Origin of the sequence: Chloracidobacterium sp. (assembly GCA_015075585.1) — a bacterium.
Lineage (GTDB): Bacteria > Acidobacteriota > Blastocatellia > Pyrinomonadales > Pyrinomonadaceae > OLB17.
This window is the reverse complement of record JABTUB010000001.1, coordinates 1102501-1333186: the sequence shown is the minus strand read 5'-3', so window position 1 is coordinate 1333186 and position 230686 is coordinate 1102501. Positions and strand designations below refer to the sequence as shown.

The 230686-nt window shown below is 48.8% G+C and carries 200 protein-coding genes, 5 tRNA genes and 5 pseudogenes (2 of these 210 running past the window's edge); 75 read left to right on the top strand and 135 right to left on the bottom strand.

Features of this window, described 5'->3' with window-relative positions; all coding sequences use genetic code 11:
• The 3 genes from HS105_06080 to HS105_06070 form a co-directional block, all read right to left on the bottom strand.
• On the bottom strand, positions 1-114 hold the 5' portion of the coding sequence (locus tag HS105_06080) for a hypothetical protein (GenBank protein MBE7516157.1). The gene continues 33 nt to the left of window position 1, outside the view; only the first 114 of its 147 coding nucleotides appear in the window; its start codon is at positions 112-114; its stop codon lies off the left edge, out of view.
• Between the two features lie 118 nt (positions 115-232).
• Entirely contained in the window at positions 233-643 is a 411-nt protein-coding gene (locus HS105_06075) for an acyl-CoA thioesterase (protein MBE7516156.1), read from the bottom strand.
• A gap of 8 nt (positions 644-651) precedes the next feature.
• Positions 652-725: transfer RNA gene (locus HS105_06070), tRNA-Gln, on the bottom strand.
• A gap of 162 nt (positions 726-887) precedes the next feature.
• Here HS105_06070 and smpB point away from each other — a divergent pair.
• The 5 genes from smpB to pgsA all read left to right on the top strand — a co-directional run bounded on the left by smpB (position 888) and on the right by pgsA (position 7830).
• Positions 888-1355, top strand: a complete 468-nt coding sequence (gene smpB / locus HS105_06065) for an SsrA-binding protein SmpB (protein ID MBE7516155.1) — start codon at positions 888-890, stop codon at positions 1353-1355.
• A gap of 54 nt (positions 1356-1409) precedes the next feature.
• Entirely contained in the window at positions 1410-2909 is a 1500-nt protein-coding gene (locus tag HS105_06060; protein MBE7516154.1) for a leucyl aminopeptidase, read from the top strand.
• Positions 2910-3211: 302 nt separating this feature from the next.
• Positions 3212-5485 (top strand): DUF1800 family protein, encoded by a 2274-nt coding sequence (locus HS105_06055; GenBank protein ID MBE7516153.1) that lies wholly within the window; start codon positions 3212-3214, stop codon positions 5483-5485.
• A gap of 5 nt (positions 5486-5490) precedes the next feature.
• The gene (locus HS105_06050; protein MBE7516152.1) at positions 5491-7011 is read left to right on the top strand and encodes a DUF1501 domain-containing protein; all 1521 of its coding nucleotides are present in this window, start codon (positions 5491-5493) and stop codon (positions 7009-7011) included.
• Between the two features lie 114 nt (positions 7012-7125).
• Positions 7126-7830: a CDP-diacylglycerol--glycerol-3-phosphate 3-phosphatidyltransferase gene (gene pgsA / locus HS105_06045; GenBank protein ID MBE7516151.1), complete on the top strand. Its 705-nt coding sequence runs from the start codon at positions 7126-7128 to the stop codon at positions 7828-7830.
• Between the two features lie 9 nt (positions 7831-7839).
• On the opposite strand, the gene HS105_06040 is transcribed toward pgsA, so the two are convergent.
• The gene (locus HS105_06040; protein ID MBE7516150.1) at positions 7840-8814 is read right to left on the bottom strand and encodes a hypothetical protein; all 975 of its coding nucleotides are present in this window, start codon (positions 8812-8814) and stop codon (positions 7840-7842) included.
• Between the two features lie 530 nt (positions 8815-9344).
• Between HS105_06040 and HS105_06035 the strand changes: the two genes are divergently transcribed.
• Positions 9345-9420: transfer RNA gene (locus HS105_06035), tRNA-Thr, on the top strand.
• A gap of 535 nt (positions 9421-9955) precedes the next feature.
• On the opposite strand, the gene HS105_06030 is transcribed toward HS105_06035, so the two are convergent.
• The 10 genes from HS105_06030 to HS105_05985 all read right to left on the bottom strand — a co-directional run bounded on the left by HS105_06030 (position 9956) and on the right by HS105_05985 (position 19668).
• A complete protein-coding gene (locus HS105_06030) occupies positions 9956-13663 on the bottom strand; it encodes an HsdR family type I site-specific deoxyribonuclease (protein ID MBE7516149.1) in 3708 nt (1235 codons plus the stop codon).
• Positions 13660-14109 carry a type II toxin-antitoxin system VapC family toxin gene (locus HS105_06025; GenBank protein MBE7516148.1) on the bottom strand — a complete coding sequence of 150 codons (450 nt, stop codon included), beginning with the start codon at positions 14107-14109 and terminating at the stop codon, positions 13660-13662. The genes HS105_06030 and HS105_06025 overlap by 4 nt, the downstream gene beginning before the upstream one ends.
• Entirely contained in the window at positions 14110-14385 is a 276-nt protein-coding gene (locus tag HS105_06020) for an antitoxin family protein (protein ID MBE7516147.1), read from the bottom strand. It abuts the gene before it with no gap.
• Positions 14386-14410: 25 nt separating this feature from the next.
• Positions 14411-14548, bottom strand: coding sequence for a hypothetical protein (locus HS105_06015; protein ID MBE7516146.1), 138 nt, complete (start codon positions 14546-14548; stop codon positions 14411-14413).
• Positions 14548-15519 (bottom strand): DUF3644 domain-containing protein, encoded by a 972-nt coding sequence (locus HS105_06010; GenBank protein ID MBE7516145.1) that lies wholly within the window; start codon positions 15517-15519, stop codon positions 14548-14550. Before HS105_06010 ends, HS105_06015 begins: the two co-directional genes overlap by 1 nt.
• Before the next feature lies 1 nt (position 15520).
• Positions 15521-16654, bottom strand: a complete 1134-nt coding sequence (locus tag HS105_06005; GenBank protein MBE7516144.1) for a restriction endonuclease subunit S — start codon at positions 16652-16654, stop codon at positions 15521-15523.
• Positions 16655-16858: 204 nt separating this feature from the next.
• Positions 16859-17218 (bottom strand): hypothetical protein, encoded by a 360-nt coding sequence (locus tag HS105_06000; GenBank protein ID MBE7516143.1) that lies wholly within the window; start codon positions 17216-17218, stop codon positions 16859-16861.
• Complete coding sequence (locus HS105_05995) at positions 17205-18806, bottom strand: SAM-dependent DNA methyltransferase (GenBank protein ID MBE7516142.1); 1602 nt, start codon at positions 18804-18806, stop codon at positions 17205-17207. Before HS105_05995 ends, HS105_06000 begins: the two co-directional genes overlap by 14 nt.
• 313 nt (positions 18807-19119) lie before the next feature.
• On the bottom strand, positions 19120-19293 hold the full coding sequence (locus HS105_05990) for a hypothetical protein (protein ID MBE7516141.1): 174 nt from the start codon (positions 19291-19293) through the stop codon (positions 19120-19122).
• A gap of 3 nt (positions 19294-19296) precedes the next feature.
• The gene (locus HS105_05985; protein MBE7516140.1) at positions 19297-19668 is read right to left on the bottom strand and encodes a replication-relaxation family protein; all 372 of its coding nucleotides are present in this window, start codon (positions 19666-19668) and stop codon (positions 19297-19299) included.
• Here HS105_05985 and HS105_05980 point away from each other — a divergent pair.
• Positions 19649-19798, top strand: a pseudogene (locus HS105_05980) (transposase). The gene HS105_05985 and the pseudogene HS105_05980 overlap by 20 nt on opposite strands.
• Positions 19798-19944, top strand: a pseudogene (locus HS105_05975) (transposase). Before HS105_05980 ends, HS105_05975 begins: the two co-directional pseudogenes overlap by 1 nt.
• Before the next feature lie 921 nt (positions 19945-20865).
• Here HS105_05975 and HS105_05970 read toward each other — a convergent pair.
• Together HS105_05970 and HS105_05965 are read right to left on the bottom strand one after the other, a co-directional pair.
• On the bottom strand, positions 20866-22212 hold the full coding sequence (locus tag HS105_05970) for a hypothetical protein (GenBank protein MBE7516139.1): 1347 nt from the start codon (positions 22210-22212) through the stop codon (positions 20866-20868).
• An 875-nt stretch (positions 22213-23087) separates the two neighbouring features.
• Entirely contained in the window at positions 23088-23498 is a 411-nt protein-coding gene (locus tag HS105_05965) for a transposase (GenBank protein MBE7516138.1), read from the bottom strand.
• 189 nt (positions 23499-23687) lie between these two features.
• Here HS105_05965 and HS105_05960 point away from each other — a divergent pair, with 189 nt between their 5' ends.
• Positions 23688-23900, top strand: a complete 213-nt coding sequence (locus tag HS105_05960) for a hypothetical protein (protein ID MBE7516137.1) — start codon at positions 23688-23690, stop codon at positions 23898-23900.
• A 94-nt stretch (positions 23901-23994) separates the two neighbouring features.
• On the opposite strand, the gene HS105_05955 is transcribed toward HS105_05960, so the two are convergent.
• From HS105_05955 to HS105_05930, 6 genes are all read right to left on the bottom strand, one after another.
• Entirely contained in the window at positions 23995-25518 is a 1524-nt protein-coding gene (locus tag HS105_05955; protein ID MBE7516136.1) for an efflux RND transporter periplasmic adaptor subunit, read from the bottom strand.
• A complete protein-coding gene (locus HS105_05950) occupies positions 25515-26843 on the bottom strand; it encodes a TolC family protein (protein MBE7516135.1) in 1329 nt (442 codons plus the stop codon). The genes HS105_05955 and HS105_05950 overlap by 4 nt, the downstream gene beginning before the upstream one ends.
• Before the next feature lie 58 nt (positions 26844-26901).
• Positions 26902-30021, bottom strand: a complete 3120-nt coding sequence (locus HS105_05945; protein MBE7516134.1) for an efflux RND transporter permease subunit — start codon at positions 30019-30021, stop codon at positions 26902-26904.
• Positions 30022-30029: 8 nt separating this feature from the next.
• Positions 30030-30464, bottom strand: a complete 435-nt coding sequence (locus tag HS105_05940) for a FixH family protein (GenBank protein ID MBE7516133.1) — start codon at positions 30462-30464, stop codon at positions 30030-30032.
• Between the two features lie 134 nt (positions 30465-30598).
• Positions 30599-30976 carry a hypothetical protein gene (locus tag HS105_05935; GenBank protein MBE7516132.1) on the bottom strand — a complete coding sequence of 126 codons (378 nt, stop codon included), beginning with the start codon at positions 30974-30976 and terminating at the stop codon, positions 30599-30601.
• A gap of 186 nt (positions 30977-31162) precedes the next feature.
• A tRNA-Lys gene (locus HS105_05930) sits at positions 31163-31242 on the bottom strand.
• 112 nt (positions 31243-31354) lie between these two features.
• Here HS105_05930 and HS105_05925 point away from each other — a divergent pair.
• Complete coding sequence (locus HS105_05925; protein MBE7516131.1) at positions 31355-31603, top strand: hypothetical protein; 249 nt, start codon at positions 31355-31357, stop codon at positions 31601-31603.
• A gap of 9 nt (positions 31604-31612) precedes the next feature.
• On the opposite strand, the gene HS105_05920 is transcribed toward HS105_05925, so the two are convergent.
• From HS105_05920 to HS105_05910, 3 genes and pseudogenes are all read right to left on the bottom strand, one after another.
• Positions 31613-32017, bottom strand: coding sequence for an IS1595 family transposase (locus HS105_05920; GenBank protein MBE7516130.1), 405 nt, complete (start codon positions 32015-32017; stop codon positions 31613-31615).
• Positions 32018-32097: 80 nt separating this feature from the next.
• Positions 32098-33304, bottom strand: a pseudogene (locus HS105_05915) (IS256 family transposase).
• 73 nt (positions 33305-33377) lie between these two features.
• Positions 33378-33689, bottom strand: a pseudogene (locus tag HS105_05910) (IS1595 family transposase).
• A 39-nt stretch (positions 33690-33728) separates the two neighbouring features.
• Between HS105_05910 and HS105_05905 the strand changes: the two are divergent.
• Positions 33729-34664, top strand: a complete 936-nt coding sequence (locus HS105_05905) for a hypothetical protein (protein ID MBE7516129.1) — start codon at positions 33729-33731, stop codon at positions 34662-34664.
• 28 nt (positions 34665-34692) lie between these two features.
• On the opposite strand, the gene HS105_05900 is transcribed toward HS105_05905, so the two are convergent.
• Both HS105_05900 and HS105_05895 read right to left on the bottom strand, forming a co-directional pair.
• Entirely contained in the window at positions 34693-35481 is a 789-nt protein-coding gene (locus HS105_05900; GenBank protein ID MBE7516128.1) for a nucleotidyl transferase AbiEii/AbiGii toxin family protein, read from the bottom strand.
• Positions 35478-36299 (bottom strand): hypothetical protein, encoded by an 822-nt coding sequence (locus HS105_05895; protein MBE7516127.1) that lies wholly within the window; start codon positions 36297-36299, stop codon positions 35478-35480. Before HS105_05895 ends, HS105_05900 begins: the two co-directional genes overlap by 4 nt.
• Before the next feature lie 193 nt (positions 36300-36492).
• Between HS105_05895 and HS105_05890 the strand changes: the two genes are divergently transcribed.
• The 3 genes from HS105_05890 (at position 36493) to HS105_05880 (ending at position 38862) form a co-directional block, all read left to right on the top strand.
• On the top strand, positions 36493-37092 hold the full coding sequence (locus HS105_05890; protein MBE7516126.1) for a type IV toxin-antitoxin system AbiEi family antitoxin domain-containing protein: 600 nt from the start codon (positions 36493-36495) through the stop codon (positions 37090-37092).
• A 7-nt stretch (positions 37093-37099) separates the two neighbouring features.
• Positions 37100-37555 (top strand): nucleotidyl transferase AbiEii/AbiGii toxin family protein, encoded by a 456-nt coding sequence (locus tag HS105_05885; GenBank protein ID MBE7516125.1) that lies wholly within the window; start codon positions 37100-37102, stop codon positions 37553-37555.
• A 92-nt stretch (positions 37556-37647) separates the two neighbouring features.
• Positions 37648-38862: an IS256 family transposase gene (locus HS105_05880; GenBank protein MBE7516124.1), complete on the top strand. Its 1215-nt coding sequence runs from the start codon at positions 37648-37650 to the stop codon at positions 38860-38862.
• Between the two features lie 366 nt (positions 38863-39228).
• On the opposite strand, the gene HS105_05875 is transcribed toward HS105_05880, so the two are convergent.
• The 14 genes from HS105_05875 to HS105_05810 form a co-directional block, all read right to left on the bottom strand.
• Positions 39229-40707 carry a DUF1810 family protein gene (locus tag HS105_05875; protein ID MBE7516123.1) on the bottom strand — a complete coding sequence of 493 codons (1479 nt, stop codon included), beginning with the start codon at positions 40705-40707 and terminating at the stop codon, positions 39229-39231.
• Positions 40708-40735: 28 nt separating this feature from the next.
• Positions 40736-41065: a hypothetical protein gene (locus HS105_05870; GenBank protein MBE7516122.1), complete on the bottom strand. Its 330-nt coding sequence runs from the start codon at positions 41063-41065 to the stop codon at positions 40736-40738.
• A 199-nt stretch (positions 41066-41264) separates the two neighbouring features.
• Positions 41265-41504 (bottom strand): hypothetical protein, encoded by a 240-nt coding sequence (locus HS105_05865; GenBank protein ID MBE7516121.1) that lies wholly within the window; start codon positions 41502-41504, stop codon positions 41265-41267.
• The gene (locus HS105_05860; GenBank protein ID MBE7516120.1) at positions 41504-41881 is read right to left on the bottom strand and encodes an ATP-dependent Clp protease ATP-binding subunit; all 378 of its coding nucleotides are present in this window, start codon (positions 41879-41881) and stop codon (positions 41504-41506) included. The genes HS105_05865 and HS105_05860 overlap by 1 nt, the downstream gene beginning before the upstream one ends.
• Positions 41882-42439: 558 nt before the next feature.
• Positions 42440-42826, bottom strand: coding sequence for a hypothetical protein (locus HS105_05855; protein ID MBE7516119.1), 387 nt, complete (start codon positions 42824-42826; stop codon positions 42440-42442).
• Positions 42827-43159: 333 nt separating this feature from the next.
• Positions 43160-43639: a hypothetical protein gene (locus HS105_05850; protein MBE7516118.1), complete on the bottom strand. Its 480-nt coding sequence runs from the start codon at positions 43637-43639 to the stop codon at positions 43160-43162.
• A 15-nt stretch (positions 43640-43654) separates the two neighbouring features.
• Positions 43655-47143 carry a hypothetical protein gene (locus HS105_05845; GenBank protein MBE7516117.1) on the bottom strand — a complete coding sequence of 1163 codons (3489 nt, stop codon included), beginning with the start codon at positions 47141-47143 and terminating at the stop codon, positions 43655-43657.
• 8 nt (positions 47144-47151) lie between these two features.
• On the bottom strand, positions 47152-48303 hold the full coding sequence (locus HS105_05840) for a hypothetical protein (GenBank protein MBE7516116.1): 1152 nt from the start codon (positions 48301-48303) through the stop codon (positions 47152-47154).
• A gap of 20 nt (positions 48304-48323) precedes the next feature.
• On the bottom strand, positions 48324-48608 hold the full coding sequence (locus tag HS105_05835) for a hypothetical protein (GenBank protein MBE7516115.1): 285 nt from the start codon (positions 48606-48608) through the stop codon (positions 48324-48326).
• A gap of 401 nt (positions 48609-49009) precedes the next feature.
• Positions 49010-50596 (bottom strand): response regulator, encoded by a 1587-nt coding sequence (locus HS105_05830; protein MBE7516114.1) that lies wholly within the window; start codon positions 50594-50596, stop codon positions 49010-49012.
• The gene (locus tag HS105_05825) at positions 50596-52359 is read right to left on the bottom strand and encodes a hypothetical protein (protein MBE7516113.1); all 1764 of its coding nucleotides are present in this window, start codon (positions 52357-52359) and stop codon (positions 50596-50598) included. The genes HS105_05830 and HS105_05825 overlap by 1 nt, the downstream gene beginning before the upstream one ends.
• Positions 52360-52383: 24 nt before the next feature.
• Positions 52384-54231 carry a hypothetical protein gene (locus HS105_05820; GenBank protein ID MBE7516112.1) on the bottom strand — a complete coding sequence of 616 codons (1848 nt, stop codon included), beginning with the start codon at positions 54229-54231 and terminating at the stop codon, positions 52384-52386.
• Positions 54228-54701 carry a hypothetical protein gene (locus HS105_05815; GenBank protein ID MBE7516111.1) on the bottom strand — a complete coding sequence of 158 codons (474 nt, stop codon included), beginning with the start codon at positions 54699-54701 and terminating at the stop codon, positions 54228-54230. The genes HS105_05820 and HS105_05815 overlap by 4 nt, the downstream gene beginning before the upstream one ends.
• On the bottom strand, positions 54698-55270 hold the full coding sequence (locus HS105_05810) for a hypothetical protein (GenBank protein ID MBE7516110.1): 573 nt from the start codon (positions 55268-55270) through the stop codon (positions 54698-54700). The genes HS105_05815 and HS105_05810 overlap by 4 nt, the downstream gene beginning before the upstream one ends.
• Positions 55271-55374: 104 nt before the next feature.
• On the opposite strand from HS105_05810, the gene HS105_05805 reads away from it, so the two are divergent.
• Complete coding sequence (locus tag HS105_05805; GenBank protein ID MBE7516109.1) at positions 55375-56589, top strand: IS256 family transposase; 1215 nt, start codon at positions 55375-55377, stop codon at positions 56587-56589.
• A gap of 91 nt (positions 56590-56680) precedes the next feature.
• Here the strand turns inward: HS105_05805 and HS105_05800 are convergent, their stop codons facing one another.
• From HS105_05800 to HS105_05765, 8 genes are read right to left on the bottom strand one after another with little or no spacing between them, the layout of a single operon-like run.
• Positions 56681-58048 carry a hypothetical protein gene (locus HS105_05800; GenBank protein ID MBE7516108.1) on the bottom strand — a complete coding sequence of 456 codons (1368 nt, stop codon included), beginning with the start codon at positions 58046-58048 and terminating at the stop codon, positions 56681-56683.
• A complete protein-coding gene (locus HS105_05795) occupies positions 58045-59067 on the bottom strand; it encodes a hypothetical protein (protein MBE7516107.1) in 1023 nt (340 codons plus the stop codon). The genes HS105_05800 and HS105_05795 overlap by 4 nt, the downstream gene beginning before the upstream one ends.
• Positions 59067-60098, bottom strand: coding sequence for a pyridoxal-phosphate dependent enzyme (locus tag HS105_05790; GenBank protein ID MBE7516106.1), 1032 nt, complete (start codon positions 60096-60098; stop codon positions 59067-59069). Before HS105_05790 ends, HS105_05795 begins: the two co-directional genes overlap by 1 nt.
• Before the next feature lie 9 nt (positions 60099-60107).
• The gene (locus tag HS105_05785) at positions 60108-61238 is read right to left on the bottom strand and encodes an ABC transporter substrate-binding protein (protein ID MBE7516105.1); all 1131 of its coding nucleotides are present in this window, start codon (positions 61236-61238) and stop codon (positions 60108-60110) included.
• A 13-nt stretch (positions 61239-61251) separates the two neighbouring features.
• Positions 61252-61962, bottom strand: a complete 711-nt coding sequence (locus tag HS105_05780; protein ID MBE7516104.1) for an ATP-binding cassette domain-containing protein — start codon at positions 61960-61962, stop codon at positions 61252-61254.
• The gene (locus tag HS105_05775; GenBank protein ID MBE7516103.1) at positions 61959-62675 is read right to left on the bottom strand and encodes an ATP-binding cassette domain-containing protein; all 717 of its coding nucleotides are present in this window, start codon (positions 62673-62675) and stop codon (positions 61959-61961) included. The genes HS105_05780 and HS105_05775 overlap by 4 nt, the downstream gene beginning before the upstream one ends.
• Positions 62672-63544 (bottom strand): branched-chain amino acid ABC transporter permease, encoded by an 873-nt coding sequence (locus HS105_05770; GenBank protein MBE7516102.1) that lies wholly within the window; start codon positions 63542-63544, stop codon positions 62672-62674. The genes HS105_05775 and HS105_05770 overlap by 4 nt, the downstream gene beginning before the upstream one ends.
• Positions 63541-64359 (bottom strand): branched-chain amino acid ABC transporter permease, encoded by an 819-nt coding sequence (locus tag HS105_05765; protein ID MBE7516101.1) that lies wholly within the window; start codon positions 64357-64359, stop codon positions 63541-63543. The genes HS105_05770 and HS105_05765 overlap by 4 nt, the downstream gene beginning before the upstream one ends.
• A gap of 193 nt (positions 64360-64552) precedes the next feature.
• Here HS105_05765 and HS105_05760 point away from each other — a divergent pair, with 193 nt between their 5' ends.
• The 5 genes from HS105_05760 (at position 64553) to HS105_05740 (ending at position 69373) form a co-directional block, all read left to right on the top strand.
• Entirely contained in the window at positions 64553-65224 is a 672-nt protein-coding gene (locus tag HS105_05760; protein MBE7516100.1) for an IS1595 family transposase, read from the top strand.
• Positions 65205-65639, top strand: coding sequence for a hypothetical protein (locus HS105_05755; protein ID MBE7516099.1), 435 nt, complete (start codon positions 65205-65207; stop codon positions 65637-65639). Before HS105_05760 ends, HS105_05755 begins: the two co-directional genes overlap by 20 nt.
• A gap of 105 nt (positions 65640-65744) precedes the next feature.
• On the top strand, positions 65745-67355 hold the full coding sequence (locus tag HS105_05750; protein ID MBE7516098.1) for a CHAT domain-containing protein: 1611 nt from the start codon (positions 65745-65747) through the stop codon (positions 67353-67355).
• A gap of 229 nt (positions 67356-67584) precedes the next feature.
• Positions 67585-67872 (top strand): hypothetical protein, encoded by a 288-nt coding sequence (locus tag HS105_05745; GenBank protein MBE7516097.1) that lies wholly within the window; start codon positions 67585-67587, stop codon positions 67870-67872.
• 259 nt (positions 67873-68131) lie between these two features.
• On the top strand, positions 68132-69373 hold the full coding sequence (locus tag HS105_05740) for a hypothetical protein (GenBank protein MBE7516096.1): 1242 nt from the start codon (positions 68132-68134) through the stop codon (positions 69371-69373).
• Between the two features lie 206 nt (positions 69374-69579).
• Here the strand turns inward: HS105_05740 and rmuC are convergent, their stop codons facing one another.
• On the bottom strand, positions 69580-71145 hold the full coding sequence (rmuC, locus tag HS105_05735) for a DNA recombination protein RmuC (protein MBE7516095.1): 1566 nt from the start codon (positions 71143-71145) through the stop codon (positions 69580-69582).
• Positions 71146-71449: 304 nt separating this feature from the next.
• On the opposite strand from rmuC, the gene HS105_05730 reads away from it, so the two are divergent.
• From HS105_05730 to HS105_05720, 3 genes are read left to right on the top strand one after another with little or no spacing between them, the layout of a single operon-like run.
• Positions 71450-73444, top strand: a complete 1995-nt coding sequence (locus HS105_05730) for a zinc ribbon domain-containing protein (protein ID MBE7516094.1) — start codon at positions 71450-71452, stop codon at positions 73442-73444.
• Positions 73441-74754, top strand: coding sequence for an ATP-binding protein (locus tag HS105_05725; GenBank protein ID MBE7516093.1), 1314 nt, complete (start codon positions 73441-73443; stop codon positions 74752-74754). The genes HS105_05730 and HS105_05725 overlap by 4 nt, the downstream gene beginning before the upstream one ends.
• The gene (locus HS105_05720; protein ID MBE7516092.1) at positions 74754-76880 is read left to right on the top strand and encodes a DEAD/DEAH box helicase; all 2127 of its coding nucleotides are present in this window, start codon (positions 74754-74756) and stop codon (positions 76878-76880) included. The genes HS105_05725 and HS105_05720 overlap by 1 nt, the downstream gene beginning before the upstream one ends.
• A 14-nt stretch (positions 76881-76894) precedes the next feature.
• On the opposite strand, the gene HS105_05715 is transcribed toward HS105_05720, so the two are convergent.
• The 6 genes from HS105_05715 to HS105_05690 form a co-directional block, all read right to left on the bottom strand.
• The gene (locus tag HS105_05715) at positions 76895-78868 is read right to left on the bottom strand and encodes a DUF2779 domain-containing protein (GenBank protein MBE7516091.1); all 1974 of its coding nucleotides are present in this window, start codon (positions 78866-78868) and stop codon (positions 76895-76897) included.
• 370 nt (positions 78869-79238) lie between these two features.
• A complete protein-coding gene (locus HS105_05710; protein MBE7516090.1) occupies positions 79239-80708 on the bottom strand; it encodes a DUF4297 domain-containing protein in 1470 nt (489 codons plus the stop codon).
• 31 nt (positions 80709-80739) lie between these two features.
• On the bottom strand, positions 80740-81633 hold the full coding sequence (locus tag HS105_05705) for a nucleotidyltransferase (GenBank protein MBE7516089.1): 894 nt from the start codon (positions 81631-81633) through the stop codon (positions 80740-80742).
• 3 nt (positions 81634-81636) lie between these two features.
• Positions 81637-82140, bottom strand: coding sequence for an HORMA domain containing protein (locus tag HS105_05700; GenBank protein ID MBE7516088.1), 504 nt, complete (start codon positions 82138-82140; stop codon positions 81637-81639).
• Positions 82137-82601 carry a hypothetical protein gene (locus tag HS105_05695; GenBank protein MBE7516087.1) on the bottom strand — a complete coding sequence of 155 codons (465 nt, stop codon included), beginning with the start codon at positions 82599-82601 and terminating at the stop codon, positions 82137-82139. Before HS105_05695 ends, HS105_05700 begins: the two co-directional genes overlap by 4 nt.
• 14 nt (positions 82602-82615) lie before the next feature.
• Positions 82616-83527 carry an AAA family ATPase gene (locus tag HS105_05690; GenBank protein ID MBE7516086.1) on the bottom strand — a complete coding sequence of 304 codons (912 nt, stop codon included), beginning with the start codon at positions 83525-83527 and terminating at the stop codon, positions 82616-82618.
• 122 nt (positions 83528-83649) lie between these two features.
• Between HS105_05690 and HS105_05685 the strand changes: the two genes are divergently transcribed.
• Positions 83650-84021 carry a helix-turn-helix transcriptional regulator gene (locus tag HS105_05685; GenBank protein ID MBE7516085.1) on the top strand — a complete coding sequence of 124 codons (372 nt, stop codon included), beginning with the start codon at positions 83650-83652 and terminating at the stop codon, positions 84019-84021.
• Positions 84022-84128: 107 nt separating this feature from the next.
• The gene (locus HS105_05680; protein MBE7516084.1) at positions 84129-84770 is read left to right on the top strand and encodes an ImmA/IrrE family metallo-endopeptidase; all 642 of its coding nucleotides are present in this window, start codon (positions 84129-84131) and stop codon (positions 84768-84770) included.
• A gap of 361 nt (positions 84771-85131) precedes the next feature.
• Here HS105_05680 and HS105_05675 read toward each other — a convergent pair whose 3' ends face one another.
• From HS105_05675 to HS105_05655, 5 genes are all read right to left on the bottom strand, one after another.
• Entirely contained in the window at positions 85132-87825 is a 2694-nt protein-coding gene (locus HS105_05675; GenBank protein MBE7516083.1) for a DEAD/DEAH box helicase family protein, read from the bottom strand.
• 193 nt (positions 87826-88018) lie between these two features.
• Positions 88019-89653 carry a site-specific DNA-methyltransferase gene (locus HS105_05670; GenBank protein MBE7516082.1) on the bottom strand — a complete coding sequence of 545 codons (1635 nt, stop codon included), beginning with the start codon at positions 89651-89653 and terminating at the stop codon, positions 88019-88021.
• A gap of 3 nt (positions 89654-89656) precedes the next feature.
• The gene (locus HS105_05665) at positions 89657-91972 is read right to left on the bottom strand and encodes an AAA family ATPase (GenBank protein MBE7516081.1); all 2316 of its coding nucleotides are present in this window, start codon (positions 91970-91972) and stop codon (positions 89657-89659) included.
• The gene (locus tag HS105_05660) at positions 91973-92170 is read right to left on the bottom strand and encodes a hypothetical protein (protein MBE7516080.1); all 198 of its coding nucleotides are present in this window, start codon (positions 92168-92170) and stop codon (positions 91973-91975) included.
• Between the two features lie 18 nt (positions 92171-92188).
• Entirely contained in the window at positions 92189-95062 is a 2874-nt protein-coding gene (locus HS105_05655) for a DEAD/DEAH box helicase family protein (protein ID MBE7516079.1), read from the bottom strand.
• 197 nt (positions 95063-95259) lie between these two features.
• Here HS105_05655 and HS105_05650 point away from each other — a divergent pair, with 197 nt between their 5' ends.
• Positions 95260-96042 (top strand): type IV toxin-antitoxin system AbiEi family antitoxin, encoded by a 783-nt coding sequence (locus tag HS105_05650; protein ID MBE7516078.1) that lies wholly within the window; start codon positions 95260-95262, stop codon positions 96040-96042.
• Entirely contained in the window at positions 96023-96934 is a 912-nt protein-coding gene (locus HS105_05645) for a nucleotidyl transferase AbiEii/AbiGii toxin family protein (protein MBE7516077.1), read from the top strand. Before HS105_05650 ends, HS105_05645 begins: the two co-directional genes overlap by 20 nt.
• Here the strand turns inward: HS105_05645 and HS105_05640 are convergent.
• From HS105_05640 to HS105_05610, 7 genes are read right to left on the bottom strand one after another with little or no spacing between them, the layout of a single operon-like run.
• Positions 96914-97573: a radical SAM protein gene (locus HS105_05640; protein MBE7516076.1), complete on the bottom strand. Its 660-nt coding sequence runs from the start codon at positions 97571-97573 to the stop codon at positions 96914-96916. The two genes, HS105_05645 and HS105_05640, sit on opposite strands and share 21 nt — an antisense overlap.
• Complete coding sequence (locus HS105_05635) at positions 97570-97761, bottom strand: DUF2997 domain-containing protein (GenBank protein MBE7516075.1); 192 nt, start codon at positions 97759-97761, stop codon at positions 97570-97572. The genes HS105_05640 and HS105_05635 overlap by 4 nt, the downstream gene beginning before the upstream one ends.
• A gap of 15 nt (positions 97762-97776) precedes the next feature.
• Positions 97777-98175, bottom strand: a complete 399-nt coding sequence (locus HS105_05630; protein ID MBE7516074.1) for a DUF1257 domain-containing protein — start codon at positions 98173-98175, stop codon at positions 97777-97779.
• Positions 98176-98187: 12 nt separating this feature from the next.
• Complete coding sequence (locus HS105_05625; protein MBE7516073.1) at positions 98188-99807, bottom strand: AAA family ATPase; 1620 nt, start codon at positions 99805-99807, stop codon at positions 98188-98190.
• A gap of 13 nt (positions 99808-99820) precedes the next feature.
• The gene (locus HS105_05620) at positions 99821-100246 is read right to left on the bottom strand and encodes a hypothetical protein (protein MBE7516072.1); all 426 of its coding nucleotides are present in this window, start codon (positions 100244-100246) and stop codon (positions 99821-99823) included.
• Between the two features lie 12 nt (positions 100247-100258).
• Positions 100259-101608 carry a hypothetical protein gene (locus HS105_05615; protein MBE7516071.1) on the bottom strand — a complete coding sequence of 450 codons (1350 nt, stop codon included), beginning with the start codon at positions 101606-101608 and terminating at the stop codon, positions 100259-100261.
• A gap of 48 nt (positions 101609-101656) precedes the next feature.
• Positions 101657-101971, bottom strand: a complete 315-nt coding sequence (locus HS105_05610) for a DUF2958 domain-containing protein (GenBank protein ID MBE7516070.1) — start codon at positions 101969-101971, stop codon at positions 101657-101659.
• A 47-nt stretch (positions 101972-102018) separates the two neighbouring features.
• Between HS105_05610 and HS105_05605 the strand changes: the two genes are divergently transcribed.
• The gene (locus HS105_05605) at positions 102019-102636 is read left to right on the top strand and encodes a hypothetical protein (protein MBE7516069.1); all 618 of its coding nucleotides are present in this window, start codon (positions 102019-102021) and stop codon (positions 102634-102636) included.
• Here HS105_05605 and HS105_05600 read toward each other — a convergent pair.
• The 12 genes from HS105_05600 to HS105_05545 all read right to left on the bottom strand — a co-directional run bounded on the left by HS105_05600 (position 102631) and on the right by HS105_05545 (position 110910).
• Complete coding sequence (locus HS105_05600; GenBank protein ID MBE7516068.1) at positions 102631-103530, bottom strand: ThiF family adenylyltransferase; 900 nt, start codon at positions 103528-103530, stop codon at positions 102631-102633. The two genes, HS105_05605 and HS105_05600, sit on opposite strands and share 6 nt — an antisense overlap.
• Positions 103530-104222 carry a hypothetical protein gene (locus HS105_05595; GenBank protein MBE7516067.1) on the bottom strand — a complete coding sequence of 231 codons (693 nt, stop codon included), beginning with the start codon at positions 104220-104222 and terminating at the stop codon, positions 103530-103532. The genes HS105_05600 and HS105_05595 overlap by 1 nt, the downstream gene beginning before the upstream one ends.
• Positions 104206-104889, bottom strand: coding sequence for a hypothetical protein (locus HS105_05590; GenBank protein ID MBE7516066.1), 684 nt, complete (start codon positions 104887-104889; stop codon positions 104206-104208). The genes HS105_05595 and HS105_05590 overlap by 17 nt, the downstream gene beginning before the upstream one ends.
• A 3-nt stretch (positions 104890-104892) precedes the next feature.
• Positions 104893-105726: a hypothetical protein gene (locus HS105_05585; GenBank protein MBE7516065.1), complete on the bottom strand. Its 834-nt coding sequence runs from the start codon at positions 105724-105726 to the stop codon at positions 104893-104895.
• Positions 105727-105746: 20 nt separating this feature from the next.
• Complete coding sequence (locus HS105_05580; protein MBE7516064.1) at positions 105747-105989, bottom strand: hypothetical protein; 243 nt, start codon at positions 105987-105989, stop codon at positions 105747-105749.
• Positions 105986-106264 carry a hypothetical protein gene (locus tag HS105_05575; protein MBE7516063.1) on the bottom strand — a complete coding sequence of 93 codons (279 nt, stop codon included), beginning with the start codon at positions 106262-106264 and terminating at the stop codon, positions 105986-105988. The genes HS105_05580 and HS105_05575 overlap by 4 nt, the downstream gene beginning before the upstream one ends.
• Before the next feature lie 8 nt (positions 106265-106272).
• The gene (locus tag HS105_05570) at positions 106273-107352 is read right to left on the bottom strand and encodes a hypothetical protein (protein ID MBE7516062.1); all 1080 of its coding nucleotides are present in this window, start codon (positions 107350-107352) and stop codon (positions 106273-106275) included.
• A 103-nt stretch (positions 107353-107455) separates the two neighbouring features.
• Positions 107456-108517 carry a sigma-54-dependent Fis family transcriptional regulator gene (locus HS105_05565; GenBank protein ID MBE7516061.1) on the bottom strand — a complete coding sequence of 354 codons (1062 nt, stop codon included), beginning with the start codon at positions 108515-108517 and terminating at the stop codon, positions 107456-107458.
• 435 nt (positions 108518-108952) lie between these two features.
• Positions 108953-109459 carry a hypothetical protein gene (locus HS105_05560; protein ID MBE7516060.1) on the bottom strand — a complete coding sequence of 169 codons (507 nt, stop codon included), beginning with the start codon at positions 109457-109459 and terminating at the stop codon, positions 108953-108955.
• Between the two features lie 11 nt (positions 109460-109470).
• Entirely contained in the window at positions 109471-109998 is a 528-nt protein-coding gene (locus HS105_05555) for a hypothetical protein (GenBank protein MBE7516059.1), read from the bottom strand.
• Between the two features lie 58 nt (positions 109999-110056).
• On the bottom strand, positions 110057-110371 hold the full coding sequence (locus HS105_05550) for a hypothetical protein (GenBank protein MBE7516058.1): 315 nt from the start codon (positions 110369-110371) through the stop codon (positions 110057-110059).
• A gap of 83 nt (positions 110372-110454) precedes the next feature.
• Positions 110455-110910: a hypothetical protein gene (locus tag HS105_05545; GenBank protein MBE7516057.1), complete on the bottom strand. Its 456-nt coding sequence runs from the start codon at positions 110908-110910 to the stop codon at positions 110455-110457.
• A gap of 130 nt (positions 110911-111040) precedes the next feature.
• Here HS105_05545 and HS105_05540 point away from each other — a divergent pair, with 130 nt between their 5' ends.
• On the top strand, positions 111041-112609 hold the full coding sequence (locus HS105_05540; protein MBE7516056.1) for a winged helix-turn-helix domain-containing protein: 1569 nt from the start codon (positions 111041-111043) through the stop codon (positions 112607-112609).
• A 20-nt stretch (positions 112610-112629) separates the two neighbouring features.
• Here the strand turns inward: HS105_05540 and HS105_05535 are convergent, their stop codons facing one another.
• The 4 genes from HS105_05535 to HS105_05520 are packed head-to-tail and all read right to left on the bottom strand — an operon-like array spanning position 112630 to position 118792.
• Positions 112630-116013 carry a strawberry notch family protein gene (locus HS105_05535; protein ID MBE7516055.1) on the bottom strand — a complete coding sequence of 1128 codons (3384 nt, stop codon included), beginning with the start codon at positions 116011-116013 and terminating at the stop codon, positions 112630-112632.
• Positions 116010-116708, bottom strand: a complete 699-nt coding sequence (locus HS105_05530) for a hypothetical protein (GenBank protein ID MBE7516054.1) — start codon at positions 116706-116708, stop codon at positions 116010-116012. The genes HS105_05535 and HS105_05530 overlap by 4 nt, the downstream gene beginning before the upstream one ends.
• The gene (locus HS105_05525) at positions 116705-117646 is read right to left on the bottom strand and encodes a methyltransferase (GenBank protein ID MBE7516053.1); all 942 of its coding nucleotides are present in this window, start codon (positions 117644-117646) and stop codon (positions 116705-116707) included. The genes HS105_05530 and HS105_05525 overlap by 4 nt, the downstream gene beginning before the upstream one ends.
• 9 nt (positions 117647-117655) lie before the next feature.
• A complete protein-coding gene (locus HS105_05520; GenBank protein ID MBE7516052.1) occupies positions 117656-118792 on the bottom strand; it encodes a hypothetical protein in 1137 nt (378 codons plus the stop codon).
• Between the two features lie 66 nt (positions 118793-118858).
• Between HS105_05520 and nth the strand changes: the two genes are divergently transcribed.
• Positions 118859-119497: an endonuclease III gene (gene nth / locus HS105_05515; protein MBE7516051.1), complete on the top strand. Its 639-nt coding sequence runs from the start codon at positions 118859-118861 to the stop codon at positions 119495-119497.
• On the opposite strand, the gene HS105_05510 is transcribed toward nth, so the two are convergent.
• Positions 119484-119699 (bottom strand): hypothetical protein, encoded by a 216-nt coding sequence (locus tag HS105_05510; GenBank protein MBE7516050.1) that lies wholly within the window; start codon positions 119697-119699, stop codon positions 119484-119486. The genes nth and HS105_05510 overlap by 14 nt on opposite strands.
• A gap of 30 nt (positions 119700-119729) precedes the next feature.
• Between HS105_05510 and HS105_05505 the strand changes: the two genes are divergently transcribed.
• The 11 genes from HS105_05505 (at position 119730) to HS105_05455 (ending at position 132846) form a co-directional block, all read left to right on the top strand.
• Positions 119730-120362: an SOS response-associated peptidase gene (locus HS105_05505; GenBank protein MBE7516049.1), complete on the top strand. Its 633-nt coding sequence runs from the start codon at positions 119730-119732 to the stop codon at positions 120360-120362.
• Between the two features lie 72 nt (positions 120363-120434).
• Positions 120435-120866 carry a translesion error-prone DNA polymerase V autoproteolytic subunit gene (gene umuD, locus HS105_05500; GenBank protein ID MBE7516048.1) on the top strand — a complete coding sequence of 144 codons (432 nt, stop codon included), beginning with the start codon at positions 120435-120437 and terminating at the stop codon, positions 120864-120866.
• Positions 120863-122128, top strand: coding sequence for a Y-family DNA polymerase (locus HS105_05495; protein MBE7516047.1), 1266 nt, complete (start codon positions 120863-120865; stop codon positions 122126-122128). Before umuD ends, HS105_05495 begins: the two co-directional genes overlap by 4 nt.
• Positions 122129-122335: 207 nt before the next feature.
• Positions 122336-123796: a hypothetical protein gene (locus tag HS105_05490; GenBank protein ID MBE7516046.1), complete on the top strand. Its 1461-nt coding sequence runs from the start codon at positions 122336-122338 to the stop codon at positions 123794-123796.
• Between the two features lie 18 nt (positions 123797-123814).
• Entirely contained in the window at positions 123815-124282 is a 468-nt protein-coding gene (locus HS105_05485; protein MBE7516045.1) for a hypothetical protein, read from the top strand.
• A gap of 2 nt (positions 124283-124284) precedes the next feature.
• Positions 124285-125787, top strand: a complete 1503-nt coding sequence (locus tag HS105_05480; protein MBE7516044.1) for a hypothetical protein — start codon at positions 124285-124287, stop codon at positions 125785-125787.
• Positions 125788-125803: 16 nt separating this feature from the next.
• Positions 125804-129223, top strand: coding sequence for a hypothetical protein (locus HS105_05475; protein ID MBE7516043.1), 3420 nt, complete (start codon positions 125804-125806; stop codon positions 129221-129223).
• Positions 129224-129331: 108 nt separating this feature from the next.
• A complete protein-coding gene (locus tag HS105_05470) occupies positions 129332-130000 on the top strand; it encodes a hypothetical protein (GenBank protein ID MBE7516042.1) in 669 nt (222 codons plus the stop codon).
• Positions 129993-131576 (top strand): hypothetical protein, encoded by a 1584-nt coding sequence (locus tag HS105_05465; GenBank protein MBE7516041.1) that lies wholly within the window; start codon positions 129993-129995, stop codon positions 131574-131576. The genes HS105_05470 and HS105_05465 overlap by 8 nt, the downstream gene beginning before the upstream one ends.
• The gene (locus HS105_05460) at positions 131576-132202 is read left to right on the top strand and encodes a hypothetical protein (protein MBE7516040.1); all 627 of its coding nucleotides are present in this window, start codon (positions 131576-131578) and stop codon (positions 132200-132202) included. The genes HS105_05465 and HS105_05460 overlap by 1 nt, the downstream gene beginning before the upstream one ends.
• On the top strand, positions 132199-132846 hold the full coding sequence (locus HS105_05455) for a thermonuclease family protein (protein ID MBE7516039.1): 648 nt from the start codon (positions 132199-132201) through the stop codon (positions 132844-132846). Before HS105_05460 ends, HS105_05455 begins: the two co-directional genes overlap by 4 nt.
• Before the next feature lie 26 nt (positions 132847-132872).
• Here HS105_05455 and HS105_05450 read toward each other — a convergent pair whose 3' ends face one another.
• The 4 genes from HS105_05450 to HS105_05435 form a co-directional block, all read right to left on the bottom strand.
• Entirely contained in the window at positions 132873-134957 is a 2085-nt protein-coding gene (locus HS105_05450) for a hypothetical protein (GenBank protein MBE7516038.1), read from the bottom strand.
• 174 nt (positions 134958-135131) lie between these two features.
• Complete coding sequence (locus HS105_05445; protein MBE7516037.1) at positions 135132-136067, bottom strand: hypothetical protein; 936 nt, start codon at positions 136065-136067, stop codon at positions 135132-135134.
• Between the two features lies 1 nt (position 136068).
• Entirely contained in the window at positions 136069-138930 is a 2862-nt protein-coding gene (locus HS105_05440; protein MBE7516036.1) for a hypothetical protein, read from the bottom strand.
• A gap of 351 nt (positions 138931-139281) precedes the next feature.
• Positions 139282-139623, bottom strand: coding sequence for a hypothetical protein (locus HS105_05435; GenBank protein ID MBE7516035.1), 342 nt, complete (start codon positions 139621-139623; stop codon positions 139282-139284).
• Positions 139624-139768: 145 nt separating this feature from the next.
• Here HS105_05435 and HS105_05430 point away from each other — a divergent pair, with 145 nt between their 5' ends.
• The 12 genes and pseudogenes from HS105_05430 (at position 139769) to HS105_05375 (ending at position 156855) form a co-directional block, all read left to right on the top strand.
• Positions 139769-140638 carry a lytic transglycosylase domain-containing protein gene (locus tag HS105_05430; GenBank protein MBE7516034.1) on the top strand — a complete coding sequence of 290 codons (870 nt, stop codon included), beginning with the start codon at positions 139769-139771 and terminating at the stop codon, positions 140636-140638.
• 171 nt (positions 140639-140809) lie between these two features.
• Positions 140810-141613, top strand: coding sequence for a hypothetical protein (locus tag HS105_05425; protein MBE7516033.1), 804 nt, complete (start codon positions 140810-140812; stop codon positions 141611-141613).
• A gap of 28 nt (positions 141614-141641) precedes the next feature.
• Positions 141642-142919: a hypothetical protein gene (locus tag HS105_05420; GenBank protein ID MBE7516032.1), complete on the top strand. Its 1278-nt coding sequence runs from the start codon at positions 141642-141644 to the stop codon at positions 142917-142919.
• Between the two features lie 4 nt (positions 142920-142923).
• On the top strand, positions 142924-144252 hold the full coding sequence (locus tag HS105_05415; GenBank protein MBE7516031.1) for a hypothetical protein: 1329 nt from the start codon (positions 142924-142926) through the stop codon (positions 144250-144252).
• Positions 144249-145322: an AAA family ATPase gene (locus tag HS105_05410; protein MBE7516030.1), complete on the top strand. Its 1074-nt coding sequence runs from the start codon at positions 144249-144251 to the stop codon at positions 145320-145322. The genes HS105_05415 and HS105_05410 overlap by 4 nt, the downstream gene beginning before the upstream one ends.
• A 6-nt stretch (positions 145323-145328) precedes the next feature.
• A complete protein-coding gene (locus HS105_05405; GenBank protein ID MBE7516029.1) occupies positions 145329-146066 on the top strand; it encodes a hypothetical protein in 738 nt (245 codons plus the stop codon).
• A gap of 3 nt (positions 146067-146069) precedes the next feature.
• The gene (locus HS105_05400; protein MBE7516028.1) at positions 146070-148055 is read left to right on the top strand and encodes a type IV secretory system conjugative DNA transfer family protein; all 1986 of its coding nucleotides are present in this window, start codon (positions 146070-146072) and stop codon (positions 148053-148055) included.
• An 8-nt stretch (positions 148056-148063) separates the two neighbouring features.
• Positions 148064-148585, top strand: a complete 522-nt coding sequence (locus tag HS105_05395; GenBank protein MBE7516027.1) for a hypothetical protein — start codon at positions 148064-148066, stop codon at positions 148583-148585.
• Positions 148586-148747: 162 nt separating this feature from the next.
• Positions 148748-149857 (top strand): annotated as a pseudogene (locus HS105_05390) (IS4 family transposase).
• 424 nt (positions 149858-150281) lie between these two features.
• On the top strand, positions 150282-153941 hold the full coding sequence (locus tag HS105_05385; protein MBE7516026.1) for a hypothetical protein: 3660 nt from the start codon (positions 150282-150284) through the stop codon (positions 153939-153941).
• Between the two features lie 2 nt (positions 153942-153943).
• Positions 153944-156514, top strand: coding sequence for a hypothetical protein (locus HS105_05380; GenBank protein ID MBE7516025.1), 2571 nt, complete (start codon positions 153944-153946; stop codon positions 156512-156514).
• A gap of 38 nt (positions 156515-156552) precedes the next feature.
• Positions 156553-156855, top strand: coding sequence for a hypothetical protein (locus HS105_05375; GenBank protein ID MBE7516024.1), 303 nt, complete (start codon positions 156553-156555; stop codon positions 156853-156855).
• Positions 156856-156920: 65 nt separating this feature from the next.
• Here the strand turns inward: HS105_05375 and HS105_05370 are convergent, their stop codons facing one another.
• From HS105_05370 to HS105_05360, 3 genes are all read right to left on the bottom strand, one after another.
• Positions 156921-159170, bottom strand: coding sequence for a hypothetical protein (locus HS105_05370; protein MBE7516023.1), 2250 nt, complete (start codon positions 159168-159170; stop codon positions 156921-156923).
• An 85-nt stretch (positions 159171-159255) separates the two neighbouring features.
• A complete protein-coding gene (locus HS105_05365) occupies positions 159256-161628 on the bottom strand; it encodes a hypothetical protein (GenBank protein ID MBE7516022.1) in 2373 nt (790 codons plus the stop codon).
• An 8-nt stretch (positions 161629-161636) separates the two neighbouring features.
• A complete protein-coding gene (locus HS105_05360) occupies positions 161637-162320 on the bottom strand; it encodes a hypothetical protein (protein MBE7516021.1) in 684 nt (227 codons plus the stop codon).
• Positions 162321-162605: 285 nt separating this feature from the next.
• Here HS105_05360 and HS105_05355 point away from each other — a divergent pair, with 285 nt between their 5' ends.
• Positions 162606-162863, top strand: a complete 258-nt coding sequence (locus HS105_05355) for a hypothetical protein (GenBank protein ID MBE7516020.1) — start codon at positions 162606-162608, stop codon at positions 162861-162863.
• An 11-nt stretch (positions 162864-162874) separates the two neighbouring features.
• Here HS105_05355 and HS105_05350 read toward each other — a convergent pair whose 3' ends face one another.
• From HS105_05350 to HS105_05325, 6 genes are all read right to left on the bottom strand, one after another.
• A complete protein-coding gene (locus HS105_05350) occupies positions 162875-163498 on the bottom strand; it encodes a hypothetical protein (protein ID MBE7516019.1) in 624 nt (207 codons plus the stop codon).
• An 85-nt stretch (positions 163499-163583) separates the two neighbouring features.
• On the bottom strand, positions 163584-164015 hold the full coding sequence (locus HS105_05345; protein MBE7516018.1) for a single-stranded DNA-binding protein: 432 nt from the start codon (positions 164013-164015) through the stop codon (positions 163584-163586).
• A gap of 167 nt (positions 164016-164182) precedes the next feature.
• A complete protein-coding gene (locus tag HS105_05340; GenBank protein MBE7516017.1) occupies positions 164183-165808 on the bottom strand; it encodes a hypothetical protein in 1626 nt (541 codons plus the stop codon).
• Positions 165809-165957: 149 nt separating this feature from the next.
• Entirely contained in the window at positions 165958-166335 is a 378-nt protein-coding gene (locus HS105_05335) for a hypothetical protein (GenBank protein MBE7516016.1), read from the bottom strand.
• A 77-nt stretch (positions 166336-166412) separates the two neighbouring features.
• On the bottom strand, positions 166413-166823 hold the full coding sequence (locus HS105_05330; GenBank protein MBE7516015.1) for a single-stranded DNA-binding protein: 411 nt from the start codon (positions 166821-166823) through the stop codon (positions 166413-166415).
• Positions 166824-167023: 200 nt separating this feature from the next.
• Complete coding sequence (locus tag HS105_05325; GenBank protein MBE7516014.1) at positions 167024-167995, bottom strand: sigma-54-dependent Fis family transcriptional regulator; 972 nt, start codon at positions 167993-167995, stop codon at positions 167024-167026.
• Between the two features lie 203 nt (positions 167996-168198).
• On the opposite strand from HS105_05325, the gene HS105_05320 reads away from it, so the two are divergent.
• The 6 genes from HS105_05320 (at position 168199) to HS105_05295 (ending at position 175078) form a co-directional block, all read left to right on the top strand.
• Positions 168199-168909, top strand: coding sequence for a hypothetical protein (locus HS105_05320; protein ID MBE7516013.1), 711 nt, complete (start codon positions 168199-168201; stop codon positions 168907-168909).
• Positions 168910-169025: 116 nt separating this feature from the next.
• Positions 169026-169844 (top strand): hypothetical protein, encoded by an 819-nt coding sequence (locus tag HS105_05315; GenBank protein ID MBE7516012.1) that lies wholly within the window; start codon positions 169026-169028, stop codon positions 169842-169844.
• Positions 169826-171775, top strand: a complete 1950-nt coding sequence (locus HS105_05310) for a S9 family peptidase (GenBank protein ID MBE7516011.1) — start codon at positions 169826-169828, stop codon at positions 171773-171775. Before HS105_05315 ends, HS105_05310 begins: the two co-directional genes overlap by 19 nt.
• Complete coding sequence (locus HS105_05305) at positions 171775-172014, top strand: hypothetical protein (GenBank protein ID MBE7516010.1); 240 nt, start codon at positions 171775-171777, stop codon at positions 172012-172014. Before HS105_05310 ends, HS105_05305 begins: the two co-directional genes overlap by 1 nt.
• A gap of 6 nt (positions 172015-172020) precedes the next feature.
• A complete protein-coding gene (locus HS105_05300) occupies positions 172021-174579 on the top strand; it encodes a CHAT domain-containing protein (protein ID MBE7516009.1) in 2559 nt (852 codons plus the stop codon).
• Between the two features lie 211 nt (positions 174580-174790).
• Positions 174791-175078 carry a hypothetical protein gene (locus tag HS105_05295; protein MBE7516008.1) on the top strand — a complete coding sequence of 96 codons (288 nt, stop codon included), beginning with the start codon at positions 174791-174793 and terminating at the stop codon, positions 175076-175078.
• Between the two features lie 79 nt (positions 175079-175157).
• Here the strand turns inward: HS105_05295 and HS105_05290 are convergent.
• The 7 genes from HS105_05290 to HS105_05260 form a co-directional block, all read right to left on the bottom strand.
• A tRNA-Lys gene (locus HS105_05290) sits at positions 175158-175233 on the bottom strand.
• Positions 175234-175295: 62 nt separating this feature from the next.
• Positions 175296-175766: a GNAT family N-acetyltransferase gene (locus tag HS105_05285; protein ID MBE7516007.1), complete on the bottom strand. Its 471-nt coding sequence runs from the start codon at positions 175764-175766 to the stop codon at positions 175296-175298.
• Positions 175766-177079: an adenylosuccinate synthase gene (locus HS105_05280; protein ID MBE7516006.1), complete on the bottom strand. Its 1314-nt coding sequence runs from the start codon at positions 177077-177079 to the stop codon at positions 175766-175768. Before HS105_05280 ends, HS105_05285 begins: the two co-directional genes overlap by 1 nt.
• Positions 177080-177109: 30 nt before the next feature.
• Complete coding sequence (locus HS105_05275; protein ID MBE7516005.1) at positions 177110-177475, bottom strand: four helix bundle protein; 366 nt, start codon at positions 177473-177475, stop codon at positions 177110-177112.
• A 9-nt stretch (positions 177476-177484) separates the two neighbouring features.
• Positions 177485-178879 (bottom strand): glycogen synthase, encoded by a 1395-nt coding sequence (locus HS105_05270; GenBank protein ID MBE7516004.1) that lies wholly within the window; start codon positions 178877-178879, stop codon positions 177485-177487.
• Between the two features lie 123 nt (positions 178880-179002).
• Positions 179003-180394 carry a transcription termination factor Rho gene (rho, locus tag HS105_05265; GenBank protein MBE7516003.1) on the bottom strand — a complete coding sequence of 464 codons (1392 nt, stop codon included), beginning with the start codon at positions 180392-180394 and terminating at the stop codon, positions 179003-179005.
• A gap of 249 nt (positions 180395-180643) precedes the next feature.
• Positions 180644-181222 carry a YihA family ribosome biogenesis GTP-binding protein gene (locus HS105_05260; protein MBE7516002.1) on the bottom strand — a complete coding sequence of 193 codons (579 nt, stop codon included), beginning with the start codon at positions 181220-181222 and terminating at the stop codon, positions 180644-180646.
• 151 nt (positions 181223-181373) lie between these two features.
• Between HS105_05260 and HS105_05255 the strand changes: the two genes are divergently transcribed.
• Complete coding sequence (locus tag HS105_05255; protein ID MBE7516001.1) at positions 181374-184970, top strand: carboxypeptidase regulatory-like domain-containing protein; 3597 nt, start codon at positions 181374-181376, stop codon at positions 184968-184970.
• A gap of 59 nt (positions 184971-185029) precedes the next feature.
• Here HS105_05255 and lon read toward each other — a convergent pair whose 3' ends face one another.
• The 7 genes from lon to HS105_05220 all read right to left on the bottom strand — a co-directional run bounded on the left by lon (position 185030) and on the right by HS105_05220 (position 191849).
• Positions 185030-187453 (bottom strand): endopeptidase La, encoded by a 2424-nt coding sequence (lon, locus tag HS105_05250; GenBank protein MBE7516000.1) that lies wholly within the window; start codon positions 187451-187453, stop codon positions 185030-185032.
• A gap of 237 nt (positions 187454-187690) precedes the next feature.
• On the bottom strand, positions 187691-188935 hold the full coding sequence (gene clpX, locus HS105_05245; GenBank protein ID MBE7515999.1) for an ATP-dependent Clp protease ATP-binding subunit ClpX: 1245 nt from the start codon (positions 188933-188935) through the stop codon (positions 187691-187693).
• Positions 188932-189522, bottom strand: a complete 591-nt coding sequence (gene clpP, locus HS105_05240) for an ATP-dependent Clp endopeptidase proteolytic subunit ClpP (protein MBE7515998.1) — start codon at positions 189520-189522, stop codon at positions 188932-188934. The genes clpX and clpP overlap by 4 nt, the downstream gene beginning before the upstream one ends.
• Before the next feature lie 119 nt (positions 189523-189641).
• A complete protein-coding gene (tig, locus tag HS105_05235; protein ID MBE7515997.1) occupies positions 189642-191057 on the bottom strand; it encodes a trigger factor in 1416 nt (471 codons plus the stop codon).
• 53 nt (positions 191058-191110) lie between these two features.
• Positions 191111-191395 carry a hypothetical protein gene (locus HS105_05230; protein ID MBE7515996.1) on the bottom strand — a complete coding sequence of 95 codons (285 nt, stop codon included), beginning with the start codon at positions 191393-191395 and terminating at the stop codon, positions 191111-191113.
• A 22-nt stretch (positions 191396-191417) separates the two neighbouring features.
• Positions 191418-191502 (bottom strand) — tRNA-Leu (locus HS105_05225).
• 86 nt (positions 191503-191588) lie between these two features.
• Positions 191589-191849: a hypothetical protein gene (locus HS105_05220; protein MBE7515995.1), complete on the bottom strand. Its 261-nt coding sequence runs from the start codon at positions 191847-191849 to the stop codon at positions 191589-191591.
• Between the two features lie 103 nt (positions 191850-191952).
• On the opposite strand from HS105_05220, the gene HS105_05215 reads away from it, so the two are divergent.
• A complete protein-coding gene (locus HS105_05215) occupies positions 191953-193446 on the top strand; it encodes a UDP-N-acetylmuramoyl-L-alanyl-D-glutamate--2,6-diaminopimelate ligase (GenBank protein MBE7515994.1) in 1494 nt (497 codons plus the stop codon).
• Here HS105_05215 and HS105_05210 read toward each other — a convergent pair.
• Positions 193443-193781, bottom strand: coding sequence for a PilZ domain-containing protein (locus tag HS105_05210; GenBank protein MBE7515993.1), 339 nt, complete (start codon positions 193779-193781; stop codon positions 193443-193445). The two genes, HS105_05215 and HS105_05210, sit on opposite strands and share 4 nt — an antisense overlap.
• A complete protein-coding gene (locus tag HS105_05205; GenBank protein MBE7515992.1) occupies positions 193782-195323 on the bottom strand; it encodes an amino acid permease in 1542 nt (513 codons plus the stop codon).
• Positions 195324-195410: 87 nt separating this feature from the next.
• Between HS105_05205 and pabB the strand changes: the two genes are divergently transcribed.
• The 8 genes from pabB to HS105_05165 all read left to right on the top strand — a co-directional run bounded on the left by pabB (position 195411) and on the right by HS105_05165 (position 204238).
• The gene (pabB, locus tag HS105_05200; protein MBE7515991.1) at positions 195411-196703 is read left to right on the top strand and encodes an aminodeoxychorismate synthase component I; all 1293 of its coding nucleotides are present in this window, start codon (positions 195411-195413) and stop codon (positions 196701-196703) included.
• Between the two features lie 107 nt (positions 196704-196810).
• Complete coding sequence (locus HS105_05195) at positions 196811-197629, top strand: DnaJ domain-containing protein (protein MBE7515990.1); 819 nt, start codon at positions 196811-196813, stop codon at positions 197627-197629.
• A gap of 66 nt (positions 197630-197695) precedes the next feature.
• Positions 197696-197959, top strand: coding sequence for a 30S ribosomal protein S20 (gene rpsT, locus HS105_05190; protein ID MBE7515989.1), 264 nt, complete (start codon positions 197696-197698; stop codon positions 197957-197959).
• 110 nt (positions 197960-198069) lie between these two features.
• A complete protein-coding gene (recG, locus tag HS105_05185; GenBank protein ID MBE7515988.1) occupies positions 198070-200364 on the top strand; it encodes an ATP-dependent DNA helicase RecG in 2295 nt (764 codons plus the stop codon).
• An 86-nt stretch (positions 200365-200450) separates the two neighbouring features.
• Positions 200451-201002, top strand: coding sequence for a 16S rRNA (guanine(966)-N(2))-methyltransferase RsmD (rsmD, locus tag HS105_05180; protein ID MBE7515987.1), 552 nt, complete (start codon positions 200451-200453; stop codon positions 201000-201002).
• Positions 200995-201900 (top strand): EamA family transporter, encoded by a 906-nt coding sequence (locus tag HS105_05175; protein ID MBE7515986.1) that lies wholly within the window; start codon positions 200995-200997, stop codon positions 201898-201900. Before rsmD ends, HS105_05175 begins: the two co-directional genes overlap by 8 nt.
• A gap of 40 nt (positions 201901-201940) precedes the next feature.
• A complete protein-coding gene (aroC, locus tag HS105_05170; GenBank protein ID MBE7515985.1) occupies positions 201941-203110 on the top strand; it encodes a chorismate synthase in 1170 nt (389 codons plus the stop codon).
• 372 nt (positions 203111-203482) lie between these two features.
• Positions 203483-204238 carry a hypothetical protein gene (locus HS105_05165; protein ID MBE7515984.1) on the top strand — a complete coding sequence of 252 codons (756 nt, stop codon included), beginning with the start codon at positions 203483-203485 and terminating at the stop codon, positions 204236-204238.
• Positions 204239-204263: 25 nt separating this feature from the next.
• On the opposite strand, the gene purD is transcribed toward HS105_05165, so the two are convergent.
• On the bottom strand, positions 204264-205532 hold the full coding sequence (gene purD / locus HS105_05160) for a phosphoribosylamine--glycine ligase (protein MBE7515983.1): 1269 nt from the start codon (positions 205530-205532) through the stop codon (positions 204264-204266).
• A gap of 125 nt (positions 205533-205657) precedes the next feature.
• Here purD and HS105_05155 point away from each other — a divergent pair, with 125 nt between their 5' ends.
• Positions 205658-206041, top strand: a complete 384-nt coding sequence (locus tag HS105_05155; GenBank protein MBE7515982.1) for a zinc-ribbon domain containing protein — start codon at positions 205658-205660, stop codon at positions 206039-206041.
• Here the strand turns inward: HS105_05155 and HS105_05150 are convergent.
• The 5 genes from HS105_05150 to HS105_05130 all read right to left on the bottom strand — a co-directional run bounded on the left by HS105_05150 (position 206026) and on the right by HS105_05130 (position 211989).
• Positions 206026-208047 (bottom strand): amino acid transporter, encoded by a 2022-nt coding sequence (locus HS105_05150; protein MBE7515981.1) that lies wholly within the window; start codon positions 208045-208047, stop codon positions 206026-206028. The two genes, HS105_05155 and HS105_05150, sit on opposite strands and share 16 nt — an antisense overlap.
• A 296-nt stretch (positions 208048-208343) precedes the next feature.
• On the bottom strand, positions 208344-209591 hold the full coding sequence (locus HS105_05145) for a matrixin family metalloprotease (GenBank protein MBE7515980.1): 1248 nt from the start codon (positions 209589-209591) through the stop codon (positions 208344-208346).
• Between the two features lie 13 nt (positions 209592-209604).
• Positions 209605-209823 carry a hypothetical protein gene (locus HS105_05140; protein ID MBE7515979.1) on the bottom strand — a complete coding sequence of 73 codons (219 nt, stop codon included), beginning with the start codon at positions 209821-209823 and terminating at the stop codon, positions 209605-209607.
• 57 nt (positions 209824-209880) lie between these two features.
• A complete protein-coding gene (locus tag HS105_05135) occupies positions 209881-210831 on the bottom strand; it encodes an SLBB domain-containing protein (protein ID MBE7515978.1) in 951 nt (316 codons plus the stop codon).
• A 231-nt stretch (positions 210832-211062) separates the two neighbouring features.
• The gene (locus tag HS105_05130; protein ID MBE7515977.1) at positions 211063-211989 is read right to left on the bottom strand and encodes a hypothetical protein; all 927 of its coding nucleotides are present in this window, start codon (positions 211987-211989) and stop codon (positions 211063-211065) included.
• Between the two features lie 292 nt (positions 211990-212281).
• On the opposite strand from HS105_05130, the gene HS105_05125 reads away from it, so the two are divergent.
• Complete coding sequence (locus HS105_05125; GenBank protein MBE7515976.1) at positions 212282-212509, top strand: hypothetical protein; 228 nt, start codon at positions 212282-212284, stop codon at positions 212507-212509.
• On the opposite strand, the gene HS105_05120 is transcribed toward HS105_05125, so the two are convergent.
• The 3 genes from HS105_05120 to HS105_05110 form a co-directional block, all read right to left on the bottom strand.
• Positions 212510-213286 (bottom strand): 3',5'-cyclic-nucleotide phosphodiesterase, encoded by a 777-nt coding sequence (locus tag HS105_05120; protein MBE7515975.1) that lies wholly within the window; start codon positions 213284-213286, stop codon positions 212510-212512.
• A 6-nt stretch (positions 213287-213292) separates the two neighbouring features.
• Complete coding sequence (locus HS105_05115; GenBank protein ID MBE7515974.1) at positions 213293-214054, bottom strand: SDR family oxidoreductase; 762 nt, start codon at positions 214052-214054, stop codon at positions 213293-213295.
• A 98-nt stretch (positions 214055-214152) separates the two neighbouring features.
• On the bottom strand, positions 214153-214356 hold the full coding sequence (locus HS105_05110) for a hypothetical protein (protein ID MBE7515973.1): 204 nt from the start codon (positions 214354-214356) through the stop codon (positions 214153-214155).
• 192 nt (positions 214357-214548) lie between these two features.
• Here HS105_05110 and HS105_05105 point away from each other — a divergent pair, with 192 nt between their 5' ends.
• The 3 genes from HS105_05105 to HS105_05095 all read left to right on the top strand — a co-directional run bounded on the left by HS105_05105 (position 214549) and on the right by HS105_05095 (position 218784).
• Entirely contained in the window at positions 214549-215862 is a 1314-nt protein-coding gene (locus HS105_05105; protein MBE7515972.1) for an amidohydrolase family protein, read from the top strand.
• 65 nt (positions 215863-215927) lie between these two features.
• Complete coding sequence (locus tag HS105_05100; protein MBE7515971.1) at positions 215928-217100, top strand: amidohydrolase family protein; 1173 nt, start codon at positions 215928-215930, stop codon at positions 217098-217100.
• Positions 217101-217269: 169 nt separating this feature from the next.
• Entirely contained in the window at positions 217270-218784 is a 1515-nt protein-coding gene (locus HS105_05095) for a peptidase S10 (protein ID MBE7515970.1), read from the top strand.
• Positions 218785-218806: 22 nt separating this feature from the next.
• Here the strand turns inward: HS105_05095 and HS105_05090 are convergent, their stop codons facing one another.
• The 12 genes from HS105_05090 to HS105_05035 form a co-directional block, all read right to left on the bottom strand.
• On the bottom strand, positions 218807-219283 hold the full coding sequence (locus HS105_05090; protein ID MBE7515969.1) for a MogA/MoaB family molybdenum cofactor biosynthesis protein: 477 nt from the start codon (positions 219281-219283) through the stop codon (positions 218807-218809).
• A gap of 64 nt (positions 219284-219347) precedes the next feature.
• Positions 219348-220235 carry a DMT family transporter gene (locus HS105_05085; GenBank protein MBE7515968.1) on the bottom strand — a complete coding sequence of 296 codons (888 nt, stop codon included), beginning with the start codon at positions 220233-220235 and terminating at the stop codon, positions 219348-219350.
• Between the two features lie 179 nt (positions 220236-220414).
• Positions 220415-222397, bottom strand: a complete 1983-nt coding sequence (feoB, locus tag HS105_05080) for a ferrous iron transport protein B (protein ID MBE7515967.1) — start codon at positions 222395-222397, stop codon at positions 220415-220417.
• Positions 222398-222401: 4 nt separating this feature from the next.
• Positions 222402-222647, bottom strand: a complete 246-nt coding sequence (locus tag HS105_05075) for a ferrous iron transport protein A (GenBank protein ID MBE7515966.1) — start codon at positions 222645-222647, stop codon at positions 222402-222404.
• A 104-nt stretch (positions 222648-222751) separates the two neighbouring features.
• The gene (locus tag HS105_05070) at positions 222752-224245 is read right to left on the bottom strand and encodes a DUF3108 domain-containing protein (GenBank protein MBE7515965.1); all 1494 of its coding nucleotides are present in this window, start codon (positions 224243-224245) and stop codon (positions 222752-222754) included.
• Positions 224246-224258: 13 nt separating this feature from the next.
• A complete protein-coding gene (pyrF, locus tag HS105_05065) occupies positions 224259-225008 on the bottom strand; it encodes an orotidine-5'-phosphate decarboxylase (GenBank protein ID MBE7515964.1) in 750 nt (249 codons plus the stop codon).
• Positions 225009-225015: 7 nt separating this feature from the next.
• The gene (locus tag HS105_05060) at positions 225016-225303 is read right to left on the bottom strand and encodes a 2-nitropropane dioxygenase (GenBank protein ID MBE7515963.1); all 288 of its coding nucleotides are present in this window, start codon (positions 225301-225303) and stop codon (positions 225016-225018) included.
• 31 nt (positions 225304-225334) lie between these two features.
• Positions 225335-225961 (bottom strand): hypothetical protein, encoded by a 627-nt coding sequence (locus HS105_05055; GenBank protein ID MBE7515962.1) that lies wholly within the window; start codon positions 225959-225961, stop codon positions 225335-225337.
• 40 nt (positions 225962-226001) lie between these two features.
• Positions 226002-227423, bottom strand: coding sequence for a type I glutamate--ammonia ligase (glnA, locus tag HS105_05050; GenBank protein MBE7515961.1), 1422 nt, complete (start codon positions 227421-227423; stop codon positions 226002-226004).
• Positions 227424-227589: 166 nt separating this feature from the next.
• Positions 227590-228954 carry a 30S ribosomal protein S12 methylthiotransferase RimO gene (gene rimO, locus HS105_05045; GenBank protein MBE7515960.1) on the bottom strand — a complete coding sequence of 455 codons (1365 nt, stop codon included), beginning with the start codon at positions 228952-228954 and terminating at the stop codon, positions 227590-227592.
• A 7-nt stretch (positions 228955-228961) separates the two neighbouring features.
• Positions 228962-229774: a hypothetical protein gene (locus HS105_05040; protein MBE7515959.1), complete on the bottom strand. Its 813-nt coding sequence runs from the start codon at positions 229772-229774 to the stop codon at positions 228962-228964.
• 19 nt (positions 229775-229793) lie between these two features.
• Positions 229794-230686, bottom strand: partial view of a DUF3488 domain-containing protein gene (locus HS105_05035; protein ID MBE7515958.1) — the final stretch only. 1267 nt of this gene lie beyond the right edge of the window; only the last 893 of its 2160 coding nucleotides appear in the window; its start codon lies off the right edge, out of view — the gene reads right to left on this strand; its stop codon occupies positions 229794-229796.

Genomic DNA, 230686 nt, shown 5'->3' with positions numbered 1-230686 from the left:
GTTTTCGGCCCTTTTCTTTGCAAGACGTTCTTCTTTTTCCCGCATTTCCCTCTTGTACGTCTTAACGAAATAATAAACGGCAACGACGCACATTATAAGAATGAGCACCATCATTGCCGCAATAAAAATAGCTTCTGAACGGCCGATCCCGGGCATGCTTTGAGTTTATAGACAATGCGGCTCGCATTCAAGCCGAATGGCAAAAGCGTGTGATCCGGCTATTAACGGCGGGCTACTGCTCACACGACAGCAACTCGCGATAGTGGTCGGGAAGGCGTTTAATGACCTTATTCCTGTCCGTAACCAGATGATTCGTCTCGCCTTCCGCGAGGATCGCACCGTCGCCGGCACGATATACCTGATAAAGGAATCGCACGCTACGGCTGCGCACCTCGCTTACACGAACGCGAATCGTCAACAGATCTTCGTAAAACGCGGGCGACTTATATCGAACGTATGCTTCGGCTACCACGAGGAGCGCGTCGTCAGACTCCTCCATCTCTTTATAGGAAAATCCGCGAGCGCGGCAGAGGTCGCTTCGGCCGGCCTCGAACCATATAAGATAATTCGAGTGATGAGCGATGCCCATCTGATCCGTTTCGGCATAACGAACCCGGATTTCGGTCTCATGCCAGCCGTTCATAAGAAAAATGGCTGGGAGACAGGGATTCGAACCCCGATAGGCAGATCCAGAGACTGCAGTCCTACCATTAGACGATCTCCCAGCGTCCTTAATAATTTACGAAGCCCGTGTAAAAGTGTCAAACGCATATACGTCAAAGGCTGCGCGTAGGCTTCCGATATGCGATCCGTACGATGCTATGGCTCTCATTCGTCGTAATGAACCGCCGTATATGCCGCAATTCGATCACTTTTGCTAGAATTGAATGCTTGCTATGACCCAAGAGAAAGACATTGTGAATAACCGGCTCGCCTATCACGAGTATCATATCCTCGATAAATTCGAGGCCGGAGCCGTCCTTTTGGGTACCGAAGTGAAAAGCATCATGGCCGGCCGCATCCAGCTGAAGGAGTCGTTCGTACAGATAAAGAACGGTGAGGTATGGCTTATCGGTGCCCATATTTCGCATTATTCACACGGGAACATCAATAATCACGACCCTTTGCGCGAACGAAAATTGCTGCTGCATCGCCGTGAGATCGCAAAGCTGCAGAAAGAGACCACCATCAAAGGTATGACTCTTGTCATAACGAGGATCTACTGGAAGAGCGGCCGTATCAAATTCGAGATCGGCGTCGCTAAAGGTAAGAAACTATACGACAAACGTGAGACAGAAATGCGGCGCACCATCGAAAAAGAGACCCGAAGTGAGTTGAAACGAGTCGCAAGATAAGTTATAGGTAGATAAGCTTTTTTTGATTCAGTTAGTACGATTTAGGGGAATTTAATGAAACTTCAAGCAATAACTTCCAAATTTACCGAGGCAAATGTCGAAGCACTTGCCGTACCTGTTTTCAAGGCTGAAAAAGCCTCTTCCGCAACTCTAAAGGAGTTCGACAAACTCACCGGCGGCCTCGTGGCCGATATATTTAAGAACGAGGAATTCAAAGGTGATGCCGGCTCAACAGCCCTTATACGCTTTACTCCTAAGGGAGCGGTCAAGGCGTCGCGGCTCCTGCTGGTAGGCGTCGGCAACGAGAGCGACTTCGAAGCATCATCCGTATTCACAACCGCCGGGACCGCAACACGCTTCCTTCGCACCCGCAATGTAAAGAGCTTTGCACTGCTGTCGCGATCCAAAGGCACAGCATCCTCGATAGCTCAAAACGCCGTCTCGGGCTTTATCACAAGTCAGTTCGAGCTTGATAAATACAAGACAAAAGATAAGAACAAGAAGTCAGTTGATTCGTTTACGATATGTGTTGACGGTGCAAAACTTGCCGATGTTAAAGCAGGCATCACGCGCGGCGAAGCTATCGGCAGTTCGATGAACTTCACACGTGAACTCGCGAATGAACCGCCGAACATACTTTTTCCGATCGAAATGGCAAAGCGGGCGCAGGCAATGGCAAAAGAGGTCGGCCTCAAATGCGAGATCCTGGACGAAGCACGAATGACGAAAATGGGTATGGGCTCACTGATGAGCGTCTCAAAAGGCTCGTCGCAACCTGCACAGATGATCGTGCTCCGTTACACTCCGGCAAAGAATACCGCCAAGAACGGCGAACTTCTCGCATTGGTCGGTAAGGGCATCACATTCGACACCGGCGGCATTTCTCTCAAGCCGGGCGACGGAATGGACGCGATGAAATACGACATGTCGGGCGGTGCGACCGTTCTCGGCACCATGCGCGCGATCGCTTTGCTGAAGCCCGGCAGGCCCGTGATCGGAGTCGTCGCCGCTGTCGAGAATATGCCTGACGGCGGTGCGTCAAGGCCAAGCGACGTCGTTACGGCGATGAACGGCAAGACAATCGAGATCCTCAATACCGACGCCGAAGGCCGCCTCGTCCTGGCCGATGCCGTCGCTTATGCTGAGAAGCAGGGAGCCACGCATATCGTTGATATGGCGACACTTACCGGAGCGGTGATCATCGCTCTCGGCGATCTGAATACGGGTATCATGGGCAACGATCAAGGCCTTATGGATCGGATCATCGAAATGGGCAAGGCTAATGGCGAGGGCTTCTGGCAGCTACCCGTCAGCAGCGAATACAGTAAAATGATCCGCTCGGACATCGCCGATGTGAAGAACATCGGCCCGCGCGGCAAAGCTGGCACGATAATGGGCGCGGTATTCATTCAGGAATTTATTGACAAGGCAAAGTGGGCACATCTCGATATCGCCGGGACCGCTTGGAATGACAACGGCAAGTCACATATGTCGAAGGGGCCTACGGGCGTTGCAGTCCGAACACTCCTTGACCTTGTCGAGAACTCGCTCTGAAACGCGGTGTATTTTTTCGACGAGAGGCTGTCTGAAAGGGCAGCCTTTTCCTGTTGCACGTCCCAAAAACGGAGTTTCGAAATCGGATTTGATTTTAGGTAAAAGTTCCGTCGGCCTTCTCGCAAAAATCCTCGTCTAAAGCACGTAACAAAACGATCGCTCAAGAGCGTAAATTATTCTTGCACTTTTCCGAATAATTAGATATGTTCTAAATTGTAAAACATTCTTAAACGACCGTTCTTGACAACTTTTCGATCGACAGATGGCGCTGAATATCTGTCATTAACTTTCGGAGGAAAATAATGCTTTGCAGATCCGCACGATATTTGTATTTGTTGGCTGTCGTGTCCTTCTTACTTGCTCCGTCAACATTTCTCAATGGTCAGGATGACCCGAACCCTAATTCCCCGACGCCCGTTCTGCTGGGCGAAAAAGATCCACTTCGGGCAAGAGCTCTCCCGGACGACGGATCCGGCCGCGTATCAGCGAGGATCACGGAGGCCCGGGCGTTTGCTCCGGGTTCGCGTGTCATCCTATTTGTTAAGGACCTTGCGATGATGAGGGGCGAAGGAGCGAATGCACTGCGTCTGTACGCGACAGACGCACAAAGCCGTCTATACCGGTTCCCGGTCGTTGACCTTCAACGCGTCGGCGATTCAAAAGGTGTTTGGGCGGTCACGGTCGAACTTCAAGATGAACTTGGCTTTTGGGCAGGCCCGGATCCGACCGGAGATATTGCGGTTTATTTGACATGGCGCGGCCTCGCAAGTAACTCTCTGAAGCTTGGCTTTGGGAAGGTAGGCGGCGGCATAAGCGATGTCCCTGAGATCGCTGAAACGCTTTCAGCGACGCCGCCTACTGCCGCCGGAAATGCCGGCGATCCCCAGAATTATGTGGGCTATCGCTGGTCGAGCGACCGTAGAAGGTTTCTCGAACAGGCGACCTTTGGCCCGACCGAAGCTTTAGACAGCCGTGTGCGTCGGATCGGTCTTAGGATATGGCTCGCCGAACAATTCGCTGCGCAAACATCAACGATGCCCTTAGACCCGCTAAAACCGTCCAACGCTCCGGCAGATTGTGATGGCCAGAACGGTGATGATTCGCCGGCAACATGTTACCGCGACACGTACTCGATGTATCGGCCGCAAACTTGGTTCATGCATGAGGCATATTACGGCGACGCGCAGCTTCGGCTTCGAGTTGCGTGGGCCCTTTCACAAATCTGGGTAGCATCCGGAAATAAGATCCGGCAGGGCCGCCACATGGTCGAATTGTTCAAGATACTGAACAACGGTGCATTTGGTAATTACAGGGATCTGATGAAGCGGATCACACTGAACCCGGCGATGGGCAACTATCTGGACATGGCAACCAGCACTCGAACCAATCCGAACGAGAACTACGCGCGGGAGTTGATGCAGTTATTTACGGTCGGGCTGTTCGTGCTAAAGCCCGACGGGACACTCCAACTCGACGACCAAGGCAACCCTATCCCGACCTACGATCAGACAGGCGTTACCAATATGGCTAAGGTCTTCACCGGCTGGTCATATTGCAATGTTGCGGCAAATTGCCCGAACTTCACCACAGGGACAACCAACTATATTGACCCGCTCCTGCTGAATTCCGGAGTGATGACCGTCGGCGGCAACCGACATGACCTTACAGCCAAAACACTGACTCTCAACACTTGGCCGGCAACCGCTCCGTTAACCATTGCCGCATGCTCGAACTGCACGAGCCTCGCAAATATTGCGACGTACGCCAATACCTCGTTGGATCAAGCGCTGGATTACATCTATAGCCATCAGAATGTCGGGCCTTTTGTCAGCAAGACACTCATCCAGCACTTGGTAACAAGCGACCCGACACCAAGCTATGTCGGCCGGATCACGGCCGTTTTTGACGCTAACCGCTCGAATCCGGATCAGCTGCGTGAAGTGGTCAAGGCGATCCTTCTTGATCCCGAAGCACGCGGTGATATCAAGACCGATCCAATGTTCGGCAAACTTCGCGAGCCGGTGCAATTTGCAACGAATGTTCTGCGAACACTCAATGTCCAGGGCGCCGTGGCGGGTACGCAAAGCGATGGTTCATTTGGTGTGGTCGGCGCCGGACGAACGAACGGGCAGGTCTCGGAATTTCTCGGGATGAGCCAAATGCCCTTCCTTTCGCCCTCAGTGTTCAATTTCTACCCGCCGGGCTATGTCCTGCCCGGCACGTCATATCTCGGGCCTGAATTTGCATTGATGAACACGGGAACCTCGATCCAGCGTGCCAACTTCATCAATCGAATGGTTATGAACACAACACCCGTGGCCGTAGCATCGCCCGATTTTCCGACAGGTACCGGTATCGACATCAGCGACCTTGTTACATTAGCGTCGGTTGATACGAGCGGAAATGCTCTGCTGGACGAGCTCAACCGGCGTATGATGCACGACTCAATGTCTGCGGGTATGAAAGCGGCTATCCTTCCGGCAGTTACCGCTGTAACGGCGTCGAATCCGGCGCTTCGTGCGCGTACTGCAGTATATTTAGTTGCGACCTCGTCGCAGTATCAAGTACAGAGGTAAAGATCATGAAAGTATCAAGACGCGACTTCCTAAAAAGCAGCGCGGGCTGCGCCCTCGGCATGGCTTCTTTGGCCACGCAAATGCATCATTTCGGCACGATCAGCGCATTCGCTCAGGCGGCGATCGATAAGGGCGAAGCAGCGACGAGTTATAAGGCTCTCGTTCTTCTGTATTTTGCAGGCGGCAACGATGCAAATAATATGATCGTACCGCTTCACAACGACTCGACCGTAAGCAATTACGCTGCTTATACTGCCGCGAGGTCAACGCAAGGATTAGCTCTTCCGGCAACCGGTACCGGTGCTTTGCTTCCGATAACGGTGCCGAGAATGAACGGGCTGACATACGGCCTGCATCCGAACTTCGGCCCGGTAACGAACGGCATCAATAACGGGATCTATGAGCTTTGGGGCCAAGGAAAATTGGCATTCGTCGCTAACGTCGGAAACCTTATGAGGCCGCTTACAAAGGCACAATATCAATCCAGCCCGACGCTGCGGCCGTACCAGCTCTTTTCGCACTCGGACCAGATAGCTCAATCGCAAGCCGGCATTTCCGGCTCGCAGATCCATACCGGCTGGGGCGGACGGATCTCCGATAAAATGACGACAGCCGGCCCGATAGTGCCGATGATAACCTCGATATCCGGTGCTCAACTGTTTACGTCAGGACAAGTCACGGCTTCGCTCGCGATTGCCGACTCCGGAACATCACTTGCGAATGTGCTTCATCCGTCTGGCTTCGGAACCACACCGACGGGAACAAACCTCGCTCGGTTCAATGCATTCAATTCCCTGCGTCAGCAGGATCTCCTTACGTCGCACCACCTTGCGGCAGCAAGTCATATCACGGATATGGCCATCGCAGCCGATACCGTCTTCCAGTCATCTGTCGACACCACCGTAACATTTCCGAACACAAGCATCGGACGACAGCTTCGTCAGGTTGCAAGGCTCATAAAGAATAGATCAAGCCTTGGGGTCGCGCGGCAGATATTTTATGTACAGATCGGCAACTTTGATACTCACACGAATCAGCTCTCGACGCAGGGAACGAATTTTTCACAGCTAAGCCAAGCTCTGAGAGCGTTTTGGGATGAATTGGCCGCCCAAACGACGACCGGCGGCGATGATATGCAGCAGGCCGTTACGACCTTCACACTTTCGGATTTCAGCCGCACATTCAACCCGGCAGGTTCCGGAAGCTCCGTCGGCTCAGACCACGGCTGGGGCAGCCACGCACTGGTACTCGGCGGCTCGGTCAACGGCGGCAACTTCTACGGAAGCCTTCGCCCCGACGGAACCGGTGATTATTTTCCGACGTTGACACTCGGCGGGCCTGATGATGTCGATTCGGGAACGTCGCCGCGAGGTCGCTGGCTTCCGACGACCTCGGTCGAGCAGTACGCTGCGGCGCTTGCCCGTTGGTTCGGTTTGCCGCAGGATGCTGAAACTCTTAGCGCGGTGTTCCCGAACCTTCAGTTCTTTCCCGGAACGTACAGCCAACTGGACTTTATGCAGCCATAGGCCCAGATCCGAACGGTTATCAATGTGAAAGGCGGGCTTGCATTTGCCCGCCGTTCTTTTATTTCAGCCTGCACTTGGGAACAATGCAGATACACATTAGAATGGTGATTCATCGTGAATTTGCCGAATTACATAACGCTTGGCCGCATCGTGATCGTTCCGCTTCTCGTGGTCGTACTATTGACGCCCGAGATGTCTCATTGGTTCGGTATCAGCAGCTATGCATTGGCGATCGTGCTCTTCTTGATCGCAGCCCTCACGGATATGGTGGACGGTCAGCTCGCACGCCGCCGCAATCAGGTCTCGACACTCGGTAAGTTCCTCGACCCGATCGCCGACAAACTCCTTATCGCATCGGCGCTTATAGTCCTCGTCGAAAAGCATCTTGCACCGTCGTGGGCTGTCGTGGTTATTCTAGGCCGTGAATTCATCATTACCGGATTGCGGAGCATCGCCGCAAGCGAAGGCGTTGTCATACAAGCCCAAAGTCTGGGAAAGATCAAGATGTGGGCACAGTGCGTTGCTGTCGTTGCACTTCTCGTTGCGGCCGCGAACGGCGACCCGCCGGTTTCGAATTTTGGCCTCGATTATCCTGCATTCTTCTGGCGTGTCGCTGAGGTCCGCACCGCTTTTGCCGATCTGATGAGTCTGAATATCACCACTAACGATTGGAAGGTATTCGGCTATCTCGTGGGGCGCGGCGCGCTTTGGGTTTCGGTGATCACCGCACTCTGGTCGATGTACGGCTACTTTGCATACTTCCTGCGCGAAAAGAAAAAGCACCGAAGCGAAAACTCCGGTGCCGAACTTGAGATCTGACCTCGCCTGTTACTGTATCTCGACGCTGTCGCCGGTATGCACCTCGCCTGTCGTTCGTGTAATAACGATCGTGGCTGTATGTTCTTTTACGTTCAGCACGACAGCCTCGCCAACAACCTTTCGAAGAGCGGGGCGGCCCTGCTTTGCCTTACTCGTGGTAACGGTTTTGCCGTCAGCCTTTGAACCGTCCTTGCGTGCGGCCTGATTTGAGAACTTGCCGCCGCTGTATGTATCGCTTTGATAATCATCGTCGCGCGACCTGACAGATTCCTTCGCGGGATACGTCATCAGATTGCCCTTGCCGAGCTTTCGATAAATCGTCAGATAGTCACCCGTCTGAACATTATTATCAGCACCGAGGTCAACATACGCAATGAACTCCGGCGCAAGCATTTCGACATTGTCGCGTGCCAAAATGATGCGTCCCGAAGCCTTTCCTGACGCCGTTGCAAACAAATTAAGCGGCGGCCGCTGCGCAGCCTGCGGACTCGTCCGCTTTGCCGACAACTGAATAAGGTCGCCCAGATAGAATGCATCGCACGAGAAGGTTACCCGAACGGCAGAATATTCAGGCTGGACATTCACAACCTCGACCGCTCCGACCTCCTGTACAAGAAAACCGATGCGTGATTTGTCCGTCCAACGGCTCTCGACCGCTCCCTTCGGACGAACGACCGAAAAGACATCGCCGATATTCGCCCCTTTGTTGCTGCCGACATTTATGAAAAGAATGTCGTGCTCCTTAAAATTGTATCGATCGGCCTCGTCGTTCGCACCGATGATCGTATTCGCCTCGCTGATCGCACTCGACTGAATGTAGCCGGCACAGTATAAATTGCTGCCCTTTACAAGCGTAGTCGGCGCCTGAGCAGCTCCGTAAATGATCATAGGCCGCGCCTTCGCTTGCCCGATCACGGCTATTGAGAAAGCAAGGATCGCAATAGCGGCAACCGATGCGAAGATACCTTTTCTGAATATGGTCACGATTTTCTCCTTTTCTGTCAGGGTCATTCAGCCACGAAATGGGCGTTGAAGTCAGAATTAACAGCAGCGTCCGAATCTGATCGAACTTACCTTGATTATAAAACGACAAACAATAGGCGTCAACAAGTTTTTGCATATACGGCTTGTCTGAGAAGATCGCTCACATTGTGTCGGAAACCCACATCACAACATGTCTTGAACCAAGGACTTCGGACGCGTAGCCTAATTCGATCTCACAGTACTGTCGTCCGCCAATTTTTTTTATCACCTGCTCGATGCGTACGATCGGGCCGAATTATTGGATCTTTTACGCACCGTCACCGGACCGCTCTGCGCGACCGCATTCTGAGTCATTCCCTGGCACTAACCCTCGACGCCAACCGACACGAACATCCGGAACCGCTACACAACTCGAACCACGTTGATCATCAATTTCAAATAATTTTCCGCCGCAGCAGCCGCTTGCTTGGACACTATTTGCGACATTTGGTACTATTTTCGTTCGCGGTTCCTCACCCGCATCACCACAAGCCGGTGTAGCTCAGCTGGTAGAGCAGTTGATTTGTAATCATCAGGTCGGGGGTTCAAGTCCCTTCACCGGCTCCAGATAACTTCAATAGATACAGTCATATACACGAACCACGGAAGGGCGGTATATGTCGCCTTTTGCAGTTAGAACTAAAATTAGAACTAAACCAAGTAGGTTTTGAGAATATTTACGGACGGATTCGCGATTTTATAAGGTTGTCTGTTTCGTTGTCGATCTCGGACAGAACTAACGGTTTGGGAATGATCTCGCTGAGATCCCTTCTGCATCTTCTCTCTTCCGCATCATTCGCAAATATCACGTAGAGAACTTGCTGTTGTACATAATCGGTAAGCTGTGGTTGTTCGAAAGGACGCTCGCCGGATCTTGGCCCTGCATCACTTTTCGCAGATCGCGATAAAATTTGCGTTCGATCTCTTTGCCGTACATCGCATTCGGATATGCAATAGTGTTTCGGGAGGATTTCGGCCCCAATGCGGTAGCTGATCCGTCTGCGACAGTGAGAAAGCTATGGCACCGCAATTTAGTATTCGCTACAAAACCGGCATTTAACGGCCTTAAAATGCATTACATAGCTGACGATACAAATCCGGATCAATAGCAATTCTCAACGATGTCGTCAGCGATCAACTCCGCCTGTCGTAAAACAGTATTGATCGCTGATTCTTGTTTGTCGGGCGGGTAGCCGTATCTTGAAAGCGTCCGGCGGACGAGCACCATAAGCTTTGCCCTCGATGCGGCGCGGATCGGCCAGTCTAGAGTCGTATTATTCTTCACCTTCTCGGCTATCTCGCGAGCGATATCACGCAAAATATCGTCACCGAGCACCTTAACGGCCGAGTCATTCACTTCCAGCGCATTGTAGAAGGCTACTTCGTCCTCGGTCAGTCCTAGCTTCTCACCTTGCCGGTCCGACTCTCGGACTTCCTTGGCGATATTGATAAGTGCCTCGATAATTTCAGCCGTTGAAAGAAGATTGTTCTGGTACTTTTTCACCGCATCTTCGAGCATCTTCAGAAGCTCCTTGCTTTTCACAAGGTTCTTTTTCATGCGGCTGCTGATCTCGTTGTTGAGAATCTTCTTAAGGAGTTCAAGGGCGAGGTTCTTGTGCTTCATTCCCTTCACTTCCAAAAGAAATTCGTCTGAGAGGATGGAAATCTCCGGCTTTTGCAAGCCTGCCGCGTCGAAAATATCAACGACCTTATCCGAAGCAAGCGATCTATCGACAAGTCTCCGGATCGTTGTTTCGATCTCTTCGTCGGTCCGGCCGCTGCCTGACCCTCCAAGCTTCACCATGCGTGCCTTGACCGCTTGGAAGAAGGCAACCTCTTCCGCGATCGCAACTGATGCCGGATGCGGTGTCGTAAGGGCAAAGGCTTGGGCAAGCAGCGTGACCTCCCGAACAAAACGCTCGCGCCCGTCATCGATTCCTAAAATGTGCTCTTCTGCCTGCAAAATGATCTCAAGCTTCGCTGCGGGTTCCGCGTCGAAAAAGCGTCGGTAGTCGAATCCATTGCCTCCATAAGCAGCGGCGTCCTCTTGTTTGATGTCGACTTGCGATCGGCTCTTCTCGGCGAACATCTGCTTAACGACCTCGTGCTTTTCGTGCATTGCGACAACGGCCTGCTCGATGTCTATGGTCGGTTCGCCCTTACCGCCCGCGTCGCCATAGAACGAAAGCGCTTTCTTGAGGTCGGTTGCAAGGCCAAGATAATCAACGACGAGGCCGCCCTTCTTATCCTTGAAGACACGGTTCACGCGGGCGATCGCCTGCATGAGCGTATGGCCACGCATCGGTTTATCAACGTAGAGGGTATGCAGGCACGGCGCATCGAAACCTGTGAGCCACATATCGCGGACGATAACGAGCTTGAGTGGGTCGTTCTCATCCTTGAAGCGATTCGCAAGATCGCGGCGTTCCTGCTTCGAGGTGTGATGAGCGGCCATCTCCGGGCCGTCAGAACTCGAAGCGGTCATGACGACCTTGATCGTTCCCTTAGTCTTGTCCGGATCGTGCCAGTCGGGTCGAAGGGCAGTGATCTCCTTGTATAGTTCAACGGCGATCCGGCGGCTCATCGCAACGATCATCGCCTTTCCTTCAAAAACCTCGAGCCGCTTCTCGAAATGCGTAACGATATCGTTTGCGAGATTTCTGATACGTTCAGGATTGCCGACAATCGCCTCGACCTTTGTCCACTTGGCCTTCGCCTTTTGCTTTTCGGTCAATTCGTCGGTCTCTTCGAGTTCCTTGTCGAATTCCTTTAACAGGGTGCGGCCTTCGTCCGTGAGGGCGACTTTGGCAAGGCGGCTTTCGTAATAGATCGGGACCGTGGCGTTATCCCTGACCGCATCCATGATGTCGTAGCGGTCGATGTAGTCGCCGAAGACTTGAGGCGTATTAACGTCGTCGCCTTCGATAGGCGTGCCCGTGAATCCGATATAGGTAGCGTTGGGCAAGGCATCACGCAAATACTTGGCAAAACCGTAGGCGATGCGTTGGCCGATAACTTCCTTTGATTCCTTATCGACGACATTCCGCACCTCGGCCTCAAAGCCGTATTGCGTGCGGTGGGCCTCATCCGCGATAACGACAATATTCTTTCGGTCGGAGAGTAGGTCGTACTGCGAGCCGCCGTCAGCCGGAAGGAATTTCTGGATCGTCGTAAATACGATCCCGCCGCTCGCAACTTTCAGCAGTTCTTTTAGGTGTTCGCGGCTCTCGGCCTGCACCGGCTCCTGACGCAAGAGCTGTTTCGCACTGGCGAACGTACCGAAAAGCTGCTCGTCGAGGTCGTTGCGGTCGGTGATGACGACGATGGTCGGATTGTTGAGGCTGACGACGAGCTTTCCGGTGTAGAACACCATTGAAAGGGATTTGCCGCTGCCCTGCGTGTGCCATATTACGCCGGCCTTTCGGCTACCGCAACCCTCACCCGGCCTCTCCCAACGGGAGAGGAGAGAAGAAAGTTTTTCGAAAACAGTTTCCGGGTCGTTCAGTAACTCAGCGTTCTGAAATCTTACCACCTGATTTCCCAGTGCAGTCAAATATTTGTCACGAATTTCATCGTGCCTTTGCTGTTCCGGCAAATCGTGCACTTCGCCATCGAGTTCAACGATCAGACGTTTCTCATGACAATAAAAATCAACGACATATTCTCCGATCTGGTGCTGTCGCCGAAATTTCAAGTCAAGAAATTTCCTGTTTCTAATCAATTCCCAAAAAATGCTTTCGGCGGAAGTCTGTTTGCTTCGCAACTCTTTTGCAAGTTCAACAAGTCCCGAAAAACGAAACCCTCCACGATAATTCGGAAAGTCGTTCCTTAGATTTAAAAGTCCCTCCCTCTGGGAGGGATTTGGGGTGGGTTTGAATCCCGCAGCCAGCAGCGTTGATTCAATTGCCTTGTTCACGGCGTAATACTGGTGATATGCGGCAAGCTTCTTTACTGAGACGACCTGAACCTGTCCCGATCTTTTATCATGGACGCTGGAACGTTCGAAGACGATGAAGTTCCTTACAAGATCGAGCAGGGTTTTGGGCGGGAGCATCCCGCGGATCAGGGTTTCGAGCTGCGGCGTGAATTTCGATGCATCTTTTTCACCATCAGATGAACGCCACGGCACAAAGCGGGCAAAGCCGGATGAGATGGTGCCGGCTCTTGCGTCGATGCCGTCCGAGATAACCGAGAACGCGTTATAGACAAAAAGCGAAGGGATCGTCGCCTTGTAGGTCTCGATCTGGTTGAAGGCTCCGTGCAGCGTTGCGTTCTCGTCCGCCGCGTTCTTCAGCTCGAAAACGACGAGCGGCAGGCCGTTGACGAACAGCACGACATCGGGGCGTTTTGTCTGGTTGTTCTGGTGAACGGTGTATTGGTTGACCGCGAGAAACTCGTTTTTGCCGACGTTCTCAAAGTCGATCAGGGCGACCTCGTGGCTTCGCTCGAAACCGTCCTCGGTGTACGGAATGCGTACCTTTTCGATCAGGAACGAATGGAATTCCTCATTGCTCGCGCGCATATCCGGCGAGAAGATATGCATCGCCTTTTGCACGGCCTGTTCGCGGGCATCGGCGGGGATATCCGGGTTGATCCTCGCAACCGCATTTCGCAGCCGGTCCGCCAAAACGACTTCCTCAAACGATGTCCTTTCCTGAAACTCTCCTCCTGTCTGAGGAGGAGTGTCCGAAGGACGGGGTGGCGGGAGGCCGCCGGGGCCTATCATCGCACCTTGAACATACGAATAGCCCAAAGCCTGAAGCTCTGTAAGGGCGTATTCTTCGATCTGGTTTTCGGTGATCGGTTTCAAAAGCGTGTAAGATCCTGCGGGGCCGAGACGTTAATGGAGCCGACGTATCGCTTAAAATCGGCAACATTGAACGTCAAAAGATTTTCTATTCCGTGGGTCTGCATCGCGGCGACAAGCCGCGCGTCGTGCGTGGTTTTTCCGATCACGTTATATTTGCTGACCAACGCTTCCCAGTTCTCAAATATGGTTTCGTCTTCGCTCTTAAAGACAAACAACTGCCTCAGACGGTCGATCTCAATTTTTGTGTCCTCGGTCGAATATCCAAGCCCGTTTTCGTCAACAGGACGTGTTGAGACGGCCCAAAACTCAACGAGGCTCTGCGGTACAATGCAAACAACCTCCTGCCCGGCATCTAGGGCATCAAGAGCATCAAGAGCGATTTGCTGCTGCTGACTGTTGCTATCTACGGTACGCAACAGAACGCATGTATCAAGCAGCCAACTCATCTAGTACCTGTCCTCGTAGATACTCGCTCGCCTCAACGCCTCGTCCGGCAGCGAAGGCGCGATCTTCCGGGGCCTTTTTGCCCATTCTCTAACCTGCTTTATCCATTCTCCGGGCGGCAGAGTAAATTGAAGATGCGATTTATCATCGGTTGGTCCCGCTTTTCTGCCCGCATTCAAATGCAGGTCGATCTCGACCTTGCTTTTGTCCGGCAGATCAACGGCATCAAGCGGGCGAAAGACGCCGTTTTCATATATGGCTTCGATTGTCTTTGTCATCGGCTTCAAAAACTCCTCGAATTGATTATACATCATAAAAGCCCTCCCTCTGGGAGGGCTTTATGGAGGGCGAAAATACCGCACCGTGAAGATACGAATAGCCCAAAGCCTGTAACTCCGTAAGGGCGTATTCCTCGATCTGGTCTTCGGTGATTGGTTTCATTATTTGAATCTATTGCCTTGCGCTATACAATATTTCTTAACCTCGTCAAGCCATTGGTCGTACCAGTACCACGTCCCTGCGACATCGACACCAAATCCTTTTACTGGATTCTTTGCGTCTTTTTCGCGCCAAAACTCAGTGTGCCAGTGCATCGAGAAATTTGGGAATCCATCGGCCTTCATGATATCAACGATTTCTTTCGGGCGATGCTTCGGACGCTCACGGTCTTTGATGACAACGTATTCTTTGTTAAGTGATTTCGCCTCTTCTGAGTCGGCGGATAGAAATTCTATGACCTTGTCGGCCTGTCCCTTCCGATTGACAGTCTTAGGGACATAGAGAACACGGTAGGAATACGCGGGGCTATCAAACTCGTCCTGCGATAGTTCCTCATCAAACCCCTTGATATAAGCCGCGATGTTCTTGGGCAACTCATCGAAGGCCCTTACCTGATGAGCCTGATCTTCGGATATCGAAGAAAACTGAAGGGAAAATGACAAGTGTTTGTCGATGCCGAATGCTTCTCCAAACAGTTCTCGGACATATCGATTGTAGTTCAAGCAACAAGCCTGAAATCGTGCTGACAAATACTCATCGATCCTTGTGGTCATCTGATGCTCGATCTCGTGACGCAGCCCGATCAGGAATTTGAGGTTTGCTTTGGTGATTGCATCAATTGGGCTTTCCTTATCATTTAGGCAACGCTCAAGCTCCCAATATTTGAATGATCCTCGTTTCGTTGTATCGAATTTCTTCCGCTTCGCTCCTTGCGTGAAATATCGATAGTCAACCTTCTTTGATCGATAGTACGCATGAAGAAGGTATGTCCATGCGATTGTTGAAAGTACGATAAAACTTTCGGACTTAAAAACAATAGCAGGATTGTTGAATATCTGTACCGCGCACAGCATCGCCTCACGCGACTTCGTAAGCAGCTCGCTCTTGATCGAACCTACCTTGCGATTTCTCATTTTAGGCGTAGGTTGTCACCTCACCATTCATCAGTTTCGGCAATAGAGTGTCGCGGGTTCTAGCAATCGACGCAATCTGGTTAATATTCGTCTCGATCTTTTCGATCATCGGCAAGACCGATTCGTTAAATCGCGAAATGCTTTCGTAATCGGGAATACCAACCGGATAATTGCTCAAGATTTCCCAATTTGTCCGAGGCATTCGGGTTCCTTCGGATGCCATGTCCGAGTGATCGACAACTTCCTTTTGGAAAAAAGCCATTAAACAGAACGGAAATAATTCAGGTGACTTAGGACGAATAATGAGAATGTCCGTTGAGCAAACGCCGTCGAATGGGGCAAAGCACACCTTGTGAAAATATGGACGAAGTTTTCCAAACAAGATGTCGTGTTTTCGGAAAACGGATTTATTGCTCTCTACGTCCGAGCCAGAACCGAAGGAATGCAAAGCAAAGTCTTTGCGTTCGATGTGTTCTAGGCCGACATATTTTGTATCTGTCTCGATCTCCTTAGGCTGAATGTTCTCCCGAATGTTATATGCAAAATCTGCGAGCGTTCCTTCTTCCCACTCATCTCTCGCTTGTTCGATGAACCATTGGCGGAAGAGGGTTTGGGCGAGGGATTCGAGGGTTTTGTTTTGGCGATGGAGCAGGTCGATCTTGTCATCCAAGCTGCTCAAAACCTCCGCAATCGCCCGCTGCTCCTCAACCGGCGGGAATAGCCAGTCTGACTGCTTAACAAAATTCCAATCAGCCCTCGGCATTCGCGTCCCGCTATCTCCACTGTTCGCAAAATTCACAAAGTCCCAGGTTGCGAAGAAATAATAAAGAAAGTTCTGATCGAAACCATCCTTTGCTCTAATTACCCAAATATCAGTCGAACATATACCGTCGAACTCGGGTTTAACAACCTTCCGAAAATAAGGACGAAGTTTGCCAAACAAAATGTCGTTGCTCTTGAAGCGGAATTTCTGACTTGTTACGTCAGTAGATTGACCAATTCCAGACAAACGCAAACTGGCCTCTTCAATATGTTCGAGACCAATATATGCCAGCTCTTCTAATCCGTTAGGGGTCATTTGGTCTTTGACCAATGACGCGACTTCCTCTAATAGATGGTTTTTCCACTCACTCATAACGCATCAAATTTCATTTGCCTGTGCGTGGCCGTCCGCAGACAGGTTACAATCGGTAACAATGCGAACATCATTTCAGATAGTTTCCATGTACTTCAAGGCTTTACACATATAGCTAATATGTGTAAGCTAGTAACTGGAAATGACCCCGACTCGAACCGGCTCCGTATGGTGCGCTTTCCCGAAAGGGATAGAGTCGGAATGTCACTCGAAAAGAATTATTCCCGGCAGCCTCTGAAGCAACTCAAGCTGTCGGGTTCTGATTTTTATAGCCCCATTTTCGTGGCTTTTTTGAGAGAGCTTTACGCCATCGTCAAATCCTCGCTTGCCTCCTTTGCCGATGTCGATCATCTCGTGGAATACCACGAAATGGTTTTCTACCGGCTGTCCGCTGTTAAGACAAGCCTCCTTTGCCTTTTCGATAACAGGTTTGAAGTTCCGATACTCGCCGTATTCGAGCACTTTTGCCAGATCGCGCGCACTCCAAAATTCGTTACCGCTTTCGTCCGTCCGCTTGATCTGCTCAAAGACCGTCGGCGCCGTTGTTTTCCTAAGATCCGCCATCTTGCTGCACCTCAAATTTGATACTTGCCAGATTCTTCATTATCCGGTCGTTCAGTTCCGCTTCCTCGGCCATTTGAGCTTCGAGTTCGGCCTTTAACTCAACGAAGCGTGTAGGAAAATCGAAATCGTCCTCCTCATCCGGAAGGCCGACGTAACGCCCGGGCGTCAGTACGAAGCCGAGCCGCTCGACCTCGGCAACCGGAACGCTCTTGCAAAACCCCGCAACGTCTTCGTACTCGCGCTCGCCCGTCCGCCAGTTGTGATACTTCGTCGCGATCTCTTCGATGTCCTCGGCGGATAGGTCGCGATTGCGTCGGTTGACCAGAAAGCCGTGATTGCGCGCGTCGATAAAAAGTATCTCGCCTTTCCGCTTCTGCTTGTCTCGGCGGACGAACCATAGACACGCCGGAATTTGCGTGTTGAGAAACAGCTTCGCCGGTAAGTTAACGACGCAATCCACGAGATCGGCCTCGATCAGTGCCTTGCGGATCTCCCCTTCGTTGTTGGTCTTTGATGTGAGCGAACCTTTCGCGAGGACGAATCCCGCAACACCCGGCGGTGCCAGGTGAAAGAGGAAATGCTGTATCCACGCATAGTTGGCGTTGCCCGGCGGCGGCGGCAAATTCTTTCCCGTCACACGCCATCGGGCATCGTCCTGCAACAGCTCACCGGACCAGTCGCTGTCGTTGAACGGCGGGTTCGCGATCACAAAATCCGCTTTGAGATCCTTGTGCGCGTCGTTGAGAAATGAACCCTCGCTGTTCCAACGGACATTCGAGCTGTCTATGCCGCGAATGGCAAGGTTCATCTTGGCAAGCCGCCACGTTGTCTGATTGCTCTCTTGCCCGTAGATCGAGATGCGGTCTTTCGGGTCGATGGCAAGCTTCTTGCCGTTCCCGTTCTTGTAGTGGTCGCTGTGCACTTCGATGAACTTCTCAGATTGGACGAACATTCCGCCCGATCCGCAGCACGGGTCGAACACACGGCCTTCGTAAGGCTCCAGCATCGCGACGAGAAGTCGAACGACGCTGGCCGGTGTGTAGAATTGCCCGCCTTTTTTGCCTTCGGCCAAAGCGAATTCGCCAAGAAAGTATTCATAAACACGGCCAAGTACGTCTTTGCTTCTCGCTTCCTGCAGGCCAAGTACAGAGCTGCCGATCAAGTTTATGAGGCCACCCAGACTCGCCTTATCGAGCCGCTCCTGAGCGTAAGCCTTCGGCAGAACGCCATGAAGCGATGGATTATCCTTCTCGATGGCTTGCATTGCCTCGTCAACGTCTTTGCCGATCGTGGGCAAGGTCGCCCGCGATTGGATGTAGCTCCAACGCGACTTCTCCGGAACGTAAAAAACCTTCTCTGCAAGATACTCATTCCTCTCCTCAGGGTCGGCACCGGCGAATTCACCTTCACCCTTCTCAAGCTTTTCGCGAAGCTCGTCAAAGGCATCTGAGATGTACTTGAGGAAAATAAGGCCGAGCACCACGTGCTTATATTCCGCCGCGTCGATGTTCTTTCGAAGTTTGTCGGCGGCTTTCCATAATTTGCGCTCCAAGGGTTCGGTGGGAATTTCTTTCTTCTGTCGTGCCATAGGTTTACTAGAAAAGAGTATAGAGCATCAGTCAAACGAACCAAGCATTAACAGCCCCTATCGAATCAGATGTCACTCTGAGGTGGCCGCCCAACCCGCTTGGAAAGTAGAGATTTTCCGTGCGGGTTCTGTGCGTTGCCGTCTCTACCGGCGCGGTAAACACCGATCCAGCTAGACGGGATGTTGGGTCTTGCCTGTCCCTGATCCCGAACCGTGGGTTACACGGAGCGGCGGCGGGGCGGAAATTGGCAGTAAGGCGGAGATTGATAAGCCACCTACTGCGTGCGCAGTAAACAGCCAAAATCAAGGCGAATCAAACCTTGAGAGCTTGAAACAGGCGGGCAGGATCATCGCCGGAAATAACTTCCACCAGCTCGAATCGGAAATACTTTTTGAACTTCGGCGGCAATGTTTGCTCGGCGATCTCGGTTAATCCTTCCGCACGTGATCGAGTCAGCGTAACGGTCACGACGCGAAAGCACTTCACGCCCTATGCCGCCATCTGCCGGTTCTGCTCAAGGAAACGCCAATAGGCATTCAACTTGTCGTTGAACGTGCGTCGGGTCGTTGTGCCTCGGTCGGCTTCCAGTGCAAACGACAATCGGGTTTTCGGATCACCGTTCCGGTCGATGCCAAAGAACGCATCGGGACAAACCGGAAGCCGTACCTTTCGTCCGGCGTCGTAGTAGGTCACGGAATCGTAAAGCTCTCTCCCCTCTCGCCAGTCGGCTAGCCGCTTTTCGCTACCTCGGCTGGCGAGGATCAGGGCGGCGTGGATGTCGGTCACAAGCAACGTGTGGCTCAGGAAAAGTGGCTTTAGCTCGTTGGTGCGGAGCCGTGCAGGAACATTCGAGCCGCAGATCGTCGGAAAGCATCAAACGCGATTCAGCGGGTTTGACGAGAAGATCATATCGCTTTACGCACGTGGGATGTTGACCCGCGAGATACGGCAGCACATCGAAGAGATCTACCAGGTGGAAATCTCGCCGAATCATTTCCAAATGACGAGGCCGTGCAAAAACTGCTCTATCTCGCTCTGCGAAATATCACAAAAAAATGGACACTGCCGATCCGCGATTGGAAGGCCGCACTCAGCCGGTTCGCTATCGTCTACGAGGACCGGCTGCCACAGAGTTGACAAGATCGGGCTATGGAAACCGTGGAAAAATAAAAGGCATTTTTCCACCGTTCCCACAGCCCCTGCTACTACTACTGAAAATGAGCGGAGATCATTTACACAAAGAACTTGACACTACCAGTTAGCACGATCTCGGTAAAAACGTAGCCTTTCTTTTGAAAATGCCGAAAACGACGCCCACGCCTCTGACTCCGCGTCCTCGCTTTCTGCGAACTCGCCTTGCACCAAAGTATGATTGGTCCAGTTCAACCTCTCCGGCAAACGGAGATTCGCTCTCCCAATACAGAGCCATTCCGCGCCGGATCACAAGTCAAATATCGATTGATGGTGTTACGGGTCAGATGCGTTATCTGAGCTATCTTAACCGCCGTCAGATCAAGTGCGAATAGCCGCAATATATGCCTTATTTTCTTCTTAGAAATTCGGGCACGGGTTTTTTGCTTGTAACTTACTGTTATTACTAAATTTATCATACATAAAAGTATGTTTATCTAGTCATGCCCCTTTTATTCTTGATCCTCACCTGGAGAGGTCGCCTTTTCACTGTTGGCCGGTCTCACAACGGGAGCCGGCGGGGGTTGAGTGATCGGCTCGCCACGGGATATGACCTCAACTTCGTTACTATCCGATCTTGACGTTCTAAGGAGAGGAGGTGGTTGCAGCGTTGTCCGCGGGATATTCGGTGTCCGACGGCGATACTTAACCTCAAACACAGGGCTCAGGGTTCCGTTCGCTCGTCTAACGATCGCCTTGATCGTTCCTTCAAAACCTGTTGGCACGGAAATAAATCCGCCAGTGTGGCCCAATGTATTGGTATCTGGGGTGGTCGCCGCCGCGGGTTAAACTGCCCTCGGACTCCAGACCCGCTCGAAAAGCGGCGAGTTGATCCCGCCGCTTATATCATCTGAACAAGGTCGACGGTTATCGGAACTCAACTTGAACACCTTTCTTCTCCGAGCGCGTCCAACTGTCGCGCGCTCTAACCCAATCGGAAAACCACCATTCGACAGCCGTTTGGTCCCTAGAGGTCGTTGAGGGCACGCGGACGAATTTTCCCCACAGCTTCTGGCCGTTCTGTTCAGCCTGCACGCCGTTTGGAAGTACGATCTTGAAATAGAAAGTGTCGATCGGAACGCCGTTATGCGATTCCGGCTCGTAGATCACCGAGTAAATCCGTCCGTTGTAAAGTATTAGATACTGAACTCCCCGGACGAACCTTCGCTCATAGTCGCGATCTACGTCTTTTACCGCACGGAAGGTGTAAACCCTGCCCATGCCAACTTCAAAGGCATCCCCGTCGCCTGCCAGACAAAGGTCGCTTAACGTCAGTTTATGGCGACCGGTCACATTCGGCCCCGTCCATCGAATGATAACCTCCTTCCCGAAAACCTCGGCGGTACCAAGAAGCCAGTCACCCGAATTTCTAGCCGTGTATTTCCCCGGTTCGGATGGCTGAAAATCCCAGAGCATTTCTGCGCCGTTTCCCTGACGAAATTTCCAAGAGCCAGTAATGTCGCACGCGGCCTCGTCAAATCGACCGCCGCATGAGTTTCGCGTCATCTCGCTTCGAGCCTTTGCTATCTCCAATTCGGTAAAAACGCGCTCATCTTGCAAGGCTGTGATACGCTGCGGCGCGTTCTTAAAGTACTCAACGCGGGCTGCGACAACGTCCCGAATTGACCGCAAGGCAGTGAGCGGTTCCATATCGTGCTTAAATCCGTAATAAACCAAGAACTTTTCTCGATATTCTATGTCGTTTTTGAGTTTCTGGACAGTTTCCCGCAATTCGCCGTTATAATTCGGCGTATTGAGAGCAGCGATCAGCTTGGTGAAGTAGCTCAGATTGTCCCGGTATGATTCTTCACCCCGCTTGTAATCTCGTGCATCTTCGATCTCGATCTCGATCTCTCTTATTCTGGCCTGGAGCTTCGCGAGAGCCTTCGATGCTCGGACACATTTCTGGACATTGCTTTCTGACGGCGGCAGAGCAGGCCCTTTACCGGCGCAGGCGATGGCCCGGCCCTCCACCGCTTCGAGCAGCTTGTCCGCGGCCTTTTTTGCGAAGATAAATGATTCACTCCCTTCCGGCCCGACATCCATTATCTCAGCATACATAACCTTTAGGGGACTATTCGAAACAAACTTGTATTCGGGACGCGAAACGCAATAGTGCGTCCCGTAACTGCCCGGCACCTGGTTCGGCAGCCCCGAGTACGGCTTGGTCGCCCAGGTGGCAGTTACGCGGAAATGCCGGACCCCATAAGTCACCGGCTTCGGCAATACATATGAGCAAAGAATATAGCAATACTCGGACCCAAAGCCGCCTTCCTTGCATTCGATCTGATTTATTTTTTTGGGGCTTCCTGGCTCCGGCTCTAATGGATAGCCATCAATGCTCGCCGGGCATATCTGGCCCAGAGTTGAAAGGGAGAATATGATAATTAAGATAGGGGTAGCTGCACAAATATTCATCTGTAACCCTCCCGCGGAAGTCCGATTCATGTCTAGGGAGTTCCGGCGAATGGTCTAACTAAACATCCCCTTGAAACATTTGTCAAGAAAGAGTTTTCGAGCTTCGAAAGCAGATTTCGCAAAAGCAGCCAAATTCTAGAGTTCGTACCTACGCTAAACAAGTTTGGCACCCATATCAACCTTTGGGAGAATAAGACAATCAACTGCGCGAAGACTGGCTCGTGGACGAAACACCGCCAGGCACGGGAACGGTGACCGCCAGCCTCTCTTGATTCGGGTTGTGCTGCAACATGACGGAAAGGCCAACCTGTCCAGGTTCGAAGCTATCGGGGCTGATGCCTTCGTTCCACCTCGCAGCGGTCGCGAACGAACGGCTTGACCTGTTTACAATACGCCACTACGTCGACGACGCGATGCTCGTTTGGTTGGAGAAGGTGATCGACGGCAGATCTGTGTCCCATGGAATGATCAAAAGCGCCGGAGCAAGTATGAAGAATCTATGGCAAAGACGCCTGAAGCAGATCAACTCATTGCTCGATACATCGCAAGGGCTGACAAACGGGAGGCGCGGTTTGAGCAGATCGGGAAAGGAACCCAAGGCTCTAACGGGCGAAAAGGCAAACGCCGGAACGCTCACTCGCAATCGAGATAAAGTGTCCAGCCCCCGTTTTTTACCCCAGATGGAAAGCTAGTGATTTAACGCTTCCGGGTTTAGGGAAAGTCGAGCAGGAGGCGAGGCTTTCCCTAAACTGTCGCTGATCTTTCTTTCCCTGATCTTGCTTTCGCCACTCTGTTCGGTCATATTCGCGGTGGAACTCTTCCGGCGTTCGATAGCCGAGAGACGAATGCGGGCGTTCGCTGTTGTAGAACCTTCGCCAGCCTTCGACCACGATCCGGGCTTCCCACATTGACGAGAACCATCTGCGGCTCAGGAGTTCATCGCGCAGCTTGCCGTTAAAGCTCTCGCACTTGCCGTTCTGCCATGGCTTGCCCGGAGCGATGTAAATCGGTGCGGTCGAGAGAAATCTTATATCGGAGCGAACCAAGGAAGCTCTTGCACGCAAAAAGGCCGAAGGGGTCATCCTCGGACGCCCAATAGGCAGCAAATCAGCAAAGACGAAACTTACCGGACAAGAGAAAAGGATTGCCGAATTGCTCGATAAACGAGTTTCTTACAGCACCATCGCCCGCATCCTAGGGGTCCATCGCCTAACCGTTTCGAGTTTTGTGCACAGCCGCCTTTTGGGCGATACTCGTCAATACGGTTATCGTTGAAACTGTTGTGCGATTTCCGCCGTGAGCTCGACAATATTATCTTCGATGCACTGGGGTTGACGAACGGCGAGCGTGACGCGGTTTACGAGGCCGTCATCGACCTCGTCTCGCGGGCGCCTCCAACGCGCCCAAACGATCACGAATTGAATAACACGGAAGCTCTTCCTAACTCTACAGGAGACCTTTTCTCGCTCGGTCTGCGGACGTGATCTGCGGCAGCTTAAACCAAAGCATTATCTCGCCCGAGTTCTTTGCGTACCGAATGGCCGAGACGATACGGCAGTTCCATAATAGCCGGCGGGCTTAACCGTTCGGGTGGAGTTTTTGCCATTCGGCGCGGAGGAGGAAGCTGCCGTCGGTAACGATGCGGTCGCCGACCTTCAGGCCTTCAACGACGGGAAAGCGACCATTCTCCTCGGGCAGAAGCCGAACCCGCCGCATCAGAAAAACATTGGGCCTCTCGGTCGCGACAAAGACCACTTGGGCATCATTCAAGTTCTGGACCGCACCGGAAGCGACTACCGGCATCGTGCGTTCCGCCACACCGGTCGAGCCGAAGGCCGCGTTCACATACATCCCGATCCTCAACTGCCGGCCGGGATTATCAAGTTCGATGCGTACCTGAGCGGTGCGCGTCTCGGGTTTGATGTTCGGGTCGATGTACGTAACGCGGCCGCGAAACAGCCTGTCGGGAAACGCCTCCGAGGTTATGCTCGCCCCGCTTCCCTCACGCACCCCCGGCAGGTCCTTCTCATAAACCTGTGCGATCACCCAGACATTTGCGAGGTCAGTGATCCGCACGATCTCTTTGTTCGCCTCGACGGCTTCACCGGCATTCACGGCCCGGCTTGTAACGGTGCCGGAAACTGGTGCTGCGACCGTCAATTCGGACGTGATCTGCGAAGGCGAACGAAGCGCGTCGATCTTGGCACTCGAGAGGCCGTAGAGCAGCAAACGCTGGCGTGCCGCCGCAAGGTCGGATTCGGCAGCTTGGCGCCTTACCGCAGCCTGTTCGAATTCGCTGCGGCTGACGGGGTTGATCTCGGCAACCTTGACGGCTCGGCCGTAACGCTCCTTAGATTCGACCTGCGCAGCCTCTGCGGTACGGAGTTTCGTTGTTGCCTGCTCCATCTCTTCGCGGCTGACCGCACCGATCGCGACGAGTTTTTGGGTTCGCTCGTAAAGGGCACGGGCCTCGACGAGTGTGGCTTCGGCGCCTTTCAATGCCGCAAGCGACTGCGATAATTCGTTATTGCTGACTGGACTGATATTGACAAGCCGGCTTGCCCGATCATAATTTTGTCGTGCTGCCTGTGCATCAGTTCGGAGCGTAATATAACGCGATTGTGCAGATGCGAACTCATCGCTAAAAACTACGGCAAGTGCGCTGCCTTTTTGAACATTTTCGCCAAGCTCCGCCCGTACGCTGCGGACGACACCGCCGAGAAGTGCTATCGCAGGCGTCTCTCGATAGGCATTAGGCTGCACGACGCCGGTCGCCGCGACCGACATTGCTTCCTTTGAGAGCATTTCGCCCACCGTTTCGATCTTTAGGCCGATGCGGTCTATCTGGTCGGGCCGGATCGTGATCGTTTCGTCGCCGGACAAAGGAGAAGCACCGCCGGTCGTGTCGCCGAAGGTTACGTTCTTCGGCGCCTCGACCGCTCGGCCCCCGTTGCCGCTCCGCATATACCAAATACCCAGAAAAGCGGCAAATAAGACAGCAACCAATACGGAGGCAACGATGACAATGAGCTTCTTCGAGCCGTTCGCATCCCGAGGCGATGATCCTTCTGCTCTCATTTCGTCCGTTTCTTCTTCCTTCATTTCCCTCTCAGCTCCGATGAGTTAGTTGCCTTGAGCAGTTCCACGGTCGCGGTGAACGTTTCGAGTTCCGCGTCGATAAGCTCATTCTCGATCTCAAGAAAACGCCGCTGCTCGGCGATATATTCGAGCAGGCTACGCCGGCCCATCTCGTACGTCTGCCAAATAACCGCAAGGTTTGAACTGCCTTGGTCACGCACGCCATTCTGCATTATTGACAACGACCGCGCAGCGCTGTTGTAACGTGCCGCGGCGGAGGCAACCTCGCGGCGAATAGTGAGTTCACCAAATGCAACGCGGCGTTCCGCAGCTATACGGTCAAATTCAGACGCAGCAACGGCGCCTTGGTTGCGGTCGCGCACCGGCAGGTCGATCTCGACGCCGAACGTGAAAAAATGCATCACATCCGCGATCGGCCGCAGCATCCCATGATCGTCATAGCCGCTGAGCATATAACCCGAACGCATTCTCTGATAGCCGCCCTTTACGCTCATATCGGCTCGGCCGTCCGCCTTCGCCATCTCGATCTTTGCCGAAGCGAGGCGTTCGAGTGCCCGAGCGCCGCTAAGGTCAGGCCTGCTGCTCAGTGCTCGATCCGTAAGTATGTCGAGCGGCGGCAAAGGCTGTATCAGATATCCAAGACTGCCGCGAAGGCGCAGCGGCTCTTCCGGCCGCATGCCCATCAATGAGCGCAGCTCGAACATCGCAACATCTGCTTTACCCTCGGCCGTTTCGACTAACGAGCGAAGGCGATTTACCTCGACCAGCATTACGTTCTGTTCAAGCGGAGCACTCTTTCCGTCCGCAACACGCTCGACGATAAGGTCGTATGCCTGTTTCGCGGCCGCAAGGTCCCGCTCGGCGAGATCTAACCGCTTAACCGCCGCCAAAGCCTCGCCGTACTTCAGCCGCACATCCGCTGCGAGAAGGCGTTCGCGATCGTCGAGCTCAAACCGGCGAGCCTCGAATTCCCTTTCGGCGACCGCGATCCGCGCGGCGCGGCGGCCGCCCAGTTCGAGCGGCAGCATGACCTCCGCCATTTGGTTATTGTCCATTCCGCTGATCTGTTTGGCACCGCTCAACGCGACTTTCGGATTCGGCCTAAGCCCTGCTTGCCGGACGAGCGCAGCAAATGCGTCAACCTCCTTTCGCGCGGCCTGCAGCTCGTCATTCTTATCGAGAGCGGCACCTACTGCTTGATCTGCCGTTGACCCGGAAACCGGATCGAGATACCGCGACGCACGCGTCGGAGCCTGTCCATACGCAGCAATACAGAAGCTCGTCGCAACCAAGCCGGCAAAGATCAGTTTGTAAAATCCGAAATTCATCGTAAAAACACGTTCCAACGGATCAGCCCGGAGGCCGCACATTTCGCGGCGCCGATGCTCACAGGTCTTTCGCCTTCGTAAGCTCACGCTCTCTGATCCAGAAAAAGATGACGGGCGTGATAACAAGCACATGGAGCAAGCTCGACACCATGCCGCCGAGCACCGGTGCGGCGAGCGGCTTCATCACCTCGGAGCCGGCACTTGTGCTCCACATTATCGGCAGGAGCCCCGCTACGACCGTTGTAACGGTCATCACCTTTGGCCGGAGCCGCAATAATGCGCCATCGATAACCGCCTGCATAAGCTCGGCCTTTGTCAATTTACGGCCCGTTTCATCCTGCATCTTATGGACGGCTTCGTTCAGGTAGATGACCATCACCACCGCGGTCTGCACTGCGGTACCGAAGAGAGCGATAAAACCGACCCACACCGCAACCGAAAAGTTGTACCCCAGCAGCCACACCAGATAAACGCCGCCGGTCAACGCGAACGGCACCGCCATCAATACGTGCACCGCTTCGATCACTGAGTGATACGTGAAATACAGCAACGCGAATATGATGATGAGGACGATCGGAAGCACGATTATCAAGCGGCCTTTGGCACGCTGCTGATTCTCGTACTGACCGCTCCATTCGATGTAATAGCCGGTCGGAAGCCGGAGTCCGGACACTGCATCCTTCGCATCGCTGATAAAGCTGCCGACATCGCGCCCGCGTACGTTAAGCAGCACCGTGCCGCGCAGCAATCCATCCTCGCTTTGGATCATGGTCGCACCGGTAACTTTTCGTATCTGAGCTACCTGAGCAAGCGGAACGGTCGCGCCGCCCGGCACTTCGACAGGTATCTGCCCGAGTGCTTCGACAGTGTCGCGATACTGTTCGGCATAGCGAACACGTACGGGGAAACGACGGCGGCCCTCGATCGTGATCGAAAGGTTAGTTTCGCCGATCCCTTTCTCGATCGTGTCCTGGATGATACCGATGTCGATACCGTATCGGGCAGCAGCCGCCCGATCGATCTTTATGTCAACGTATGGCGAACCGCCGATCTGCTCAGGATATACGTCAACCGCTCCCGGCACGCGTTTAACGATGTCCGCGACCTGCCGCGACAAGCTCTCAAGTTCCTTCAGATCGTTGCCGAATATTTTGATGCCGATCTGTGTTCGAATACCCGTTGCGAGCATTTCGATGCGGTTGATGATCGGCTGCGTCCAGATATTGGTTACGCCCGGCATTCGCAGCTTTTCATCCATCTCGTTTATCAGGCTCTCTCGCGTATAGCCCGCCCGCCATTCACTTTCCGGCTTTAGGTGAATGATCGTCTCATTCATATTTGTCGGCGAAGGATCGGTCGAGGTGTCTGCGCGGCCGGCTTTTCCGACGGCCCATGCGACCTCGGGGATCGAAGCGAGGATCTCGTCCTGTTTGCTCAAAATGCGAGCGGCTTCGTCGATCGAGATCGCAGGATCGGTAACGGGCATGAACAATACGTCGCCCTCATTGAGCGGCGGCATAAATTCGCTGCCGATACGCGTCGTCATCAAAAGTGCCGCAGCGAACATCACGACGGCTATGCCGACCGATACGAGGCGATGCCTTAGGGCGAACCTCAGCACAGGTTCGTAGAGCCGCCGCAGGAACCGCATCACGATATTCGAATTCTCCGAGTGAACCTTTCCGCGGATCAAGAACGTGCAGAGCACCGGCACCAGCGTGACGGCGAGGATGGTCGCTCCGGCCATCGCAAAGGTCTTTGTAAATGCAAGCGGATGAAAGAGTTTGCCTTCCTGGCCGATCAGCGCGAACACCGGAATGAACGCCAGGATGATGATGGCCATCGAAAAGAAGACCGGACGCCCGACGAGCTTTGTCGATTCGAGAACGACATCCCAAACAGCCTTTTTGTCTTTCGTATCGATCTTTCGAAGCTCTATGTACCGCATGGCGTTCTCAGTAACAACGATGCCCGCATCCACAAGCACCCCGATAGCGATCGCAATGCCTGACAGCGACATCAGGTTGGAACTGATGCCCATGAAATACATAAAAAGAAAAGACATAAGTACCGCCAGCGGCAGCGGTATCGTTACGATCAGGATCGACCGAAAATGTGCAAGGAAGATGATATGCGCGAGGGTTACCAGGATCAGTTCTTCGATAAGCGAGCGTTTCAGCGTATCGGTGGCACGCTGTATCAACTGCGTGCGGTCATAGAACGATACGATCTTAACGCCCGGAGGCAATCCGGCCTGCAGCGAATCGATCTTTTTCTTCACGGCGTCGATCACCGTCAGTGCATTCACGCCGCTTCGGGCAATGACAACGCCGCCGACCGCTTCGTGGCCATTCTTATCGAGTGCTCCGGTGCGGAATGCATTGCCGATCTTGACGTCCGCAACATTCTTTATAAAGATCGGCGTACCGCCTGACGAGCCGATGACGATATTCTCGACATCCTCGACCGTGTCGATCAATCCGATGCCCCTGATCACTGCCCACTGGCCGCTTTGTTCCAGGACATTGCCGCCGACATTGTTATTCGACCGCTCAACTGACTCAAAGATCGCGGACATCGGTATGTTGACGCCGCGCAGTTTGTTCGGGTCAACATCGATCTGGTACTGCTGAACATATCCGCCGACCGAGGCAACCTCGGCAACGCCTTCCACGGAATTTAACTGATAACGGACGAACCAATCCTGCACCGTCCGCAGATCACGGGCGTTCATCGTGTCCGATTCGAGAGTGTACCAGAACACCTCGCCGACGCCCGTCGCGTCAGGGCCGAGCGTCGGGACGACACCGGACGGAAGCTGCTTCGAGACAAGATTGAGCCGCTCGAGGACACGAGTTCGAGCCCAATACAGATCGACGCCGTCCTCGAAAATAACGTTGATCATCGAGAAACCGAATGCGGAATTCGCGCGGACAGTCCGCACGCCCGGAAGCCCTTGAAGATTGGTAACCAGCGGATACGTTACCTGATCTTCGACCTCCTGCGGCGAGCGGCCCGTCCAATCCGTGAAAACGATCACCTGATTATCTGAGAGATCAGGGATCGCATCGATCGGTGTGTGAACAAGAGCCCAATATCCCGCAACGGCGACGCCAATGTATAACGCAATGACGATGCCGCGGTTCTTGAGCGACCACTCGATGATCTTATGGATCATACAGCCTGTTACTTAGCGATGATCGGCAGCGAGAACGAGCCCTTGCCCGCGGCTCCTTCGTACGTGATCTGAGCCTGCCATTCGCCGGCCATTTCAACTTCGATCTTGCCCTTGTAAACGCCCGGCGTGCCGGTAGTCGTCAGTGTCGCTGCGTTATTCATCGCCGCCATGCTGCCCATTGGAGCCATGTAGTTGTTAAAGCCTACCGAGCCGACATCGACAGGTTTTCCGCCCGCATCGCTGAACGTCAAGGTGAACTCCTGCGGTCCTTTCCGTAGGACACCATCGGTGTTAGCAATAGTTGCGGTAAGGTTGTTGCCCGCGGAGCCGGACACTATCGTCTTACCCGCCGGGGCGTTGGACGAAGTAGAACCGCATCCCGCGGTAACAACCAAAGCAGCAAAAAGGATAGCCGAAATACTGAGCAAAAATGTGCTTCTCATAGAATTAACTCCTCACAGGAAAAATTGGATCTTTTGAATACTATCGAATGCCCGCGAAAACGCGCACCCGGACAATGCGAAATAGCCAAAAAGGCGCTGATGCACCCTTAAAAAGGCGCACTACGCCCCCGAAGCTAGATCAAAAACGAACTGTGTTGAAGGAACTTTGGCGGGAAGTCGGGAATATCTCGTGCCGTTCGATAGAATACTGACGTCTCGAAAGCATAATTAGCCCGCAGATCGAGCTCAGAATAATACGCTCGCGTAAGATCGATCACCGCGACCGTGGCCGGCGAGAAATTAAATTGAAGGCCCGTTTGCGCGGGCGCCGGCGATGAGCAGTCAAGCAAACAGCACAAACGAGTAGCCTCAGCTTCATTTGAATGTTCGCCGCTTTTAGCCTTGTCGCAACACTTCGGCATCAAGTGGTCATCAGTATGCAGCGGCATACCCGCCGACACACCACTCGCCACCGCCGCGACGATCATCAATGCTAAAAGCCAACGCCTCATCTATCAGTAGAGCATATTCTATTGAGAAAATTTGTCAAGACCGCGTTAACATGCGGTTTACCAGCTGTGCTATTCGCAATGGTATCTCGAATCACCGGGAGCAAATCTTCAGGGACAATAGACAGCAATATGCCATCGAAACGGAAAACGACCCTTTACGGGCCGTTCCGGAACGAACAAAATTGATGGTGATCCGACCAGGACTCGAACCTGGGACCCAATGGTTAAAAGCCACTTCCAAATCAAAATCATTTCGGGTTAGAATCATCCTCTAACCCAATAAATCCTTTGTTTTCATGCTGTTTTCGGTGTATACTAATTACCTAAACTGACTTGGAATAGTTAGAAAATAGGTAGATATAGTTAGAAAATAGTTAGATGGGACGAAGGAAAGCAGGCTACGTTTGGACAGATAAGAAGACAGGACACATCTATGCCCGAGTGCAGCTTCGTGATTCAAACGGCAAAGTAAAACAAATCTACAAAAGAGCGCTCAACCCAACCCATGCTGAACAACTTGCCATTGAAATTTTAGAAGAAAGCGACGCTCGTGGTCAAGGTTACATTGAAGGACGCGAAATGACGTTCAAAAAACTGGCTGAATGGTATAAAAATGAAGGGTCATGACTAGTTAAGTCATAGTTCTTTGACAACATTTAAGAGAATTGAGTAAAGATTTTGTTGTCTGTAATTGAATCTAAACTCACATTCTTTTAGGTGCAAGTAGAAGGTAGATTTTCGCATACCGCGGAACTTCACGAGACGGACTTTCGCATAGCCCCAGAAGCTTTCGATGCCGTTGATGTGATTGGTGCCGAGGGCGAAAACATCCTTGCTGTGGTCGATGCGGTAATGCTTTTTGTAACCAAGATCGACCAGCGAATGATAGGCACGAAAGCCGTCTGTATGGACGGTCGAAGTCTTATTCACCTTGCCTTCTAAAATAGCGTAAAGCGTTTTACGAGAGCAGTTAGGAACAATCTCGGTATAGACTTTGCCGTTGGTAGTGTCAAGTTCTTTGTGTAAATGATCTCCCTTCATTTTCAGTAGTAGTAGCAGGGGCTGTGGGAACGGTGGAAAAATGTCTTTTATTTTTCCACGGTTTCCATAGCCCGATCTTGTCAACTCTGTGGCAGCCGGTCTTCGTAGACGATAGCGAACCGGCTGAGGGCGGCCTTCCAATCGCGGATCGGCATGGTCCATTTTTTTGTGATATTTCGCAGAGCGAGATAGAGCAGTTTTTGCACGGCCTCGTCATTTGGAAATGATCCGCGGGCCTTTGTCACTTTGCGAAGCGTCATATTGAGCGACTCGATGGCGTTGGTCGTATAGATCACGCGTCTGATCTCCGGCGGATAGGCAAAATGGGATTATGCGGGTCCAGTTCGAGCGCCAGCTTCGAGAGATCGTCGGAAAGCGGGCATCCCACTTGTCGCAAATTCGTCGAGCCGCTGTTCGGCCTCTGCGTCAGTCGCCGAGCTATAGATCGTTTTAAGGTCCCGGGCCACTTCTTTACGCTCCTTCCAGCCGACGTAATTGAGCGAATGGCGTACCATGTGGACGATGCACAACTGTACCTCAGCTTTTGGAAACACGGTCTCGATCGCTTCGGGAAAGCCTTTGAGCCCGTCAACACAGGCGATAATGATGTCATTAACGCGGTTCTTGAGTTCGGTGACGACCGAAAGCCAGAACTTTGCCCCTCACTCTGAGCTATCCACATGCCCAGCACTTCCTTCAATCCGTCCATGTTGACACCGATCGCCAGATAAACGGCCTTGTTTCGAACGTGGCCCTGGTCTCGAACCTTGAACTGAAGAGCGTCCAGGTAAAGGATCGGGTAGACCTCGTCAAGTCGCCGGTTCTGCCACGCTTTTACTTCATCAATGACCGCATCGGTGACTGTCGAAACAAGCGTCGGCGAGACTTCCACCTGGTAGATCTCTTCGATGTGTCGCTGTATCTCGCGGGTCGACATCCCACGTGCGTAAAGCGATATGATCTTCTCGTCAAACCCGTGAATCGCGTCTGATGCTTGCCGACGATCTGCGGCTCGAACGTCCCCGCCCGGTCACGCGGCACCTCGATCGGTACTGTGCCAAAGTTGCCTTTCAGCGTCTTTCTCGATGTCCCGTTGCGCGAATTGCCGCTGCCTCTGCCCGACGCCTCATGCTTTTCGTATCCCACGTGCTCGGTCAGCTCTGCCGCCATCGCTCGCTCCAGCAGCCGCTTCGTCAACTGCTTCAGCAATCCGTCCTCCCCGATCAGATCCTCCGGCTTCTTATAGTCCTTCAATAAATTGTCAATCAGCTCGTTGTCTATGGTCATCTTTCCTCCCTCGCCGAACCTTATCCCATTCGACCGTTAATGACCATTTACACAAAATTATTTACACCCTCTTGCCGTTTCGTTTGTAGATACCGAAAACGATCGTTTTCCCGTATGCTCCGCGTCCTCGCTTTCCGCGAACTCTTCTTGCACCAAAGTATGATTCGTCCAGCTCGACCACTCCTGAAAACGGAGATTCGCTTTCACAGAAAGCTGCCACCGACTCACGAATCTTTTTCAAATATCTGTTCACCGTGTTCCGGTTCAAACCCGTCAATTCGGTGATCTGTGATGCCGTCAGATCAAGTGAAAAATACTTCAATATCTGACGAAATTTTGCTCTCGAAATTCGAGAACGCTTTAGTATCTTGTAACTACCTGTCATTACTAGCGTTATCCTACTATAAAGGATGTTTAACTAGTCATGACCCAAAATGAATATGTCATTCCTCCAGTATACATTGACGGAAAAAAGGTGGAAGGAATGCGAACATGGGAATCCGAACGCCTCAAAATTGATCGTATCTCTAATGAACTTGGACGAGAGCTAGTCAACGAAATTGATGAAACGCATTTCCGCAAATACAAACGAAAGCGTCTCAAAACTGTTTCGATCACAGCTGTCAATCGAGATTTTGAATCCATTCGCGCGATGTTCCGTAAAGCGAAGAAAAAGAAATGGATAAAGGAAGTACCTGATTTTGACGATTTTATTGACAAATCTTTTGAAAACCGGCGGACGGTTACGGTCACCAGCCCACAGGAGAAAAAGCTGCTTATTGAGGCCAGAAAGCTGATCACAACTACTGCTCCTCGTTTGTTTACTCTAATCATAACACTCCGGGACTCCGGTGCTCGGCCAAGTGAGCTTTATCCTGTAAATGATCACAGCAAGGATAAGGCAAAATACGAACCTATTCGCTGGCGGGATCTTTTCGACGAAAAAGGCGGCTGCCGTAACATTACAAAGTTAGTTTCTTACAAAGGCAAACTCCGTGAGGAACGTCTTGCCGTGATAACCGAGCGCATGAAGGAAGCACTTCTGGAACTCTGGAAGTTTCTGGAGAAGTCTAAGAATGTAACACCAGATCATTCAGCTAATCTCGATAACATGGTATTTCCGCATACAACTTTCAAGAAATCCTGGAACATAGTGCGTACCGCCGCTGGCTGTCCCGGACTCCGTCTCCGTGATCTTCGACGAGATTGGGTAACAAGATTAGGACGCCTCGGTTACTCCGACAAACTCGCACAACGAGGCGCCGGACATAAGAAGATGCAGACAAGTTTTGAGTACACAGAATTTGATGAGGCTGCGGCGTTGCAGGCCAAATCGCTACTCGATAGTGATAATCGCTAAAAGTTGGAATTAATTTCAGGCCATAAAGTCAGATTCTTTCTACAAGTTCCGCGATTATAAAATCATAAGCTTCTTTTGGAGCGTACCGTTCTGATGGTCGGAGCAGAGCAACGGTATCGCCGAGAAATTCGCTGTCTTGCATTTTGGCTTCGAGATTTTGAATGAATTGCTTTCTTGATGGCGGATGATCTACAGAAAAAGCGATGTATTTCTTATAAATTTCCACGATCTTTTCGGAATCAAGTTTATCTTTCTGATATGCTTTGTAAAGATCGTATAGGTCGCGTCCTTTTCTGCGTTGATACAAAGCCCGGAGTTTAGTTCCCAGAAGTTCTTCGATCTCGTAGGTAAAAATGTTAGTGCTTCCATTAAACCAGTCCGACTCCACAGCAAACGGATGTTCTTTTAGTCCGAGTACGTTAAAATGTTCGCGACAGTTTATCTCAACCTTTAATCGTAACGGCTGAACTGGAGGAACTTCTGATTCAAAACGAAATTTCAACGTATTGTTATCCCTCTTTTGAGCGATTGATCCTTGTCCTAGAAATTCCAATTTCTTTTGAAGGTGCGTGAGTGTTTCTTTGATCGGTTCAGGCTTGATCTGAACGAGGTCAATATCTTCCGAGTATCGAGCCTGTGGATTTAGGTAGAGTTTATGTAAGGCCGTGCCACCACGAAACGCTAAATGTTCGCGTAAAAAGTCATCAGAAAATATCTCGATCAACGCACGTGATATCACCAAGTCCTGCTCGACCTGTTCATCTGTTTGCCAAGGGACAAAATTTGCCCATTGTGTGATATACGCACGCGGAATCAATCTTCAATATCTATCCTTTCATTTACAATAATGTTCCATCTGGTTTCCTTTGGAAATCCCCTTTTCATTGCAGCCGTGCTTAGAGGGACAGGAAAAATAGCTTCACCATTCATTTTAACAGCCTCGTAGAGTTTGTCGGAAAGAGCCTCCGCTCCTACTGACGTTTCGAGCAGGTATCCGAGCCGCTGAACCACCGCAGTAGGAACTGATCTGATAAAGTCCGTATCTATTTTTTCGATCCTCATGGATTCGGTCAGTTCAGAGAGGACTTCCACAGCACGGTTTATTCCTCCAATGCGTTTCTGAAACTGCACTATATCTGCGGCAGTAAGTTCAGGCGATGAGATTTTGACCATTCCCGTTTCAGTCTTTTGGGCTTCGAGCAGGTTCTCATTGATCTCATTTCTTTTTATATAATTGATCCGTACGCCTTTCTTTGTCGTCGCCCTCATTGCCGGCAAAGTTGTAAAGACGAAGAACTCTTGAGGAACTTGATGGGCTGCTCCGTAAAATGCCGCAGCATTCAGCAGTCCGACATAATATTGGCGTTCCAAAAATTTCATCAACCCATCAATAAAAAGCACGGGAGGCAGAATTCCTCGCGACGAATATTGAGGCGGAACAATAAGGTAATATCCTTTATGTACTGAGACGACCTTCTCTTTGCGTGACAGTCGATTCAGCGACCGCATAATCGCAGTTTCAGAATGCTGTGAAAGCTCTTGCCTGATCCTCTCCAATGAGAAAGCCATCCTGCCATGAGCAAGTTGTGATTCTATCCACTCTTCGATTCTGGGTTGTGATCTATCGACTATCATAAAGCAATCGTATGCACAAAATACCATATTTAGGTATGGTATGCAACTTTTTGCTTAAGCTGTCTTAGGTCTAATCCCCATTATGATTCACAAGGTGCCGAAAAAGAGGTGTTGAACCACTCTCCTAAATTATGATACATTATGTTATGGATTCTCTGCATGTATCGTAGCCATGCCAAGCATTCATAACAATATGAGCGGTCGCGAAAAACTTCTGGAATATGCAAAAGTGCGAAAGATCTTTCGCGGGGCAGATGTCGAACACCAGCTCGGGCTTCCGCGAACTTATATTTCGCGCCTCGTCAAAGAAGGACTACTTGAACGCGTTGGATACGGACTCTATGCGCTGGAAGGTTATGACTTTAGCGAGCATCAGAGTATCGTTGAAGTCGTTTCTAAAATACCATCTGCCGTTGTGTGTCTGCTTTCAGCACTACGATTCCATGATCTGACGACACAGAACCCTTTCGAAGTATGGATTGCAGTGGAGAGAGGAACTTGGATTCCCAAAAGCAATAGTGTCCCTATTCGTGCTTTCAGTTTTTCTCCAAAAGTATATGCGGCAGGGGTTGAAACTCATAATATTGACGGCATTGGGGTGAAAGTTTATTCCGTGGCCAAAACGATCGCTGACTGTTTTTACTATCAGAAAACAGTTGGTCTTGATGTTTGCATAGAAGCTCTGCGAGATGCATGGCGATCGAGAAAAGTAACGATGGACGATCTTTTCCATTTTGCAGAAGTCAGAAATGTTAAGGGTACGATGATGCCCTATCTGAATACACTTTCGTGATGGTGCAATGGCAAAAAAAGAAATAAAGGATATTTCTTCGTCCGTAAGGGCGAGATTAAAGACAAAAGCACAGGAGGAAGGAGTCGAACTTCAGTCCATTCTTATGAGGTATGGCGTCGAACGATTTCTTTATCGATTGAGCGTTTCACTCCATAAAGATAATTTTTTGCTTAAAGGAGCGGCTCTTTTTTCTATTTGGTTCAATGAGCCGCACAGGCCGACAAAGGACCTTGATCTTCTGGGATATGGAGCAAATGATATTCCAATATTAGAGACGACATTTAAAACCATATGTCAGATCAACGTCGAAGACGGATTGGAGTTTCAGACGGAAACGATTCAAGGAGAGTTAATTCGCGAGGAAGAAGTTTATCAAGGCGTTCGGCTCAAGTTTATAGCAAGGTTAGGACAGGCGCGGATACCGCTTCAAGTGGATATCGGTTTGAGCCTGTCAAGTTTTTAGGACAAAAAAGTCTCTTATTTCGAGGGTGTAAATAATTTTGTGTAAATGGTCATTAACGGTCGAATGGGATAAGGTTCGGCGAGGGAGGAAAGATGACCATAGACAACGAGCTGATTGACAATTTATTGAAGGACTATAAGAAGCCGGAGGATCTGATCGGGGAGGACGGATTGCTGAAGCAGTTGACGAAGCGGCTGCTGGAGCGAGCGATGGCGGCAGAGCTGACCGAGCACGTGGGATACGAAAAGCATGAGGCGTCGGGCAGAGGCAGCGGCAATTCGCGCAACGGGACATCGAGAAAGACGCTGAAAGGCAACTTTGGCACAGTACCGATCGAGGTGCCGCGTGACCGGGCGGGGACGTTCGAGCCGCAGATCGTCGGCAAGCATCAGACGCGATTCACGGGTTTTGACGAGAAGATCATATCGCTTTACGCACGTGGGATGTCGACCCGCGAGATACAGCAGCACATCGAAGAGATCTACCAGGTGGAAGTCTCGCCGACGCTTGTTTCGACAGTCACCGATGCGGTCATTGATGAAGTAAAAGCGTGGCAGAACCGGCAGCTTGACGAGGTCTACCCGATCCTTTACCTGGACGCTCTTCAGTTCAAGGTTCGAGACCAGGGCCACGTTCGAAACAAGGCCGTTTATCTGGCGATCGGTGTCAACATGGACGGATTGAAGGAAGTGCTGGGCATGTGGATAGCTCAGAGTGAGGGGGCAAAGTTCTGGCTTTCGGTCGTCACCGAACTCAAGAACCGCGGCGTTAATGACATCATTATCGCCTGTGTTGACGGGCTCAAAGGCTTTCCCGAAGCGATCGAGACCGTGTTTCCGAAAGCTGAGGTACAGTTGTGCATCGTCCACATGGTACGCCATTCGCTCAATTACGTCGGCTGGAAGGAGCGTAAAGAAGTGGCCCGGGACCTTAAAACGATCTATAGCTCGGCGACTGACGCAGAGGCCGAACAGCGGCTCGACGAATTTGCCGACAAGTGGGATGCCCGCTTTCCGACGATCTCTCGAAGCTGGCGCTCGAACTGGACCCGCATAATCCCATTTTTTGCCTATCCGCCGGAGATCAGACGCGTGATCTATACGACCAACGCCATCGAGTCGCTCAATATGACGCTTCGCAAAGTGACAAAGGCCCGCGGATCATTTCCAAATGACGAGGCCGTGCAAAAACTGCTCTATCTCGCTCTGCGAAATATCACAAAAAAATGGACCATGCCGATCCGCGATTGGAAGGCCGCCCTCAGCCGGTTCGCTATCGTCTACGAAGACCGGCTGCCACAGAGTTGACAAGATCGGGCTATGGAAACCGTGGAAAAATAAAAGACATTTTTCCACCGTTCCCACAGCCCCTGCTACTACTACTGAAAATGAAGGGAGATCATTTACACAAAGAACTTGACACTACCCTCTATGAATCACTTTACGTTGTGGGCAATTCCTACGGGTAAGCATCGTGATGAAAGCTCGTCGTGGTTTCTTGCGGTTACTCCAGAGCTGTGTCGAAGATGGAAAGGGCCGTCTATTGCACTTGATCAAGTGAATCGAGTAACTAGCCGTCCGTCAATTAACGATCTTGGCGTCCTAGGGCTAATCGAGCAGAATCCAGTCAAACTAAACAAAGTAGTTCACAAAGCTGAGATATTTTGATTGTGCTCAATTTGCTCGTCTAATAAACTCTCTGAGTCGAGCGACCAGAACCTTGTCGGTTCCTTGTTTAATTACTTGACTTAGAAATTCGCTTAGAAAACTCCGGTCAAAGCGAATTCCGAATCTCTCTGCGTAATCAAGTACTTCATTCACTGCATCGTTTTGGTCATTCGCAATTTTCGACAAGAGATCATTCCTTATGAATTCAACAATCTGATTTGGCAAGAGACCGGCTTCACGAAAATCAGACTTGCTTTGTAAACATCGCTCATAAACCATGACGTTGGAAGCATCTGAGGCAGTGCTCCAAACCGCGATTAAAGTTGCGTCATCTTTATTCCTTTGGGAATTTTCAATAACTAAATTGCTTAGTCCCCGCTCGATATCGGATGAACTAAATATTGATGGTATTTTTGAGGTGAATGCCTCGTTCTTTGTTACTCCATCGGAAACTAGCAAAAGGATATCGCTGCTTCGGAACGGATGCGTCTCTACTAAAAATTCGAGTGATTCCATCTGGCCTAAACTTCTTGTCACACCGCGCATGAACACGGGAACGCCGGCTTGCAAGACAACCTCACCGTTTCTTTTGAGAACAACAGGCAGTACATCATCCCTCGTTACCGGTTCGAGACCGGTGTCGGGCCCAATATAAACTCGTGAATCACCAACATTCAGCACATTGATCTGACTTTCAGTCGTATCCCAAACCACAAAAGTAAGGGAAGTTATCGAGCCGGAGCATTTACCATCAATTTGACGAACCGAGCTGTGTGCTTTTTCTGCGGCAGTTGTCATTCTCAAAGCCACTGAACCGCTAGACTTCTTGAATTTTTCCAACACAGCTTCACATGCCGTCTCAGAAGCTTTCCAGTCACACGGGCTGGAGCTAACTCCATCAGCCACTGCCAGAACAAGCATGTTCTCCTGCTCCAAAACCTCGACAACAAATGAATCTCCGCATTTCTCCTTTCCCGATTTGGTCACACGTTTAGCAAAGACCATGAATCCGGCGGATTCCGGTAAGTCAGGAACATTGTTGACAGAAGACGTTTTCAATCCAAACTGCCTTAGAATTGAAATCGTCGATTTATCCACTTTCCCGTCAAAATACTTATTCAAAACAGATTGAAAAATAGAGTTCGAGCCATCCAGTTGGGCAAACAATGTCATCGAAGAGTGAAATTTCAGATCGTCTGGATAGCCAAATATATCCGAGACCGATCTTCCTTCAAGTTCATACACGATTCTTGCACACTCTCTTAACCGCAGCCCCAAGACTGGGTGCTTGAGATACTCAACCGCTTCTTTCAATGACTTGATGGCAAATGTCCTTGCTGTCTCACTTCTGCCCAAACCCTCAACCTGCGGAAACACGAACCACATCCAATGGGTTCTCTTCGCGCCAGAGCTAAGTTCGTCGATGACCCGACCGAAGGATTGTTCCTGAGCATTTAAGAATCTTTGCAACTGAAATATGTCCATTACAGCTATCTTAACTATTCACGAATACCTAATCACCGTGGCTGTCATTCAAGGTTCTGGTATTCCAAACATCCACCGCTTGGCCGAGTCTCACCAAATCAGTTTTACAACCGCACCTCCAGCATTGGACAAAGCACCAGCCTTGTAAATTACTGCGATTTTGATCAGCTATCGTCGTAACCACTTTTGCGGCTCCGTCGCAAAAAGGACAAGGCGAAATCTCTCTTCCCTCAACGGAGTCTAGCACATTTTGTTTCTTCAGCTGTTCGGAAATAACCTTCAGAACCGGCTCAGGATCAATATTCAGTTCGCTCCGCAGAAACGCTCCAATGTGTTTTAATTCCGAGTATTTTTCCATATCAACGATCCCCACTTATTCTTCTGTTGTGCTTTTCAAGCGCACTACGTTTCATGATTTCGCGATTTGTCGCGTTTCTTTTAATAATCGAATGCAGTTGCTCGTAAACTTCGGCGAATTGATCAAAAAATATCATTGCCTTTTCAGGATCAGTTTCAGGGCAGTCATCAAGCCATATATCCGTTGAAATCTCATAGCGCTACCGGATGTGGCCTCTCGACGACACTTCCAATCCGGACAACCTCGCGGCTTCCAAGACCAGTTCAGAGGGATAGCCTTCCAAAACAATCATCCATTTCTGGTTCAAGAAATGGTGAAACCCAGAACTTGCAGTAGGTTCTCCCTGATACAAAAGCGTTATTACAGCCTTCTTCACCGGCTCCTCAAGTGTTTCTATAAGTGAGTGCTTATAAGCAACATCTGGAAGTATCGTTTCCATCAATTAAGGTAGTCGCCGTTCTTAATTAATAGGTCTGATGCACCTATCAATTTAATCTGCCCTCTAGAAAGGGCTGGTTCCATCTGTTGCAAAATATCCCTTGAAGTATCTCCCCCGGGACCGGAATCAATGAGAGTATGAATTTCATCAATAAAGACAATGATGTTCTTCCGCTTCGCTTCTTCTAGTAGGTTTTTGATTCTGTGATCAATCATTCCGTACCACGATGCACCCGCTATCAGTGACAACGCTGAGACAGAGAAAATTCGGCAGTTTTTAAGTTTTTTAGGCACATCGTTATTGTGTATCTTGAGGGCAAGTCCTTCGGCAAGCGCCGTCTTACCACTCCGGCAGGACCAATCAAAACAGGATTTGATTTAGTACTTCGGCAAAGAGTCTGGATCATCATCTCCACAACCTCTTTCCGACCGACAATCGGAGACAGTCGTCCCTCGGATGCCTCTGTGGTAAGATCAGTTCCAAATTCTTTGAGGAACTCCAACATCGAATGATCATAAGTTTTATTTTGCGGGGAATCGAAACTCATACGTTTTTCTCGTTTAGACTATTTGCGTTTAATTTGTTTCTGTTTCTTCGTTTTTTTGATTCCAGTACTTTTCGTTCCTGGGGTGCGTTCCTTTTGCATTACGCTTTGGGCATACGTAGTAAAACTCGACAATCGATTGTCAAGCCACTTGACAACATCTAAATGATACGACACCAGAACAACTGGAACCGCAATAAGTACTGATACAATAAAGAAAAGGACATATTTTCTTATTCTCCCTTTCAAGGGTTTGTTCGATCTGTCGGGGCTACTCGCGCTTTTGAAATCCCATGCTCCAGAACCATGCAACGTATTAGGATTCCATGGTGTGCTCCTAAATATTTGAAAAAACGAGTTGTGCATCTTAAATCCCTGTGGCTTGTACTGACTACTTGTTTCGGCTAAGCGGGCCAATTGATTTGAAACCGTCCCTCTTGTATGAATCGTCGCCGAGTTTTTTTGTTTCAGACTTAGGCTTATAGTAGTTAATGGTTTTCAGCAACTGACCGTATTTTCGGTTATAGCCAATTTTCATTTTGCTCAATATCTGAGGGTGGCTTTCGATATATGGCAACACAACCAGAAATGCGAAAATAATCAATACAATAAGTCGGATGACTGTCCTCTTGTGAACTCCGAGTGTGTGAGCCGCCTGGCCGACTAAAATGCTCATGATAGGTGTTACAAGAACATAAGCCCGAACGTCACATACAAGCACAGCAAATATCCCGCCTGCGATCGCAAGCAGGCTTATCTTTATTATGTCTTTGTTCATATGTTTGTTGTCCGTTCTGTATCTTGTGCGCTCCAGAACTGAAGATACACGTCTCCCGTCGTGGCAGCCGTCAAGCAATCTCTAAAAGATCGCGACAGCGAATGCAACAAATTCTCTGAATCATTACAACGTCATCTTACCTAATGTCGTTGGAGTTCGAGTGTCAGTTTCGCTAGACTAGTATTCGTCGATTCGGTAATCTTAATAATTTGCTGACGGCAATTAGCTGAAATTATTCACGAATTGATCCCTCGAAAAACGAAAAGGCCCGTCATCTAAGATGACTGGCCAACTCGCACTTGACTAACGGTCTTGCGCTAGCGCAAAAAATGTCTATTTCTTAATACGACGATAAATTCTCTTATCAACCATGAAATTTAATCTGTGATCAACAACGCCAGCAACAGCTTTGATACATTCGTTCGTCACCTGGTTTACGGTCATCGCTCCAACTTTCTCGGAGATATCAGGGCCACATGCCTCAATAACAGATTTTGCTATCTCAACAACCTCAAACACTTCCAGCTTGCCCATATCAATAAGTTGCTCTTTCGTATAGTCTTTCAATTGATCATCGGGAATTCTCCATGCATTTGCCCTTCGGTGTGTTTCATGCAGCCAGCCCTTAACCAGATTGTTCCACCGCCGATCAAATAAAGCAGGATTTAGCTTCAATGTTTCTTTCAGGTCCCGTATTCGTTTATTGAATTTCCGACGGACCTGCCGGCTCATGTTACGAACATTCACAAGTAGGGCATCAGACTCGTGAATATCGATGACAGTTTTGTTGTTTGTTTCTCTATTTGATTCCATGTAGAACAGCTCATCCTAACGATTGAGAATATTGTATTTCCTAAGTATCGGAATTGTTGTAACCATTAGATCTTTAGCAGAAAGACCTTTGCTATTCGCGGGGATGTTACCATTGATCATCATCCCAATTGTAAATTCGCTGCTTGCAATAACAAACGAACTGCTCAGATTGTACTTGCCGGATGAGTGTTCGGCCGTACCGGTCTTAGCAGTGAAATTTGCTTTCTTGAATCCATTCTTTTCAAGGGCATCACCAACCACACCGGCCGTACCTGAAAGGACACTGCTCATCGCGGACCTCAGTCTTTTAAGCTCATTCTTATCAATTGAAAGCTCATCATAGCTTTGTTCGTCTCCCGCATAGTTCAACTCCAGTTTCTTTCCGGAAGCGATGCGGGCATACCATTGAATGACATCAATGAATCTATACGGCTTTTCCTGCCCAATGCTCAATCTATAGATTTCGTTGTTTTTATTAAGCGGTCGTGAATATGCAGCCTTTGCAGGCAACTTATCAAAATAAGCATCCTCGGTCAGGGACACAAGAGGCAATTCCAAGTCATTGTCAAGAACATTACCAAATTCTTTAGGATAATGCTTCATAATATCCTTCAAAAGGTTTGCAGCATAAAGATCATCTGACTGCTGAATAAAGTTATCGAATGTGACATCGTCATAAGATCGGTTTTTGTACGCCGAATTGACCGCGAGGACGGCGTAGGCAAGGATAGGCTTCTTGAGACTGCCGATCAGATAATGTATTTCGTTCGAATTCGTGTCGGCCATCAATGGATATGTGCTGTTCACAACAATGCCTCCATTTTTGTTATTCACGATCACGATCGCCCCCTTGTTTGTCGTTACGCCAATCTTTTTCAGATGTTCTTCGAGTGCTTTCGCAAGTTCAGCTGTCAAATCAGCATTAGTTGTCTTTGCGGATGGCAGGATCGAAGAATAGTAGTCATTTGTATAGATAACTTTGGAGTCTCCGTTGACGATTTGATCCACCGCCATTACTCGTCCAAATGGTGATCGCTCGCCGCTGATTTGTCGGGAGCGAACCATAAAATAGTAAGCGGCATCCATCCGTCTTAAAAGCCGCTCACTGGTCAATTCAAATTTAGCGTTCTCGATTTTTATACGTGAATATGGGACGTTTGCATAGTAGAGGCTTGAAATGTTCTGGAGAAGGAACTTGTTCTTGGTATTGACCGCTGTGCGCTCATTTGTTCCGATCAAGTCGCTTCCGGCTCTGATCAACGAATTTTTGTCTGAAGAATTTAAATGATTGACAATGGCTCCCATTTCGCTTTCACCTTTCCTCGCAGTCTTCACCCACCGATAGTCATTAGGCACAATCAGCAGAATACTCCACCTCATAAATAGCAAGGCGGCAAATACAGCCAAAACTAAAAGCCCGCCTTTCTTGAGAGCGGAAAGAACACCTCGATAATCCTGCGTAATACGAGGATCGGTCGGTTGCTGGTATCTCTGATCCATGAAGATGAACGAAAGAGCGATAAGTAGTAAAGCCAGGAAACCAGGCTCTATCAACGAGATCGATATACATGGCAAGCTTTGACCGGTAAGCGGAGCTATCAGGAGATTTGAAAGCACTGGGTATCCCAGTGTGACTATTGTTAGGGCCAGAAGGAACTGTATGAATTCGGATTCGCGAGTCGATGGGAGAAGATATGCCATTCCGTTTCCAATGTTGATAGGCCGAATGGTTAAGATTAGTAAGAATGAGAGCTGATAGATCAAGAAACCGATTGTCAAACTAAACAGAACCGCAAACCAAAGTTTGCCGTAAACTAAGGACCAGAATAAGGCATAATCGCTAAATGCTGTGGATCTCATCGGCGCTGGCACAACGACATCTTGCATTGCCGGAATGTTTCCCTCGACAAGTTGCTTCTCGATTAAGTTCAGATAGGCATAAGTCTCCCTGTCTGCTTCTTTGGCATCTTCAAGATATTTGCTATCAGGCTGAATATACTGGGCATATATTCTGTAACCTTTTCCTCCTGCAACAGTTCCGTTGGTTAAATAGAAGACTCCGATCAGAATAACTATTCCTACAATCCCTGTTATTGCAATTCCGGTTCTCCATTTCAACGCTTGACCGGAGAAGACCGCAATCATGGCAAACGCAGACGAACTGTAAATTATGCTTCCAAAATCTCCGGAGAAGTAGGACAAAATCGCAGCATAAACCAAAACAACGGCATGTCTTAACGACTTGGCTGTTAAGCGATCGTAAATGGCGTACATTCCGACCAAAATCGCTACTTTTACAATGTGTAGCATCGGAATAGGACCGAGCCTTTCATTTGAAGTGAAATGGGGAAGGGTAAATGGCAAGACTATCAAAGCCAGACAAACAATTATTTTTACGAAATGATTTCCAAAGAAATTTTTCAGTCTCCAACCGAAGCGCAAATTGCGAACAGGACTATGGAAAATATGTGAAAAATACGTCAAATTCAGCAAAAATAAGACTCCCCAATACCAAGACCTGCTCGCATCCGAGTTTGATATTGTCAAGAATAGTGGAACAGACAAGAAGGCAAGGCAATTGAACAAACATCGGACTGCTATAACAGCCTGTATTGTGGGAGTACCGTTCACCTTGTAATGTCTCAGAATATAGATCTGAAATCCTGCTAACACTAAGATGCCCAGAAATAGTGGCAGTATGGTCCAGTAGCTATAGGAAGGGCTAAACTCAAAGAGAAAATCGCCCGCAACAAATCGCGACTGATTCTCACTTCCTTCGGCAACACCGCGTCCGTTCTCGTCATAGACCTTGTATGTAAGACCAAACGATTGTTGAGGCGTTGCTTCGATCGTGAAACTGCATTGGTTATCAGTCGTATTCTTAAACTTAAAAACCCTTGCGGATACCAAGGAGACATCCCTGTTGCACAACACCAGGAACTTATTCAACTTCCCCGCTTCCAGCGGATAACTGACGCCGATGCCTTCGGTTTTAGCAGAAAGGAACGCCTTGTTCTCAAAGCCGGTAATCTTGATGGCAACTCTCGAATTTTTGTCACCCGCAGGTGAATTGAATATTATTCCGTCCCCGCGCAGGTCACGAAATATTTTATCTCCCGCGTTGAAAAAGGAGTGCTGTCCGAAGCCGAACCAGCCCTTTTCAGCAGTTCGAGCAAAGGCAAAGAAAGGATTCACTGAGTTCTCCTTTTTGCTTGTCACTTCACTGGCTACAGTCAGGGTATATTCTCCAGCTTTGTCGTCATAACTGATACTCCCGAGACTGTTAGGTAGCAGACCTTTGCCTTGTGGATAATCAATTTGAAGAACGTGTTCAGACTCTGTTTTTGAATTACGTATCTCGAACGTCTTGGCGGGATCAAGCGCAACACCGATACATTTGATTGAAAATGGCGCCGGGTCGTTGAATACAATCTCCCTTATGCTAGATGCAGCATACGCACAGCAGAAGAACGACAGAGCTATTAAAAGGATGTATTTCAACATAGATATTCTTAAGCTGCGTTACGACCCATGGGCAGTCGTTGCAGTTCGGCTTCAAGAGCGTCAGCATTTGCGTGATAACCCTTATTTCGCAAGATTCGCATTTTTCCACGTATCTCCGCCTCTTTCACGATGCTGTCATTAAGATCAAGCATATCGGCATCATGCTTCAGAGCGTAAAAATCGCCTCTGCCCTTTTGAGCAGCTAGCATCAGCCTATCTCGCTTTAGATCAGCCTCGGCTTGTGCGGCTTCCAATAAAATTGGGGCCATTCGCGTGTTATATTGTTTCTCCCTTTCATGATACTCATCGTTCTCGGAGGTCGTCGCCTTGAGAGCCAGCACTCCCATCTCGAACGCGCCAAAGATCGTGTATAAAGCGGTGACGATCAGAATTGCCGCGATTCCGCCTTCCGAAATAATGCTGAAAAGAGTCTCAACCTTGATGAGAAAATCACCTGAACCACGTCCCTGAATTTCTTCGCGCTCAGATTGATATGACTCAAAAAAAGGGGCTTCTAGTGATTCCAGCTTGAGTATTTCGCTATTAACATCATTGATCATTGCGTCGTAGGCTGCCTTCTTCTCGTTGTATCGCGGTCCTGGGTACCCACGGTTTGCTTCAGTTTGTACAACCTCGAGGTTGTACTTCTCCGCATGAGCCTTCTTGTCATTTACTAGTTTGTATCTAGTCTCCTTTGCTGACAGATATCGCGTGTCGACAGCCTTGAGTTCCGTAACCTTCGTAGCATTTATCCGGTTGTCAATTTTTGTCTGAGTCATCAGAGTAATGAGTGCAGTTACCGTTAGAAAAACAGCAGCAATTCCTGACACGACGCGCATGATTTTGCCGATGACACCTAAGCCATCAACATTCATAATTCCGAAATCGTAGGAGAAAACCAATATTGACCAGAGCAGACCAGCAGCAATACAAATTAAAACTTGAGTCTTGACATCAGTGCCCTCTGGAATGTAATGATTTGCGACATCTGCGCCGCCGATAAATGCGAGACCGACTGACCCAAGCAGGCCTATAGAAAACGCAAAGTATTTTCTTTTAGTTTTTGAACTAGACTCTCTCAAAACATTAAAATCCGCTCCGCCTAAGGCAAAGAAGATCGTTAAGATTACGTTCATGATTTTAATAATTGCGTTTGTCATATATTTTTCTTGTTCTCAACTTAGAAATTGGAATCTGATACATCGATAGCCCCATTAAAATGAGCGTGTGGCAGTGCCCGATCAAATTGCTCTAGTTCCGGCTGAAGAGCCTCAAGTCGCAAATGCAGCGGAAGCGACCTGTCACGTGAACTCATCGGCGACAAGGTCGGCTTATCAACCGGCATCTCAGATTCCACCCAAGAACCCATACCGGTCACCTTGTTGGGATTAAGGCTTTGTTTAGTGAAGGCTTCACGCAGCCAACTCCAAACATTCGCTGTAAGGTTATATAAAAATGTATTCATAAAGTTCTTGAGTAAGTGCCTTAAAATCTGATTCGAAATATACCGCTGCCATCACCGGAACACACATCGCCCGGGTTGGCAGCCGTCAAGCAGCTTGTGGCCGCGACAGCGAAGACTTGAGAGTTGTTGGGCGGTTGCCCGCCCCGGTTGTTTTATATTCCTCCCATATCGCTACCTCCTTTGGTTGAAATCGTCCTCACAAGAGTCATTATGTGCATCGCATAAATTAGCTGAAATTATCTGTAGCGAACCGGTTGCTTATTTCGGACAACCTTTCTTGCTGCTATCTTTTTCAATTTTTTGCATGATAATTTACGGCAGGATTAGCTGGAATTATTTGAATAGAAAAGGCTCGCCATTTAATAAATGACAAGCCCTTTTAATTTTCTATTTGTGCCTCTCTACTTTAACAATCCGTGTTTCAGCAGCCAGGCTCGTTCGTGGGGAAGCATTACGCCGCCCTGAACATCTTCTCGGGTTAAGCACATTCGGCTTACTTCCTGATTAGCATTGTTCTTGTGGTATTCGATCGTGGTTCCGGAATAATTGCCCGTGCAAAGTATCTTGTACATCCTCACAAACACACGCGTATCATCCCTTTCCGTATCGCTCAAAGTTGTCCACATTGCGAACCATACCAATCTGAGTACAAGTACAGGAAAAAGCTGCTTATGTTTCTTGGACATCTTTAACCCGAACCGATCACGGATATCAGTAATGTCCCTATAGTTGTTCTTACTTTGCTCGGTTACATAAGCCCAAACTTCGTCGGCCTTTGATGCGACTGACGCAAAAAATGCGGCTGCTTCTAAGCTGTGTTTGGTTTGGAGATACAACTTCTGGTAAGAAACTCCGTTGTCTTCATTTGTCCATGACGCCGAGTTTGGCCTCTCTGAGAGAATGGTCAGAGCATCGGCACAACCAGTTGCGATCATATCGGCAAAAAGTGCTTTTTGCTGATCATTCTCGACGTTCTGTTTTTTTACTAATTGAAAACGAAAATCGGTTGCGTTTCTTATCTGATGAACTACAAAGTCAGCCTGCGATGTGAGTGCAAAAAGCGCTCTGAATCCATTCTTTGAGGCATGATCCAAGATCTCGTACCCTTGATATTTTTGCCAGTATTCTGAACCGTCTTTGTAGAGCCGCCAATCGCAAATAACCGCAAGTATCTCATTACCTGTATCTGCATCCAGTATATCAATTGCATTCTGGGCGTCGCTTTCAGCAACTACTTCAAAACTCTTGTTCAAAAAATCAACCGCTTCCTTAAGCTGGTTCTCATTGTCTTCGACAAGAAGTATCTTATGTTTCTTGGCAGTCATCGGAGCAGCAGATTGTCCTTGCTCTGTAAGAGATGCGGCGCAAAGCCCCAAAAATGCTTCTTTGATTTCCCGGAATTCAGTTTCGTTATTTTCTGAACGGGCTTTCACAAGCTTGTCGCGATAATTATCAAACTCAACGAGCGTCTTCTGTATCTGGCTTAGAAACGGTTCGACTTCATTGAAGTAAGGCAATGGATCGTTTCCAAATTTGAGATTGTGATTAAGTTTGTCAAGCACCATTCCCTTAACATCAGCAAGCATGGTCACCACATCATGCAATGCAGATGGAGTTAGAGGAGGCGTATTCTTAATGACTTCATCCAGGTCGGATTGTGTAAACGGAGACTCTATGAATCCAGAGCCTCTGCCAAAAAGTATTTTGTATTTGAGTTTCTTTTCGCTTCTCCTTTCAAAGTAACTTGCTTTAATTGGGCTGTAGAAAATAATAGGTGCAGTTGATTTCAACTTTGTTCTAATGATGTTGGCCACATCAAACCCGTAGTCGCTCGATAAGAAACGACCTCCCCAGTTTAAGTGAATATTGACCAACCAAAAAGAATCTGGGGGCACAGGACCATCCTGCAATTTCGCGTCGGTGTCGACAATTTCCCAACCGGATGGCCCAGACGCTCCTGAATTACAAATGTGAATACCATTAGACATTATCGAGATTGAGTGTTCATTTTTTTGATGGCTCTTAAAGCGGCCAAAGCGGCATTCGCGCTTTTTACTTTGCGCTTTTCTTCGGCAATCCTTCTATCATAAAAATCGGAGATGACATCATAATTAACGTCTTTGAAGCGATCCGCTAATGAGTCACGTATTTCCCGAACAAAGGTTATACCGCATTCAGAGATAAACGAGTCAAATTGTCGAAAATAGTTTATATTGGCGTTGTCCGGCCTACCATCGTCTTTCCAAAGCATCTTGCGCGTTTCCAACCCTTCAAAGCTGGAATTGTCTAGAAGAAGCAGACCAATGAATAAATCGACACAAAACAACACTTCTAACGGTTTAGCTCGACGATACGATAATTTGTGCGAATAAAAGCTACGTACTCTCCATATGTATGAAGCTACTAAGCTCACATTCTGCTTACCAGAATCAGGGTTGATCTCTAAAACTTCACAAAGCCCCCCAATATTGTTTAGCACTACGGAACAAAGTCGCCCTTCAAAGTCAGCGACTTTCTTTGTTTCAAAGGTCGATCGCTGGCTAAAAACTGTATCAAGAACAAGGATGCACTCTTCTATGATTTTCACCGAATCCTGCTCCTTCGTATGCCACCATAAGGTGGTATGTTCCGCTTTTTTAAGCTCTAGAAGTCGCTTCCAAACCTTTGCATAGAAGCGGCATTCAGGATCAACAAGTTTTTTTATACAAGCTTCGAAATGCTCGAACTGTGCTTTCTTGTTTTCACGAGTTGTATCCAAAGACGTTTCCTTTACAGCCCACGCCCAAACGCCCTCAGATCGGAACGCATCAGCATTCCATACCTTGTTACTTAAAGTGAACATCATGTAAGGAAGATATGGATATTCTTCCTTTATACGTTTGAAAAGTTTGTAACCGGAAATCTTTTCCAGGTCGCTGATCGACTTGTATGGATTTGTGTCTTCGTGATTCTCCTCTATATATAGATCAGATAATATGGCATCACTACGCTTGGCAAGTTCCAACCAACTCTCGATTCCATTTCCGTTATTCCAAACTTCTTTAAACTTCTGCTGCGACGGAAGTTTATCAATCGGGAGGTTTGTCCCGTGGAAGATGCACTGGTATGTATGTGCCCAACTTGCTAATTCATCGTCGATTATTAACAAACTCATCTCATTGAGCCTAAGTTTCCCATCGGAGTCATTCCCATCCTGGATCTTCTCTTTGTTTACGAGTGCCCAACCACTCAGAAGGTTCTCAGATGCATTATTAAACTGAGGCCATTTATCTTTAACAAGAATTGAGATCAGATCTCTTTCGAACAAATTGCCGCAAGCGTAGTTCTCCTTCTTGACTGCTCCATCTGCCTCATCATCTGCGGGGATAAATGTACTTTCACATGCATACTTGCATTCGACAAACGGAAGAACCTTCAAAACATAATTTTCCGGCTTATTTTTAATCAGATTTGCGACTGGAATTGGTGAATAGAAAATAACTTTTAGCTTATCTTGCCTGCCAGTAAAACATTTGAGTAAGTATCGATAAACAGTCAAACCTGCTTGATCTTGCAGATTATCCTTTTCATGAATTCGGCAATGCACGTCAATAACAAAAATTGTTTCGCCATCGAAATGACTATCAAAGCCCTTAGGCATGTACGGCACTAGATATCCGGCCCGCTTCTGCTCAGGTTCATACTCAACCTCTCCTATCTTGATCTTAGGTAATTCTAAATCGCTGTTATTGATAAAGACTATTCGTTTCATAAATGGTCTATAGGATTTCTCAACTCAAGTTGGTAGTTGAATTGGTAGTTGAAGCGTGCATTTGTTTCCATTAAAGACGATACACTCTGAGAAACCTCCAATCTTAATGCTGAAACTTTTACTGTTGGCCAACTCATCTTTATACTCCTTGCTTAGTAATTCCCATTTGCCGGATGAAGCATAATGTCTGGCTAAAGTCTTAATTCGTCCACTTATGCCGCTATTTTCTTGCTTTAGTCGATCAGGCACGTACGACAACCAATGATTGTAGTAGTGCATGTAGTCAAAGACGGGATGAGTAAGCTCTTCCTTAAACCAGGAAACAACATTCTTGTCCGGAAATGGGACACTTATCGGCCTCTGATGGTTTTCCAGTAGGCTCTTTATCACCAAAATTGTTATCAGTTCTGCATCAAACGGAGTAAACAATCTATAGCTGGTTGAGTGTGATGCGTGATTTCGCAGATGGTTAGCCAATTCGAGTTCAGGGGTCTGCACACGTCGTCTACCAAGTTTGTAGAGTGTCTCAGGAATTAACCCAACTGATCTTATGATGGATACTGCTCCGAAAGACAGTGGATTCACCTCGAAGTTTTCAAAATATGATTCGATGTATGACTCATCAAGCCCTGTAGTCTGTCCACTCACGATCAGAAGATTTTTCAGTAAACCTCTTACTTCAGCGAAAGCATTATCCCTTGCTGGTGTTTGTGGAATGTTCGCAAGATATGAAGCGGTCTCTAACCGCAACAAGGAACTATACATGTTCCTTCGCCAACAATAAGAATACTCGTCAGTGATTCCCTCAAGATTTTCTTTCAGGGCCAAGTAAACATCTATCTTTTCACCAACAGTTGCCCTGTGATTATTGTGTTTGGTGACTTGTCCTGAAGAACCAAAGGCTCTAAGGGTTTCGGAAATCTTGAATTTAGTACTTGTTGTATGTAAGATAACAGGTATAGCGGGTTCCACATCGGAAGATCGAATTTTCCGAAACAGATGAAAACCTGAGATTGATCTCACGAATTCGTTTGTCTTGAATCGATCTGTTTCGTGGCGCTCATGAAGATAGAGGTCCGCAATTATCAGTTGATAATTACTAAAGGTGTCTGTCGTTATGTGATCAAAAGAGTCCGTGCTGAGCTTTCGGAATTCCTTTTTTATTTCATCACCAACAAGTGGATCCAGAAAGTAATCAGGCTTGACCGAGAGAATTTTCTTGAATGTTATTTGCCAGTCATCCCACTCATCATCAATAATCATCGGCTTGTTCCCATGGAGATCGATCTGTATGGGATCTTCACCTTTTTTAAGCCTGTCTTTGTTATCCAAGGCCCAGCCGCTTAAGAGATTTTCAGATGCGTTGCTGAACCTGGGCCAATCTTTTGAAATACATTCATTGATCTTTTTGCTTAAAGCGTCGCCAAACGTACCGTCCAAGTTGGCTCTAACAAAAGGGAGTTCGAGAAGAACGTAGTTCTCCGGCTTAAGTGCCACTAACTTTTTTTGTTCAATCGGCGAGTGGAACACTACTTTGAGTTTCTTATGTGCTCCGGCGTCTAACTCGTCTAATGCCCTTAGCAGATGGCGGTATAGTACTACTCCGCCTTGTTCTTGAAGATCTTGAACTTTGGCCTTCTTATTACCGTCTAATTTCTCATAAGTGCAGTGGACGTCAATAACAAAGACGATATCGTCATATTCTGAAAGCGCGGTTTCCAGGACAATATCCTCTAGCTTGTTATAGCTATCCTTTGCCTTATGTTCATCTCGGTTCCCACTCCAGTCCTTTGTACAGACGCACTCTTCTATCAGGTGTTGAGTAACATTCCCGTCAATCGTCTTCGTATTGGAAATAAAGAAAATTCTCATGCATTTTCGGTATTAAGATATGCGTCCAATGCGGCTTTGGCATTTTTTATTCCTTCACTGGTGTCGAATGGCGACATTAAGGCAAACGGCCGCAACAACTCCTCAAGTTTGGGGTCGTGTTCGAGAATCATTAAAACATCTTCACGTTCAACTTCGTTTTTATTTTCAAGGGCAATCTTTGCGACAAGATTTACCTGGCTCGGGTGGATACTAGCCCAAAACTTATAGCCATCGGTCTTACCATCGGGTCGGATCTCATTTTGGTTCGATCCACTTACAGAGAAGTAGGCTATATTCGCTTTAAAATTTTCAGGTGGGACGACACTATGATCATGATCAAAAAAAATCGTTACCCCGTCCCATCCAGGCCAGGTATCGGTAAACCCGATAATATTATTGTTATTCCGCAGTTCAGCTGAGTAACGCTCCTGATCGTTTCGATGCTGCAGGTCAGAGATATACACTTTCATAATTGAATCCTGTTCCTAAAATCAATCCGGACACGATAGCCCGGGCTGTCAAAAGACTTCATCTGCTCATTACTGACGTACCATTTTTCAAGACTGAATTTTTCCTGATCCTCGCGAGCCACGAACCTAATATCACCCATACTTAGTAAAGGTTTAAGGTTGGTTTTCAAAAACTGCGTAACTGCACCCTTATTACCGGAAAGTTCTTTATTGAAAGATGCTGAATTGAAGGGAGAAGTCATATTATAATTAAAGAAAATCGAGGGGAACCCTTGGCTCCCGGTGACGTGACAACATTCAGTCACGAACGGATCCGCTCGTGTTGCACCGTGCGCGGCACCTTCTTTTTCAAGGACCTCGAAAAAGGCGGTTAGTAAGGGTAAATTCACAAAAAAATTATTATTGAGAATGATGTCGTTTGGGTTGACGGTGGTCCTTGCAATGCTCGATGCCTCTAAAATGCAAAATATGCATGGAGTGTTATTACCACAAGAAAGTGGTGTTGAAGTTCCATAGGAAAAATAATGATCTTTGTGGCCCCCATTACCTGCGTTCCACGCGTGATTCACGCCATCTCCAGGTCTATATAGTACCGTCAGGTAGAGGGTGTAAATAATTTTGTGTAAATGGTCATTAACGGTCGAATGGGATAAGGTTCGGCGAGGGAGGAAAGATGACCATAGACAACGAGCTGATTGACAATTTATTGAAGGACTATAAGAAGCCGGAGGATCTGATCGGGGAGGACGGATTGCTGAAGCAGTTGACGAAGCGGCTGCTGGAGCGAGCGATGGCGGCAGAGCTGACCGAGCACGTGGGATACGAAAAGCATGAGGCGTCGGGCAGAGGCAGCGGCAATTCGCGCAACGGGACATCGAGAAAGACGCTGAAAGGCAACTTTGGCACAGTACCGATCGAGGTGCCGCGTGACCGGGCGGGGACGTTCGAGCCGCAGATCGTCGGCAAGCATCAGACGCGATTCACGGGTTTTGACGAGAAGATCATATCGCTTTACGCACGTGGGATGTCGACCCGCGAGATACAGCAGCACATCGAAGAGATCTACCAGGTGGAAGTCTCGCCGACGCTTGTTTCGACAGTCACCGATGCGGTCATTGATGAAGTAAAAGCGTGGCAGAACCGGCAGCTTGACGAGGTCTACCCGATCCTTTACCTGGACGCTCTTCAGTTCAAGGTTCGAGACCAGGGCCACGTTCGAAACAAGGCCGTTTATCTGGCGATCGGTGTCAACATGGACGGATTGAAGGAAGTGCTGGGCATGTGGATAGCTCAGAGTGAGGGGGCAAAGTTCTGGCTTTCGGTCGTCACCGAACTCAAGAACCGCGGCGTTAATGACATCATTATCGCCTGTGTTGACGGGCTCAAAGGCTTTCCCGAAGCGATCGAGACCGTGTTTCCGAAAGCTGAGGTACAGTTGTGCATCGTCCACATGGTACGCCATTCGCTCAATTACGTCGGCTGGAAGGAGCGTAAAGAAGTGGCCCGGGACCTTAAAACGATCTATAGCTCGGCGACTGACGCAGAGGCCGAACAGCGGCTCGACGAATTTGCCGACAAGTGGGATGCCCGCTTTCCGACGATCTCTCGAAGCTGGCGCTCGAACTGGACCCGCATAATCCCATTTTTTGCCTATCCGCCGGAGATCAGACGCGTGATCTATACGACCAACGCCATCGAGTCGCTCAATATGACGCTTCGCAAAGTGACAAAGGCCCGCGGATCATTTCCAAATGACGAGGCCGTGCAAAAACTGCTCTATCTCGCTCTGCGAAATATCACAAAAAAATGGACCATGCCGATCCGCGATTGGAAGGCCGCCCTCAGCCGGTTCGCTATCGTCTACGAAGACCGGCTGCCACAGAGTTGACAAGATCGGGCTATGGAAACCGTGGAAAAATAAAAGACATTTTTCCACCGTTCCCACAGCCCCTGCTACTACTACTGAAAATGAAGGGAGATCATTTACACAAAGAACTTGACACTACCGTCAGGTACTTTGAAAATCGATCGGGTTGGTTAGCATGCCATTCGATAAGTTGGGTTCCGAACGCATCCTTGTGATCCAACCTGGTTCTCAGGAATTCATGAGCTTTAGGATTACGTTGTCTCCCATGCAGATATTCAGTAATGTTGCTCCCATCGTCAAGGGGCGTATCGCTTATCAATTCTCGGCAAACGCTAGCGAAATGGCGCCTCAACGCATCAATTTGCAACTGGCGATTCATTTTATAAATAAAATCTCCGGCTACCGCTACATTTATTCGGGAGGATATAAGCTTAAAAGCGCTTCTCTCGTCGTCTGTAAGCCCTTCTCCGTTAAAATCGTAGCCGACGATCACCGCCCCGAGATTTCTATACAGTTTCTGCGGTGTGGTTCCTTCATGATCAGAGCCTTCATTATGTGACTCTTGGATTCCGCATGTCGCAGGGAAATATTCAACCCATGAATCATACACAAGAGATATAAATGAGATCTGGAACAATAGATCAACCCATTCTTTAGCGAGCCTGCGTATCTTAGGTACCTCTTCGGACCCGTCATCGCTAGCAGACCGCTCAGTTTCCGATGTAAGATAGCCAGGGTTACTCTGGTGCCATTGTAAGATTCCACGGACCATTTCCTCCTTCTTCCCTCGCCTTTTGTTTTCATCAAAGATTGTTTCAATGAACTTCTCCGTTAGCTCGTTGAGCTGATCGTTAGTTGCACTATAACCTTTCTCCGGCGTGTTCTTATCAAAGGTTCCACGCTCACTTTCCTTTTTATTTGTAACTAAAAGCTTACTAATATTTTCAGGATTCGAAAGAACCCCCATCGCAGATTTGATGAACTTACCGAATTCCTGTTTAAACTTACTTCTTGGATCACGCCCCTTGATCAACCAAGATACCGGGATCTTTATTGAGAATGTATTCAAAGCCCATACATATCCAAATTGCCAATCATCACCGTCATCAATGTAACGAACCCTAAACCCAAGGTCATGCACGAAAAGCTCACTGAGAAGGAGTGCCACATTATTCGAAGTATGTGCGTCTGTGAAGTTAACCCTTATTCCATAATAGGCATTCAAAAAAGCAAGCGAGAATCGGTCGTTTCTGGAATAAAAAAAGAAATCCTGGGCAAAAGTATCAGTCTCCCAAGTTTCCGCTTTCTTTAGAGTGGCAAAGGAGTATGACAACAGGGTAACCTTATCGTTTCCCTTGACAAAAATACTATCAGTCAAGGCTAGGAACAACCTTCTCAAGTCCTGTCTCAGATTTGGCCGACCAACCACAGAAAATGGCAAGTCGGCAACAAGGTCATCAAGTGCAATTATGGGGTTCACGCGGACCCGCCACCTCCTAGTTCAATTGTTTCTTGTATCGCTGCCGCGGCGGTTATTCTCGATGAGATGAGCCTGAATATCGCCCTTTCTTCCTGCGAGAGTTGATCGTTGAGTTTATACCCAACAATAAGTCCACCCAAATTGCGATACAACCTAATATTCTCGTGATGCAAGATGCCACACGGCGCAGGAAAATATTCGATCCAAGACTTATAGACGAGAGAGATCAAAAGCACCTGAAAAAAAATCTCCACCCAATTTTCAATTGTCGGTTTGGTCTCAGTTGTATTTAGAAACCCTGGATTGCTGTTATGCCATGCCAGGATCCCACTAACAATTTCACGTTTTAAATATGACAGGCTACTTCTTGAACGAAAGCATTTACCAACAGGCTTAAACGCATCAAATAGTCGCCCATCGTCGCTCCCTGTTAACTCGAACAACGAATCGTCATCGTGCAGGTGTTTCTTGAGAGGTAATTTCACGTCCGGGTCAATGTTTTTTACAAAGCTTCCAATCGCATTTCTGAAGTGCGTCTCCTTAATACCCTCATTGAACACCCTTGATAAAGGCAATTTGATCGAAAACGCTCGTAAAGGCTCGACATACCCAAATTCCCAGTCGTCAGAATCAGCATCATAGCTAAGTCTGAATCCAACATCTCGGACAAACAGCCTACTCAAGACCATCGCTGCATTGTCAACTTTGTTTCCTCCTTTACCAAAGAGATGCTCCCTAAGTCCAAAATATGCACTAAGTACTGGTAGTGAGTACCTTTCGTTGAGCGAATAAAAAAAGAAATGCCTGAGATGGCCTTTAGTGACTGTCCATTTGTGCACTTCTTCTTTGTGTAATTCACCAATATTGTACGAGATGAGGTTGATCTTCTTATTTCCGCTAACAAATTCACTATCACGCAACTTGGCAAAAAAATCCGAAATATCTTTTTGCGCGTTACGACTAATAACCGAAAAAGGCAGCTCATAAAGAAGATTGTTAAGCGATGTAAGGGATGCCATTAGTACCGGTCCATTTTGTCATAGCCAACAGTGACGATCTTCCTCCCTTCGACAGTTTTTGCAAGCTCGTGGGCGAAGTGCAATCCGTAGAGCGAGCTATAACCAAGATTGTATACTTCAGTGTCATATTTGTATTGCGATCGCAGCGCCTCAATATCCACGCCAGTCGTGTAAACTTGATTGTCAACGTAGTTCATCGCCAAGGGTATATGCCGACAATCTATATTGGCAGCGATAAGGCCGAAGACAACTTCTTCCGGATCCTCCTCAAAATGAGGGCGATATGCCGTTATCTCAATATTCTCGTTCGATTCTTTTAGCGCTTTGCCAATCGCCATTGTCGAAGTTCCATTTCCCATTGCTAGGACAGCATAGTCAATCGGGAAATCAACATCTCGAACCAGCTCATGCCCGATCCTCGAAAACACGTGTGTGATCACATCAGCTTTCTCTTCGGAGTGGTTGGTAACATAGTAGTTACCCTCTTTTACCATTTCTCGGAGTTTGGCAATGCAATTGTCGATGTAACCCGGAACCTCGATTATTGTCGTGGTCGAGCGTCTCATGGGTTTTATCCGATTTTCAGGTAATAAGCTCGGGACCAAGATTGTAACATCAAAGCCAAGCACTTCGCAAGCCATCGCTAGGGCAATGCCTGAACTTCCGCTTGTAACTTCAAGTATCTGCGTCACTCCTGGGTAGATCAGCCCAAGTACTTCGCAGATGAAAAGATGCACAACCCAAAATCTGGCGTAATGGTTGTTCCCCATTGCATTGGTGTATTCCATTTTCAGGAACAGCTTGTTGTCATTGGGCAGGTTCAGTTTGTAACACTCGGTATCTCCGACCCCGAAATAGGCCTTGCGATACTCTGACACCCGTTCATCTGTAAGATCATTCTCAATGGAGAAAATGCCTACGAGTTTATCCGATCCAAAAAGGAACTCTTTAATATCCGGCCGTCCACCAAGTTCTTTGTTGACGGTTGAGAAAACCAACTCGTGATGAAGCCTCTGCTCTATTTTTTGCATGACTGCCCCTTATTTTGCGTAATTCACCGGCCTTCCGTTTTCGATGATCTTGAAAGTGATAGGCACTTCAACGTCACCATCGACAAAGCTGACAACACCCGCCGCCCCATTGAAGTTCTTCTTGTTTCGAATGAATTCAGCAATCTTAGCAGGATCATTTCCGACATGCTCGATCGCATCTTTTATCAGATAGATAGCGTCGTAGGCATTGGCGCTGACCATTGTCGGGTCCGCATTATATTTGGCTTTGAACTTCTTGCTGAAGTCAGAAACCCTGTTATCCTTTGACTCTGCCGGGTTGTAGTCCGGCGTCGGGACAATTACGCCATCGGCAGCGACCCCCGCTAGAGAAAGGCAGTCATTCTGAAGAAAACCTGTATCTGAGACGATCTTGCTTGGGATGTTCGTATCCTTGAGCTGTTTGATCGCAATTCCCATTTCCTTCGGATTTCCTGCCAAGTAGATCACTTCAGGATCTGCAGCCTTAACTTTGAGCATGAGTGTCCTGAAGTCCGTGGCACCTACCTCGTAGGGCTCAGACGAAACAACCTTCCCGCCAAAGCTTTCAAATACTTGAGTGAATTTATCCTTCAGGCCTATGCCATAGTCGCTGTTCACATAGATTATAGAAGCGGTCCCTCCATTTAATTTATCCTTTGCAAACTGGGCCGCTGAGCCTGCCTCCGCAACGTCGGATGGCCAGTTTCGGGCAAAATTTTTGCTGACGTTGGTTAGCTTTGGACTCGATGAGGCCGGAGCAAAAAGAAAGGCACCATTCTGCTCAACCACCGGAATCATTGCTTGAGTGGCGCTACTGGAAATTTCCCCCAGAAGAAGTTTGGAGTTATTGACGGCGATGAGTTGCTGTGCGTTTGTTACAGCAAGTTTTGGATCACTCTTTGAATCCAAGTATGTGATTTGAATCTTCTTACCCTGAATCCCTCCTTGGGCGTTGACCTCCTCAACTGCCAAATCAAGACCTTTTTTTACTTGATCCCCGTAAGTGGCGTTTGGGCCGGTAAGGTCAAGTGTGGTACCAATGTTGACGGTTTCGCTCTGCTGATTGCCGCCGCAACCGCTAAAACCGATAATAAATGCAACTGCAAACGAAGCAATCAAACCAAAAATCCTTCTGTTCATTTTCTTAAAGTCCCTAGTTAAACAGATGTCTATCCAGGAAATCCTCCTTTTGAAATTCATCTTTCTCAAATATGTTGTAAAGCTTTCCATTCTTGATCACAGCAACTCGATCGGCCAATTCAAATGCAACTTGGTAATTGTGTTCGACAAGTACCATTGTTGTTCTTTCCACTTCCTTCATTGTCCTAAGAAAAGTTGTGGACTCTTTTACAGACTCGGGAGCTAGACCGGCGGTTGGCTCGTCGAGCAACCAGCATTTTGTTTTTTGTGCGATCATCATCGCAAACGAAAGCATTTGCCTTTGGCCTCCGGAAAGGTTTCCGCCTCGCGTTTCCATAAAGTCTGACAAGGCAGGAAAATAACTCAGGCATTCATCCTTGATCTTCAATGCTGTAGCTTTGTCATAGTCTCGAAGAACCATATCAAAGTGTTCTTTTACTTTCATTGTTGGGAACACCATTCCGCCCTGGACGAAGTATGTCATCCCAAGTTTCTTTAAGTCCCACGTTTGAAGATCATTTATCTTCACGCTATCTAGGATGACATCACCCGAATTATCTGTAATTATTCGGGCAATAGTTTTTAACAATGTACTCTTGCCTGAACCGTTCTGACCGATAACGGCCAATACATCTCCCTCCGGGACAGAAAAAGACACATCGCGCAAGATGGCCTTGCCCGCATATCCCGTCGTTAAGTTACTTATTTGCAGCACTTCGCTCATTTCAATCCAAGATCATTTACGACATTAATCCTTCCGTTTTTCATTTCTATATGACGATCAGCTATTTCAAGGGCTTTATTGATATTGTGCTCGATTACTATGAAAGTCATGCCCTCATCTCTCATATGTTCAACAATTCGGCATAATTGATCAGCCGTTTGCGGATTTAGTCCTGCAAAGGGTTCGTCAAGTAAAGCCAATTTGGTGCCGTTCATGCCAATCATGCAGAATGAAATCAACTTTTGCTGACCATAAGAAAGCTCACCGGCAATCGAATCGCCCAACTCATGCAAACCAAACTTTGAAAGTAACTCTATTGCCTTTTGCTTTAACACAGCATCTTCGTTTTTGACTCGCGTATAGCGAAATATAGTCTGGAGCAAGCTGTCGCTTGCCAGTCCGTGCGCGGCCGCGACAAGGTTCTCCCACACGCGAAGATTCTTGAAAAGTCTTGGCTGCTGATATAAGCGTGTTATTCCAAGTTTCGCAATCTTCAAAGCCGACGCCCGCTCTATATTTTTGCCCTCAAAACATATCTGACCTTTCGTTGATTTCTCCAGTCCCGAGATAAGATTAAACAAGGTGGTCTTTCCGGCTCCGTTTTCCCCGGTGATCAGTGTAATGGTCTTAGGATTAATAACAAACGCAACGTCCTTAACGGGCGAAAGACCGTTGAATGATTTGTTAAGACTTTGAATCTCTAATAGTTTCATTGGCTTATTTGATATTTCCCCAAAATTCCTTGTGGTCTGAATCGAACGACCGGTACAAGTAACAAACCAAATATGATCATTCTCATATTGGCCGCAACGCTATCCGGCAGGTGAACAAATTTGAGGATCTCGGGAAGCAATATGTAAATCGCGGCCCCACTAATTGGCCCCCATAGGCCGCCGGCCCCGCCGATCAAAACGATACTTAGTATCAAAATCGATTCATCCAGGCCAAAGGAAGTCGGATCAATATACGTTGTGTATGTTGCATATAGACTACCGGCGATTCCGGCCACTATGGCTGAGAGCGCAACACTGAGCGTCTTGTAATAGGTTGGATTCTTGCCCAAACTAAGTACGGCAATCTGGTCATCTCTTGTCGCCTCTATCATCCGAGACAACGGAGTTTTAAGAAACCAACCATAAAACAATACTGCGGCAATCACCCATATCAAGCCAAAAACAGCGAATGTTCCAGGTGTGTTTATAGCAAATCCGAAAAACTGCGGGCTGGAGATACCTGAAATTCCATAGGGTCCATTGGTTAGGCCAACCCAGTTATATGCAGCTGAAAAGAAAATGATCTGTAAGGACAATGTTGCCAGGCTAAAGTATAGATTCCGAACTCTTCCCGCAATATAGCTGACCACAATGGCCGCCAGAAATGACACACAAACCGTAATCGGCAAGGTAATCCAGAAAGAAACACCATATCTTGTCATCAGAATAGCCGTCGTATAAGCTCCGACGCCGTAAAATACAGCTTGAGCCATTGTAAGCAAGCCGGAGAGACCGACCTGTTGATTCGCACTTAGGGCTAGCAAAATATAGACCTCAAGCAGTACTGTTATGTGAAATATATAGTTCATGCCCTGTCCTTTCTGAGGTTATAGCTAATTACTCCTTCCGTTCGGAACAAAATTACTAATAATAGAATTACGAAAGTAATTCCGTCGCGCCATTGCGCATTAAGAAACCACTCAGTCACATTCTGAAGAAGCGAGAGAGCAATAGTGAAAACAAGTATCAAAGATATGCTAAGTCGAGAAACCAGAATCGCAACTACTGCCGCGGTCAATGTGATTCCCATGCCAGTATGAACATCCATTCCAACATCCATCATTCTGAGGATCGCCGCAATACAGGCAAAAATGCTTCCAATAATAAATACTTTTAGTCTTTCGCGATCTGTATTTATTCCTATCACTTGGCCGATGGATTCATTGTCAGAAATCGCCTGCAACACGAGACCAGTTCGTGAAAACTTCTGTAATAACCCGTACGCAACAATAATCATGGCTGAGGCAGCGACTTGGTAAATCTGTATGTTCGTTAAAATCAAATTACCGAAGTTATAACTGTTTGTTGCAAAACCGGAAAGCATCTTATTTTCATTGCCGAATACCAACGCCAGAATGTTTATCACCACAGCGTAAAGTCCCATTGAGGCTATGAGCGATATGCTTTGGTTGGTTTGTTTCTTACTCAACGGCAGATATACGACTTTTTCAATCAGATAAATCAATAATGCACAAATTCCGAGAGCCAGAATGCCTGATAAAAGCCAGTTAGCTGTGAGCGATAGTCCCCACCAAAAAGAAAAAGCCCCTGAAACAAATATCGCCCCGTGAGCGAGATGAAATACCCGGGTAACACGAAAAATATATGTAAAACCGATGGCCATAAGGCTTAAGAGCAAGCCATTTACGACGCTATTGATCACAATTTGGAATGGAGCATCCAACACTCATTCAGTGTATCAACAACCTAATTATTTGAAATTATCCAGAACAATGTGAACTTAAACTCCAAATGGAGCTACAAAATCTCAGGGTCATGACTAGTTAAACATCCTTTATAGTAGGATAACGCTAGTAATGACAGGTAGTTACAAGATACTAAAGCGTTCTCGAATTTCGAGAGCAAAATTTCGTCAGATATTGAAGTATTTTTCACTTGATCTGACGGCATCACAGATCACCGAATTGACGGGTTTGAACCGGAACACGGTGAACAGATATTTGAAAAAGATTCGTGAGTCGGTGGCAGCTTTCTGTGAAAGCGAATCTCCGTTTTCAGGAGTGGTCGAGCTGGACGAATCATACTTTGGTGCAAGAAGAGTTCGCGGAAAGCGAGGACGCGGAGCATACGGGAAAACGATCGTTTTCGGTATCTACAAACGAAACGGCAAAGTCTATACCGAGATTGTTCCTAACTGCTCTCGTAAAACGCTTTACGCTATTTTAGAAGGCAAGGTGAATAAGACTTCGACCGTCCATACAGACGGCTTTCGTGCCTATCATTCGCTGGTCGATCTTGGTTACAAAAAGCATTACCGCATCGACCACAGCAAGGATGTTTTCGCCCTCGGCACCAATCACATCAACGGCATCGAAAGCTTCTGGGGCTATGCGAAAGTCCGTCTCGTGAAGTTCCGCGGTATGCGAAAATCTACCTTCTACTTGCACCTAAAAGAATGTGAGTTTAGATTCAATTACAGACAACAAAATCTTTACTCAATTCTCTTAAATGTTGTCAAAGAACTATGACTTAACTAGTCATGACCCATACTATATCACCAATGGCCGGATACTCTTTTCCAGCGGTTATGATATCTCGGCTATAGTCTGGCTGGAAAGGGCTGAGACAATCTCAAATAACGTTCCCCTGTCGGCACTTCACCTTGAGATGCTGCGGTTTCTTAGTCTCGCGTGGCAATCCAAGTTTTATTACGGCAAAGCAATTTCTTACTCACAAAAATTGGTCGAGGCAAGTCAAAATACAGGATTCAAGTTCCGCCATCGTCAGGCCCTTTATGAATATGGAAACCTTCTAAGCGCGGCCGGCCAGGAACAACGGGCAAAGACAATTTATGAAAAAGGACTCAATCTGGCAATATCCTCAAAGGACTATGATCAAAGCTGTATTCTACTTTCGACCTTGCTTCTAAATGCGCTCTATTAAAACGATCTTCGATCCGCTCAAACGTATGTTACGGCGCTTGCCGAACTAGATAAAAGTAAAAGATTTGAGCATGAAGTTATCCTGGGATATGCCGTCATTGCCGCTTTGCAGGGTAAAACCGATGAATCGGCCAGTTATTTCTCTCAACTCGAAACTGTTAGATCCTCTTCCAACTTTTTGGTCCCGTACTGGAAGGCCACCATCGCGGAAAGAAAGCACGATTGGAAAAAGCTCATTGAATTAAGCGAGATGCTTCTGCAACTTTCGGAGAAGGAGAACTTTCGCGAGGATCTTCCACATCTCTACCTTCTTTTGGCGAGAGGGCATTGGGGCGTTGGCAATAAGGAGTTGGCTTTAATGACCGTTCGGAAAGCCGAGGCAATCATAAATGAGGCAAGACTGACTGAAGACGCTCCGTTATCGCTTTCAATGCTCGAAATCTTCCACTCGGTATATCGGTTGATTGCCGAGATTCAGGCGGATTCCGATGATCTTCGAAACTCATTTGAAACCGCTGATTATCTCAAGGCGAGGGTTCTAAGCGATCGAATTAACTACTCGCCGATAAAACAAATCCCGGATATTTCACCCCTTACACGAAAAAGAGCAAATGAACTCTCATCAGAGTTTTTCCATGGTAAGGATAGGAGCGAGTTGGACAATTTCGAGGGGAGCATTACAAATGCAATTCCGCAAGATTCGGGCCAAATCGCAAAGTTATTGCGATTCGATAGTATTCAGGGTATCAATGAGACAGCAATCGTATCGTACTTTTTCACTCTAAACGGCAATCTGGGAGCGTATGTGCTTGAAAAAGGATCCCCTATTCGTCTTGTCAACCTGAAGATTTCTAAGCCGGACACCCTTACAATGGCGAACGATGCAAGAAACAAGATCATGAATCGGATCTTCTTCAAGAATGACGGGAAGAAGATATACGATATTTTGATCGCGCCCTTGTCGCTCAATTCCTCGCACATAGTCTTCGTCCCTGACAAAGCGCTTTGGAAGATCCCTTTTCAGGCATTAAGTCCCGACGGTGAATCCTATCTTATAGAAAAGAAGATGGTAAGCTACTCACCTTCGGTTTCTATGCTGCTTGACTCATTAAAAGCAAAGACTCCGGTCAGAAAGAACGCCCAGATTTTCGCTAACAATACATTTGAGAACCGCATTCTTAGGTTCGTCAATCAGGAAGCTGCGGAAGTCGGAAAACTTTTAGGGGCTCAACCGACAATCGCAGCCACGTCGCAGCAATTCATTAATTTATCTCACGGAGCCGATATCCTGCATTTCTCAATGCACGCCCAAGCCGATCGCGAGGTACCTCTTGAGTCATTTCTTGGATTCAAGCCCTCGGGAAAACATGATGGCCGAGTTGCGGTCAACGACCTGCTGAAGATCCGCTTGAAACCTCAAAGTCTTGCCTTTATAGCTTCGTGTGACACAAACAATGTGCTAAATGGTGAAGGCGTAGTCAGTATCGGCTGGGCTTTACTTGGTTCCGGAAGCACCACTGTAATTTCATCTCAATGGGAAGCCGACGACAGATCAACCGGCGTGTTTGCACAACAGTTCTACAAGGAATATAGGAAGGAAATTTCTAGTGCCAGAGCGCTACAAAATGCGGCTGTCACTATGATTCGCAACAAATCATCCGAAAACCACGAACCATACTACTGGGCAGCGTTCACACTACTTGGTGACTTCCGATAAACTCAAATCCATTCTATTCATCGAAACGCAGAAACGCTCCAGTTTTGGTGCAAAAATGAACCACAATCGCAAAAAAGTGGTGCAAAAACGTTCCACGGACATCATTCACCTAGCCATTGATTTTCATGAAAGCACCATGTTTACAGGGATTAACAACGATTCTAAGCCGAGGTACATCCGTTGCCCTAGAGTGATGGCCCGCAGGTGAGAGTCCTTCGGAGAAAACAATATGAACAAAAATCTGACAATAGTTGAAAAGGATGAGTTGCTCGAAAGTCTTGGTTCAATGCTGGATGAAAAGATCAAAGACCAGCTGTGGCCTTTGAATTCGGTCATTGCAGTGAAACAGAAGGAAGCTTGTTTGGCAGCCGGAATTACTGATGATACTGCCAGAAATCGAGTGGCTCAGGGAAAAGTGACCTCACTTCAGCGTGACGGTTCACGTTTAGTTAATTTTACATTGGAGGTGATGCCGGGACTAAAACCACGCACCAGACGAAAAAAAGATCTGAAGTAAAATACACTTGGAATAGTTAGAAAATAGTTAGATAAGGGAAAAGGCAAGCTTGAAGGCCTGCCTTAATTGTTGTAAAGAATGGTGATCCGACCAGGACTCGAACCTGGGACCCAATGGTTAAAAGCCGATAGCCAATGGTTTTTGAATCGGCTTACTTATCACATCTAGCCCGTATTTACTTTACTTTAGTGACTTTACCGATCTACAATAATGATCAAACCTGCATCCAAATGGATAGTAAAATGGATAGTAGACGACAATGGTCGAAAATAACTCAAAATCTTCAAAGAAAAGACGCCGCTATGGCTCGTTTGCATGGACGGACAATAACGGCAAACTCTTTGCAAGAATCAGAGTACCTCAGCAAGACGGCACAATCAAAACTATCTACAGAAAAGCTCTCAATGTAAAGCACGCTGAGCAGCTAGCGGATGAAATAAGAGAAGAGTACGAGATGCGTGGGCAGGCATTCCTCGATGGCCGCACGATGAAATTCAGGACGCTCGCAGAGTGGTATAAAAATGAATTCGTTATTGCCCCTTTATATGTTGACGGTCAGAAAGTTGAGGGGATGCGAACCTGGGAAGCCGAAAGATCGAAGATTGATCGAATTGTGGAGGCTATCGGTGACAATTTGATCAATGAAATGGATGAAACAGTATTCCGCCAATACCGACGCAATAGGCTCAAATCAGTAACGGTGACCACGGTCAATAGGGACTTCGAAACGATTCGTACGATGTTCCGAAAGGCCAAGAAAAAGAAGTGGGTACGCGAAATCCCTGATTTCGATGATTTTATTCAGAAATCACTGGAAAAACGTCGAACAGTAACAATAACGGATTCTCAAGAGAAGAAAATTCTTCATGAGGCTCGCAAGTTGATAAAGACGACCGCCCCAAGGTTATATGCCCTCATTCTCGCTCTTCGCGATTCGGGTGCAAGACCAAACGAACTTTACCCGGTCAATGATTACAGTGAGGACAAAGCAAAATATGAGCCGCTTCGTTGGCGTGATCTTCTCGATGAGCAGGGGGAAATCCGCGACATCTCTCGGTTGGTTTCTTATAAGGGAAAGGTCAGAGAAGAAAGATTAGCGGTCGTAACCGAGCGTATGAAGATCGCGTTCCTTGAACTCTGGGATTTTCTAAAGCAATCAAAGAATGTCACTCCTGGAAATTCAGCAAATCTTGAGAACCTAGTCTTCCCGCATACTACTTTCAAGAAATCCTGGAATATAGTCCGGACGGCGGCCGGCTTACCCGGTTTAAGGCTTAGAGATCTACGCCGTGACTGGGTAACTCGGCTAGGCCGCCTAGGCTATTCCGACAAACTCGCCCAACGCGGAGCCGGCCACAAGAAGATGCAGACCAGTTTCGAATACACCGAATTCGACGAAGCAGCCGCCCTTCAAGCAAAAGCTTTGCTCGATAGAGATAATCAACTCCTTTCAAAGAAATATCCTGCGGCAGCCAGAGACGCCCTTTTGCCCCCAACCTAGAGAAAAACTACAAGTTCTCTAGATCATCAACAAATGCCTTAAGATCAAGCGTTCTGGTGACAACTGAGAGCCATTGAATCAATCTGATTCGGCAAAGGTGTACCGATCCTGGCACCCGCTGTTGAAAACGACGACTGCGGTTGAGTACTACTGATCATTAAAGTCTATAGAGGCTTAGCGGAAAATTTCCGAGATAAGATTCTTTCCTAATCTTGATTGGCAAAGTCTAAGGTCGTTTCGTCGTATGAATCTTCGGACAGTCGCTTATCAATCTGGCGAACCGTCGTATCGATCGACTGCATTGCCGGCATTTCTTTTGGCATTAATGATCCGCCAATTTCTTTCATCTTGGTCGCCGCCGGAATGAAACGGTTTTCGAGCGACCCAACAGCCTCGTTATAACTACCAACAGCCTTTCCGAGGCCTTTACCGAGGTTAATAAAGTGCCTCAGAAGAACGTTTGTCCGATTATAAAGTTCGACACCAGCATCGCGCATCTCATAAACGTCTCGGGCCATTCGTTCCTGCTGCCACATAAATCCAACTGTTCGGAGCATTCCAATCAGCGTCGAAGGCGTTGCGAGAACAATGTTCATCTTAAATCCATCTTCTATCAAATCAGCGTCCGTCATTAATGCCGCACCAAAAGAGGACTCGACGTGGAGATACATGATTACAAAGTCTGGAGCGTCGGCGAATTGTTCCCAGTAAGATTTTTTGCTTAGCTTTTTGAGATGATCACGAACATCGATTGCGTGTTTTTTCAACAAAGCAATCTTGTCAGCTTCCGCTTCAGCCGTGAAAGAATCGAGGTATGCATTCAAAGGAACTTTTGAGTCGAGAATTAATTGTCGGCTTCCCGGTAAATTCACAGTGCAATCCGGTCGAAGTACTCCGTCCTCGGTAGCGACGGATTGCTGCTCCGTGAAATCACAGTAAGGATTCAGCCCTGCTACCTCGATCACCCGCCTCAGGCTTATCTCTCCATATTTACCTCTAACATGTGACGTCTTCAAAGCAGAAACCAAGCTTGTCGTTCCGTCGGCCAGTTTTTGGGTTGTGCTACTCATTGCGGTAATAAGCTCCCGCAAACCCGAATAGGCACCTTCACGTTTGAGTTCGATTTCCTGAATCTTGGAATTAAAATCCGCAAGACTGTTTCCTAGAGGTTTGATTAGCGTATCGATGGCCTGCTTTCTGTTCTCAAGGTCGAGTTTAGATTCTGAGATCTTTGCCCCGAGTTTTTCTTCCGCTAATTCGAGGAATGTAGAATTATTAGTTCGCAGAGCTGACGAAGAAAGCGATGCAAAAGCATCTTGAAGTATGACGTTAGCCTCAGCCAGGAATTTCTTTTGTTCGGCGATCGAATTCAAAGCGGCATCATAATTCGCCTTGAGTTCCGCATTTTGGACACCTAACGTAGAATTCGAATCTCTGAGCGATAAATTGTCGCCTTTGTGCAGGTCAACCTCTTTGCCAAGCTGTTGGATCGACACCTTGGCATCAGCTAATTCCGTTTCAGCCTTCGTCTTCGATGACTCGGCTACAAGAAGCTGGTCCTGCTTGCGGGTATCCAGCTCATTGAGCCTGCTGATCTCTGTATCCTTTGCAGCAACTTGGTCTTGTAGAGTATTAGTCATCGTTTCAAATCGGGTTGCCCGATTTTCCGCCTCGTTGGTCTTACGCGAAGCGATTAGAAAGCCGGCAATTATTCCCAATAAGATGCCGAGAAGGCTACCGATAACGATGTAGATAATACTGTTGCTATCCATTGGTCTTGGTCCTGGAGTACCTGAGATGCATCAAGCATATTCCACTTTTTCCACCTGAGTCGAGGAAGATATGTACGCTCAAATTGGCTGCCAGAATGCAGAGGACAAGGGCCTTGGTTTATAATATTATTATTCTCGGTACCCTGCCACTAGAAAAACAGCGGAAAAGGCTACTCTACTTCGTTTTTGGCCCTTCCTATCTCATCAGGCATTGAGAATAAGAAGCCGAAACAAAGTTGGAGATTCGATACTTTTGATTCTCAATGCGAGGTGGCAAGCCGTTTTGCCGGCAAGTAATCTTACTATGAAGGACGCGAAAAGCTGTGACAATTGTAATAGATACTACTCAAATGAGACAGCCTTTTGTCCTTACTGCGGGAAAAGCCTGATTAGCAGGCTCGTCTGCGCCAGGTGTAACTCTGCTAATAAATGGAATGCTAATTTTTGTGGACAATGTGGCACCTCACTTAACAAATCCACATTTCCTTCCATACGTGAAAACGATCTTCTCGAACTCCCTGAAACAGGACGAGTGAATCCCACAATCGACCCGGTCATTGATGTTACCAACCTCTCCTACTCAATTCCTCAATCGGAAGAGAAAGTTATCTTAAATAAATGTTCCTCAGGAGTTCCATATTGGGAACACGAATATGTCTATGGTGTTTCAGAACTCGACTACGCTTCCAAGAATCAAAAGGCATTTTACCAATACTTTAAGAATGCATTTTTGAACAACGTTTTAATTGATATTGAGGGGAATTCCAATTACGCCTTCATTCTGCTCTTCGATCTTCAAAATCAATACAAGACGCATCGGAACATTCTGAGACTGGAAGATGCCTTTTCAAGACTTGCGACAATTTGTCCGGCGACGAGGACATATAGTCGAGAAATGTTGCGCGAAACAATGACATCCGCCGGTGATTCAGAAGGTCTTAGGCGCTTGAGTGAACGGCAACAGGAGGAAGAGTACTGGCGATTCGGGAGCAAATATAAGAGAAAGCTCGGGTTGGACTTTGAGCAGGTTGAGCTACTAAATAAGCTTCCTTATCCTCGAAGTAATTTTGTCGACATCGAGTACTGTTGTGTTGAGGTAATCAAACTGTATCTCGCGACAATCGAGAAACTGAAACTTGAGTACCTAGCAAATCACACAACATTGGACAAAGAGTCTGAAAGGATCGCGGATTTGGTCGCGAGGAAACATTTCCGGTATCGCTTCAACAGTTACAATTATCAGTGGGCAGTTCAGTCAGTTACCGACAATATTTACTCCATCATTTTTAAGCACTGTGAAAATGCGGTTCGGGAGAAGTACGGGCATAAACGGAAGCTCAATACCAATGTTTATGATTCTCCGCAAGCAAAAGCAGAAATCGATGAATCAGTCGTATCGAAGATTAAGGGGATAATTCAAGCTGGAGTAAACACGATTAGTCCGCCGGATGAAAGTACGGAGATCGAACTCAACGGACAAAATACGACGCGCTGGAAAGTTAGATTTAGTGAATTGACTGCCGACCAGCCAATACACACAGAACGATTTGTTGCTGATCTAATTGAACTTGGAAGACTAAACCAACGAAATCCGTCAGTCGAGAATATATTCTTTGAGGGCTCAAAGTATATTTCAAAAATTGACAAAGTATCCGCGCTGTCCTTGTATCTTCATTATCTTTATCACGATCTCCGTTCGATAAAAGTTGATAACAAAAGACTTACTAAAACAATTCAGAAAACTCTTTTTAGGACAAACGAGCAATTGCACCAATTCGAGCGAATTGTAAGCGACTTCATCAATAACCGGGACTTGGAAAAGGCTCTCTCTGAAATACCGCAGATTTATCTCACAAGACGAAAGGAAATAAAGCTAGATTCCGGCGCTATACGAGACGCCCATAGTAAACACAGTAGTACGGTTGGACTGCTGAATGAGTATTTGCAGGATGAATTTGACGACGGTCAGAACTCAATCATCTCGGAGGAAATAAGCAGTGAAGAGGTGCGGATAGAGATCGCTCAAAAAAGCTCAACAACTCCGGTTGCTGAACTGGCCAGCGATGTGGTGTTGAATTCAAATCAAATAGAACTATTGCTTCTCTTTGCAAAAGGCAGTTTTAGCCTCCAGCAACATGATGCGGAAAGTTTTGCGAGGCTCCACGGCCTATTTAAGAATCAGTTGATCGAAAGCGTCAACGATGCTTGTTATGAAATTCTTGATGATGTTCTCATCGAGGAAGAAGACGAAAACTATATTGTAAACCCTGAATATTTCAAACGGATTATCAACGTATGATCGAGAATATTAAACCGAAAGAAGCGACTTCTATCATCAATTCGTTAATTGGTGGCGTTGTTCCCAAGACAGGTGTTCAGCATATTACCGTAGGGCGCTCCGAGGAGATTGCGGCGGCTGTGAAAGCGTTGGAAGAGGCTCGGGATGGCCAGAGTTTGGTCAAGTTTTGGATTGGCGACTACGGTTCGGGAAAATCATTCATGCTTCACGTTTTAAACGTAATTGCGATGAAGCAGAAATTTGTTGTGTCGAGTGCTGACTTTACGCCGGAGAATCGTCTCTATTCCAATGACGGCCGGGCTCTGGCCCTTTACTCGGCGATAATGAATAACATTTCGATTCAGACGAAACCCGAGGGTGGTGCGTTGCCGACCTTAATGGAGAAATGGATTGAGCAAGTCGTAGTTAAAACAGCCGAAGAAAACAGTATTTCGTTAGCGGATATACGAGAAGAACGATATGTCGGTCTAATTCAAACAAATATCATGAAAACCATAAACGAACTGACCGATGTCGGCGGGTTCGATTTTGGAATGGTGGTAATGAAATATTATGAGGGATTTATAAATGGTGACGATAGCCTAAGGCGAAATTCTCTGAAATGGTTGAAAGGCGAATACCACACAAAAACCGAAGCTCGACAAGATCTAGGTGTTCGGGAAGTCATAAATGACACTAATTTTTATGACATGCTCAAAAATTTCTGCAAACTTTTTGTGAATATGGGCTATAGCGGATTTATGATCAACCTCGATGAGGTTATTAACCTCTATAAGATTTCCACAGCAGCGATGAGGGAGAAAAATTATGAAAAGATTTTGTCTATCTACAACGATTGTTTTCAGGGAAAAGTAAACAATTTGTTCTTTAACTTTGCTGGAACAAGGGAGACGCTCGAAAACCCGCGTCGAGGACTATTTAGCTACGATGCATTGAGAACGAGACTGGAAACCAATAAATTTGAAACCGCCGAGGTAAGAGATTTTGCGCAGCCTGTAATACGCTTGTTCCCATTGGACCACAATGAGATTTTTGTCCTCCTCAAAAATCTAAAAGCAATATTCGATTTCAACTACCAAATAGCAATTGACGTCAGTGATGAAGACATTCGCTACTTCATGGAAGAAATCTTCAATAAACCAGGCGCCGCCGAGTTCCTTACTCCGCGCGAGGTTATTCGGGATTTCTTAAACATATTGAGCATCCTCAGGCAAAATCCCAATGTTGACAAGAAGATACTGTTTCGTGATATCGAAATTTCGGACGAAAGGCCGGATGAGAATCCTCTGGATCGCATTGAAGAACTCTAATGTCATTTGAATTGCTCTCAGAACCAATCCGTAGATACATTCGCGATCAGCGGTGGGAGGAACTTCGTCCCATTCAGCACGCCGCAATATCCAAAATCCTATCAACGAACGACAATTATATATTGGCATCGAGAACGGCGTCGGGCAAAACTGAAGCAGCCTTTCTCCCAATTCTTTCCCAAACGGATTTTGATCATGCTGGAGTCCAGGTCCTTTATATTTCGCCATTAAAGGCGCTAATAAACGATCAGTTTGTTCGGGTTGAAGAATTGTGCAAATACCTCGATGTACCAGTTACAAAGTGGCATGGAGAAGCAAACCAGTCGGCCAAGACAAGATTGATCAAGCGGCCTCAAGGAATCGTACTAATCACCCCGGAATCTCTGGAGGCCATGCTCGTTAATAAGCCATTCAACGTGAAGCACCTCTTTGGAAATCTAAAATTTGTTGTTATCGACGAGATACATTCATTTATCGGAACTGATAGAGGTACGCAATTAAAATCGATAATTTCACGGCTTCGGAATCCCCCCTCGCCCCCCTTTCGGATAATTGGCTTGTCCGCGACTATTGGTGATTATGTTGAGGCAAAGAGATTCACCGGTAGCGAGACGGGAACGAAAGTATTGCTGGATCGGAGTGCGAAGGAGGTCGAAGCTCAATTCCGATATTTTGAAGGGTCGGATAGTGAACTTCCTCTGGATCTAGTGAAAGATCTTTATCTTGAAACGGAAAATAATAAAGCATTAATTTTCCCAAACAGCCGTGGTCGAGTTGAAGAGGTCTCGGTAAAACTGAAAAAGATTTCCGACCGTGTTCAAGGCCATTCAAACTACTTTTCTCATCACTCCTCCGTCGATAAGGACGTTCGCGAGTATGTCGAATTTTTCGCGAAGAATAATCGAGGACAGAATTTCGCGATTGCGTGTACATCTACTCTTGAACTGGGCATTGATATCGGTACGGTAGATGAAGTCGTCCAAATCGACGCTACAAATAGTATTTCTTCTTTGATTCAAAGGCTTGGAAGGAGTGGAAGACGCAATAGTGAAAAGAGCAGATTGATCTTATACGCAACAAAACCATGGAGTTTTTTACAATCTTTGGCTTGTTGGGCGTTGTACCAGGATGGATTCATTGAACCTCCGGAAACCAATTCGCGTCCATTGGACATTCTCGTTCACCAGGCGCTTTCTATCACAAAGGGATCTTCAGGTATCGAAATAGAATTACTTGTTAATCAGTTAAAGCAAAATTGCGCATTCGAAGACCTTTCTATTTCGGATATTGAAGAAATTATTGATCACCTAACTGAATGTGATCTCTTCGAGAAATTACGCAAGGAAATAATCATAGGCATTGAAGGGGAAAAGGTTGTTAACAGTCGTAATTTTTACAGCGTTTTTACAACTGAGGATACTTTCAAAGTTCTTAGCTCTGGAAGTCCCATAGGAGATATCCCGTTTTCCCCGCAAATAGTTGAAGGAGAGAATCTACTGTTAGCAGCCCGAATATGGAAAATCATCCATGTAGATTTCGATGCCAAAAGGATCCATGTTATCAAAGCGTTAGACGGGAAAAAGCCATCGTTTTCAGGTACTGCTGCTAGTGTTCATGGTAGCGTCAGACAAAAAATGTTGGAACTACTTTACTCGAAGGAAGTCTTTAATGTTCTTAACAAAGCAAGCGTCATGGAATTAGGAAAGTTACGAAAAGAATTTGCACCGTTTAACATCCAAGACTTTCAAACTGAAAGACCGATGCGGATAAAGGATGGCTCTGTCGAACTATTCACGTTCGCGGGCACCAAGATAAATAATACGATTTATCTTTTACTGGATTTGGCGGGATTCGAATGTAAGCTCAATACTCCATCGAGCTCGTTTGAGATTGAAACATCTGCGACCCAGCTGCGGGCGAAATGGCCTGCTTTGCAATCAGCCTTGCAGGACATAGATGAACACCTTTCTGATCTAATTGACAAACGTCCTCAAATACTAAGTTTCTCAAAGTGGGGATCACTACTGCCGAGAAAATTTCAAGTAGAACTGCTAAAGCGAAAATACTATGACTTTAATGCAGCCATCAAATTTATCGATTCATGCAAGTTTGTAGAGAACTGTTAACAACATTAAATTCCTCAACCCGAGTTAGTCGGTTTCAGCGTTATCTCCGCCATCCAGGCCTCGTAAATCATTACCATTGCGAGCGTATCAAGTTCACAGTATTTTAATAGGGCGGCTTTCATTTGGTTGCGAGCTTCCGAAGGCAAATTTTCGAATTGGAGCTTGCAATATGCCGTCATCGCGGCCCCGCCATCTTTTATCTTGTCCATCTCCATGATCGCAGCGTAATCATTTTCCGATTCATCGGCGAACATCAATGGTAAAAGTTTGTAAGGATCAATAACGCGGCCATCTTTTTCGACGACCCAAGCCTGATTGGTGAAATTTCTACTCGGAATTCCACCCTCTGCTCCATAAACGGGTTGGCAGTACTTCGCCTTTAGAAACTCGGAACTATTTAGCGTAGCTGGGAGCACAAACTTCAAGGAATTCGAGCCGTTCGTTGCCGGATCGTAATGATATCGCTTTACGAGTTCAAGAAGATCAATCATCGGACGAGAAGTCGTCCAGGCTTCATCCTTGTCTTTTCGTGGGTTAGCAATGGATTCGATAAATGCTACGAGTTCCGCGCGATCCGGAATGTCTATAGGATCCCGAAGCAGCTGTTCACGAATCGCGCAAAGATATGAATTTTCATGGGCCGCGTATCGGAAAACCGTGCCATCGTCATCTGCAAGTTGTCGCATCAGTTCGCGGACACAATCATAATTTGGAAATGTTCCTGGTTCGATCGAGATGAATTCGCCAGCGTGTTCAACATCTCCATTTTCACCGACGATGTGATGGGAGAACTGGAAAAGAACTCCTTCATATGGTCGGCGCCCTTCCTTGAAGGGAATCGCTGGCATTGAGGTTTCAAAATCTATAAAGTGCAGCGGAAACGTCCAAGACTCGATCTCGCGCTCCAGATTCTGGCGGTCATAGAATGGCTCTACGACGCGTCGCTGACCGAGATCGATCTGCATCCATTGCCGCTCGGTCCGCGCGATGCCCGGCTTACCGTCTGATTTTGGTTTTATGTCATCCTCTGTTAGGTCAGAAAATTTTATTCTGCGATCTGACATAAATTTGTCTTTGGACCGCAAATCCCAAACGTCAAGAACTGTCGACTCTTCAAAATCCGCATCCGTCCAACCGAGCGTGTGGCTCCAGCACTCACGAAAACCGCTTCGAAGTTTTCCGCCAGCTTCGTCGTTAGCAAGACGAAACTCACAATCTTTGCATACGCTCCGCGGCTCACTAATAATTTTTTCGTCGCGGCTGTAACTATCCGCCAGCATTGCGCAGTAGTCATCAAACCTGTAATCGTCAATCAGTTCGGCAAAATACTTCTCGCAAGTCTCGTCAACGTTTATTGCCCGAAGGATTTGGGGCGTCAGATCAGCTTTGGTAAGAGTATCGGCGATTTGGACGCGGCGCTTTCCTTCTTCCCGAACAAGGCGAAATTTCTGATTCAGCCCGTCAGTCGGTGCTATCGACGTTTTGTCGACAAGCATCAGATGTGCTCTAACCGAAAAATCGGTTCGGGCCAGTGAGATAACGTGTTTTTGGAACGCAACATCCTCGATATACTTCCTCCAATCGCTACTGATCGTTCCCTTTTGGGTAAGCATGCCGCTCTCTTCAGTGAAGCCACAGGATTTTGCCTTTACCTCAAATAAATCGAGCTGATTGCCGTCTTTGACAATTACATCGCACCGCACCAGGAAGTTTTCGAATTTGAAAACGGCCTCAAACAATGTGACATTGTCAGCTTTCAGATATTGTTCTGTCGCGGTTGCGGCTGCCTCGTCATTCGGCGTTTCGATCAGAATTCCGTCAGGAAAATAACATCGAGCAAGAGCCCCAACCTGAAATCCGCCTTCGGCCAGATTCTGCAGAAAAGAATCCTCGATCTTTGCATTGGCGTACTCAGCTTTGCCCGTATAGAAAAGCTTGGTTGGACACTCCGTCGCCAACTTGAATTTTGATTTGGTGAAGTATCGCATTGGTATGAAACTGGCTTCTCCTTTCAGAAGAAACGGATCAGCGGAAACTTCGGTGCTTGAAATGTTAAATTCTCGCCAGCCTATAGAAAGATTTTAGAAGCATTAGCTGAAAATCTAAAGTTGTGTCCAAGCGCCTGCGAGTTACGCATTAGGTCGAATTTGCGATGGCTGGACGGGCTACGTCTGTATGCTTGCGATTGCACCAGAGATAGCGGATTTCTCCTACACTTCTGGACTGATCTTCGCGTCCGAAAGTCTACCCGCAGAGAAACCCTGTAGACGGAAAGAAGCAAATGTCTGCCATCCAAACCGAACGAATCGGGACCGCAATAAGCAATGGCAGTGGTCAACCTTCTTGGCCGATGCGACTTTATCCCGTAGCGATTGTCACAGATTCTTGGTAGCCTCCGTCGGCAGTCCTTTCATACGTAACGATCCTGCCAACCGCATTCAGCTTTTGGCCAAGGAATAAACCAAATGAGGCTGGAGCAAACAGGACTAGATGAACACGCTTTGCGCGATATTTTGTTCGTGATTCACGAATCAACTGCTTAGCATGGTCGGCTAGCGCGACGGCATCTCCCGCAGTTCTAATAGCCGCCTGTCCGGGACCGCTGTCGGGCTCTGCGTAGATTAGACCGGATGTCGTGCCGCGATTCTCATCGAGAAAATTCTCTGCATCGGCGCGGCCATCGCCAGAAATTGATAGAAAAAGTGCAATGTCTTCGCCTTGATCACTCCCGACTAGTGCCTCATATCTAAACCTTGCTTGAGTAGGCGGAGTGTCCGATCGCCATAAATTGGTTTCCGTTCCCGTCGGCTGTTGCGTCCGGAACGAAAAGCCCCCTACATCAGGAAACTCAGCGCCGACAGCCAAGACCGTTGTCAAAGGCAGCTTTCCGCGGAAATCGATATAGCGACCCTCAGGGACGTTTTGAAAAACCTTTTTAGCTTTTTGTAACTCGGGAAGAAGTGAGCATTCCCATTCCGCCTGGCTCGGAACGCGTCGAGTCGGACGATCAATATAACCAGTCCAGTCGATCTCAACCGTAGGCACTGGATCGAACAGTTCCTTCGTCCAGCCGTGAATTGTCAGGCTGACTTTAGGGTTATCAACCGCCTGTGCCCACAAGTCGTTTTCAGAAATGAATTTACGAAGCGATTCACGGGTAACTTTCTTCTTTGATCCACCCGTTTTGATGATTTCCCGAATGGAACCTAGCACGATTTTTCGCGGCCCGTCTCCGCTTTTGAGTCCGTAACGCGACATCCGATCGTCTACGCTCTCAGCGAGATCGTTCGTATTTCCAAAGCCCAATCTGAGCCGTAAGGCCCGACAAAACTCAGCTACCTCTCGATCATCGCCATTTAGACTTTCGCACCATCGCTTCCTGGCCTTGCCCAATTTTGAATGTGGGCCCTTGGAATGAAATGATTCATCAAGCTCATAACTTTCACGTATGCATTCACCGAAATCCGTCGCGGCGGGCCAATTACTCACCAGCCAGATCTCGGCCGAACTATCGTCTTTCAATTGTTTCCAGCTTTCGAAGAGCTTTTGGAGCAAGGATGTAACACTCGGCTTTTTGACCTGCAAAAAGTAATCGAAATCGTACTGTCCCGATGTCGTCCGATGCCACTTCACTTGGTAATATCTCGCGGCGATCTTCCGACCTGGTTTAGGGTGCATCGTGATGTCGTCCGCCGAGCCGGCCTTCGGGTGCTCGACATATACGTGATCGAAGTCGCCGCTATCGTCAAGCAGTTGCAACATCGCGTACCAACTATATAAGTGCTGGTAGTCATCCCCACCGATCCTTGCCGCGCTTTGTTCACCCATAAAGTACTTTCCCATCGCCCACGAGCGCGCATTATGAGAGCGGGAACAACTTGCCGAACATGTTCCGCCATGTCCTAAGTGCTTCCCCATTCTTTCCTTCTCGTTCGAGCCGGATTGCGTATGTCGCGTTCTGTTCGGCAGCCAGCAGTGCATTCTTTGCATCTGCGCACATCTGAGGAGTCATGCGGTCACTTACGTCCGGACCTAGTCCTGCGGGATCGGGCCACCTCTCCGAGATTCTCGCCGCGAGGGTGGCAAAAAACGCCTGCATTTCTCGCGCATAGCTCCCGCCCCACGGTGGGTATAAGACGTCGAGAGCCATCACCTCTATCAGAAAACCGGGCTTGATCGGTTTCCCCTGCTCACGGTTCCACGACTTCATCATCCGGACCAGGCCCTTCCATTCCCTGTCATAGGCTTTCTGTGCGGCGACTGCCTTGTCGGCATGGACTTCCGGATCGGTCTTCGTCCATCCGGCCGAGATGTCTTTGTCCGGGATCTCGTAATGTTTTCCCTCATCAAAGGCAGGAACTACGTCAAAGCTGACGACTTTGTCATCCGTTTCACCATTCTCGTCCTCGCGGATCCCGAAGTCGACACAGACCGATCGACGCTGCTGACAAACATTATCCTTTCCATACTCATCCGCTAAGGCCTTCTCTACATCTGCCAGCAAGGCCGACGGCGCCTTGTCTCGGTAGTGCCTTTCACTATCGCCTAGGACGCAAAAGATATCGACATCCTTTAACGGTTTCGTTTTGGTGTGCCGTGCATACGATCCCGTGAGGAAATCTCGATCCACGACAAACGCCCCTTTCATCACACGGCGAATATCTTGCTGACGATGTGATGCGTCCTGCTGTTCGCGGTCGTTGAGTTCGAGGCGACTCCTGAATTTTTTGAAAGCATCTTGTACGGTGATCATGGCTTACTTTTCCCTCCAATAGCTCGTGCCGCTGGAGATGCCTCCGGCTCCGATCGTTGTCCCGATGCTCTGTTTGACGAACCCATCCGTGGAGCGCAGCGAGCACCTTGACCACCCGGCGACGTTTCGTCGCCCGGGCGCCGTCGTGGTCAAGATCTCGTAGTCGCAGTTGGCAGGGTTCAGACCGGCCTTCTCAATGTGATAGCGAATATCATCCGGGTCCTGCCAGAAGGACCCATCTCCAGATTTGCTGTATGAGATGTCGAAGTCCCATCGCCTGACGAGTTTGTCTGTTCGCGAATTATAGATCTCCAGATACACGCTCTCAAGGTCACCATCGGCAAGCCAGGTATGGATACCCAACTCAAGCGAGGCCCACTGGCCGGACATCTTCGCCGGATCGAGACCGCTCATTCGCACGATCTCTTTAACCGAGTTAAGAAGCTGGTTAGTAACAAAGTTATATGAATGGACGTGTGTATACACGCCAACAGCAGTAGCACTCATAACCTTAGAAATGCCTCCACATCGATCTGGGCCGCGTTTGCCGCGGCCGCTGATTTCCTCGCCCCACTATCCTTGGCGGAATCGCGGGCGGTTATCCTTTCTGACTTGTTCGAAAGTTCCCTCGTCACCCAATCCAGGTTTTCTGCATTGCACGGAAGCGACATCTTCCAGTCGCCATCGGTCGCATTGAAAGCAAGAACATCCTCGTTTACGCCATTCCCATCAACGGAGTCTTCCCCGTAGACGCAATAGATCCGGACCTGCGGTCCACTGCCGGAAACTATCACTGGCGCGTCCCTAAATACTTCGTCGGTGATTAGCGACGCGGCCAATCCTTCGATTGAATTGAGCTCCGAACGAGCAGTCGAGCCTTCTTTCGACAGTAGTTCGGATATTACTGACCAAGTACTGGTCGCCGTTCGCGCCGGCGTTGCGGCAATACGTCTTGCTACTGTGGACATAAAACTCCCCTTCCTTATTTCCCTCGCTTTGTGGCCGCAAGAGCTACTGCCGCTTTTAACAGAGACTCCGCTGTAAGTTTTCCAGGATCGATCGCGGATTCCTTTTTGTAAGCGCACGCACTCGCAATCATTTTTCGTAAGCTTCGCCCATCGACGCCGTTTGAGATCTGGACGACCTTCTCGAACTCAGTCGAGCTAATGAGTTTGCGAACCGCAGGGAATTGTTTTCCTAATCCTTCAATCGTGTCTTTGAGAATTGACCGTCGAGCCTCCGTGTTCGGAAGCGGAACCTGTATGACCAGATCACATCGTGATAGGAAGGCTTCGTCAATCGCTCCCTCAAAATTGCTAGTCGCGATGAACAGTAACCGGGAGTATTTCTCGGCAAGATGGTCGAGTTGGGCGAGCACCGCATCAGTCGCACGGTGCACGTCGATAGGGTTTGCCTCCATGCTCAGTTTTTGCCGGTCGGTTGCCAAAGTTTCGACTTCGTCAAGCAGCACAACGACGGGTCCGGCTGCGGCATATTCAGGAATTGTCGAACCAAGAAGCTTGGTTATCTCTCGTTGCGTCTTGCCCATTGCCGAACTAGTAAGCGCATGTGGCTCTATCTCCAGGAACGTTGCCCCTCCGCTGATCACCGAGGCAATTCGCGAGGCTAGCCCCCGAGCCAATGACGTCTTACCCGTTCCAGGTGGTCCGATCAGCAATACAACACCGTGAGTAGGAATCACCTCGCGGCCCAGCCCATTCGCGCGGAGAGTCATTCCGACGACGGCCTGATTTACCAACTGATCTTTCATGTCTTTTTCTAGAAAGATCGAGTCCCAGAGAAGGTCGAACTGGGTGTCTGGTAGCCTTCTCCGGTCAAGAATCGCAGCCGGTAGTTCTTCAGAAAATTCACGTTTCGTGCTATTTATGCTCATAACCACTAGAAAATTCGACCCATTTCGTAATATCCTGTTATGGGAATATTAATATCCTAATCGTCCGAGCATTTTCTTGTCAACTTTTGCAGGAAGTTTTGCATCCTAATACAGGAATCTATATGAGCGACTTGTACGAATCAATCGGAAATCGCATACGCGAATTGCGCGCGGCCTTCGGCGATGGCGTTGGGATCAATCAGGAGCAGCTTGCCGAGTTGGTCGGCACGACTGCGAACACAATTTCTAGATGGGAAAGCGCTACGTACAAGCCTTCGGCGATGGACCTACACAAACTTGCGAAGGCTTTTTCGGTGAACGTGTCCGTGTTCTTTCCGGACGCGGAGATACCTAAAATGGCAGCTCTTACCAGCGCCCTCGGAGAACTCAAAGACGAGGATATAGACGACCTAACGGAATACGCGCTTTTCCGTAAGAGTCGCCAACGTCTGAAGGAGGCTCAAGCAGCCAGGAACAAACGAAGAGCGAAATAGCTAGTAAGTAACTCCCGTGATTCTGTACAACGGAGCGGAGAATAACGTAAATGCGACCTTGACTGCTCAATTAGGGCGTCTGGCACACTGATCACTATCGAGAGAGCATGCCTGAAACTCCTGCACAATATTATCAGCGTATGAAGGCTCTCGCGATGACAAAACGTGAGCTTTACGAAATCGACACCTCGAAGATCAACCTAACGTTGATTCGAAGCATATACAAGTCGGAGGGCGTCAAGATCGACTACTGGGTTCCAAAGGGCAGGAAGATCAAGGCATGTTACTTTGCTGACGGCGAGCCCTCCGTAATGGTCGACAAAAACCTTCCGAATGAGCCGAAGATATTCGCGCTGGTACATGAGCTTAAGCACCACTGGGTCGATCGCGACGCGATCCTTGACGGGGTTCATAAATGCGGGGCGTATGATGACAATAATTTTGTCGAGATCGGAGCGGAGGTTTTCGCCGCACAATTCATTTACCCGGACACCGAGATGTTGACGGACCTAGAAAACTTCGGTGTCCCACCGGCCGCGTGTACGCCTGAGCACATTGTTCGATTTAAGAGCGCTTGTCCTGCACCAGTCAGTTACACATTTCTCGTGAAACGCTTTGAAAGGTTCAAGCGGATCGAAGTAGGTTCGTGTAAAAAGGTCCAGTTCAAAAAGCTGGAGGAGCAGATCTTTGGCACTCCGGTTTATAAGCGGCCAAGTTTCATAAAGAATCGCAAGAAAAAAAGAACCTGACAGAGAATGATTGGATCAAGGGGCCCCTCGCCTGACGATCAGAGTGATTCTGAAAAGCGAAAGCAGCTAGAATGAAGTGGAATCTCAAATGGTTCAATGTGTGGGGTGACTCAAAGGCCGACACGAAAATTCATCTTTGTCCAAGGTTCTGCCTGTCCGCGGTTCACTTTGGGTACGTGAATTTACCTACAGAAAAACGTTTGGCAAGAAACCTTTCCGCGTCTGAGTCCTGACCTATACTAAACAACCTTGTCAATTCGCCACCATAAGTCGAATCATTTTAAGTTGAACGCACAGCAGCCGCCAGATTTCATAAACACGATGTGCTTATCCTTATCTGAGATTTCCTTTCTTTTGATGGTTAGCTTACGACTCGTATTAAGCCCTCCCATGACATATTTGAATTAAGCAAGGTATGTGGAATCACATGGTAGGACCATTTTTTTCCGCCGACGGCGGCCTCATGAAGTGAAGCGTGTTCACACCATTGGCGAGCAGCTTTGGCTTTGTCCTGGACGGTCGAATCCTCGATATCATCTTCTCGCTTCACTTCGCACACAAACTTCCCATTGATGGTTTCGACAATAAAGTCAGGCTCGTACTGGTGATCTTGATGGTAGAAGATCTGCAAGGTGTTTCTTGACGGCTTGAACCATTTGATTACTTCGGGATCGTCTTCGAGAATCACCGCTAGACGACGTTCCGAATCCGAATCGAATTTTTGCATTGGATAGAGACATTTCTGAAAGCCTCCAAAATGCATTGATCGAATCTGCTGTGGATTATCGACTGGGGCTCGGAAATTGCGAGCTAATTCCGAGGCATCGATCGAATATGCAGCAGTCCGCAAAGTAACGAATCCTTTAGTCGTCCTTACCTCGTATTCAGTCTTATTCTGCTTTTGATGAGCGGCCATCTGAGCGTGGATTAGCTCGGCGATTCGCTTCGAATGATACTGCAACACATTCGACACATCTCCTTCGTCAGTAAGATAAGATCGAAGATGTTTGATCACATTGCCGCTTAGCTCGTAAAGCAGTTCAGAGTGGTCATCGTACGAGATATCGTCGTAATCGATCAACGATCTAACGATGTAGTTCTCCAGAACGATCTCTGTCTGCATTCCGTCAAGATCCGATAGTCTTTCACGACGATTATTCTGAAGACTTTGAAGCAAGATATCCTGCGAGACAGGCTGCAGGTTCAGATTTACTGTATCGAGTTCGAAATCTTCGTAGGACCATTCAGCGTTACCCTTTGGAAGAACAATGATTCGGGGAATGTCTATTGTCATCTCGACAAACTTCTCAGTTACCTTCTCGACGATACGTTCAAAATCAGGCTCCTCATTCATTTCGGCGAAGGAAGCCTGGGCCGGAAGCGGAAGGGCCTCCCTCACTTCGCGAATAATTTCCGCTTGTATTTCGGGCGTCTTCAGCTCGGCCGAACTTCCTAATCGCTCGAACTTCTTGATCACCTCGTATGTCGTCCGTGCAACTTCACGATCCAAAGGATTTTCGAAAATAAATTTTGGCTGCTGAACTGCCGGAGCGGTGGCAGCCGGTTCCTCCGAAGATGTTGCATCAGGTCCAAATAGAGCAGTTTCTATCGCAGGGGCGACAGTAACCGACTTTCTTTCTTCTGTGGCAATATCTTTGCCGATATAAACCGGCACGATCTTCAAAGCCGAATCTGGGCGATTTGCCTCGTCAACGATCTCCTGGAATTTGTCATGAGCAACTATCGTCAGCCTATCGACCGCGCTTACGCCAACACGCTTGCCGTACGGAAGACGTAAACCACGTCCGATGGACTGCTCAACCAGAGTTTTCGAATTGGCCGCACGCAAGGGGACGATCGTATAGAGATTGGTCACGTCCCAGCCTTCTTTGAGCATATTGACGTGAATTACGATCTCGGTCGGCTCAGCAGGGTCCTCGACCGCAAGTAAGCTCTTAACTGTTTCTTCGGCCTCTTCGCCGCGTTGATTGGAATGGACAGTGATAACCTTGTCGCGATATCTGCCCTCAAAGAAATCGTCCGATTTTATCTTTGTAATCAATTCGCCCGCGTGGTCTGTATCACGAGCAACGACCAGCATAAAGGGCTTTACTACTTTCTGATCGTTCTGCTTGGCAAAAGTTTCCAGATCGACTTTTGTGCTTTCGTGGATACGGACGCCATCTTCCAACTTGATGGTTTCGAGTTGCTCAGGTGAATAGTTCGCCGGATTAAAGTTCTCGCGGGTAGCAACGGTCGGCTCCTTCACAAAGCCGTCATCGAGAGCTTTCGACAGCGGGTAGCTGTATATGACGTTCTTGAACGGAACGGATCGAGTGCCAGATTCTATCTGCGGAGTTGCGGTCAACTCAAGCCCGAGGATCGGTTTCAGTTCGTTAATGGCATTGATGCCTGCCGAGCCGCGATAGCGGTGCGATTCGTCCATCAACAGAACAAGATCGTTCAGTCCGGCTAAGTAGTTGAAGTAACTTTCGCCTATATATTCCGATAGCCGCTTAATGCGTGGAGCTTTTCCGCCGCGTACCTCCGAGTTGATCTTCGATATGTTGAAGATATTTATGTGAACCGCAGTTTCGCCAAAAAGGTCAGCGGCACGCACGCCACGTCCCGATTCATAGTTGTCGCCGGTGATAATTTCGGGCGGCTCTATCGCAAAGGCTTCGAGTCCGGTGAAGACATATTTCGATGTGTTCGGCGTAAAGTCAGCTATCAGTTTATTGTAGATCGTCAAATTCGGGGCTAATACGAAAAAGTGTCTTATCGACTTAGCCTGATTAAGATAAGCGATGAACGCGCCCATTAGCCTTGTCTTGCCCACACCTGTCGCAAGAGCAAAACAGAGTGACGGAAAATCGCGCTCAAAATCATCTACGTTCGGATATTCTGACTTAATAACTTCCAATGCTGCCGCCGCATCAGTCTCTTTTGAAAACTCAACGATCTCGTTTAGCCGCGCGAGTATCTCCAGCGATTCACGCTGCGGCGGCCTTAAGGAAAGGCGGGCTGAAATTGTATTGACAATGCGATCCGTCATTCAATATCTGCTTTGATCGCGTAGCGATCCCAAGAATTTAGCCGTGGGATTCATCCCACGGAAATGTTAGTAAAACATCCGCGTCGCGTAGCGACGCAACGAAAATCGAAATTATTCACCCGTCACTACGCGACGGAAACCATAAAAATATTCCAACCGTGGGTTGAAACCCACGGCTAAACTCGATTCGCCGCTACGCGGCATCTTCCGGCTCCTCAAACCCCAATCCTATCTGCGTTCCTTTTTCGGGTTCCTTCATTTTCAGGCTCTCTACTTGCAGCGAATAATCGTCCTTATCCCATTCGCAGCGTTTCAGTATTGCGTTCGGTATTTTTTCGAGAGTCAGATTGGGAAACTCGTTCTTCCCCGCTCTGAAGGCCTTACAGCAAATCAACAAAGTTCTTTCTTCGCCGACCTCATCCGATATCGCCTGCAGCATTTCGCGGGTCAGGTTCTGGGTGGTCACATAGATAAAATCTGCTTCGGTCGAATGTCCGTGATTCCAATAGATGCTGTCCGAAGGCTCGTATTTAAATCCGAGATGTTTGCACATTGCCTCCGCAAGCATTTCGGCGTTGTATTCGGGATTGATAATGTAATTGTCCCACTTGTCCTTTTTCAAAAGGCTTGGGGCAAGCTCGTAAAAGCGGAAACCGCCGCCGCCTTTCCAATCAATCGCTTTTGTAATACCGCCCTGATCTTCACCGTCAATCACCTTCCTCAAACGCGGAAGAATATGCGTATAGCAATGATCACCCAACTCAACCATTATCCAACGGCGTTTCATTTTGTGAGCAACTGCTGCCGTCGTTCCGGAACCACCAAAAGAGTCCAACACAAGATCACCTTCGTTGGTGCCAAGTTGTAAAATCCTCTGAATTAACCTTTCGGGTTTTGGTGTTGCAAAAATATCCTCATCATTAAATTGTTTTACTTCTTGTTTAGCTTCTTGATTATGTCCGACTTCATCATGAAGCCAAACGGTTTTTGTAACAATTCCTTGATTAACTTCGGAAAGAAACTTTTTAACTCTTGGAAGGTTATCTTGGTTAGTTCCAAACCAAATTCTATTATCTTTAACAAGCTCTTCAAATTTTTCTTTACTATAAATCCAACAACGACTTTTTGCTGGGCGATGTATTTTTCCGCTTGGTGTAACTATTTCATAGTCAGTTGATGGATTATAAGTTTTTACGGACATATCGGCAGAAGTCCAAACCCCGCGAGGATCATTGTCAGGATTTTTATATCTAGAATCCATTTCACCAGTTCTTGGTAGCAGATTTGGTCTCCAAGTCTCTTTATTTTTTGCAAAAGCTAAGATATGGTCATGCGAATCTGAAAGCCACTTTGCATCATTCTGCGGTGAGAATTTCTTTTGCCAAATTACATTAGAAACAAAGTTCATCCGTCCAAATACTTCATCACAGAGAACTTTTAAATAATGTGATTCATCATCATCAATTGAAATCCAAATACTTCCATCTTCACTTAATAACTTTCTCAGAAGCTCCAAACGATCTCTCATTAACGAAAGCCAAAGCGAATGTTCTATTCCATCATCGTAATGCTCAAAAGCATTTCCGGTGTTATACGGCGGATCGATATAGATGCATTTAACTTTTCCGGTATATTCCTGTTCGAGAGCTTTTAGGGCAAGCAGATTGTCGCCTTTGATCAGAATATTGTCGAAAATATCATTATCCGAAACACGATGCTCCGCATGATAAGACTTTTCCTTATCCTCCAAAAGAATGCGCGGCTCCAACCTCGGCCGCTCATCCTTCCCGATCCACGTCAACTCCAATTTTGTTTTCTTCACTGCCATTTCTTATATTTCGTACGGCAGCATTTTAGTTGTACCGCAATCGCATTGCCATACTCCATCGTTCTTATTCTTTCTGTTCGCAAAACCTTTGCATGACGAGCACAACAGCATTTCGACGAACTTGACCGCAAGCCCTGCGAGTCCTTTTATGTCATTGTCGGTAAATTCTTCGGCGGTAGGATTAAAATGTGCTCCGACCTGATTACGCGTTCCGATGAAAGGCTTAAGTTTCTGATGTATTTCTTCAAAAAGTATTTCTTCCTGATTTCCTTCGCTATCAGGCCTTGTTACCTTTAGCTTTTTGGAAAGTTTGGTGGTTCCGTCCCAATAGTTAGCCAACGTGTATTCACTGCGATGAGCACGCGGCATCTTAGACCTATACTGCTTTGTAAGTTCATCGAATGCCTGCTCCAGCAAGACTCCGGCTTTTGAACTGATCGCTTGCCGATCAAACGGCCCAGTGGTGACCAATGACTTCAGCTTATCTATCTCCATCACGCTCGGATAAACGACAATTCCTTTGGAATGATCCCAAGTGTCGAGTTCAAGAACCGTTGCCTTTTGCTGCGATTTCACTCCAAACCTGAATAGGTCGTGCCACCGCCGCTGATGAGTTGCGACAATGATCTGGTTGAAACTATCCGCCTCTTTCAGGAGTAAATCGACTATTCTGGACGCATGTTGATTATCGACCGAGGTAAAGACGTCATCTAAAACCAAGGTCATATCTCCACCGGATGAATATTTCGCGATCGCCATCCAGTAACAAAAACCTAACGTATCAAGATGAGATTCGCTGAAATAGGCTTGTGGTGTTATGTCTTCATGCTCACCAAAGGAACCAAATTGATTTAGAGACCCCTTTGTCGTTTCACTTAAGGCAAGCTTTGTAAGTTTGGCTGTTTCTTCAGGATGAATAGCATCCCAATAACATTTAAGCTGATCAGAAACTGAATCGAGTATTGCGCCGGTGAACTCAAGACGCGATCTGAGGACAATGTTTAGAGCTGCGTCCAGCCCCTTACACATTTCGTTTTCGGATTCTAAATCGTCCTTTGTTCGCTCGATCTGTTCGACGGCAGGCTTTAAGGAATCGAAAAGATTCAACTCACGATTTAGCTCATTTAATTTCTCTTGAAGCGGTGCTTTTAGCGTTGCGAGACCTTCCGAGAGCGAATGCACTTGTTGTTCCGTGATCGTTTCAACCGATTCGAAGGCAAGGGTAATTTCCTCCGAAAGTTCTCCATGGTCGATTGACTCTTTGACTGGAATTGTGAGAGCAGTTTCAACAGATCGAATTGCCTGTTGCATCTGCCGCTTCGACTCATCAAATAGTGCCTGTTTGTTTCTTAGGGCTTCCTCTGCAGTTGTCAAGGACTTATTGATCTCGTCCGCAGTCTTTAGATTTTGAATGCGCTCATTGACTTCACCTCGGAGAGTAATTAGATCGTATGGTGACTTACACGCAGGACACTCATTATCGTTGTAAGGTTCGGCAATTACAGCTTTGACACGATTAAGCATGTCAACTAGAGCAAGCCCGGAAGTCCCGCCGGCTTCAAAAGCTGAAACCTGCTTGGTGACCTCATCCAAACTCGACTGCGCTGTGTTGACGTTCTCCTTGGCTATTACAGCAATATTTTTACAAGACTCGAACGTGTCGATTGATTTTATTGCCGCGCTCAATAAAGAAACCAATGTTCTGACATCCGCCAAATCCTTTGAAAGAATGTCTTCGGCCCACGATCGCGCAGTTTCGCCGAGACCTTCATGCTCTCGCCATATGGCGTCTAATAGGTTAACTGCCTGTGTGTGGAGTTCGGCGTTCCGTTCGACCGACTGTTTTGATGTCCTTAGAGCATTTCTGAGGTTTTGCTCGCTGACCTCATACTTTTCAAAATCAATAAAGGACCTTATCGATTCAAACCGCTCGGAGGGAGCTGCTTCAACTAGCTTGAGTAATTCGGATCTTCTCAGAATCTTAACTGAAGGATAACCGTCAATCGGACTGACATTAACCCGTCGCCCTTTTTGACTTGCCTCCCAACTCGATTCATCACGAAAGAGCCGAACCTTTAGCTCCGAAGGGTCAGAACCTATCGATACCACGTGAGTATGGTCAGTTGAACTGATCGACTGAAGCGATCCAAATGATTGATTGCAAACAAAATCCAGAGCATTGCAAATAGTTGACTTGCCACAACCATTTTCACCGAACATCAGGACGAGCGGCTTCGACACATCGAAGTCAACCGACGTGGCCGTTGTAGCCCCGCGGAACTTTTCAAGTTCGATTCGCCTGATCCTTTTTCGGTACATTCAGTCTTCCTTCCGGTCCTCGCTTTCCGCTCGGGAGCCAAGGATCCAAATTCGCCAATCTTGCTCTCTCGCATCTCCGGAAAGCAGCTTGGTCTTAATTGAATCCAAACGACGATCTGCAACCAAACCAGCTTCAACTAGTCGCTTAAGTGTAATATCTGCCAGTTGTTCAGCCGGTGATTGGGCTTCTTCGCACATCTGAATTCTCCTTAGCTATTAAACAACGCTCCATCGGATACAAAAGAGTTGCTCGTGCGTTATCTTCTGTTCAAGTCTCGCCTCGACAGTCGAGATCAGGTTATCTTTTTGTTCGTCAATGTCATCCTGGGCCTCGTAAAGCTCACGACGTTTTTTTGACCGTTCAGATTCCGCTTCCTTTAACTGCTTGTGAAGCTCAAGTTTACTCTGTAGATCAGGTTCGACTTTTGCGTCTCGTTTCACTTGTTTGATCCGGGCGTCAAGGTCTTTAAGCTCCATTTCAAGAGCGTATTTCCTGTCGTCGGCCCAACGGTCGATCTTCTCCATCTCGTCATCGAAGTACTTCGCGTTTCTCTGCGCAATTTCTTGTGCGGAAATGTTTTTGGCACGTTCCATCACGTTCGACAGTCTTTTTGAAGTTTCTTCGTCAACAGTCCTCTCAGATTTGATTTCACCTCCGACCAGAAACAACTTCGCGGCAAAATCTGGAAGGAGTTCATTCCCCGAGTCATCCAGGATCGCAAATAGAATATGGTCTTCCTCTTCGAGAGCTTCTACCTTAAGACGTTCGGCACAAAGCCACCCCGAGTTTCCGACCTGTTCGTCAACGAGGCCAAGTTTTTCACCTAACCCGGAGTAATCAAAAACGATCTCGGAGGGTTTCAATTCACGGTTCTTTGCAATCTGTACTAACTTTTCAGCCAGTTTATTGTTGAGACTGTATCCATGAACATGCTCCGCTCCTTCGAGATATTTCAGGAACCGATATCTGCCGCCAGGAATGTGCTCGTCATCGATTTGACAGTCCGGGATCGTGAATTCGTAGTTCCGGTCATCAAAATGGGTTCCGTTATTGAGCAAATTATTTAGCTCAATCCGGGTCAGGTTCCAGAACATTTTTTCAAGCCGGTTTAGAACTTTCTCTCCCTCTTCACGGCTCATCCGCAACCTTTCGTGAACCTCAGGATCGAAATTCTCAAGGAGATCGCGTCGCGTATCAGACATTCTTGAAACGATCTGCTCTTCCAGCTCGGTTTGAAGACGATTGAATCCTTCCTCGATCTCTTCAGTCGTTCGACAATTCTGATATATCTCGGCTATGCGCTTTTCAAAATCAACTCCGGATTCCAATGCTCCAAGAATCTCGTCTGACGATCCAAAAACGCCGTCAAACAACTGGAACTTCTCGGACAACAGGTCGAACACTCGTTCATCCGCCGCATTACCGCGATTGAGGAAGTTGATAACAACGACATCGTGTTTTTGTCCGTATCGATGACAGCGGCCTATTCGTTGTTCGATTCGCTGCGGGTTCCACGGTAGATCGTAATTCACGACCAGCGAGCAAAACTGCAGGTTTACGCCTTCGGCAGCAGCTTCAGTAGCGACAAGTATTTCGGCTTCTTCCCGAAAGTTTTCGACAATGGCCGCTCGGATGTCGATTGGCTTGCTTCCTGATACGATAGGCTCGCCCTTGTGCCGTTCAACCCAGGCTTTATAAATTTCCGCGGATCCTTTGTCAGCGTTGCTTCCATTCATCAAAGCGACTTTTCCGGCATAGCCGCTTTCATTAAGTAATCGGACGAGGTACTCCTGAGTTCGTCGAGATTCGGTGAAGATCACTGCTTTTCGGTTTGCACCGAGCTCATCAAGTTTTTCAAACCCCTTTTGAAGCGCCATCAAAAGGGCGGTACCTTTTGCGTTTTGCTGGATCGATGAAGCGAGTTTTCCGTACTCTGAAATTTCGGAAAGTTCATCCAGAATATCTTGCTTCTCGGCTTCTTTCTCATCGCTGATCGTCTCTTCCTCAGACTCTTTCCATTCGTCCGCGATCTCGTCGTAGTATTCGAAATCGTCCTCAATTGCTTGTTCTACTTGTTCTGGTTTACTACCCGCTTGCCTTAATCGCTGGGCTAAAGCATCAAGCGTTCCCGCAATGGCGAAGGTTGAAGAAGCAAGCAGCTTTCTGAGGATCAGCGTCATTAGTTGCCGCTGGCTTGCCGGCAAGGCGTGTAGTTTTTCCCTTTGTAAATAGGCAGAAACCTGATCGTACAATTTTTGCTCTTCAACTGAAGGGGTAAAATCCTGTGTGATCGGAATGCGATTTGTGAACCTTACGTACTCAACTACCTGACGCCGCAATGTGCGCTGGCAAATGGGTCTTAATCGTTGTCGAAGCTCGCCCAACTCGCGCTGATGAAGCGTCCCGCGCATATAACGTTCGCGAAACACCTGAACATCACCGAACATGTGTTCATCGAGAAAGCTGACTAATCCATATAGTTCAAGAAGGCTGTTCTGAAGGGGCGTAGCCGTTAGTAATACCTTTGGTCGGTCATCGAAGGCGCGTTTGATCGCCGATGCAATCTTGTTTCCTTTCTTGTAAACATTACGAAGTCGGTGCGCTTCATCGACTACAACAAGATCCCACCGTGTTTTTAAGAACTCCTGTTCTTTGCCCTGCACAAAATTGTAAGAACAAATTGCTATTTCATTTTGCGGCTCCAATGGGTTAGCGACTCCCATCTTGATGCGTGCGTTGAACTCCCGAGTATCAAAGACGACAGACGAAATATAAAATTTTTCAGATAGTTCCTGAGCCCATTGTTTACGCAATGTTGATGGACAAATAACCAGAATTCGCCGCTTCCGTTCGGCCCAAAGCTGGCTGATGATAATCCCGGCCTCGATCGTTTTTCCAAGTCCTACTTCGTCAGCTAGTATTGCACCTCTTGACAAAGGGGAACGAAACGCGAAAAGTGCGGCATCCAACTGATGGGGATTCAAATCCACCGAGGCATTGAAAAGCGAATTGCCGAGCTTTTCAATGCTGTCCGATGACACGTGTTTCGTAATGTCATGGGCATAATATTTTGAATGGAAGGATGTCATGAATACTATTCTCGAGCGGCCTAAGTTCTTGTTTATACTTTATTTTAGCCAGTTTTGCTGAAGTTGCAATTTTCAAGTGGCGATTCTCAATCAAAACGGTTTAATATCATTCGTTTAATGGTACTTATGGTGCGGTTATTTCATTGAATCTAAACTAATCATTGCTAATAGTTCATTATATCTGTAATACTGGAACTGTGAGTGCCATAAATACAAGCAAAATACACCGCCTACTAACTTCGCAGCCTAGTGGAATTGTATTTCAAGCTAAGTGGCTTACCGATCAAGGATATAGCGGCCACCTTCAAAAGAAGTATCGGCAAAGCAATTGGCTTGTTTCGATAGGAACCGGGGCGATGATACGCGCCGGTGATCAGGTTGGTTATGAAGGCGCTATATACGCTCTGCAAGCGCAAACCGGATTGACGGTGCATCCGGGGGGGCGAACAGCATTATCTCTGGCCGGAAAAGCCCACTATCTCGAAATGGACTCCAAAAAAGTCACTCTGTTTGGGAACCAGGGCGAAAAATTGCCGACATGGTTCCGAGAACATAACTGGGGTGTCAAGATCGATTTCCATCCATCTTCATTCCTGCCTCCTGATGTCGGCATGACTGACATCGACTTCAGGACCTTTTCAATAAAGGTATCTGGCGCGGCCCGAGCCTTGATGGAATGCCTGTACCTCGCGCCTGACAAACAGGATCTAATGGAATGTTACGAACTAATGGAAGGATTGAATAATCTGCGACCGGATCAGGTACAGATATTGCTGGAGAAATGTCGGTCAATAAAGGTAAAGCGCCTGTTCCTATATTTGGCAGAAAAATGCGGACACGGCTGGGTGGAATATTTGGACCTCAAGAACGTTGATCTTGGCAGAGGAAAACGCAGCATAGTAAAAAACGGGATATTTATGAAGAAATATCAGATAACAGTTCCGAAGGAATTCGAAGAAAGTGGAAAAAGCAACCTATAGAAATCAGGTCTCACTGCTGTTGAACGTGCTTCCGGAAGTAGCCAAAGAAAAGTGTTTCGCACTTCACGGTGGCACCGCGATCAATCTTTTCATCAGGGATATGCCGCGTCTTTCCGTTGACATCGATCTTACCTACGTCCCGATTGAAGATCGAGCTACTACAATGTCGAACATTACGGCAGCTTTGGGAAGGGTGAAACGGAATATAGAAACTGTTCTCAAGAATGTAAGAATTTCCGACAGAAGCGAGGCCGGAAAACTGCTCATCTCGAAATCCGGTTTTGGAATAAAGATCGAGGTCAACTTGGTTGCTAGGGGAACGATTTCCGAACCGACTGAGATGACATTGTGTGAAAAAGCTCAGGAAGAATTTGAAGCTTTTTGTGTAATCCAAGTGTCACCCTTTGGTCAAATTTACGGCGGCAAGATATGTGCTGCCCTTGATCGGCAGCATCCAAGAGATCTCTTTGATGTGAAGTATTTACTCGAACGCGAAGGGTTTTCTGATGAGGTTAAAACCGGATTCCTCCTTTCATTGATATCCAGCGATCGACCATTACATGAGGTGATCCAACCCACCTTTCTGGACCAGCAGGCCACATTGGAAAATCACTTCATTGGAATGAGCAGCGAGGTGTTTACCTACGAGGACTTTGAAAACACTCGAGCGAAATTGGTGGACTCGATACACCAAAGATTGACGAATGAGGATCACGAGTTTCTTTTGAGTATAAATGGCTTGGATCCAATATGGGATAAATACGATTTCCAAAAATACCCGGCCGTTCAATGGAAGCTACAAAATCTTCGGCACCTGAAAGACAGTAATCCCGCAAAGTTCACGAAACAGTATGAATCTCTGGAACGAATCCTAACTATTTCGGCGAAGTGAGATGACACGTTGATTTCGCGAGCCTTTGTATTCCCCTGCCTCTTCTTTCAGCTTCCGGATAAACGGACCGTCGATCAGGAGATCGATATGAGTGAGGATGTAGTCCACGCTCTTGTCTTTTCGGCTGATCAAAGTGTCAATGGTGTTGCCGGTATAAACGGTGATGTGTAAGCCGAGTCTGTTGAGCCGTGAAACAAGTTCGGCAACTGACCCCGCTTGGTCGAACGGTTCACCACCCAGAATTGTCACTCCGTCGTGTTGTGAACGATTGGCAACGATCTCTTTGACAATTGACGATATCGGAACAAGGGATCCGTTCTCGCGATTGTGCGTTTCTGGAACATAGCAGCCGGGGCACCGCAGAGAGCATCCGGCCACGCGTATAACGCTTCGCCTGCCGGGGCCGTCCACAACGGAGTTGTGGTAGAGACCATAGAGCCAGATCGAAAATGCGTCGTCTCGAGATGATTCAGGAGACGGCTTCGTAAATGCCGTTTGAACAGGTCGTCCGCAGTTAACAGACTTTCCGGTTCCAATATCGGTCTCAAGTTGTCGGACAGTTCTATTTGAAACACCTGAGACTTCGACCGTTACCTTTCCGGTGTCGGGTTCAACGATAAATGTGACCGCATTCTTCATTTTGCCTCGATTCGCCGCCTCTGCTGCGGTTTTACGTAATACTCTTTGGTTTTCGTGTCCTTTGAAGGACTTCCAAGAACCTGTTTCAACTGCTGTGCAGTCTTTTCGCAAGCCGGCCCTTTAACACCTTTTATCTCGGTGTCGCATTTTCCGGTATCGGTGTCGATAGTGAATTCGATTTCGGGCATAGAGCCTCCTTTTGGCTAGAACTTGATTCGGATCTTAACGGTCTTGCCGATCAACTCACGGGTGAGAGAGCCGCCGAGTTTCTTAGCCATTTTTCGAGCGGCGGCTTCGTGATAGCTTGTTTGCAGTTTGGTCATCCAGTCACGTCCAAGTTTGTAGTTGAGATCCATGTCATCGATGACGGTGACATATCCCGATGCCGTTCTTTGGAAACCAATGTCACCCAAAAGCCGCTTGTCTTTCACACACGAACGGCGAATAACGATGTCGGCCGTACGTTTATCGCGTCTGTCCCAGCCTTCGAGAACAAGATCTTGTCCGCGAGTAACATTGGTAAAACCAAGATCGGAAAGTGCATCGATCAGAAGATCAGCGTTGGCAAAGGCTTGCGAATCGAATGTCATGTATTTGCTCATAAAGCCTCGTGTCTAGAATTCGTAAATGCGGTTGGAGTGTTGTCCCGTATGCTGGGAGCCTTCAGGTTTAGCGGAAACTCCCTTAATGTTGTTTCTTGCCCACTTGCGGATCTCTTCGATCTTCTCACTCATCATTTGCGCTGTCGGAGTGAGCTTTTCGGCAGCTTTGAGAATGTCGCGAGTCTCGGCTTCGCGGTCGCCGTCAATAAACGCTTCGAGGACTCCGTCCTTTACCGTTTCCTCTATCTCCGAACCTGAGAAGTCGTTACTTTGTTCAACCAGCTTGTTGATATCAAACCTTTCGGGATTAAGATGCCGTTTTCGCAAATGAACCTTGAATATCTCCTCTCGGTCTTCATTCCCCGGAAGATCGACAAAGTGGATATACGAGAACCTGCCGATTCTGAACTGTTCTGATTCGAGTTCTCGAACATCGTTGGCAGTAGCGAAGACGAGCACATCTTTGTTGTCCTGCATCCAGTTGAGGAGATACGAGATCGTTCTCGCGGTTTCTCCGCCGTCTGTCTTGTTTGAGGACTTCATGCCGGAAACAGCTTTCTCGAACTCGCTTATTCCGAGGATTCCCTTGATCGTTCCCGCGATCGACAATGCTCTTTTGATCGACATCGCCGATGAACCAATCACACCGCCGCCTTCGCCCATGATCGAGCCAAAATCCAGGTCAAGCAGAGCACGATTGGTAATGCTCGATGCCACACGCTTACAGAGGTCTTTGCCGCAGCCGGGCAGGCCTACAAGCAGAATCCCCTTGCAAGGTTCGACATGCCTGGCTTTGGCTCGGGGACTGAATGTGTAAGCCGCTCGTTCGAGTATTGCCCTTAGGGTCTTGTAGCCGCCAAGACTGCTTGCTGGTTCCGGATGAACGTATGTCAGCGAACCGCTGCCGCGAATCACGTTCTTTTTCTCTTCCAGAATTACATTGATCGACTCCTGATTTAGGCCGTTGCAGCTGATGACAGCTTTGGCGATCACGTTGCTGATCTCGCCTGCGGTCAGTCCCAGTAGCGATTGAAGCAGAGCGTCCTGTGTGTCTTTCGTAAGGCTGATATCAAGCCCGTTCGATCTGAGGTTGTCGAGTTGGAGTTCGATAGAATCTTCGATCTCTCCTTCTTTTGGAAGTTCAAGCTCGATCTGTGTGACTTCCTTTTCGAGCGTTTTCAACTCGGGAAAGTTCGGCCCGACAAACAGGACAGTAGCTTTGGTAGATTTTAGTTTCCATGCGATCTCCCGAAGCCGCCGAACCAGCAAAGCATCTTCCTGTCCGAACGGAGAGATGTACGGCGCATAGTCGCAAAGCAGAAAGATACCCGTTTTCTGCTCGCTTATGTATCCGAGGACACTTTCGGGATCCTCCGTGTCAAGAACCGGCGTCGTGGTCTGAAGCAGCCCCTCCTTTGGATCGACGATCCTTTGCAGTCCACTAGGACGGCTCCAGAAGAAAAGCGGCTTTTCCTTGTGCCTCTCCTGAAAGACGAGATCAAGAAGTGCGTCTTTTACCCGATCTTCCTCGTAGGTGTTGATCGCGATAAGCGGATATCTTGCCCGTATCCTGATGTCAAGCTCGTTTAGGAATGTGCCGATGCTGTCCGCATCGGTTTCTAGCTGCGTCATTTGTTTTGGGGATTTACGAGACGGACTGCACTAATTGCGGGCGTCCGTTCTGATGGTTTGTGGAGTTCGTATTTCCGTTTGGATTTCCATTTGCGTTGGTCATCCGCTGAACCTTTTGCATCTCTTCACGGGAAGCTATACCGTTCTCGATCGCGAAGCCAAGGTTCGCGAGTGCGCGGCCTACCGCACTGGTCTCGCCGTTCTCGATGTGCGATGTCGCGTTCACATACCCTTGCCCGCGTATCTCAAACGCGTGTCCGGTCGCGCTTGGCTCTGCATCATCACGCTCGCGGAAAACGCTTGCCTTGATACACACAAATCCGCTGTCCTCGTTCAGGCGGACGAGTTCCGTGACAATGCGACCATCGGGATACTTCGTGTAAAACTCAACGATGCGAGTATGTACCGGAATATAATTACTAAGATCAAAACTTGCCATTATGTTGATTCCTTACAATTCAAGAGCCGATAGCCTGTCTTCATCCAAGAGTTTCTTGGACTGGACAGAAGTCAGCCTGATCAGGTCACTGAGAGCAGACTGCATCTCTTGAGTTGTTCGCTGTTTTACTTCACGACCCGCGGCATTTTGGAGTTTGTCTAGCACGTCTTCGAGCGATGTATCGCCTGTGAAATTCATCAATTGATACCATTGGCACATCTGCCTTGCCCGTTTGGCAAGCGAACCGGAAACAAAGTTTGCCCCCTTAAGCTTTTCCGACATCTCGCTGGCGGCCTCGAAGATCTTCGCGGTCAGTTGCGAAAGCCCTTCCTTGATCGGCGACACCGCTTCTTCAGCCTCGCGTCGTGCCGCCTCGATTTTCATATTGCGAATGCGTTCCTTTACTTCTCGTTCCTGACGGATTTCTTCTTCGACTTGAGTCACCTTTATCTGCTCGACCCGACGTTTCGAGTCCATTTCCAGTTCAAGCGAAACACGCTCCGCATCGACCTTTGCGGTTTCGAGTGAAAGAGTTTTTCGCAGGTTCTGTTCGGCGATCATCTCGGAGCCAAGAACGAGCACTTTTGGCTTCATCGTGATAGTAAGTCCGTCGCGGATCATCTCGCGCGTCGGAACCATCCCAATCGCCTGAGCAGCTACCGCATTCACGAATTCCTCTCTATCAAATGACTCGTCACTGGTCGCTTCGAAACGGTCGGCCGAATCCCTCGCAAGCGTGTAGAAACTGTCCTGGAGTATTCCAAGGATCTCATCATAATCCTCAAGTACTTCGGCCTTTGCTTTGGCCAAGGTCTCGCACGCCTTTAGATAGGCCTGTTCGAACTGCTCGAATGCTGTCCAAGGTATCCATTTATATTCGCTTGTTCCCCAGACGGTTTCGCAGAGTGTGAATCTGAACCCGTATCGTGTTAGCGCCTGATGTGCCCGAGCCGCACCGCGCATCAGCTTGTTACGGTAAACGTCCGGCAGCAATCCGGCACGAGGCGGACTGACATGGACCGCTGCATTCTCTGGCAGCTTCACACCAAGCGTTTTCCACTCAAGCTGTCGGACAAGAGATCCGAACCCCCGGCAGTCGATATTCATGAATATGCCTTCACTTTCAAGCGTCGAAAGATCGAATGGCAGAGATTCAACTTCGTTTACGCCGATCCCAAGCTCCACAGCAGCCTTTTCTTTCTTCGACTCGAATCGGCTGAGAATATCACGGGCTAAATCAGTTGGTGATGAGCCTTCCTCTTCATTTGGAGGATCAAATATCTCGTCAGTTTTCGTGTGGCCATTTTGTCCAAAGATGTTCGCCAGAACAGAACTCACAAGCGATTTTGGAGGAATTTCCATGACTTGATCACCAAGACCTGAATTGTAAGTTTGAGCTTCCATAGACACTCACATGCCCGCCGCCTGTTTTTTCAGCTCGCTTATCGGGGTTGGGATGAAATCCTGTACTCTTTCGATCTTGAGGCCGTGAATGTCGAGTTCTTCGAGTTCGCTCAAGGTGAAATATCCCCATTCGGATTCAAAACCGATAACGTATCCGAAGAAAATGAAATCGTTTGCTTCCTGCTGTCCTTCGGTAACAAACCACGTCCAGCTGCTTCCTGGAAAGAAGAAGATTCCGTAAACGACAGGGTCTTTTACGAATTCCTGAGTCCGAAACTTTGGTAGTAGGTTCTGAAGTTGATGTGTCAGAAGTTTTGACATTAGCCTATTTGCTTGTGATATTTACCAGCGCGAGAATATGAAACGATATGTTTGCAACCTTAATAGGGACAAATAAGGAAACGAATGAGCACATAAATCTTGCTAACAAACTAAGTGAAATAGCGATTGCTCAAGGCTTTCTTATTCCGAATACTCCCCTTCGAGTTGAACCAAACCAGACATCTTTAGCTGAATGGAATATCGAGCTACTTGGACCTCCAAACGCAGATGCTGATTTTCTGCTTGCAGTTACGGCACCCAGTATCCCAACCGTCTCGCCGATCCCAGTCATGAAAACTGTCACTGGCCCAATGTTTTCAGTCTCCATTTTGCCATCATTTTACGGAGTGTACTCAGGTGCCGATTACTCCGAATTCAAAGAAGTTTCTTACGTTATTAACGCTTTCGAGATATTTCTTCTGTCGAGGATTTCAATCGAAGATATGCCTCCCGCCGAGTTTGCCCTCTATACTGCTATATTGTTTTTGGGTGGTATCGTATGTTCAAAGTGTGGTGTAGAATTTCCACTCCAAGAAAACCGACCTGTGGACAACAACTCGTTGTGGGCTGGCTCAACGGCCCGAAAAGCGATTAATAAAGGCTGGAAGCATGTTGCTGATGCTGAAACAGTCACGCTTTGCCCTAAGTGCCCCATTAATTCATAACTTTGGCCCCAACTTCCCGTCCTTCAGTTTTGGATTGTTGCTCTTAAAAGACATCTCAATTTGTTCTTGTGTGCAATAGAGGGACCGAGATGTGCCGCTTTCGAGATCAAAGTAAGTTGCAAATCGCTTAAGCGATCTTGTCAGGAACATTGCGGACAGCATTTCACCTATCTCGACTGCGACACGCTGATTAATGTTGAGACTTTGTTCTCCGAGCCTTACGCGGTCCGGACAGGAAAGATCTTCGTTCGTTTCAAGAGTTGCTTTTGTCTCAGGTTCAAGAAGATCTGGATGCACAAGCGACGGGGCCGGGAGAGAGCGGCAGATGCTTGTCCCTGCAAAGTGCTGCTGAGGCTTAAGCTTTCTTGTGTTTGAACCGAGAAGAACCTGACCCGACGTTCTGCCGTTTCCGGAATCTATCCACCAAATACCGGGCGCATCCGATGCGCCGTACGTTTTGAACTCGTCGATAGCGCCGTGAATATCACGCCGCGCGTGATGATTATCAACGCATCCGACAATTACTGTGAGGCTGCGATAATCTCGCATTGACCGACGCAGGTGCTTTTCCGCATCAAACGCTTCATACGAATACTCGATTTCCATTCCCCAAGCCAGCGTGATCCTTTCTGCAAGAGTCTGGGCCTTGTATCTGCCGATCTCGGCTGCGCAGAAGTTGCTTCGCGGTATGTTCCCGCTCTCGACGACATCAGGGTCAACGATCAGCATTTCGATCGGCTTGTTTTGATTTTGCTTCAGCTCGAATATGAGCCTTGCGATGGCGGGAGCAGCAAAAGAACCCGTTCCACCGGCACCAACAAGAATGAATTTAAGCGCACTGTATTCTCTCGGCAGCACAATGGCTGCCTGAGAAAAGCTAAGATCGATCTGCATTACAACATCATTTGGAGAAGGGATTCTACTTCGTTGAGATCAACAATTCCTTTGGGAAGGACGCTTATCCACGACGCCGGTATCTGAACAAACTGATCGTATATCCCACACCGGAAACGTATCTTTGGTTTGTCGTGAACATCGACAAGGATTCCAAATATTCTGAACTTTCCCGATTCGTCTATGTCGTCTGCGCCGCTGAAATTCAAAGCTCCGGGTGGATGAGTGTGAAGTTCGATGCACGCGTCCGCATATTCCGGCAGTTGGTCATCGGCAATGGTGGCCGCCCAAGAATTGTTTCTCCCTGCGGCCCGCCATCGCCACATTGACCGGACCTTATCCCAATAGATGAGATAGACGTTTTCCTTGAAATCCATGGCTGTATGAGAATTCCGTGCATGCCTGAGGATATCTTCCCAGATCGCTGACGTAATTCGAGGGCGATGCCACTTTAGTCCCACGAATGTTTCAGGCAATCCTTTGACTTCGCGATAAGCGATCGGCAATGAGGCCGTAAATTCTTCACGTGCGGCCCTAAGCAGCAATCCGTTTCCGGCAAGCAAATATTCATACATAATCGCTTCGACCGTTTCACATCTTTGATCGGCGATCCGATGGCCAACAAACTTGGGAACCCTCGGAATCGCTCCTGTGCAAACTTGATAGTTTATAATGTCAAAATCTGGAGTCATATCTACGCCTTTCGGCAAGTGTTTCCCAAGCGTCTTCGACTGTGCTGGTCGATGTTATCAACTCGGATCTTGGAAACTTCCGCAATTTGTCAGCCGCTATTTTTCTAAGCAGTACGCGAATGTCATCGGGCTGAGAATTACATCTGTTATTTGCATGATCATGATTGAACGGCGTTTCGAAGATCAGCTTCCAGACGGTATTCAGTGTTGACGCATGAGTTTCCGGCACGTCATTCCTGCCAAAGCAGATCTTTCCCGAACCTATATTGGGAAGTGGTGCAACAGCAAGTTTTGTTTTTGGCGATACACTGGAAGCGGCGGCCGCCCATAGATAGTGATCTTTACCTTTGCTGAGAAGGATCAAGGTCGGGAGTGGTACTTTTAGTTCCTCGATCTCTCCGCTGCCTGACACAACGAATATTTTCCTTACTGAAGCCGGTTCGTAAGACAATATCGAGTTTCCCTCGGGAGCCTCCCGATATCTCAATACATAACGGCCAAGCCAGCCGGTATCGGTATTCACATCCTTAAAAGCTCTGGCTACCTGAGCCGTTGAGAGTGCTTTTATTGCCGTCGCACCTTCCTGAAAATTTGCAAAAAGGTATTGCCCGGGAAGAAAGTACAATGCGGCCGAGGCATCGGCAGGAATATGCGGAAGTCCGTTCATATCTCAGTTCTGAGCCTCTTGCAAACCGTCGATACGTCCGTTATTCCAGAAACTGATCAGCTCCGAGACAAATCCCTTTGGATCAGCGTCCATGCGTATATCAAGCTGCTCAAGATTCTTGAAATAATTTCCGGCATCGTGATAATCCCGGGTCAGTCCTTCGATGGTTTTCTTGTCCCATTCAAACATTTCCGCGTATTCGCAATAGGTGTGGTCGAGCCACGGATTTCCCGTTGAATGATCTATCAGCCGAAACAACATGCTCAACGGTTTTGTTTTGCGGCCCTGTCTTGCTTTCCACACATTCGGATGAGGTCTGTTTATGATCGGAACAAACTCACCCATTGATAAACCGTATTTCTGAAAGAGAAAATCCCATATATCCGTTTCGTGATAATAGAAGATCAAACCCGCCACATAACTAACTCTCATGCTCTCCAGGTCAATATCCTCACAGCAGAGGTCAAAGTTAAGAGGCATTATGGCAAAGCATTCGAACTCCGCCTCAGAATCGTCATTCCAATAATCAAGCAGCGGAAAACAATGCTCGTGAACAAGTTCGAAAAGCTCACAAGCCCGTTCGCTGTAATGAGTGAAGCGGCCGGCTCGATAAAGACTTGTCTTCGAGTTCTTCCACTCTTTCGGAAACAGCTCCCGAAAAAGAGCATATTTCTTTTGCTCGCTGAGTACCCTGTTTACAAGCTCACAGGCATTGACTGCATTGTGGCTTCTGGCCTTAAAGCCGACGTATTCAAGCGAACGCAAGAGTGCGTCGCCAAATGATTTCCTAAAGAACAAAGGGCGGTCGAAAGATGCTGATAACGTACATTCACCCATTACAAATAAACTTCTTTGGGTCAGAAACCCACCGGAATTTGTGAACTCGATGCCGCCGTAGTCTTTACAAATGTATCTCTGTGCCTTTCAACCGTGCAGATCTCATCGGTTCCGGCTTCCAGCACCTTTTCGGCGTCGATGATCTCCTCTACGGTAAGTACGTGCGCGGCTTTTCGCCTCATAAGCGTATCGGCAAGAAGAATAGCCGGATTTATCGTTTCAGGTTCGGCCGCCAGGATCTCAAATGGCGTTTCGTGATTCATTTGCATCCCTTGTGCTGAGCCTTTTTGACTATAGTGACGGTCAGTTTCCCGTCTTTCACTTCACGTGTGATGTTAGCGTTCTCGATCGAGGCAAAGTGCGGTTGCAGCACCACCGTTAATGTCTTATCGTCCTGTGCCAATGCCGCATCAAGCTCAAAACTCTGGCCTTCGATCTTGATCGTTGCCTTAGCATCGGTCACAGGAGTATTCGGATCACCATTTTGTGCTGTTGCCGCACTCGCCGCAGTTTGAGTTGTTTGTGTTTCGTTAGCCATAGCATTTTCTATTGAGCAAAGAGTGTTCGCTGTTCTTTTGCCTCTTCACCTGTTTGTCCGTTTGAATCAATCTTTGATTGGGATTCGGCGGGTTTCCCCGATACGTCAGATGTCTTGTTTGCGGCCTTGGTCTTTGAACCACCGGATGACTTGTTTGCAGCTTTCTTGTTCGCCTGCGCAGCCTTTTTCACTTTTTCAGCCGCAAGAGCAGGCAGTTCGCTTCGATACTTTATAAGGGCTTTTTCGAGCGAAACCTTGACCTCATCCCTTATCCGGCCGGCCGTCAACCTGTCGATGTTGATAACGGGAAGGAAATTGTGCGAGCGAACGCTGACCACGCATCTGCGAAAACCGTCACTGATCGGGAGAAGCTGGATCACTGCCATTATCGTGCAGGAATCAAAGTTGAACGGCTCATCTTCAACCAAAACGATCGGTTCAATGTTTGCAGGTTGACTATCAACAACAGTTACCGTCTGAGTTGTCGGTTTCGGCTCAACGGGTGGAGCCTCGATTGCGGTTACGGTCGCTGCCGCAGTTGTTAGCGACGTTTCGGGAGCAGAAATGTTCTCGGTTTGTGATCCAGGCATTTCTTCGGCAGAACCATTTATCATTTCCACTATCTCGTCCTCACATTCGGGTTTACATTCGTCGGCGTATGATGATCTAGGAACCGCCGATATCGCCGGCTCATCGGGCGAGACAACGCCAAGAAACTCGTCATCCGAGCCCGCTTCGGCGATTTCTCCAGTACTCTCCGACATCAACGTTTCTGTTTCGAGAGGAGTGGTGGCGGTCTGCGGCAAGGCCGAAACGGGCTTTCCATTCGTCTCTTGAACTGCCTCATCAAGTTCTTTCAGGAAATTACTCAGGAAAAGATTTTTGATCGTCGCTTCCTCATGCGCACGGGTCATATATTCGGAACCTTTCCATATCTCCAGTGCCAACTGCTGATTGGTCGGGCCGCTGTTTTGGAACCCTACGTTCTTTGCAATTTCGGCGGCGAATGTCTTAGCCGTAAAGATCATCTGCCCGACTCTTTCCCGGTTATCCAAAGGCACAAAGGAACCCTTATTCAGAATTTCCATATCGGTTGCTCACTCCACTTAATTGCCATCCGCTTCTTTTTTTCAGCGCAAAAAAGAGTCCGTGACGACACGGACCCAAGGTATTTTTCCATAAGGAGTAACTTTAAGCTGCGGCGGCAAATGACGCGTTTCGCTGATTGTGAGAAAAATCTGAGATCTGGTTCTGACGCTTCTTTAGAATCCTGGAAATTGTCGAATGAGTAATTCCCAGTGATCGTGCCGCGCCTCTAAAACTGCCGTTTGAATGCTTCAAAGTATGTTCAATAAATGTTGCTGCCGCCTTGATATAGATCGTTTCTAGGTCGTCCTTTTCGGGATCGAGCGTTATGGTAATTAGGTTACACTGAATGGGCTTTGATTCAGCAGGATTTTCCTTAGAAATTCCAGCATCATTCTCCACTGAACTCAACCTTTTTACGTTTTCAAGCGTGATGAAGCCTTCGTCAAAAGCGTCAACTGCAAGACGCGTGGCGAAGTTTCGCAATTCGCGATAGTTTCCTTTCCACTCCAATGCTTGTAGGAATCGCATAGCATCTTTGTCGATGACGAACGGTTCGGTCCGACCAACCGATGTGCGTTCCTTTTCAAGCTGCTCATTGAGCAGACTTTCGATCCGTTCCCTCTGATGCCGCAACGGAATCGTTTCGAGTTGAAGGATATTGAGGCGGTCAAACAGGTCGGGTCGAAACTCGCCGTTTCGCACCATTCCGAGAAGGTCCCTCGATGTGGCGGCGATCACGCGAACCTCGATGCTGCGTTCACTCGTCCCGCCGACCCGCCGAATTCGTTTTTCTTCGACAGCCTTCAACAGCTTTGCCTGAAGTCCATGAGACAGTTCGCCGATCTCATCCAGAAAAAGAGTGCCGCCGCTGCATATCTCAAACAGCCCTGCTTTGGGGGTAGTTGCTCCAGTGAATGCACCTTTCTCATATCCAAATAACTCGGACTCCAGCAACTCCGCCGAAAAACTTGCACAATTCAGGTTTACGAATGGTGTATTTCGTCTGTCGCTCAACTCGTGCAGCCGTTTGGCAATTGTCGTCTTGCCGGTACCGCGCTCGCCGGTAATGAGGACATAGTGAGGAACCTTGGCGAATCGGGCGATCTTCTCTTCTAAAGCATCCGAAAATGTATCGGCATTCGAAATTACAAATTGGTCTTGCATTGGCACTTCTCCCGTCTGATTTATATTTCAGTGAAGTGATGTAATTCAATTTGCGTGCCGCTTATGCTGCGAATACATTCCGGATGTGTAAATTAAGTAATAGCAACAGTTACGATCAAAATAGACACTGTCCGTTGGCCGGTGAGACTCTATTAAAACTGTCTACATCGTCAACACTTCCGTCTACGATGTGCGCGCTTTATAGCTAACAAAGCTTAAGTCAAAATTCGACTCGCGTAACGCCTGCAAAAGGTCAACTTAATTGCCCGCGACAGGACGAAACACGCACCATACGCTTCGACAAAGTACTCATCTTAGCAAATCAGCAAATCCTCGCATGTCCTGTCTCTGCCATATCGCCCTCTACAATTTACAAATTAAATTTACTGACAACATCAATTATTTGATCGATCTTTTATATTTGCCGAGCTTTAATCAAAATGTTTCTTTCGGTTTTTCGGCATTGTTGTACTCAGCCAAAGTTTGAAAGGCTTTGAACATTCTTTCTTCCAGATTTGGTTCCGATGAAAAATCTGTTATAGCAAATCTGGCGAGTTGTTCTTTGCTGGAGGAATTTGACCAAGAATAAAATTTACTATGACAGCCGCTATTTTGACATATGACATCTTTTCCGGAAACTATAAAACCACTTTCGCTCTTATTATAATAACGAGGAGAAATTTCTAGTACATTCTGCAAAGAGATATCAAAGCATTCTTGCAGCACATCACCCCACGGCATCCGATACTTGAGACAAAAATGAACCGTCCCGGATTTATATTCATAGTGAGTTCTTTCCCAAGTATAGCTGCCCTGAATTAACTTCATTTTATCAGCGATCCAATCCATAGTTTCCTGCTTAGTCGGCTTCTTTTCCTGAGCAAAAGAGCCGATACAGAAGATTTGAAGTATCAGTAAAATTGGCAGTAGTTTTTTCATCATAACTTTCTCCGTTAAAAAGGCTCTTTCTGTTTGCACAACTTTATTGCATGACTTAAAGCTTTTGAATATCTATTTGCCATTTCTTTTACTGCAAAACCCGTGATTGCAATTGAATTATAGTGATCTTGGAGTTCAGGATATGCTGCGAATTTTTCATCCACCGATTTGACCAGTCTTGCCTTGTTTTTTACCCAAGTTTCCACTGTCCATACAGGATCTTTATACCCTGAAGAAGCTACTCGATCGCTCTTAACAACTATAGATGTTTCATCCAGATCCGAAAGAGAAACCTCAGACCGAAATACATTATCACCCTTATAGGTTAGTACGGACGTTAAACTCATAAAACATCCTTCAAATAAAGCACTCTTATTTCTTAGTGTCATTTCCCCACCTGGGTTAAAGGAAGGAACCGTTGATTCAACAGTCTTTTGTTTCAGCCAGCTAAGTGTTTCATCCAATGTCGCTGTACTTTCCTGCGCGAAAGAGGCGATGCAGAAGATTTGAAGTATCAGTAAAATTGGCAGTAGTTTTTTCATTTTCATCTCCAGTTCATAAGGATGCCTGCGGCTGAGGAGCCACAGGCGGTCTGAGTCACTAATCAACATTGCATGTATCAATGTCGTAATAGATATCGGACACGCGAACTTCCTCAATGCCGGCAATATATTTGCTTTGCGTCTTTGCGGTAGATTCGAGCGACGATTTAAGGCGGCTTTTCGCGTCCGATTCTGTGTCGTGATAACATTTTTCAGTCGCGCTGACACTGAATGAGCGGAGTGCTTTGCCGCCATAAACTTGATACACAGTCGCCGTGCCTTCAGCCGAACCGCCGTATTTTTTTGTTACAACGGCAAAAATAGCAACGGCACAAATTAGCGTTGCGATTATCGATAAACTGCTTTTCTTCATATCTATTTCTCCTTAAAATTTGTTGAGGTCTAAAATATTGAAAACCGTGTTTTCGTGTATAGAACCTACTGATTCATCAGACATTAGTCATCAGTTTTCGCTAGACGAAAAGTAACCATTGGTATGCTGGAGCTATAATCGGAATCGAAAGTTCCCATTTCGCTTCCTACCGTTCTTATAATTTCCTTAGATGTCCCCTTTTCTCCGTAATATGTTGTTTTGATCACTACCCGATATCTTTCGCCATTTCCACTCCTTGCCCTTAATGTCCAGTAGGCGGAATCGTTCAATGAATGGGGATAACATTCCCATTGATACACAACAGTCCCGCCAGTAATACTTGCGGAGTTTTCCGGTCCGTATTTATACGGACAATAGGCTAATGCCGGATCTGTCAAAATGTTGTTCGCTTCAACATGTCTCGATTCTGGGATAAGAACTCCTATTGCCAATATCAGAAAGGTTACAAAAATATATCGCTTCATCTTTTTATCTCCTTTTTTGTCAACATCAGGCAAAACCAGAATAAGGTTTGCCACTTGTTTCCACTTCCACGAGGTTATTGCGCTGTTTAATAAAAGTCCTTAACAATCTCCGAATTTTCTCCGAATTTTAGATAAATTCGGCTAAATTGATATAATTTTGGGAATATGTTAACGTATTGATTGTATGTCCCACGAATTTCACTTTTGCGAATTTAGGCTTGATGCGGATGAAGAAACCCTGTATCACGACGGCGAACGGGTAAATCTGAAGCTGCGCAATGTTCAGGTATTGCTGCATTTGGTTGAAAATCCCGGACAGATCGTTACAAAACAAGAATTTTTAGACAAGGTTTGGGGACGGGCTTTTGTCGAAGAATCAAACCTTTCGGTGTCAATCGCCCAGATAAGAAAAGCACTCGGCGATGACTCAAAAAATCCAAAATTCATCGAAAACCTGCCGAAAAAGGGATACCGTTTTATCGCGGATGTAAAAAAGATCGAGAAAAACGGGAAGAACGGAACATCTGAAAATGAAGCCCTTACTGACGTGCGGGCTACAGACACGACGGCTACAGATACAACTGATGCAGAGCGGACAAGAGTGTCCGCGTTCCGTGAATACAAGTATTGGATCGCGGCAGCTTTGGTGCTGTTGGTATTTGGGATATTCGTAAGCTATCGGAATTTTGTCTATGGAGACGGCAGAAGCTCCGCGATCTCGAACGAATTCAACGTAAACTTTTCCAAAGAAGAGCAAAAGTATCTTGATAAATACGGAGCGAGCAACCGCGAGGCTTATCAGCACTATTTACGTGGCAGATATTATTGGGATCGCCGTGAAGAGACGATCGGCGACAGTTATTACGACAAGGCAGTTGACGAATTTAAGGCAGCCATTGACAAGGATCCGACATTCGCATTGCCTTATACAGGCATCGCCAACGCTCTCGGTCAAATGAGCGTAGGCAGCAAAAATGCTTTGCCAAATGATGAACGATACAGAGTCGTAACGGCTTATCTGCGTAAGGCTATCGAGATCGATCCGACATTGAGCCAGGCACACGCTTCGTTAGGAATGAACGAACTTTTTCTTGCTCCGAAACCTAAATGGGAGATTGCCGGACAGGAATATCGAAAAGCTGTGGAACTCGACCCGTCGAACGCGCAGGCCCGGCACTGGCTTGCGGAATATCTCGCGTTGACAGGAAAATTCGACGAAAGCCTTGTGGAATATGACAAGGCAATTGAACTCGATCCGCTCTCGATGGCGGTTCGTGGTGATAAATGCTACGCCTATATGTTCGCCCGGCGAAACGACGAAGCGGTTCGATGCATCGAGGAAGTCCGAAAACTCGATCGGAATTTCAAACGTACATACTTTTACGCATTTACAATCTATACCGCCGCCGACAGGCTCAAAGAGGCAATGAATGTCTATCCGCTTATTGATTACGGCGGAAATGCTGATATTTACAAAGAATATGAACCGAAACTAAAAGCGGCCTTAGACGCTGACGGGAATCTTGGATTTTGGCGTGTGTACTTAGAATTGGCGTTAAAGTTTGGCGGATACGGACGTGTAATGGCTTTAGCCAAACTGGGCGACAAAGATGCGGCTTTCGCGGAACTCGAAAAAATGGTTGATGCCGGCGGCGGCACCGTTCCGTATCTAAAAGTCTGGCCATTCTTCGACAACCTCCACGACGATCCGCGCTGGACCGCTGTGCTCGATAAGATAGGATTGCAGAAATGAAGCCTGTATTGATGGTCAATTTAGCCCAACGAATTAAACTCTGGTTGTCGAATCAAGTCTGCGACTAAATCTATATCGGGTTCAATGAGCCACTCAGGAAGTTGTATAGGTTCATCCTTGGCAAATATCTCATGACTCGTTTCAATCTCAGTCAGCAATCCAGACTCGCTTGAATCCGGCGGATATAATTCGATGACCTTTTCAAGGCAAGCAATTGCTGAAGGCTCATCTTGCGGCAGAAAGAATCGTTGCTTGCCGTGCTGGGCGATATTGACAAGCCCTATTTCGCGCAGCTCCTTGATCTGATCGAGAGTTGACGGGCAAACTTCGGTTAGAAGCATCCCCTGAAATCGTGCAGTCCTAATTTCAATATCAGCGATAAGTTTGACCGTGTTGTGCTCAAAATCAGTTATTCGGAGGACTTCTTGGGCAGTTGTCGGAGTTTTCGACCTCAGACCAAAATGCCTTCGTATATCCACCAGCCATTCGTCGGATATCTTTACCCCGACCAGCCGCATACAGTCGTCCGTGGTTGTCCTCACAATATTGAGGGCATCTTTGCTCAAAGTTTTGAGATATTTCCAGATGGGGAGCAGTGCTCCGCTCAGCAAATGAACCGTTCTATGTTCAAACTCCGGGATCTTGTCCTCTTCCTCGATCCACCATTTTTCTGCTTTCGTTTTGGGGACGACTCGGTATTTTTGGTTCAGTTCTCGCTCAGGAATATACGAAAGATTTCTGCCCACGGGTTTTGAGATCGAATACATTTGGTATCTTTCCCCGGTTTCCGGATCGGTATGCGAAAGAGTCTTGCGGACAGCAACGAAAGTACCGTTCTCTCTATGCTGAAAGAACTGGTGGATCTCGTCCGAGGCAAGTTCGCGGAATCCAGCCGGCTTTGTCGCAACTTTGAGGATCAGATTGTAATACACCGTTTTCGCACCGGTTAGAGCATCGTTATGAAGCACCTTCGGCGGCTCGGCGATCTTAACTGAAACGGCTTTGAGGTCTTCCATGCCGTCGTCGAGCTTGCCCTGCTGTTTTAAATATTCAAGCGTCTCCTGAAAGGTCGAGTAAAAATAGTCGAACAAAGCATTCTGCCTTTCTACTTCAAGCGAAAGGAGCCTGTTCAGGAATCTTGGAATATTAGTCTTCTCGCTGTCCGGAACATCTTCGACTCCATCGACAGTTTTTGTAAGCCCCATGTCACGCACAGCCTGCTTAGCATCGTCAAGACCAGGCACTTCTGTGCCCCGCATTATGTTCGACAGAATAATATTGAGTGCAGAGCGGCCTTCCTTTGATTCTAGATTGTATTTATCAAGATTGCCCGCCTTTTCCGCTTTTCTATCACCCTTGGTAAGAGCCCCCATATTCCCAAGCCTGCGGGCAATGGTAGCGGAAAATCGTTTTTCGCCCCCAAGTTCGGTAAAGACCAAAAGATACACGGGAGGGGCAACCTGTCCGGTTCTGTGCGTACGGCCAAAGTCCTGTATCTGCTTATCGGCTGACCATTTCAATTCGGCGGCAATATGAAGGCGGCGCTGCTTGTTCCCGACATTACAACCGGCATGAAGGCTGTCACCGGTTGAAGCTACCTCGGACATTATGGCTATTCTCTTGTCGCCGTTCTGAAAAGCGTTCTTCTCATGCAGATTGATCAGCTTCGACGGAACGCCGGGAAGTTGGCGTGGCCTGTATTCAAGGGTTCCAGACATCGTTCGGATAAGCCTTTTCTTGCGGCCGGTCATTTCCGAGACATTTTCAACTCCAAAATAATTTACAAGCTGATCAAGCGGGTGTTCAGGAACTTCAAGAATAGAGAGTTTATCCAGAAGTTCGCTTCTTAACTGTAAAGCCGCACGGCTCTCGACCTGATTTCCATCGGCATCGAGAACAGGAATGTATTCGGTCGTGCCGCTGTATGGGTTGGTGCGTTCCTGAAAGCAGGCGGTCGGGAAGCAGCTGGCAACAAGCCTTGTCAGAGTTTCACGCGGGCTAAAATCGAGGCTGTCAATTGCTTCTTCCTGATCAGCTCCCCATTCGATCTGTTTCTTTGTCTGGCTCTCACCGGTGCCGGTAATCGAAACGACAACCGACTCTGACCTGCCAAGTGCATCTTCTATCTCCCGTATGAGCGTCGGCACTTTGAATGCGGTAATCAGATTCCGAAAACATCGTTGATGCTGGGCCCAAAATTGATTGACCGCCTGAGCTCGTGTGGCCTTGCCGGAATTTGTAAGATCAAGCGCCCGGTGAATATTTTTGAATACCTCCTGCCATCCTTGAGCCATGTTGTCATACATTTGTCTCTGAGCAGGTGTAAGCCAGTGCGTCACCTCTCGAAATTCAACGGCAAGGCCCGACTTCGGATCGATTCCCATACTCAGGTTTCCGCAAAGGTACCGGCCCATCGCCTTCAGGTCGCGGCAGACCATTTCGAGTGCACCAACGCCGCCGGATTCAATCTCTTCTGCGAACTGCTCAAAACCAAGCGGGAAATTCGTGCCTTCTCCCCATAATCCGAGCCTCGACATATAGGCAAGATGTCTTATCTCACCTGCCGAGGTAGCCGAAGAATAGACCACTCTCAGATTCGGGAAACGGATCGGATCTTGTATCTCAAGAACTGCCGCACCGGTTTGGGTTGACTTGCCGCGATCATCCGCAAACGCATATTTGGCTTTATGCCCCTCGTCGAAGATTACAACACCGTCTTTACCCAACCAATTAATAATTTGATCGATCCGGCGATGTCCGACTTTAGAACGAGCAATCAGTGATCGGTATGTACAGAAAAGTATGCCGTCACCGAACGCGATATCGCTGTCAGACTGAAAATCGTTTATCAGTTTTATCGGCGGTTTAAGTCCGAGTCTTTCAAACTCATCCGAAACTGCTTCAATGAGATCGGCTTTTACCGAGAACCAAACAGAGCGCCTTCGCCCGTGAAACCAGTTATCCAGAACGATCCCGGCCAGCGACGCTGTTTTACCCGTACCCGTTCCGTCTCCGATGCTGATACCGGCACGCGCTCCGTCGCTGAGCCTCTGATGATGAGCCTGTCCGGCATAGATAATTCTCTCAAGCTGCATTGCCGACAGTTTTCCACTCAAAGCAAGTTCGCTAGGCAGATGTGGCCGGTAAGTTATCGATGGTGGTTCCACATTAGCGAGTCCCGGGGTTTCAACTATTACTCCTGGGTGTTGAACTCCGCCGGCGACGAATCTGGGTGCGTAGGCCAGTATATGACCCGTCTTATCCGACTCGCTCGTTTCTACGGATACAGTGGCCGATGCCGCCCCTGAAAAAGGCGCAGGAATGTCCGCGGATTGTTGGTAACTTGATAACATTTCTTCGTAGTTGGCAGCTTGAATTGAAGGCGGGAGGCAAATTGGATTCAATCGACATCGTAGCCGATGAAGTTTTCATCGTTAATGAGCAGGTAATAATAACCGTTGCCGCAACCTGCATATTCCAATGACAAGAAACCGCGAAAATCGCCGGTCTCGGCGTTGTATTCGGTTTCTATCGAGATGTCGTATCCGGCAAACTTGGCCCAGCGACCTGTGATAATCATCCTTGCTAACTTGGCCCGAATGCATTCGCGGAGCTCTTCGATTTCGCGCGGATACTTTTTGGCAACTCGGTTCAACGAGATCACCTTGCCGTCGAGATTGGTTCCGGTCGTTATGTGCAGTTCGTACAGCGTTTTCGGCCGCTTTTCTTTAGCCTTTTCCCATGAGTTCGGCTCAACAAGAACATTTTTCCACCCATGGTAATCCGGCAGCGCCAGACACTCGCGGATGAATGGATTCGTAAAACTTGCATCGCCTGCCATCCGCTTGTACTTTTCGATAATTCGGTAATCCTTTCTAGCTTTCTCTTCACCGGTCAGCGGAGGCTGAACATTGATGAAGTACTTGAAGCGCTCCACATCAGGTTCGAGCAAAATGTATCCGCGTCGGCTGCTGCGTGGTTTGAATCGACACAGACTTCCGCTGTCAGAAATAAAGAATCTGGTTTTCCTGCCACTGGCATCAACGGCGCCGATGATCGAGCCGTTTTTGACGGCTTCGTGAAGTTCCCGGTAGTTCATATCTTTTCAGATTTGATTGCGTCGAAAGCTGCTTCGACACTTTGGAAGTTCTCGTGATTGTCAGTGTGAACATCACTAGCCGGTTCGTTGACTGAGAATTTGTGACCAAATATCAAAGTCACGCCGACGGTTGTGCCGTTCCGGTAATACTCGCGACCGGGGAGACTAATCGATCTGGCAATGCGAATGACGGGCAAAAGCGAGTCCCAGAATAGCTTGCCTGATAAACTTTTTGGTGATCCGCCATCCCCAAGGATAACTGCAAACTTGCCTCCGCTTGAGAGACGCCGAAGTGCGGACTCAACATGCCGAAGCCCGAACTTGTTACGATTCCGAACTACGCGCCCACCGCTTGATGAGAACGGCGGGTTGATCAGAACAACGTCCGGTGCAATACTCTCAGGCAGAAGGTCGTCGATGAACTCGGCATTTTGTCCGGTAGGCTCGAATCCGATCAGTTTCGTAAGTTGTTGTCTTCTTGGATCTATTTCATTAGTAACAACAGTCGCTCCCGCTGCCTTTGCCCAAACAGCAAGACTGCCAGTACCGCATGACGGCTCAAGCACAGTGTCATTCTCGTTCAAATTCAGTAGATATGCTGAGAGGTACGCGATCTGTGCCGGCGTGGAAAACTGTTGATAAGTTATCTGATTTGCACTTCGCCAGGTTTGGCTTGGAAGTCGCTCTTGCAGAGGTCGAAGAACTTCGTCGCAAGCTTTGGCCGGTTCGCCTGAAGAAAGTAATTGTCTCCCGGACTTTCTAACGATCAGCAGATTCAAGGCAACTTCGGCAATCTCGTGACAAAGGTGCGGATCTGTCAATAAGTAATCAGCTTCTTCAGCACATATCGCAAGTAATTCTCGGTTATTTATCGCTCGTTGCTCAACATCTATGATTTCGATGATCTTTTCAATTGTCGCTAAAGAGCACTGCTGCATAATTTACCTTCACAACTCTGCCTGCCGCTCGTTTATTTTCTGAAGCATTGACAACTGATGTTGAGCCTCTGCGAAACAACTAGGCGAAAGTCTATGAAGCCATTCGTCAACTGACATGGATTTCAGTTGATAGCCTGCTAGCAGAGCTTCGTCAATTCCTTTGGATGACCCATCCCAAGTGATGACCTTCACCTCATCGTGATAGGCTAACGATGCTTGATCTTCGTAACGTAAACGAATTAGTCCTGCCAGTGCCCTCGCAACATGTGGATTAGTAAGGTTATCGATATCGAATGCGATCTCCAGTTTTTTATGCCTTGCAGTTTCGATTATTTCTCGATGAGAGCACGCCACACCACTGTTCCCGATGACATATATGTCTCTAAGGAAATTCTGCGCAGTAGCTGCCTTTAGAGCACCTTCGGTAACAAGAACTGATTTATTCGAGAATGATCCCGGAGTAACATGATGCAATGGCGATCCCGGTCCGCAACCGCCAGGTTTGCTTGCAGAAGACAGCCACACATAATGCCCTGATTTATTTGGCACATGCCTCATAAAGCGAATTTGACAGGCCTGTATCTTTCCATCAATTCCAACAAATGGGATCAGCATTAAATCATCATTGATATCATATTCGCTCCAAAGCCGGATTCTCCCGCTGCTATCTTTCCAAAAACCCGGAACTCCGATCAGCTCGGCAGATTCCATTCCGAGTTCCTTTATGATCAATTCACTTAGAATCTTCCGATCAACTGCGTTCTTCGGAAGGCTTCCATATCCAGAAATGTCCGAAATTCCTCTCTCAACCAGACCACCTTTGCCATAAATTATTTCAATATTTGACGCCGCAAGAGAAAGTTCAATCAATTTTCGATAGACACGATCTCTAAGGTTCGGATCTGATGAATGAATTTGATGTGGATATTTTCTGTCTGCTTTTTGTTTTGGCCGATTTGATGTGCTGTACTCAGGAACAAAGTGATAGTAAATTCCCCAGCCGTGACCGCTGATGCGGTCGGATCGCGTTGTTGATCGAGCGCAAAATGAGATCGATTCATTTCGCGTAAAACTGCACCAGTCGGGTTTGCCGCAAACACTGCAAGGACGCTTTTTTGAAACACGTTTATAGCCAGTTTGCCACATTTCGGACCTCAAAGATTTGCCTGCCGCTCATTTAACGGCGAAGTTTAGTTATATAATTGATGCATGATGGTCGAAGACAGGAAAAAACACACCGCAGAAATTTCAAAGAAACTGAAGAAACTCTATCCAGCTCCAGTCGTCGAATTGGACTACTCAACGCCCTTTGAACTGTTAGTAGCATCGCTCCTAGCCGCCCAGAATCGAGACACGACAATAAATAAGATCACCACGAACTTATTCAGAAAGTATAGAGGCCCAGCGGATTACCTTTCGGTCGAATCTTCGGAACTTGAACAAGATATTCATCTGTCGGGATTTTTCAGACAGAAAGCGAAGGCGATAAAAGCTCTGTCACAGAAACTCGTTGTTGATTTTGGCGGCAATGTTCCTGAAACTATGGACGATCTATTAACACTTCCCGGTGTAGGACGAAAAACCGCAAACGTGATCTTGAGCTTTGCAATTGGAAAACCCGCAGGAATTGTTGTTGACACTCATCACATCAGGTTATCGGAACGACTTGGTCTCTCGGAACAAAAACTGGGTGACAAAATTGAAAAAGAAATGGTTGAGATAGTGCCCAAGAAGGATTGGGTTATCTGGTCAAGTATGATCACGCTCCACGGAAGGAGGATATGTGTTGCAAAGAAGCCAAAGTGTGACGAATGTGTTCTAAACGAGATCTGCCCGTCTAGTCAGGTATGAGTTCGAGACTGTGAACGATCTCATCATTTGGAAAGCCGACGAGCCGCCGCATACCTTCGATCCCACCTATCGTGGCTTCAACTTCATAATTCACAAGGACACGATCACCAGGCGACAACTCTTCGCCGTCATCGTCAAAATACAATATCAGGTTCTCATTACCCGATAACAGCGTTTCTCCTGAAAATTCCTCTGTGCACATCCGTAGTTAAAGTTTACAATATTATGATGTATGTGCAACCGGTATCGAACAGCAAAAGACATTGAGAAATTGCGGACGATCTTCGCGAATGCTCCGGATGAGTGGTTCGAGGATTCAGATGATCGGTACGACTCATTTTTTCCTAAGAGTACTGTGCCTGTTTATTTGCGTGTTAGGGGTGAGGAAATGTTCCGGAATTTTCAGTGGGGAATACACCCTTATTGGGCAAAAAACAAGAGTCAGATTTTGACCAACACAAAATCCGAAGAGGCTCTTAACAAGCCGACATGGACCGACTCGTTTAGAAAACGTCGATGTCTGATGCCTGCCACATGCTTTTTTGAACCCACGAGAGTAGATGGCAAAAAATATCAGGTTGAATTTACCCTGAAAGATGGTTCGCCTTTTGCGTTTGCCGCAATTTGGCAGAAGTCTGAGATCGACGGTGAAAAACTCAACTGCTGTTCGCTGCTCACGTGCGAACCTAATGAGTTAGTTGGAGAAATTCATGGAAGAATGCCGGTTATTTTGACTCCGGCGTATTTCGATACCTATTTGAACACTCCGCCTGAACAAGCCGAAAACCTGATTGAACTCCTCCAGCCATTTCCATCCGACCTGATGCATGGCATGTTTGAATCTCCTCAAAAGAGTTCCGCATAGAACCTCTCAGCGTGTTTCATAAACCAGCCAAATTTGCCAAATCTGTTTCATCTGTGATACACGTGAAACATTATGCAATTCTACGTTCCTTCCATGAATTCTAGTCCGATCGCATTACCGCTGGTCGAATTCCGCGTTCCAGCAGGCTTTCCGTCGCCAGCAGCAGATTACGTTGAAAAGCGCATCGACATCAACGATCTTTTAATCAAAAACCCCTCTTTTACGTTTTTTGCTTACGCGGATGGTGACTCAATGACACCTTCGATTCAAGACGGAGATCTGATGGTGGTTGACAGGAAAGCTGAACAAAACAACGGATGCGTAGTGCTTGCGTCCGTAAACAATAATTTCTGTGTGAAGCGACTTTTTCGTTGGCCTGACGGCTCGATTGAACTAAGACCTGAAAATCCAAAATACGAATCGATCCACCTTCCATCCGAATACGAAGGCGACTTCGAGATTTTCGGGAAGGTGATCTTTTCAATACACAGTCTGCAAAAGTGAAAGCCGTTGCCCTAATTGATTGCAATAATTTCTATGTATCCTGCGAACGTCTTTTTGAACCAAAATTGAACGGCAGGCCGGTTATCGTCTTGTCCAATAACGACGGATGTGTTGTGTCTCGCTCTCAAGAAGTGAAAGACATGGGCATACCGATGGGAGTTCCGCTATTCCAAATTAGAGAACAGGTCGAGCGTAACAAGATTGCGGTTTACTCAAGCAACTATACGTTGTACGGAGATATAAGCTCACGCGTTCATGAAGCGATCTCACATTTTTCCGATCAGGTTGAGAACTACAGCATCGATGAGGCGTTTGCTGAGATCGAAGCGAACCAATTTTCAAAGTCATTCATGGCTTCCGGGATCGAGATCAGGGAGAGCGTAAAGTGCTGGACAGGAATCCCGTCAAGCGTAGGCATTGGCCCAACAAAAACTCTCGCTAAGATTGCGGGCAGTATTGCCAAAAAGTCTCCAACGGGCGTATTTAATCTGACTGATAAATGTTTGTTAGAGCAGGTCTTGGATCAGACTGATATCATTGATATATGGGGAATTAATAAAAGAACAGCGGCAAAACTCCAAAGAATCGGGATAGTCTCAGCCAAGCAATTACGCGATATGGAATTGCGTGATGCAAGAAAATTGCTCACGGTCGTAGGTGCGCGACTTGTCGAAGAGCTCAGAGGAAATCCCTGTTTGAATCTGGAACTCATTCAGCCACGCAAAAAGAATATCTGCAGCTCGCGATCATTTGCGGGTGAAGTAAAGACCTTTCGTGAAATGGCGGATTCTGTTATCCACTATCTTTCGACTGCTGCGGAAAAGATGCGAAGACAGAAACTTAATGCCAGCGCTATAAGCGTGTTCATTGAAACAGCCAGGTTCAAAGAGAAAGGGGTTTATGCAAACTCAGGAACCTTGAAGATCCAGCCGACTGATTCCACCCTTGAAATGATCCCTCAAGCCTTGCGAATCCTGAAGGCGATCTACAAACCTGGATACGGCTACCGAAAATCAGGCGTTCTGCTTCTTGGACTTCAACCTATCGAGGGAGAAACAAAACGGCTATTCGATGAAGCAATCTACCTTGAAGACAAAACCTTGATGTCAGCCATCGACGCGATAAATCTCAAATACGGCCGAGGGACAGTTAGATTTGGATCGGCCCAAAATAGACGAGAACAAAATTGGCACACGAACAGGAATTTTCTCTCCAAGTCATTTACGACCAATCCAGACCAGTTCCTAACAATCTATGTTTGAATGATCTGATGTATTGGTTGCTTTTAAGAGCAATACTTCACTATATTTCAAGCACCGTCTTGACATATAAGCTATAATTATGACACCATTTAGCGTTATTATGTAGCTAACTGTAAGGTTAGTTACCTAGCAATTCGGGCCAATTTTCTCTAAAAAAATAACGCAATTCTGCCACCTAGTGAATGTTGCGCTAAAAAATGGTTGTTTATGAGGGTATTCCTGACATCATTGGTTTTGACTGTAACAATTATAAGTTCATGTGCAGCAACAGATGCACTACGGCTGCAAAATCAAGCTGTTATGTTTGCTACAAGTGAAAAAAAACTTGATCAATCCGAGTATGATTCTCTCACTGAAATTATTTTGAAGTCAACTGATGGGAGCTTAGAGAGGTTTTTAACTGAAAATGGGAAACAAGTGGATCATCCCAAATTTGTTCAGTACCTCAAAACCCTTTTTGAAACTAAGAAGATTCCGATAAATCCGCAGGATATTTGGCAACCGACTAATTCTGATGTGACCGCGAAGTTCAACGTAAATGTTTACATTGAGAATTCGGCAAGCATGGACGCATATTTTGCTGGTGTCACTGAACTGGAAACGGTTATTTATAATATGCTTGCTAATTTGAAAATTAGCGGAGTGTCTGAGGTGACCAGCCTGAGTTTCGTAAATAGTAAGGTGACATTTTCGAAGGATAATATTTCGTCTCAAGAAATTGATAATTTGATCACAAAGATTGAACCAGAAACATTTCGAAAACTTGGCGGAGATAGAGGGGTCACGGATATCAAAGATGTAGTTAAGCTAGTGTTAGACAAGGTGGATGAAAAGAATGCTGCAATATTAATATCTGACTTTGTTTTTTCACCCGGGAAGAATGCCAACGCTCAAGATTATTTAAATAACCAGACTGTTGGTCTAAAAATCAACTTCGCCGAGAAGCTCAAGGAACTTGATCTGGCGGTTGCCATAATTCAACTCTCATCCAATTTTAATGGGAACTATTACGATCGAACCGGTCAGATCCACAAACTCAATTGTCAGAGACCATATTACTTGTGGGTTATTGGAAGCACAGATCAGGTGCGAACATTGCTCCATAAGAATATTTTGACAGACATCAAAGGAGGATACCTAAATAGAATTGTTTTTTACTCAGATAAGTCCCCAGAGACGTTGGATTACAAGATCCAGTTCAGGCCACAGTTCGGAGATTTACCTGATGGAGCTAAAGGTCCGATAACAAAAGCCAAGGTTTCAAAAGACGGCACATTTGGGTTCAACGTCGCAGTGGACTTTTCCCGGAGTCTGCAAGATATGAATTACTTTCTTGATCCATATATCTATCGTGTCAGTAACAATAGCTATAAACTGTCGGTTGATGTGGTGTCAAGCAACGACAATTCGTTAAGTGGCTATACCCATATGTTGAAATTTGTTGCCGATAACGTAAATGAGGAAACATTGACAGTTGATGTGATGAATGGAATTCCAACATGGGTTACTACATCAAATTCATCCGATGACTTGTCGATTGCGTGTGAAAATGACGAGAGTAAAAAAACGTTTGGTCTGAAGAATGAGGTCGATGGGATTGCAGAGGCTTTTTATTCTCAAAATAGGGTTGCACCTCTAGGCTCATTCTCAGTTTCAATTAGAAAATGAGATTCACCAAAAATTAGAATGAACGATATATTTGCGAGCATTTTCGAATGGTTTGGGTTATTTTCGGTGTACTCCGTTGATCTGGGCGACCACCTCCGAGGCTTGGATATAACCTGCAGTGATTATGTAGGCAGTCCACTTTATACCTACATCGGTTGGATTGTGCTTGGAACCGTATTTGGATTTTATGTACTCATTTACCATGTGATTAACAATCCTCGCTTCAATAAACGTGGTCATTGGTGGGTAGCCGCAACAGTACTCATTTTAATTAATTTTCTTGTTGCTTTCGGGTGGGCGTTTAAAGACCTAGATACAGGTAACTATTGCAACAAGCTTCACTTTTCAACGGCGGATTGTGTCTTCTTTGGGTTGTCAGTGGCATTTTGGAGTCTTCTCGCATTTGGCGTTCTCACTGCGTTGCCATATCCACGAAGATTGGCTGGTTACAATATGACAGAGACCACTCTCTGGAAACCGAAATAATTATGGCACGTTTGTTCATTTTTGCAATTGGTGGAACTGGCTCAAGAGTTTTGAAATCTCTTGTCATGCTTCTCGGAGCAGGTGTAAAGGCTCGCTCTCAACGAGAGTATGAAATAGTTCCAATTGTGATTGATCCGCATAAAAGTAATGATGATCTTAATCGAACTATTCGCCTGCTAGAGAATTACCAAAAGATAGTTGAATCTGTTGGCACTGAAAATGGCTTCTTTGCAACTAGGCTTACTACTTTAGACAAACTTTCTACTACTGATAGTCGACTTTCTAGTGCTTTTACGTTCAATTTGCAGAATGTTGTAAATACAAAGTTTCAAGAATATATATCTTTCTCAACTTTGTCGGAATCAAGTAAAGCATTGGTTGATATTTTGTTTTCTGGTAAATCTGTCGATAAACGGGGGGATTCCATCGATCTCTTGGACGTCGAAATGGATATTGGGTTTGTTGGTAATCCAAATATTGGAAGTGTTGTTCTGAATCAAATAAAAGATTCTGATGAATTCAAAGAATTTGCATCAAACTTTGGCTCCGATGACCGCATTTTTATTATCAGCTCTATTTTTGGAGGAACTGGTGCTGCGGGTTTTCCGACAATTCTTAAAAACATTAGAAATGCCGACAAGCTCCAAGGGATTTCAAGTAAAAAATTCCTTAAAGACTCCAAAATTGGTGCCATAACTGTATTGCCGTATTTTAACATCGAAACTGATGATAAAAGCCCGATTCAGAAATCACACTTTATAGCAAAAGCTCGTTCCGCTCTTCACTATTATAAGGAAAACATAACTGGCAACAAGTCAGTAAACGCACTTTATTATATCGGGGATGACTTCACCGGACGTCCATACAGGAATGATCCGGGAAATAACGGTCAACAGAACGATGCCCATTTTGTCGAAATTGCATCGGCTCTTGCAATTTTTGACTTTCTTGAGATGGGCGATTCTGAATTGGAGTCTAGAGATGGACGCGCAGTTAATCCAATTTATAAGGAATTCGGCATAAAAAACGACATAGATAACATCACTCTGTCACACCTGGAAGATCCAACTGAGGATTCCATAGGAAAAGAACTCGCACAATTCACATTATTCTATAAATTCATCCAAGGGCAGTTTAGCTCATCGATCGGCAGAGAGCCGTGGAGCCTACAATCTCCAAGTATTGACAATCAATTTACGCAAAATAGTTTTTTTAGAACTAGCATACAAGAGTTTTTTCAATCATATGAGCAATGGTTAAAGGAGATGTCCTCCAACAGAAGAGGATTTTCACCATTCGACTTGGATGCTGACTTGGTTAAATTGATCAGGGATAAAACTGCTAGTTCCGGCATCCTTAATGGAAAACTTGATTATCCTAAATTTAATAGCTATTTGAACAAGGTTTCAAACGGAAAATCGTTCGCTTCTTCACAACAAAAGTTAATAAAAATCTTCTTTGAAGCGACTAATTTGATCATGAAAGAACGTTTCGGTTCGAAATGAGTTAAAACTAACACTTATGGGAAAAACTTTTGGATATACAAGAAAAGCTGGGAAAGATTGGTTCCGTTCAGATGAGTACGGAGATAAGGAAATCGAGTCCCTAAAGGACCCGGAAGGAGGCATAGAGGTTTATTTACCGACGGCCATACCATCCCCATTTGCTAGGTTTGATCTTGTTAAGACGGCCTTCTCAAATATCGCTAAAAGTAAAAACCTTAAAAAGGAAGTGGCTGGAAATGGAGATGTAATCGCCAGCCGAACCGATGAGAAACTTGTTTCGGACTGCCTCGATTTAGCTGAATTGCTCTTTAATCGCGACTCTATCCCTGGAGGTTTGGAGATTCTGCCTTGGCAACGTAGTCGGGAGCTTGGACTTTTAAAGGATTCCACACCTGAACACCGGCGCCTTGCGGAGACCCTTGAACTGTATCTTGACCAGGACGCAGATGCTTATAACTTTGGGAATTTAGATACTCTTTATATTTTCAAGTATGAGCATAAGGTGATTGGTTGCACTTCGCCAGCTACTTTGTTTGTCACGTCTGGAAATGACCTCTCAAGCGCAAAGATAAGGTTAACTACAAACGATGTCACATTCGATGATTCTTATACGCCGCTGTACGAACGGGATAAGGAATTTCAGCGATATTTTCACTCGATTTTTATTGCGAACCCTGAACTCCGGACACGAATGAAGGTTGTTTATGAATATCTCCAGAGTAATCTCAAATACTTGGAGCAGTACGACCGTGACCTCTATTCCCAATTGATGGAACTGACTGAAGAGAACTATTCAAGCAGCTACTCCGAGTTGACACTTACCGGCCCTGGGCACCCAGTTACAGTTTCGGGAGTAACACTGAGAACCCGAAAGCGATCAGATATTGAAACCGCTTTGGGAGCAAGTGATTTTTGTATAGCGGCGACTATACCATTAAATGGCCCTGCTCCACTTGTCCTCCAGAATGATCTGACTCGGCCTCTCAAATACGCCAGCGATCGTTGGGATCAAGCAACAACTGTTCCATATGTTGATAAGGATGGTTTAGAATCTCGAAGGCTTCCTGGCATTAGGACAAAGTACCCATATCTGACCGTAAGTGATTTCCTGGAGCCTTACTTAATAAGGCTTGTATATCCTCTGCACAGTGAAAAATTTTTTGACGGGAATGTAACAGCGACGGGTGAGGAAGTCAAAAAAGGATATTTGCTGCCGCTAAAGCGACAGTTCTTCGACTACTTTACGACTGCGGACTTATTAACCAGGTTGCCCGACAAACCGCAAATTACTATTTCAAATGGCTTAGGGGAATCTGCAAAAGTAGTCTTGAGAATTCCGATTCAAAAGAGCGATGAACTTATAACGTTTGAAAGGATATATTACCCGGCTCCTGAAGATCAGACACCACCTACGGATGAGGTCAACAACAAAGGGGTAATTGTTGAGCATCAATTTGGTATAACGATATTTCCGTTTGTAAAGCCTCAAAATAATGATGCTTCATTTTATAGAATCCAACTAATCGACCGAAATGTTTCTGACAACTTGAAAGACACCTCATATGACATCAAGTTTTATTCGAATGGTTTAACAGATTCGGTTAAACCACAGGCGGTAAAATCCAGAAGTAACAAGGCACAAGAAGGGGCGAATTCCAAATATTATGCCTTGGATAAGCCTTTTGACTTCATACAAGTTTCTACCTCTGGTTCTGCGATGTCGGGTGTGATCATCCCTAAATGGCCTCTCTCTACCCGCGGTAGCAAACAATTTAGTTTTGCAATTGATTTCGGAACGACTAATACACATGTCGAGTACAAGGAGGACTCCGGACAACCTAAACCATTTGACATTGGTTTAACCGACCTTCAGATCGCCACTCTTTTCCACCCTGACAAGACAACTGATGACTTTGCCGGATCGAGCGCAATTGCCATTCGGGAATTGATCGAAGATGAGTTTGTCCCGCATGTCATTGGCAATGAGTCACAATTCAGATTCCCCCAACGCACTGTCATTTCTGAGAGTCCCACATTGGATATTAAGACTCAAACCTGGGCTCTTGCCGACTTCAATATTCCATTTGTCTATGAGCGGAAACGTCTATTTGCAAAAATTCACTCAAACCTAAAATGGGGGGATCGTGGTCATGATAACGAAATCAGAGTGAAGAGATTTCTTGAGAATTTGGTGATGCTCTTGAGAAATAAAGTGCTCCTGAATGAGGGAAATCTTGAAACCACTAAGATCATATGGTTCTATCCATCCAGCATGACACCTTGGCGTAAAGGACAACTTGAGGGGGCGTGGAAAGAATTGTGCGAGCAATATTTTGGACAATCAGTGGCACCGATCGGGATTCCTGAGTCTATCGCTCCATTCTATTACTTCAAGGGGAGCACTCGGATACAAGGTGGCATTCATAAGCCGGTAGTTTCGATTGATATTGGTGGCGGCACCACTGATGTGGTCGTTTTTAAGGATGGACCTTTGCTGCTCACTTCATTTAAGTTTGCTGCAAATGCTCTCTTTGGCGATGGATTTAGCAAAAACGGGGCAGCCAGTTCGAACGGCTTGATTTCTAAATACTATCCTCAATTTAAACAATTGCTGGAGAACAACAACATTCCTGATGCGGTAGCTGCATTGACCTCAATCAAAGAAAATAACCGCTCAGAGGATATTAACGCATTTTTCTTTTCTCTTGAGAATCATGCCCGGATAAACGATCCGTCTTTGTTTTCTTACAACTCATTGTTAGCAAATGACACAGATATCAAGATACTTTTTGTGTATTTTTATTCGGCGATAATTTTTCATATTGCTAATTTGATGAAACATGAGGGAATAGATCTGCCAAAACATTTGGTATTCAGTGGTACGGGTTCAAAGGTATTAAGCATCATTGCACCAGACCATGATGCTCTCGCAACCCTCTCTAGAAATATCTTTGAAAAGGTATTTGAAAGAACATTTGATAGTGATGGTATGACTGTGGAAATGGAGAAAAATTTCCCAAAGGAAGTCACTTGCAAAGGCGGTTTGATGTCCAATCCAGAAGACCTTCGCATCAACCCTCATGAAATAAAGAGAATTCTAACCTGTCTTGAAGACGAAGGAGTGGTAGGTCTTACGGAAGCTGATTTGACCGATGCTAGGAAGCAAAAGATTGTTGATTATATCGTAAAATTCAACTCCCTGTTTATCGATCTGAATAAAGAAGTGAATTTTGCGAATAATTTTGGAGTGTCTCCCAACTCTTTAAGAACCTTTTCAAAAGAGATCAATAAGCACCTCCGCGATTTTCTTGAGGATGGACTAAAATTTAGCCACGATTCCGAAGGAGCTGGTGATGACCAAGCCTTTGGTGAAACACTTTTTTTCTACCCGATCATTGGATCGATCAATTATCTTTTGAACAAGTTGACGGCTTAAATTGCTTTGAACTGATTGATGAGTGAAATAATATACAGCATCTTATATTACATCGCATTGGTGGTCTGTATGGTCCTCTTGGGGTTCCTCGGAGCGTACCTTTTTGCAGTGTGGAAAAGACTGGAAGAAACGGCAAATAAAGCCAGGATTGGAGCAGACAATGCAGGTCTTCGAGCAAAGGAAGCCTGGGATAAAATTAATAAGTTTCTTTCAAACCAAAACGTAGCTTCTAGTTCGAATGTGTCGTCAGCGACTGCTTTGAAGGCATATCTGGAAAAAAGCATCGACCGATTGCACGAACAAATAGAGGTATTAGAAAGCAAGACTGAATCACTTCACAATGAAGTAATTTTATTGCGGAACAACCAAAGTTATTCGTCAATCAGAGTGGAAGACATGAGTGCACAAAGAGGCTGGAATTCCGCTTATTCGGCAACTAAAGCCGACGCTAGTAAGGATAAAGAGGTAATCTTCCTTACGACACCAAGTGACGAGGGGACGTTTGACGCGACAACCGCTCAAACAACATACAAAGATCAACAAACCGTCTACCAACTTACCAAACGGACCTCAAATCTAGGGTCATTTCAGATAGTAGATAAGGATGGGGCTATTGCTTCAGCTCTACGATACCCTTACAAAATGATCGATCCGGTTTGTGATTCTGAAAATGCAAATAGCAATTCAAGATCAATTACTACAGTTGAGCAAGGAGAAGCGGAGTTAATTGAGAATAAATGGAAAGTAACCAAGAAAGCAAAGATCCGTTATGTTTAGGTATATTGAATTCATCGTTGTTGGAATTATTCTGATTCTTCAATTCCGGAGTTTTTTTAAGACCCGGAAAGAGATACGTGTTTTTCAAGAAAGTATCCCGGAATCCGATCAGTTATCAATTGATCCGCAGTCGATTCAAAACGGCGTAATTACATTTACAGAAGAATGCAGTTCAATATTTCAACAAATAGTAAATTCAATAAATGAATATTTAAGAAAAAATCGCTCCGGTGTATCAGATTTCAATCTAATTCGGGACATAGTGGATAGAGAGGTCTATTCACTAGAGGAAGGAGTTTATTATAGAGTTTCCACACCTTTATATCTCGGGTTAATGGGAACGATGGTTGGAATCATTGTTGGCCTTATGGACATGTCCATCCAGTCGGATGCCCTGACAGGTGAGATCGCTAACGAAGCCCTTGGCAGCGGAATTTCAAGTTTACTTTGGGGCGTGCTGATCGCGATGATTGCGAGCCTTACTGGCCTAGTTCTAACGACTGTCAATTCCAGCTTTTTCTTGCCTCGGGCCAAGCAAAGAATTGAAAAGAAGAAAAATGTTCTTTTCTCACTCATCCAAACAGAACTCTTACCTGTTGTTAACCAAACGCTCAGCTCGAGCATCGAGGCGTTACATAGAAATTTAACCAAATTCAATGGCGAGTTTAGTGCTAACTTAGGTAAGCTTTCCGGTATTTTTACTCAGAATTATGATGCCCTGAAGATTCAGGAAAGCATTCTTGAGGATTTGCAGAATCTTGACGTCGCGGCACTCGCAAAATACAACGTTAAGGTCTTTAAAGAAATAAAAAGTAGTGCCGCAGAGTTTGAAAAATTCAACATATATTTTTCTAACTTAGGGGCTTTTTTGGACACATCAGCAAAATTGGTTACAGTTTCCAATGAACTTCTTGGGCGAACAAACAAATTTGAGACGATCGCAGACACTGTTCAACTTCGACTTACTGAAAGTGCTGCCTTATTGGCATTTCTGGGACGCCACTTTCAGAATCTGGAATCCTACAAGACTAGTACTGAGCAATCCATTGCCCGAGCTGGCCATGACATTTCTGACCTGATGAACGATCTGAAAACTCATTTAGGCAGTTCTACAGAGTTAGTTCGAGACTTTACCATCCAAGAGGTGGATCTATTAAAAAAGACTCTTAGTGAAGGTCGAACCAGTTTGGCCGAACTTCAGTCCATGGGTGAAATTGTTCAAATGTTATCGGATATACGAGATGGTATTACTTCGCTAACAAGTCCCATCGAAAGGCAAGGCACAAACCAGACCATCGAGAACACTTTCCCTGCTTCTCATCTTGGTGGTGAAACTCAGATGATTGCAGCTGCTTCAGAAACTACGAATGGAGACACTCCAATTATGTCACGTGAGAAAATCGAAGACACTTTGGCCCCACTTAATGCTAGTTTTTCAAAACACAATGAAAGAATGATGGATTTACTGGTTCAACTCCGCGAAAATGCTGTGCAGTCTAAGAAAATATTATCACTCCTCGAAAAGCAAGATAACGGCACGATGTTCGGTTTCATTCGTTCAATGTTTAGAAGATAATGTCATCTCGCAGAAGCACATTTTCATCAAGTTTTTTCTGGCCTAGTTTTACAGATCTGATGATAAGTCTGTTTTTTGTAATGCTTGTACTCTGTGTCCTGACCTTCGTAAGATTACGAATTGAGCAACAGGCTACTGAAGCTCAGTTAAACAGAATCAAGGAAATACAATCTGGAGTTCAAGCACTGCCGAAGGAGTATTTTACATTTCAACCCGAGTTTAAGAGATTCACGCTAAATCGTGAGATCCAATTTCAAATAGGCAAAAGCGAAATTGTTGATGAATACAAGGATTTTCTCCTCAAGGTTGGACGCAGTATAGAAGAACTAATTTCGAGGCTGAAAGAGCAATATCGTAATGATGATATTAAGTACATGATTGTTATTGAGGGTATGGCTTCTAAAGATGGTTACCCTCTAAATGATGAGTTGAGCTACCAACGCTCTTTAGCTCTCGCTAGATTGTGGCAAACCAATAATATTGTTTTTGATCCGAACGTATGTGAACTCCAGATTGCCGGAAGCGGCGTAAGTGGTGTTGGGCGATATTCCGGTGACCAAGAGTACAAAAATCAGCGTTTCCTAATCCAAATTCTCCCTAAGATTGGAGACATTGATACGAAATGAGAAATGAGATCAAATGTGTTTTCCTGCTCTTCGTTGTCCTCGGTCTAGCCACTAGCGGTTGTTCTCGCTCAGGCCGATGGAAGGAGCCTCACGAATCGAGTACACGCCGCATTTCGGATACCTCTTCCACGCCGCAACTAGCCACATCAGCGACGCCAGTAGTTAAACCTAATCTAAACGAAAACAATGAAGGTGATATTCTCCCAAAACCGACTCAACCCGGGAAATTCCATTATGAAGGCAAGGTAGTTGGTATTATTGACGGAGATACAATTGACGTGCTCGATTCTGAGAATCAATCACACCGCATTAGGTTGGCTGGAATAGACGCACCTGAATCACGCCAGGATTTTGGAAGCCAATCCAAAGCTCACTTATCGTCATTGATCTTTGGAAAAACGGTTTTGGTCGACGGGAATAAGCAAGATCGTTATGGACGCCAAGTAGCCAAAATACTCCTAATGGCTGAGGACATAAATTTAGCTCAAATCAGTGCCGGATTTGCATGGCACTACAAGAGGTATGAAAAGGAACAAAGTCCTCATGATCTTAAACTCTACAGCGAAGCGGAGTTGGCAGCTAAGGCAGGCAAGGTTGGTATTTGGTCATTACCTAACCCGATCCCGCCGTGGGAATTTAGATGACATGTTTCAACATATGACCTCCATTTTCAATATTTCGGTTTCATTTCTTCAAGACGGCGATCCATGTCTCGGAAGAAGCCTGTTACGACAGATGAGACCATTCTCAATCTCGCTGCTTCCGTAGCTGCAGATTGGTTGATAGAAGCTGACTCCATTCGTCCTTCAAAATTCAAATGGTTTGCACCGCGCTCCATATCGGCCGAACGGCGAATACCAGAAAGCTGAATGCCTGCTCCCTGTCGGCTGCTCGATGCGGCGATTCCGCTCCCACGATCTATCGCTGCAATGTTCTGCGATGCTTGCGCCTCATAGGCTTTGTTTATGTCACTCTGATAGGTGTTTGAAGCCTCTATCTTCTGATCGGCAACGATCTGCGTGTTTGTGTTTTGGGAAGCAGCATTATCAAGCGTTGTAGAGTTCATCCGCTTGTTTGCTTCCTGCATAACATGCTGGTCTTTTGACCAGTCGTACAACTCTACACCTTTGCGAATGGGAACAGTCGTTCCGGCAACCGAAGATCCGCCGGGAATGAACTCGTATTTCATCATTCCGAAGTTTTGGAGCATCCCCTGACTCCGAAGGCTCGTTTCCTTAGCGGCGTCGAAGATGCGGCTGTCCTGAGTTCCTTGTGCCTCGACCCGCATTCCTGTGATCTCGCGACGCGTTGCAGCCGAACTGCTCGCGATTCCAAATGTTTTGTTCGCCTCGGCCATCAGTGTTTGGGTCACCTGGTTAGCCCTGATCTGACCTAAGTTTGTAACAAGGCCGCCCTCGACTCCAGCGACGGATGAGACAACCCGTGCATCGGTCGATTGGTTCGCGGCATCGAGAGCTTTTCTGGCGGCGGCCTGTTCGGCATTGTAAATTCCCTGAATTTGGGTGTTTTCCGCCTGACGATTGATTGCGGCACCGGCAACAAGCCCGTAGGTCTCAAGCGCGGTTCCGAGCGTTGAAAGCATCCATCCCATTGAGATCTGGGATACTCCTTCATACACCTGTCCGCGAAGGACGCGATAACTGAGCCACGGAACAAGAATGAAACAAAGGCTTGAGACAAAGAAAAGTATCGTGACGATCAAGGCGCTTGATGCCGGATCGTAATTTCCGTTCGTAATTATCTTCGCGGTTTGGGGATCTAGCATATAAACGCTTTCGCCGTTATAAATCGACACGGCAAGTAGTCCGATGGAGTAACACGCATACAACGTGACCTCTTTCACTATCGGAAAGGCAAGCGCGAACGTTGCTACCCCCCAACAAAATGGATAAAAGATCTGATTGGCGAACTTCTCATCGAAACCGAACGCCGACAGCACAGGTGCCGCGAGTTTGAGGCCGATAAGAATGAACAAGGCGGCAAGTGAAAGAAAAATCGCACCGAATTTTATTATGTTCTGGCCAATAACCATTATGGTGAACATTCTCGGCATGTCCCAGCCAAAGACATTCAAGTTTGCGGTTATGTCGGCAACGGATGATTCCTTATCGGTAATGATGCCGACAAGTCCGGGTTGTCCGTTCGGCAGTCTCGGTGCCAGTAATTCGTTCGGGTCTTCGACCGCAAAGGTTGCTTTTACATACTGCTTCATCTTTTCGTCGAACTCCGCGACAAGCTGCCGGTTGTAGTTTCGCACCGGTCTGGCAAAGAATTTTCCGGTTACAGTGAGTCCGTCGATAATAAAAGGGCTTGCTCCGATCACAACCATAAAAACAACCGAACGGATTCCCCAGGCAACTAGCTGTTCAGGTCCAAGTCCGCGGTTGTCGTAAAACCGCCTGATGAAGCCGAATATCAAAACAAAGCTTCCGACTATCCATGCAAGGAACAGCAAGATCGGCATAAGCGGCTTTATGATGACATCGAGAATTGATCTGAAAAGCCATTCCTGACCCGTTCTCATTAGATTTTGGATCTGCTCGGCGTAACTCCTCGCCGGCGGCTGCTGAGGCAGTACGGTTCCGGGCACTGGTGTAGCGGTGGGATTGGCCGGATTGTTGTTTTCATATTGCTGCAAAACAGGGACCGGACTGCCGTCGAGCGGCGGCATGAACGGCGAGTCGGAGTTAATGGTTAGAATGAGATCGTTCGCCGTAACTGGTTCTCCGTTCATAGTACCGATAACAGTTTGTCCTTCGACACGAGGCGGGCGCGGCCGGGTTCGTTGCCCGGCCGCTGTGGTGGCGAGGAGGCAGTTGGCAAGAATGATCAGGACGAAGAGAACTGTTGCTGTGTATGTTCGGCGAATCATTTGAAACCTCTTTTTTTGTTCGCGGTTATGAGTCAATTACGGAAGCGGGCTTTGATAAGTATCTTCATCCCAGATCTCATATCTTTCGAGTTCGCGCATAAAGTCATCGGAAGCCCTTGTGATGCCGGTCATCATCTCGGTGGACTTGCGGATCTCGTTTCCGAATTCGGTCATTCTTTCGATCTTTATTCCGTAAGCAACGAATTTCGCTTGTATCTTTGCTTCGAGTTCGCGAAGCTGGCCTTCCACAGTAGTAATTCGCAGATTCACGGCGAGCATTTGATCAATGAGTGACTGAACGCCATCTTGATTTGCCGGAAGGTTGGCTTGAATCGCTCTTGTTGCGTCAGCGATGCGTTCGCGTTCTTCGTAGAGCTTTGCAAGGTCGAGAAGTATGTTCTCGCGGTCAAACAGCATTCGCTCAAGCTCAGAATCAAGTTTTGCCAGTCTTTCGAGATTCGCCATTTCCGCATCGGCGCTTCGACCGATCGAAAATCGAAAAAAATCGTCGAGGTCGCGTTTGTTGGCTTCCATATCGAAGATGCCGCTTTTGAGCCTTCGAGCTATATTGACAACGGAATGTATCTGGCTGGTAATGGTAGTTTCTATCCTCTTTTTCAGTTCGAAGATATTGCGGATAAGATGTCCCAATGTCGAGTAAGTGGAGATCAGTTGCTTGTGCCGCATTATCTGTTCATCTACCTTGTCGAGTATGCCGCGAAGGTTGGTGACGCTTTCGACCATCTTTTCATATTGCTGGACCGCCTTTTCATACATCTGCACATAGTGATTGATCGTCTCGATCCACCTGCTGGCCTCTTCGATTTTCTTGGCCACCTGAAGCGCATATTGTGACGGATCGAACACCGTCCATTGGGCAGATACAGGTTTCACGTCCAATCCGATAAGGATCGAAGACAGGACAAGACTAATCAGAAGTTGCCTTTTCACGCTTAGATGTTCTTGGTTCATATCAATTTTGAGCTCCTGTTATTTCTTCAAGATCGGTTTCGGACAAACCGGTAAGACCAACTGCCGAAAGCCCTTGAGGATATTTATTCGCTAGCCAGGTCACAATGAGTTCAAGAGGCAGATCGGGACGCAGGTTCTCGATAAGCCTTCTTGCGTTTGCTTCGTTGGTATCGTTTGTATTCGCCCATATCATGACCGGCGACAGATGTATCTCGGCCATCTGAACGATCTTGTCGCTGCCGCTTCCGATGACGAACACCCATTGCGTGTATCTGCCATACTGATTTCTTATAGCTCGGATCGCGGCAATCGTCTCGGAAGCAAGTTCACAGTCGTCGGCGAGTCGTTCAAAGCCTCCAATCTGCTTACCGACGATTTTCACTCCCGAGTTTTTTACGAGGTCGACGCCCGTGATATTCGGCTGTTCGGGTGTGCCGGTGAAATGCTCGTAGGCTTGTGAGAAAAGCACCGTAACTAGCCCTTCCTTTCTTCCGGTGACAGTGGCCTCGGCTATCAATTCCTGAATCGCCGGAAAATGTTTGTTGATCTCGCGCATTTCGTCACAGATGAAAAGAATCGGTTGTTTTTGGCTGTTGGCGTCTTCTTCTCCTATCTCCTGCATGATCTGGGCGCTGATCCTGAAACCGACGCTCTCGCGTATTTTCTCGTCGAGAGTGCTGATGCCGGACAACTCGAAAACATCGAACATCGATTGCTGGTCGTAATCGGGATGTGTCGGAGCATTCAGCCATGGATCTTTGCGATGAATATTCATCTTCAGGAATAGTTCGCTGGCCTGCTTTTGTTCCCCGATGCTCCAGTGGTAGCTTTTGAGGATGTCGAGAAAGTGTCCGAGCGTGGGCTGAAACTTTGGCCGGCCTTCGCCGTTTCGTGCGAGAGCCATCTTATAGACCTCATCTATTACCGTGGCGGCAATGGCGCTTGTAATGGCGTCTGTCTTCGGCGTCTTGCTGAGGATCTGAATGTCTGTCAGAACCATTGCCAGCTGCCTTTTCGACGGCGGCATTCCTTTTTCTATTCCGGGATAGTTCCATATGTTTATCGGTTTTGGGTCAGTTTCGGTGAATTCGATATGACGTCCTCCAAGAAGTTTACAGATGGGTTTGAAAGAGTAGCGGTAGTCCATGACCCTCACTTTCACGTTCCCGCGATGTGCTCTTATATCCGTGATGAGCATCGACGCAAGAAAGGACTTCCCTTCACCGGACGCGGCAGTAACAATAACTGTCGGGGATTTGATTAATGATCGGTCATATAGATTAAGTCCGAACATTTGTCCGTTTGGTGTTATAAAAATGCTGTGAGGGCTCAAATTACCTCGCCAATTCGTTTCGGTCGGGACAAAAGTAATGATCGAATCCCCGGTTTCCGTAAGTTCCTGGCCCGTTTGTCTTGAGGAAAGCTCACCGGCTAGCATACGCGGATAAAGTGCCCGCTGCCTGACAAGTTCTTCCCGAACAGCGTCTGCTCCGATCTTTCGCCGGATTGCGGAGATAACCGAATCGCACCGGTCGTTCAACACTTCTATCTGACGCCGTTTATCCTTGGTTCCGATCGAGCGATCAGCAAAAACGATCACGTTCATTCTGAGCGTGCATATCTCTTCATTGTCTGCCTCAACCTGTTCAAGCAGATCTTCGAGATCGTTCTTTATGACTACTGCGTCCTTTTTTAGATTCCTGAAACCGAGCCAGGTATTGCGGCTCCTTTCTATCCGGTCGATCCTCTTTTGAAGGTCTTTCTTTGCCGACCGCTTCTCGGTGGTCATGATGTCCACGACGATCTCGTGCGGAAAACAAAGGCTGCGCGTCCCTGTCAAATATCGCATCACGTCAGCTGTCACGAAGCCATTAGGAAGGGTCTTCAGACTGACAAGGCTTGCAGGCGTTCCGTTGTGTCTTACCAGAGATTCATCATTGGTCTCGATATTTGTAGCAGCCAGATATCTACGGATATCAATTCGCTTGTTTTCAAGAAGCACGGGAACATCCGCCGAGTCTCTCCTGTGGCTTTTGAATAGACTGGCGAACAACTCAACCGAATCCATTTCACAAAGGTTCAGCTGTCTTGGAAAATTCGATTCAAATGACTGAAACACTCGTTTTGCCTTTTCGCGACACTCTGACTCCTCTCGCTCCTGCCGCGTCACAAATAAATCCCAAGTTCTGTTTTTTACTCTTATGACCGGCTGTGAGAGGAATCTAATTGCTCCGTTTGCTTTTATTTCCCGAGCTATCGAAGGAGCTAGACCCGACAAAATACTTTTGTCCATGGATGCTCGAACAGGAACTCGTATCCATACGGATGCGGTCTGCTGCATTATTTGACCTGAACGGATCGATTCTTCGTAGAGCGACAGATTACCTGCTTGCAGAAGGCATGCGACCGGATCACTGCCGTCTTTGTTCCTGGAGCGAAGGTGTTCTTTCAAAACACGTCCATCGTCTGCCGCATTCTCAAAGCGAAACTGAATGATCGTATTCTCGGGTCTGTCGAATTTGAGAATGGTCTTTAGCTCTTCAATACGTTGCTCTGTCAAATAGCCGTCATCATAGAGAGTATTGGCGGGTTCAAATTTGTAGGCTTTTCCATAGCTGCCGTCACGGTAGCGGATCACGTTCCCTTCGAGGCCGATAATTTCTGTCGGTAGGAGTTTTCCTTGACTCGGGATTCTCCGCGATGTATCTGCATTTGCAGTGTTGTCATATTTGCTTTTGATCTTTCGATGCAATTTTGAAAGAGGAAACAGCCGATGCCCAACCGCCACTCCGATCCCTGCAAAAGCAAGGCTTCCGAAAAGTGACAATATCAATTGCGCGAATGTTAGATTTGCCGTGTCCATCTTTTCTCCCGTTATTTATTAACCCAATCCGTCACTTTTAGCTCGACACCAAGTGGAGGCCTTACCGGTGTCCATTTTTCAATGAGAGCTTCGGTCTTATGCGAGAGCCAGTACTTAGGTTTGCTCCGTCGCAGAAAATTGAAAGCGGTGAGCAAGATCAAAAATGTTATCAACCCCAATGGAAATCCGAGCGGAATAAACCAAATCCAGACGTTGAGGATAAAAGGTATTAAATAAGCCATCGCCGTGGGGCTGAGGATGAATTTCCAATCGGATGAATAAACACCAAAGCGTTTAAGTTCCCGAAAGACATTCGGCCGCGTTTGCCTTCTCCGCATAAAGTCCCCCATGTCAGAAATTGGTATCAACGCCGACTGCCCTACCTTGCGCCAACTGCCAGAAGACGGCGACGATCGTCCCGAACGCAAATGCCAATAATGAACCGAATGCTTGGTTACCCCATTCCTTGCCGGTCATCTTGTTGTAGATCGCCCATGCGACCCCCACGGCTCCCAAACAGAACAGCACGATTGCCATCAGTTTGAGCGATTCGCGGATGATGTTGGACAGGTTGCTCGCATCACCGGTGAAGATAGGCCCCTGAGCAAATACGACATTGGAAAGTGTCAGTACTGCGGCCACAACCATGAACTGTGTGAAAACTTGTCTGAATGTTTTGACTAAATTCTTCATATTGTCCTCTGAAAGAAGTTATGTGCTTATCCAGTCCTCTTCGGGTAGTGTTTCGAGAACTTGCCTGTTAGCGATAAGGACACACTGCAAGGCTCGTGCCGTTTCAGATTTTGACGTGGCATATTGATTGCGAAGTCTTCCCGACATGATCAAACAACTTCTAATTTCATCGGCCATGTTCGGCGTGCTCATTGTTTTTCCTTTTAATCTCAAAGCCCAGACGCGGATCGTTCACACCAAGGAAGCAATCTCGCAAATGGACGTTCTGGCGCGTTCGCGGATTTTTGAACCGGCAATCATTGAGGCCGCACAAAGTGAGGGCATCGATCCGTTGATACTGTGGGCAATCGCTTACAACGAAACGCGATTTCGGCCTTGGCTAACAAGCCCCAAAAATGCCAAAGGCCTGATGCAGTTCATGCCTGCGACAGCTTCACGTTTCGGTCTGTGGGATCCTTATGAACCAAAAGCCTCGATCCTTGCTGCGGCAAAATATGTGAAGGTTTTGGGGCGGCTCTTCGAGTGGCGTTTGGACTCGATCCTTGCGGCTTACAATTCGGGCGAAGGGACTGTTACGGCGTACTTGATCGGAAAGTCGCTCTTGGTAAACGGAAAGTTGATAAACCCCTCTCGTATTCGGACAAACGGCGGAGTTCCTCCTTACAAAGAAACCCGCAATTATGTGACGAGCGGACTGAAAATATATGCGTGGCTGACGAAGCAAAATAGGCTTGTTCTACCACAAAACACACTTGCCTCAACTACAACGATTCGTCGGCAACCGGCTGTCGAGATCAACAACAACCAGTCCAAGCAGAAAAACGAAGATGCTCGGCCTAAGGATCTGCCAATTGTCGTGTACTACGAACCTCGCACCGGTCTCCGACGAGTTTTGAACAATCCAGATACTGATTCATTACCAAGCGGCCAAAATGGCCCGGTGATCGTATCTCCGGAAACCCGCATCATGTCAGGTCGGATAGCCCGTACCACTTTCGTCGGCAGACTTAGATAGTGGTGCATTTTTTATCCACTTGGCTAATTCCTGCACCACTAATGGAACATTTTTTAGCCACAGGGGTTAGCTAACGGAAAATCACCTGAATATTGCACTCAATCCGCTCTGGCACTTAGATTGCGAAGTTCATTTTCAGACAATTCCACGACAAGGAAACAGGAACACGAAATGACGAACTCAAATCACATCGATTCCCTAAAACAAGACGACAATTTTACTCCGTTGTATCTGTCCCGTGATCCGGATGATGTATTAACTATCTCTTCGCTTTTCAAAGCCGTTTGGATACTGCTTGTCGTTCTTCTGCTCAGTGTTGGTATAAATGTGTTTCTTTCTCTCAGAAAGGCGGATCGGATCATAATCGACAAAACTTCAGGACGGGTTACCGAACTTAATAATCGAGACTATGGAAATACGGAGTCGGTCAGCATCACTCCCGACAGCCCGGGCGAAACGGACAAGAAATATCTGGTAAAGGAGTTTCTCGCCGCTCTCTATGATGTTGGACAAGCTACGCGCGAAGCTCAGGTCAACAAACTTCTCAAGATGCTTGACCCCGATCTATCGGTAGCCGTAGCAACCCGCCTGAAACAAAATGGCGTACTCGCTGCCGAGAAAACAGAAAGCGTTAATTCTGTCTGGGATCTGCAGGACCTCAACATCGATGAGAATGACCCTTATGTACTGCGCGCGATTGGCGTGAGGAAGATACGCAGAAAGGCTGCCGGACGAGACGTTGAAGAGTCCATACAGTTGAAATGCAAATTCCTGCTTAAGGACAGTCCGACGTCCCCCACCAGAAACGACAACAACCTGAGAACGGGTTTTACGATCCTGAGATTCCGCGTAGAGCCTGTGAGTGGTAAAAACGTTTCCCCGATAACTCTTACCGGCGACCCAACTGAGCAGGAAGAAATTCCCGATCAGACAACTGAGGCCAATAAAAAATCTGGGGCAACAGACAATCAATAATCCAATTTTTCAGCATTTAAGGTGAATTATGAATCGAGTAAATCCAAATCACTTTTTCAATAAGAACGAATTTCGCATTGCTATTGTAGCTGCTCTTACTTTGGCTCTCTTTCCGTTGTTTGTTGAGAACGTGTTCTCACAAAAAAGGAATGACAAATTTCCATCTTCAGCTAAGCGAACGAAGCCCGTGACATCAAAGACCGCTCGATCAGACAAAGAATCTGAGCCAAAAGGCGATTCCTCTGTGCCGGTTTCGGTTGTGAATACGACAGCAAACGATTTTCTATCCGGCGAGGTCAGCATATCGGTCAATCCCAAGCAGCCAACCGTTATCCGGTTGGGGCTGGCGCAAAATGCTGTATCTATTGTCGAGTTTCCGGCAAACGACGGGATCTATTACATCCACGAAGGCAATCCAAAGTTGGCCTCTGTATTTATGTCTCCGACTAAGGAAAGCGACCGATCGATAACCATTTATCCGGGCGAATCATTTTTGCCGTCTCGAGATGGAAGCACTTCATCATCTATCAGCCTTCAGATGAGGTCAGGCCTTGTATTGATCTTGGAACTCGTTCCAGTCTCCGATTTGAGAAAGAACGCCCACAGATGCGTGATCTACTATGACCGCGAAACCGTTATCGCCGCTCGCAGGGCCGTCGGTCTCGCATACAACCTCGGCGATGAATCAGCGATTGTGCGATCAGCTAACTCGAAAGCGGCTTCAAAACTCGTGGGGTCAACAGATGTAGAAACGTCGACTCCACCAGCATCCTCTTCCTCTGATCCAACCCAGTTCAAGGCCAACTATGTGGACATGAGACGTGACCAATCCGTCAAGCAAGCAGGCAAAAACAAAAAGGATATTTCGTATCTTGCCAACAAAAGACTGGCTGAATGTATTAAGGACGCCAAGAAAAACTTTAAGTTATGGAGCAAGCCGCAATCAGGTTTACAGATCTCGGCGGCAAAGCTCACCGATGTCGATGACAAAACTAGACTCGCAATCATTGCGGTAAGAAACGTAAGCACTTTGGATCTGAGACTGCTCGCATCGTCGCCCGAACTTCAAGTCCAGACGGTTGATACTTCGGGAAACACCTTACAATCGTCCCGCTTGAACATCGCATATATCGAGACGACAAATGCGGACGGGCTGTTAACAGTCGGAGCAACGGTATATTACGCGCTAGTTTATCAGTCGCCGATTTTAGGGGTAAATCAGACTGTCAAAGTGCTTGTAACCCACCGAGAGGCCGCGGATGCCCCTGTTGGCATAGCTCTTGTGAATTCCAAAACTAAGGAGTGAACACATGGAAAACACTTCAGTTATAAATGAAATACCAGGGGCTATGCCTGACATTGAGGATGATGACAAGCGAGAGTCCTTGCTGCAAACCCTTGAAGATGAAAAGGCGAGTATTGAAGATGAGGAAGAAAACGACGAATTTGACTCGAGTGAGGTCAATCCGTCTCAAAACCAAAGATGGAAGATCCTTCGAACCGTTGCGGGCTTTATTCTTTTTCTAGTAACACTCGTTCTGGGAATAACCTGGTTTTTTGGCATTGGCTGGTTTGCCGTAAAGAAGACGGAGAATGTAACCCGAAAAAATACCGGTAACACAAAAAGCGAGCCTGTTTCAGAAGATGAAAAAATTCGGACTGCACTCAGACTTGTTGCGGCGAATGACAAGCAAACAAATTACGCTGCGAGCAACCTGCTGGCTTCGGAGTCTTCACCATCATCTGACGGCAAGACGAATGACGAAACTTCGATCGTTAGCGGCATTGACAATAAATCCACTTACCCTTCCGTACAGTTACCGGATCGCAGTCTTGCCAGCCCAACAACCGATGTTCCCGATGAAAAAAGAACTGATGGTAAAGACACACAGACACAATCTAACGACGCACCTCTGTCTCGTCAGGCTACAATGCGAGATATTGAGCCGCTCGGCAGATCGCTTTTTTTCGGCATCGCTAAACGCTCATCATCAATCAATGAACCAAAGGAACAATCGCTCAATCCGTCGATTCGACGACCTGGCTCACCGAATACTATACGTTTTGGCAGTATGCTCCCGGTGCGTCTGATCGGGTCGATCTACACTCTACGGAACTCGACCGGTATGGTAAGGATGGAGCTAACCCGTCCGGTAGAAGGCGAAGGTTACAAGTATCCGGCCGGCACGGTTTTGGTCGGGAATGTGCGCAGCGGCGAATCAAACAGAGCTTTTGTGACGATTATCGGATTGATCGATCCGGTCACCGGTGGACTTATCAAATGCAATGGCGACCTGTTGGGCATCGACGGTGCATCCGGGATCGAAGGGCGTAAGAGAAATCTAACCGGAAAATGGACCCAATTTTTTCGCGGTCTCAAAGACACAGCATCATCTGTCATTGGTTCTGTCGGATCAATTCGTGGTGGCAGTACGGTCATTCTCTCTGACCAGATCAAGAGAGGTGCAAGTGAGTTATCCGATGAGATCTCCGGCCCCGTCTTAAAAAGCAACAACCAGACCACTTTTATCGAGGTTCCAGCCGGAACTACGGGATACGTACTTATCACAGAATTATCAAACTCATCTGCAAATGCGGATGCTACCAATACCAGGAATCAGGAGGGCGAAATCAAATGATCCCACATGATCCGAGTCGCCCTCAAATCAATCCGCGAGAGATCGTATTGAATGGACGAGAATCCGTGCTTCACGAGCTTATTTCAAAAACCGGTTATATTCCGGACGACCGCATTTTTTCAGATTTTTGCGAAAGCCTCAAGTCAGGCAGGGCGTGGCTTATCTCCGGGACTCGCGGCAGTGGAAAAACGGCATTCCCCGAGGCTCTTGCCGAATGCTGCAATCTTTCAATGTGTGTTGTTGCCGGCCGTGACGGTATCAAGCAGGAAGAAATCCTCTATGACTGGGACAAAGAAGAGCAGGAAGTCTGGATGAAAGAAAACCTTGCAATATCAAAAACACTACGTTCGGAAGATGCTGTTAAGCATATTGAGAAAGCCCGGCGAATGAAATGGCAGCGGCAATTCCTCGTTTTGGGTGAAGTCGGGAGTGCCTATGATCTTGCTGCTTCGGCGGCCACAACATCTGAAGCTCCTCCTGTTCTTCTTTTGGATGAAAGTGACAAGTTCGGCCCAAGTATTGAGGACGCGCTGCTCATGCCGCTGGAACGCGGGGTGATTTATATTCCGCGTTTTGAAGAAGGCTTTGTCGGGATCAGTGATTGGAAATTCCGTCCAATAGTTATTACAACTTCAAATGATCTTCGGCATCGCTTGAGCTCTCCGTTTATTTCACGACATATTTTCACAAGGTTTGAGACACCTGGTCTTATAAAAGAGCTTGAAATACTATCCGCAAGAAATCAACGAGCTTCATCCGCGCAGCTGGCTCTCTCTATTAAGTTGCTCGACGCGGTTCGCGGCATCGCCGGTATGGAGGATCATCCCAGTCTTCGGGAATCAATTGATATCACCGGTGCTTTCATTCGCAATTCAGTTGAGGACCTAAATACCCAAATCTTATCTCGCCTTTTTTGTTACTTCGTCAAAGATAGTTCCGCTCAGGAACTTTTATCGTTGCAGCTTGATTATTTGCTGGCAATGACAAATTCATTTCATCCGGAAGTTGACGGCTGGCTTGCATCCCGAGATCCACGCTGGGCAACGCGCTGGCCGCAGATTGGCTCGTGAGGTTGTATGAAAAGAATTAAGAACGAAATTGAAAGGTTTCGCGTGCGACTAAGCTCTATCGCTCGCGAATACTCAGCGGTTTTCCTTACGGTTGGAATAGTCGGAATTTACATAGCAGCAAGATGCCTTACCATTCCCGACAGTCATGCTCAACTAAAGTTCATTGATGCGCCGGACCAGCAAACAATCACCGAGCGAACAAAGTTAGACGGAACGATTACTAATATTTTTTCTGGAACCAAATATGAAACGGCCAAAAGGCTTCGTGAATCGGCGGCATTGGGAATAGCTGCGTCACTCGCTGTTTTTTTTAGATACCATGAAACAAAGAGTCCTCCTCAAACTGGGCGAGAAGTTATTTCGGATATTGTGTCCCGCAAGCTACTCCCGCCAGAGATTTCAGTCGAAAACGAAGGGTTTAGTTCGCCAACAAGCATTATACGTCTTAGTTTGCGTCCTTCTCCGTTTTCGTTTGAAATACTCTCCGTGCCTATTGAAGATAAATACGGTCCGATGATGCTTTTCCGATTTCCTCTTCCTCCAGGAGGGCAGAACACTTTGAGATACTTTCGTTCCATCCGAAATGCAGAGCCAGTCCCATTTAGCACAACGGAACAATTGGCAGCTCAAGGATGGGAGATCGGTCAATGGAATATAGACGAACTTAGGTTGGACGGTTCCTCAATTAACGAACTGCAGGAACAAAGGCAATGGCTAAAGTCGGTTAAACCAGAAACCAAATAGTAAATGCTATATCGTCAGCAAATCGAAAAATTTGACCTAGCCTACGGAATACCGCGTAAGGCGAACGAACAGTACCTTCCGGCATATCAGGCGTTCTGGCACTGGACGGCAGATGTTGGACGCGGCTTCTTCTTTTTCGTACTCGGACTTATGGGAGCATTCCTAAGTTTATTGGCGGGTTTGCTGCTGGATGTAACGGGATTGATCACTCTCGTCTTTTGGGCTATGGCACTCCTCTGTTTGGCAGGCTCTCTTCTTGACGCATATTCACTGCTTTGGGCTTACCGGATCAGACGAATGAGTACGGCTCACGGCTCGGCAAGATGGGCGCGAGCTTCGGACTTGATCCGGTGCGGCCTCATGAACAAGATACGCGGTCTTCCCATTCCATCCAATGCAATGCCGATGGCAAGGGCATTCGGCGGTCGTGATATCTATCTCCCTCAAAACCAGTGGCTTCGACATTTTGTCATGTTCGGGCCGACCGGATCGGGCAAGTCAAAGACATTTTTCATTTCAATGCTTCGGGCCATCCTCAATGGATCTTCCTGCTTGGTCTACGACCCCAAAGGCGAACTTTGCGAGCAGACCGCTCTCTCCGCAAGGCGTATATTCCGTCTTGACCTGAACGATCCGGCCAAAAGCGATCGCTGGAATTTCATCCCCAAATGCCGCAATGATCCTGCTTTTGCCTGTCAGATTGCCGGAATGATGATCGGTGTCGAGAGCCGTCGCCGAACTAACGCAGATCCATTTTGGGGTGATGCTGAGCAGATCGCTTTAACGGCGATTCTTTTGCATATCGCCGAGGTGTATCGTGAGAAAGCGATTCCGGCTTTTGCCGCCGATTTCCTGCTCTCGCTCGGTGAAGACAATAACGGAGCCTTTGAGAAGGCGATGAGCAATTCGCCAAGCTTCTACGCAAAACAGGCCTATCTTGCCTTTCGCCAGGCCCCGCCGCAAACGCGCGGCTCCATACTGATCGGACTCTACAACAAGCTTCGTCCGTTTACGCTCGCACCGGCACGCATGGTAACGACAACTCCATCCGACGAGGAAAAGAATGCGGGCTGTGGATTGATCGATTTTTCCGACCTTAGAAGATCAGGGACGGCGGTCTATCTGGTTATCTCGGAAGGAGCCTCGGATATCTACAAGGAATTCATTGCGACATTTCTGGGTCAGGCCGTTATGGAAATGAGACTTGATGGCATTAACGACCCCAAACATCCTTGTTTCGTTCTAATCGATGAAGCCTATCAGCTCAATGTATCTGAGGTTAAGAGAATATCCGGGATCGGACGTGGGCGAGGTGTCGGGCTTGGGCTCGGGTATCAGGATCTTCCACAAATGTATGACCAATACGGTCGTGAACGTGCAAACGCAATTCTTGGCACCGTTATGACAAAGATATTTTTGCCGGGTCTTGACGATGTGACGGCCGAATACGCGTCAAAGCAGCTTGGCGATACAACCATATTTTCTAAGACATTTCAGGATTTCCCCGGCAAGAAGAACGACAACACCCGATATGCAGAACAGAAGCGATCGTTGATGCTTTCGTCAGAGATACGACAGATCGCTGCTCATCACGAAGTCCTGATAGTAAACGATACAGCTCCGCCTATCCGGGCCGCCTATCTTCCTTTTGCCGTTCAAACGGAATCATACATTGCAAAACCTCGTACCAAGCCTCGTGCGATCTATCTCGGCGAAATTGACGCAGTATTTGATTTGAACGACACGTCACTTGCATCTAAAAATGGCTCGCGCAAAGCCGAACTGCGAGGGTTGGTAACTCAGGCAGTAGGACAAGTCCTTAGTGACGAAAAGATGCTTCAAATTATCGCGAAGGATCAGAATCCGGACGAAACCTTTGATGAATTACGAGAAGAGAATGCTCTTGATGACTTGGTCGATGACGTGCGGGATCGTTTTCCCGAGTACGCAGATCAATCACGGATGTTCATTGCCCAAACTTCCTTTTGAGTCACCTTATGATCAATCGCCTCAAAATATCTCTTGTCCTCACGCCTCTGGCACTCCTGCTGGTAGTCGGTGTATATATCTATTCGCTTTGGGCAACGGAGATGAAAAAACAGGCAGATCTGCCTTTTGAAGCTGTGGATAGAATGATGCGTGATCTGATGACGTTCAATCAAAAAAGAGGAGCCTTCCCCAAAGATCTTAAGCAAATGGAAGGAGTGGTTTGGAATCAGAAGCAACCAAGAAGTCTTTCCAATGACAATAGAACACTGAATCATCGGAATTACTACTATCTCTATACTGCCGTCAACGCCAAATATGTAACGATCTGGGCAATCCCCACGGGTAAACTCCGCGATGAAGCTCCATCATGGTTTTATGTATTAACGCCTGAACAATGCCGAAGATGGAAAGGCCCTGCTATTGAGTTTGATCAACTCAAAAATGTATCCGGCACACCAACGACCGAGCAACTCGGCATTCTTGGGCTTACGGAACAAAACCGTGTTCAATTCAATACTGATAAGAAGTAGTCAAAGGCTGGTTCGAACCTAAAGATTTATCAGAACAACTCACTAGCGTTGCGTTAAAGTTTTGGAATGTTCTTTGAAAATATAGATAGATAAGGAGTTAAGTGCCGTTTTGGTTCTGGACGATTTGAAATGAGAAAGGCTATTTAGCCAGACTTCGTTTGTATGAACGAAGGCAAGTATGTATTTTCTCAGATCATATCGTTTGTGGATCATCATGATTTCGAGCGATGTGTCGAGCGCTACGGCGGCAACTATCGCCGCCGGTCGTTTAGCTGCTGGCAGCAGTTTTTGTGCATGGCGTTTGGTCAGATGACTCACCGTGAAAGTTTGAGCGACACGGTTTTGTGTCTGAACTCGAATGCCTCGAAGCTCTATCACATGGGCATCGGACGAGCGGTGACGAAGACCACTCTGTCGCGGGCCAATGAGACGGGAGATTGGCGTATCTTTGCCGATTTCGCACTTGTGCTGATCGAAAAGGCACGGCGGCTTTACGGTGCTGACAGCCAGCTTGAGGTCGCCCTCAAACAGAATGTCTTCGCCATCGATTCGACTGTCATCGACCTGTGTCTGAACGTTTACACATGGGCACATTTTCGACGAGCAAAAGCAGCCGTGAAGCTTCACGTGCAGCTTGACCTCAAGAACTCGATCCCGTGTTTCATATCGATAACTACTGGGAAAGTTCACGATGTGAACGTTCTCGACCTGATCGATTACGAACCCGAAGGCTTCTACATAATGGATCGCGGATACAAGGATTTTGAACGCCTTTTCAACATTACTCAGGCACGTGCTTTTTTCATCACTCGTGCTCACGGCAATCTTGATTTCAGGTGGTTGTACTCTCGACCCGTTGACAGAAAAACCGGTGTTATCTGCGATCAGACGATCCGTCTCGCGGGAGTTAATTCTTCAAAACGTTATCCGAAAAACTTGAGAAGAATTAAGTTCCACGACGCCGAACAAGATCGTACATTGGTCTTTCTGACCAATAACTTCGATCTTGCTCCGCTTGAGATCGCACGGCTTTATAAACACCGCTGGCAGATAGAACTCTTCTTCAAATGGATAAAACAACATCTGAAGATCAAGTCCTTCTGGGGCTACAGCCCTAACGCCGTAAAGTCACAAATATGGATCGCCGTCACCTCTTATGTAATCGTCGCTATCGTCAAAAAACAACTCAACCTACAAATTTCAATGTACGAAATTCTACAGATCCTGAGCCTCAACATTTTTGAAAAAACCCCGATAAATACGCTCTTCCAACTTCCTAATCTACATATTTTCAAAGATCATGGTCGTAACCAATTGACTTTATTCGACTTTTAACGCAACGCTAGTGAGAACAACTGTAATCTTTTCTTCCGAGTTAGACATTAATAAGATCGCTTTCAGAACGGTTTTCGGGGGAGCCATCAGAGTAACTCGACTTTAAAGCATCTCGGATTTTTTTACAGCCGCAATTGTAGGTCAATATTATTGACACGCCTTGAAAAGCAAGTTCTTCCAATCCCCTGATCTACATATTTTTCTTAGAAAATCATCGCAACCAGTTGACTCTATTTGACTTTTAGAATTACTGTATTGTCACAAGTTTGCTAATAAGAGTAGATTTTCGTTGGCGATGGGCTGATTATAGTGCCGTCGTCGAAATCACCGAAAAAAGGATTCTGCCATTTAGGAGTATTTTATGAGACAACTCCCACAAGAAATTCCGAAGATTGCTCGCGAATGTCTTGAGGCTTATCTCAGGCGTCAACTCGCAATTCTCGCTGAGCAGGGATATAGGAAAAGAGATGAGGTAATAAAGGAACTTAAATCACGTCTTGAGGATTCGGAACTTGCAGAGTTCTTGGGTCTACAGGTTGAGTCAATAGAAAAAAACATTAACGATCAGATCGAGTACTTGAACATAGTATTCAGCACTGCCGCTTTATCCATTGATGAATTTGTTGGAATCGCAATACCATCATTGATTGCGAGAATTCCGTTACTTCCCAGTATCGACGTAATTGACGGCTTACCTACATTTAGTCTTCCTGATTTTCCATATTCGATCGAAGTTAGTTTTGCTTTTTCAGGACCAAATTATGAAATCGCTATTGCCGGTCAGATGGTGGCAACACGTGACAGAGATTCTAGTTCGAAGCTCTCAGCGGACATTCGGTGGAAGGATCCCAGTCTCAGGATAAGGGCTTTGATCGGAGAAAGCTCGCGAGGAGGGGTTTTATTCAATGGGTATAGTGACCTGCCTTTCGCGATACCGATCGCTTCTACTGGTCTCGGCCTTTCGGGGATTGGAATTGTGTATGCGGAGGGTTTTGCCCCAAACCTCCCTGCACTAAGCGATGGTGCGACCGAGGATCAAGTTATTTCTGTGCTATCACAAGCCAAACCAGAAGCGGTGCAAGATTGGGCCAAGAACAAAATTTATGAGTCTGATGGATGGGTTTCTTTGCAATCAACGGGATTTAAAGCCTACGGGATTTCCGCAGCGATTGGGGATCTCAGCTCCAATGGGGAAATTATTGGAATAAAGGAACTGGGCCTTACATACTTAAATCGAGGACCAATTATTCTTCTCAGTGGCGACCTAAGTGCTCTAAAACAGAAAAAAATAGCTTCCGTGCAAGGCGTAATAGACACTGTCCGTAAGTTAATCGCGCTTCGAGCTGAACAACACTTGGATTTTCTAGTCGCAACGTTTAAGGGACAATTTGAGTTTATCGCCGAACTAGAGCACCCCTTGAAGGCGCTCGTAAGAGTGGGTGGGGAATATTTGGAGGCTGCTACAGTTACGTTTCTAAACATTCTTTCGCTGTATGGCGGTTTACAAATCAAACCATTCGAAGGTGCGATTTTTAAGGCAAGCGGTTATTTAAGTTGTTCGGGTAGCCTTCTAGGCTTTAGTGGGGGCATTAATATTAGTCTGTCCGTGGGGGCACAACTCGCCTGGAACCCCGTTTTGGTGAGTGGCCGTCTACAAGCTAACGGCTATGCATGGTTGTCTCTCTGGGGCTATACGCTTGGTTTGGGATTTGGTGTTGATTTAGAAGCGCGATTTCCTGATCCGAAAAAACTTCATTTGCGGCTTAGATTTACGTTGTCGCTTTGTTGGCCTCTCGATGATATTCATTTTGAGGCCGACATTTTCAATATTGGATCGGGCGATTATCGATCTCCAGCAAGCCCATTGCAATTTTCCGAATCAAGTACGGGGATTGTAGAACCTATCGGCACGTTTCACGCGGCGTCCGGCATCCAGGGTGAGCTGACTGAAAAAGAAGAGAATATTTATCCTGATACGGCTATTCTGATACCATTTCAGCAGAGAGCCAATCAAGGCGGCGTCACTAGAGCCACGATATTTAACTCGGAGATCGACCCCAATAAACCGCCTAATGCTCCCTATTTCGAAGCAGGTCAGAATGTTACACACACGTTAAACAAACTCGAAATATGGAAGATAGACCCTGACGACGCTGAAAATCGAGAGATTGTGCCTGATGTGAAAGCTTGTTGGCTGGAAACAGACACAAAACACGGTTTTACCCCAACATCGACCCTTGCCATACCGTGTTCGAATCCTCTCGCATGGTTAAATCCGTTTGATTACGCTCAGCCTAGTGAATATGCACCAGAAAATCGTTTCTTTGTTCAAACTTTCGGAAACGAACCAAACGAAACAGTACCTGTCGTTGGAGGACGTGCGGAAAAGGTTTTTGGGCAGGTGATCGTTTCAAGCTATCGCCCCCTTGAATTTGTCGGGTTTCCATTCAAAAGTACGCGACTTTTGGCTATCGGGGGAAATCGCGAATCAGACGAACGGAATGTGACATTTTTTACCGTACCAAAAGGGGCGAAGACATGCGAGATCCATATCATTTCTCGTTCAAAGCCGAGTGCGTGGGGACCCACTTGGGATAAACACCCCGCCATTAGGGAGATTGGCAAGGTGACCGCCGATTTGTCTGAGTGGTCGGTCCTGCTTACTCGGAATGATGAGTCTGAAGCTGATGACAGTATCTGCATTAATTTTGGCGACGAGGAATTCTTCTCGTGTTGGGTATTTTCTATCGGATGGTCAGAAAGAAGTTTAGGTGAAATTGTTTCCCCACCGACATCTCTTCTCAAACCCGGTCGATATGAACTTGTTTTAGAAGGGAGTTCATCTTCTTCTGCAGCGAAAGCCCCGCCCCAAGACTGGGCACTTCAACGACAGTTCAATGTAATAGCTCCGCCACTCAGGCCATACATCCGATTTTCGACCCTAGGGGATGAACGGAATTTTCAGACCAATCAGCCTGGGTGGAACCCGAACCCTCTTGGTATTGGTTTTGGGCACTATCTAAATCACTCCGGAGTAATACGTTCTAACGTTGGATACATGGACAAGATCTACAAAGACATCTGGTTCAGGATCAACGGAGAGTCCTTATGGGAAGGAGGGGTCTTAGACGGTAAATCGACTGCGTTTTCACGGAACGACTCTCATGAAGCAGGAACAAAAATCTCTATCGAAAGATCCCGCCTAGGCGGAGGCCCGAGACTACCGGAGCAAGAATATTGGTTCAATTTCGACGCTTCGCCCGGAGAACACAGGATTGAGATCTTCAAAAGCGATCCTAGCGGTGGCGACCTGAACGATTTGATCGACCAGTGGGACTTTAGAGTATCGGATTTTACCTCGGCAGTAAGTCACTTGACGCCACGGGAATGTCGGATGGTGTTTGGGCCATTCGGTACCAATATCTATGATTTATCAGGAATTGCTCAGTTGGATAGTTATGACTTTGGTTCAATTCAAATTCCCATTCTCGATATTGCACTTTCCAGTGGATGGCTATTACCGGCTTTTGTGTCAGACTGGGCGGGTACTTTTTCTGAAAATGCTGGGGCTCATTTCCTTGCGTTTCTCGATTGGTGCGGGATATTTGATGCTCCCCGCCAATTGCCAGCACGGAATGTCCTTGATCAAGCAGAAATAACAGAGCTTTGCGTACTGTATGATACGGGTCATTCCGCCGTCGGGCTTCTCTTCAAAACGCCTGAGCCATGCGATTGGCGTCGCGTTAAGATAAGAATCGCCGTTGACAAGATTGGAGGAGGGATCAAAATTTTGGAGGGGGCACTTATACCATCGGCCGACGGTTGTCACAGCATCGTCGTCGGCAAACTTGATGGCGTCGCAGTCAGACTGCCGAAAGGAAAGTATGTTGTTGAGGTAACATTCTGCTTGGAGCAAGAGAACTTGCCGCGGTTAAGGTTTAAAAATGACAAAAACATAGCTGAAGAGAAATTTGTTTTTTCATTTTGGTTAAGGGTAGGTCAGACTTGGGGAGAAAATTAGTCATGGGAACTATTCGATTGTGCGACACTCCAAAAGCCAGCAATTGCCCTGAACGGTTTCGAATACAGGGTTCCAGTTGGATTGATGGTCAAAATGTTGGTGATCGCACGCAGACTGCTGTGGTCCCTGGTGGAATCAGGCTAAAGTGGAATGCTCCTTTCATCTTCTCTGGTGACAACCGGTATTATCCCGACTCCTATTCAGTCATGCGAAGTGATGGGATTTCGATCGACGACGACCGATTATTTAAGCCTGAAACCGTAACTGTCGGCCATCCGCCTAGAAGCTTATACCCTCGTGGATTTTGGGATTCTTATAACCTTCGTTTTGGCCATCTGACCTTTATGTACCAGCCGGACAGTGAGTGTTCGTCGTTTGACGCGGTATACTTTAGGGTCTACGGAAGTACAGATGCTGCGACCGTAACTCTCAACGGTATCGACGGTCGCGCGAAGGTTAAGGCGAGAGTACGCTCAGGAGATGTTTTTTATTTCGAACGCTCAGGGCTAAAAAGCGTAGTTTTCTCAGCACCGGTCAAATTAGAGGGTATTCAATTTCTGAGATTTCCGCCAGTCGACGAACTCGCCCGTTATGATCTCAATCTGAATTTTATCGAGGTTGCGAAGATAGATGCCAGGGCTTGGATCAGCCATGACTTATCCGACATAAGCAAACGCACTTCTCTTGAAAACGGCGGTGCTTATGTGCATATCAACATAAATCAGTGGAAAGATATTCAGGCACGAGGGCAAAGGATTTTTAATTCCCCGTCCATAGCACATGCTGATCCGAGCGACTTGAGTGCTCTTCGCTTGCTGACTTCATTGAGTTGGGAAACGAGTACATTGTTGGGCCAAGGGTTTCTGGACGGTATTCACGATAAAATTGACGCCGACGATTATAAGAAGGAATCTTTACTCACGGGAGTTGATGATAACAGTTACTGCTATTATGTAATCGCAAACTACCATGACACTGAAGGTAATGAAGCGATAGAGACGAGCTGGCCGGTTTTTACCAGCAATGTCAGCATGGCACAACTCGGTGAGATTGAATGCTCCCAGGTTGGAAGCATCTGGACCAGCCGAAGGAGAATACAATCAGGGAATCTTTCGGATTTCAAACGAATTGCCGAGAGTGTCGAAACAGTCAAAAAAGTTGAAACAATTGATGAAGTAACCAACGACGGAGATCCTTCCATTAAGGAAATCGATGAGTATCTGAATAATGTTACTTTTGAACTGACATCATCTCTTCCGGCGACAGAGCTTGTTATTGTTGAACCGATGGCGACCGATAGTTCCCTTATTTCAACAAAATTCGAGAGATGCGGTGAATCAATCTCCCCCGATTCGACAGAACCATTAGAGGTCAAAGGTCTCGCTATAATTCAAAGACGACATTTCGAGTTCCCGGTTCCTTTTTATGATTCCGAGATCTTTTCAAAACTGACGGCGGGAGATACTTGGGACCGCAGAAAAAAAGTCGGCGATTCCGATAAAGTGCGACCGGAGATCCGTTATAAGGAATCCTGTGTTGCATTCAAGAACATTCACATAAGCCGCGAACGTAACGAAATCACTTATGAGTTAGATTCAGTGGATTGGAAAGCTGACAAGTTTGCCCAAACTGCAAAGGGAGAACTTCAGTTTCTGATTAAGCACCCAGATCGGCCGGTAACAAGTCTGGAGGTCAACGTTGAGGGAAAAACGCTAGATATTGACAATGTCTGGCGCGTAACGCTAACAGCTACATTGCCCATTTCTGACGAACTTTTAGAAGGTTTAGTCGGTGGGACGCTCAATGTTGGCAGTTTTTACGCTACGATTACAGAAGTCGTCCGGCTTTCGCGGGAATCCATTCGCTGTGGTTTTGAAACACAATTTGAATGTGGGTCGGCACGGGTGTTTTCGGATTCCGAGACACGAGGAGTTGTTACTGAAAATCCAAATGCAAAGCGGTTCTGGCTGGTCTTTCATAGATCGGACATTTTGGCTGATGGATCGATTGGTAGTTACTCGTCGAAACGAAATCTCGTTGAATGTGAAACAGAATGGAATAAGGGGATTTCCGGGGATGAAGATAAACTTACGCTTGACTATACGCGCCATCTAACCTTTGCGACCCGACTTCATGTTGATTATTTGAAGTTGTCATATGAGGGACAGGTGTCGAACCCTTTAGATACGATCTACGTTCAGCCCCCTCCGAAGGCTCCCGACTTTTGTTTCAAAGCCGATCAATTGGGGACCGACTATTATGGGCGGACTATAATGCGGATCAGTGCTGAAAATTGTGATGCATTTGACGATAGATATGCCGTCAAGGTGACTTTGGGCCCCGCGATTGCAGATTCGACAGCCGACTTCACGAAAAGCGAAGTTGCTGGTGAATTTGGGGCTCAACAACCATTAAGAGGTTCTAGTTATTTTGAAATATTGCCTCAAACAAACCTCAAAGAAGGAAGTAATGCTCGAATAGGTGTAAGGTACGTTAGACTTGAAGATGAAACTGAAAGTGAGCCGCTCGTTCGAGAATTTGAAGTGAGGAATGTAGGGGACACCTTAGGATAACAAAATCGGAACAGTTCTAGGCAGGAGAAATTTTAATCATGAGTAAATGGAAATTACAATGTACAAACGGAACACACCGGGCCCATCTGAATATCATAAAGGGCGGTGAATGGTCTTGGGAATGTGAAGAAAAGGAAGCTGTGTGGGGTGATCCTGCTGCAGGACGTGCCAGTTCACCGGATGAAAGTGGCTCCATTGTGTTAGGACCGGGCATTGACTACCTTGAGGACTTTCTTGACGTTAAGGTTGGGTCAACTGGCAAAGGTACAAGGAATGGGGTGACAGGGAGCTTTCCAGCCGATGGGAAGGAATTTGATTGGTTATGTACTGAGAAAGAGTGAGATACTGTGTCCGCCAAAATTAGGCCAAAAACTTGACGGGGCTAGACAGGAGAGCTTACTCAAAACTAGCGTTGGCGTAAATGACCTTGTTCTCCAATCTGTGCAGTTCTAACATTTGGGTTTTCTGATGACACTGGATAATTGATCTGCTTGGCTTGAGATAAGCGGATCTGATCGAGCTTTGCGCCCAGTTGATGAATGAAAGCGTCTGCTCTTGACGTTTCAGTCGTGTCCGTCAAACAATATTTACTCATGTGGAATTCAACGATTTCTCTTGTACCTGTTTGCGATTTCGACTTGTCGCTGCTTAACTTTCTGACAAGGTCATCTACAACGTCCTCACGAAATTGTGCAAACCTGTGAACGGCATCATCTGTTGATTTCATTTCAACATATCGCTCTTGCACTCGGGTTTCTAACAGATCTCTCTGATGTATCGCTTTGCCGTAAACGAAATCTTTTTCATAGGAAGGTAAATTTTGATAAGTCTTCTTGTGATCGAATTCGTTCGGGTTTTTCAGATCATTGCTTGGAGTGCTCAGACTTGAAAGAAAGTGTTTAGTCGCGGCCAAGGAATGTCTAAGATCAGATCTCTCCAATCTCGCTTCGAGGCTGTGCAAAAGTTGCCGTCCCTCTGTGCTTAACCGGATATTGCCTTCAAACAAGGCTTGTGTCTTTTCCTCTCGACTCTTTCCAAAGTGTGAGAAGGACATTTTTGCAGCGTTCATTTCGGATGAGTAATGTTTTGGGGAACCCTCGGTAAAGAGGAATTGAAGTTCCGTCACTGAAAGAGCTTTCGGGGTTTTTGATCGTTCCTGATCGGAAAGTTCCTTCCATCTAAGTCCAATCTGAGAATTATCCTTGCGAATGGAAGAAGCAGCTTCAATTACTTCTTGGCGAGTAGTTGCTCGGTCAATCATCGTGGCATATTTTCGGTATCGTGCATTGAAGTGCCGCAGCCTCGAGTCTGGATGCCTTAGTTGATTTTCAATATAAGCAGTGGCAAATCTTAGATCGTCAACCGCTTCGTGTTTCCTGGAGGGTTCGTGAATGGCAGTCGCGTAGATGGTGTCTCCGTACGCGTCTAGTATTTCACTAACTGGTTTGCCGTCTTCGAGTTCTTTGTCGATGGCCGGCAATTTCACGTTGAACCAGTGGTCGCGCTCGTTGTTACTCATTTCCGATGCCATTTGAGCTAGAGTTACGTTGCCGATTTCAAATCTTTCAAATTCTAGCTTACTGGCAGATATCGTTTCTATAGGCTCTCTTTCAGGTGAATCGTTTCCGTCCAGCAGAATTTCAGGATTTTCTATGGTCTTATGACCTTTTCCGTGCTCAAACACCGCATCTAAGGATATTAAATGATCGGAAGGTTCAAGTTGGCTTAACTCGTGAGCTAGATTCGCTATATCGGTCATAGTTCGCTCAAAGCGCTCTTGCTTAGATTCTTCACTGAATGTCCTATCGCCGGAATCTAAAAATTCAGTTTTACCTTCCAATGACTGGTAGATCCAATTGAAGACCCTTAGCTGAGTTTCACGGTCGGCGTCAGAACCCGCGATCTTTTGGCCGTATTCGACTATCTGGGGAGCAACTTCGACCGCCTTTGTCCGATCACCGGTGATGTCTTCCAGTTTCTTTACCGCATATTGATTGGTTGCGATACTCAACCCTGCGGCAATGGATAGCTTTTCTTTGGGAACGATAACCATGTTACCGGACACAGTGGCTCCGCGTTCGTAAAGATCCCGCGCGAATTGGGAATGTTGATTCAAGAACCAGGCGTGTTCATATCGGCTTCGACCATCAGTTTGGTCTATGCGGGCCAGCAGCAAGTCCGATTTACTGACGGAAAGTATCTCGTTAATAGCTCTTTGGGTCCTCGGATTAGGAATATCGACCAATCTTATTATTGATGGTGAGTGTTCTGCTTTGCCTTTGGCACTGTCATGAACAAGTACCCGCTGTTGGACCTTCTCGATCGCAAGCTTTACGACATCGGCATGACACATCTCGCCGGCACGGCAAAAGCAGGAAACAATAATTGGTTGACCGTTGTTGACAGTTTCGGCCAGGAGTTTCATGCCTTCCCTCAAACCTTCTTCATTTGCTCTGTATGTATTTCGGAGCCGTTCTGAATAAGCAAGCAATGCTCTGGCCCTCGCAAGTCCCTTTGGTGCGATCTCAGACCTTAAAGGGGCTAATGGCATCAGTTGTGGCGTATTGATATTTAACAGGTCGAGAGAACGTCTCGGAAGGCGACCGTTTGGTTCTTCGGGTTTCACCACAACTTGGCTTGTGAATTCTGTTTCCATTCCAATCAATCAGAAACCTATCGGTTCTGATCAATCTGAATAGCAAGTCGTGTGCCTGTAAGACGCGAAAGAAAAATCTAAACCTTTAGCGTTCTATTCCGTGTTCAGCCCTTGGTGGCCGAGAGCCGTGTTCAACTGACGATGCCGACTTTTGCATGTCCGGGCGAATGATCTCCAAAGTTCGGTTCGGTGCATCAAAAGTCTTTAACAAATTCCTTACGGACTGGGCCGAACTTGTATCGGCATTTCTCAGTATCGATTTCAGTTTCGCCCCTTCGTTTGAACTTTGAGTTTGATTGATTCGGAATTCGATCAATGAAATCTCCGAAGGGGTGAAGATCGGAGCATATTTCGGCTCATTGTGTAATGACATAACCGACTTTTGTTTGAATTCGGCGGCGATTGTCGATGCAGCGTCGAAAATATCTTTTGCTCCTACGTATTCTAAGTTGAGTCTTGTTTCCTTCTCCTCGGCCATCTTCAGCACCACTTTTCTGTTTTGTCTGTCATCCTTGCCCTCCAGCATCAACGCAACAGCTTGATCCAATATCGAGTGCGTATTTGGCAGATCGACCTCTTTTAGACTCAAGTAATTGACTTCTTTTGGACGCGACCCAGAAACAGGAAACCTGGTATATTGTCTTTTCTTTCTAAAGATATCGAGATCTTCTTTAGCCATATCCAATCGGATCTTTGCAACTATCTCTTTTGCGATGGCTCGGCCGCCGATCACTTCCTGTTTGTGGCACTCAAAATCAGATTGATCTCCGGATTTTGAAAGCCTTCTGGCGGCAGGACAATCGGCTCTAGCCGAGTCAATTAGTGACCTTTGTTCACTCCAGTTTTCCTGGTAAACCTCTCGTAAACCTAGTCTAGCCGCCAGTCTTTCTATCTCGTCAAGTTCGTGTGGCAAATACTTTCCGTCCTGCATTCCTGAAGCGCGATCCGATTCAAGTATCTTTTCCAATAATTTCGATTGCTTCTTGGCGCCTGAATACTCTTTCGCTATTTTTCGCTTCGATTCATCGAGTTTGAGTTCTATGTCTTGCAGTAGTTGATTGGTTTTTAAGTCCTCACGAGAGACATCCCTACAAGTAAGCCTGCCTATAAAATGTTGGATATCCTCAACCAGTTTCAATGCGATACTCTGCTTAGTTTGTTCTCTTTCAACGTCTGCAAGTGAAAGTGATTTTCCATCCAGATCAACGCGACGATAGAAGCGGCCGGTATCAAAATTCTGAATTTGGCGTTCGTTATTTTTGACCCTTAGATTTGCGATTGCTTTTTGTGCGAATATTCGACTGAGGTCATGCTGATTCCGGCCTTCAATCTCGCCTTCTCTTTCATTCTCCGTTCGCACCTTTTCGAGATAAGCGAACCGACGGATATCGGATGTCTCCAGACACTGTTCCTGAAGCTGATCGATCTCGGTTTTCGAGAGTATTGGTGTCGGTAGTCTAAGGTTCTGTTTCCGATGGTGAGATCGAATCTTCTTCGCTACCTCGATTGCTGTACCGAATTCCTTTTCTACTTTGGTTTTTTGATTCTCCTGCTTGCCCATCATTTTAAACAGCACGGTTTTTATAATCCTGGCCTCCGGGTTTTCATCCATGCGAGCATCTTCGGATCGTTTATCCCGGCGTCGGTCTAAATCGCTCAGTGACAAGCGTCGTTTCTCACCACTCGATGAATCCGTAACAAGGAATTTCATCTTGTCGCCATTTTGAGCCAAGTGTTCTATTTGGGCTTCAATTCGCCGGATCAATGCTTCACCAATAATCGCCTTGCCGAGGGTTCTTCTGCCGTTACGGTCAAGGCCTCTAGGCTCATCGAGAAAAGCGGCGTTACCAGACGCATGCGAAAAGAGATCGGGCGACAGCAAAGGCAAATTCCTTTCTTTGACCTGTTCTTGAGCCAATACCGACTCCATTTTCACTTCTGCCGCATGAGCCACAATGCCCGGAACAAACACCTTCTCCCTTCGCACAATCTCATAGTGAGGAATTGCATCTTTAGGTATCTGCGTAAGACGACAATTTTCAAAAGACTTTGATATGTATTCCTTTTGCAACGCGATATGAACATGAGGATTGTCAGTATTTAGATGCAATGCGGCAACCCAAGATAGTTTTTCCGCTCTGAGGTATTCCCTTAATCCATCAACACTTGCCCGCGTGATAGATTTTAATGCGGTTTGCCGTTCCTTTTCAGATCGCGCCAACTGCTTATAATCGGACTCTTTGAATGAGATAACGAGATGATGCAATTGATCATTGCCTACCCGCGTTTTTGAGAGTGCGACTTTCAGAGAGTTGTTTGCGCTTTCCAATGAGAGATTGCTTGAAAAATCATTGAAGAGTTCACGGCCATTCGGCCGCTCCTTCGAAGGATCGATCTTGCTGTTGGCAATGTAGTTGACAAGCCCGTGTGCACTGCCTCGTTTTGACTGAATTGACACAACGATTCTCACTGAGACTTTCCATCCTCTTTGAACTTAGTGTTCGCAGCGTTCGCCGCAATGCGTTCTTGTAGAACTTTGATCTTTGTTTCAACAAACAAATTGGCCTCAGCAATGGGTTCAGTCTTCAGTCCATGAAAGGAATTGCATTTATCAAGATCGAGAATGGAATGCGCGATCAGATTGGCAAGAAATGCGTTCCCGATATCAATGCTGTTTTCCCGCTCTGATTGATTGGGGGATAAGAATTCGAGCAGTCTTGTAAAGATCTGATTGAGCGACGAGACCGTGATATTTAGCATGCAATACGCCTCACGTAGCAGAACAGTTGTGTTCAGCGAGTCGTCTGAAAGGCTTTTGACATGATCACTAAGACTTTGCGACTGTTCATTCAACCCATCGAAGAGGCTCAAGAGGTTACGTAAATCAGTTTGGTTTTCGCGTTCGGTTCTTATGATCCAGTCGATCTTATTTTCGAACCGCTCCTGCTTAAGTTTTGAGTCATTTTCCGACAACGCTTTTTGAATGAGTTTTCTTGCAATAGCCGCGCGAGTCTCGCCCGTACTCTTTGCTAACTCGGAAATCTTGCGTACATCGCTTTCATAGGGTCTGATAGTCATCGGGAATCCCTGCTTCGTAACTGCCCCTGAACTTATTCCTTCAATCAACTTTTCTCGTTCACGTTTCCTCATTTGTAATCGCCCGATTCACAGCGAAGGTGAGCAAACTACGTGCCGAGAACAAAAATTGGCCGAAACAATTTGGTTTGTAATTTTCGGTTACAATATGTAAACCCTCTATTTTCATACAATTGCGGGAGTTACAAAGAGTGAAAATTGGTCTATCCTGTCAGGCAACCAAAAGACAGCAACTTTCGTAATAAAATTTCACCGTCAACCAGCCGCTTTTTTCCTGATGGCACGCCGTTTGTATTAAGTATCCGCGATCAAATCCGACAGGAGGCAGATGCCAAACTTATGAACTCAATCGCAGATACCAGCACACAAAAAAAGGCCGCAAGCGACCAGACAATTCTCCAAATAAACCGCTTGAATTACATCAAGGTCAATACAAAGATCCTTGATTCAACTAACGAGAAACTTAAGAAATATCTACGCTTTGCAGCCGATCAGATAAAGACGGAAGTAACATCGGGCGACGTAATCGACTTTGCCCTGAATATGCTTTTTGACCGTGATCCGGGATTCAGATCGTGGCATAAACAGCGATCCTAATCATCTCTTTTCTACACGGAGAAAGCAGAAGGAAGATCGTTTCTCAAATCGACATTGGAGAATACACTTCCGCAATCAACGGACAACGACAACCGGCTCACTGTTGCTTCAAGACTCTTCTCGAACGCCCGAATATTCAGTCGATTGCTTTCCAACAGCAACAGTTTGGAAAGCCTTTGCAGCTCTTCATCCGGCAAACTACATTGATAGGTCGACGCTGCCCGCGAAAGCCTGTCGGCGGCTTCCTGAAACGTGACACCGGAATGTCCTCGAACCCATCTCCAACTGACATGATGCCGATAGCATCTCGTGACAAGATCACTCCAGAAGCTTCGGTTCGACTTCATTCGATTTTTGCCTGTCATTGTCTCGACGACATATCTTGAGTCCGAAACTATTTCGACAATGCAGGGGCGGCGAAGGGTGCCTAGAGCCATTGTACAAGCCGAAATTTCTGCTTGTTGGTTGGTCAGAGAACCGAGATGTCTGGATATAAGCCGCAACTCCATCCTATGCCGGTCAACGATAACCGCCCCGCACCCGGCCGATGCTTCCTCAGAACCATTTCTCAAACAAGACCCGTCAGCGTAAATAGTGATTTCTGGAAAATAATCTTCTGTTAGCTTATCGTTCATATACCCTCCAACAATTTCAGGACACCGATTTCTCGATGCCCTGAAAGATCACTTAGCAATCAGGAAACCATTTACAAGATTAAACTCAGAACTGGTCGTTACTCAGCTCCATAACGACCGAGTCCCCATCACTTATCGAAGGCTCAGGTAATTGCACCGGTTCGGGAGATTCAACTTCCTGACCATTATCAGTTTTGGCTCCGTCCGCGAAGTCGTACGACTGGAGAATCACTTCCGCACCGGCCCGCGGCTGGCCTTCTTTAGTCAGCCAAGGTTTGAATGCAAGCCGTCCCTGCACAAGCAGATGAGTGCCTTTTCTGACATTCGACGCTAAGGTTTCGGCGACCTTTCCGAAAGCAGTCACGTTGTACCAATGGGTGGTCTTAACGCGGCCCTCAGGACCGTTCTTGTAAGAATTTGAAGCGATCGGAAATGTTGCGACCGCCGTTCCTTTTTCCGAGTAACGGAGTTTTACCTCGCGACCGGTGTTTCCGAGTATCGATACTGTAGTTGACATTGTTATATTTGCTCCTTTTTGGTTTATTTTTGTTCCACAGTGGACGATTTATGCACCACAATGGGTTATTTTTGCACCACTCCAAGAGGACGATCACGGCGGTTCAAGGTTTTAGATTATCTCAAGCCTGACTGCCGCTCTTTTTCAATTAAAATTGATAACAACTTCTAGGCCGCGTGAATGATCTTTACGAATGCCGGCTGGCCAAAGAGCAGTTGTTGCGACTGTTTGGCATTCAATTCGGCTTTAAGTTCACTCTCGCGATTTCGGACGGAATCCCATAGGCTCTGCTTCTCTTGTCGTGTAAATCTCTTGGCTTCGGGATCGTTATAGAGTGCGAATTTCAAAAACCTGAGCCTTCCCATCGATACTTCCTCGATGGTCTTTATCCACCTTCTTGCAGCCGTGCTAATTCGATTTGCAAGGCGAGCTTCTTGGGATTTTGCAACTGTGTTCAGCGCCGTGAACTCCTTGAGTGAGATCTCCTTTCGCTCTTTATAAGCGGCAAATGCTGTCCGTTTCAGTTCGGCAACCACGGCAGTATCCGTGGTTCCACGAAGACTCAGATAGAGATCCTGATATGATGCGTTGCGGAGACTTCTGATATGGAAATCCCCACGCATTTTTTGCCAAAGAACACGGCAAACTCCGGCCACGTACTGCATCTCGTCGTAATCGGGATTGATCTCGTTTTCCGAGAGATATTCGACTGTTGAATTGCGGATAGAACGTATCTTGCGGACAGTGCGAACGACTTGTCGGCAATAGATCCGCTCCAGGCTCAATGTCAACCATTCCTCGAACTCATTGTCGGAAAATGGACGCTTGGCGGCTTCAGTCGCAGATACAAACGGAATCATTTCCGGTCTCGATTCGGCGATAAACATCCGGGCTTTTCCGGCCTCCGTGCCTCCCATCTGATGTCCGACAAACAGATGCGAAATGATCGAACCCAGGCCGCGAACATCGGACGGCAAGTAAGAAGCGTCAACCTCGCATTCGAAGTCGAAAGCAACTACGGCGCTTTGCCCACCGTTCATTCGAATGTTGATCGTGCCGTTCTCATCATACTGATCGAGACTCTCGAATGTGAGAAAGTCACGATCCAGTTCTTCGAGCGATTTGTCACCGTCGGAAAGGTAATATTCCTCGAATTCGTCCGTGATCATTCGAGTGATCTTCTGACGCCCGATCCGACGCATCACCGAATCCATTTCTGCATCAAAATTCGGAGTCGGCTCAGGCAACGGCAAACAAGATTTGGCGCCGTCGCGGCTTCGTCTTTTGTCAGCTCTTGAGAGCTTCATCAGGATCGGACGCGACTCAAAGACATCTAATTCTCGCTCGGAAAGAGGGGCGGTCACAGCCGACATTTGCATTCCGAGCATTCCCATTTCTTTGAGAACCTCGGGGATGCCTCGACGCCTGATCTCGCCATAATAATGTGAAGCGATCTGCTGAAGTTCGAATTGTCCGGTATCAGGACTTGCAATCGCCCTGACGCAGCGAACGAACTCAAGCGCATCTATCTCATCACCAAGCACTTTTACCGCATATTCTAGGGAAAGTATCTTCACCTTATCGACCGGTTCGGCCTCAATCTCATCTGCGATCCTGACCACTACGTCACCAAGAATCGCAAACTCCTCAAGTTCCTGCCTACGCAACGGATTTCGCTGAAGATGCCGACACCAGTCCTGCATTGGTGAGCCGCTGTTAAGCGGTGTGAAAGCCAGAATTGGACTTTCCGGAGCGTATTGTTTTAGCATTTCTAAATTCAATTGTACTGCCATATGCACCTCGTAAATCCCGGACAAGAGCCGGAGAGAACACTTGTTTTTGGGCAGTGTTCTCAATGCCCAAGTTGAAAAAAGCACAAACATTCAGGCTTGAAAACCCCTTTCAACTTGGGAACAAAGACTTGTTGGGTAGAACGGAAGAACTAGCCAATGGAGGCTTCTAGATCGGCTAGCCGACGTTGAAGATATGCGAAAGTTTGCGGCGACCTTCTATCAAGTTCGGCACGTCCGGTTCCGAGACCATCTGCCGGAATGACAACAATAATATTGTTATCGCTCACAGCGATGAATACCGGAGACAACGCGGCTTCGATCGCGGACTTGTTGTGCTCAAATTCATTGTCAGTGAAGAACGCAGAATCATCCCTGGTCGGCTTTTTCTTGGTTGGAATACCGACAGCATTTGGCTCACCGCACATGGCGGCTGCCTGACCTCCGAAACCCCGGTGTTCGAGGTTGTCGCCAAACAAAAACAGCTTGTCCGGATTTGCCTGCACGTATTCACGAGTATGTATTTCAATCGTTGGATCATAAGGCCTCCAGATAAATTGCAAGGGCATCTCAAATGAACTGACGATGCCCCTTTACGAATAAAAAACTAAAAGGCGGCCACTTGATCCGAAACCTCGCTGACAAAGGAAGTGGGAACCGGACTGCCGGAGTCCTCTGAACCGTTTTCGGGTCTCCGTGCTCGGGGAAGGAACTGGAATTCCTGAAGCACAATGTCTGCTCCGGCCTGCGGTGTGCCGTTTCGATCCAGCCAGGGGTTGAAAGAGAGCGTTCCCACGACGCAGAGCCGGGTCCCCTTGTCGACGAATTTTGCGAGTGTTTGGGCTTGTTTGCCGAACGCAATTACCCGAAACCAATTGGTCTTTTCGACCGGCCCGTCGTTTGTCTTGCGAACGGTGTTGGACGCCATTGAGAAACTGGCGATGAATGTCCCTTTGTCTGTTGTTCTTGTTTCCGGCGCTTTGCCAAGATTGCCAATTAAAGTGATGCTAGCTGACATGTTATTTTCTCCTTTGCGTTTATAATCTGTGATTCATCCACCAATACTTGAAAGCCTTGATGAATTCACTTTCTATCAGCCGCTTTTATTTTTAGGTTCTTAGTTCACACTCTTTTTACTGGCTGTTGTGGGACAAGGTGGCGAAAAAAAGCACCACAGTGGTGCATTTATTCGCCAAAGTGGATGATTTTTGCACCACTCTAAGCTCTATAAGCGATTCGTTTAAGTTTTTTGATGAGTCCTGATCGGCTAATTCCGAGATCCTTGGCTGCTCTTGTTCTATTGTTGTTGTGGATCGCCATGGCATTTTTCAGAAGATCGGTTTCGATCATCTCAAGGTAGTCATCAAGCTTTTTGCCTTGGGGTAGGGTCTGGAAATGGCCGTTAGGCTTCTCATCCAAGCTAGCTCCATTAACATTCGGGGCTTCTAGATGCTTTTGGATTATATCTCCTGTGAGCGGGATAGGAAGAAGCCAATTTCCTCGCTCATCTGCCTCAAAAAGGATTTCAAGGCAAACCTCGTCAATAAAAGACCGCAGTTCTCGGACATTTCCAAACCACGGCGAGCGTTCGAGCACTCGCAATTCCTTCTTTTCGGCAGTTATGATGGCCCCGGACTTTGCACAAAAGTCCTTAATAAACTGCTGGGCCATCGGAACGATCTCCCCGATACGTTCCCTCAACGGCATCAGTCGAATTACGTGTGAAGTAATGCGGTATCTGAAGTCTTCGCGGAACACCGAGAGATCACGATGAGTGGCATAAATTATCCTGACATCTACATGTCTTGGACGGTTGCCGCCGACTCTCGTAATCGACTTTTCCTCAACGACCTTAAGCAGCTTTGCTTGTGTGCCGTTGTCGAGTTCGCCTATCTCGTCAAGGAACAGCGTACCGCCGGCAGCCGTCTCAAACTTGCCGATCTTTAGTGTAGTAGCACCTGTGAACGAGCCTTTCTCATGGCCAAACAACTCGCTTTCAATGATCGAATCGGCCAATTCCGCGCAATTCACTGAAACGAACGGATGTTTCCGGCGGGGGCTGAGGTCATGTATCTCCTTTGCGGTATGCGTTTTGCCTGTACCTGTTTCACCTAGCAAACACAGGTCAAGAAAATCGAACCGTGCAAGTTGCTCGATATTTACATGATTACTTTGAAAGGTGTATAACATTTATAAATAGCGTATTGCAGATTCATTATGAATCACCGGAGTTTTCGACGGTTTTTTCCTTACTTTGGAAACAAAAGTCCACTCCGAATTTGACCTGTATTAATAAAAACCTTTGGAAGTCGAAAAGGTTACATAACATCAACTTGCTGGAAGCAATTTTTTTTCCGGGGCCGTAAAAAGCATGTCGGAATATCCAAGAGGAGATGAAAAGGTCGTTACTTCAAAAACTACAGCCATTCCCCGGCAACGTTCCCTCGCCGGACGCTGATATTAAGCCCGAGCACTCAAGCGAAGGATTTATACGAGAAGCCTTCAAACTCATAAAACTCATCACAAACGCCCAAAGAACCTCCTTACCCGCTTCTGATATTCCGGATGTTGTCCAGGACACTTCGCTTCGACTCTGGAAGTGGCACATAAAGTTTCGAGAGCGAAGTAGCGGAATGTCCCATGATGAATGGCGTTCATTCACAGCAAGATCCACTTACAACGAGATCAATCGCTCAAGGAAAAAATCGTCCAGACTGAACGAAGTCCCCCTCGAGTTTGTTCCTGAATCTGAGGACAAATCACAAAATGCAGAGGCCGATCTTGAGATGAATGAGCTCGTCCTGAAAGTATGGCAAGGAATTTGCAGTCTGAGTGTATATCAACGGCGAGCATTACTTTTGCATTCAGCGGAGACTTTGATCTATCTGATGCAGTTCGGGATCGGCGAGGAACGAATCGCTTCGGCCCTGTCATTCGAAATCGAGATGTGGGAAGCGTTATCGGCACAAATCCCCTTGACTGACGTTGAGATCGCGAGATTGGTGAATGAGAACGTTGGGCTCGTAAATAACGGAGCTCAAGTCAGAAACATTAAAAAGGCAAGATACGACGCAAGAAAAAGGCTTGAAAGGCTGATAACATGAACGGCGAGCACTTACAGATTTCAGAGATCTCACATTTCCGAAAGGGGACACTTTCGAGAGAAGACATGCGTCTGACATCGAGGCATCTCTTGGAATGCCTCAGTTGCCGAGAGCTTTTGCCAAAGCCAACATCAAGTGAATTTTTGGATTCGATTTTTATTGAACGGGACAACAGCGCGTTCACCGATGACGCAGAGGAGAGCCTAGGAATGAAGTTCCCTTCGCTCCTGGGTAGTCTCCGTCCAATGCTTCGGCCAGCTTTCGCTGCTTTGCTGTTCATTGCAATAACAGGCGGCTTGTCACTATGGTTCCTCTCCAATCCAAACAATTCGATAAGTGCCAATCTGGTTGCATCGATCGACAGTTGCGAGTTAAATGGCCGAGACAGTATTCCGGGTCTGCCGCCCCTTGATAGTGATCAGCCAACTCACGCTCATCCCCCTAAGACACCGAATAGATCGTCGGTATCGACAACCCAAAAACCGGAATCCAAAAGATCGATACCCAAGAGCGGCCGGTCGCAAAAATCCAAATTGAACGCTCCGGTCGATTCTGAAACACGAAATCTCGAGCCCCCTTGCGGCCCCATTGGGTCGATCGGTCTGGACACTACGGCATTCGATGAGGGTGTGAAGTTGTTATGGAGCAATGTCCCGAAAGCAGCTCGGTACGCCATCTATATTTCAGATCTCAACGAAAAGCTCGTCGATCATTTCGAGACCGAAAACGAAACCTCATACGTTTCGAAGGCCCGCTTTGAACAAGATGTAGTTTACAAATGGCGCCTTGTCGTGACTCTTCAATCGGGCGAAACCATCTCAAGTGGATCGCAGCGTTTCTCGCTAAACGACAGCGGCGAAATTAATAGTGATAAAAGAAAGCTTCGGCTTCAGAAGCGGAGTTCGCCGAACCTAAGATGTACGGAGAAAAATTGATGAAGAGTTTATCAGCACACAATCTAATTTCCTATTTCGTACCGGCCATCCTCGCCGTATTGGCTTCCGTGTCGATCTTTGGACAATCAACTTCTGATGATTTTCCCGTGCCGGCGAATATGAAGGTTGAAGGAATACCTCCAATAAAGAAGGATGAAGTCGAAAAGCTTTTCTTTGACCCATCTCAGATCAGGAATAACCTTATTTGGGATGTTGAAAGGACGAGCCGGTCAATACTCGTTACAGATGAAAAGTCATTCATTTATCGCGTCGCGTCGCCGATGGCGAAGCCGGAGGTCATTATTGACAATAGGGTTCCGAGTACCGTCAGAGGGAATCCAACTAACGCCACCTTTGCATTCACCGATGACAAAGCCGACGAGGACAACTATGAGCTTTATCTATGGACAGGCAAGGAAATCAAGAAATTGTCCTCTTTTACCGGCAAGGACGAGTCCGTCGAATCATTTGTTTGGTCAAGAGACGGTAAGATCATCTATTACACCCAAGTTGACTTCGACAACAAAACGACAAAACTGTGCAGCCGCGATCTTGTCTCGATCTCCTGCTTTCTGACGGACCTGAAAGGAATTTGGAATGTCCTTGACGCCGATCAAGACAAGATATTACTCAAATACTGGAAGGCCTCCAGCAATCAGAGCCTGTATCTGTATGACATCCCGACCAAAAAGACAATTCCGATAGAAGAAAAAGGAAACTCAAACAAAGGCTTTTTTGCACAAGGGCGGGTCTTTTGGCTCTCGGAGGGTTTGGACGAATGCGGTCAGGAACGCTGTCTGCTTTCGTTAGATATCAAGACCGGCGTGAAGAAGCGCATCCTTTTACCTGAAGGGACGGCAAATCTTCAGGACGTTAAGGTACCTCCTGATGGAAAGTCGTTCTTGATACAGGGAACAAAGGACGGGATCGACAACCTCAAAATCGCCAAATTGAAGAACGATCGATTGGTCGAAACAGCCTCATCCTTTGTAAGAGGATCATATGTCATCTGGGGAACACGATGGCTGTCAAACGAGGAAGTGGTTTACACAATTGATAATGTCGGAAAACCTGCCTCGGTCGAGTCTTTTGATTTCTCCAAGAAGAAGCACACGTCCTGGACAAAAGAGCGGGTTCCGCTTCAAATTGAAAATACTGTACAAGCACCTGAAGTGATCAAATGGAGGTCCTTCGACGGCAAGACCATTTCAGGCTATGTAATACGCCCAAAATCAGAACAAATTAAGTCACCAGTCGTGATCTACGTTCATGGCGGACCACAGATCATTGATCGGCCGACATTCAATACCTCTGACATACGCCTAGCAACCTATCTAGGCATCACCACCATACACACAAATATTCGCGGCTCCTCAGGATTCGGGATCGAGTTCATGGATGCTGATAACGGTGCAAAGCGGGCAGACGCTGTTAAAGATATCCGAACATTGATTGATTGGATTGAGAAACAGCCGGGACTGGATGCTTCAAGGATCTTTATCCGGGGTGAAAGTTATGGCGGCCTTATCGCCCTAGCGACTGCCCTTCAAGAGCCGCAGAGAATAAAGGCCGTGATTGCCGAATATCCTTTGGTTTCAGTCCGGGGATATCTTTCCCAGAGTTTTATAGATGAATTCTCCATAAATGAATATGGAGACCCAAAAGACGAAGAGTTAATGAAAAGGCTCGACGAGCTTTCTCCGCTGAACAACACAGAAAATTGGAATAAGACGCCGTTGTTTCTAACGCGAGGAAAGCTCGATCAGAGAGTCCCTGAACGGGACGTGCTCGGCCTCAAGGATCAGATCAAAGAAACCGGGGCCGAGGTGTGGTTCATATACGCTAACGAAGCGGGACACGGCGTTGGAGGCCGTTACGTGACTGCCGCGATGTATGAGTTTTTGAAAAAACAATTAAGGAGTAAAAAGTAATGAAAAAAATAAGAACAACTATATGCACTATGCTGCTTACGACGTTGCTGGCCGGCAACATCCTTGCTAATACCAGCTTTGTCGCTGGCACCGCAGCGGCCACCAGCATCTTATCGCATCTGGTCGAAGAGGTGCTTCTTCTGCTTCGAGATGGTGATTGCCCGCCCAGGCTGTGCACGACATGTAAACCAAATAATGTGATCGATGATAACGGCAATTGCCGTCCTCGCGAGGAATGATAAAGAATGAATGATTTTCATCAGAACGCAGGCGCAGTGGCAGCCAGACTCACAGTCTTCGGCCTGTTGACTGCGCTCGCGTCATTTAATGGTTTTGCGGTCACAACCGATCTTCGTTCTCTCTTTGAGGAAGGCAGCTTTAAGGCTGTAATAGAAAGTGCTCCTGCTGAGATCACAAATGCCCGTAAGCTAGGCAAGTTCGCGGATGCTGCGGTTAACGGCCTATATGCTTCCAGAGCCTTGATACAACTTGAAAAGTATGACGACGCCGAACAGGTGTTGGTCGAGGCTGTGGCTGATGCCGAAAGAGTGAAAGGAGACAAGAAATTCCTTGCATCTTTGCTTTTTGCACAGGCACATCTTTTCAGAGCAAAAAAAGATTTCAGGTCCGCATCTACTCGTTCCCGCGATGCTTTTGCCCTTGCTCCTCAGAATCGCGAGATCGAACTTGAATACTATGTCAGTAACGGCCGAATACTTTTTTCGAGCGGATATGACATCTCAGCGATTGTCTGGTTAGAAAAAGCGGAAGCAATATCAAATGCGGTTCCGAGGTCTGCCCTTCATCTCGAGATACTGCGATTTCTAAGTCTCGCTTGGCAATCCAAGTTTAACTACGGCAAAGCGATTTCCTACTCAAAGAAGCTGGTTGAAGCAAGCCAGAATACGACATTCAAATTCCGGTACCGCCAAGCCCTCTATGAGTATGGGAATCTATTGAGCGCGGCCGGTCAGGAACAGCGGGCAAAGACAATGTATGAAAAAGGATTGAATCTGGCAATATCGGCAAAAGATGATACTCAAAGTTCCATTTTTCTTTCCACATTGCTTCTTAACGCACTTTATCACAACGATCTTACGACCGCTGAAAAGCATGTAAGGACGCTTGCGGAACTCGACAAAAGTAAGAGCTTCGAATATGACGTTACACTCGGTCGTGCAATCATTAACGCGTTGCAAGATGACGCTGGCGAATCCGAAAAGCAGTTCTCTCGGCTCGAAACTATGAAATCTACCTCCAATTTCGTGGCTCCTTACTGGAAAGCTACCATTGCGGAGCGGAAAAGCAATTGGGGAGAACTAATCGGATTAAGCGAAATGCTTTTGAGCCTTGCGGAAAAGGAGAACTTTCGGGAGAACCTCCCGCATTTGTATTTATTGCTCGCCAGAGGACATTGGGGACTGGGCAATAAAGAGTCGGCTTTGAAGGTCCTGCGGAAGGCCGAGGCGATCATAAGCGAGGCAAGGACGACTGACGACGCTCCGTTATCGCTTTCGATGCTTGAAACCTTCCACTCTGTCTATAGATTGATTGCGGAGATCGAGGCTGATACCGGTGATCTTAGAAGGTCTTTTGAAACAGTTGACTATCTCAAAGGGAGGGTCCTGAGTGACCGCATCAACTTCTCGCCATTAAAACAATCTTCAGATATTTCTCCTGGTATTACAAAAAGAGCATATGATCTCTCGTCAGGATTTCTCAATGGCGACGACAAGAGAGCATTGGACGATTTTGAAGCAACCATAACTACTGCAATTCCTCAGAATTCGACCGCTGTGGCAAAGTCATTACAATTAGACAATATGCGGGACCTTGATGACACAGCAATCGTGTCATACTTTTTTACGCTTGAAGGCAATCTTGCCGCTCACGTGCTTGAAAAACACAAGCCAATTCGTCTTGTCAGACTCGGCATCTCTGAGCCAGACATCGTTGCAATGGCGAATAGTGTCCGAAACAAGATCATGAATCGGATATTCTTCAAGAATGACGGAAAGGAGATCTACGATTTTCTAATAGAACCCTTATCGCTCAGTTCTTCCCACATAGTGTTCGTTCCGGACAAGTCGCTCTGGAAGATCCCATTCCATGCTTTGAGTCCCGACGGCGAATCCTATCTGATAGAAAAGAAAATGGTCAGCTATTCGCCATCAGTTTCTTTGCTGCTTGAATCAATGAAGAAAAAGGCCCCGTTCAGAAAAAGCGCACAGGTATTCGCGAACAACACATTTGAGAACCGTACACTCCGATTTGTAAACCAGGAAGCGGCAACAGTTGGCAAACTTCTGGATGTGCCGCCGAGAATCGGAGCCACTTCGCAGCAGTTCTTCAATCTATCTCACGCGGCAGACATTTTGCATTTTTCGATGCACGCCCAAGCCGATCGTGAAGAACCGATAGATTCCTTTCTTGGATTCAAACCATCGGGAAATCATAACGGCCGAATAACGGTCAACGACTTGCTGAAAATTCATCTCAAACCCCAAAGCCTTGCCTTCATAGCTTCCTGTGATACAAGCAATGTGCTGAATGGTGAAGGCGTCGTCAGTATCGGCTGGGCATTACTCGGATCCGGGAGCACCACAGTAATTTCAACTCAATGGGAAGCCAACGACCGATCGACCGGCTTGTTCGTACAAAACTTCTACAAGGAATACAAAAAAGGAATCCCTGCAGCCCGAGCTCTTCAAAACGCAGCTATCTCCATGATCCGTGACAAATCGTCCGAGACCTACGAACCATACTACTGGGCAAGCTTCACGCTTCTCGGTGACTTTCGGTAAATTGGAACAAAATCCATTCATCGACGAAAAAGCATTGTCTATGGTTGGATAAAAAATGCACCATGTCAAAGGCAAGTGGTGCAAAAATGTTCCATCTAAAACCTAAAACTACCCAGTGATATTTGTAGAGATCTTGTATTTACAAGCGTCCGGGAATGATCTATGCCGAGGCACGCGTTTTGCACTTTGAAAATCCAAAGGAGCAAAACACATGGACGACAAATTTATTCTAATCCCGAAGGAAGAACTCGTTGAGACTCTGGGGGCGTTGTTAGATGAAAAACTTGAAGATCATTTTCATCCATTCAATTCTGTTATCGCTGTCAAGCAAAAGGAAGCTTGTGAGGCTTTGGGAATATCCGACGATACCGTGAGGCATCGCATCAGCCAGGGAAAGATTACACCGCTTCAACGTGACGGTTCGCGTTTGGTGATTCTCACCTTTGAGATGATGCGCGGACTGAAACCACGGCCACGACGCCCTAGATTGAAAGCGTAGCCTGGAGTCAAATGGATAGTAAAATGGATAGTAAACAGAAAAAGGCGTCATTTTAGACGCCTTAAGTTATTGATAATAATGGTGATCCGACCTGGACTCGAACCAGGGACCCAATGGTTAAAAGCCATTTGCTCTACCGACTGAGCTATCGGACCACGCGGCATACAGCGGGCTAGAGCGTTTTGCACGCGGCCCCACTTCAGCCGAATTTAGGATTTTACAATTTGCCGGCCTTTACGGCAAGTTCCATTCGGACATCTGCTCGCGAATAGAGTGAATTCGGATCATTCGGTACATCCTCGAAGCCGTGTTTACGATAAAGCGAGAGTGCGGGAGCCAACTTGTGGTGTGATTCGAGAAAAACGGTTTCGTAACCGTTATCACGGGCATATTTGATACCGGCAACGATCAGAGCATCGCCGAATCCACGGCCTTGGAATGCGGGATCGACCGCCATTTTTGTCAGCTCAAGGATATTTCCGCCCGCCGGGATCAATGCGACGGTTCCAACGACCTGCCCGTCCTCAATTGCGAAAAAGACCTCGCCGCCGGCATCGATGACCGATCTTTTAGGATCATCGAGTATATCGCGGTCGTGCTGCTCGACAGTGAAATACTTCTCGATCCAGCGGTAATTCATTCGGGCAAAATCAGCGGCCCATTTCTCACTAAAGCCAACGATCTCCACTATTTGAACCAACTTTCCATTACGGAGTCCTGCAGAATGATCGTCTGATCGCGCTCGGGGCCCGTTGAGATAAGCCCGATCTCGGTTCCGATCTGCTCAGACAGAAATTTTACATAATCGCGTGCTTTTTCCGGAAGTTCATCAAATTTTGTAATACCGACCGTGTTAGCCATCCACCCTTGCAGCACCTCGTAAACGGGTTTTATGCGCAGCAGTTCGCCTGCGACCGCAGGAAACGTATCGACGCGGCGCCCGTCGATCTCGTAGCCGATGCAGACCTTTATCTCTTCGAGCGTATCAAGGACGTCGAGTTTCGTCAGCGCGACGCTGTCAAAACCATTCAGCTCTGCCGCATAGCGAGTAGCAACCGCATCGAACCATCCGCAGCGGCGCGGCCGTTTTGTTACCGAACCGTACTCGCGGCCACGCTCACGGATAAGATCTGCCGTGGCCTCCTCTGATTCGAGCATCTCTGTAGGAAACGGCCCTTCGCCGACACGCGTCGCGTAAGTACGCACTATGCCAAGTACGCCGGTGATATGATGCGGCGGAATGCCCGCTCCGACCGAAGCTCCGCCCGCGGTCGGATTTGAAGAAGTTACATACGGGTATGTGCCGTGATCGACATCGAGCAGAGTCGCTTGGGCACCTTCGAGAAGTATCTTCTGATCGGCGCGGCGTGCTTCGGCAAGGAAATTCGATGTCTCGCAGACGAATGGCCGCATACGATCGATAAGCGGTGCGATCTCCGAAAGTATTTCGTCCGAACGCAGCGGCTGCTGGCCGAATAGTGCAATGATGCGGTTAGCCTCTTCAAGATTGCGTTCGACGCGCAATTTCAGAAGCTCAGGAACCATTGCATCGGCGACACGAATGCCGCGGCGGCCTGCCTTATCTTCATACGCAGGCCCGATACCTCGGAGCGTCGTCCCGATCTTCTCATTACCGAGACGCTCTTCAGAAGTATGATCGAGTGCCCGATGGTAAGGCATAATGAGATGTGCACGACTCGAGACCTTCAGGCGCTCCGGCGTGACCGAAATGCCTTGGCCGTGTATCTGATCGATCTCTTCAAAGAACGCTTTCGGGTCAATGACCATACCGTTACCGAGAACGCATATTTTATCCGGATGGATGATGCCCGACGGTAAGAGTCTCAACACAAAGGCCTTATCGCCGACGTAAACGCTGTGGCCGGCATTGTGCCCGCCTTGATATCGCGAAACGATATCAAAACGGTCAGCCAGAAGGTCAACGACCTTTCCTTTGCCTTCATCGCCCCATTGGGCACCTATTATTACGATGATCATAATACGTGATACTTGATAACGGACAATTGATAATCAAACACCTTTCGATGTCTTTATTGATGAAGTAAGAATTTTGATCAATTCCCGACAACCAGCAAGCAACGATCGCGCTTGCTGCCTCGTTAGATAATCCGAATCTTCTAACAGACTGAGCCAATATTCAGTTTCAACAGCCTCTTTCAGAGCTATCGAAAGTTTGCTGATAAAATCAGGACGGGACTGAGCTTGATTCGCCTCAGCAACATTCGCTCCGATCGACGTGCCGGCGCGCAAAAGCTGTTTTGAAAGAACATATTCTCTTGCCTCCGACGCGAGATGCTTATAAGCCTTCACTATCCGCAGTGCGAACGCATACGACTTCTCACGAAGAACATTGCTCTTTGATCGTCCATTATCCATTGTCAGTTCTCAATGCGAAATGGTCCATTCATACAGCTCTACATAATTCCGAGCGGCGTTTTCCCAAGAATTATCTATGGACATTCCGTTCTGCTGTATCTTCGCCCACGACTCCTTATCCTCGTAGGCAAACCTTGCCTCGTATATCTTTTCGAGTAGCCTGTCAGCTCGATACTCCGTGAATTTGAAGCCGTTTCCCGTTTCATTCACCGCATCCCAATTATCAACGGTATCATCAAGCCCGCCCGTTGCACGCACGATCGGCACCGTGCCGTAACGGAGCGAATACATCTGATTCAACCCGCACGGCTCGAACTTCGACGGCATCAGGAACATATCTGCCCCGGCCTCGATCAAATGCGCCAGGCTTTCATTGTAGCCGATATACACACCGACCCGCGACGGGACACGGTCACGCAAAGCCTGCAGGAACTGCTCCGAATCGCGCTCACCCGAGCCAAGGGCTATAAAAAATCCGCCGGCAGCCAAAATATCGCCTGCTCCCTGCCTTATCAGTTCGACACCCTTTTGCGCCGTAAGCCGCGTAACACTCGCGAAAACGGGCCGATCCAGCTCGACCGGCAGTGAGAATCGTTCAAGCAAAGCGCGTTTACATTCACGCTTGCCTGCGAGATCCCGCACCGAAAAATGATGCGGCAGTTCCGGGTCGGACTCGGGGTTCCAAACCTCATAATCAACGCCATTCGTGATGCCGATCAGGCGGCCGCTGCGTTTGCGTGTCAGCCAATCGAGACCGTAGCCGAATTCCGGCGTTCGAATTTCGGCCGCGTAACGCTTTGAGACCGTCGAAAGCGTATCGGAGACCTCAAGCCCCGCCTTCATAGCAGATGAATAACCGTTGAAACTAAAAGCGTTTCTCGCAAATTGCGATGTAAAACCCAGCATCGCAAGATCGCCTGATGCAAAGCCGCCCTGATATGCAAGATTATGTATGGAGAAGACCGTGCGCGAATTTCGCCAGTATGGATCGGCCCGCCTGCGTGATGCCAATTCCACCGCCGCAAAGCCGCAGTGCCAATCGTTGAGATGTACGATATGCGGCGGTTCGCCGATGCGCTTCAGCAGTTCAAGAGCAGCGCGGTTAAAGAACGCGAACCGCTCATAATCCTCCCGATAACCATAGATCGAATCGCGATGAAAGATCGACGGCGCGTCGATCAGAAATGTCGGTGATCCGTTAGCCTCGCTGTAAAAGGCCTTTGCGCGGTAGCGATTCCCTTTCCAGTCCAGCCAAAGGTCGTCGATCGCCGTGTGCCACAGATACTCGCCCTTTGTCTGCCAATAGCAAGGAGTGATCAGGATCGGGTCGTGCCCGATCTGCTTAAGGGCCTTCGGCAACGCACCGGCAACATCTCCAAGCCCGCCCGTCTTTGAATACGGCACAGCTTCAGCAGATACGACGGCTATGCGCACGGCGAACTCCAGCCGCAAATGTGCGGTCGTAAACAGTAAGAGGCTGTCCTCGATGTATCGCTATACACGATCCGAAACCTATGCTGAGGCATATCAGGTTTGCATCGAGGCAAGGAATTCGGAATTCTTCTTGGTCTTGCCAAGCCGCTCGAGCACAACCTCCATTTGTTCGACAGGCGAAAGCGGATTAAGGACGCGTCGCATGACCCAGATACGGTTGAGATCTTCTTTACTGATGAGCAGTTCTTCCTTTCGTGTACCCGAACGCTGGAGGTCGATCGCCGGGAAGAGACGCTTGTCGGAAAGTTTACGGTCAAGGTGTATCTCGGAGTTGCCGGTCCCCTTGAACTCCTCGAAAATGACGTCGTCCATACGCGAACCAGTGTCTATAAGGGCCGTTGCAATGATCGTGAGGCTGCCGCCTTCTTCGATATTGCGGGCCGCACCAAAGAAGCGTTTGGGCCGCTGCAGGGCATTCGAGTCTATACCACCCGAAAGGATCTTGCCCGAAGGCGGCACGACAGCATTGTGAGCGCGTGCGAGGCGCGTTATCGAGTCAAGCAGGATCACGACATCGCGTTTATGTTCGACAAGCCGTTTTGCCTTCTCGATCACCATATCAGCGACCTGAACGTGGCGTGTCGGCGGCTCGTCAAACGTCGATGAAATGACCTCACCGCGGACCGAACGCTGCATATCGGTAACTTCTTCCGGCCGTTCATCGATCAGAAGGACTATTAGCGTAACCTCGGGATGATTCTCGGTAACGGAATTGGCGATGGTCTGAAGGAGCATCGTTTTACCCGTTCGCGGCGGCGCCACGATCAATGCACGCTGGCCCTTTCCGATAGGTGTTACAAGATCGATCACGCGGGCAGCGACCCTTTCGGGATCGCCCTCGATCTCCATCTTGAGCTGTTCGTCAGGGTAGAGCGGAGTAAGATTGTCAAAAAAGACCTTCTCACGCGACTGTTCCGGAGCCTCAAAGTTGATTGCCTCCACCTTGATAAGCGCGAAATAACGCTCGCCTTCCTTTGGCGGACGGATCTGGCCTGAGACAGTATCACCGGTGCGCAGGTCGAACTTTCGTATCTGCGAGGGGCTTACATAGATGTCATCGGGCCCCGGAAGATAGTTATATTCCGGAGCTCGGAGAAAGCCGAAGCCGTCCGGCAGCGTTTCAAGTACGCCTTCGCTAAAGATCAGGCCGCTCTTTTCCGTCTGAGCGGCGAGTACTTTGAAGATAAGTTCCTGCTTGCGCAGCCCCGTCGCACCTTCGATGCCCATATCCTTTGCTATATGGGTCAATTCGCTGATCGACATATCTTTCAGCGTCGCGAGGTTCAGTTTCCCGTCCTCAGAGGGTTTGCCGGTAACCGCAGAGGGGATTTCGCCGGAGCCGTTCGTTTCTATAACAGCGTCAGTAGGCTCGTCAGACACCTTCTCGGGACGAGATTTGCGCGCATTCGTGGTTTTGGTTGCCATTGTTTTTCGGTAGGAGGAAGTTTCAAAATTCCCTTTGTATATTCAGAACATTCACCTTCAAACACTCCCCGTCGTGTCGAACTATCTGCAGTGCGGATTATCAGTGAAGAAGTTGTATGGGTTGTTTGCAGTTATACCTTAAACATCGCTAAAGCCCTAAAGCTCCCCTTCGGCGAAACCCTAAAGTTAAGGTATATGTAATTCTTACTCTATTCTTAAAAGAAAAGCAACTAAAATTTTATTTTTTTCTTATTTTTCTACCGCTGCCAGAATAGCCGCCCAAACGTCGTCATTTCCCTTATGTTTTGCCGCGGAATGAGGAAGTATCTTGGCCGCCGGCAAGACCCGCCGAATTTCCTTCAGATTTTTTGCGAGGTCATTCGCAGAAAGCTTGTCAGATTTCGTTGCGACGACAATGAAGGGTTTGTCGTGGTGCCTCAGCCATTCATTCAACTGAATATCGAGCTTTGACGGCGGATGCCGCGCATCGACCAATTGAATGCACAGGACAAGCTCCTCGCGCTCAAAGAGGTATTCCTCCGCCATCTTGCCCCAACCGGCACGCATCGTCTTTGAGACCTTTGCAAACCCGTATCCGGGAAGATCGGCGAACAAGAACGAACCGTTGATCTTAAAAAAATTGATGCTCTGTGTCCGTCCGGGCGTATTCGAGGTTCGGGCAAGGCCTTTCCGGCCAAGGAGCGAATTTATGAGTGATGATTTCCCCACATTTGACCTGCCCAAAAATGCGATCTCCGACATGCTCTCGACAGGCCAATGGCTCCGTTCGAACGCGCTCTTAACAAATTCTGCTGAAGATATCTTCATCGTAGTGTCGGCCCGAAAAAAACCTTTGACCAATCCGAATATTGTAAGATAACATTTCTTTAGAACTATTCTAGGCTGTTTGCAGCACTAATACAGAAGCACGAACCAAACACCACTGCCTGGAAAGCAGGCAAGATCCCAGGAGATATTTATGCTAGGTTTCACCGGTAACAAACGGATCGCGGTCTCCCCACGCAAAATGCGTATCATTCTTGCACTCTCTGTCTTACTCGCAATTTCAGTTGCAGCGATCGTTCTGACGAGACGATCTGAGGCCCAGGCTCGGCCAAACGCAAATAATATTGAAGCGAAAGCCGGGCGGTTTCTGAATATCGACATCCGGCTTAACAGCAGGAGCGACCTTGAACGCACGCTGCAGCGGCACGGCGATGCTCTTGGCGATCCGGAATCGGACGCGATAGACAAAGCCCGCGATCAGCAAGGCGCGGCCCGTGCCGCGCTCAAGCGTTTGCAAAGGACCGTACCGACCGCTGATATTACGTTTTCAGAAACCACAGGAATGGTCGAGGTTCTAAAGAGTGCCGAGTTTCTCACGGCACCGGCTCCGGGCGAAGATGCAGAAACCATCGCTCTTCGCTTCATCCGAGAATACAGCGACATCTACGGGTTGAGTAATGAAGACATCCAAAACCTTCACTATGTCGGCGAAAGCGTGAACGAATACAGCGGCTTACGGCTTGCCCTGTTCGACCAAATGGTCAACGGACGGAGCGTCTTTCAAGGCGATATCAAGGTCAGCATCGACCGCGAAGGCCGTGTTATACAATCGCTCAGCAATATCGCTCCGCAAGCCGTCGAACGTGCCGCGGCACTCGATGATCTTATTTCACCCGAGCAGGCGCTGGCGTCAACTCTCAAAACCATAGGCATCAAGGCAGACGCCGCCAGCATGACATCCCGCTTTAGCGAGGACGATCAATACTCTGCCGAGGTTATCGCGAACGACACGAACGTTGGCAAGGTATTCAGCAAGATCGTCTATTTCCCCGTAGCGCCCGGCGTGATCATTCCCGCTTGGTCGCAGACCATCTTTGCAAAGGATGCCGACTGGTACGCACTTGTTGACGCCGCTAACGGCACTTTGCTTTGGCGAAAGAATATCCGTGACGATGTTTCCACACATCAAGCACGATTCCGTGTCTATGTGCAGGCTGACGGCTCGACACCGGCTGACAGCCCTTCACCGCTGTCGCCTTCGCCTTTGACCGCCAATTACCAGCCGCCCGGTATTGCGCCAACGATCGTCAGTATGCTGACGGTTCAAAATCTGACGGCGAGTCCGAATGGTTGGATCGATGACTGCCCTTCCGGTGGCTGCACCGCTGCACAAACACAGACCGTAGGCAATAATGTACTTTCTTGTCTCGATCGTTCGGGCAGCTCAAATGTCTGCGACACGACGGGGACGTCAGCTCTTGATGGGAACGGCCGCCCGACGGGCAATCCTGACGCCTTCAGCCGAAATCGCGATTTCCTCGGAACAACGCCCCGTGATTTCCAATCAACCTACACACCGCCGCCACAAGCCGGCAATCCTGAGTCAGGACAGACGTCGAACGGCAGCTCAGCCTCATTTATGCGCGGCTCGGCAACGCATCAGTTCTACGTTGCTAATTGGTATCACGACAAGCTTTACACACTTGGTTTCACGCCGGCGGCGCGGAACTTTCAGAACAACAATTTTGGCGGAGGCGGCGCGGGAAATGACCGTGTCAACTTGGATGTGCAAGACGGTTCCGGAACCAATAATGCAAATTTTTCGACTCCGGCGGACGGAACTTCGGGCCGCGCGCAAATGTTTAACTTCACCGGCCCGACGATCGACCGCGACGGCGGCCTCGATGCTGAAATACTGATACACGAGCTCACGCACGGCACGAGCAACCGCCTCATAGGTAATGGTTCCGGGCTGCAGTGGGACATTGGCGGCGGGATGGGCGAGGGATGGAGCGACTTTTATGCGCTGTCTCTGCTCAATAATACCAATGCCGACTCGCCTGACGGTGCTTACGCATCGGGAGCATACGCCACATACAAACTCGGCGGTAATCCTTTTCTGGATAATTACACTTACGGCATCCGACGCTTCCCGTATTCAACAAACAACTCCGTCAATCCTCTGACATGGGCTGATGTTGATGACGTTACGAACGACCTCTCCGGCGGGATCACGCCGAGCCCGTTCGGCTTCAATAACAATGGGGCACTCGAGGTTCACAACGTCGGTGAGATCTGGGCTTTGACGTTGTGGGAAGTTCGCAGCCGCATCATCGCCGACCCTGCGGGTGCGAACGGCGATGTGCCGACAGGTAATTATAAGACGCTCTCGATAGCTACTGACGCCATGCGCCTGTTCACGCCGAATAACCCGTCGTTCGAGCAGGCACGCAATGCCCTGATCGATGCGGATTGTGCCGCGAACTCTTGTGCCAACGAGGACTCGATATGGGGCGGCTTCGCCGACCGAGGCCTTGGCTATAAAGCCATTGCGCCGATCGGAGCCGCATACGGGCGGATCGCGGGCCATATCGGAATTGGTGAGTCATTTGCCTCACCGAATTTGGATGTGAATACCGTCACAGTTGACGATTCGGCATCAAATAATACCGGTGCGATCGATCATTATGAACACGCAAATCTTATTGTTAATTTAAGGAACCCGTGGAGGAACAGCGGCAAGGGTGTTGCTTCAGCAACTGCTACTTTGACGACCTCGACCCCCGGCGTTACGATCCTGCAAGGCTCTACAACCTATCCGGCGATCCCGGCGAACGGTAACGCAAACCCGAACGGGCCTGCTCTGCGGCTTCGCGGCCCGGCAAGTGCATCTTGCGGATCGTCAATTGACCTGACACTGACAATTACGAGCTCGCTTGGGACGGTTACCCGCGATATTAAGCTTCGAATGGGTGTCGCATCGGGAACAAAACCGGCGGTTACCTATACTCGAAGTTTGAGCGGACTCGCGATCCCCGACAACGCTCCGCGCGGCGTCGGCGACAGCATGACGATCAACGACGACTACGAGATCGCGGACTTGAATTTCAGAATGGACAACCTAGTTCATTCGTATGTCGGTGATGTGTCTGCGATGCTGAAGGCACCCAACGGCTATGGAACCGACCTTATATCCCTTATTGGTTGGCCGTCGAGCAGCGGACGGTCAGGAGGATCGATCGTCAATATGGTGATCGATCAGACGGCAGCAGCTCCAAATGATATGCGGACTGCCACTTCCGGCCAGGTGCCTTTCACTGATGATTTCCTACCGATCTTCAACACGCCTTCTTGGACATCTTTAGGGTTGACGCCGGATCCGGTAGGTCAGCTGGATCGTTTTAACGGAATGAGTACGAAAGGCGTATGGAAGCTTCGCGTTGCCGATGAAGCCGCCGCGGATACCGGCACAGTGTACGGATGGTCGCTGATCGTTACGCCGCGCAACTTTGTCTGTACGAACATCCCAACAGCCGGGATGGCAGCCATTTCAGGCCGCGTACTCAACGCTAATGCTCAAGGTCTTGCAGGGGCGGTCATAACAGCTACTGACACCGAAGGCACGAAATGGGTCGTAAGGACGAGCTCGCTCGGCTATTATCGCTTCGATGAACTGCCGGCGGGCATGACCTATATCCTTGAGGTGGCCGCCAAAGGACGCACATTCCTGCCCAGGGCGGTTTCAGTTACAAGCGATCTGACCGATGTGGACTTTATGCCGGCGGAATAGCGAGTAAGGAGGCCGCGTGATCAGGCGGCCTCCTTCATTTCCATTAATTCGCAATGATGTTATTCGAGCGGGGCAGTGATATCCGTCCCCGAAATCTCGCGCTCCCAGATGCCCGACTCGGCTGACGACCGATCGAGGTAGCCGCTTTCGATCGCGTGTTGGAACACCTCATCGATCATATCGACACTGTGTATCGTAAGGTCGTCACGGACCTCCTCGGGAATGTCAGCCAGGTCTTTCTCGTTCTCTTTTGAGAGGATGATCGTCTTCAGTCCGAAACGGTGGGCTGCGAGCAATTTCTCTTTAACGCCGCCGATCGGGAGCACTTTGCCGCGCAGCGTTATCTCACCGGTCATTGCCACGTCGTGACGTGCGCGTTTGCCTGTTAACGCCGACACCATTGCGGTCGCCATCGTGATGCCGGCACTTGGGCCGTCCTTTGGGATCGCACCTTCCGGTACATGAATGTGCATATCCTTTTCTGAAAACGCCGTTTGGTCAATGCCAAGTTCCGCGGCCCGCGTGCGAACACAAGTGAGGGCCGCCTTTGCCGATTCCTGCATGACTTCGCCGAGTTTACCCGTCAGTATCAATCCGCCCTTACCGGCTACGAGCGTGGCTTCGACCTGAAGGACATCGCCGCCGACCTCGGTCCATGCAAGGCCATTAACAAGCCCGATCTCGCTCTTGCGTGCGATATCCTGTTTGCGATAGCGTATCGTACCGAGAAGCTCACGCACCTTTTCGGCATCGATCACAACGCGGAACTCATCCTTGTCTTCTACCTTGACGAATTTTCGCGCGATCTTACGCAGGCAGGAGCCGATCTCGCGTTCGAGGTTGCGCACGCCGGCCTCGCGCGTATAGTGGCGGATCGCTTCGAGTATTCCGTCATCGGTGAAAACGATGTTCTCGCACTTCATACCGGAATTTTCGCATTGCTTCGGTATCAAATGCTGTTTAGCGATCTCGACCTTTTCACGCTCCGTGTAGCCCGACAAATTCAGTATCTCAAGCCTGTCCTGCAATGCGGCCGGGATCGTATGCAGTACATTCGCCGTCGCGATAAAAAATACATGCGACAGGTCGTAATCTACGTCGAGATAATGATCTCGGAAAGTATGGTTCTGCTCGGGATCGAGAACTTCGAGCAGTGCACTGCTCGGATCGCCGCGGTAATCACTGCCGAGCTTATCGACCTCATCAAGCAGTATGACCGGATTAATGGTGCCAGCACGCTTTATCAACTGAATGATCTGGCCCGGCATCGAGCCGATATACGTTCGCCTGTGTCCGCGGATCTCGGCCTCGTCATGCACACCGCCGAGCGCGAGCCGCACGAATTTGCGCCCCGTTGCCCTCGCTATCGACTTGCCGAGCGATGTCTTACCAACACCCGGAGCTCCGGCGAAGCACAGAATAGTGCCTTTCGGGTTCTTTACAAGCTGGCGGACCGCCAGGAACTCAAGTATGCGTTCTTTGATCTTATCAAGGCCGTAATGGTCTTCGTTGAGAATACGCTCAGCCTCATCAAGGTCTTGAAACTCCTCAGAACTCTCCTTCCATGGCACGCTTACCAGCCAATCAAGGTAATTCCGGCTGACGGTACTCTCGGCGGACATCGCAGGCATCGTCTCGAGCCTCGAAAATTCCTGCATCGCCTTCTCTTGAGCCTCTTCGGTCATGCCGGCTTCCATGATCTTTGCCTTTAGCTCATCAAGCTCCGCGCGCTCGTCATTACGGCCGAGTTCCTTGTGGATCGCCTTGATCTGCTCGTTCAGATAATACTCGCGCTGATGCTTGTCCATAGCCTTTTTTGTGCGGGACTGAACATTGCGGTCAAGTTGGCGTTTCTCGAGCTCGGCCTCCAAAAAATCAACCAGCATTTGCAGACGCTCCTGCACCGATATCGTCTCAAGCAGGAATTGCTTCTCCTCGATACTTACGCGAAGCTGCGATGAAAGAGAGTCGGCGATCTGGCCGGATGAGATACCGCGCATTGCCGAGTTGAGTGCATCTGAATAGGCATCCGGCGAAATGCGAAGAAGCTGTTCGATCTGATTATGAATCCTTTGAAGCAAGCCGTCCGTGCGAAAGCCCGACTCATCGGTCGATGGCATTCGCCGCACGTGGGCGTGAAACATCCCGTCGCTGTCCTGTTCTACCCTTACCGAACGTCCGCGATCGCGTCCCTCGACAACGACCCTTATCTGGCCGTTATCTTGGCGCTGGGCCTGAGAGATGCGGCCAATCGTGCCGACAGCAAAGACCTGATCCGCCGTCGGTTCATCCACGGTCGCATCGTGCTGGGTGGCGAGAAAGATCGTCCGATCGCCCGCCATCGCACTCTCCAATGCCCGCACCGAACTCGCACGGCCGATCTTGAAAGCGACCTTGGTATATGGAAAGATCACAACGTCGCGGATCGGAACCATCGGAAGACGTTCGATATCCAAAGGCATCTGGTCTGAAAATTCTTGCATAATTCTTCCTTGATCCTGTGCAGGCGCTACGCTCGGATAGGGCTTGATATAAGTAATTTTAGGCAAAAGCCGCTATGAAAAGCAACATCTTTTGACCTCTGCGGCCATCATGCCGGTTTTGACCAATGAAACTCCTATTGACCGTTAAATTTTAGAAATTGGCGAGTTTTGCTGAGTCAAAAGATAAAGGCCTGCCGATACGCTGTTCGACAGGCCTGTCCTGAAATTTGAGGGCCGTCACGCCGCTTCTTCGGTTCGCGTTAAAACCTCAAAAACGGGCACTTTACGCTCGATCATCTCTTTTGTAACCACGATCTCGCTGACCTTCTTTTCGCTTGGCAGATGATACATCGGGTCGAGCAGTATCTCTTCCATTATCATCATTAGCCCGCGCGCCCCGACCTTTCGTTCGAAGGCTTGCTGAGCGATGGCACGGATCGCCCCTTCGGTGAACTTTAATGCAATGTTGTCGAATTCGAACTTTCGCTGATACTGTTTTATCAACGCATTCTTCGGCTCGGTCAATATCTTGACGAGAGCATCAATATCAAGTTCCCTAAGCGTGCCGATAACCGGAAGCCGTCCCACAAATTCCGGGATCAGGCCATAATGGATCAGGTCTTCGGGTTCTAGTTTGTTGATCGAATCGCTGTGCCGCTGCTTGTTCGTCTTGACATCAGCCTGAAAGCCCAGCGACTTGTTGCGAAAACGTCGCTCGACCACCTTTTCAAGGCCGATGAACGCGCCGCCGCAAATAAAAAGAATATTCGTCGTATCAAGCTGCTGAAACTCCTGTTGCGGATGTTTGCGGCCGCCGCCTGTCGGAACGTTCGCCGTTGTCCCTTCGAGTATCTTGAGCAGAGCCTGCTGAACACCCTCGCCGGAGACGTCCCGCGTGATCGACGGATTGTCATCCTTTCGGCAGATCTTATCGATCTCGTCGATATAGATGATGCCGTGCTGTGCCTTTTCGATATCGCCGCCCGCCGCCTGCAGGAGACGGTTGAGAATGTTCTCAACATCCTCGCCGACATAGCCTGCCTCGGTGAGGCTCGTCGCATCAACTATACAGAACGGAACGCTCAGCACACGCGCAAGTGTCTGCGCGAGCAGCGTCTTCCCTGTTCCCGTGGGGCCGATCAAAAGGATATTGGACTTCTGGATCTCGACATCGCCGCGGCGTTTTGCAAGATCGAGCCGCTTGTAGTGCTGATAGACCGCAACGGACAGACGCTTTTTCGATTCGTCCTGACCGATGACGTATTCATCAAGAAAACCCTTTATTTCATGCGGCTTCGGGATCGAGGTCCGTGCTGCCGCAGTTCCTTCGCGTTCATCGTCATTGATTATCTCATTACAGATATCAATGCATTCATTGCAAATGTAAACGCCCGGCCCGGCGATCAATTTCTTAACGTCATTCTGCGATTTTCCGCAGAATGAGCAGGTCAGTAATTCTTCGGGCCGCCGGAACTGACTCATTTCTTCTCCCGATGTTCGATCACCTCATCGATGAGGCCGTATTCCTTTGCCTGCCACGGATCGAGAATTCGATCACGCTCCACATCCGCTTCAACCTTTTCGAAAGATTGGCCGGTATGCTGAGCGATTATCTTTGACGTCATCTCACGCATTCTGAGTATCTCTTCGGCCATGATCCGAACATCGGTAGCCTGGCCCTGTGCGCCGCCCGAAGGCTGATGGATCAGGATGCGTGAGTGCGGCAGCGCAAAGCGTTTGCCCGGAGCTCCCGCAGTGAGCAACAATGCTCCCATAGACGCACATTGCCCGACACAAATGGTCGTTACATCATTTTTGATGAACTGCATCGTGTCATAGATGGCCATTCCCGCAGTGATCGAACCGCCGGGACTGTTTATGTAGAGATTGATATCGCGTTCGGGGTCTTCGGCCTCGAGGAACAAGAGTTGGGCGACGAGCAAGTTAGCGATCTGATCGTCGATCGGCGTACCGATAAAAATAATGCTGTCTTTTAAGAGCCGCGAGTAAATGTCAAAGGCGCGCTCGCCTCTCGACGTTTGCTCGACAACCATTGGAACTAAGGCCATAAGTTTTTCTCGCTGTCAGTTAAGCCACTTCAGGAACTACTTGAACAAACAATGTATAAGTGCTTGCGAATATGGCGATTGCCATTACAGCCCTGATTTTACAACTTATTTCAAAAAAATCAACCATCTTTCTTCGCCGCCTTTTTCGCGGGAGCTTTCTTAGCTTTTTTCGGCTCTTCCGCCTCGGCCGTTTCCGCCGGAGGCTGTTCCGCAGCCGGTTCGACCCATTCACCGTCGGTAACATTCGCCTTCGCTACCAATGCCTCGACAGAACGGCGTGTTCTGAGGTTGTTACGCACCGAGTCGATCCCGCCGCCATGCGTCTCAAAAGATTTACGGATCTCCTCGGGCGTCGTGCGGTAATACGCGGCCATCGTGGAGATCTCTTCCTCAACATCAGCGTCTGAAACACTGACGTTCTCGCGCTCGGCAACCTTATCCAGCAAAATAGCAGCGCGTACATCACGCTCGGCCTGTGTACGCATATTGCCGTACGCCATCTGAACGAATTCCTGATTGACCTTGCTGATATCAACCCCGCGTTGCTGAAGATCATTCACAAAGTTGTTCAACAGATTGCGCGTTTGATTCTCGATAAGCGACGACGGCACGTCGAACTCATTCTCTTCGAGAAGTTTTGCGACCAGTTCATTTCGAACCTGACTGTCGGCATCCGCCTCAGAGACCTTTTCGAGATCGGCTCGAAGCTTGGTTCTTAGATCGGCGAGTGATTCAAACCCTTCATCGAGGCTCTTGACCCATTCATCATTGAGTTCGGGCTGCTCTTTGACGCCGACCGATTTGATCTTTGCTTTGTAATGGATAGTTTTGCCCGCAAGCCCGGACGCCGCAGAATCATCTGCATAGGCAACCGTAAATTCCTTTTCCTCGTCTTGGCTGACGCCGATAAGATTTTCCGAGAAAGCCTTCTCGATAACGTCGTCACCAAGCGTAACCTCAACATCATCAGCGGTGATTGGTTCTGCATCGGGATCATCCTCAAATGTTCCTACGAGATCCGCCATGACCGTATCACCTATCTGAGACGCTCGGCCCTCGACCGGTACAAGTGCCGCTTCCCTCTGCAGACGTTCAGCAATGAGGCCTTCGATCTCCGCATCCTCGACAGGCCGCACACGCCGCGTTACCTCAAACCCTTCATACACAGGCTCCGGCAGTTCGGGCATTACTTCTACGTGTATGTGAAGTTTAACAGGCTCGGTGCCGTTCACGTTTACATTCTCGGGTTCTTCAAGGTGCAGGTGCGGCTCCGTTAGCGGCTGAAGGTCGTGATGCTCGATGGCTGCCGTAACCTGTCCCGGAATAATGTCTTGCAGAACATCGTTCTTAATATCGTCTTTGAACCGAATCCGTACGACATCGACCGGGGCATAGCCTTTCCGAAATCCAGGGATGCTCGCCTTATCAGCATATTTCCGGCTTATCTTGGCATACGACGCCTTTACAACGTCAGCGTCGATCTCAAGATGGATCTCTTTTTGTGATGGTGAAATTTCCTTTAATTCGCTCTTCATTTACAGGAAAAAGGATATCCAAGCGGCGGCTAAAAGTCGAACGCGGCAATCCGCTACACACCCGAAGCCTCTGCGACGAGCCGTCCTTCGACAAAAACCTTGTATTGGTGCGGACGCAGGCCGGCAAGAAACAGCGGTCTTTTTTTCTCGATCACGACATTTTTGCCGTCGATCGTGAACTGCCATTTTCGAGTAAGCCTTAATGAAAAATGAGTAAGCGGATTGAATGGACTGCCGAGCACCAGAGTGCCGCCCGGCGTTCTCACCTCAGCACGACCGGTCACCTGATCGCGTGTGAACTGAGCAGGTATCTCACCAACTGAAAAGTCAATAATCACAATCGCAATTAGAATAATGTTGTGGTGCCGAGGACAGGAATCGAACCTGCACGCCTCGCGGCGCTAGATCCTAAGTCTAGTGCGTCTGCCAATTTCGCCACCTCGGCACGAGCAGCCTAGATTATACGCACACGTTGGGAAAATCCGAAAACTGCCGTGTTAGCTAAACGTAAGAGGCAGTCGCGCATTAGCACTATTTGTGCAGATATTTCTTGTCGTATTCGTCCCATGTCATATTAATATCGCCGGTTTCAAGCCCTGACCGAGGGTCCGAACCTAAAGCCTTGGATTCTACTTTAAGAAACAGCTTATAGCCCGCATAACCGATCGCTCCGATGAGCGCGAGCCAAAAGCCATACCATAGCAGCGTCCCGACCCAGCCGAGAGCCCATAATAGCAATAGTACGACAAATACGAGTCCGATTAGGGCAAGAATTGCTTTGAGAATGTTCATTGTCCGATCACCTCCGGTATTGCTTAACTATACGCCGGAATGGCCGCTCGTGTTCGTAAAAACTGTCGGAGCTGTCGTATAATTCACCTTCAAAGAGCGTAACGTGAGCACTAAAATTACAACCGGAACTCTTAAAGCCGAGCTGAATGCAAAGCTCACGGGCAGCAATGAAACCATCGTTACCGATGTTACGCACGATTCGCGGCAGGCGCGCGAAGGTACCGTGTTCGTTGCGATTAAAGGTTCGACAAGCGACGGCCATCGCTTCGTGGACGACGTTATGCGTCGGGGTGCGGCCGGGATCATATCGGAGTTTGCCGCTCCCGACGGCTTTACTGGATCGTGGCTCCGTGTCGAGAACGCACGGAGGGCATTAGCAAAAGCGTCGGATATCGTTCACGGACATCCGTCGCAGCGGCTTGACCTTGTCGGCATTACAGGCACGAACGGCAAGACAACAACTACATATCTTTGCTATGCCCTGGCTGCGGCGGCCGGAAGGCAGGCAGCGATGCTCACGACCGTTGAATACCGCATTGGTGAACGCAGCGAAGAGGCCGTGCGGACAACTCCGGAAGCATCGGACACAAATCGCTTCCTAGCAGAAGCCGTCGCCGATGGCTGCAGCGTTGCCGTGATGGAGGCCTCGTCACAGGCGATAGACCTCGAACGGTGCGATTGGCTCGCCTTCAAGGCGGCGGTTTTCACGAACCTGACCCGCGACCATCTCGACTATCACGAGACGATGGAGAATTACTTTGACGCTAAGCGAAAACTTTTCGACGGACGTCTCGGGTATAAACCTCAGTTCTCGATCATCAATATCGACGACGATTGGGGACGAAAGCTTGCGGATGACCTGCGCACGGACAGAATGAACGTCCTGACAACCGCGATCGACAGAGCGGCCGACCTAACGGCATCAGACATCGAAGTATCGCTGGTAAAGGGTACCGCGTTTACGCTAAGTACTGCCGGCGGTTCGCACCGCATCACGTCACCGCTTGTCGGTAAACCGCACGTTTACAATATGCTTTCTGCGGCGGGCGTTGCGTTGTCCTTGGGGATGGACATTGAGTCCATAAAGGCGGGCCTTTCGACCTGCATCGGAGCTCCCGGACGCTTTGAACTTGTGCCGCACGACGGAAATTTCGCTGTAGTCGTCGATTACGCTCACACGGATGACGCGTTGCTGAATACGCTCCGTACCGCTCGTGAACTTACAAGCGGTAAGATCATCACCGTATTCGGATGCGGAGGCGACAGAGACCGCTCGAAGCGTATTCCGATGGGCCGCGTAGCGGGCGAATACAGCGATCTTGCCGTAATCACCTCAGACAATCCGCGGAATGAAGACCCGCTTAAGATAATCGCTGAAATAGAGAGCGGCGTTAAGGAAAAGGCCGCCGATCATATCGTGATCCCCGACAGGCGTGAAGCGATACAGCGGGCGATAAATATTGCTGAGAATGGAGATGTGGTGATAATCGCCGGCAAAGGACATGAGGCATACCAGATCGTCGGATCAGACAAATTTCATTTCGACGACCGCGAGGTCGCTGCGGAACAACTGGCGATCCGCAGCGACGAGAGCTAACTCAGCATGGTACTTCGCACAAACCCGACCAGCAGTTCTCTTTGCGGTTCGGAGAGCTTACCGAAACTAACGCCAAAACCGATGTCCTGCACGTGATTCGCAATGCGGCCGGCGTACTCGGCCTTCATCCCGTCGGACAGCGGGACAAAGATCTTCACGTCGTCTCCGTCATTGACATTTCCGGAGCTAAGAACAAAGCAGCCGTCAAAGCTAACATCATTGAGCGTACCCGGTTGACGGCCGCTGTCCCCGGATTCCCATTCGACAGCGATCTCTACCGCAAAACGCTTTGTACTGCGGCGTTCGTCGCCGCCGCGTCTGTCCCTTGTTTCCATCTAACCCTCGTTATCGGCCTTTTCCGGCCGTCCATTCTTCCCGGAAATGAAGTAATAAACCGGCAGGCCGAGCAAGATCAAAAATGTACCCGCAAATGATGATGTCTTCATCACTCCTTTCATCAAACCGACAATGCCCGGTTCGGCGGCAAGCGCCGTCTTGATCATAACCAGATCGTTCGAAAATGTAATGTAGAGCAGCCAACCTGCCACCACAAGAAAGATCGCGGGAACCACAGGATAACCCCAAGCTTTGTACGGCCTCTCGAGCTCGGGATACTTGCGCCGAAATACAAAGACCGAAGAGGTGACCAATGCGTAAAATATCCACGAGCCGAATATCACATAGTCGGTCAGAGTATCGAACGAGCCGGAGACAGCAAGCATCATTGCCCAAACCATCTGCAAAAGCAGGGCCTTGACCGGAACACCCGTAATGCTGAGCTTACCGAGCACATGGAACATCAAGCCGTCCTGTGCCATCGCATAAGGAACGCGCGCACCCGAGAGTATTGATGTGTGCAGGGTTCCCAGCGACGAAAGCATAAGTCCCGTTGTAAAGATCGCTACAGCCAAGCCTGTCGCAAATGCCTGAACATTGCCGCCAAAGAATTCGGCAACTACAACCTTTGCCACAGCAGAACTCTTTGAAACGGAAGCAACGGCGGTCGGGTCGAGAACGTAATAGTACGAGATGTTGGCGATCACATACAGGATGATGATTAGGATCGTGCTGCCGATGATCGCCAGCGGAATATTGCGATTCGGATCCTTTACTTCGCCGGCAACAAATGTCAGGTTATTCCAACCGTCATAGCCCCACAATGCCCCGATCATTGCCGCCCCGAAGCCCCCGACGAACGAATAGCTCGCACTGCCGAACCGCACGCCGTCAGCGACGCCCTCGCAAGCGCCGTTCTGACTCAAAAGCGAGAAGTGCGAGAAATCACCCGTTGCCCAGACGAAGGCCCCGATCGAGACGAACAAGATCAGTCCGATCTTAACACCCGTGAGTGCCGTTGCGATCTGGCCGCTGAGGCTTACGGAGGCACAGTTCAGCGTCGTAAAGATCAGGATCACCATAATTGCAACAAGAGTCAGCGTGGTGATCTCAAAAGGGATGCCGCCGATCGAGAACGTCAGCAGCGTTTCTTCGAGTTTCTTATCGAGAAAGTCGTTCAGCCCGATAGCGAACGCCATTCCCGCAGCGGCCTGCGAGCCGGGCTTTGCAATGAACATCTGCATCCAGCCGAACAAAAAGCTGGAAGCGCGCCCGTATGCGTCGCGCAGAAAAACATACTCGCCGCCCGCCTCGGGCTTCATTGCAGTAAGCTCGGCATAGGTCAATGCTCCCGCGAGCGAGAGCAATCCGGCCGCGATCCACGCAAGCAGAACCCAAGCAGGGGCACCGACATTGCACGTCATAACGCGCGCCTTCAGAAACACGCCGGTGCCGATGACGTTGCCGATAATGATCGAGACGGCGGCGACCAGCCCAAGCGCCCTGACGAGCTGTTGCGGCTTTCCTAACTCTGTACTCATAAATTTTCGGGCTCAGGAGTTTGGCTTGAAACATATTACGCTAAAGCCGGCTGAGATTGAAAGTTCGACGCGTGATATATTAACGCCGTGATCGGAGCGCAAATTTCCGCGAACGACGTTTCTGACGCGGTGCTTGGCAGTGCCGATATTGGCTCTTGCATTCTCGACAGCTGCGGCGTCGGGCCAAAAGGCTCGAATTTGCTGGTCGCGGGCGTACACCCTGTCGATATCGTTGAAACGAACGTCGCAGCGGCGGCGGAAGCAGAAAAGATCCTTGACCGATACCTCACCGGCAACAATGCGGCTATTTTTACGCTTTCGTATGATCTCGGGCGAAAGATGATGGGGCTGAATTCCCGCATTCCGTGTCAAGAGCCTGACCTTTTCATTGCGCTCTTTGACGGATTGGGCATTCACGACTATGAGAGCGGCAGAGGGTTCAGCATCGGCCGACAAAACGTTGACCTTGGAGCCATAAGATCATCGACGGAAGCAGCAGCAGCCCGAGAGGTCGCTTCGAATATGGCACGCGGGCAGTATCTCAACGCCATCGCTGAGATCAAAGAAGAGATTCGTTCCGGCAACACCTACCAAACGAATCTTACGCATTGCATAACGGCAGAATTGGATCACGGTGCCATGCCCGAATCGATCTTTCGAAATTTGCGGCTAAAACATCCTGCGCCGTTTGCGGCTTACATAAAAAGGCACGATTCTACAGTGATCTCAGCATCGCCTGAACTGTTTTTTCACGTAGAAGGCTCGAAAATTACTGCTTCGCCGATAAAAGGAACGCGACCGAGAGGCGCGACCGACGCAGAAGATACGGCGCTTCGCAATGAACTTGAGCGGAGCGCAAAGGATCGCGCGGAGAACGTCATGATCGTCGATCTTATCCGTAACGACCTCGGCCGCGTGTGTGAGTTTGGAAGCGTCAAAGTTGACGACCTCTGCACGATCGCAGAGCATCCGTCGCTGTTCCACCTTGTCTCGACCGTAAAGGGACGCCTTCGCAGCGGAACGCGCCCATCGGACATATTCAATGCCCTCTTTCCCTGCGGTTCTATCACCGGTGCCCCCAAAAAAAGCACGATGGAGATCATCGACAGACTCGAACCGGCACATCGCGGCCTCTCGATGGGTACCATCGGTATGTATTTACCGCAAGGTTGGCTCGGTGAGAAGGCTGTCATCGAGACGAGTGTGGCGATCCGCACCATGGTCGTTCGCGGGCTGACAGCAACATTCAATGTCGGCGGCGGCATCGTAATAGACAGCGATCCGGCCTCGGAATATAAAGAAACTCTGACCAAAGCCATATCTTTGCTCACCGCGATCGGTGCGGAGCATCTACCGTTAACGGATGCTTCGGCCGACTGACCTCCGGAACCCTGCCGCATTCCGCACCCAAAGCAAGGCACTTTTTGTGTTATTATTCCTGTTAGGCTTCGCGATCCGTGCGCGGGGTCCGCCCTCACCCGGTTCAGATGGTGAATTACTACGAAATTCTAAAAGTATCACCCGAAGCGACCAGTGCTGAAATAAAATCAGCCTATCGGCGCCTGGCGCGCAAACTTCACCCTGATACTGTCAGCGGAAGCGAAGAGACCGCTGTGAAGTTCGCAGAGATCGCCGAAGCCTACGAAATTCTCGGCAATGCAAAGGAGCGCACCAGATACGACCGGCAATTGGCAGAGGCTCAATTTCACGCCAGCAACGGCAGCTCACCGTTCATGTCCGACAATCGTCATGTCAAACGCTGGCGTCAGATGGTGTTCGAAAAAAGATACAACGACATCATCGACAGGATGTTGGCCGAGGAACGATTGGAGGCTCTCGCATTTCAACGGGCGGTCTTCCCTTTTGTTGCCCTTTTAATATCGTGTCTCGTTTCGACCGCGGTAAAGCCGAAGATATTCATCAGCCAAGGCAATATCGGAAAGATCATCATAGTCTCATTTTTCGTTGTCGGCTTGATACATCTTGCTGGCCGCATCCAAGACAGTTTTACCCGTTATACCGAAAGCGAGGATGCCATCCACGACTCTATCCTGGACGGCACCGAAAGGGCAGCAAAGCCAATGCCGCGGGTTCTTGCAGCGGTGATAGTCATCGGCAGCGTGGTGCTTGCGCTTGCGACAGGCTACGCCATCGGCAGTTGGACCAATGTTTTCGCCCGCATCCTGCCGTCAATGTTCTCTGAGAATTTTGAACCGGAATTCTTTCTTTACCCACCGATCATCACATTCTTTGTCGATGTTATGCACTCACTCGCCTATCGTTTTGAACGCAGCCCGGGCATCTAGCTTGAGTTGACATATCGGCATGGCCGCTATAAACTTTGTAGTTTGTTTATTGGAACTTAGATAGAAATGGCTAATCATAAATCAGCATTAAAACGCGTTCGCCAGACCGCAAAACGCAACGAACTGAACCGCAGCAATCGCAGCAAGCTGCGAACGTCCATCAAGAAGGTCCGATCGGCTGTTGCGGCAAACGACAAGAAGGCAGGCGAGGAGCTTCTGCTCACGACCGTGAGCATGATCGACAAAGCCGTGAATAAGGGCTTGATCCATAAGAACACCGCTGCCCGCCACAAATCACGCCTCACGAAGCACGTCAACGCCATCGGCTAACGCACGCCTTTCTCGGCTGTACGCATCGAATGTATTTGCATGGCCGCCCTTTCGGGCGGCTTTCTTTGTCTCTCCGTCTTGAAAATGGCCGCCAAGCTTAACGTACGGCTGTGCTAGAATCTCGAACCATGGGCTTCTCGATCGAAATGCCGCTGGCTGAGCTGCATCGCCACGGCGTGGCGCGCTTATCAGCCACGATGGCGGCAAAGCTCGCGAATGCGGTAGCCGCGAACTCGCCCGATCATACTGCCGAGAACGTAACCGTGCGCGACCTGCTCGACAACTTTCCCGCACGGTACGAAGATCGCTCGAATCTCATCTCGATCGATTCGCTCTCAGACGGCACCGAAGCCGCTGTTGAGATCGTCATCCGCAATTCTGGAGGAACACGCGTCGGCCGGAACCGAGATCCCCGCAGGCCGCCGCTATTTATCTTTGAGATCACCGGCGGCGATGCGGGCCGCCGTTCGAGGCCGGTAACGATAAAGTGGTTCGTGTCGGGCAAGAACGGAAAAAAGATCGTCGAATATTATGCGGAAAAGTTCAAACGCGGCACACGTTTCATGGCATACGGCCTTTGGCAGTTCGATGAACGGCGGGGCGTATATTTCCTGAAGCTTGCAAAGCCCGAAGAGCTTGAGATACTTCCGACCGACGAAACAGGCCTCTTTACGGATCAGGCCGCAACGAGCGAGGATGGCGAGCTTGCTGAGGATACGGCATCGCCCGAATTTGCTACGATACACACGGCGCGCACCGTTCCCGTTTACCGCAAGCTCGGCCCTTTCCTGACAAAGCGGCTCCGCGAGATCATTTACGACGTCCTTCAGAAGCTTGATGCGGCGTCGGTAAAAGAAGAACTTCCCGCTGATCTCATCGAACGTCACAGCCTTATCACCAGGCGGCAGGCACTCAAAGAGATCCATTTTCCGCCGGATAATGTGCCCGTGTCTGACTACGATATGTGCCGGAGCCCGGCACAGCGGCGGCTCATATTCGACGAATTCTTTTGGCTTTCATTTTCGATGCAGCTTTTACGCGGCGAACGCCGAGCAGAACCAAAAGCTTCTGTAATCGAAGTGAACGATTCCATTCGGACGCGGCTCAAGGAACTTATTCCCTTTCGGCTGACGAACGCGCAAAAAAAGGTGATCGGAGAGATATTTGCCGATCTGCGTTCGGATGCGCCGATGAATCGCCTTGTACAGGGAGATGTCGGCAGCGGCAAGACGATCGTCGCGTTCCTTGCGATGTATGCCGAGATGGAGAACGGCTATCAGACGGCGCTGATGGCACCGACCGAGATACTTGCCGAGCAGCATTTCCGCAACGCATCGCGGCTCTTTGCCGAAAGCGGACATCGTATTGCACTCCTTACCGGCAGCACGAAAGCAGCTGAAAAGCGAAAACTGCACGCTGCTCTCGCCGATGGTACGGTCGATATGGTGATCGGGACGCACGCGTTGATACAGGACACGGTCGCATTTGAGCGGCTTGGGCTTGTAGTGATCGACGAACAGCACCGCTTTGGTGTACTTCAGCGTGCACGGCTCCGCAGCAGCGGGCGTGTGCCCGATATGCTTGTAATGACCGCAACGCCGATACCGCGTTCACTTGCGATGACCGTGTACGGCGACCTTGATGTGTCGATCATCGACGAACTTCCGCCGGGACGCACCGCGATAAGAACGGTGGTCGTCGGCGAGGATAAACGCGAGGGAGTTTATCGCGGTATAAAGCGCGAGGTCGAGCTTGGCCGCCAAGCGTACGTCGTTTATCCGCTGATCGAGGAATCCGAAAGATCCGACCTCAAAGCTGCCAAAGCGATGTACGAACATCTGAAAGATGATGTATTTCCGCAGTTTACCGTCGGTCTGCTTCACGGAAAGATGAAAGGCTCCGAAAAGGATGCGATCATGGCCGAATTCATCGCCGGACGGATAAACATCCTTGTCTCCACGACCGTGATCGAGGTCGGAGTTGATGTGCCTAATGCTTCCCTTATGGTCGTCGAGCATGCGGAACGCTTCGGCCTCTCGCAGCTTCATCAACTGCGTGGCCGCGTCGGACGAGGCTCAGAACAAAGCTATTGCGTATTGCTTGCCGATTTCAAACGCACCGCCGTGGCAAAAGAGCGGCTTGGCATTATGGAACAAACGAATGACGGCTTCAAGATCGCCGAAAGAGACCTGGAGATACGCGGGCAGGGCGAACTTCTCGGCACACGCCAGTCCGGTATGCAGTCCTTCAGGCTCGCAAACATTATCCGCGATCTCGATATTTTGACGGCAGCACGAGCAGAGGCCGAATGCTATTTGATCGAGAAACGATCGTCACCCGAAACCTCAGAAATGGTAAAGATCGCCCGTTCGAACAAGAACGCACGCTTCGGCATCATTGCATGACCTATATCGAGACCGCCGCGTCAAATTAGCGCACTGCTCGTAATATCGTTACAATTTAGTCCGACGCAGGCCTTCCACCACTATCTATGCGGATAATTTCGGGCATCTACGGCGGGCGGGTGTTAAAAAGCCCGCCGGACAACAAGACTAGGCCGACGTCTGACAGGCTTCGCGAAACGCTCTTTAACGTACTTGCCCCGCGCATCGGCGAGGAGACCCGCTTCTTGGATCTGTGTGCCGGAACAGGTGCGGTCGGCATCGAAGCCCTGTCACGCGGCGCGGGCTTCGTTACCTTCGTTGACCGCTCAAAACGGGCCTGCGCTCTGATCGAAGAAAATTTGGACAAGCTTAACATTCCCGATGAAATGACAGAGATCCTCGGCCTCGACGCCGAGACATTTGCCGCCCGCGAGCATAAGGCTCATTGGGATATTGCGTTCTACGACCCGCCGTACGATGCGGACCTTTCATACGTCCTTCACGAGTTCGGTGCGAACGATACGCTTCTGCTTCGCGGCGGATTGCTCGTGGCTGAACACCATACGAAGCGGCTGCTGCCCGATGCGACGGGACATATTCGCCGGTGGCGCATCATCAAGCAAGGCGAATCAAGCCTAAGCTTTTACGAAAATGCGTAGGCCGGCTTTGCTCATTATTGCAGTGTGGGTCATTTTGACGCTCATCTGGAGCTCAACGTGGATCTTTATAAAGGTCGGCCTGCAAGACCTGCCGCCGATGGCTTTCGCGAGTTCGCGATTCCTGCTTTCGATCCTTATTCTGTTCTCCGTAGTGGTATTGAGGAGGGTGCCGCTGCCGCGTTCGGCGGCTGAATGGCGGCTGATCGCATTGACCGGCGTCCTGCAATTCTCGGTCAACTACGCGATGGTATTTTGGAGCGAACAGTACATTACATCGGGCCTCGCCGCCGTTCTGCAGGCGATGATCACCGTATTCGGCCTGGTGCTGGCATGGGTACACCTGCCGAATGAGCGCATTACCCGACAAAAGGTCGTGGCAGTTGCCGTAGGTTTGATCGGCGTGGCTGTGATCTTCGTCGATCAGCTTCGTATTGAGAATTGGATGGCCTTCGCCGGTTCGGCCGGGATCGTCATCGGTGCCTATGCCGCCGCGCAGGCGTCCATACTCGTAAAGGCAAAGGCCGGCGGCATACATCCCGGTGCGCTCGTCCTTTGCCAAATGGCATGCGGATTGCCGCCGCTTATCATTTACAGCATTGTTCGCGAAGGCGATCCTCGCTCATTTCATTGGACGTGGGCCGCCGCTGCTTGTGTGCTTTACTTGGCGATCATCGGAACGGTCGTCGCATTTTGGCTATACTACTGGCTGCTCGAGAGGGTCGAATCGACAAAGGCGATGATGATCTCATTGGTTACGCCGCTTCTGGCGGTGGTGATCGGTGCGGTAACGATGGGCGAAACGCTTCCGCCGCAGACGCTCCTCGGAAGCCTGCTTATCATCGCGAGCATCGGGTTGATAGTCTTCAGGAAACGACGAAAGCAGCCCGCCGCCGCGTAATGCGGCCTCAGCCGCCGTTCCGTGTTAATCTGCTAATTCTATGTTCTTCAAATTCACCACAGCAGGCGAATCACACGGCCCTGCCTTAACCGCGATAGTCGAGGGCATGCCCTCCGGCGTGGCAATAGATCGCGAAGCCATCGATAGCGAACTCCGCCGGCGTCAACTCGGATACGGACGCGGCGGCCGTATGAAGATCGAGACCGACCGTGTCGAGATTTTGTCGGGCGTTAGGCACGGCAAAACGCTCGGTTCGCCGATCAGTTTGATGATACGCAACGATGATTTTGTTCATTGGGAACAGGTTATGTCCGCTGAGCCTCTCGATGTCGAGCCGAATAACCCGCGTGAGGTGAAGCGCCCGCGGCCGGGACACGCCGATCTTGCCGGCGGCCAAAAATATGCGGCACGCGACCTCCGCGACATTCTGGAGCGCGCTTCGGCCCGCGAGACCGCGGCACGCGTCGCCTGCGGAGCAGTTGCAAAGCAATTGTTAGCTTCGTTCGGTGTGGAAGTGTATAGTCATGTCATACGGCTCGGCAGCATCGATGCGACGCAGGTCGAACGTGCATGGGAAGAGATCATCGCAATACCTTTGGATTCGCCGCTTCGCTGTGCCGATCCCGACGCAGAGCGAAAGATGATCGAATTGATCGACAAAGCAAAGGATGAGGGCGACACACTCGGCGGCATCTTCGAGGTCGTCGCACGTAAACTGCCCGTCGGCCTCGGTTCACACACATCGTGGGACGAAAAGCTGGATGGGCGTATCGCGCGGGCCATAATGTCGATACACGCCGTGAAGGCCGTTGAGATCGGGACAGGCGTGGCGAACGCCGGCAAGCCCGGCTCTGAGGTGCACGACGAGATATTTTTCGGAGAGAGCAACGGCTTCACCCGTAGAACGAATAACGCCGGCGGACTCGAAGGCGGAATAACGAATGGCGAAGAGCTTCGCGTTCGCGGCTATATGAAGCCGATCTCAACACTCAAAAAGCGTCTTCGTTCCGTAGATATCGACTCGAAAGCGGCAGCAGACTCGGCATTTGAACGCTCCGACATCACGGCTGTTACCGCCGCAGGCGTCATCGGTGAAGCGATGCTCGCGATAGTGCTGGCGAATGAGATACGCAAGAAATTCGGCGGTGATTCGATCGGCGAAGCACTTTCGAATTTTGCAAGATACACCGAGCATATAGCGGAGTATTGAACTTTTCCGCCTGCCGACACACCTTTTTCGGCGAATATGACATTCTTTTCATTGCCGAATTGAAGCGGCTGGGTCACCTTCCGGCTTTTGCCAACATTGTCATTTACATTAATGACCAGCAAAATAAGGAAGCGGAAGCGTGGATAAATGCTAATGAAACAAAGGTTCGCGGCTATATGGATCGGGCGAAAGCATATAGGCCGCCGGCCGATTGATCTGCGCCGGGCCTTGCTCATCGCGGCGCTATGCCTTTCGGCTTGCAGTAAAGGCGAGCCAACCGCAAATTCCGCTCCGACCGAGCCTAACACAAACGCCGAAGCGCAAACCGCTCTTCACCTTTCGATGAAAAGGGTTGAGCGGTTTTTCACGCCTATGGGCACGCCTTCTCCGTTCGATTGGCTCGCATCGCATAAGGAGCCGGGACAGACGTTTGACGAATACATCGCGGAACGCCCGACCAAACCCTCAAAAGAACGCAGTAAGATATACATCCTTCCGCTCGGTAAATTCACGCCGAGACAATTGAAGGCCATAGATGTAACCGCCGGCTATCTTTCCGCGTTTTACGGCCTTCCGGTCGAACACCTGCCGGCAAAGCGGCTGAGCGTTCCGGCCGCCGAGATGCGCGAAAGTACGGATAAAAATTCCCGACAGGCCAAAACCGGCTACATTCTCAACGATATTCTAAGGCCTGCCCTGCCTACCGACGCAGCGGCGTTGATCGCATTTACTGATATCGATCTGTATCCGGATGAGTCGATGAGCTATGTATTCGGACAGGCGAGTTTTGAGAACCGTGTCGGCGTTTGGTCGCTGTACAGGCTTGGCAGCGGTGCCGATGCCGGAACCTTTTTGAGACGTACGCTAAAGATCGCGGCACACGAAACGGGCCATATGTTCTCTATGAAGCACTGCACGAAATACGAGTGTGTGATGAGCGGTACGAACAGCCTTGCTGAGACCGACAGACGCCCGATCGATGCTTGCCCGGAGTGCATGGCAAAGATCTGTTGGCTGAGTGAGACCTCACCGGCAAAACGCTATGAACGCCTTGCTGAATTCTGCCGCAAGAACGGGCTGATCAAAGATGCGGATGATTTTGCAAAGAAAGCGGCGGCCGCAGGTTAACTTCGGATGGCCGCGACGACGGCGTTCATTTCCCGATGTCGCTCCGATACTGCATTCCTTGCCAAGCGATCTTCCCTGCGGCACCATACGCCGTTGAAACGGCATTGCTCAGCGTATCGCCGACAGCCGTTACTCCGAGCACGCGCCCGCCCGCGGTGCAATATTCACCTGCGGCGTTCCGCGAAGTTGCTGCGTGAAAGAGCGTTACGTTAGGCATTGTCGCGGCATCAGGCAGGCCTGTGATCACATCGCCCGTACGCGGCTTGCCTGGATAACCTTCGGCAGCAAGCACGACACACGCCGAGCTTCCTTTTCGCCACTCGATCTCTATTGATGAGAGGCTGCCGTTCAGCATCGCTCCGCAAATATCGACAAGGTCAGTTTCAAGCCGCACGAGAATAGACTGTGTCTCAGGATCGCCAAAGCGTACATTGTACTCAAGCAGCATCGGCCCGGCGGCGGTCATCATTAAACCTAAGAACAGCACACCCCGATAACGCATTCCTTCTCGAATACAGCCGTGCAGTGTTGGCTTCAGTATCCTTTCCGCGATGTCGCCGATCTGCTCAGCGGTAAGCAAGGACGCGTCAGTGAACGTACCCATGCCGCCTGTGTTCGGCCCCGTATCGCCGTTGCCGATACGCTTGTGGTCGCGGGCCGCCGGCATCAGCGCAAAGTCTTCACCGTCAACGAACGCCAACAATGAGACTTCCGTGCCTGCAAGGCATTCCTCAATAATTATCTTTGCCGCTGCCGGACCGCCCGAAGCCGCAAGGTCATTGATCGCTGCGGCCGCTTCCGCCCGATCTCCTGCAACCGTAACGCCTTTGCCTGCCGCCAACCCGTCCGCTTTAACAACGACACTCCGCGATGCATCGCCGAAATCGCCGCTTTCGAGCATTTCGATGGCAAAATCCGGTGAATGTGCGGTGGCATATCGAGCCGTCGGGATGCCGTGCCGGCCCATAAAGTCCTTTGCAAATGCCTTGCTGGCCTCAAGCTGAGCGGCTTCGCGGCACGGCCCGATGATCTGAAGCCCGCGGGACTCGAACTCATCTGCGATGCCGAGTGCGAGCGCGGTTTCGCCGCCGACGAAGGTAAGATCAACGGCCTTCGCTGCTGCAAGATCCGCTAAGGCTTTGACGTCATCGGGACGCACCGGAACGCACTCTGCGATCGCCGCAATTCCGGCATTACCATTGGCACAATAGATCTTCGGCTGATATTTGCTCCGCGCGAACGCACTGCATATCGCGTGTTCGCGGCCTCCGGATCCGATCACGAGAATGTTCATTTTGACCCTGCTACAGTTTATCCTTACGGTGCTCTTGACACAATGGCACGATAATCGTAGATTTTAGGCATTTCAACCTTCCGGCGGCTTCGTGCGGGCCGTGAAAATTGATAAAAGAACCGGATATGTCGAACGATCGACTCGACAACGAAACCATTGTTCCAGAGCATCTGCAGGATCAACACATCACCTGCGCCGATTGCTACGAGGAATTTACATGGTCGGCCGGCGAACAAAGATTCTTTCTCAAAAAAGGCCTCACTGACCCGCCAAAACGATGCCGGCGCTGCAAGCAGGCTAAAACCGATCGCATTGCGTCCCTGCATGCTTCGCGCCAAACGGGAGTTCGTTCGCGGATAGACGTTATTGTTAAATGTGCTCGGTGTGATGCGATGACCACCGTTCCGTTCTTTCCTTCTCAAGGACGGCCGGTCTTTTGCCGCTCGTGCTACATATTTGTCAGCGGAGAACCGAATAAGCCCGATAAGGACGATCAGCCGCCGACGTGAACATTCGGCCGAAGCTCCGGATCCTCTTCCGCCTGCCTAAGGATCTCGCGAGTTACCGGGGCCGTATCTCCTTCGCCGAACAGAATGTATCGGGCAAGGTACATTATGGGATTGCCCTCGCTCCAGCCGAAATAAACGTGCGGTATCTTGCCAGTCTTGTCACGCAAATATAAAAGGAATGCGGCGATCGCGTTGGGCACGGCCGGAGCCTGTGTCCGCAAGATCTTGTAGCCGTCAACATCGACCCCGCGTATGAATAACCTGCCCTTGAACTCGGACGAATCGCCCGGTTCGATCTCGTAGAATAATATCGGGTCGCTCGACGGTATATGGTTATCGACCCGCTTCTCGTGCTCCTTAAAGCGATATTCGGTCATATCGCCGGTCTCGCGTCTGTTGGTTACAATGCGTAGCTCGCCTTCGTCGTTCAGTTCATCAATAAAGCTTTTGGCTGCCGGATCGAGTTCGATCTTATCGATCCGGATCTCGGTCGAGCGCATCGCCCTGGATATGAATGACGAAACGATTATCGCTGTAATAAAGATCATCGCGATCTTGAGCCCGTCAGGCCGCTCGAACATATTGGCAACGGTCGTGTACGCAAACACGATCGACACGATCCAGAACGCCCATGTCCACTTGCTTCGCCGACGCCGTGCCGAGAGCGTAACGGCGATGGCCGCCGATGATATCAGGACCAGGACACCCGTTGCATACGCTCCACCCTGAGCGTCAACATTGGCTTCAAAGATCCACGTTACGGCAAAACAGATCGCGGTAAAAACAAGCGTAAGCGGCCGTGTCGCCCGCGCCCATTCGGGAGCCATGCCGTAGCGGGGAAGGTATCTCGGAACGATATTAAGCAAACCCGCCATCGCTGATGCACCGGCAAACCACAAGATCAAGATCGTACTCAGATCATAGATCGTTCCAAAGATGTCGCCGAGGTATCGGTGGGCAATATATGCAAGCGCGCGGCCGTTCGCCTTGCCGCCATCGGTAGTGACGCCGGCTGCGATCTGGTCCGCCGTACACGAACAATATTCAGGAACCGAGTGTTCGAATATATCTGACCCGCAGTCAACGCGCGGACAAAATTCTTTCGGTTCGATAAGCACACTTGTCGCCAAACTGCTGGCGATCAGCAAAATGCTCATTATAACTGCAGCAGAGATCAGGAGTTTCCGCGTGTTCCCGATACGGTTCGGCCCCTTTATCAGCGGCATCACCGCAACGCCTGTCTCAAAACCTGATAGCCCGAGTGCCAATTTTGGAAAACTTGTGATCGACATCAAAAAAATGCCCGCGGCCCCGGCGATATGCCAGCTTCCCAAGGACATTTTTGTCGTCCACAATGCGTTCTGCCAATTCGCCAGAGCACTCGGATGGGTCAGCACCTCATAAACGCCTGCCGTTATGACAACCGCGTTCAGAGCAAGGTAGATACCGACCAGAACAACCGCTATACCGATCGCCTCGCGAAAACCTTTTAGGAAAACGGCCCCGAGCAAGGCGATCAAGACGAATGTAACGGCCACCGGATGGTCAAGCCACGGGAGAGTTTGATGCACGAACGGGTTTTCGAGGATATGCGCCGTTGCGTCCGCCGATGACAACGTGATCGTGATCACAAAATCCGTCGCAACGAATCCTAACAGGGCAAGGACGAAAAGTTTTCCCTTCCACCGCGAAAGCAAGTTCTCAAGCATCGCGATCGAACCTTCACCGTGCGGACTTTCACGGGCGACCCTGCTGTAAACAGGTAAAGCTCCGAACAGCGTGAGCAGAACGAGTATCAAGGTCGCGACCGGCGAAATGATACCGGCGGCAAGAAATGCAATTCCGGGTTGATAACCGAGGGTAGAAAAGTAGTCGAGGCCGGTAAGGCACATCACTTTCCACCAAGGATTCTGATGATGCCGGCCTTCTGGTTCGCCGGGGCCCTCGATCTCCGGGGTCCCGTCATACAGCCATTTTCTGAGCCAGCTTGGCTTGCTGTTTCTCATCCAAAAAACAGATGCCGCTGATCAAGCAAGTGAGCCACGGCATCTAGAGTCAATCTCGCATTTAGCACCGTTCGAGTGCGATCACCGGAACGGCCGGCTTGATCCTGGAGACCCTCGCTTGCGGCAAAACGCCCCAAAATCAAGTGTGAGGGCGACGTCTCCCACACCGCCGCCCTCGAAACCGCGATTCCTCACATATCGCGGTTAATGTCCACCGGGGTGGTGAACACTGATGATTATAATCAAAGAAGATCGAATTGCAACCTGCGAACTCGGTGGATCCGAATATTTCCAGATCATTTTCGGCCGTCAATTCGCACCGCGCCGATGAGACAATCCCTGCCGCCGAATGCATCGACAAGGCAGATATTGTAACTTCCCTTTGCGGCCGATCCGTCGGTTCGAACACGCAGACCGATAGCCCAAACACCCTCAGCATACTCGCTCAAGGTGATACTCTCGGGATCGATCATCATCGACGGCGAATCGATCTCAACCCTTTGCAGTATTGGTTTTGAAGTGGCCACAATTAAGTATCGCGTGCTTTCACGATCAACCGCAACGGGCTGATCCGCGATCATTCCGTTTTCACCAATGCCGATAAGCGAACCATCCGTGCCGGGGTCACTCAGCCGGAAATTAAGCGCAACGCTCGTACCTGCGTTAAGTTCTGCTTCGCCCACAAACTGCACATTCCCCGATGACGCAGAGTCAACGGCCCGAGCGAAGACCGAATATTTTCCGGCGTCCAGGCCTGAGAACGTATAATTCCCTTCACGTCCCGCTTTAGCTGTCGCAACTACGGCGCCGGACTCAGCATCCTGCACCCAAAGTTCGATTTCCTTGGAGAAGCGGGCCGGAACCTGCACCTTACCGTCGATGCGGCCATAAGTATCGTCATTACCGTAGAGAGCATGAACAGCGGAAATATCATCCGCGGAGACGTCCGCAGAAATTCGAGATATTCCGTTCCGGGCAAGCGTTGCCGACATCACTGAACCAAGTGAAAATGAGTGTCTTAAGCCGAGTAAATGGCCGATTTCATGGCGAAGTGTAGCCTCGAGATCGAAGGTGCCATACGTTCCGTCCGTCGAGAACTGGTGAAACGGGCTAAGGACGATATCACCTTCGACAATGCTTCCGCTGCGGTTTGTAAAGGTACGCGTCTTAGCAGCCGAATCGATGTCATTCGCAAAAAAAAGGATATTCTGCGGTGATGCCGCAACGGTAAGCAGATTGACGCCGTCGGGCGAATTCTTTTGGCTGACATCCCGAAGCTTCGAGGATCGAACAATAAGTTCTATATCAATGTAAGGCTGCCACGCCGCCAAACTGCGGGCAATCGCTCCATCTATATCGCTTCCCGCCTTGATGTTCGGCGAATCCTTAAGAGAGGACGAGACCTTTAGCACTATACGTTCCGAACGCCACCGCGAAGCACGAGGCGATCCGGAACGCGCATCTGCCGCTTCGCCGCCGGCAAAGGCCGCAGAGGCCAAAAATACCAGCAGCATGGCTGAACTGAGATAGTTCAGGAAGCGCATACTAAGATGTTTCCTATTTGTTGCCGCCTTCTCTCAGGCTGGAATCGATCTCGGCGTGTTCGAGATCCGACCATCCGACTATGAATAACAGAACGGCAAGTGCAATGGTTGTAAGCACATAGAGCACCGAGATCTGCTCTTGCCAGATCAAAACACCAATTACAATGCCGACAAGCAATGCCCAAAACATTGCTATCGTGCGTCGGCTGAAACGATCAGAGAACTTGGACATAACCCGTTGATTATATGCGCTCAGGGCTGTTGTTACAACTGAATTCTTCGCTCTGCGTCAATCCACGATCCGCAAAGGCAGGGTAACGACCTTTGCTTCGGGACGTCCCAGCAACAGAGGCGGCGTCTTTCGAGCCTCGGAGCCTTTTGAACGAACATCGACAATATCGAATGGCGAAAGCTTCGGATCCTCCTGCAAGCCCGCCGCAATCTTTTTCAGATCTGCCTCGATCATTGTGGTAACGCCCGCGGTACGCCGATAAATGGTCACAGACTCTCCGGCGCCTTTTGCGAGACCGCCTGCGGCCGCGACCGCTGCGGTCAAGGTGGTCTGTGTATGCGAAGAAACGATACGCGGCTCGACGACACCGCCGATAACGTATATCTCGTCTGCTCGCCGCACAGTTATGATATCGCCGCTGTGTACGATCGGGTTCGCCGCGGCGACGCCGGCAATTATGTCGGCCACACTGATAGCTGTGAACTGCTCCGCACGTTTCGCGGAACCGTCTTTCGCCTCACAATTCAGGGCCGGCGGCCGAAATAACTGTATCTCACCGCTAGCATCGTCAGTAAGCCCACCCGCCATTACGATCAGCTCGAGCAGTGTTGCATCCCTGTTGAGTAGGAATTTCTGCGGCTTGCGCACGGCTCCGTCGAGGATCGCGACCGGCCTTTTCGAGCGATCCAGTATCCGCACGTTCACTTTCGGATCGCGGAGTATCTTTGAAAGCCGCTCTTTTATCTCCCCTGCTATCTCGCTTTCCGTGCGGCAAAGAGCATTGATAGGATCGCCGTAACTGTTAAACCCGTCGAGCATCCCTTCCGGCGTCACGCCGCCGCGCCAATCGAACTCAAAGCTGCCCACAACATCAACGTCGATCAGATCGCCGTAGTGGACAAGGCCGCTCTCTTTTTGCGCACTGATCGAGACAATACACGCCAGAACAGCCGCAAATGCACCGAGCATTATTCTAAGATCGAACGGCCGCAGCATTTGACGTCGCATTGTTTTGGATCGCAGAAACCTACGCGGTGGAATCGTTCTTCTTTCGCTTACGCGGCGAAGATGTAACGGTGCCCGGAACCGCAAAACCCCAGAATTCCCAGTTACATGAGTCACACAGCAGACAATACCTGAAGATCAGCTTGGAGAGGAACGGCGTGGGCCGGTAACCGCGTCGAATACGACTGCTTCTGCACCTTGGACATTTTTGTGAGATCATTACCCTATTAAATTTTACCGATGCGGCCGCTCATTGTCGATCCCTGACTGAGATTTGCTCAACCGTTCGATCTCAATACGTATCTTCTCTGCCGCCGCCCGACGCTCCGCAGTGTCAATATTGTCACGGCCCAAATAAAAGAGCGCGTCACGGTAGCTGCTGACGGCCTCACGATAATTTCCCTTGAAAGCCTGGCGTTCAGCCTCTTCAACAGCCTTTGCAACCCGCGTGGATGCAAGCATTTCGCGGAGCAGTTCGTGCGATTCGATCAAAGAACGTTCGTCCGGATAGTGCTCAAGTGCCGAGTCGATCACGGACAGTGCACTCTGTATGGACTCGATCTTGTCAACCGAACTGACCACGCCTTCGCTGCCTCCGGCCTTTTCACGGGCCTCGATCTGCGCCCATTGCAGCAGGTGTTCGTGATGAAGCCTTGCTGCCAACCGTCTGCCTTTCGTTATTGCAGGCAGTCGAGGCGAACCGATCGCTACCTTGCTAAGTTCGCGTTCGGTCATTGTGAGGTATTCACCGCACATCTCGAAAACCTCACGGTGGGCGGCGCTGAATTTCCCCAACACCCGCGCGGCCTCTGACTTGCGCCGTATCTCATCCAATACGCGCGAGTTATCCTCCAATGTCAGCTTCGGCGGGCGGAAATTGTCAGCCGAAACAGCCCGAACGCCACGCATTTGCCTCTCTAAAACAGCATCTTCCCGCCGATGTCTTTCACGGGAACGCCGCAAAAAAATCTCTCGAAGCACCGTCGCACCGATCAGAAAAAAACTAAAGACAAGCCCTGCCGGTATCCAGGGCATTTCTTCTCCGCCGTCGTGCAGGATGCCCCAAACCAAGAAGAATATCGCGAGGCCGACAGCGATAACGATCATGTAATATGTCGATGCCGGCAGCCATACGCGTCTCCGGCGAAGGTCATTTTTCATTCGGCGTTACTCGGCTGTGAGGCCGATGTTGGAAGCGTTATCTATAGCAATACTCAATGTTTTAGAGCATAATGTCAATCACATCGCATCGCGGCTGCCGCCGGTGTGAGGCGCGGAATATGTATGCCAAAGGATCGCAAAAAGCATGACCGGGAACGCCCTGTATTCGATTCAATTCGAAAACCGACGGCTCCGCCGACACGAAAAATGGACGAAGGCCGTCCGGAATCGGTGGTGCATCCGTCACTTCGTAAAGTGAAGCATAAGCGAAAGATAGTATCGGAGACAGAAAATGAATAGAAACCCTGCGGCTGGGAACCAATCAAAAGGCATTTGGGCACGCCCCGGAATGGAGGTCACCTTCCGGGCCGAGATCATGCCCGGCAAACTGCGAGAAGAGCGTACTTTCCGGATAGCGGAGGTCCGGCCGAGCGGCCGCGTTGTTCTTCAGGATTTCAATGGCGAATATCGGCAGGAGGCATTCGAGAAGATCAATTTTTTGAAAAATCTTACGAAATGATCAGATCTCATAGACCTTACCGATCTCCGCGATCTTCAAATTCTTTATTCCAAGCGCCATTAGTTCTTCGATCACTGTGTGCCGGTACATCGCTTTGATATTCGATACATAAACCGTTGAATGCCGTGTATCAAACTTCGACAGCTCCGCGGCGAGTGACCTCGGCGTCAAATGATGCGACACCTTTGCTAATTCCGAAAACTCATCCGGGAACGCACATTCGACAAAAATCGCGGCGGGGCCTTCGACTGCGGATACTGCGGTCCAGAACTCGTCTGTCTGTGAAGTATCGCCCGAGATACCGATCGCTGTTCCCGAATCCGACACGATAAAACCCGCACTCGGCGGCAAATGATCGACCTCGATCGCTGTTGTCAATAGTGTGCCTATTTTGAACGTACGGCCGAACTCGTATTCGACGTATTCAAGCACCTTGCCGTTCTTGTTGCTCAACTCGGAAAAGCGCGGATAGACCTTCCAATTGAAGACATGTTCTTCAAGGACATCTATCATCTGGCGGGCGGCGTGCACGCGTATCGGCCCCTCGACGGTTGCGAAAAGATCATCGATAAAGATCGGCAGCCCCGCAATGTGATCAAGATGTGTGTGCGAAATCACAATATCGCGGACGGAACTCCGCTGCCGGTCGTCGCAGCCGAACGCGAGGCTTCCCGCGTCAAAGGCAACCGCATCATTTACCACGAATGTGGTCAGACGCTGCTGCTGCGACACGTCTGCGTCGCCCGAAAAGCTGCTCGGAAGTATCTGAACCCTCATTACAGTTCACCGGGCACAGGTCAATGCCCGCCCGCCGTCTATCTCGTAGGTTGCACCCGTGATCCAAGCCGCCTGATCCGACGCAAGATAAAGTATCAATTCCGCAACCTCCTGAGCTGTGCCGACGCGTCCAAGAGGATGCGTTTCCTTTGAATGCTCAAGAAATGCAGAATAGGCATCGTCGTTCATACCGCCGCGCTTGTGCAGATCGGTAACAACCACGCCCGGATTTACGGCATTGACTCTGATTCCCCTTGGAGCAAGTTCAAGTGCGGCACATCGTGTCAACTGATCGAGAGCAGCTTTCGATACACAATACGAAAGTACATTCGGAAACGAACGTGTGCCGGCCACACTCGACACATTTACGATATTTCCTTTGTTTGCATGCATATACGGAACGCATTTCTGCATAAGGTAAAAGACAGACCGGACGTTGATGTCCATCATTCGATCCCAGTCGGCAAGGCCGGTATCCGCGATCGTACCATTCTTGATGATGCCGGCTGCATTTACGAGAACGTCGATATTCCCGAAAGCCTCTGCGACCGACGATGTCAGACGATCGACCTGAGACACTTCAGTAACATCCGCCGGATGCGGCTTTATCGGTCCGGCGGCACTGCCGGCTTCGTCGCGAAGTTCCTGCAGTTTCTTTTCGCGGCGCGCCACGGCTATGACCGTATCGCCCTTTTCAGCAAAAAGTTTTGCGGCAGCCCTGCCGATACCGCTGCTCGCCCCTGTTACAAGGACCGTTCTGCCATTCATATATGCTCTCAAACGTGACGTCTAAGCATATCAGCGCCCGAGGCAAAGATTCAATATGATCTTTTTACTACGTGAAGTGATCGGTAGAAACGACTTGGTCAGTTCGTCTGCATTTGCGGAAGGAACTGTTCGATCGCAGCCCTTGTTTCCTCTTCTTTGCGTGCCTTGAGTTCTGCAACCCAATCACTTACAGTGGCGACAATTTCACGCGCCGTCTGGCGCGGATTATGCTCGACAGGCACTTCGGCTGTCTTTTGCATCTCTGTTTTCTTAATGACCCTTATCTTTGGTTTCTGGTTCATAAGATCTGCTTCATGCGGCCTCGTCACTATACAGAACGTCAGAACCGCCGATCTTTGCATAAGCTGCGACCGAATTTCATACGACCGCACCGGCAGCGAAGTTCAATGAATATATTTCCCGTGTTGACAGTATCCGTATTTAGTTGCAAGTTATTCCTTACGCTTTGAAAAATCACTTGTGAGGAATACCGAATGAGGCATATAGCCGTATCGCTGTTTATTGTACTTTCTATCTCCTTGACGGCCGCGGCTCAGAAAAAGCCTGTGGCCTTTGTCAACGCCAAGATCATCCCGATCGTCGGGCCGCAGCTTGACCAAGGGACGATCATCGTCCAAAACGGAAAGATCGCCGCTATCGGCGACAGCCGATCAATAAAGGTGCCGTCGGGGGCGACGGTAATTGATGCAAAAGGCAAGGTTATAATGCCGGGCCTGATCGATTCACACTCGCACATTGGCGAGCCTTCGGGCGGTGATGCGTCGTCGCCCATACAACCTGACGTTCGTATCCTGGACAGCGTGAACGTCCGTGCCGCCAGTATTCAGCGTGCACAAAGCGGCGGCATTACGACGGTTAATATAATGCCCGGTTCCGGCCATCTGAATAGCGGCCAGACACTTTATCTCAAACTAAGGGACAACGCCGTAAAGATCGATGACCTTATGCTCTATGATGCCGGCGGTAAATATTTGGGCGGGATGAAATTTGCCAACGGGACGAATTCGATCCGTGCCGGCGGCGGCGCCTTTCCCGGAACGCGTGCCAAATCGGCCGCTCTTGTACGTGAGCAGTTCGTCAAGGCTCAGGAGTATCGCGACAAGGTACGAAAGGCGGCCGGCGACGCCTCAAAAATGCCGCCGCGCGACCTTGCGATGGAAGCATTGGTCGAGCTGCTTGACGGCAAGCGTACCGTTCATTTTCATACGCATCGCCACGATGACATTCTAACCGCGATCCGGCTGCAAAAGGAGTTCGGGTTCAAACTCGTACTCCAACACATCAGCGAAGCGTGGAAGGTCGCCGATGAGATCGCGGCGGCAAAGGTGCCTGCATCGATAATCTTTCTTGACTCTCCGGGCGGAAAACTCGAAGTGTTGGATCTTAAAGCTGAGAATGGCGCGGCTCTGGAAAAGGCCGGCGTACTCGTCGGCTTTCATACCGATGACGGCATCACGGATTCACGCTGGTTCATCCGAAGCGCCGGCATGGCGGTTCGTGCGGGAATGAGCCGTGAAAAGGCCTTGTACGCATTGACCATGGGAAACGCGATCATTCTCGATGTCGCTGATCGCACCGGCTCGCTCGAAGTCGGCAAGGATGCTGATATGATAGTGCTTTCCGGTGATCCGCTGAGCGTCTATACGCACATATTGGAGACCTGGGTCGAAGGCAAGAAGGTATTTGACCGCTCAGACCCGAAAGACTATTTGATACAGGTCGGAGGCGCCGGAGCCGCTTCCGACGGCTTTATTGATACGGACGACTATGACGGAGGGAACGACTAATGTATCCACAAATAAAACAGACCGCTCGATCGGTGAAATTCACTCGGCAAAGCTCTCTTCTGCTCATGCTGTTCCTGCTTTGCGGTTCGGCCGTTACGGTTTTCAGCCAGATCGCGATAAAAGGCGACGAGGTGTGGACAATGACGGGCGATCCGATCGTGAACGGCGTCGTTCTCATAAAGGACGGAAAGATCGAGGCTGTCGGCCCGGCAGCAGCCGTCAAGATACCGGCGAACTACCGCATCATTACGGCAAAATTCGTTACTCCCGGCCTTATTGACGCTCACAGCGTCGTCGGGCTGAACGGCTATATGAATCAGCCGCATGACCAAATGGCCCTTGACGGCAGTGGCCCTATTCAGCCGGAACTGCGTGCAATTGACGCATATAACGCCGAGGAAAAACTGATAGAGTGGATCCGTCAATTCGGTGTTACGACCGTTCACACGGGCCATCAGCCTTCAGCTCTTGTTTCCGGCCAGACGCTTATCGCGAAAACTTCCGGTAAGACCGTCGATGGATCGGTGATCGTTCCCGAGGCAATGATCGCGGTAACGCTGGGCAACAATGCTCTTGCCGGCCAAGGCCGCTCGCCCGGCACAAGGGCAAAGCAGATGGCCATGCTCCGAGCGGAGCTGATAAAGGCTCAGGAGAACAGCAAGAAAACGGATGCGTCCAAAGACTTACGCTCCGCCGCTTGGGTAAGCGTGATCAAACGCGAGATACCGTTGCTTATCACAGCGAACAAGGCTCAGGACATAATGTCCGCTCTTCGGCTGGCGAAGGAGTTCGATCTGCGGATCGTCCTTGACGGAGTTGCCGATGCGCAACTCGTGATGGATGACATCAAGGCGTCGGGCTTCCCGGTCATCGTCCACCCGACGATGGCTCGTGCGGGCGGCGACAGCGCGTCATTGTCAATGGAAGACGCGGCCAAGATCAAGCGGGCCGGCATTCCCGTCGCACTACAAAGCGGCTACGAGGGCTACGTTCCAAAAACCCGCGTCGTTCTTTACGAGGCTGCGATGGCAGCACAGAACGGCCTCTCGCGAAATGATGCGATGGCGCTTATCACGATCGACGCTGCCAAGCTCCTGGGCCTTGACAGCCGCATCGGGTCATTGGCTGCGGGTAAAGATGCCGATATCGCTCTGTATGACGGCGACCCGTTCGAATGGACCTCGCATTGCACAGGGACGATCATTAACGGAGTTGTCGTCAGCGATGTCGTGAGATGAACGGCCCGCATACGCATTACCCTGAGGCGGCACGAACCTGCCGCCTCTTTTATTTGCACTTGCCGAACTTGCATTTTGCGATTCACGCCATTAGGCGATTTCATACGTTCGCCGCCTTGTGCTACTCTTCTTTCGAAAGGAAATCCGTCCGCAAAACCGAATCGCACCTATGAGAATTATCGTTCTTCTGTCGCTTTTTTTGACTCTTGTATCGCTTTCCGTTGCTCAGCAGCCGTCGCCTTCACCGACGCAGCGGCCTGCCGCAACGCCGGAGATCAAAGAAGAACCGCCCGTTACGGCAAAACACAGCATCCGTATCGGCGGCCGAGCCTTGAATTACACGACCACGACCGGCTTCATGCCGATCAAGAACCCGGCAACCGGAGATGTCGAGGCGCATATCTTCTATATGGCATATGCGCTTGACAACGCCCCTGCAGGCCGGCCTCTGATGTTCTCATTCAATGGCGGCCCCGGCTCTGCAAGCGTTTGGCTCCACCTCGGAGCGATCGGACCGCGTCGGATCAAGATGCTGGACGACGGCATGCTGCCGCCTCCGCCGTATGAGATGGAAGACAACGCGGCGACGTGGCTCGCTGAAACCGACCTGGTGTTCATCGACCCGGTCGGAACGGGCTATTCACGAGCGGTAAAACCTGAGTTAGGACAAAAATTCTTTGGCCTGAAAGGAGATATTGATTCGGTCGGCGAGTTCATACGGCTGTATCTCGGCCGTAATGAGCGATGGCTTTCGCCGCTCTTCCTTGTAGGCGAATCGTATGGAACAACACGGGCTTCCGGCCTCTCGAATTGGCTCTTTGATCACGGCATCGCATTGAACGGAATTTGCCTCATCTCGACGGTTCTCAATTTTCAAACGATCCGCTTCGCCGAGAATAATGACCTCCCGCTTGTCCTGATACTTCCCTCGTATGCAACTACGGCTTGGTATCACAAGCGGCTCTCACCCGCGATGCAAAGCAGATCAGTTACCGAGATCGCAAAGCAGGCGGAAGACTTTGCGATGAACGAATACCTGCCTGCAATGATGCGGATCGACCGTCTGTCGGCATCTGAGCGTGCATCACTGCTCGAAAAATTCAGTGCATTTACGGGCCTGAGTAAGGAATTCATCGACAGAAGTAATTTCCGCGTAGATCTCGGTCAGTTCAATAAAGAATTACTCCGAGGCGAAAGACGAACGACAGGACGCCTTGACAGCCGCTTTAAGGGCATCGACCGCGATGCGGCCGGCAGCAGCCCCGACAGCGACCCTTCGATGGATGCGATCCGGCCGCCATATACTGCGGCGTTCAACGCATACGTTCGCGGTGAACTCGGCTATAGAACTGATACGGAATATTACATCCTGGGCGGCGGTATAAACGCCCCATGGAATTACGGTCAAAGCAACGGCTATGCGGACACAAGTATGTCGCTGAAGGATGCGATGAGCAAGAATCCATATATGAGGATCATGCTCGCGCAGGGATATTACGACATGGCGACACCTTTCTTTGCGGCGGAATACACCGTCTCAGCAATGAACCTTGATCCGACCCTTCGGCGGAATATCGAGTTCAAATACTACGAAGCCGGCCATATGATGTACATCGATGTCAAACAACTGAGGAAGCTGCATGATGACGCATCCGCATTCATCTCAGGCTCGATCAGAAAATAGAACGGCTATCCGCAAAGCGACACTAATGCACGCTCTCTCCGCGTATAAGGCTTACCGCATGCGAAAGAACCGGAGCGATGACCTGAAGGCATTCTTCGACAGCTTTGGTCGATCCCGGCAGATTTATGATAAGCGTTGACCCACGGACACCGCAGACGCCGCGCGAGATCATAGCAAATGGCGTTTTTAAGGCCGTTTCACGACGCATTGCCTCGCTCAGTCCGGGAACTTCGCGTTCGACGACCGCCAGCGTGGCTTCGGGCGTATTATCCCTGGTGCCAAGGCCCGTCCCGCCGGTTGTCAGGATCAGATCGACGCCGCCGCGGTCACAAAGACCTGCGATCAACTCTGAGAGCGGCTGAAGATCGTCCGTGGCCATTGCCCTTTCGGCAACGATCATACCCATGGCGGCAGCAAGTTCAGCCAGCTTATCGCCTGACCTGTCATTCTCAAGCGTTCGTGTGTCGCTTATTGAAATGATCGCCGTCCTGATATCCATAACAACCCAACTCTGAATGATCTGCGGCGAATTAATTCAATACGCCGTCCGTTGTGTCCCGTACTCATTCTGCCTCAGCGAATCGTCCGCTGCCCGATGAGCTTAAGTATCGCTTCAGATTCACAAGTATAACGCCGGCCGCGACCAACATCATCCCTACGATCGAAAGGAAACTCTGGCCCTCGCCGAAAATCAGCCAACCGGCAATAACGGCGTAAATGATACCGGTATAATTAACGATCGCCACTCCGGCTACTCTTTCCTTCTGAAGAGCATCGGTCAAAAAGATCTGGCCAAGCTGTGAAAATACTCCAAGCCCGAGCAGCCAAAGCCAATCCCATCCCGATGGCATAACTCTTTCATAGAACAGCGAGACCCCGCCGAGTATCGCGCCGACAAGCTGAAAATGCAGCACGATGGTCAGCGGATGCTCCTTGCCGCGAAGGCTTCTGACGAGGTTATATGCTACGCCTGAGCAGAATGCCGATGCAATGCCGAGCACAAGATAGAACGGCACGACCCTGTCGTCAACGCGGTGGATCAACAGAACTCCACAGAATGCCGCGGCGTAAGATACCCAATGCAGCACCGTCATCTGCTCCTTAAGCACAAAGATCGCGATCACGGCGGTAAAGATCGGCGAAAGATACTGAAGCGTTTGTGCCTGGGCAAGCGGAATGTGCTGAAGGGTTACGAAGAAAAAGAATAATGCCGCTGTACCAAAAAGCCCGCGAAGTACGAGCATTAAGTGATTGTCGCCGATCATGCTTGCTTTCGTACGCCGCAGTCCTGCGATGCAAAGCACCGTCGCTATGGAGCAGCGAAAGAAAACGGCCTCCATTGCAGGCAAATGTGATACCTGCTTGACCAAAGCGTTGGCAATAAAAAAACACAGGGTCGAAAGGAACATCGACCTTACACCCGGCGTAATGTATCTCGGCTCAAAGCTCAAACTAGGAGGGTAAAGCGCAAGCGGCAAAGTTGCAATGAAGCGCCATCAGCTTTTGCCGCAGCCGCAGTCATCTTCGCAGTTTTTCGCAGAGAAAGAACGGCGCTTCTTCGCGATGTGAACGCCGGCATACGCCAACGCTGCGGCGACGATCAAAACAACAATGAGGAGCTGAACGGCCATCACTCGAATCCCAGCAATTTTCCGCCCTGATAGGTTATGAACGCGGCGGCATAGGCGATAACGGTCATATAGCTGAACATAAAGATCGGCCAGCGCCATGAGTTCGTTTCGCGGCGCACGACTGCCAGCGTCGAGACACACTGCATCGCAAGGACAAAAAATACCATCATCGAAAGCGCCGTCAGCGGCGTCCATGCCGGCCTGCCGTCGTCGGTCTTTGCATCACGAACGGCCGCTATCAGCGTTTGCGAGCCTTCATTCTCATCCTTTCCGACGCTGTAAATAATGCTTAGCGTCGAGACGATAACCTCGCGCGCGGCAAAGCTCGCGATCAATGCCACACCGATTTTCCAGTCGAACCCTAACGGCTTTATCACCGGTTCGATCGCGTGGCCGAGCATGCCGGCAAAACTGTGCTTGATCTGTTCTGATTCAGCGACCTTCTCTTCTTCCGATTCACCGCCCGCCTCAGCCGTCTCTGCCGCAACTGCCGCACCGGCAGGCTGTACCGTGTTCAGGGTTCTTGGAAAATAGGTCAACGCCCAAAGTATGATCGATATCGCAAGTATGACCGTACCGGCACGTTTCAAAAAGAGCCACGCCCGTGAGATCATGCTCATCACGACCGTCCGCACATTCGGAAGCCGATAGGGCGGCATCTCCATAAGGAACGGCGGCGGCGGCGCCTTCAGGAGCGTTCTTTTCAAAATGAACGCCACTGCGATCGCAACGAATATGCCTATCGCATACATTAACAGCATCAGCACCGCACCGAGCGATATGAACCCGAAAACATATTGAGTGCCGAAGAACGCTCCGATCATAAGCGTATAAACCGGAAGACGAGCCGAACACGACATAAACGGCGCGACAAGCATGGTCGCGAACCGGTCGCGCCGATCTTCGATGGTACGAGTGGCCATGATCGCCGGTATCGCACAGGCAAAACCGCTCATCAGCGGAAGGAACGCTTTTCCGTGCAGCCCGACACGCGACATTAGCTTATCCATCAGGAACGCCGCCCGGGCCATATAACCGGTATCTTCGAGGATCGAAATAAACAGGAAGAGCAGAAGTATCTGCGGCAGGAAAACAACGACGCCTCCGACGCCCGCGATCATTCCGTCAGCTAAGAGATCGGTCAAAATGCCCGGCGGCAGCGATGTCTTAACGGCATCGCTCATTGCCCCGAAAACGCCCTCTAAAAGCTCCATCGGCAGCGTCGCCCATGAGAAGATCGCTTGAAAGACGATCATCAAAATCCCGATCAGAATGACAAGGCCGAAGAATTTGTGTGTCAGGACCTTATCTATCTTTGATGAACGCAAGTGCGCCTTGCCGTCGCCTACCCGTGCAGAATCCTGTACCGCATTAGAAATAAAATTGTAGCGGGCAAAGATCTTGCCATGCGGGCCGGACTGGTCCGGCTCCGGTATCTCCGGAACTTCGGGGTGCGTTCCGATCAGAGGCGTGATCTTGGCAGCCAGTTCATCCAGCCCTTCGCCGGCGCGTGCATTGACCGGAACGACCGGTACCTTCAGAGTTCGCGATAAGCGTTCGACGTCTATTTCTTCAGCAAGCCCTTCATATGAATCCATCATCGTCAGAGCGACGATCACCGGCACGTCGAAATCATAGAGCTGCGTAACAAGATAGAGATTGCGTTCGAGATTTGTTGCATCGACAACAGCGATCACGACATCCGGCTTACGAACGCCGCTCTGCTGCCCTGTGATAACATTACGGGCGATCTGTTCGTCAAGCGAGGTCGCATCGAGGCTGTACAGCCCCGGAAGATCGATCAGTGTTGCAGATCGATCGCCCAACTGCCAATGCCCTTCTTTGCGTTCGACGGTTACGCCGGGATAATTCGCAACTTTCTGCTTTAGGCCTGTTAATTGGTTGAAAAGACTCGTCTTGCCGGCATTGGGATTGCCGGCCAGGACGACAGTGATACTTCGATCGTCAGCGTCGCGAGGCATCGACTCAGGCAGCGACCTCGATCGAACTTGCTTCGCTGCGGCGGATCGCAAGACTATAGCCCCTCAAATGCACTTCGATAGGATCACCGAAAGGTGCCGCCTTTACGACACGCAAAACGACACCCGGAATGACGCCCATCTCAAGCAGCCTGCGCGTGATACCGTCATTTCCGTTTACCGCAACGACCCGGGCCTCACACCCGAGCGGCGTCTCGTTTAGCGTCCTGTTTAACTCTGATTCTTTTTCCATCGTTCTTCGATGATCCGTAAAGCATTAGTTTAGCCTAATTGAAAGCAGTTTTCAATTTCAAATTACAAGCGGAGAAAACTTTTTTCAGCGACGGCAGCGAGAAGTTACTTGTACAGTGAAGCGTCTTTGATGACGAGATCAGCTTGGTATTGGCCGATGTTCACCCGCAGAGGCACGCAGCTGCTGTCGAGCGACAGCCAAACCTTGATCCCGAAAACATCTATCTGCGGATTTCCGGTGTTCACCGTTACAGATTGAGCGAGGACCTTTTGGCCGCCGATCGTGATCGTCTCTGCATCGCCAGGCATCAGGCGGAAAATATAGGGCTTATCAATCCAAAATACAGCAACTCGCGTATCGTTCACAGGATTTGTCGAGTCCTTGCTGCGTTTCAGGTTAAAGGAGCGCATTGCGTATAGCAGCGATAACATATCGTGCGTACCGACAGGCACATCGGCCTTTCCGCCTCCGTAAGATACGCTGCCCGTCTGCGCATCGAATGTGAGCGATTGGGTAAGCGAAGCCATCGAACCGCCCGCTTTGATGTCAAAATTAAACGGTACGAGCGTGTCGGGATTCACTCTGGTACTCATCATGTCCCCTTTGTGAAGAGCCTTTTGATCGGCTGCGGCGGCATTGATCTCGGCAATAAGAAGCAGACTGTCGCGGCCGTTGAAGAGCGTCCGCTCCCTTGCCTGCATCGTCATATCAGCGACATATCGTCCGCCGAGGCCTATCTTATATTCGAGTTTCTCGCCCAACAAGAATGCCAGCTCACTGAGCAGCGGTTGGTTCCGGATATACGGTGTAGGCGTGGGTATCGGCTTCGGCGTTGGCCTCGGCACGGGTGTGGCAGCAGGTGTCGGTGTCGGCTTTACTGCGGCCGGCACGGGTTCGACAAGGCCTGACAATTTCGCGGTGAACGGCCCTTTCGACGTATTGAATCGGATAAGCACCGGGAGGTGCCTCTCATCAGTCGAAAAGCCAACGCGCAGGTCTTTTACGCCGAGTTCGTCAAAGAACGTGCTTTGGATAAGCGAGATCGCCGCGTCAAAATCGCCGCTGTCAGTTGATATTTTCTCTGAACCGCTTGGCTGTGCGGTAAGTGTGTAGGTTTGGCCATTCTCACTAAATATGAATGTTCCTATACCGGCAGCCGCGCGAAGCCTGTAAACAAGCGTTACGAGGTCAAGCGGCGGTTCAGCAATATTCAGGTTGTTGGTTATCCGCTCGCTCGGTATCACCACGGCATCATTCGTGCTTTTAATGTAGAGCGGCAGCCCCGTATCCGGTGCCGCATAAACGATACGCGATTCGTCGATCATCGCGAACGCTGCACTCACGATATCAAAGGTTTTCGATCTTGAACGCAGCTCCACTGCTCGGCGCCCTTGAAGCCTGCCGTCGGAGACCACTTGGAATTCCAAGAATGCCACATTATCCAGGTTGCTGTACGAGACGTTGTATGAAAGCTTCTCGCCGACACGAAAAATGGATGACGGCTCAGCCGTATCCTCGGCGCTCTGTGCAGCGGCGGTGCTGTAAATGCAGGCCGCAAACGCAGCCGCCAGCATCAGCCGCCAAAACACCTTGTTCACAATATGTAACTTCCTAATTCCGGCCATTTGCCTCGTAAATAAGGGACTCAAGTGCTGCGACACGATCAGATGCCGCGATAATGGGCCTGCCGACCACGACGTACGATGAGCCGGCAGCGATAGCACCGCCGAGGGTCATTACACGCTTTTGGTCGTCGAACGTTGCATCTTTCGGACGAATTCCCGGCGTTACGATCAAGAGATCATCGCCGCAAGCGGCACGTATCGCAGCCGCCTCTTGAGCTGACGCAACAACGCCGTCAAAACCCGCATTCTTAGTCAAAACCGCAAGCCGAACGACCTGCTCGGCCGCTGATGACTCGACGCCGACCTCAGAAAGTGTGCGGCTGTCCGAACTTGTCAGCACGGTCACACCTATCAACAGAGGGCTGCGAAGCCCTGCCTCCGCACATACTGAACGAACCGTTCGAGCCGTTCTGCGCATCATTTCGCTGCCGCCGGCAGCGTGAACATTGAGCATCCATACTCCAAGTTCGGCAGCCGAAACGGATGCTGACGAAACAGTGTTCGGAATATCATGGAACTTCAGATCCAAGAAGACATCTTCGCCGCGGTCAGCCAATTCGCGTACAAAAGACGGCCCCGCAGTAGTGAAGAGCTGCAGGCCGACCTTGAAAGCGCCGACCCTTCCATGCAGCTCATCAACGATCTTCAATGCGGCATCTCTATCCGCCACGTCGAGAGCAACGATGACCTTTGACCTGATATCGTTCGGCTGCATGGAAAATGAGGCGTTGGTCATCAAATGATCATTCCATGTCGAGCGGATTGCGGAACGGCGTATCGTCCGACGTATCCGCCCGTTTCAACGCTTCTTTGAATTTTTCTTCAAGCAAACGTTCGCGGTCTTTCATCGAGGATAATTCCTGTGCGAATATCTGGTCACGCTGCTGCTTTTGCTTGTCCAACTCGCCCTTTAGATCCTCGAACGATCCCGTAACCTTCTTCTTTTCTTCATGCGCAAGCAAGGCTCCGGTTTCGGCATCGATCGTCAGTGATGCTTCGCAACAAGGACAAATGATACTGAACTTATCCATATCTCGGATCGATTATACCCGAATTTTCGATCTATTGTTTTGCGCCTGTCGGGTCATTCGGGTCGGTGCGCTTCGCCGCCGGCCGCGAGATACCTGCATTTGCAAGCAGATCATTGGACGAAACGGTCGCCAGATCCCTTATACGATCGCCGGGTGCGGACAGGGTCCGCCCGTTTCGCAGCCAATATTTTATCGTGGACTTTTGCGGGCTTTGCCAAGTGCGCTCGACCTTAAGCAATTGCGGATCGCTCTTAAAAGTGCGGGTCTCGACAAACTGGCCACTCTTGTTCATCGTTGAACTCATCGTCGAATTTTCCGGTGCCGGGACAACAGGAGGCGGCGGGATAGGTCCCATCGCAGGCGTATCGACGATCCTTCGACGGCCGTTGACCGGATCAATTTGCCCGGCGGGCCCCTTAGAGGCCATATCGGCATTTGCCGCACTTGCGTCGGGAGTCGTATTTGAGGCAACTGACGGTTGGCCCGCTGTCGGGCTGATGTTGCCGCCGTTCGCGGCCGGCTGTTCGGGAACGGCGCGTTGCCCCGTTGTGGTATTAGATGCAGAATGCGGTGCTGCAGTATTGTCAGTTGCCGGCGCGGACGAACACGCTCCAAAACTCAAAGCCGCCGCGAAAAGCATCGGGTAGATCAACTTCATTATGTTTGTAGCCTCTGGTTTCAGATCGTAAAAACCTGCATCAAACGTCGTAATACATTGAGAACTCAAGCGGATGCGGGCGCAGCCGCATCGGTGTGATCTCGCTGTTGCGTTTGTAAGATATCCATCGCTCGATCAATGAGCTTGTAAAAACGTCACCCTTAAGCAGGAATTCATGGTCATTTTCAAGTGCGGTCAACGCTTCATCAAGGCTTCCCGGCAGCGAAGGCACGTTCGCGAGTTCTTCCGGCGGCAGATCGTAAATATCCTTATCGAGAGGCTCGCCGGGATCGATGCGATTCTGAATACCGTCGAGGCCAGCCATCAGCAATGCCGCGAACGTCAGATACGGATTGCACGACGGATCCGGCGGGCGGAATTCGAGCCGCTTCGCTTTTGGCGACGACGAGAACATCGGAATGCGAACGGCTGCGGAGCGATTGCGTGCCGAGTATGCGAGATTCACCGGAGCCTCGAAATGCGGAACCAGCCGTTTGTAGCTGTTGGTAGTCGGGGCCGCGAGGCCCACTAGGGCCGGTGCGTGTTTCAGCAGTCCGCCGATGTAGAATTTCGCCATTTCCGAAAGCCCGGCGTATTGATCACCCGCGAACAGCGGTTCGCCGTCCTTCCAGAGCGATTGATGACAGTGCATTCCCGAGCCGTTATCGCCGTAGAGCGGCTTCGGCATAAAGGTTGCCGTCTTCCCTGCCGCATGGGCAGTATTCTTGACTATGTACTTGAAAAGCATCAAGTTATCGGCCGTGTGTAGGAGATTTGAGAAGCGAAAATCGATCTCACATTGTCCGGCGGTGGCAACTTCGTGATGATGGCACTCTACGGAGATGCCAACTTCGGCCAGAACCGCCGAGATCGTATTTCGCAGATCGATCAAAGTATCGAGCGGAGCGACCGGGACATACCCTTCTTTTGCTCGGATATGATATCCGTTGTTGGGAAACTGAGCATCGCCCTCGCGCTTGCTGTTCCAATGCCCTTCATCGCTTTCGATTCGATAGCCGGCCGAGTGCTGTTCATTGTGATAATTCACTTGATCGAAGATAAAAAATTCAGCTTCGGGGCCTATATAAATAGTGTCGGCCAAACCGGTGAACTTAAGATAGCTTTCGGCACGCTGCGCGACAGAACGCGGATCAAGCCAATAACCTTCTTTCGTTATCGGATCGACAGCGTTCGCGATCAGGCAGAGCGTTGTATCATCGATGAACGGATCGATCCAGAACCTCGACGGGTCAGGTATCAGCAGCATATCCGATTCATGGATAGCGGCCCATCCGCGCAAACTCGAAGCATCGAATCCGAAGCCGTCTTCAAAGCTGTCCTCATCGAGGCGGTCGATCGGAAATGTCAGATGATGCCAAGAGCCGATTAGATCCGTGAATCTTAGTGAAACGAACTTCGCCTCCTGGTCGGTCGCATATGTAAGTATTGTTTTCGGGTTCATTTGATCTCCTGATCCAAAAATGGCCGCAGCCCTTCAAAAGGGCTTGCCGCAAACTTGAGATTTTAACCTATTTATCGGTCAACCCAAAAGGAAATTTTGCGAAGTATGCGAGGGGTTGGAGGTGTTCAGCCCAATCGGAGCGTTTCCAATAAGATCGTATCGGCCTCTAGCCCGCATCAGGAGCTGAAATGCGCCCGATAAGGTCATATTCGTATGCTTCGGTGATCTCGACATCGTAGATCGCACCAATGACAGGTTCGAAGCCGTCAGGCATATCATTTATAAGGATATATCCGTCGATCTCCTGTGCTTGCCCTTGCAGCCGCCCTTGGAACAGCAGATCGGATTCCTGCGATATTCCTTCGAACATCACCTTGAACGTCTTGCCGACCTTAGCTTGATTGAGCTGCTTGCTGATCTTTGCCTGCTCTTGCATAAGGCGGTCTCGCCGCCTTTTTGCAACCCTCGCATCAACCTTATCCGGCAGATCATAGGCAGCCGTACCCTCTTCATCCGAATACGTAAAAACACCGACATTATCGAAACGGCAGTTACGGATGAATTTGACCAATTCTTCAAAGTCCTCCTCGGTCTCACCGGGAAAGCCAGTTATGAAGGTCGTCCTGATCGCGATACCGGGAACTGCGTCCCGAACTCGGCCGATCAATCGTTCAAGGCTTTCTCGGGTTCCGCCGCGTTTCATTAGCTTGAGTACATTTCGCGAGGCGTGCTGGAGCGGCATATCGAGGTATTTTGTAACCTTTGCCGTCTCAGCGATTGCCGACAGGAACGCAGGCGAAATATGCGTCGGAAAGGCATACATAGGCCTGATCCACTCGATGCCTTCGATCTCGCCAAGCGACCGTAGAAGCCTTGCAAGTGCATCGACCTCGCCGCGGTCCTCACCGTAACGCGAGCTGTCCTGAGCAACAAGTGTGATCTCCTTCACGCCGTCATCGGCAAGCTGACGTGCCTCATTTAGTATCGACTCGGGCGTGCGTGAGCGAAAACTTCCCCGCATCGAAGGTATCGCACAAAACGAACATGGACGGTCACAGCCCTCGGCGATCTTTATGAATGCTGTATGTTTTTGCGTTGCACGCATTCTCGGCGTGTGTTCGTCATAGAGAAATGTCGAGGATTTGTTGCCGATCGGAGTAATGGTCAGCTTTTTCGCATCGTATTCCGCATCTGCCGCCCGCGTGATCTGAGTCAACTGCGATGTGCCGATGAATGCATCGATCTCAGGCATCTCGCGGATCAGGTCGTCGCGATAACGCTCGACCAGACAGCCGGCAACGACCACACGGCCTGTTTTCCCTTCCTCTTTCCAGCGCGCTGCTTCGAGGATGGCATCTATCGATTCCTGCTTTGCCGACTCGATAAAGCCGCACGTATTGATCACGACCGTGTCAGCCTCTGCAGCATCACTCGTGATCTCGTAACCGTGCTCGGCAAGCGTACCCATCATCACCTCGCTGTCAACGAGATTCTTAGGACACCCAAGACTGATAAAACCAACCTTTTTCATTCAAATACTACTTAGAGAACGACATAAGCTCAGTCGTCGCTTCAGTGATGACCCCTGTTTTTGTTATGTTCTTCACGATACCTACGTCCTTTGCAAACCACACCGTCGTCTTCATGTCCGTCTTAACGGGTACCGTAATACCTTTTACTTTGACCGTAATATCCAATTCAGTTTTGATCTCGACCTTGACGGCATCGAAGGTTCCCGCCGGAACCGTAACCGACTCCGTACCTATCACCTGTGCGTTTTGCCCCACTTTTCCTTCACCGCTGCCTATTTGAGCGTCGTTAGGGCCGTTTATGGTTTCGCGGACATGGTACTCGGCCGACCAATTTGCCCCCGGTACGAAGCGTCCATCTTGAGGGATCGTTACACCGCTGCTATCCAAGGTATCGATCTTCGCCATGGTGCCGCTCTTTTCCATATCGATAGAATTGTCATATTGGACTGCAAGCAGGCCTTCGGCCGTGCACTTCCAGTTGATATGAGAGCTGACATTGCCGAAATCCGAATCGACCGTGAACCCTTCGTCAGCGATATTCGAGATTTTTTCCGTGTATTCCCGCTCTTGCAGCGGCCCTTTTGCATAGGTGATTCGATATTTACGCGAAATATCCGGCCCGACAGGAAAATATGCGTTGCTGCAAAGCCCCGTGGCGGCGCCCGCCGTATGCCCGTCGTTACTGGGCACGCCGGAATTAGAAACACCCGAATTTGTAGCCGAATTGCCGGTGGACGGCATGAATTTGCTCAAGCTGCATCCGAGAACGACCATCAAAACGGCTGCAGCAGCGGCGAGACCGCCAGGTTTCAATTTCATACGTAACGCTCCTGTTCAACTATTGTTCGAGTGCCTCCAAAGACGCCTCGATCTCCGCAATTTGCGACTCCGACAAGGCCTTTCTGCCAAATCGCACTTCATTGTAACGCTCGGTTACGAACACTGCGCCCGGCATTCCGACAGAATATGCAAATTCGAGCGGTGTCTGCTGCGGAAGCCGCACCTTGCCTTGTTTCTCAAGCGAGCGGATCATACGTTCATAAAAGATCACGACCGAGGCTTCAGACCGGCGGCCGAACCTGTGCTTGAGTTTCTGCCAAAGTATCGATTTTACTATCCGCCGCCGACCGCGAACAACCCCGAGTATCAGAACGACCGCGCCGATAATGACGGCAAAGCCAACAACGACGGCCCGTATGCTGGTGATCAAGCCGTTCTCACCGCGAAGATCTTCGAACCACTCGTGCATTATCGAACGCAGGCTTACCGAAAGTGAACCAAGCTCTGCCGAATAATGTTCGAGGCTTCCAGTTATAGAACGCGTTACTGAGCTCTGCCCTTGATCGTCGTACGCCACAAAGTACTGTATCCAAATAGCATCCAGAGCCTCAATATACTTTCCGATCTCCGCCAAAATGCCGCCCGCGGCCGCCTGATCATACGATGGCGGCGTCGGGTCGAATGTTACCCAGGATCCGGCGCCGGGGAAATATGCTTCAACCCACGCATGTGCGTATTTTTGACGAACGATATAAAGGCCCGCCGTCGGATTGTATTCACCGGTATGAAAGCCGGTAACGACACGCGACGCTATGCCTTGCGAACGTAGCATCATCACCATCGAACTGGCGAAGTATTCACAGTGCCCCACGCGGTTATTGAAGAGAAAATCCGAAAGAGGCTCAGGCCCGCCGTTCTTCATTTCGAGGGTGTAGCCGTAATTCGTCTTCA

Coding starts and splice junctions, on each gene's coding strand:
- HS105_06075 (MBE7516156.1), bottom strand. CDS start 643: ATGAACGGCTGGCATGAGACCGAAATCCGGGTTCGTTATGCCGAAACG.
- smpB (MBE7516155.1), top strand. CDS start 888: ATGCTTGCTATGACCCAAGAGAAAGACATTGTGAATAACCGGCTCGCC.
- HS105_06060 (MBE7516154.1), top strand. CDS start 1,410: ATGAAACTTCAAGCAATAACTTCCAAATTTACCGAGGCAAATGTCGAA.
- HS105_06055 (MBE7516153.1), top strand. CDS start 3,212: ATGCTTTGCAGATCCGCACGATATTTGTATTTGTTGGCTGTCGTGTCC.
- HS105_06050 (MBE7516152.1), top strand. CDS start 5,491: ATGAAAGTATCAAGACGCGACTTCCTAAAAAGCAGCGCGGGCTGCGCC.
- HS105_06025 (MBE7516148.1), bottom strand. CDS start 14,109: ATGAGTTGGCTGCTTGATACATGCGTTCTGTTGCGTACCGTAGATAGC.
- HS105_06020 (MBE7516147.1), bottom strand. CDS start 14,385: ATGACAAAGACAATCGAAGCCATATATGAAAACGGCGTCTTTCGCCCG.
- HS105_06015 (MBE7516146.1), bottom strand. CDS start 14,548: ATGAAACCAATCACCGAAGACCAGATCGAGGAATACGCCCTTACGGAG.
- HS105_06010 (MBE7516145.1), bottom strand. CDS start 15,519: ATGAGAAATCGCAAGGTAGGTTCGATCAAGAGCGAGCTGCTTACGAAG.
- HS105_06005 (MBE7516144.1), bottom strand. CDS start 16,654: ATGAGTGAGTGGAAAAACCATCTATTAGAGGAAGTCGCGTCATTGGTC.
- HS105_06000 (MBE7516143.1), bottom strand. CDS start 17,218: ATGGCGGATCTTAGGAAAACAACGGCGCCGACGGTCTTTGAGCAGATC.
- HS105_05995 (MBE7516142.1), bottom strand. CDS start 18,806: ATGGCACGACAGAAGAAAGAAATTCCCACCGAACCCTTGGAGCGCAAA.
- HS105_05965 (MBE7516138.1), bottom strand. CDS start 23,498: ATGACCCCTTCGGCCTTTTTGCGTGCAAGAGCTTCCTTGGTTCGCTCC.
- HS105_05955 (MBE7516136.1), bottom strand. CDS start 25,518: ATGAAGGAAGAAGAAACGGACGAAATGAGAGCAGAAGGATCATCGCCT.
- HS105_05950 (MBE7516135.1), bottom strand. CDS start 26,843: ATGAATTTCGGATTTTACAAACTGATCTTTGCCGGCTTGGTTGCGACG.
- HS105_05945 (MBE7516134.1), bottom strand. CDS start 30,021: ATGATCCATAAGATCATCGAGTGGTCGCTCAAGAACCGCGGCATCGTC.
- HS105_05940 (MBE7516133.1), bottom strand. CDS start 30,464: ATGAGAAGCACATTTTTGCTCAGTATTTCGGCTATCCTTTTTGCTGCT.
- HS105_05935 (MBE7516132.1), bottom strand. CDS start 30,976: ATGAGGCGTTGGCTTTTAGCATTGATGATCGTCGCGGCGGTGGCGAGT.
- HS105_05925 (MBE7516131.1), top strand. CDS start 31,355: ATGGGACGAAGGAAAGCAGGCTACGTTTGGACAGATAAGAAGACAGGA.
- HS105_05920 (MBE7516130.1), bottom strand. CDS start 32,017: ATGAAGGGAGATCATTTACACAAAGAACTTGACACTACCAACGGCAAA.
- HS105_05905 (MBE7516129.1), top strand. CDS start 33,729: ATGACCCAAAATGAATATGTCATTCCTCCAGTATACATTGACGGAAAA.
- HS105_05895 (MBE7516127.1), bottom strand. CDS start 36,299: ATGATAGTCGATAGATCACAACCCAGAATCGAAGAGTGGATAGAATCA.
- HS105_05890 (MBE7516126.1), top strand. CDS start 36,493: ATGAGCGGTCGCGAAAAACTTCTGGAATATGCAAAAGTGCGAAAGATC.
- HS105_05885 (MBE7516125.1), top strand. CDS start 37,100: ATGGCAAAAAAAGAAATAAAGGATATTTCTTCGTCCGTAAGGGCGAGA.
- HS105_05880 (MBE7516124.1), top strand. CDS start 37,648: ATGACCATAGACAACGAGCTGATTGACAATTTATTGAAGGACTATAAG.
- HS105_05875 (MBE7516123.1), bottom strand. CDS start 40,707: ATGGACATATTTCAGTTGCAAAGATTCTTAAATGCTCAGGAACAATCC.
- HS105_05870 (MBE7516122.1), bottom strand. CDS start 41,065: ATGGAAAAATACTCGGAATTAAAACACATTGGAGCGTTTCTGCGGAGC.
- HS105_05865 (MBE7516121.1), bottom strand. CDS start 41,504: ATGGAAACGATACTTCCAGATGTTGCTTATAAGCACTCACTTATAGAA.
- HS105_05855 (MBE7516119.1), bottom strand. CDS start 42,826: ATGAACAAAGACATAATAAAGATAAGCCTGCTTGCGATCGCAGGCGGG.
- HS105_05850 (MBE7516118.1), bottom strand. CDS start 43,639: ATGGAATCAAATAGAGAAACAAACAACAAAACTGTCATCGATATTCAC.
- HS105_05845 (MBE7516117.1), bottom strand. CDS start 47,143: ATGTTGAAATACATCCTTTTAATAGCTCTGTCGTTCTTCTGCTGTGCG.
- HS105_05840 (MBE7516116.1), bottom strand. CDS start 48,303: ATGACAAACGCAATTATTAAAATCATGAACGTAATCTTAACGATCTTC.
- HS105_05835 (MBE7516115.1), bottom strand. CDS start 48,608: ATGAATACATTTTTATATAACCTTACAGCGAATGTTTGGAGTTGGCTG.
- HS105_05830 (MBE7516114.1), bottom strand. CDS start 50,596: ATGTCTAATGGTATTCACATTTGTAATTCAGGAGCGTCTGGGCCATCC.
- HS105_05825 (MBE7516113.1), bottom strand. CDS start 52,359: ATGAAACGAATAGTCTTTATCAATAACAGCGATTTAGAATTACCTAAG.
- HS105_05820 (MBE7516112.1), bottom strand. CDS start 54,231: ATGAGAATTTTCTTTATTTCCAATACGAAGACGATTGACGGGAATGTT.
- HS105_05815 (MBE7516111.1), bottom strand. CDS start 54,701: ATGAAAGTGTATATCTCTGACCTGCAGCATCGAAACGATCAGGAGCGT.
- HS105_05805 (MBE7516109.1), top strand. CDS start 55,375: ATGACCATAGACAACGAGCTGATTGACAATTTATTGAAGGACTATAAG.
- HS105_05795 (MBE7516107.1), bottom strand. CDS start 59,067: ATGGCATCCCTTACATCGCTTAACAATCTTCTTTATGAGCTGCCTTTT.
- HS105_05790 (MBE7516106.1), bottom strand. CDS start 60,098: ATGCAAAAAATAGAGCAGAGGCTTCATCACGAGTTGGTTTTCTCAACC.
- HS105_05785 (MBE7516105.1), bottom strand. CDS start 61,238: ATGAACAGAAGGATTTTTGGTTTGATTGCTTCGTTTGCAGTTGCATTT.
- HS105_05780 (MBE7516104.1), bottom strand. CDS start 61,962: ATGAGCGAAGTGCTGCAAATAAGTAACTTAACGACGGGATATGCGGGC.
- HS105_05775 (MBE7516103.1), bottom strand. CDS start 62,675: ATGAAACTATTAGAGATTCAAAGTCTTAACAAATCATTCAACGGTCTT.
- HS105_05770 (MBE7516102.1), bottom strand. CDS start 63,544: ATGAACTATATATTTCACATAACAGTACTGCTTGAGGTCTATATTTTG.
- HS105_05765 (MBE7516101.1), bottom strand. CDS start 64,359: ATGGCCATCGGTTTTACATATATTTTTCGTGTTACCCGGGTATTTCAT.
- HS105_05760 (MBE7516100.1), top strand. CDS start 64,553: ATGACAGGTAGTTACAAGATACTAAAGCGTTCTCGAATTTCGAGAGCA.
- HS105_05755 (MBE7516099.1), top strand. CDS start 65,205: ATGTTGTCAAAGAACTATGACTTAACTAGTCATGACCCATACTATATC.
- HS105_05745 (MBE7516097.1), top strand. CDS start 67,585: ATGAACAAAAATCTGACAATAGTTGAAAAGGATGAGTTGCTCGAAAGT.
- HS105_05740 (MBE7516096.1), top strand. CDS start 68,132: ATGGTCGAAAATAACTCAAAATCTTCAAAGAAAAGACGCCGCTATGGC.
- rmuC (MBE7516095.1), bottom strand. CDS start 71,145: ATGGATAGCAACAGTATTATCTACATCGTTATCGGTAGCCTTCTCGGC.
- HS105_05730 (MBE7516094.1), top strand. CDS start 71,450: ATGAAGGACGCGAAAAGCTGTGACAATTGTAATAGATACTACTCAAAT.
- HS105_05725 (MBE7516093.1), top strand. CDS start 73,441: ATGATCGAGAATATTAAACCGAAAGAAGCGACTTCTATCATCAATTCG.
- HS105_05720 (MBE7516092.1), top strand. CDS start 74,754: ATGTCATTTGAATTGCTCTCAGAACCAATCCGTAGATACATTCGCGAT.
- HS105_05715 (MBE7516091.1), bottom strand. CDS start 78,868: ATGCGATACTTCACCAAATCAAAATTCAAGTTGGCGACGGAGTGTCCA.
- HS105_05710 (MBE7516090.1), bottom strand. CDS start 80,708: ATGGGTGAACAAAGCGCGGCAAGGATCGGTGGGGATGACTACCAGCAC.
- HS105_05705 (MBE7516089.1), bottom strand. CDS start 81,633: ATGATCACCGTACAAGATGCTTTCAAAAAATTCAGGAGTCGCCTCGAA.
- HS105_05700 (MBE7516088.1), bottom strand. CDS start 82,140: ATGAGTGCTACTGCTGTTGGCGTGTATACACACGTCCATTCATATAAC.
- HS105_05695 (MBE7516087.1), bottom strand. CDS start 82,601: ATGTCCACAGTAGCAAGACGTATTGCCGCAACGCCGGCGCGAACGGCG.
- HS105_05690 (MBE7516086.1), bottom strand. CDS start 83,527: ATGAGCATAAATAGCACGAAACGTGAATTTTCTGAAGAACTACCGGCT.
- HS105_05685 (MBE7516085.1), top strand. CDS start 83,650: ATGAGCGACTTGTACGAATCAATCGGAAATCGCATACGCGAATTGCGC.
- HS105_05680 (MBE7516084.1), top strand. CDS start 84,129: ATGCCTGAAACTCCTGCACAATATTATCAGCGTATGAAGGCTCTCGCG.
- HS105_05675 (MBE7516083.1), bottom strand. CDS start 87,825: ATGACGGATCGCATTGTCAATACAATTTCAGCCCGCCTTTCCTTAAGG.
- HS105_05670 (MBE7516082.1), bottom strand. CDS start 89,653: ATGGCAGTGAAGAAAACAAAATTGGAGTTGACGTGGATCGGGAAGGAT.
- HS105_05665 (MBE7516081.1), bottom strand. CDS start 91,972: ATGTACCGAAAAAGGATCAGGCGAATCGAACTTGAAAAGTTCCGCGGG.
- HS105_05660 (MBE7516080.1), bottom strand. CDS start 92,170: ATGTGCGAAGAAGCCCAATCACCGGCTGAACAACTGGCAGATATTACA.
- HS105_05655 (MBE7516079.1), bottom strand. CDS start 95,062: ATGACATCCTTCCATTCAAAATATTATGCCCATGACATTACGAAACAC.
- HS105_05640 (MBE7516076.1), bottom strand. CDS start 97,573: ATGAAGAATGCGGTCACATTTATCGTTGAACCCGACACCGGAAAGGTA.
- HS105_05635 (MBE7516075.1), bottom strand. CDS start 97,761: ATGCCCGAAATCGAATTCACTATCGACACCGATACCGGAAAATGCGAC.
- HS105_05630 (MBE7516074.1), bottom strand. CDS start 98,175: ATGAGCAAATACATGACATTCGATTCGCAAGCCTTTGCCAACGCTGAT.
- HS105_05625 (MBE7516073.1), bottom strand. CDS start 99,807: ATGACGCAGCTAGAAACCGATGCGGACAGCATCGGCACATTCCTAAAC.
- HS105_05620 (MBE7516072.1), bottom strand. CDS start 100,246: ATGGCAAGTTTTGATCTTAGTAATTATATTCCGGTACATACTCGCATC.
- HS105_05615 (MBE7516071.1), bottom strand. CDS start 101,608: ATGGAAATTCCTCCAAAATCGCTTGTGAGTTCTGTTCTGGCGAACATC.
- HS105_05610 (MBE7516070.1), bottom strand. CDS start 101,971: ATGTCAAAACTTCTGACACATCAACTTCAGAACCTACTACCAAAGTTT.
- HS105_05605 (MBE7516069.1), top strand. CDS start 102,019: ATGTTTGCAACCTTAATAGGGACAAATAAGGAAACGAATGAGCACATA.
- HS105_05600 (MBE7516068.1), bottom strand. CDS start 103,530: ATGCAGATCGATCTTAGCTTTTCTCAGGCAGCCATTGTGCTGCCGAGA.
- HS105_05595 (MBE7516067.1), bottom strand. CDS start 104,222: ATGACTCCAGATTTTGACATTATAAACTATCAAGTTTGCACAGGAGCG.
- HS105_05590 (MBE7516066.1), bottom strand. CDS start 104,889: ATGAACGGACTTCCGCATATTCCTGCCGATGCCTCGGCCGCATTGTAC.
- HS105_05585 (MBE7516065.1), bottom strand. CDS start 105,726: ATGGGTGAATGTACGTTATCAGCATCTTTCGACCGCCCTTTGTTCTTT.
- HS105_05580 (MBE7516064.1), bottom strand. CDS start 105,989: ATGAATCACGAAACGCCATTTGAGATCCTGGCGGCCGAACCTGAAACG.
- HS105_05575 (MBE7516063.1), bottom strand. CDS start 106,264: ATGGCTAACGAAACACAAACAACTCAAACTGCGGCGAGTGCGGCAACA.
- HS105_05570 (MBE7516062.1), bottom strand. CDS start 107,352: ATGGAAATTCTGAATAAGGGTTCCTTTGTGCCTTTGGATAACCGGGAA.
- HS105_05565 (MBE7516061.1), bottom strand. CDS start 108,517: ATGCAAGACCAATTTGTAATTTCGAATGCCGATACATTTTCGGATGCT.
- HS105_05560 (MBE7516060.1), bottom strand. CDS start 109,459: ATGATGAAAAAACTACTGCCAATTTTACTGATACTTCAAATCTTCTGT.
- HS105_05555 (MBE7516059.1), bottom strand. CDS start 109,998: ATGAAAAAACTACTGCCAATTTTACTGATACTTCAAATCTTCTGCATC.
- HS105_05550 (MBE7516058.1), bottom strand. CDS start 110,371: ATGAAGAAAAGCAGTTTATCGATAATCGCAACGCTAATTTGTGCCGTT.
- HS105_05540 (MBE7516056.1), top strand. CDS start 111,041: ATGTCCCACGAATTTCACTTTTGCGAATTTAGGCTTGATGCGGATGAA.
- HS105_05530 (MBE7516054.1), bottom strand. CDS start 116,708: ATGAACTACCGGGAACTTCACGAAGCCGTCAAAAACGGCTCGATCATC.
- HS105_05525 (MBE7516053.1), bottom strand. CDS start 117,646: ATGCAGCAGTGCTCTTTAGCGACAATTGAAAAGATCATCGAAATCATA.
- HS105_05520 (MBE7516052.1), bottom strand. CDS start 118,792: ATGTGGCAAACTGGCTATAAACGTGTTTCAAAAAAGCGTCCTTGCAGT.
- nth (MBE7516051.1), top strand. CDS start 118,859: ATGGTCGAAGACAGGAAAAAACACACCGCAGAAATTTCAAAGAAACTG.
- HS105_05510 (MBE7516050.1), bottom strand. CDS start 119,699: ATGTGCACAGAGGAATTTTCAGGAGAAACGCTGTTATCGGGTAATGAG.
- HS105_05505 (MBE7516049.1), top strand. CDS start 119,730: ATGTGCAACCGGTATCGAACAGCAAAAGACATTGAGAAATTGCGGACG.
- umuD (MBE7516048.1), top strand. CDS start 120,435: ATGCAATTCTACGTTCCTTCCATGAATTCTAGTCCGATCGCATTACCG.
- HS105_05490 (MBE7516046.1), top strand. CDS start 122,336: ATGAGGGTATTCCTGACATCATTGGTTTTGACTGTAACAATTATAAGT.
- HS105_05485 (MBE7516045.1), top strand. CDS start 123,815: ATGAACGATATATTTGCGAGCATTTTCGAATGGTTTGGGTTATTTTCG.
- HS105_05480 (MBE7516044.1), top strand. CDS start 124,285: ATGGCACGTTTGTTCATTTTTGCAATTGGTGGAACTGGCTCAAGAGTT.
- HS105_05475 (MBE7516043.1), top strand. CDS start 125,804: ATGGGAAAAACTTTTGGATATACAAGAAAAGCTGGGAAAGATTGGTTC.
- HS105_05465 (MBE7516041.1), top strand. CDS start 129,993: ATGTTTAGGTATATTGAATTCATCGTTGTTGGAATTATTCTGATTCTT.
- HS105_05460 (MBE7516040.1), top strand. CDS start 131,576: ATGTCATCTCGCAGAAGCACATTTTCATCAAGTTTTTTCTGGCCTAGT.
- HS105_05455 (MBE7516039.1), top strand. CDS start 132,199: ATGAGAAATGAGATCAAATGTGTTTTCCTGCTCTTCGTTGTCCTCGGT.
- HS105_05450 (MBE7516038.1), bottom strand. CDS start 134,957: ATGAACGGAGAACCAGTTACGGCGAACGATCTCATTCTAACCATTAAC.
- HS105_05445 (MBE7516037.1), bottom strand. CDS start 136,067: ATGAACCAAGAACATCTAAGCGTGAAAAGGCAACTTCTGATTAGTCTT.
- HS105_05440 (MBE7516036.1), bottom strand. CDS start 138,930: ATGGACACGGCAAATCTAACATTCGCGCAATTGATATTGTCACTTTTC.
- HS105_05435 (MBE7516035.1), bottom strand. CDS start 139,623: ATGAAGAATTTAGTCAAAACATTCAGACAAGTTTTCACACAGTTCATG.
- HS105_05430 (MBE7516034.1), top strand. CDS start 139,769: ATGATCAAACAACTTCTAATTTCATCGGCCATGTTCGGCGTGCTCATT.
- HS105_05425 (MBE7516033.1), top strand. CDS start 140,810: ATGACGAACTCAAATCACATCGATTCCCTAAAACAAGACGACAATTTT.
- HS105_05420 (MBE7516032.1), top strand. CDS start 141,642: ATGAATCGAGTAAATCCAAATCACTTTTTCAATAAGAACGAATTTCGC.
- HS105_05415 (MBE7516031.1), top strand. CDS start 142,924: ATGGAAAACACTTCAGTTATAAATGAAATACCAGGGGCTATGCCTGAC.
- HS105_05410 (MBE7516030.1), top strand. CDS start 144,249: ATGATCCCACATGATCCGAGTCGCCCTCAAATCAATCCGCGAGAGATC.
- HS105_05405 (MBE7516029.1), top strand. CDS start 145,329: ATGAAAAGAATTAAGAACGAAATTGAAAGGTTTCGCGTGCGACTAAGC.
- HS105_05400 (MBE7516028.1), top strand. CDS start 146,070: ATGCTATATCGTCAGCAAATCGAAAAATTTGACCTAGCCTACGGAATA.
- HS105_05395 (MBE7516027.1), top strand. CDS start 148,064: ATGATCAATCGCCTCAAAATATCTCTTGTCCTCACGCCTCTGGCACTC.
- HS105_05385 (MBE7516026.1), top strand. CDS start 150,282: ATGAGACAACTCCCACAAGAAATTCCGAAGATTGCTCGCGAATGTCTT.
- HS105_05380 (MBE7516025.1), top strand. CDS start 153,944: ATGGGAACTATTCGATTGTGCGACACTCCAAAAGCCAGCAATTGCCCT.
- HS105_05375 (MBE7516024.1), top strand. CDS start 156,553: ATGAGTAAATGGAAATTACAATGTACAAACGGAACACACCGGGCCCAT.
- HS105_05370 (MBE7516023.1), bottom strand. CDS start 159,170: ATGGAAACAGAATTCACAAGCCAAGTTGTGGTGAAACCCGAAGAACCA.
- HS105_05360 (MBE7516021.1), bottom strand. CDS start 162,320: ATGAGGAAACGTGAACGAGAAAAGTTGATTGAAGGAATAAGTTCAGGG.
- HS105_05355 (MBE7516020.1), top strand. CDS start 162,606: ATGAACTCAATCGCAGATACCAGCACACAAAAAAAGGCCGCAAGCGAC.
- HS105_05350 (MBE7516019.1), bottom strand. CDS start 163,498: ATGAACGATAAGCTAACAGAAGATTATTTTCCAGAAATCACTATTTAC.
- HS105_05345 (MBE7516018.1), bottom strand. CDS start 164,015: ATGTCAACTACAGTATCGATACTCGGAAACACCGGTCGCGAGGTAAAA.
- HS105_05340 (MBE7516017.1), bottom strand. CDS start 165,808: ATGGCAGTACAATTGAATTTAGAAATGCTAAAACAATACGCTCCGGAA.
- HS105_05330 (MBE7516015.1), bottom strand. CDS start 166,823: ATGTCAGCTAGCATCACTTTAATTGGCAATCTTGGCAAAGCGCCGGAA.
- HS105_05325 (MBE7516014.1), bottom strand. CDS start 167,995: ATGTTATACACCTTTCAAAGTAATCATGTAAATATCGAGCAACTTGCA.
- HS105_05320 (MBE7516013.1), top strand. CDS start 168,199: ATGAAAAGGTCGTTACTTCAAAAACTACAGCCATTCCCCGGCAACGTT.
- HS105_05310 (MBE7516011.1), top strand. CDS start 169,826: ATGTACGGAGAAAAATTGATGAAGAGTTTATCAGCACACAATCTAATT.
- HS105_05305 (MBE7516010.1), top strand. CDS start 171,775: ATGAAAAAAATAAGAACAACTATATGCACTATGCTGCTTACGACGTTG.
- HS105_05300 (MBE7516009.1), top strand. CDS start 172,021: ATGAATGATTTTCATCAGAACGCAGGCGCAGTGGCAGCCAGACTCACA.
- HS105_05295 (MBE7516008.1), top strand. CDS start 174,791: ATGGACGACAAATTTATTCTAATCCCGAAGGAAGAACTCGTTGAGACT.
- HS105_05275 (MBE7516005.1), bottom strand. CDS start 177,475: ATGGATAATGGACGATCAAAGAGCAATGTTCTTCGTGAGAAGTCGTAT.
- rho (MBE7516003.1), bottom strand. CDS start 180,394: ATGGCAACCAAAACCACGAATGCGCGCAAATCTCGTCCCGAGAAGGTG.
- HS105_05260 (MBE7516002.1), bottom strand. CDS start 181,222: ATGAAGATATCTTCAGCAGAATTTGTTAAGAGCGCGTTCGAACGGAGC.
- HS105_05255 (MBE7516001.1), top strand. CDS start 181,374: ATGCTAGGTTTCACCGGTAACAAACGGATCGCGGTCTCCCCACGCAAA.
- lon (MBE7516000.1), bottom strand. CDS start 187,453: ATGCAAGAATTTTCAGACCAGATGCCTTTGGATATCGAACGTCTTCCG.
- clpX (MBE7515999.1), bottom strand. CDS start 188,935: ATGAGTCAGTTCCGGCGGCCCGAAGAATTACTGACCTGCTCATTCTGC.
- clpP (MBE7515998.1), bottom strand. CDS start 189,522: ATGGCCTTAGTTCCAATGGTTGTCGAGCAAACGTCGAGAGGCGAGCGC.
- tig (MBE7515997.1), bottom strand. CDS start 191,057: ATGAAGAGCGAATTAAAGGAAATTTCACCATCACAAAAAGAGATCCAT.
- HS105_05220 (MBE7515995.1), bottom strand. CDS start 191,849: ATGAACATTCTCAAAGCAATTCTTGCCCTAATCGGACTCGTATTTGTC.
- HS105_05210 (MBE7515993.1), bottom strand. CDS start 193,781: ATGGAAACAAGGGACAGACGCGGCGGCGACGAACGCCGCAGTACAAAG.
- HS105_05205 (MBE7515992.1), bottom strand. CDS start 195,323: ATGAGTACAGAGTTAGGAAAGCCGCAACAGCTCGTCAGGGCGCTTGGG.
- HS105_05195 (MBE7515990.1), top strand. CDS start 196,811: ATGGTGAATTACTACGAAATTCTAAAAGTATCACCCGAAGCGACCAGT.
- rpsT (MBE7515989.1), top strand. CDS start 197,696: ATGGCTAATCATAAATCAGCATTAAAACGCGTTCGCCAGACCGCAAAA.
- rsmD (MBE7515987.1), top strand. CDS start 200,451: ATGCGGATAATTTCGGGCATCTACGGCGGGCGGGTGTTAAAAAGCCCG.
- HS105_05175 (MBE7515986.1), top strand. CDS start 200,995: ATGCGTAGGCCGGCTTTGCTCATTATTGCAGTGTGGGTCATTTTGACG.
- aroC (MBE7515985.1), top strand. CDS start 201,941: ATGTTCTTCAAATTCACCACAGCAGGCGAATCACACGGCCCTGCCTTA.
- HS105_05165 (MBE7515984.1), top strand. CDS start 203,483: ATGGGCACGCCTTCTCCGTTCGATTGGCTCGCATCGCATAAGGAGCCG.
- purD (MBE7515983.1), bottom strand. CDS start 205,532: ATGAACATTCTCGTGATCGGATCCGGAGGCCGCGAACACGCGATATGC.
- HS105_05155 (MBE7515982.1), top strand. CDS start 205,658: ATGTCGAACGATCGACTCGACAACGAAACCATTGTTCCAGAGCATCTG.
- HS105_05150 (MBE7515981.1), bottom strand. CDS start 208,047: ATGAGAAACAGCAAGCCAAGCTGGCTCAGAAAATGGCTGTATGACGGG.
- HS105_05145 (MBE7515980.1), bottom strand. CDS start 209,591: ATGCGCTTCCTGAACTATCTCAGTTCAGCCATGCTGCTGGTATTTTTG.
- HS105_05140 (MBE7515979.1), bottom strand. CDS start 209,823: ATGTCCAAGTTCTCTGATCGTTTCAGCCGACGCACGATAGCAATGTTT.
- HS105_05135 (MBE7515978.1), bottom strand. CDS start 210,831: ATGCGACGTCAAATGCTGCGGCCGTTCGATCTTAGAATAATGCTCGGT.
- HS105_05130 (MBE7515977.1), bottom strand. CDS start 211,989: ATGAAAAATGACCTTCGCCGGAGACGCGTATGGCTGCCGGCATCGACA.
- HS105_05125 (MBE7515976.1), top strand. CDS start 212,282: ATGAATAGAAACCCTGCGGCTGGGAACCAATCAAAAGGCATTTGGGCA.
- HS105_05120 (MBE7515975.1), bottom strand. CDS start 213,286: ATGAGGGTTCAGATACTTCCGAGCAGCTTTTCGGGCGACGCAGACGTG.
- HS105_05115 (MBE7515974.1), bottom strand. CDS start 214,054: ATGAATGGCAGAACGGTCCTTGTAACAGGGGCGAGCAGCGGTATCGGC.
- HS105_05110 (MBE7515973.1), bottom strand. CDS start 214,356: ATGAACCAGAAACCAAAGATAAGGGTCATTAAGAAAACAGAGATGCAA.
- HS105_05105 (MBE7515972.1), top strand. CDS start 214,549: ATGAGGCATATAGCCGTATCGCTGTTTATTGTACTTTCTATCTCCTTG.
- HS105_05100 (MBE7515971.1), top strand. CDS start 215,928: ATGCTGTTCCTGCTTTGCGGTTCGGCCGTTACGGTTTTCAGCCAGATC.
- HS105_05095 (MBE7515970.1), top strand. CDS start 217,270: ATGAGAATTATCGTTCTTCTGTCGCTTTTTTTGACTCTTGTATCGCTT.
- HS105_05090 (MBE7515969.1), bottom strand. CDS start 219,283: ATGGATATCAGGACGGCGATCATTTCAATAAGCGACACACGAACGCTT.
- feoB (MBE7515967.1), bottom strand. CDS start 222,397: ATGCCTCGCGACGCTGACGATCGAAGTATCACTGTCGTCCTGGCCGGC.
- HS105_05075 (MBE7515966.1), bottom strand. CDS start 222,647: ATGGAAAAAGAATCAGAGTTAAACAGGACGCTAAACGAGACGCCGCTC.
- pyrF (MBE7515964.1), bottom strand. CDS start 225,008: ATGACCAACGCCTCATTTTCCATGCAGCCGAACGATATCAGGTCAAAG.
- HS105_05060 (MBE7515963.1), bottom strand. CDS start 225,303: ATGGATAAGTTCAGTATCATTTGTCCTTGTTGCGAAGCATCACTGACG.
- HS105_05055 (MBE7515962.1), bottom strand. CDS start 225,961: ATGAAGTTGATCTACCCGATGCTTTTCGCGGCGGCTTTGAGTTTTGGA.
- glnA (MBE7515961.1), bottom strand. CDS start 227,423: ATGAACCCGAAAACAATACTTACATATGCGACCGACCAGGAGGCGAAG.
- rimO (MBE7515960.1), bottom strand. CDS start 228,954: ATGAAAAAGGTTGGTTTTATCAGTCTTGGGTGTCCTAAGAATCTCGTT.
- HS105_05040 (MBE7515959.1), bottom strand. CDS start 229,774: ATGAAATTGAAACCTGGCGGTCTCGCCGCTGCTGCAGCCGTTTTGATG.